The sequence below is a fragment of the Saccharopolyspora sp. NFXS83 genome (assembly GCF_026241095.1).
Taxonomy (GTDB): Bacteria; Actinomycetota; Actinomycetes; order Mycobacteriales; family Pseudonocardiaceae; genus Saccharopolyspora_C.
The window spans coordinates 1-228,082 of the sequence record NZ_JAPFGB010000005.1 but is presented as its reverse complement, the minus strand read 5'-3'; the positions used below and the strand labels follow the sequence as shown (position 1 = coordinate 228,082).

Sequence of the window (228,082 nt, the reverse complement as noted above, 5' to 3'; positions counted from 1 at the left end):
GCGCGCGGCACGCTGCCCCAGCGCTCGGCGGTCACGGTGACCGCGCTGGTCGGGATCGCGATCGGCAGGTCCGGGCTCAGCGCGTGCCGCCAGCGGGTGAACGAGGCGGCAGGGGTGTCACCGTAGTGGGTGCGGCGCAGCTCCTCGACGTAGCAGGGATCGGTGGACAGCGGGTTGATCCGCATCGCGCCGACGACCTCGGGGTCGGCGACGTGCAGGCCCGCGCCGAGCGCGTCGGCGTTCTCCGGCGCGGTGATGTAGTCGGCGAACCGGGGCCGCCCGGCCGGGACGAACGACGACAGGTGCACCTGCAGGTCCACCAGCTCCGGTGCGAGCTCCGTCGCGAGCGAGGCCGGGCCGCCGCCCGCGCTGTGCGAGACGAGCACCACCTGCGGATATCGGCGCGCGGTGCGCAGTGCCGCGACGATCGGCGCCGCCGCCTCGTGCATCGTCGTGCCGGCCAGCGCGGACTTCTCGGTGTCCAGTCCGGGCTGGCCGGGCTCGGCGTAACCGCTCGGCAGCGGCGCGTCGAAGCCGTGTCCGGGCAGGTCGACGGCGACGCTCGCCGCGCCGCGCGCGGTGAGGGCGCGCTGCGTGGCCGCCCATTGCGCGGAGGAGTGCCAGGCCCCGTGCACGAGCACGAACAGGGTGTCCACTGCGGATGATGCGGTCATGGCGCGGCTCTTCCTGCTGGGGTGCGCGCCCGTGATCCCGAGCGCGGATCCAGTTCAGCCGCCGATCACCCGCTGATCCACCGAGATATCTCGCAAGCCCGTCCGCGATATCCCAACGGCATGACGAGTCGCGTGCGTAGGCTCAACGGGTGGAAGCCCGGCACCTGCGCTACGCGCTCGCCCTCGCCGAACACCAGCACTTCGGCCGCGCGGCGACCGCCATCGGCATCGCGCAACCCCCGCTGTCCAAGCAGATCGCGGCCCTGGAGCGGGAGGTCGGCGCCCGGCTGTTCGACCGCACACCGCACGGCGTGTTCCCCACCGCGGCGGGGGAGGCGTTCCTGGACCGGGCGCGGCGGGCGCTCGCGGAGATGACGGCCGCCGCAGGGGACGCCGGACGGGCCGCGCGCGGGGAAACGGGGCGGCTGCGGCTGGGGTTCATCGGCTCGGCGCTGCTGGAACTGCTGCCGCCGCTGCTGGGCCGCTTCGGCCGCGAGCACCCGGACGTGCGGCTGCAGCTGCAGGAGATGTCGACCGCGTGCAGCGCCGCCGCGCTGCTCGCCGGGGACCTGGACGTCACCATCGGGCGCGGCGCTGCTCGCGGCGCCGGAGCCGAGGACCTCGTCTCGGTCACCGTCGGCACCGACCGGCTCGTCGCCGTCGTCGGCGCCGCCCACCCCTACGCCGGGCAGGCCTCGGTGCGAGCGGAACAACTGCGAGAGCAGGCGCTGATCATCGCCCCGGCCGACGAGGAACCCCGCATCCGAGCCGCTCTGCGCGGGCTGCTCGGCGAGGACGCGCCCGCGCTGGGCCGCGCCACCGAAGCCCGCGACGTGCACACCATCGTCGGGCTCGCCGCCTGCGGCATCGGTGTGGGGCTCGTCCCGGCCTGCGTGCGCGCCGCCCCCCGACCGGACACCTGGATCAGCGAGGTGCGCCCGCGGGTCGACCTGCCGGAGCTGGTCATGTCGTTCCGGGCGCGGGACCGTTCCCCGGTGCTCGCCGCGTTCCTCGACACCACCCGCAGGCAGTGCCCCGGTGTCAGCGCCGCGCTGCGCGGGAGGCGCTGAGGGGCTCTTCCACGACCTGCGCAGCGGGCGGAACCTCAGCGGCTCCGCCGCTGACGACGCACCGGCGGCAGGACCGTTCCGCGCGGGGCTCTCCGAGCCCGATCACGGCTCCTGCCGGTCCGCGACGACCACGTCGACGCCGCGGCTCAGGAACGGGGCGGTGGCGGCCGGATCGGCGTCCGCGTCGGTGACCAGCGTCCACCGCTCGGGCAGTGGCGCCCACGCGTGGAACGGGCGGCGCCCCAGCTTCGTCGAGTGCACCAGCAGGTACACGTGGTCCGCGCGCTGCGCCATGAGCTCCTTGAGCCGGGTCTGCTGCAGGTCCGCCTCGCAGATCCCCTGCTCGGCGGTGACGCCGTCGGCGCCGAGGAAGACCCGGTCGAAGGTCATCCGGCTCAGGGCGGCCTCGGTGAGCGGCCCGACGAAGCCCTGGCTGAGGTGGCGCAGCGTGCCGCCGAGGCATTCCACGCGCACGCCTTCCGCGTTGGTGAGCTCCTGCAGCACGGTGAGCCCGGTGGTGGCGACCGTCAGGTCCCGCGCGTCGCGCAACGCGCGGGCGAGCGCGCCCGTCGTGGTCCCGGCGTCCAGCAGCACCGTCTCGCCGGGCCGGACCTGCCGCGCCGCCCATGCCGCGATGGCGTGCTTCGCCTCGTGCGCCTCGCCGCTGCGCTGCCGCAGCGAGGTCTCCTGGTGCGGGTCCAGCGCCATCGCCCCGCCGTAGGTGCGGGCGAGCCGCCCCGCCGATTCCAGCTGCGCCAGGTCGCGGCGGATGGTCGAGGCGGTGACCCCGAACCGTTCGGAGAGCTCGTCCACGCTGGCCAGCCCGGAAGTGGTGGCCAGCCGCACGATGGCGGCGCGGCGGTCTCGTGATCCGCGGGACATCGTCGTCCTCCCATCGGAGCGGGTCGTGGTCGGGTTCACCCCCGAGTCCACCGTGGACCGGGAGCTCGGTGCGAGCGGATCGCCGCGCGGAACCTCAAGCGGCGACCGAGAGTTCGGCGGCCTGCCGCATGGCCTCGATCATGCTACCCACGCCCGCCGTGCCGGTGCCCGCGATGTCGAAGGCGGTGCCGTGGTCCACGGAGGTGCGGATCACCGGCAGGCCCACCGTGATGTTCACCCCGGCTTCGATGCCGAGCACCTTCACCGGGCCGTGGCCCTGGTCGTGGTACATGGCGACGATCAGGTCGTAATCACCCCGTCCGGCGAGGAAGAACGCGGTGTCGGCGGGCAGCGGCCCGCGCGCGTCGATGCCGTCGGCGCGCAGCTTCGCGATCGCCGGGACGATCTTCTCCTCTTCTTCGCCGTAGCCGAACAGTCCGTTCTCCCCGGCGTGCGGGTTGATGCCGCACACCCCGATGCGCGGTGCGGCGACCCCGGAACCGCGGATGGCCCGGTCGCCGCGTCGCACGGTGCGTTCGACCAGGCCGGGTTCGATCTTCGCGACGGCGTCGACGAGCCCGATGTGCGTGGTCACGTGCACCACCTTGACCTTGGGCGTGGACAGCATCATCGACACCTCCTCGGTTCCGGTCAGGTGCGCGAGCAGTTCGGTGTGGCCCGGGTACAGGTGCCCGGCGGCGTGCAGCGCCTCCTTGTTCAGCGGCGCGGTGCAGATCCCCTGCACTTCGCGGCGCATGGCCAGTTCGGCGGCGACCCGGACGTACTGGTAGGCGGCGTCCCCGGCCACCGGGGAGATCTCCCCCCACGGCAGCTCGTCGGGCAGCAGGTCGAGGTCGATGACGTTGATGCGGCCGGGCGCGAACACCGCGTCGGACGGGGAGTCCACGGCTGAGATCTCCGCGTCCAGTCCCGTGATCGACGCGGCTCGGCGCAGTCGCGCGGCGTCGCCGATGACCACGGGGCGGCAGCGGGCGAGGGTCGCCGGGTCGAGCAGCGCGCCGACGGTGACCTCCGGGCCGACACCTGCCCCGTCGCCCATGGTGACGGCGATCAGGGGAGTGGCAGGGGTGCTCATGTTCAGCCTTCCGTTGGGGGACGCAGGTGTTCGGCGATGCGGACGAGGCTGTCCGCCTCGCCGAAGCTGCCGGGTCGGGTCACGACGGACGTGCCGCCGGGGGCGCGGCTGTGCACGGCGCCGTGGTGGATCTGAGCGAGCGGGGCGAGCGCGGGCACACCGAGCGCGTCGAGCACGCGGCGCGCGGTTTCGCCACCGGTCAGCACCAGGTCGACCGGCCGGTCGGCGGCGGCCACGGCGCGGCGGGCGGTGTCGGCGAGGCCCTGGACCAGGGCGCGGGACTGCGCCGGGTCGACCCCGTCCGGAGCGTCCACCGTGAGCACCACCGGTGCGCGTCGGAGCGCGCCGGTGATGCGGCCGGCGTCCGCTTCGCCGCCGAGCAGCGCGGAGGCGTCGAGCGGGACCTGCCGGGCCCCGGCGGCGACGAGCCTGCGCACCTGTTCCCGCGCGGTGCGCTCCGCGGTGCCGACGACGAACAGCAGGCCGTGCGCGGAGTTCGGTGCGGGCGCGGTGGCGGAGGCGTGCGGTGGCAGCGCGCGGCCGAGCGCGGCGGCCAGCGCGCCCGAACCGGCGAGCCGCACTCCGGCGGTCGCGGATCCGAGCGCCAGCGTCGCGGCGACCACCGCGTCGAGGTCGGAGTCGGTTTCCCCGTCGCACAGCGGGATCTCGGCCGCCGCGAGGCTCGCGCGCAGCGCGGCGGGCAGGTCCGGTGAGCGGACCGCGTCCAGCGGGACGTGGCGGCACGGCCCAGGTGCGAGGAGTTCGGCGATGCCGGTGGGCGGTGCGGCGGGCTCGGCGCGCCACGCGGCGGTCTCGTGCAGCGCGACGCCGCGCAGGTGCAGCACGCCGCCGCGCACGGTGCGCCCGGCGGTGGGCAGCGCCGGTGCGAACACCACGGGACCGGCGGCGCTCAGCGTGGCGGCGACGTTCCCGCGCAACAACGAATCGATCTTGATGAAGGTGTGCGCGGAACGCGCGCCGCGGTCCCGCAGCGCGTGGTCCACGGCGGCGGCGGTCGGCTCGGCGGGGCCGTGCCGGGAGTCGAGGTCGACGACCACCAGGTTCGAGACCACCGCTTGCGCGGTGTGCGCATATCGGTGCTCAGGCCGCGTGCCGGAGAGCCGGAGTTCGCCGGTGCCGAATGCGGGGAGCAGCGCCGCCGCGGTCTCGGCCGCGCCGGAGAGATCGTCGGCGAGCGCGAGGACGCGGGAAAGGGAAGTGGGCTCGTCGTAGGCGAACTCGCCCATGCGTTCCTCCTTCGTGCTGCCTCGTCCGGGGCTGTGCGCTGATCCGGTCGGCGGTCTGGGCCGCCTTCCGCCGCGGTGCGTCCGCGGATCGCTGTTTGCGTGAATCACGCTACGACAGTTGCGCACAACGCGCAATCGTGTCAGGGTGCTCTACGTAACACCGGCCGCGGCGAGTCCAGGCCGGTGCAGTGTGAGGAAAGGTCAACGATGACCCCATCGGCGAACGCGCGGCAGGATCGGTGGGCCTTGTCCCGCCGCACCTTGCTGCGAGCCGGCATCGCCGCGGGCGGCCTGGCCGGGTTGGGCCCGCTCGGTGCCTGCGCGGGCCCCACCGGAAGTCCCGGCCCGGACACCTTGGTCCTGGCGCTCAACCGCTCCCTCGTGTCGCTGGACAACAAGCTCAACCAGTTCGAAGCCGCCGTCACCGTGCAGCGGGCCGTGCGCCAGGCACTGACCCGCATCGGCCCGGATCTCACGCCGCGGCCGGTGCTCGCGGAACGCTTCGACATGACCGCCCCCACCGAGTGGACGGTGCGCCTGCGCCCCGGCGTGCGCTACTCCGACGGCACGCCCGTCGCCGTCGACGACGTCGCGACCGCGTTGGAGATGTACCGGGGCGTGAGCGGGTCGTTCCTCGCCACGTTCTTCCCGGAATGGCCGCAGGTCGTGCCCCTCGACGAGCGAACCTTCCTGCTGCGCACCAGGAATCCGGCTCCGACGCTGGACTTCCTGATGGCCAACATCCTCATCACCCCCGCCGCCCGGAACCGCCCGGAGGAGCTGCAGGACGGGGTCGGCAGCGGTCCGTACGTCGTCACCGCCTCCAACCGGGGGACCGGGGACTACTCGCTCGCCGCGAACACCGCCTACTGGGGACCGCAGCCGCGGGCGCGCCGCATCGAGGTCCGCTTCCTGCCGGAGGAGTCCAACCGGGTCGTCGCGCTGCGCAGCGGGGAGGTCGACGTGATCGACACGATCTCCCCGGACTCCGCCGACCAGTTGCGCGGCGTGCCGCAGGTCCGCATGCAGACCGCGGAGGGCACCCGGATCAACCAGCTCTTCTACAACTTCCGCAAGCCCGCCGGGCATCCGCTGTCGGATCCGCGGGTGCGGCGGGCGCTGACCTTCGCCATCGACGGGCGCACCCTCATCGACGACGTGTTCACCGGCTCCGTCGCCCCCGCCACCGGCCCGGTGCCCGGCACCCTGGCGGGCGCGGTGCGCACCGGTGAATACGTGCACGATCCGCGCCGCGCCCAAGAACTGCTCGCCGCCGCCGGTGTTCGCGACGGCGATCTGAAGCTCCGGATCATCTGGGAATCGGGGGAGTTCGCCAACGACACCACCGTGATGGAAGCCGTGCTGCAGATGCTGCGGCAGGTCGGCGTCCGGGCCGAGCTCCGGCAGTTCGAACCGGGTGGGGACATCGCGCAGTGGCGCCAAGGTCGCGGTGGCGACTGGGACGTGATCGGCAACGGCCTGAGCACGCCGACCGCGCTGGCCGTCTCCGCGCTGCAGGGCATGTACGGCGGCACCCCCGAGGACGAGCGGACCCGCGACACCTACCAGGGCTACGTGTTCCCGCAGGTCGCCGACCTCATCGACCGCGCGACGTCCGAAGTGGACCCGGCGGTGCGCCAGGACCTGCTGGCGCGGTCGCAGCAGGCGGTGTGGGACACCTGGCCGTGCTTGTGGGCGTTCGTGCCGCGGGTCGTGCTCGCGCACCGGCAGCGCGTGGCCGGCCTGAGCCTCGAACCGACGAACTCCTACGAGCTCGCCACGACGGGGGTGAGCGCCGCGTGACCGGATACCTGCTGCGCCGGGTGAGCCAGAGCCTGCTGACCGTATTCCTCACCGTGTCCACGGTGTTCGTGCTGATCCGCCTCGCTCCGGGAGATCCGGCCGCGTCCTACGCCGGTCCGATGGCCGGTCCGGCGGAGCTCGCCGAGGTCCGCACCCGGCTCGGCCTGGACGATCCCGTGTCGCACCAGTACCTCGCGTTCCTGCGCGGCCTGCTCACCGGCGACCTCGGCACCTCGTACTCCTTCCAGGCGCCCGCGTTCGACGTGGTCCTCGACCGAGTCCCGTACACGGTGACGCTGGCGCTGTCGGCGATCCTCGTGACGATGGTCGTCGCGGTGCCGCTGGGCGTCTGGATGGCCCGGCACGCCGACACCGCCCGCGAGGTGGGCGCGAACGTGCTCGGCATCGCTGGCCAGTCGATGCCGGACTTCTGGAGCGGCATCATGCTGCTCACGGTGTTCGCCGTGGTCGTCCCGGTGCTCCCGGCGTCCGGGTTCGCCACCTGGTCCGGGCTGGTGCTGCCGACGTTGACGGTCGCCGCCCTGCAGATCGCGTTGATCTCGCGGCTGGTGCGCCGCGAGATGGCCGGGAACCTGGCCGCCCCCTACCTCACCGCGGCGCGGTCGCGCGGTGTCCCGGAACGTGCGCTGGTGTGGCGCTACGCGATGGCGAACTCCTCGATCCCGGTGCTCACGGCGCTGGGCACCCGGTTCGCCGCGATGCTCAACGGCGTGGTCGTGGTGGAGGTCGTGTTCGCCTGGCCGGGTGTGGGCTCCCTGGTGGTCCGCGCCTTGGAGACCCGCGACTACCCGTTGATCCAGGCGACGGTGCTGATCACCTCGGCGCTGGCGATCCTGGTGCAGCTGGTGATCGACCTGGCGTATCCGCTGCTGGATCCGCGCGTGCGACTCGGAAAGGCGGCCACCCGATGAGCGAGCACGCGGTGATCGAGCGGGTGCGCCCCAGCCGGATCACGCCCCGGCGGCTGGCCCGCGCCTCGGCGACCCGCCGGGCGCGCGCGGCGTCGGCGAAGTTGTGGATCGGCGCGGTGTGCACGCTGCTGGTGGTGCTGCCGGTGGCGTTGGCCGACCTGCTGCCGATTCCGGGCGCCAACGAGCAGCACCTCGATGAGCGCCGGTTGCCGCCGCTGGTCGGCGGCCACCTGTTCGGCACTGACCAGCTCGGCCGCGACCTGCTGGCGCGCGTGCTGCACGGCGGGCAGGTGTCGCTGCTGATCGGCGTGCTCGCCGTCGTCGTGTCCGGGCTGATCGGCATCGTGCTGGGCGCGCTGGCCGGGTTCCTCGGCGGCTGGGTGGACGCCGTGGTCTCCCGCGCGCTGGAGGCGCAGCTGGCGTTGCCGCTGCTGATGATGCTGCTGCTCGTGGTCGCCCTGTTCGGCCCGTCCGTCCCGGTGATCACGTTCGTGATCGCCATCGCCCAGTGGCCCGAGGTGGCGCGGCTGGTCCGCTCCCTCGTGGTGGTGGAGCGGGAGAAGCCGTACGTGCAGGCGGGCCGGATGCTGGGGCTGGGCCGGATCGCCGTGCTGGTCCGGCACGTGGTGCCGAACATCGTGGGGCAGGCGACGCTGGTCGTCCTGCTGCTGCTGGCGCAGGCGGTGCTGCTGGAGAGCGCGCTGAGCTACCTCGGCGCCGGTCCGCAACGGCCGTTCGCGACCTGGGGCCGCATCATCTCCGACGGTCAGGACTACATCACCACCTCCTGGTGGATGGTGACGCTGCCGGGGCTGGTGATCGTGCTGCTGGTGGTCGGGGTGAACCTGCTCGGCGACGGCCTGCGCGACCGCTCCCCGAAGGTGCGCGAGGAGGCGGGCGCATGAACGACCTGCTCGACGTCGAGGACCTGCAGATCGAACTGATCACCGGTCGTGGCGTGGTGCGCGCGGTGGACGGGGTGTCGTTCGGGATCGGCGCCGGTGAAACGGTGACGATCATCGGTGAGTCCGGTTCCGGCAAGTCCACCACCGCGATGGGCCTGCTGCGCCTGCTGCCGCCGGACCTGGCGGTGCTGTCCGGGACGGCCCGGTTGCTCGGCGCCGACGTGATCACCGACCCCGGTGCCGCGGCCGGTCTGCGCGGACGCGGCGTCTCGCTGATCCCGCAGGATCCGATGACCGCGCTGAGCCCGGTGCACACCATCGGTTCCCAGCTGTGCGAGGCGGCGCGGGCGCGCGGCGCCTCCCGGTCCGGGGCGCGACGCCGCGTCGCGGAACTGCTGGAGCAGGTGCGGATCCCGGAACCCGCGCGGCGGTTGCGCGAGTACCCGCACCAGCTCTCCGGCGGCATGCTGCAGCGGGTGCTGATCGCGATCGCGCTCGCCGGAGAGCCGCGGCTGCTGGTGGCCGACGAACCGACCAGCGCGCTGGACGTCACCGTGCAGGCGGGCGTGCTGGACCTGCTGATGGAGATCCAGGAGAGCACCGGAGCGGGCATCTTGATGATCACCCACGACCTGGGGGTGGCGCGGCTGGTCTCCGACCGGATCCACGTGATGCGCCGCGGCCGGTTCGTCGAGAGCGGCGACGTGGAGCGGGTCGTCGAGGAACCCGCCGAGGACTACACCCGGGGTCTGCTGGCCGCGGTGCCGCGGCTCGGACCGTGGGACGGGGAGGACCGATGACCGAATCCGACCGGCCGCTGCTCGACGTGCAGGACCTCGTCGTGGAATTCCCCGTGCGAGGCGGCGCGTTCCGCGCCGTGGACGGCGTGGACTTCCACGTGCGCGCGGGCCGGACGCTGGGCATCGTCGGCGAGTCCGGCTGCGGCAAGTCCACCATCGCCCGCGCGCTGGTCCGGCTCACCACCCCGACCTCCGGTCGGATCCTGTTGGGCGGCACGGACATCGCCCGCCTCGGCGAGCGGGCGTTGCGCCCGCTGCGGCCTCGCGTGCAGATGGTGTTCCAAGATCCGTACGGGTCGCTCGACCCGCACCTGAGCGCCGCCGACATCGTCGCCGAACCGCTGCGGCTGCGCGGCGTGCGCTCGAAGGCCGAGCGCAGGCGGCTCGCGGCGGAACTGATCGACCAGGTCGGACTGCCCGCGACCGCGCTGCGACGGCGCCCGGCGGAGTTCTCCGGCGGGCAGCGCCAGCGCATCGGCATCGCGCGGGCGCTGGCCAGCCGCCCGGAGGTGCTGGTGTGCGACGAGGCCACCAGCGCGCTCGACGTGTCCGTGCAGGCGCAGGTGCTCGCGCTGCTGCGGGAGCTGCAACGGGAGCACGGGCTCACCTACCTGATCATCTCGCACAACCTGGGCGTGGTGCGCGAGATCAGCGACGACGTGCTGGTGCTGCGCCGCGGCAGGGTCGTCGAGCGCGGCCCCGCCGAACGGGTGCTCACCGCACCCGAACACCCCTACACCCGTGCCCTGCGCAGCGCCGCGTTGGACCCCTCGGCCATGCGAGGGCGCAAACCGCGCCACCTCGTCGCCGCCGCATCCGAACCCGTCGAAGGAGCGTCCTCATGACCGCTCGGCCTGAAAACCCGGCCGGTACCCGCACTCCGTCCTCGCGCCTGGTGCTCGGCACCATGACCTTCGGGGACACGGTGGACGCCGACGGCGCGGCGCGGATGCTCGACGCCGCGCTCGAAGCCGGGATCACCGGTGTCGACACCGCCAACGGCTACGCGGGCGGCGCCACCGAGGAGATCCTGCGCGACCTGCTGCCGTCCCGCCGCGACCGGATCGTGCTCGCCACCAAGGCGGGCATGCCGCACCCCGACGCGGGCAAGCACTCGCCGCTGTCGGCTGCGGGCCTGCGGGCGAGCGTCGAAGGCAGCCTCCGGCGGCTCGGCGTGGACCGGGTCGACCTGTTCTACCTGCACCAGCCGGACCGGGCCGCGCCGCTGACCGAGACGCTCGGGACCGTCGCCGAACTGGTCGCCGAAGGCAAGATCGGTGCGCTGGGCGTGTCGAACTTCGCCGCGTGGCAGATCGCCGAGGTCGCCCGCGTCGCCGACGAGGTCGGCGCGCCGCGACCGGTGGTGGCCCAGCAGCTCTACAACCTGCTGGCCCGCCGCATCGAAACCGAGTACGTCGAATTCGCCGAGGTCACCGGCCTGCACACGATGGTCTACAACCCGCTCGGCGGCGGCCTGCTCACCGGCAGGCACCGCTTCGACGAGGACCCCGCAGGCGGCCGGTTCGGCGATTCGCGGCTCGCGGAGATGTACAAGAAGCGCTACTGGGACGCCGCGCTGTTCGACGGGGTCGAGCGGCTCTCGGCCATCGCCGACGAGGCCGGACTCGCGCTGACCGAGCTGTCGCTGCGCTGGCTGCTGGGCAAGCCCGCCACCGGATCGCTGCTGCTCGGCGGCTCGAAGGTGCAGCACCTGCACGCCAACATCGCCGCCGCCGAAGCAGGACCGCTGCCCGCCGACGTCGTCGACGCCTGCGACGCCGTCGGCGCCGCGCTGCACGGGCCGATGCCCGCCTACAACCGGTGAACCCACCGGAATGCACCCGACCACTAAGGAGAGCACAGGAATGGTCGCCGCCGAGTTCGCCGAGAAGCTGCGCAACCGCGACAAGATCGTCGGCTATTGGGCCGTGCTGGACGCGCCCATCGCCACCGAGCGCATCGCGCGCCTCGGCTACGACTACGTCGCCATCGACGGCCAGCACGGGCTGGTCGGCTATTCCGGCATCCTCAACGGGATGATGGCCATCGACGCCGGTGGCCGCGCCGCCGGTCTGGTGCGCGTCGAGGCCAACGACCTCACCGCCATCGGGCGCTCGCTGGACGCCGGGGCGGCCGGGGTCATCGTGCCGCTCATCGACGACGCGGCGGACGCCGCGAAGGCGGTGCACGCGACGCGCTACCCGCCGCACGGCGGCCGGTCCTACGGTCCGATGCGGTCCGGCCTGCGCATCGGCCCGAAGCCCGCCGAGGCGAACGCCGCGACCGTGGTGCTGGCCATGATCGAAACTCCGCAGGGCCTGGCGAACGTCGACGAGATCTGCGCGACCCCCGGATTGGACGGCGTCTACGTCGGACCGTCCGACCTGTGCCTGGCCGTGGGCGGCGCGTTCCCCGGCGACCCCGCGGTCGCCGAGGCCTTCGAGCAGGCCGTCGCCACCGTGCGGGAGGCCGCGGCGAAGGCGGGCATCGCCGCAGGCATCCACACCCCGAACGGCGAGGTCGCCGCGCGGCGCCTCGCCGAGGGCTACACGTTCGCCAGCGTCGCCTCCGACGTGGTGCACCTGGAGCAGGTCGCCGCCGCCCACCTCGAGGCGGCCACCGCATGACCGCACCGCACGAGGAGTACCTTCCCGCCCCGGACGTGCAGTCGCACGCGGCCAACCTGATGCCGCTGCCCGGCGGTGACCTCGGCTGCGCCTGGTTCTCCGGAACGCAGGAGGGCCTGTCGGACATCGACGTGTGGTTCTCCCGCCGCGCCGGCGGCGCGTGGTCGGAGCCGGTGCGGATCTCCGACGATCCGACCCGGTCGGAGCAGAACCCCGTGCTGTTCCCCACCCCGGGCGGCGAGCTCTGGGTGCTCTACACCGCGCAGCGAGCCGGGAACCAGGACACCGCGGAGGTGCGGGTGCGGACCTCCACCGACGACGGCCGGTCCTGGGGCCCGGCGCGCACGCTGATCCCGGCGTCCGCCGACGGCGGCGTGTTCGTGCGCCAGCCAGTGGTGGTGCTCGACTCGGGCCGCTGGTTGCTGCCGGTGTTCCGCTGCCCCCGGCCCGCCACCGGCCGGTGGCGCGGTGATCACGACACCAGCGCCGTCCTGGTCTCCGACGACGAGGGCCGCACCTGGCGGTCGCACGAGGTGCCCGGCAGCACCGGCTGCGTGCACATGAACGTCGTGGTCCTCGCAGACGGCGAGCTGCTGGCGCTGTTCCGCCGCCGCCAGGCCGACTTCGTCCACTCGAGCAGGTCCGCCGACGGCATCACCTGGAGCGAACCGGAACCGACGGAGCTGCCCAACAACAACTCCTCCATCCAGGCCGTGGTGCTCTCCGACGGCGCGGTGGCGCTGGTGCACAACGCGAGCAGCGCCGAGCAGGCCACCGAACGCCGCGCCTCGCTCTACGACGAGATCGACGACGGCGGACCCGAGGAGTCCACTTCGGACCTCCCGGGTCTCGCGTTCTGGGGAGCCCCGCGCGCCCCGCTCACGCTCGCGGTCTCCACCGACGGCGGGCGCAGCTGGCCGGTGCGCCGCGACGTTGAGACCGGCGACGGCCACTGCCTCACCAACAACTCCCGGGACGGCCTGAACCGGGAGCTGTCCTACCCGTCCCTCGCGCAGACCGCCGACGGCGCCCTGCACATCGCGTTCACCTACCACCGCCGGGTCATCAAGCACGTCGTCGTCGACCGGACCTGGGCCCACTCGGAGCCGTCATGCCACGCGTCCTGATCACCACCCCCACCTTCGGCCGGTTCTCCGCGCAGCCGCAGGAGATCCTCGACGCGGCGGCCGAAGTGGTGCGCCCGCAGCCGAGCCGCGCGCTGACCCGCGAGGAACTGCTCGAACACGCCCCGCACGCCGAGGCGCTCATCGTCGGCATGGACTCCATCGACGCCGAGGTGCTCGACGCGGCCCCGCGGCTGCGGGTGGTCGCCAAGCACGGCGTCGGCGTCGACACCATCGACGTCGCCGCGGCCCGCGAACGCGGTGTGCGCGTCGTCTGCGCACCCGGCAGCAATTCGCGCGCCGTCGCCGAGCTGGCGTTCGGTCTGATGCTCGCCGCCGCGCGCGGAATCGGGCACTCGCACGCCGACGTGGTCGGCGGCGGCTGGCCGAAGCTGTTCGGGCCGGAACTCGCCGGGCGCACGCTGGGAGTGCTCGGCTTCGGCCGGATCGGCCGCATCCTCGGTGACTACGCGCGGGCGTTCGGCATGACCGTGCGCGCCTACGACCCGTACTTGCCCGCCGAGGTCTTCGCCGAGCACGGCGCCGAAGCCGTCGACTTCGCCGGCTGCGTCGCGGGATCGGACTTCCTGAGCCTGCACCTGCCCGGCGACCCGGCCGCGCCGCCGCTGCTGGACCGCGCGGCGCTGGAGTCGATGCGGCGCGGTGCGATCCTCGTCAACACCGCCCGCGGCGGGCTCGTCGACGAGGCCGCGCTGGCCGAGCTGCTGCACTCCGGGCACCTCGGCGGCGCCGGTGTGGACGCGTTCTCCGTCGAACCACCGGCCGGGAATCCGCTGCTGTCCGCCCCGAACGCGGTGCTCACCTCGCACCTCGGGGCGTGCAGCCACGAAGCGAACCAGCAGATGGGCCGCATGGTCGCCGAAGACGTCGTGCGCGTGCTCACCGGCTCGGAACCGGCGAACGAAGCGCCCTGACCCCCGCCGCGTGCTCGCACCCGGCCTCCGACGTCGACCCCGCCACCGCCGCAGGGGAGAGGAACACCCCGCCATGTCAGACAACGCAGTCGCCGCCGGTGACGGCCGCACCGATCCGTACGCGTTACGTCCCGAGGACGTGCGCGACGCGCCCACCACCTTCCTCGGTCGCGTGCGGTACCTGGGGCCGGGGCTGGTGCTCTCGGCGGCCGTCGTCGGCTCCGGCGAGCTGATCGTCACCACCTCGCTCGGCGCGCGCGCCGGGTTCGCGCTGCTCTGGCTGGTGATCATCAGCGCGGCGGTGAAGGTGTGGGTGCAGATGGAACTGGCCCGGTGGACCATCCTCACCGGCAAGACCGCGCTGCGCGGCTACACCCAGGTCGGCCCGAAGATCGGGCGGGTGGGCTGGATCAACTGGCTGTGGATCGGCATGGACTTCACCAAGATGCTGCAGCGCGGCGGCATCATCGGCGGCGTCGCGGCGGCCTGCTCCATCCTGTGGCCGATCGTCGGGGAGGCGCTGAGCTTCCCGTCACTGCTGACGTGGACGGTGCTGGTCACCGCCGGTCTGGTGCTGCTGCTGCGCGGCGGGCGATACAGCGTCGTCGAACGCGCCGCGGTGTTCTCCGTCGTGGTGTTCACCGTCGCCACCGTGTCGCTCGCGGTCGGCCTGCCGCTCACCGAGTTCGGCTACGGGCCCGCGGATCTGGGCGCGGGGCTCAGCTTCCTCATCCCCGCCGGGACGATCGGCATCGCGGTGTCCATGTTCGGGCTCACCGGTGTCGGCGCCGACGAGATGACCACCTACACCTACTGGTGCCTGGAGAAGGGCTACGCGCGCTGGACGGGCCCGGACGACGGCACCGAGGCCAGGGCGCGCCGCGCCGAGGGCTGGCTCAAGGTGATGCGGTTGGACGTGCTGGTGTCCTGGCTGGTCTGCACCTTGTGCACGCTGTCGTTCTACGTCATCGGCGCCGCCGTGCTGCACCCGCAGGCGCTCGTCCCCGAGGGCAACGACATGATCACCACGTTGTCCCGCGTCTACACCGACACGATGGGGCCGTGGGCCGAGTACCTGTTCCTGTTCGGCGCCATCGCCGTGCTCGGTTCCACCGCCATCGGTTCCTCCGCGAGCGTCCCCCGGCTGTGGACCAACACGCTCGGGCTGCTGGGCGTCATCGACTGGCACGACGCCCGAGCCCGGCAGCGCACCGTGCGGTTGCTCACCACCGCGTTCCCGCCGCTGTGGGCGGTGCTGTTCCTGTTCGCGCAGGAACCGGTGCTGATGGTGCAGATCGGCGGCATCGGCAGCGGCGTGTTCCTGCTCGCCGTGGTCGTCGCCGTGTGGCACCTGCGCAGCACCGAAGTGGACCGGAGGTTCCGCGCGAACCGGTGGCTGACCGCGGCGCTCATGCTCAGCAGCGCCGCGATCATGGTGCTCGGCGTCTACACCGTGCTGGAGGTCTTCGGCATCTCACCGGGCGGCTGACCGGTGCGGAGGCCGCCGCAGGCGGGGAAGTCGGCGCACCGTTCCTGGATCTCCGCCCGGTCGTGGTGTTGACTGTCCCGGACCCGACCGGCGGAAGGACCAGGTTGTTCACCACCCGACCGACCCTGCAGGGCACGCACGGCATGGTGTCCTCGACGCACTGGCTGGCGTCCTCGGCCGCGATGGCGGTGCTGGAGGACGACGGCAACGCCTTCGACGCGGCGGTGGCGGCCGGGTTCGTCCTGCACGTCGTGGAACCGCACCTGAACGGTCCGGCCGGCGAGGTCCCCATCATCTTCGCCCCTGCCGGGGGTGCGCCGACCGTGCTGTGCGGTCAGGGCCCGGCGCCCGCCGGGGCGACCATCGAGCACTACCGCGACCTGGGGCTGGAACTGGTGCCCGGCACCGGACCGCTGGCCGCGGCCGTGCCCGGCGCGTTCGACGCGTGGCTGCTGCTGTTGCGCGACCACGGCACCAAAACCCTCGCGGACGTGCTCAAGTACGCCATCGGCTACGCCGAGAACGGGCACCCGGCGGTGGAACGCATCGGGCAGACCGTGCGGACGGTGCGCGAGCTGTTCACCTCGGAGTGGGCCACCTCCGCCGAGCTCTACCTGCCCGGCGGCGAGCCGCCCGCGCCCGGTGCGCTGCTGCGCAACCCGGCGCTGGCGCGGACGTGGCGGCGGGTGCTCGCCGAGGCCGAGGCCGCCGGGGCGTCCCGCGAGGCGCAGCTCGACGCGGCCCGGCGGGTGTGGCGCGAGGGGTTCATCGCCGAAGCCCTCGCCGACGCCGCCGCCCGGTCCACGATGGACAGCTCGGGGGAGCGGCACGCCGCAACCCTCACCGGCGACGACCTCGCCGGATTCACCGCCACCTACGAGGAACCCGCCACCTACGACTGGAACGGCTGGACCGTCTGCAAAGCCGGGTTGTGGAGCCAAGGTCCGGTGCTGCTGCAGCAGCTCGCGCTGCTGCCCGACCCGCTCGACCTCGACACCCCGGACTACCTGCACACCCTCATCGAAGGCACCAAGCTCGCGATGGCCGATCGGGAGGCCTGGTACGGCGACAGCACCGACGTCACCGTCGACGACCTGCTCGACTCCGCCTACAACGACCAGCGCCGCGCCCTGATCGGCGAACGGGCCTCGACCGAGCTCCGCCCCGGCAGCCCCGGCGGACGCGTCCCCAAGCTCAGCGCGCACGCCCAGCGGGTGCAGCACGGGGCGCTGGACCTGGTGGCGCCCGCGGGGGCGGGCGAACCCACGGTGGCGCGCACCGGTGAGACCCGCGGCGACACCTGCCACCTGGACATCGTGGACCGGTGGGGCAACATGATCGCCGCGACGCCCAGCGGCGGCTGGCTGCACTCCAACCCGGTGATCGGCGAACTCGGCTTCCCGCTGGGCACCCGGCTCCAGATGGCGTGGCTAGACCCGGACCTGCCGAACTCGCTGGCCCCCGGCAAACGGCCGCGCACCACCCTGACCCCGTCGCTGGCGCTGCGCGGCGGCGAACCCGTGCTCGCGTTCGGCACGCCCGGCGGCGACCAGCAGGACCAGTGGAGCACGCACTTCTTCCTCGCCGTCGCCCTGCGCGAGCGGGTGCGCGGCGGCTACGACCTGCAGGGCGCCATCGACGCGCCGAACTGGCACTCCGAGAGCTTCCCCGGCTCGTTCTACCCGCGGGCCATGCGCCCCGGCGCCGTCACCGTGGAGTCGCGCATCGGCTACTCGGCCATCGCCGAGCTCCGGCGCCGCGGGCACGACGTGACGGTGGGGGAGCCGTGGTCGGAGGGCAGGCTCAGCGCGGTGGCCCGCGACCCGGAGACCGGCATCCTCTCCGCGGCGGCGAATCCGCGCGGCATGCAGGGGTACGCGGTAGGCCGTTGACGCCGGAGCGTGACCGGAGCGTCCGATCACACAGTTCCATAGGGCCGAATGGAGCATTGTCCGTTCCACGTTCGGAGGACAGGATGGAGCCTCAACGGCTCTTGCCCGATCCCGAAGGACGACCCCGCTGTGCCCCAGCCCACCGCCGTGCGCGGTCTGCGTCGCGTTGAACTGATCACCAACGACCTGGATGGTGCGGCGCTGTTCCACCAGAACCTGCTGGGCTGGCGGGTGTGGGACTCGGTCGCGGGCGGTTTCGAATGCTGGGTCGGAGAGCGGCACTGCGCCTCGATGCGTCCCGCCACGCACGGTGTGCGTCCCGGCTGGTACGTGGTGTTCGCCGGCGCGCGCCACGACGGAGATCTGGTCGGCCCCGACGAGATCACCGCGCGGATGGTGACCGGCCGCGCCCAGCACGGCCCGTGGGCGCCGGGCCCGCGCCGCGGCGAGCCCTGCTGGGTGGATCTGCGCACGGGGGCTCCCGAGCGGGCGGACGCGTTCTGGGCGCCGACGCTGGGCTGGGCGGTGCACGACGGGCGCTACCTCACCGGTGGCCGCCTGCTCGCCGCGCGATCCGGGCGGGGCGTCGACGGCCGCTGGGACTGGTTGTGCCACTTCGCCACCGAGGACGTGGATCTCGCCGCGAACCGCGCCGTCCAAGGCGGCGGCCGAGTGGTGGACGGACTGCACCACCCCGTGCTGGGCGAGGTCGTCGTCATCGCCGACCCGCAGGGCGCGGTGTACGGCCTCGCGACCGACACCGGCCGCTGGGGCGGTTCCCCGTCCGAAGGCTCCGCTCGCTAGGGATCTTCGCGGACTGACCTGTTGATCCGCGTTCCGCCAGCGGCCGAGCCGCTGGCTGCCCGCCCTTCCACTCCTGTTGCGATGGGGTCTGGTCAGCCTCAGCGGCTTCGCCGCTGGCAAGAGGCGGACGACGGGGGCAGCCCGCGAGTTCGAAGACGGGCAGTGCGGTTCCGCCGCCCGGCACCTGCGCGGATCGTTCGGCCCCTCATCCTTCGCGCGGTGCGAGTTCGCCCAGCACCTGGTGGGTGCGGTTGGCCCGGACCGAGAGGCGTTGCTCGCGGGCCGTGACGTCGATGTAGGTCTGGCTGGAGTTGATCGACGCGTGGCCCAGCAGCTTCGCGATCTCCGCCGCGTTCGCGCCGTCTTCGGCCAGCCGCGTCGCGAAGGTGTGCCGCAGCGCGTGCACCATCGCGCCCCGCTGCACCCGGTCGGAGATGCCCGCGGCGCGCAGCGACTGGCGCACCAGGTACTGGAGACCGCCGCGGCGCAACGGCTCGCCCCGGTGGTCGACGAACAGCGGTTCGGCGCCCGGCAGCCGCTCGCCGAACCGGACGCGCCGCGAACTCAGGTAGGCGCCGACGACCTCGTCGAGCGCGCCTTCGATGGGGATGGAGCGGTTCTTGCCGCCCTTGCCGTGCACGTGCAGCCGCCGGTCACCGGGCCGCCCGGCCAGCGACGCGACGGTGAGGTCGAGCAGTTCCGCCGAGCGGACTCCCGTGCACAGCAGCACGGCCAGCACCGCCAGATCCCGTTCCGGCCACGGGTTCCGGGCGCGGCGCCCGCCTTCGGCGACGAGCCGCAGCAGCCGTTCCGGGGTGTCCTCGCCCTGCAGCGGTTTCGGCGTCGACGGCGCGCTGCGGGGTTTCGGCACGACTTGCATCGGATTGCCCCCGACGGCGCCTTCGACGACGAGGAAGCCGAAGAACCCGTTCCACGTCGACCAGGCCCGCGTCACCGAGGAGGCCGAGCGGGCGGCGGCGTGCCGCGCGAACGCGGACCGCAGCTGCGACGCCGTCACCGCGGCCATCGGCAGCTCACCGACGCCCGCGCCGGTGACGTCCGCGAGCGCTCCGCCCACCGAGCCGAGGTCGAGCCGGTAGGCCCGCAACGAGTTCGCGGCGAGCTTCCTGGCCTGGAGGTGTTCCAGGTACACCTCCATCCAGCGCGCCACCGAACCCCCGGTCGCCTCCCGCACGTCCGCACCTCCATCGAGCAGAATGATCACCCGCCCAGATGGAACCAGACACCACCGACAACCACGCCTCGGCGGGGTCTCCGCGCGCTCGGGGTGGCGGGTGCGGCACCGGCGATGCCGGCCACGTCCCGGAAGACGTGGCCGGCGACGGCGAGCGGTGCGGGAATCCGGATCCCCCGCGAACCGGATGGTGGCCGCGATCGACGATCAGCCGAAGCGCCAGTGACGCCCGTCGACCCGTTGATCCGTCACCGGATCTCGATCGCGTTGACCTTCGGCTCGTTGTTGAAGCTGACGTTGTTCCACTTGTCGATCTGCAGGACGTCGCCGTTGGCGTCGTAGTAGACGAAGGTGTTGTTCCCCGTGGAGACCTTGTCGATCCACCGGCCGTGGAAGTCCATCTTCCCGCCGTTCGCGTAGCACGTCACCTGCTCGGGACCGTTGGTCGCGTGCGACCAGATCTTCAGGAAGTTCTCGCCCGGAGCGCAGGCGACCTGGTTGATGGCGAACGCGGTTCCGACCGGCCCGAGCATGGTGAACGCGGCGGCGGCGATGACTGCGGCGGCCCCGCCTCGGACGGTCTTCTTCGTTGTTGCGGTCACGAGTTCCCCTTGGGTTGAATGTTGAACGATGATCGCTCCGCAGCCGTGCTGGGTGCGGCGCGCTTCAAGAGCATCGCCATTCGCGGTGTCGCCGGGCAATTGCGGAAACGTTCGCGAGTACGTTGGGGCAGACAATCATGCCCGGTTCGCGCGCGGAGAATTGGGCGACTGGTTTGCATTCATAAGCTTGGTGACCTGCGAAAACGCTGCGAATCGCGTCGCGGTGTGCAGTCGGGGTCGTTCGAGTGGAATGGCGATGAATTCGTCCTGGCTCGGGGTGGGAACTGCGCGGCGACACGATTCAACGAGAGACGCGATCTGGAAAAATGAGATTGTCCCCTGACGGTGGAAGTTTCAACTTGGGCGGGTTTGTTCGCAATTCGCGTTGAAGGAATATGGCGTTCGGTCGGTTGGGATGGGAATTGCTCCGCGACCGGCCGCGCGCGGAGCGTGCGCTCGCCGACCGGCCCACCCGATCGAGCCTCGGCGGATGTTTAGAGCTGCTCGATCAGGCCGATCACGTGCTGGTGGAGGAAGCGCTGAAGGAAAGGGACGGACCGGCCGTGCCGCGGGGGCTGCGAGTCGCCGGGGCCGTGAGCTGGCGGCTGCTGGCGGTGGCGGCGCTGCTCGTGGTGCTGGGCCGAATCGCGCTGGTGCTCTCCGAGCTGGTGATCTCGCTCGGCGTCGCGATGCTGCTCGCCGCGTTGCTCGCGCCGCTGGTGGACCGGCTGGACCGGGTCGGGGTGCCGCGAACGTTGGCGACGGTGCTGGCGCTGCTGCTCGGGCTCGTCGTGGTGGGCGGGGTGCTGGCGCTCGTCGTGCTCACCGTGATCAACGGGCTGCCGGGGTTGCAGGAGCAGGCCGCGCACACCGTGGAGAGCGTCCACCAGTGGCTCCGGACCGGTCCGCTTCGGCTCAGCCAGGGACAGCTCGACCAAGGGGTGCAGCGCGTCACCGACTACCTGCGCGGCAGCCAGAACAGCCTCACGGCAGGGGCGCTGAACACGGCGAGCACCGTGCTCAGCGTCGGCAGCGGGCTGCTGATCGCCCTGTTCACGCTGATCTTCTTCCTGCGCGACGGCCGGTCGATCTGGCGGTTCGTCCTCAAGCTCACCGTGCCCGGGCACGTCCGGGACCGCGTCGACCTGGCCGGACGGCGCGCGTTCGAGTCGCTGGTCGCCTACGTCCGGGCGAGCGCGGCGGTGGCGTTGATGGACGCGGTGGGCGTCGGCGTCGGATGCGCCATCGTCGGTGTGCCGCTGGCGGCGGCGCTGGCGGCGCTGGTGTTCATCGGCGCGTTCGTGCCCTACGTCGGAGCGATGATCGCCGGCTCGATCGCGGTGCTGATGGCGCTGGTCACCACCGGTCCGCTGCCCGCGCTCATCGTGCTCGCCATCGTCGTCGGGGTGATGCAGCTGGAGGGGCACGTGCTGCAGCCGCTGATCCTCGGGCACGCCGTGCGGCTGCACCCGCTGGCCGTCGTCCTCGGCATCACCGCCGGTTTCCTCGGCGCCGGGGTGGCGGGCGCGGTGTTCGCGGTGCCCGCGATCGCCCTGCTCAACGCGGGGATCCGGGCGCTCATCGACCCCTCGGCGGAGCCCGGCGAACCCGAGGACGCGGGCGAGGAGACCGTGGCCGACGAGCACGGGTGAGCCCGCTCCCGGCGTGCGATCACTGGGGCGGGCGCACTTACAGTCGGACCCGCGGCACCGGAACGGCCGGTGCGAACGCGAGAGGACCGTGACGCTGGTGCGCAAGGTGAAGGACCTGACCGGCCCCGGAGTGACCGACCGGTTCGGCATCGGAGGTACCGACCTGGGCGTCATGGCCACGGCGCCGGACGGGCGGATCGTGTCGGTGTTCGGCGACACGTTCGAACGGGCCGGTGTCGGCGGGCCGGGCTGGCGGTCACCGGTGGTGCTGTTCGCGGACCCGTCCACCGCGACCGCGGGCGTCGGGTGGACCGGGTCGATCGGCCCCGACTCCTACGCGGGGCAGGCGTTGCCGTACGAGCACGACACCGTGATCCACGGCCGTCACGTCAGCACCGTCATCCCGACCGACCTGATCACCGTCGGGGACACGATGTACCTGCACGTCATGGTGTGCCAGGGCATCGGCAACGTGCACTGGACCGAGCTGCACAGCTCCGTCGACAACGGCGAGAGCTGGCAGCACACCGGCACCACGTGGCCCGGAGACCTGCACGGCGGCCTGTTCCAGATGCTGACCTGGGGCCTCGGCGACGACGGCTACGTGTACGCCTTCACCACCGGTTTCCGCCGCGACCAGGGACTGCTGCTGCACCGGGTGCCCGCGGACCGGCTCGCCGACCCCCGCGCGTGGGAGGGCTGGGGGTTCCGCGACGGCGCGTGGGCGTGGGGCAATCCGCCCACGATCGCGCTCACCGGTGCCTACGGCGAGCTGTGCCTGCGGCCCGTCGGCGGGCGGTGGCTGCTGGCGCTGTTCAACGCCGGGGACTACCGGATCGACGTGCTGAACATGGACGTGCCCACCGCGAACCTGTACGAGGTGCCGCGGGCGACCGCGGTGCAGGGCGCAGCCTGGAACGGCGAGGACCACGCCCGAGGCCACGTGGCGCAGCTCTACGGCGGCTACATCGTGCCCGGCTCCACCCTCGACGACCTGCACCTGGTGGTCAGCCAGTGGAACACCGAGCACGACTGGCCGTACAAGGCGATGCAGTTCGCCGGAGCCGCACCCGGCGCGTGACGGGCAGGTAAACCGCTGATCCTCGGATCGGCGGGGCCAGCTCGGAAGGCGACGCTTCCACCAGGGTGGTGTTCTGAGCGCGGTGGCCGTCCGCGGATGGCCACCGCGCCGCTCACCCGACATCCGTGAGGAGTTCCGCCGTGCAGCTCGGCATCCACTTCGTGAACTTCACCCTCCCCGGCGAGCCCGGCTCGCTCGCCGGAGCGCTGTCCGCCACCGCGGTCGCCGCCGAAGGAGCCGGGTGCACCCGGTTCAGCCTCATGGACCACTGGTTCCAGATGGAGCACTTCGCGACGTCCCAGGACCCGATGCTGGAGGGCTACACCTCGCTCGGGTTCCTCGCGGGCAAGACCAGCCGCATGGACCTGGGGCTGCTGGTGACCGGCGTGACCTACCGGCATCCCGGGCTGCTGGCGAAGATCGTCACCACCCTGGACGTGCTGTCCGGGGGTCGCGCGCTGCTGGGAATCGGCGCGGCCTGGTACGAGCGCGAGCACCGCGGGCTCGGCGTCCCGTTCCCGCCGCTGGCGGAACGGTTCGAACGGCTGGAGGAGACGCTGCAGATCTGCCGCCGGATGTGGAGCGACGAAGAAGGCCCCTTCACCGGCAGGCACTACGAGCTGGCGGAGACGATCTGCCGTCCGCGCCCGATCCAGCGCCCCGGCCCGCGGGTGCTCGTCGGCGGTGGCGGGGAGCGCAAGACGCTGCGCCTGGTGGCGCGGTACGCCGATGCCTGCAACCTGTTCGCCACCGGACCGGACGACGTCCGGCACAAGCTGGAGGTCCTCGCCCGGCACTGCGAGTCGGAGGGCCGCGACCCCGCGGAGGTCCAGAAGACCATCATCGCCGCGGGCGACCTCGGCACCCCGGACGACTTCCTGTCCCGGATGGACGAGTACGCCCGCCTCGGCGTCGAACTGGTCGAGATCGTGCCCACCGGCCCGGATCCGGCGGCGATGGTCGGCGAGTTCGCGGGAGCGGTCGTGCCGCGCCTCGCCGAACTCGGCTGAGCCCACCCGGGCCCCGCCCAGGGGAATGCGTCCTCGCGCACGCCGCTACCGTGTCCGGCCATGGACAGCATCGCTGAGCTCCGGGCCCGGTTGCGCACCTTCGCGCAGGAGCGCGACTGGGGGCGGTTCCACAGCCCGAAGAACCTCGCGATGGCGCTCAGCGGTGAGGCGGGCGAGCTGATCGCGGAGTTGCAGTGGCTCGACGACGCCTCCGTCGCCGACGGTCTGGAGCAGGGCGCGCTGCAGGAGCGGCTGGCCGACGAGGCCGCCGACGTGCTGCTCTACCTGGTCCAGTTCACCGAAGCCGCGGGCATCGACCTGGTCGAAGCCGCCCACGCCAAGATCGACCGCAACGAGTCCCGCTACCCGGCGCACCTCGCCTACGGCACCGCCGCGAAGCAAACCGACCTGCACTCTGGTCCTCGGGACTGAACCCGCTGCGCAGGCCGTTCCGCGACGAGCCCTGAACGCGCTCACCGCCGCGCATCGCGACCTTCGGACAGGTGCGCCAGGTGGTGCGAGGTGCCCAGCGCGATCCACTTGGGTGAGCTCGCGATCGTCGGCGAGGACTGGTAGCGGCAGTGGAAGAGCTGCCGGTCTCCCCAGGAGAAGTCGGGGCCCGCGAACTCCTCGTGCCTGACGAGTTCGTCGGCGACTTCGAGGAAGTACTTCTGGGCCGAACCGGGAGGCACGGACCCGTTCTTGCGCCGCTCCAGGTTCCTGCGAGCGATGAACAGGGATCGGCCGGGCACGGTGTAGTGGATGTACGGGTTGGCCGGGGATCCCCGGCCTCCGGGAGCCCGCGGAACGGGATGCACCACGCCGTAATCCCCGTAGCGGAGCCGAAATCCGCTCTGGTGGCGGACCAGCTCGCACAGTTTCACTTCGACCCGCTCTCGCAGGTGGGTCTCGTAGTTGTTCCGCTCTCTCGGCGTGGACCCCGCGAGCAGGCCGATCGAGGCGAGGCGGTGGTGCGCGGCCACCGCGGTGACCGTGTCGGCCAGTCCGCGGGCCTGACGCGGATCGAGTTGCGAGACGTATCCCTCGTCGAGCAGCAGGTGCAGGTCGCCGTCGTCGAGTTTCGCGGTGCTCTTGACGCGGTCGATCTCGCGGAGCAGGTGCGCACGATCGCCCCTGCTGCGCAGCACGACCTCCCTCCGGGTGTGTTCGAGGAGCATCCGGACGGCGAACAGGTCTCGTTCCGTCGGGGCGGTCGGGATGACCGGAACGAGAGCCGGTGTTCCCGCGTTCCAGAGGTCGCGCTCGCGGCGTTCCTCGAGCACCCTTTCGATCCGCGCGTCCAGGTGTTCGAGCGGGTGCTCGGCACGTGCGCCGAACCAGAGGTTCCGGTTCAGCCATCCGATGTCGACCCACAACGGCCGACCGGCCACGACGGCGGCGGCGCCGATGCCGGCCAGCCGCTTGAGGCGGGAGTCGTTGGTGAGCGCGTCGTCGAGGAGTTCGACCATGACGGTGACGGGAGCGGCGGGGATCGCCGTCGCGCGCACCGCGTCGATCTCGCCGTCCTTGCTCTTGAGCGCGAGGACCGGAGTGCGTTCCGAGCAGTCCGATGACACCGAGCCTCCCGATGCTCCGCGGACCGGCGCGACCGCACGCCCACCGGAGCAGTGGGCCTGGTGGAAGCCGGGCGCCCCTGGAACACCACCTGGTTCCTCGAGGATCACATCCGAGGCGGGCCTCGCTCATCGGCCGTTCGAGTGCGGGAGAGCGCCAGGTCGAGTGCGGAAGCGACGTGCCGGGCGGTGGCCGGGATGGGGCGGGCTGCACACTGCTGGCATGCCGGAGCCGTCGTCGTTGTTCCTCGTGCTGGACCTGGTCGGGACGTTCGCGTTCGGGCTCAACGGGGCGCTGACCGCGGTGCGGGCCGTGCGGGTCGACCTGGTCGGGGTGCTGACGCTGGGCATGACGACGGCGCTCGGCGGCGGCATCGTCCGCGACGTGCTGATCGGCTCGGTGCCGCCCGCCACGTTCAGCGACCTCAAGTACCTGGGCGCCGCCGCCGCGGGTGCGCTGGTGGCGTTCTTCCTGAGCATGCCGCTGGAGCGGTTCACCACGATCATCGTCGTGTTCGACGCGGTCGGGCTGAGCGTGTTCTGCGTGACCGGCGCGACGAAGGCGCTGGAGTTCGGGCTCGGCGGGGTGCAGGCGGTGCTGCTGGGTGCGGTCACCGCGGTCGGCGGCGGCACCTTGCGCGACGTGCTCATCCGGCGGGTCCCGGCGGTGCTGGTCAGCGACCTGTACGCGGTGCCGGCGCTGGTGGGGGCGGCCATCGTCGTGCTCGCCTCCTACGCCGGGCTCGGCTCGCTGCTGGGCGTGCTGCTGGCGTCGGTGACGTGCTTCGCGATCCGGATGCTGGGCGTGGTGTTCGAACTCCAGGTGCCGTCCGCGCTGGGCCGGAGGCGCGCCGAGAACGACGGCTCGGAGCCGGGCGGGGGGTGACCGGGGGCGGCTCCTCGACCGAGCGAGCGGACGCCGGACTCAGCACAATTCCGGTACGACCGCCGACCCGAGAGGAGCGCTCGTGGCGACCGAGTCACCTGCCCAGGCAGTGCTGGACGGCGGAGACACCGGCTGGCTGGAGGAGTTCTACCGGGACCTGCACCGCCACCCGGAGCTGTCCCACCAGGAGCACCGCACCGCCTCGAAGGTCGCCGAACGCCTCGGCGAGTGGGGTTTCGAGAAGCACACCGGCGTGGGCGGCACCGGGGTGATCGGCCTGCTGCGCAACGGTTCGGGACCGACGGTGCTGCTGCGCGCCGACATGGACGCGCTGCCGGTGCGGGAGGCGACCGGCCTGCCGTACGCCAGCACCGCGACCACCGGCGGGGACCCGCCGACGCCGGTGATGCACGCCTGCGGGCACGACGTGCACGTGACCTGCCTGCTCGGCGCGGCCCAGCTGCTCGCGGAGGGGACCGGGCACTGGAGCGGGACGGTGATCGCGTTGTTCCAGCCCGCCGAGGAGACCGCGGACGGCGCTCGCGGCATGGTCGAGGACGGGCTGCGGTCGGTGATCCCCGCGCCGGACGTGGCGCTGGCGCAGCACGTGCTGCCGCTGCCCGCCGGGCGGCTCGCGACCGGCAGCGGCCCGGTGCTGGCCGCGGCCGACAGCGTGCGGATCACCGTGCACGGCTCCGGTGGGCACGGGTCGATGCCGCACACCACGATCGACCCGGTCGTGGTCGCCGCGATGATCGTCGTCCGGTTGCAGACCGTGGTGGCCCGCGAAGTCCCGCCCGGTGAGCAGGTGGTGCTGACGGTGGGGAGCGTGCAGGCGGGGACGAAGAGCAACGTCATCCCGGACACCGCGGTCCTCGAGCTCAACATCCGCACCTACGGCGAGCAGATCCGCACCCAGGTGCTGGACGCGATCGACCGGATCGTCCGCGCGGAGTGCGCGGCCTCGCGCTGCCCGAAGGAGCCCGAGTTCGAGATGTTCGCGCGCTTCCCGCTGACCGAGAACGATCACGACGTGACCGAGCGGGTCACCGGCGCGCTGCGGGAGCACTTCGGGGCGGACCAGGTGGGAGACATGGGGCGGTGGTCGGCGAGCGAGGACTTCGGCGAGCTGCCCGCCGCGTTCGACGCGCCCAGCACGTTCTGGGCGCTCGGCGGGATCGACCCGGACCTGTTCGAGCGGGCGGCCCGCGAGGGACGGGTCGCGCAGGACGTTCCCGGCAACCACTCGGCGAAGTTCGCGCCGGTACCGCAACCCACTCTCGACGCGGGCACCCGGGCTCTGGTGGTGGCCGCGCTGGCCTGCCTGAGCGCGGGAGCGGACCGCTGAGGAGCCATTCGGAACTCGTCGTCGGCCGGGCGGAGCGATCATGAACGTACCGGGGTACGTGTGGATCCTGACGATCATCGCGATCGTCGGGTTGTTGCTGTTCGACTACCTGTTCCACGTGCGCAAGGCGCACACGCCGAGCATCCGGGAGGCCGCGGTCTGGTCTGCCGGGTACGTCGGCGCCGCGGTCCTGTTCGGACTCGGCGTGTGGGTGTTCGGCGGCACCACGATGGGCGCGGAGTACTTCGCCGGGTACGTGACGGAGAAGGCCCTGTCGGTGGACAACCTGTTCGTCTTCCTGATCATCATTTCGAGCTTCAAGGTGCCGCACGCGGATCAGCAGAAGGTGCTGCTGTTCGGCATCGTCTTCTCGCTCATCGCCCGCACCGGGTTCATCTTCCTCGGTGCCGCGCTGATCAACTCGCTGGCCTGGGTGTTCTACATCTTCGGGTTCATCCTGCTGGTGACCGCCGGGAACCTGCTGCGGCCCGCCGGTTCCGAGGACCGCAACCCGGACAACGTCATCATCCGGATCGCCGAACGCCTCTTCCACACCACCGACGAGTACGACGGGGACAAGCTCACCACCCAGGTGGACGGCAAACGGGTGCTCACCCCGATGCTGCTGGTGATGGTGGCGATCGGCGGGACCGACGTGCTGTTCGCGCTGGACTCGATCCCGGCCATCTTCGGGCTGACGCAGAACGTGTACCTGGTGATCACCGCGACCGCGTTCTCGCTGCTGGGGTTGCGGCAGCTGTACTTCCTCATCGACGGGCTGCTGGACCGGCTGATCTTCCTGTCCTACGGGCTCGCGGTCATCCTCGGGTTCATCGGCGTGAAGCTCGTGCTGCACGCGCTGCACGAGAACAACGTGCCGTTCATCAACGACGGCAAGCCGCTGCACATCGTCGAGATCAGCACCGGCCTCTCGCTGGGCGTGATCATCGGCGTGCTGGTGATCACGGTCGTCGCCTCGCTGCTGAGCCCGAAGGGGCGGGCGCAGAACGCGGTCTCCGGTGCTCGCAGGCACGCCACGGCCTACCTCGACGAGGGCTACGAGACCGATCCGGCGATCCGGGAGCAGACCTACCGGAAACTGCTCTCGGAAGAGGAGCAGATCAAGAAGCTCCCGCACCGGTATCGCGCCGCGATCCGCGACGAGCGGGGACTGATGGACCTGCTGCGCCGCGCGCACGACAAGCACCGCGAAGCCTCCGGCTGAGCCGCGGATCGTCGTTTCCAGGTGGATTCGTCCATTCCTGGAAGTCGGCCGTTCGGTTTCGACTCGGAACGTGGCGGTGCTGCGCGCGGTGACGGCGGTGGAATCGCCGTTGGCAAGCAGAATGGGACGTTTCGCGGGCGGTTCGGGGCTGGGGAGCTCAATGGGGAGTCTTGGTCGTTCCTTCGGCTGAGCCGGTCTTGGGAGTTCTGCGCAACGACGTTAGACCGTGCAGTCGTCGCAGATCAACGCTTCGCGGCGAACGCATTGCTCTATTCGGGTCATGCGGTCGAGGTGCATTCAGGGGTACCTGCTTGATCGCCGACCGAATGGACGGTTAAAAATGGGTGCCTGCCGACGCGAGTGGGCGAGCCTGGCAAGAGGGTCACCGGATCGCGAGCGCGATCCGGAGAACCGCTACGTCCTCGGTCCGCGGCGGCGGTTCGACGGTGCCGACGCCGGGAGCGGACTCCCGGTCCTGGAAGCGGAGGAAGTCATGACCACGTCAGCAATCCCGGCGAAGGTCGCCGTGATCGGTGGTGGCCGAATGGGCTCGGGAATCGCGCAGACCTTCGCCATCGGTGGCGCAGAAGTGTCCATTGTGGAAATCGGCGAGAATGCGGCGGCGGTCGCGCGGGACAAGATCTCGGCCGCTTTCGCCAGGGCCGCGCAGCGGGGGAAGCTGGCCGACCCGGAGGAACTGCTCGGCCGCGTGGCGGTGCTGACCGACCTCGCCGCGCTGCCCGGCGATACCGAGCTGGTCGTGGAGGCGGTGCCCGAACTGGCTGAGACCAAGGTCGAGGTGCTCTCCGGCGCCGAGCGGGTCGTCGGCGCCGACGCCGTGCTGGCCAGCAACACGAGTTCGCTGTCCGTCGCCGGTCTTTCCGCGGCGCTGCGGCGCCCGGAGCGGTTCCTGGGGATGCACTACTTCAACCCGGTTCCCGCCTCGAAGCTGGTGGAGCTGGTGGCCGGGCCGGACACCACCGACGCCGTCATCGGCAGGGCCCGCGACTGGGTGCGCGGGCTCGGCAAGGCGGAGGTGATGGTGCGGGACTCGCCCGGCTTCGCCACCAGTCGCCTCGGCGTCCTGCTGGGCCTGGAGGCGATCCGGATCATGGAGGAGGGCGTCGCCGACGCGGCGTCCGTGGACAGCGCGATGGAGCTCGGCTACCGGCACCCGATGGGCCCGCTGCGCTCCACCGACCTGGTCGGCCTCGACGTCCGCTTGGCGATCGCCGAACACCTGCACGCGACGCTGGGCGAGCGCTTCGCCCCGCCCCAGCTGCTGCGGGACAAGGTCGCGCGCGGTGAACTGGGCCGCAAGACCGGCCGCGGCTTCCACGACTGGGAGTGAGCGGCGGAATCCCGACTTCCTCGCCGCGGCAACGTTTCCAGCCTCGTCGTCCTGCCTGCGCGACACCGCCGCTTGCCGGTGGGAGGTTCACGTCCGGGGGAGGCGGACGTGGGAGTGGTGGCCGTGCGGGAGTTGGCGGGTGGTGAGCGCGCCGCGGTGGGCGTGCACGATCTCCTCGGCGAGGGCGAACCGGATGCCGTCGCGCCTGCCGAGCGGATCGGCCTCATCGGCGGCGCGGCGTTCGGCGTCAACGGACGCGGTCGCCCAGGCAGCGTCGCCGCCGATGGTGATCGTGACGGCGCCGCCGGGACCGCAGTGGTGGATCGCGTCGGCGACGAGCGTGGTGAGGACCTCCTCCAGCAGCGGCCGGTCGGCACGCACCACGCAGGGGCCGGCGTCGACCCGCACGCTCGTGCCGCGGTGCGCGGCGCGGAATCCGGCGGTGACGTCGCGGGCGAGGTCCGCCAGCTCGACGTGGTCGGGACGCGGGTGCAACCCGCCGGACTGGAACCTCGACAACCGCAGCAGGTCGTCGAGCCGGTCGCCGAGCCGGTCCAGGTCGGAGCTGATCCGCCCCAGGTGGTCCCGTTGATCGAGGGGCGCGTCGGCCTGGGCGGACTCGACGGTCGCGCGCAACCTCGCCAGCGGCGCCCGCAGGTCGTGCGAGGCGTGGGCCACGATGTCGCGGCGCGGCAGGTCGAGGTCGCGGCCCGGTTCGCCGCCGGTGACGCGGGTCCCGTCGGCGCCGTGGACTCCGACGTTGAGCGAGACCAGCGCCGCCACGCAGGCCGCGGACAGCTCGACGGCGGCCTGCGCGGGGGAGAACCCGAACAGCAGGACCACCACTCCGGTGCTGGTGATCATCGCGACGAGCGTGATCAGTACGACCCCGAGCAGGGGTTGGGCCAGTGGGAAGCGCCGCAGCAGCACCGACCCGAGCAGTCCGATGCCGGTCGCCTCGCACATCGCGACCAAGATGATCAGCAGCGGGTTCGCCTGCATCACCGCGCGGTGCCCGGTGGGTCGAAGCGGTAGCCGACGCCCCACACCGTCATCAGCATGGCCGGGTGGGAAGGATCGTTCTCGATCTTCTCCCGCAGCCGGCGCATGTGCACCGTGACGGTGGAGGCGTCGCCGAAGTCGTAGTCCCACACCTCACGCATCAGCTCGTCCCTCCGGAGCACCCGACCCGGGTTCCGCAGCAGGAACACCAGCAGGTCGAATTCCCGGTTGGTCAAGGTGAGCGGTCGGCCGTGCTTGCTCACGACCCGCGAGGACTCGTTGACGACCAGGTCGCCCGCGGTGAGCCCCGGTGCCACCGGTGCCACCGGTGCCGGAGCCGAGGACGCCTCGGTGCGCCGCAGCACGGCCCGGATGCGCAGCACCAGTTCGCGCCCGCTGAACGGCTTGGTCAGGTAGTCGTCGGCGCCCGCGATGAGCCCGAGCAGCCGGTCCTCCTCCTCGGCCCGGCCGGTCAGCATGATCACCGGTGTGCTGGTCGCCGCGCGGACCTGCTCGCAGAACCGGATCCCGTCCAGGCCGGGCAATCCGACGTCCAGGACGATCAGGTCCGGTCGCGCCCGGTGGAACAGCGCCATGCCCGTCGGTCCGTCGGAGGCGACGATCGAGGTGTAGTCCGCGCGGTGCAGGTACCCGGTGATCACCTCGACGACGTCGGGATCGTCGTCGACCAGCAGGATGCAGCGGCGCGCCGCCGTCGGGGCGTCGTGGGCGGTTGGCAGGTCCGGCGGCGTCACCGCGCCAGCCTATCGACGCCCCGAGCACGGGCGTGATCATGAGGCGCGCCCCAGCTTTTCCTCCGGTGCCGCTCCGCGCAGCCGCGTCGTCACCAGTTCGACGCGGGAGCGGCAGCCCGATTTGGTGAACAGCCGGGTCAGGTGCTTTTCCACGGTCTTCTCGCTCACTCCGAGTGCGGTGGCGATCTGGCGGTTGGTGCGCCCGCCGCCGATCAGGTCGACGATGCGGTGCTCGGCAGGGGTCCACGGTCGCGCGCCGGATTTCGGCGGCGGTGCCGCCACGACCGGGCGCAGCGGTGCGACGGGCGCGGCGGCACCGAGCGCGCGGATCCCGCGCACCGCGCCCGGGTGGGCCGCGGCGGCGGAGTCGGCGAGCGCCGTGCACAGGCACGAGAGCCGCCCGTCGGCGTCGGCCACGAGCAGGCCCGCGTCGACGAGCCGATCCAGGGTCCGGCCGCACGTGGCGAGGTCGGTGCCGAGGGCGTCGGCCACCGCGGGCAGGTCGTCCATGTCGAGCGCGACCACGGCGGCGACGGCCGCCAGCAGCCGGGGCGCCACGCCCCCCAGGTCGCGGGTGCGGTGCAGCAGGTCGTGGTCCTCGGGCAGCGGCACGGGGGAGCCGGGGTCGCGCAGCCGCGTCCGGCCGGAACTCGTGGTGAGCCGCCGGTCGCGGTGCAGCCGTTCGAGGGTGCCGAGCACCGTGCCCGGGTTCCCGTACAGCGGCCCCAGCGCGGTGCGCAACGAGCGCAGCAGGTCCGGGTGCACGGAGCCGCCGACGGCGGCGGCGATCTGCTGCTCGTCGAGCGGGCCGAGGCCGACCACCTCGTCGGCCAGCGCGGTCAGCTCCGCGCCCGCCGGGGTGGCGGGGTCGCGCACGGCGGCGACCACCAGGCAACCGGGGCGACGGGCGGTGATCAGCAGCAGCGCCGGGTCGACGATGCGGTCGACGTCGTCGAACAGCAGCGCCGTGGGGCCGAGCCTGCCGAGCCTGCCGAGCCGGTCGAACACCTCGGTCAGCTCGGCCACCACGGCCGGTCCTTCCGCGGGGTCCTCGGCCGCGCGGACGCGCAGCCGCGAGAGCTTGCTGATCCGATCGATCAGTCCGGGGTCGGCGAAGCGGTCGAAGTGCGCGCGCAGCGTGTGCAGCACCGCGTCGAACCCGTCGATGAGGGTGCCGGTCACCGGCCGCACCTGCGCCGCCCGCACGCCTTCGGCGATCCAGCGCCGTGCCGCCGTCCGCAGCACCGTGCTGCGCCCGCTGCCCGCGGCTCCGCGCACGACGACCAGCCGCCCGCGCGGCGCGGACTCCCGCAACGCGCCGCGCAGGGCGGCCAGCGCGCCCTCCCTGCCTTCGAAGCCCTCCCCGGCTTCGAAGGCCATGTCCTCCCGAATCACGTCCGCTCCCTCGCGTCGCATCCCCCGATGACCAGCCGTTGATCTTCTGTCTAGCACCGATCGGGGGCATGGTGCGGACCGGAAAGAATGCCGAACGGATGATTTAAGATTTGCGTAATCAATCGCATAATCCCTGGTGGTGGCGTTCATGGATCGAGAAGCGAACTACCCGTGAAAACCGGGAGTGCGACGGGGATCGTCCGCGATAATGGGGGCATGAGCAGTCCTCGATCGCTGTCCGCGTGCCGTCCGGAGCCGCCCCTGCCCGCGGGCGCGGACGGCAGGATCCACGGCCGGGCCGAGGTCGTCGCCCGGATCGTCGAGTCCTGCGCCGGGTCCGACGCGGTGCCGCTGGTCCTGATCACCGGGCCCGCCGGGATCGGGCGCAGCGCCGTGCTCGCCCAGGCGCGCGCCCGCGCCGAGGAACTCGGGATGTCCACTGTGGATGTTCCGGTCGTGTTCGCGGGACTGGACGTGCGGGAGGTCGCGGGCGGCATCCCTGGCGCGCTCGGTGCCGAACCGGAGCCCGGCGAATCGCCGTGGGCGACCTTGCAGCGCGTGCTGTCCGGCAAGCGGACCCGCGCGGTCGTCTTCCTCGACGACGTGCAGCGGCTCGACGCCCGCTCGACCAGCAGGCTGCTGGGGGCGGTGCGGGGGCTGGCGCGCGTTCCGATCACCTTCGTCTGCGCGGTGCGCACCCCGGCGGACATCTCCGCTCCGCTGGCGGAGCTGCTCGCCGCCGGGCTGGCGCGGGTGGAGCGGTTGCGCCCGCTGCCGGTCGCCGCGGTGCGGGGGATCCTCGTGGACCGGTTGGGCGCGAAACCCGCCCGGGGACTGGCCGAATCGCTGCGCGACCGGTGCCGCGGTACGCCCGCCCTGGTGCACGCCGCCGTGGACGGCTACCTGCGCGGCGGCGTGCTGCGCGTGGTCGACCAGCACGCGCACCTGGTGAGCGACCGGTTCCCGGTGCGGCCGGGTGGTGAGCCCGCGCCCGCGCTGCCGGGTGGTGGCGCCGATGCGGACGGGGCCGCGCCGGAGGTGTTGCGGGCGCTGGCCGTGCTGCACCCGTTGGGGGAGGCGGCACCGGCGCTGATCGCGCGCAGCCTCGGGCGCGGCGAGGGGCAGGTCCGGCTGCTGCTGCGGGACTGGTGCGCGCGCGGAGTGCTGCTGCCGGATCCGCGCGGCGGGCTCCGATTCCGCGTTCCGATGCTGGCGGCGGTGCTGACCGGGCGGCTCGGGTTGTTCGAACGCCGCCGCATCGCGCAGCTCGCGGTCACCGCGCTGATCGAGGGCGCCGCCACCGCGCCGGACGAGCACTACCTCGCCGACCGGATGGCGGAAGCGGGCAACCTCGTCGACCGGGACCGCGCCGTCGCCGAGTTGCGGCGCCGGGTCGACGAGGTCGCCGCCGTCGACGGGGACCGCGCCGAGCGGTGGTCGCGGGCCGCGGTGAAGCTGTGCGCGGACCCGGTGGCGGGTGCGGTGCTCCTGCACCGCCGCGCGGTGATCTGCGCACGCCATCGGCGTTTCCGCCGCGCCGTCGAACTCGCGGACGCGGCGCTGGGCGCCGAACCCGGGGCGCTGCCCGCCGCGTCCGCGCAGGAGCTGCGGATCATCCGGGGTCTGGGTCTGGCGGGCGCAGGGGAGCTGGCCGCGCTGCGCGACCTGGCCGACGACGGCACGGCCGGGATCGTCGTGCGCGCCGCCGCGCTGTGCCTGCTCGACCGCTGGGCCGACGCGCACGACCTGCTCAGCCGGAACGCTCCGGCGTGGGAGCGCGACACCACGACCGTCCATTTAGGACGTGTGCTGCGCGGGGTGGCCGGGGCGCTGCTCGGCCGCGCGGGCGGGGAACCGCCCCGGCCCGACGGCGAGGTCGCCGAGCTGCTGCTGGACGCGCTCACCTTGCACACCGGAGCGCACGGGACGCCCGCGACGAGCGAGCCTCGGCGGGCGATCGAGTCGGCGCGGGCCGGGAACTGGGACGAGGCGCTGGACCGGTGCCGCGCCACGCTCGCCGCGGAACCGGTGCACGGCGCGGTGCCCGGCCTGACGGTGCTGTACCGGGACATGGCCACGATGCTCAGCGCCCGCGGCCGGTTGAGCCGCGCCGGCGCGGTGCTCGCCGAAGCGCGTTCCAGGAACGCGCCGATGCCGCACCTGCTGCTGCTCGCCGAGGCCGACCTCGCCGGGCTGCTCGGTGAGCCCGAGCGGGCCCGGGGCTTGCTGGAGGAGGCGTTGCGACGTGCCGCTGACGTCGGTGTCTTCGGCGCCACCGCGCCGGTGTGGCGCCGGTTGGCCTGCTGGGAAGCGCACCACGGCAGCCCGTCCACCGCGTCGCGCTGCGCCGACCGGGCCGGTGACGACGAGCCGGTGACGGAGTCCGCGCGCCGGGAGCGGGAGCTGGCGCGGGCCGTCGCCGACGCCGATCCGGCCGCGGCCACCGCGGCGATCACGACCGCCGCTAACCTCGGCGACCCGTTCGGCTACGCCGGCACGGTGCTCGCCGTCGCGGAACACGGCTTGGCGGACCGGGAATCGGCGAGCGCGGCGTACCGGATCTTCGGTGAGCTCGACGCGCTCGTCCCGCGCGCCCGGATGCGCGCGCTGCTGCCCGCGCGGGAACTCGGGGTGCAGGGACAGGCGGCGACGGTCGAGGAGAACGAACGATTGCTGGCCCGGATGGTCGCGGAAGGGCTGAGCAACCAGCAGCTGGCGGCAGTGCTGGCGGGCACTGAGAAGAGCGTGGAGGGGCGGCTGTCCCGGTGCTTCAAGCGCGCCGGTTACCGGTCGCGGGCCGAGTTCGCCACCGCCACCGTCAACGCCGAGTTCTTCGGTGCCGGCGCGATGTGAGGCTCCCGCGCGGCGGCTCCGGCGTCGACCTGCTGGGCTGGGAGGATCCCGCGCACGCGTCCGCGCGGCGGCCCCCGGTCCGCGCGGCGGCGCCCTGCGCGGGGCGGGGCCCGCCGGTCAGATGACCCCGGTGCGGACCGCGTAGGCGACGAGGTGCGGGCGGTTCCGCATCCGCAGCCGGTTCGTCATGGTGTAGATGATGTTCTTGACCGTGCGTTCCGAGTAGCACAGCCGGTTGCCGATCTCCTCGGTGTCGCAGCCTTCGGCGATCAGCCGCACCACGTCGATCTCGCGCGGGGTGAGCCCCGAGGTGTTCAGGCCGCGCGGTGTCAGCACGTCCTGCTGCAGGGCCTGCACCTGCCGCAGCAGCTCCCCGAGCAGCTTCGGCGGGAGGGCGGCGCCCCCGTCCGCGGCGGCGAGGATGGTCTCCTGCAGCCGGGCCGCGGTGGCGACGTTGCGGTGCATGATCGCCACGACGCGGCACTCCGTCGCGCTCAGCAGCTGGGAGCTGTCGAACTCCCCGGTGACGAGCACGATGGGCACGCCGAACTCGGTGGCGGCGCGGTGGAGCCCGGCCACCGTCGTGGCGGTCACGGCGTCGGCGGCGTAGACCAGCACGTCCACCTCTGCCGCCTGGGACGTCGAGCTCACCTGCAGCTTCGGCTGGCCCATCAGTGTGCAGGTCAACCCGGTGAGGGTGATGGGGTCGGCCGCGCGGACCGCGATCCGCACCGGTTTCCGGGAGGACCGGCCCGCCTGGTCGCCGACCGGCGGGGCTTCCCGTTCCATCTGTGTGGTCATCGCGCATCCTCCGAACCTGAACTGCGAGTGGTGGACGGGATCCGCGCGGCTGAACGCCGCACGGATCCGTACGTGCACCACCGAGTCTCCGGCGAGGTCGGCGCGGAAGTGGCTCGGGGCGGGGAGGCGGCGGGGTTTCCCTCACAGATGTTCCGGCGAGGAACCGAGCTCAGGCGACAGTGCACCGGTCGCGCGGGGTTCCCCGCAAGGAACCCGCGTCAGCGCGGCCCTTCTGGTCCGGCGGTGTGCCCTTTCGGTCGTCCACCGAATTTGATGGGCGGTTGATCGCTCGGCTCGAACGGCGAGACGATTCGAATGCGGCCCGGATCCCGGTCGCATTGCCAGTGGGACGGCGGATATCCGGCAATTCATCCGAGTTCGACGGCAGTTCACCGGTTCGACGGTGGGGTTTCGGGTCGACTCCACGCCGTGCGGAAACGATGTCGCCGGTCGGACGTCGAATCGAGGAGCCGTAGTGAAGCCTGACCGTCGCCTGCTGTTCGCACTGGCCGCCACCAGCCTGACCGCCGCGACCGCGATCGCGGCGCCGAGCGCGCTCGCCGGACCGGCGGCCCGCGCGAACGAGCTGCCCGACCCCGCCACCTACGATGCCGCGATCGCCTGGCTGCCGGACACCCAGTACTACTCCGAGAGCCACCCGGAGCACTTCGACGCCCAGACGCAGTGGGTGGTCGACAACGGCGCCGAGCGCAAGATCGGTTACGCGACGCACACCGGTGACATCGTCGACGACTCCGACGACGAGGACCAGTGGAAGAACGCCGACGCCAGCATGAAGACGCTGGACGACGCGAAGTTCCCGTACGGCGTCGTCGAGGGCAACCACGACGTCAAGGGCCTCTACGGCGACTACTTCGGCGAGCAGCGGTTCGCGAACTCCCCGGTGTACGGCGAGTCCTACGAGAACAACCGCCAGCACTACGACCTCGTCGACGTCGCGGGCAAGCAGGTCATGATGCTGTCGCTGACCTGGGACATGCAGGAGGAGGACTTCGCCTGGGCGGAGCAGGCCCTCGCCGAGCACCCGGACACCCCGGTGATCATCAGCGTGCACGCGTACCTGAACACCGACGGTTCCTACGACCAGCAGGGGCAGGACGTCTTCGACCGCATCGTCAAGCCGCACAAGAACGTGAAGGCCGTGCTGTGCGGGCACAACCACGGTGCCACGCACAACGTGAAGGACACCGGCGACGGCCGCCAGGTCCCGGAGATCCTCGCCGACTACCAGAGCGCCCCCGAAGGGGGGCTCGGCTACCTGCGGCTGCTGCAGTTCGACATCGACGCGGGCAAGATGATCGTCGACACCTACTCGCCGTCGAAGGACGACTCGGACTACTTCGACGGCGAGGACGACTTCACCGTCGACGTCGACCTGAACACCACGAAGTGACCCGTTGATCCGGTAACCGGATTCACCGTCCCCAGGGGCGTCCGCCGTTCGGCGGACGCCCCTGGCCGCGCGTTCGACACATATCGTACGCGGGTCGAAGGACCGTTTCGATCGCGTTCGCCGCGCTCCTACCGTGGATGGCAATCGTGCTGGGCCTGGCCTGAAGGCGACCACCCGGCGCGTACGGGGCCGAAGATCACGACCCCCGCGAACTCCGTAGAACGATCGTCGATCGACCGGTGGACGGAGCGATTTCGCCTGCCGGGTTCTTGGGAAGAAGGTGCGGACATGCGCATCAAGAGCGTTTTCGTCTACTCCAGCGGCGGCTGGGGCTGGGGCAAGTAACCGGCACCCGTCCGCCACGGCTCCGCTCCGGCGCGCGCCACGACGTGCCCGGAGCACTCCGGCCATGACGGCCCGAAGGTGATACGCATTGTCGAGGTGGCTCCCACCACGTGCGGCGTTTCTCGTCGCAACGGTGGGAGCCACTGGTGCGCGCGACGGAAAGGGCCGCAGCCTGAGTCGAAAAACGGGAAAACCGTTGCCGAATCGCGAATGGGCGCTGGCGTCATCGAAGATCACCGATGTATAACGGGGGAGCGTCGCGACATTTCGGCCCTGGGCCGCGAACCGGGGTGTTCGACTCGCGCTGGAATGCCGGTCGCGGTGGCCCGGCCCGTCGTGCGGGAGCCGCCGGTGATCGCACCGACGAGGATGGAGCCACATGGCATCAACGGCCGACGACCGGGTTTCGGTCTCGCTCACCGTCAACGGCACCGACCACGAACTGGATCTCGACGCGCGGGTCACGCTGCTCGACGCGCTGCGCGACGAACTCGGCCTCACCGGCACCAAGAAGGGCTGCGACCAGGGCGCGTGCGGCGCGTGCACGGTGGCGGTGGACGGGGCGCGCAGGCTGTCCTGCCTGACGCTGGCCGCGCAGTGCGACGACCGCGAGATCACGACCGTCGAAGGTCTCGGCGCCGACGGCGAACCGCACCCGGTGCAGCAGGCGTTCGTGCGCCACGACGCCTTCCAGTGCGGCTACTGCACGCCAGGTCAGATCATGTCCGCGGTGTGCTTGCTCGACGAGGGGCGCACCGGTTCGGACGAGGAGGTCCGGGAGCAGATGAGCGGGAACCTGTGCCGCTGCGGCGCGTACTCGAACATCGTGGCCGCCATCCGGGAGGTCGCGGAGAATGCGTGAGTTCCAGTACCTGCGCCCCGGTGACGTCGCCGAAGCGGTCGCCGCGGTCGGCGCCGATCCGGAGGCGTCCTACCTCGCGGGCGGCACCACCCAGCTGGACTTGATGAAGGACGGGGTGCTCGCCCCGCGCACCCTCGTCGACGTGACCCGGCTGCCGCTGCGCGGGATCAGCCGGGACGGCGAGGTGTTGCGCGTCGGCGCGATGACCACCATGGCCGAGCTCGCCGCCGACCCGCTCGTCGTCGAACGGGCTCCGGTGGTGTCCGAGGCGTTGCTGGCCAGCGCGTCTCCGCAGCTGCGGAACATGGCGACCATCGGCGGGAACCTGTTGCAGCGCACCAGGTGCCGCTACTTCCGCGACCCGTCGGTGACGGCCTGCAACAAGCGAGCGCCCGGCAGCGGCTGCGCCGCGGTGACCGGTGGCGCGCGGATGCACGCGATCCTCGGCGCGAGCGCGGACTGCATCGCGGTGCACGGCTCGGACCTGGCGGTGGCGCTGACCGCGCTGGACGCCGTGGTGCGGGTGCAGGGCGGGGCGGGACCGCGCTCGGTGCCGCTCGCCGAGTTCTACCGGGTCCCGGGGTCGACGCCGGACGTGGAGAACGTGCTCGGTCACGACGAGCTGATCATCGGTGTGGACGTGCCGCTGCCCGCTCCCGGCGTGCGCTCCGGATATCTGAAGGTGCGCGATCGCGCTTCCTACGAGTTCGCGCTGAGCTCCGCCGCGGTGGCCGTGCGGGTGGCGGACGGCGTCGTGCGGGAGGCGCGCATCGCGCTCGGCGGCGTCGGCACCGTGCCCTGGCGCGCGGGCGAGGCGGAGCGGGCGCTGCTCGACCAGCCGTCCACGGCGGAGTCGTTCGCGGCGGCGGCGGAACTCGCCGTCCAGGACCCGTTCACCGTGGAGGGCACCGAGTTCAAAGTGGAACTCGCGCGCCGCACCCTGATCCGCGCGCTGCGCGACACGACGAGCTAGAGAGGGAATCGGATGGAATTCTCCCGCCGTTCCGCGCTGCGCGCGGGCGTGCTCGTCGCCGGAGCCGGACTGCTGCCCGCGACCGCCCCCGCCCGCACCGCCGCCGCTCACGCTCCCGCCGCGCCCGAGCTGGTCGGCGCCGGGCTGAACCGGGTCGACGGGTGGCGCAAGGTCAGCGGCACCGCCGACTACCCGAACGACGTGGCCGAACCGGGCATGGCGCACGCCGCCATCGCGTGCAGCACCATCGCCTCCGGGCGCATCACCGCCATCGAGGTGAGCCGGGCCGAGTCGGCGCCCGGCGTGCTCGCGGTGCTCACCCACCTGAACGCGCCGAAGGTCCAGCGGCCGTCCGGCGAACCGCCCGCGCCGTTGCAGGGCGACGTCGTCGACCACCACGGGCACCACCTCGCCGTGGTCGTCGCGCGAACCCCGCAGCAGGCGGTGGAGGCGGCCTCGTTGATCGAGGTGGACTACGAGGTGCGCTCGCCGGTGGTGGCGATCGACGATCCGCGGGCGCCGCGCGCTCCGGCGGGCACCGGCACCACTCGCGGCGACGTGCCCGGCGCGCTGGCGCGCTCCGAAGTGCGCTACGACGCCACCTTCACCACCCCCGCGAACACGCACAACCCGATGGGCCTGTTCAGCGCGGTCGCCGTCTGGGACGGGCCGCGGCTCACCGTGCACAGCAACAGCCAAGGCCCCAGCGCGATGCGGGAGTCCCTCGCGGCGGCGTTCGAGCTGCCGGCGGCGGACGTCACGGTGTTCGCGCCGTTCGTCGGCGGCGGTTTCGGCTCGGCGCTGCGGACCTGGCCGCACGTGCAGCTGGCCGTGCTCGCGGCGCGCGAGGTGGGCCTGCCGGTGCGGCTGGTGCTGACCCGTCCGCAGATGTTCACCGGGGTCGGGCACCGCACCGGCACGGTGCAGCGGCTGCGCATCGGCATGGACCGGGACGGGACGCTGCGCGCGATCGAGCACCGCTCGACGCAGACGGCCGCCGTGGACGACGACAACGTCGACCCCGTCACCAGCGGGACGGCCGTCCGCTACGCGTGCGCCAACGTCGCCACCCGCGACGAGCAGGTGCGCCTGACCATCCCCGGCCCGTGCTCGATGCGCGCTCCAGGGGAGGCGCAGGGCAACTTCGCGCTGGAATCGGCCATCGACGAGCTGTCCTACCAGGTCGGCATCGATCCGATCGAGCTGCGGATGCGGAACTTCGCCGCGACGGACCAGGAATCCGGGCTGCCGTGGTCCAGCAACGCGCTGCGCGAGTGCTACCGGCGGGGCGCGGAGCTGTTCGGCTGGAGCCGCCGCCCCGCGCAACCGCGTTCCCTGCGCGAGGGCGACGAACTCGTCGGCTACGGTGTCGCCACCGCGTCCTTCCCGTTCTTCGGGCTGCCGTGCGAGGCGTCGGTGGCGGTGCTCGCCGACGGCGCCGCCGTGGTGCGCAGCTCCACCGCCGAGATCGGCACGGGCTCCCGCACGGTCATCACCCAGCTCGCCGCGGAACGGCTCGGCCTGGAGGTCGGCGCGGTCGGGTTCGAGATCGGCGACTCGCGGCTCCCGGCGGCGCCGCTGGCCGGTGGATCCGGGCTCACCGGATCGCTCGGGGCGGCCGTGGACGCGGCGGTTCTCCGGCTGTGGCGGGGGTTCCTGGACCTGGTCGCCGACGACCCGGCAGCGCCTCTGCGGGGTGCGCGGGTCGATCAGCTCGCCGCCACCGACGGCAGGTTGCACTTCACCGACGATCCCGCCAGGGGAGAGACCTACGCGGCGATGCTGGCCCGGCACGGGCGCGGCGACCTCGCGGCGGACGGCGCCTTCGACCCGACGTCCCACGACGCGGGTGGCCTCGCCCGGGCGGGTGCGTTCGGGGCGCAGTTCGTGGAAGTCCGGGTCGACGCCGATCTCGGCACGGTCCGGGTGGCGCGGATCGTCTCGGCCATCGACGGCGGCCGGATCCTCAACGAGAAGACCGCCCGCAGCCAGATCATCGGCGGCGCCGTCGGTGGCATCGGGATGGCGCTGTTCGAGGACACCGCCACCGACCCCGGCACCGGGCGCATCACCAACGCCACGTTCGCCGACTACCTGATCCCCGTCAACGGCGACGTCCCCGACCACCAGGTCGCCTTCGTCGGCACCCCGGACCGCTTCAGCCCGGTCGGCGTGAAGGGCGTCGGTGAAGTGGGCCTCACCGGCCTCCCCCCGGCCATCGCGAACGCGATCCACCACGCCACGGGAAAGCGCCTCCGGTCGCTGCCGATGACGTTGGACCAGCTGCTGTAGCGGCCTCCCGAGCTCCGGGGCCGTTCCGACGCTCCCGCGAGCCCATGGCGACCGACCGGAGGCGAACGCCTCCTCCGGCCCGCGATGCGGGGTGGAGAGGCGTTCGCCTGAACCGGCGTGGTCGGCCGCGAGGAAGCCGCCGGCGCTCCGCGGAAAGGTCCGCTGCGAACGGGCCTCAGCGCAGGGTGGTCAGCTGCTCCGAGGTGAACGGGACCAGTTCGTCGTGGCGGCCGGTGAGGACCTTCTCCGCCCATTCCGGGTCGGCCAGCAGGGCGCGGCCCACGGCGACCACGTCGAACTCGTCGCGTTCCAGCCGGTCCAGCAGGTCGTCGATGCCGGTCACCGCGGAGGTCTGGCCGCTGAAGGACTTGAGGAACTCCTCGTCGAGCCCCACCGAGCCGACCGTGATGGTGGGCTTGCCGGTGATCTTCTTCGTCCACCCGGCGAGGTTGAGGTCGGAGCCCTCGAACTCGGGCTGCCAGTAGCGCCGGGTGGAGGAGTGGAAGGAGTCGACGCCGGCCTCCACGAGCGGGCTCAGGACCGCTTCGAGCTCCTGCGGGGTGGCGGCGAGCTTCGCCTTGTAGTGGTTCATCTTCCACTGCGAGGTGCGGAACACGACGGGGAAGTGCGCGGCGACCGACCGGCGCACCGCGGCGACGATCTCGGCGGCGAACCGCACGCGGGACACCGGGTCGCCGCCGTAGCCGTCGGTGCGGTGGTTGGTGCCGTCCCAGAGGAACTGGTCGATCAGGTAGCCGTGCGCGCCGTGCAGTTCCACGCCGTCGAACCCGAGGCGTTCGGCGTCGGCGGCGGCCCTGGCGAACGCCTCGACCACCGCGTCGAGGTCGGTCTGGGTCATGGCATGCCCGGCCGCGTTGCCCTCCATGTCGAGTCCGGACGGGCCCATCGGCGGGGCGTCCGGGAACGGCGGAGCTCCGGCGGTGCGGGCCATGCCGACGTGCCAGATCTGCGGCATGATCTTGCCGCCCGCCCGGTGCACCTCGGTGACGACGTTCTTCCAGCCCGCGAGCGCGTCCTCACCGTGGAAGCGCGGTACCCGGTCGCTGAGCCCGGCGGAGTCGTGGTCGACGTAGGTCCCCTCGGTGATGATCAGGCCGGTGCCCGCCGCGGCGCGGCGCGAGTAGTAGGTGGCGACGTCGGCTCCGGGGACACCGCCGGGCGAGAACTCGCGCGTCATCGGGGCCATCGCGATGCGGTTCGGCAACGTGAGCCCGCCCAGCGAGAACGGGCGGGACAGGACCTCGGCGGCGCGGGCGGCGGGGTGGGGGCTGGACACGGGGACTCCTAGCGGCCTGGTGGCGTGCGGTGTACGTGCGCTAGGCTAAAACCTGACGTTGACGTCAGAGGCAAGGAATGTGTTCCGGATAACTCGTGGGAGGCGCGATGCGGATCGGGGAGCTCGCCGCGAGCACCGGCGTGAGCGTGCGGGCGTTGCGGTACTACGAGGAACAGCACCTGCTGCGCGCCGAGCGCAGCGCAGGCGGGCAGCGCACCTACGCGGACTCCGCCGTCGACCGGGTCCGCCTGATCCAGCAGCTCTACGGCGCGGGATTGTCCAGCAAGACGATCCTGAGCCTGCTGCCGTGCGTGGAGACGGGCGAGGTCACCCCGGACCTGCTGGGGCGGCTCACCGCCGAGCGGGACCGCATCGACGGGCAGATCGGCGAACTCGTCGCGACCCGGGACCGCCTCGACGCGGTCATCTGCCACGCCGCGAAGGCCGAGTCGACCGGTTGCCCCGCCGCCTGATCCGCGCGCGGGAACCGCTGACAGGATGGAGGTCGACGCCGTCAGGTGCGGTGGGTTCGAGGAAGGAGCAGCGGTGCCCGAAGATCTGACCGGCAAGACCGTGGTGATCACCGGGGCGAGCGCCGGGATCGGTGCCGCCGCCGCGCGGGAGCTCGCCGCGCGCGGGGCGACCGTCGTGCCGGTGGGGCGATCCGCGGACAAGACCCGCGCGGTGGCGGGCGAACTCGGCGTGGAACCGCTGATCGCGGACTTCGCCTCGCTGGACCAGGTGCGGTCGCTGGCGGACCGGTTGCTGCGGCGGTGCCCGGTGATCGACGTCCTGGCGCACAACGCGGGCGGCGTCGTCCCGCGGCGCGAGGTCACCGAGGACGGCTTCGAGCTGACCTTGCAGAGCAACTACCTGGCCCCGTTCCTGCTGCAGGCGCTGCTGCACGAGCGGCTCAGCGCCTCGCGCGCCCAGGTGATCGTGACCAGCAGCATGGGGCACCGGTTCGGCCGGATCTCGTTGGCGGACTTGAACTTCGCGCGTCGCCGGTTCTCCTCGCTGCGGGTGTACGGATCGGCGAAGCTCGCCGATCTGATCTTCGCGAGGGAACTCGCCCGGCGCACCCCGGAGACGGGGATCAGCGCCGTCGCCTTCCACCCCGGAACGGTCGGCTCCAGTTTCGGGCGCGACAGCAGGGGACCCGTTTCGCTGGTGTACGGCACCTCGGCGGGACGCACCCTGCTGCTCGGCAACGAGCAGGGCGCCGCGCCCCTGGTGCACCTGGCTTCGCTGGCGGATCCGCTCAGCGTCAACGGCCGGTACTTCCACCGCATGCGGGCCGACGCGCCGACTTCGAAGCAGTCGCGCGATCCGGCGCTGGCGCGGGACTTGTGGGACACCACCGAAGCGATGCTCGGGCTGAGCTGAACGCGGTGGTGGATTGCCGGGCGGCGCGGCGGCGTTGTAGTCTTCCGGCGCGCCCCGGATGGGCCCCACGCTGGAGGTAGTGGCTTCCGCCATTTCTTGAGTTCGACGCGGTTCTGAGAGCGACGCGCTTGATGCGCGATTCCTCAGTGCGGTCCGGGTCTTCTCATCACATCGATCGCGTTCACCCCGATGCCCGGGGTGCGGTCGGCGTGTTCCCCGCGCGTTCGACCCGGCCTCCGCGCGCCCTCCTCCGGCGGAATCCGCCCCCTCCGGTCCGATGGATCGAATGGGAAGGACTCCATGACGCTCGAGAACGAATCCACCGCCGACGTGCCCGATTCCCGGCACCAGGTGATCGACGAATTCCCCGCGAACGGGGTCTGGGCCCGCGGCATGGGCGATTTCCTGGTGGAAGCCCACGAATGGCTGCGCGCGGAACTCGCCGCGCTGCGCGACCGGCTGGACCGCGACGGCGCCGTCGCGGACTTGGGGGAGCAGCTGCGCGCGCACTGCCGGACGTTCTGCTCGGCGCTCACCGAGCACCACGCCGGGGAGGACCGCGGCGCCTTTCCCCTGCTGGCACAGCGGTTTCCCGCACTCGCGCCGGCGCTCGCCGAGCTCGGCGAGCAGCACCGGGAAGTGGACCGGATGCAGGCGGAGCTCGGCGAGCTGGTGCGCGGTTACTACCCGGGACGCTCGGATCCGGACGCGGTGCGTGCCGAACTGGACCGGCTGGCGGCGGAGCTGGAGGCGCACTTCCGGTACGAGGAGCGGACGATCGTCGCGGCGTTGAACTCGCTGGGACCGGCCCCGGGCATCGGCTGATTCCGCCCGGCGCCGGCCGCGCTCACCGCGCGGTCGGCGCGAGCTCGGCCTCCCGTTCCCACTCGGACAGCGCCCGGTGCAGGTCGTCGTCCTGCCGGAGCAACGGCAACGAACCGTGCACGCGGGGGTGTGGCAGCTCCACGTCCACCGGCGGGGGCGGCCGGGCGGTTCCGATTCCACCCGTGAGGCGAACGGCCTCTTCGCCCGGTGGGATCGGGCGAAGAGGCCGTTCACCTCGGTGTCAGGGCATCGCGGGAGGTGCGGCGCCGCCGTCAGGACGTGGCGGGTTCGCCGAAGCGCTCGGCGGGCTCAAGCCCGAGGTTGTCGCGCAGCGTGGTGCCGGTGTACTCGGTGCGGAACACGCCGCGGTCCTGCAGCAGCGGCACCACGCGGTCCACGACCTCGTCGAGCCCGGACGGGCTGACGTGCGAGCCGAGGATGAACCCGTCCACCGCTTCCTGCTCGACGTACCGCTCGATCTCGGCGGCCACCTTCCCCGGAGTGCCGACGAAGACGTTGCGGTCGAACACCTTCGTCACCACCTGCCGCAACGACAGGCCTTCGGCGCGGCCGAGTTCCCGCCAGGCTTCGGCGGTGGCGTGCGCGTCCTGGGTGAGCGGCGCCCGTCCTTTGATCCACTTCGGTGCGTCCGGAGTCGGTTCGAGGTCCGGGACCGGGCCATCCGGGTCCACATCGGACAGATCCCGGTTCCACACCATCTCGGCGAGCACGATCGAGGTCAGCGGGTCCACCTGGCGGTTGCGGATGTCGGCGTGCCGGTCGCGCGCCTCCGCCTCGGTGTCGCCGAGGATGACCGCGGCCGACGGCAGGATCTTCACCTCATCCGGGTTCCGCCCGGCCTTGGCCACCCGAGCCTTGACGTCGGCGTAGAACGCCCGCGCCTCGTCGAACTGCTGGTACCGGGAGAAGATCGCGTCGGAGTGCTTCGCGGCGAAGTCCCGACCGGCGGGCGATTCACCGGCCTGGAGCACGACCGGATGCCCCTGCGGGGATCGCGGCGTGGAGAACCTGCCCGCGATGTCGAACTGGTTGCCCTGGACGGCGAAGTCGCCGACGTGCGCGTCGCGCAGGAACCGCCCGCCGTCCCGGTCGGCCACCACCGCGTCCGACCCCCACGAGTCCCACAACCTCCGGACCGCCTCCAGCGTCTCCCCGGCCCGCTCGTAGCGCTGCGAGGGAGCCAGGAACCCGCCGCGCCGGAAGTTCTCCCCGGTCGGCGCGTCGAAGCTGGTCACCACGTTCCACGCGGCCCGCCCGCCGGAGAGCAGGTCCAGCGAGGCGAACTTGCGCGCCAGCTCGTAGGGCTCGTTGAACGTCGAATTGATCGTCCCCGCCAGCCCGACGTGCTCGGTGATCGCCGCCAGCGAGGCCAGCACGGTGAACGTGTCGGGCCGCCCCACCACGTCCTGGTCGAAGATCGCGTCCCCGCGGGTGCGCAACCGCAGCCCTTCGGCGAGGAACAGCAGGTCCAGCTTGCCGCGCTCCGCCGTGCGCGCCCAGTGCTCGAAGGACGCGAAGTCGATGTGGCTGCCCGAGGCCGGGTCGCTCCACACCGTGTCGTGGTTGACGCCGGGAAAGTAGGCGCCCAGGATCACCTGCTTGCGGTCCGCGCTCACCAGGCCACCTCCTCGTTCGCCGCGTACCGGCTCGCCGGGCGGGCCAGCCCGAACCGCTCGCGCAGGCTGTCGGTGTCGTAGGCGGAGCGGAACGCGCCGCGCTGCTGGAGTTCGGGCACCAGGCCGTCGGCGATGGCGTCCAGGTCGGTGGGCAGCACCGCGGGCCGCAGCCGGAAGCCGTCGAGCTCCGGCGACGCCGCGCGCCACTCCTGCACCAGGTCGGCGAGCTCGGTCGTCGAACCGGCGACCACGGCCGCGTCGGAGCGCAGCGGCCGGCCGTCGAGCTCGTCGAGCCGGTCCCGCGCTTCGGCGGCGTCCGCGTCCAGCGACACCACGAGGTCGGCCAGGATGCGCAGCGGCGCACCCGTGCGGCCCACCGCCCGCTCGGCGGCGCGCACCTCGGCGACGATCCCCGGAACTTCGGCGGCGTTGCGCGGCGTCGTGAACACCACGTCCGCCGACTTGGCGGCCAGCTCGTAGGCGGCCCGCGCGTGCGCCAACGCCACGACCAGCGGCTGGCCTTGCGGTGGCCGCGGCACGATGCTCGGCCCCCGCACCGAGAAGAAGCGCCCGCTGAAGTCGACGTGGTGCAGCTTGTCGCGATCCAGGAACCGGTTGGTCGCGGCGTCGCGGATCTCGGTGCCGTCCTCCCAGCTGTCCCACAGCCGCCGCACCACTTCGACGGCGTCGCCGGCTTCCTCGAACAGGTCGGCCACCGCAGCGTCCGCCTCCGGAGTGCCGAGGGCGTCGCGCCGGATCTCCGGCAGCGCGCGGCGGCCGAAGTGCGCGGCCTCGTCGGTCCGGACGGAGGTCTGCACCCGCCAACCGGCCCGGCCCAGGCTGTTGTGGTCCAGGGTGGCGAGGGCGGAGGCGATGTGGAACGGCTCGGTGTGCGTGGTGGTGACCGTCGGAACCAGCCCGACCCGGCTGGTCAGCGGCGCGGTGAACGCGGCGATCAGCTCGGCGTCGAGCCGCCCGCGCACCCGGTCGGTGCGGCGGTCGGTGCGGCTGAGGTGGTCGTCGGACTGCAGGCCCAGCGCGTCTTCGATCGTGGCGAAGTCGAGCAGGCCCCGCTCGGCAGCCTGGACCAGCGCGGTCCAGTATCCGGGCGTGAACAGGGCTTCCGGGGTGGTGCGCGGATCGCGCCAGGCGGCGGGATGCCAGCCTGCGCCGTCGAGCGCGACGGCCAGGTGCAGCGGGTTCTCGGACATGCGAGGGCAGACCTCTCCTGCGGTGGGAGCGCGCCGGGCGGACGCGGGCCGGAACGGGCGGCCCGCCGGGCTTCGCAGCGGTGGACGCGGGTCTTCCGGTCAGCGTGGACAGCTCGCGCTGCTCACGCGCAGCAGGTCGACGTACCGCCGCCTGGCGCCGCGGAATCCGGGTCCGTGCACCGGTGCCCGCATCGATCCCTCCCTCGCCGCCGGCGGGGAGCCACCGCCACCGGCGCTCGCCGTGGAAACGGGATTTCTCGCTCACCGCACCAAGAACTCTACGTTCACGCGGCCGTTCCACGTCAAGTTCGCGGCCAGATGGCCACGATGCGGGACGGCCAGCCCGGGTCGGGAATTCCTGCGGACCGCTTCTTGTTCGGGCGGCGAAGCCAGCCTGCGTTGCGGCGAAGCCGTGCCTGCCTGCGCGGAGCGCGGAGCCCACGTGAGCAAGGTGACCACCGGCGGGTTCTCAGGTGTCCTCTCGCGAGGACGGCATTCTCCCTCGTGGCAGAGCCATTCGGGAAGACGATCCCGCAGCGAGAAGACACCTGAGGTTCCGCTACCCGACCCGCACGCAGGTCGTGTGCCTACTCCGCGAGCTCGTCGGCCTCGGAGCCCGCCAGGTGCCGGACGCCGGAGCGGGCGCCCCAGAAGTAGATCAGCAACGCGACGACCGCGACCAGCGCGGTGTCCACCGGAGCCGGGATCAGCCCGGTGCCGCCGAAGCCGCCGAGCGCCGAGATCGCGAACAGCACCACCAGGTAGGTGATCAGCCAGGCGCTCTGGCGCAGTTGACCGAGGTAGGCCCCGCGGTACTTGGTGACCAGCGCGAACAGCGGCACCGCCAGCACCGCCAGCGGCAGCACCACGCTCAGCTTCTCCCACTCCGACCAGTAGATGATCTCGGCGGAGACCACGAAGCTCAGCGGCGTGATCCAGCGCATCCCCGGCACCCAGCCGGACACCGCGTCGGGGCGGGCCCGCCGAAACGCCGCCGCGGACACCGCCGCCACCGAGTAGTTCAGCAGGAACAGGCTGCCCGCCACGCCGATGATGTCCTGCCAGCCGTCGAACGGCGCCAGCAGCACCAGCGCCAGCAGGAAGTTCACCAGCAGCGCGGCCCGCGGCACCCCGGAACCGGAATGCACCTGGGTGACCGACTGCGGAAGCACGCCGTTGCGCGCCATCGCGTAGGTGACCCGGCTGTTGCCCGCGATGCCCACCAGCAGCGCGCCACCGGGGGAGACCACGGCGTCGGCGTAGAGCAGCGCGGCCAGCCAGCCCAGGTTCAGCAGCAGCGCGAGCTCGCCGAACGGGGAGCTGAAGTCGATGCCGTGCCAGCCGCCCGCGGCCAGCGTTCCCTCCGGCACCGCGAACAGGAACGCGAGCTGCAACCCGAGGTAGAGCAGCACCGCCAGGCCGATGGCGGTCAGCACCGCGCGCGGGATGTCCCGGCGCGGATCCTTGGCCTCGGCGGCCAGGTCGATCGTCGGCGCGAAACCGTTGATGGTGTAGATGATCCCGGCGGTGGCCACGGCGCTCAGCGCCGCCGACCAGCCGTAGGGCGCGAAACCGCCGCCCGCGTTCACGGTGTCGTTGCCGTCGCTGAACTCGGAGACGAGCAGCGCCACCAGGGTGATCACGGGCACGGTGAACTTGATGGCGGTGAGCGCGAAGTTGATCCGGGCGAACAGCCGCACGCCGAACCAGTTCAACACCATCACCAGCGCCAGCAGCGCCGCCGAGAGCAGCACGCCGGGCGCGGTCAGCGCGTCGTCCTCGTACAACCACGGCAGGTAGTGGCTGGCGTACTGGGTGATCGCGGAGGCCTCCGCCGCGGTCGCGCTGCTGGTGGCCAGCAGCACCGACCACCCGACGACGGCCGCGGTGAGCGGGCCGTGGGACAGGAACGGCCACCGCACGATCCCGCCGGCGACCGGGCGGGACGCGCCCAGCTCGATGAGCACGAGCGCGATGAGGGTGAACGCGCCGCCGCCGACGAGCCAGGACAGCACGGACGCGGGCCCGGCGGCCTGCGCGGCGTACTGCGCGCCGAACAGCCAGCCCGAGCCCATGATGCCGCTGAACCCGATCGCGGTCAGGCTCCAGAAGCCGAGGTCCTTGCGCAAGCGCGTTTCCGGGGCCGGGGCCTCCGACGTGGATGGTGGTGGTGCTGCGGGCGCGGGGCTGTTCATGTTTCGGCTTCCCGGGAGAGGTGAGGACGCGCGAGAGCACCGCGCTCAGGCGGAGAGGTGCCCGCGTGCGTCACGAGCGAGATTCGTTCCACCACAACGATGTCGGCGGTCACGAGCGCTTGCTGATCAAGTGCGTGATCGTTTCTACCGCAGCGCGCGATTCGTCGGCAAAATCCGCCCGCGACCCTCCGCGCTCCTGTCCGGATCCTCCCGAATAGTCGGGAATTTCATGCCGCATCGTGGGATTCGGCGGAGTCCGGCCTCGCGTGGGCCGAGCGTCCACTCCGGTCAGGGCGACGACGGATCACCTTGGGGCGCAAGGCGGTGCGGCATTCGGCCCGTCCTGGCGACTACGAGGCGGCGGCGACCTGGGGAGCGGTCGGGTGCACGGTGACCCGGAGGTCGCCGCGCCGGATCTCCAGGACGTGGCGCTCGGGCAGCTCCGTCCACCCCTGCTGCGCGTTCGGCATGCCGCTGGAGCCGACGACCACCCGCTCGTCGGTGACCTGGTAGCGCAGTCGGAAGAAGTCCGGGCCGCGACGACGGGTGACTTCCGAGTCCAGGTCCTGCTCGGAGTAGGCGTAGAGGGCGTCGTCGGTCAGCAGCAGGCAGTTCAGGCTCGCGAACGCGGTGGCGCGCAGGCGGATCCGCTCGGCGGCGAGCGCGAGCGCCGCCGCGGGTTCGTGCTCGCGCAGCAGGCCGCGCAGCAGCAGGAAGTACCGCTCCGAGTCGGTGTCGCCGGTCGCGGTGGCCAGCAGATCGGCTGGGATCAACTCGTCGAGCGCGTCCCGGGGGCTGAAGAAACCGTTGTGCGCGAAGGCCATCCGCTGCCCGGTGAACGGGTGCGTGTTCTGCGCGGTCAGCGGCGATCCGGCGCTGGCCATCCGGATGTGCAGCAGGCCCGCGTCGGTCGTGGTGCGCTGGACCATGTCGAACCGCGCGGAGCGGTGCGCGGCGTCGACGTCACGGGCCACCGCCGGCGCGGTGCCCGACCACGACGCCACGCCCCAGCCGTCGCCGTGCTCGCGGGACAGGGCGACGAACTCCGGGATTTCCTCCGCGAGCAACTCGCCCAGCGGCCCCGGCCGCCGAGCGACGACACCGAGCAAACGACACATGAGGACTCCTGATCCGGCCCGGGGGCGACGAGCTGCCGGGAATCCTCCTCGGAAATCCCGCTCCTGGAACGAAAATACTGCACGCCTCGATCGTGCGGCGTCCTCGGATCGCCGCCGTGTGATCCAGGGCGCAGGTCGCGAGGACCGGGTGAGTGCCGACGCGAAACCGTGGTCGACCCGGCCGGGGTTCGATGGTGTTGATCAGGCCGCCCTTCGCGTGCACGCCCCTGGCGCACCAGCGACTGTCAATGTAGGGTTTACACGTGCAAGGAAACTTGACAGACTCGCTGCGGAAGTTGACAGCGAACGCGGAGGCGTTGCTCGCGTCGCGCGTCCTGACGGCGGGCGACGACTGGGCCGGCTCGATCGAACGCGCCGTGCGCATCCAGGCGGCTGCCGACGACGTCGTGCGCGCCGTCGTGCAGCAGGCGCGCCAGAGCGGAGCCACGTGGCAAGTCGTCGGCGATGCGCTGGGCGTGAGCAGGCAAGCGGCGTTCCAGCGCTACGGCAAGCCGACCGACCCGAGAACAGGGGAACCGATGAACACCACGCCACTGCACGGCGTTGCCGAACTGGCCGTCTCGGTGATCGACGATCTCGCGTCCGCGCGGTGGTCGCGCGTCACCGAGCAGTTCGACCCGACCATGCGCGACGGCCTGCCGGAAGAGGCGCTCGCCGCCGCTTGGGCGCAACTCGTCGGACTGTCGGGGGAGTTCGAGGGGCACGGCGAACCTGAGGTCGCCCGAGCCGGCGACGTGACGATCACGAACACGCCGCTCTCGTTGGAGGCGGGCGACTACACGGCGCGGATCACGTTCCGCGACGACCGGACCATCGCAGGCCTGCACATCGTCGAGGGGCGGACGTCGTGAGCGTCGAACTTCCGGCCGCGTCGAGGACATCCGCGCCCCGAGGACGCATGAGCAGCCGTGACCTGCGATCCACCGGCGTGTTCATCGCCCTCGCCGTCGCGCTGTCCTGGCTGGTCGCGCTCCCGCTCTGGTTCGGCGGCGGGCTCGCCGATCCCTGGTTCCCGGTCGTGTCCGTCGCCATGATGACGACCCCGGCGATCGCCGCGCTCGTCGTCGTGCGCTTCGTGGAACGGCCGCAGCGCATGACGTGGACCCTGGGGCTGTGGCCGCTGCGTCCGGCCCGGAGGGTGCTCGGCTGGGCAGGTCTGGGGATCGGCGTGTCCATCGCGCTCGTGCTGGTGGCGCTCCCGGTCGGCGCGCTGCTCGGGGTCTACCCGGCCGATTTCACGGGCTTCTCCGCGTTCCGGCAGCTCCTCGACGAGCGAACGGGATCGGCCGAGCTCCCGATGCCGGTCGGCGCGCTCATCGCCGTCCAGCTCGCCCTGATCCCCTTGGCGGCGTTGCTCAACCTCGTCCCGGCGCTCGGGGAAGAACTCGGCTGGCGGGGATGGCTGCTGCCGAAGCTGATGCCGCTCGGTCCGCTCCCGGCTCTGCTGATCACGGGCGTGATCTGGGGCGGCTGGCACGCTCCGCTCATCCTGCTCGGGTACAACTACCCGGATGCGCCGGGCTGGCTCGGCGTGACGGCGATGATCGGCATGTGCATCCTGGTCGGCGCGGTCTTCGGTTGGCTGCGGCTCCGGTCGGGATCCGTGTGGCCCGCGGCCCTCGCGCACGCCGCGTTCAACGCGGCGGCCGGCAGCTATCTGCTCTTCGCCGAGGCGGGGGAGCACGTCGACACCACGCAGGCGACGATCCTCGGGTGGAGCGGGTGGATCGTGCCGCTGGTGCTCGTCGTCATCCTCGTCGGCACCGGGCGGTTCGCTCCCGCCGAGCGCCCGCCCGGCCCGCCGGACCCGGTCGATCGCTGAGGCGGACCGCCGAGCAGAACCGGGCGCGGCCGGCCATCACCGCGCCCGGTCGAGCCCGGTTCCTACGTCCTGCTCAGCGTCGTAGCGATGCGGGCCGCCGAGGTGCCCAGGCCGGTGGGCCCGCCGAGCACCGCCGCCGCCACGATCGGTGCCGCCGCGGGCTGGTGGCGCAGCACGGACTCCTCGTAGCGGTGGCAGCCGTCGTGCCACACGAGGATGCCCGACAGCCAGTTCCGCAGTTCCTCCACGTATCCGAGCAGCACCTCGCGGGCGCCGGCGTCCAGGTCGAACTGCTCGAACAGGGCGGGCAGCTCCTCGGCGACGACGTGCTGGAACTGGCTCATCCGCGCGTTCATCAGGTCCACCACGACGGCGACGGCGCGGTCCTTGTCGCAGTCCAGGAAGTTCTGCACCACGAGGATGCAGTTGTGCAGCTCGCCTTCGAACTCGATCTCCTTCTGGTAGGAGAACACGTCGTTGAGCAGGCAGGCGTAGTCGGCGGCCGAGTTCTCGATGGAGCGCAGCGTGCGCGTCCGGTAGATCTCCGGTGGGACCGCGTTGCCGTGCGACAGGCGGCACAGGCTCATCGTCAGGTCCGAGCCGAAGGTGCGGCGGCGCATCTCGATGTAGTCCACCGGGTCCGGAATCCGGTTCTGCACCTGGTTGCCGAGCTCCCACAACCAGCTGTCGATCATCACTTCGATGGTGCGGCGGAAGGTGCGGCGCGCGTCGACGCCCATCGGCGCGGTGGTGCGCCGCCACAGGTCGGCCAGCGCCACCTCCAGCGCGTTCGCCGGTACCGGTGTCGCCTCCTGCTCGACGGGCATGAACAGCGGCAGCCGCTCGGTGCACACCTTGGCGGCGGCCACATCGCCGGTGCGCCCGAACACCACCGGGTAGAAGTCGTCGCCGTAGGTGCCCCACGCCAGCCAGTCGGTGCTGAGGTCCAGCTCGTCCGCGGAGCCGTCGGGGTGGATGCCGGAGGCGCACAGCGCCAGGTCGAAGTCCCGGATCAGCCGCTCGTCCCACACGGTGCCGTCGAGCATGCCCATGCGGTGCGCCCACTCGACGGTGTGCTCGCGGGAGTGCTCCAGGTGCGGGCTGGACTTCGCGGTGAACGGCATGTGCATGTCCTGGCGGGGCACCGGGCCGACCCGCTGGTACGGCTCGTGGCGGAACGAGCGGGCCCGCTGCGGCGCGGTGCGCAGCACCGACGTCGCGATCTGCGCGGCGGAGGTGCCCAGGCCGGTCGGTCCGCTCAACCCGTTCGCGGGCACGGGTTCGTCGCGCGTGCCGCCGTTCATGTACCTGCTGGAACGCATGTGCCACTCGTGCCCGCCGGACTGCCAGTCCTGCAGGCCCTTGACGTAGGCGAACACACCGGCGCGCGAGACCGGGTCCACCTGGTGCTCCTCGAACAGCGCGGGCACCTCGGTGAGCGCGGTGTGCTCAAACTGGTGCAAGCGGGAGGTCAGCAGGTCGTTGACGGCCTCGGCGGCCTCCTGCGTGGTGCAGTCGAGGAACCGCTCGAAGACCAGCACCCCGTTGGAGAGCTCACCTTCGTCGAGGACTTCGCGCTCGTAGGAGAACAGGTCGTTGCGCAGGTGCACGGCGTCGGAGAAGGTGTCGCGCAGCACCTCCATCGGCCGGGACGCGGCGATGCCCGCGGGCACTTCGGCGTTCACCGCGTGCTCCACCAGGTTCGCCGACCACGGCGCTCCGCCGACCTTGCGGCGCATCTCCACGTATTCGATCGGGTTGGACAGCCGGTTGCGGTTGATGTTGTGCAGTTCCCACAGCGATTCGTCGAGCAGGTGGCGGGTGTTCTCGGCGAACCGCCGCCGCCAGTCCTCGGAGCGCGCGGGCACGGTGCGGTTCCACAGGTCGGCGAGCCCGCCTTCGACCGGGTTGCGCGGGGTTTCGGTGATCTCGCCGTCGATCGGCATGAACAGCGTCAGCCGGTCCAGGTGCTCCTGCGCGGCGGCCATGTCGTGGGTGCGCTTGTAGAGCTCCAGGAAGTGGTCGTCGAAGTAGAAGACCCACACGTACCAGTCGGTCACCAGGTCCAGTTCGGGGCCGGGCGCGTCCGGGTGGGTGTAGGCGCACAGCAGCGCGTAGTCGTGCGAGTCGAAGTCGTGCTCGTCCCAGATCGGGATGCCCTGCTGCGGCACGTCGATCATGTCCTGCTCGTAGGCCCACTCCTTGGTGTGGCGACGGGCGCGTTGCAGGTGCTGGTTCAGCCTCGCCGGATGAGCCACGTAGAACTCGGGCAGCTGGAACGGTTGCACGTGCGCACCTGTCCTAACTCCGCCGGTCCGGCGGGGATCGTTTCGCTCGGGCCCGTGATCCGCGGTGGATCGTCCTGACGGCCCAGCGGGGAGGGTCTCGATGGAGCAGGCAACCAGAGTTCGAACCGGCGGCCAAGATCGCGACCACAGGTGCACTCGATCGAGAGGCGGGCCTCCTCGCCCGGCCCAACGCTCCCTCCGGAGCGTGTCCTGAACCGGACCGGCGCTGGGCTGATCGGGTGGAGGAGCCTCGGCGGTGGCGGTCGCACCGGTGATCACCGGCCATCGGTTCCACCCGGCCGGACGAACAGCGGTGATCGCGGCGTCGACCGATCAGCGGTCGAGGTTCTGGGGGCCTCCGGACTCGGGGGAGGTGGCGCGGGACAGGAGTGCGGCGAGCTCGCTCAAGGTGTGGTCGTAGACACCCCACAGGTCGAGGTCGATGCGGTGGCGGCTGCGCAGTTCCAGTTCGAGTTCGGTGATCTCGGCGGGATCCAGTTCGAGGTGATCGCGGATCCGGTCGTCCGGGTGGCGCGCCGTCGAACCGAAGCAGAGGTCGCCGAGGATCGCTCGGGCGCGCTGGATCTCGGTGCCCAGGTCCGCGCCGTCGCCACGGCCGGCGCCGGTCATCGGCCCGCCGCCGTTCGCGCGTTCCACGCCGACGGCTCGGGTAACCGATCGCGCATCGTGCTCGCTCCCATCTGTCCACAGTGGAATTGCGGGGAAGTGCTCCGGAACGCGGACCGCGAGCCCGCCCGCGCAGGAGGGCGTGGGCCGAGTCCGCTGCCGGATGGCCGAGGCGGACCCGGTGCGGATCTCGCGCGGTGGCGGCGAGTTCGCCCGCGGGTGGCCGGTTGATCGGGCCGGGTCCGGGAGGGCGCCTGCCGGATGCTCGGGGCGCCGGGGGTGCGTGGCCGAGCGTGTCAGCGCCGGGTCGGTGCTGGCAAGGAAGATCCAGCACCACAACCCGTTGGTGGCAGGGGCGTCCCGCCGGTCTCACGCGGACCCGGATCCGAGTTCGACCGTCCGTGATCGAGTGCGCGGTCGCGATCACTCAACGCGGGGACGCAGGAAAACGCTTTCGGTGGTCGTCGTGGCGGGATCGGCTGGTCCATGATGGATTCATCGCGGTCTTCCCGGACCGGCGTTCCCCGAGGGACCGCCGGGTACCGGGTGCTTCCCGTTCGGACGAGGAAGTCCGGGCGTCCCACCGGCGCTGTGCGAATCTCCGCCGGCCGCGATTCGGCGCAACGACGCGCCTGCCGCCGCGATCCCGTCTCGGACACCGCGGACCTGCCAGTGCCCCGCGCTCGCCGAAGTCCTCCAGCGGGACCTGCTTCTCCAGCGGGACCGAGTTCTCCGGTCACCCCGAATTCGACTGCGCCGAGCCGGATTCGCCCGGCACGGCCGGTCCCGGTGCAACAGCGAAGGAGTCGAGCAGATGCGTGCTCAAGAGCAACCGGGCATCCCGCGGGTCACAGCCCAGCCGGACCCGGCGCCGGATCCGGCGCAGTGGGGTGGGCTGCGCGCTGCGCTCGTGCACCGCGACCGCCAGGTGTCCGACGCCGCCTTCGCCCGGCTCGCCCGCGAACTGCTCGACCCGGCGGCGGCCGGTCCGGCCGACCTGGTCGGCCCGGTCGAGGTCCTCATCGGCCCGCCGCACCCCAACCGGGCGCGGGTGGCGCTGCTGCTGGGCGTGCTGCTCGGGGACGACGCGAGCAGCTCGTACCTGCCGGGCCAGATCAAGGGCGTGCTCGGCGACCGGCTCGACGCGCAGCTGCGGCTGCTGGACCGCGCCGACACCGAGCAGTGCCTGCGCACCGCGCTGCTGCACCTGCTGATGCACCTGCCGGAGCAGCGCGACCGGATCATGCCGGTGGTGCCCGGAGACCTGGACGAGCACGACGCCGCCCGGCTCCGCCGCTGCTTGACCGTCCCCGACTTCACCGATCCGGTCTGTGCGGCCGGAATCGGCCGGGCCTGGCCGTCCCCGGCGCACTGGGAGAGCCGCGCGCCGATCATCGGCCCCGTCCGGACCGGTGCGGAGCTCGCCGAGCTGTGGGACGCCGAGACCGCCGCGCTGCGCGCCTACCAAGGCGCGCGTGCCGAGCACGAGATCCACCGCGAGTTCGGTTGGCCGGAGCTGCCGGAGCCGCCCGAACCCGTCGAACCGGCGCTCGGCGCCTACCGGCGGCTGCTGGAGCACGAGTCGTCGACGGGCCACCACCTCGAGCTGCTGCGCCCGGAGTCGGGTGCGGTGCCGGGCGGGAACTGGGACCGGTCGGTCACGGCGTGGGACGAGGACGCCTACCTGCGGCGGAACCTGCGCCCGGCGCCGGGACCGGTGCTGGACGTGGCCTGCGGCACCGGGCGCTGGACCCGGGTGCTGGCCGAACAGGTCGGCCCGGAGCGGGTGCTCGGGCTGGACTCCGCGGCGCCGCTGCTGGAGGTGGCGCGCGCGGCGGTCCCGGGAGTGCTGTTCACCGAGGGCGACGCGCGGGCGCTGCCGTTCCCGGACGCCTTCCTCGGCGCGGTGAACTGCTCCGACGCGCTGCACCTGCTGCCCGAGCCGCACCGGGTGATCGCGGAGGTGGCCCGCTGCCTGCATCCGGCGGGCACCTTCACGGTGACCACGTACCGCCCGGGGGCGCGCGCGTTCCAGCGCTACTTCCAGCAGTGCCACGAGCGGGTGTTCGGGTTGCGGTCGTTCGAGCCGGAGGCGATCGCCGAGGCGTTCGGCGCGGTGGGACTGGACGTGGTGGATTCCAGCGGACCCGACTCCTTCCTGTTCCTCACCGCCCGCCGCCGCGCCGCCGGACGCGGAGAAGCGGGGGCGGTGGCGGTCTGATCCCGGCTCCGGCGGAATTCCGCCCGGATTTCCCCGGAACGGCCGGGAACTCCTCCGGTCGAACGTCCGACGGGCTCGGGCGCGCCGTTCGCGGCAGCCCGTCCGGACGTCACGCACGGCCCTTGCCGGAACACCGCGCGAGCATCCGCTCCGGTGTTCCGGCAAGGGTCGTCGACGTCATGTTCGGCTCGGTGGCACCGCCATTCCGGCGCTCGTGCCTGCGCGGACGCGGCTTCCGCGTGCTGCCGCCACTGCGTTCGGGCACCCGGCGCACTTGACATTCCTCAGCGGGACTGCGAACTTTTCACCCGTTCAAGCGACGGTGTTCAGGAAGCCGGTGTGACTCCGGCGCGGTCCCGCCACTGTGAGTGGGGAGCCTGCTTCCACCCGTGCCACTGCCCGACCGGGTGGGAAGGCCGGAGGCCGGGTTCTGATCCACGAGCCAGGACACTGGCATCGTCGTACCGATTCGTACGGGGTCGCGGAGCTCCGGAGGAGGTACGTGGTGCTGCGCATCGACGCATCGCGCCGGGCAGGCGCGTCTTTCCCCTCGGACCCTTGCGGTCTCCCGCGGGCATAGCCCGCCTTCGTTCGTTCCTGACCGGACCGGCTTCGGGAGACACGTGCGTCCTGTTCCTGCCACCACTGATCAGTCCTATTCGGACTCGTTGATCGAGTCCGCCCTGGCCGGCGCGTTCTGCGGCGCCGAAGGGGAAGCACCGGAGCAGACCACGGCCGCGGTGGCGTTCCTGACGGTGCAGGCGGCCCGGCACACCGGTCGCGGCACCGGCTACGTCAACACCGTGCTCAGCGTGCGGGCCGGCTCGGCCGTCGGGTCCTGCGCCGTCGAACCCGGTGCGCTCGACGAGGACGCGGTGCGCGACACCGTCGGGCGCAGCATCGCCGAACTGCTGGCGCACCCGCTGCGCCCGGTCCGGGTGGCCGCGCTGGACGCCTACCTCGCCGCTACCGCTCCGCACGGCACGCATCCGCTGGCCCGCCAAGTGCGGGTTCCGGCGGGGGATTCGCTGGCGAAGTCGATGGCGCGGGCGCGCGCGGTGGCCGCGATCACCCAGGCCCGCGAGGGCGGCCGGGTGGCGGTGATCGGCGTGGTGAACTCGCTGCTCGCCGCGTTGCGGGAACGCGGGCTGACCTGCGTCCCGTGCGATCTCAAGGGCGGGCGGACCGAGTGGGACGAGCCGATCCTGGAGGACCACGCGGCGGCGATCGAGGGCGCCGACGCGGTGCTGGCCTCGGGCATGGTGCTCGGCAACGGCACGTTCGACGAGATCGCCGCGGCCTGCGCGGCACGCGACCTGCCGCTGACCCTGTTCGCCCAGACCGGGGCCGCGGTGCTGCGGGAACTGCTCGGCGGCCCGGTGCACGCGCTGTCCGCGGAGCCGTACCCGTTCTTCTGGCTCTCCGGTGAGGAGACCACGATCCACACCTACGAGGCGCCGCGATGATCGATCGGGCACCGGCCCGGTGCGAGTCGCCGCTGGACCTGATCGGCAACACCCCGCTGCTGCGCGTCACCACCCCGATCTCCTTCGAGCACCCGGGTTTCTGGGCGAAGCTGGAGGGCGTGGCACCCGGTGGCATGAAGGCCAGGGCGGCGCACGCGATGCTGGCGGGCGCGCGCGAGCGCGGCGAGCTGCGCCCCGGCGGCACGGTGGTCGAATCCACCAGCGGCACCCTGGGGATCGGGCTGGCGTGCGTCGGGTCGGCGTGGGGGCATCCGGTGGTCGTCGTCGCCGACGACGAGCTCGACGACATGACCCGCGCCCTGCTCACCGCGTACGGCGTGCGGGTGGAGCTGGTGCGCTCGCCGCACCCGGTGGGCGGTTGGCAGCGCGCCCGCCTGGAGCGGGTGCGGGAGCTGATGGCGACACTGCCCGACCCGTACTGGCCGGACCAGTACAACAACCCGGACAACGTCAGCGGGTATCGCGGGCTGGGCCACGAACTGCTCGACCAGCTCGACGACCTCGACGTCGTGGTGTGCAGCGTCGGCACCGGCGGCCACAGCGCCGGGATCGCGCAGGTGCTGCGCGAACGCCGTCCGGAGGCCCGGCTGGTCGGGGTCGACGCGGCGGGCTCCACGGTCTTCGGCGATCCGGTGGCGAAGCGGCTGATGCGCGGGCTGGGCAGCAGCATCCATCCCGGCAACGTGGACTACGCGGCATTCGACGAAGTGCACTGGGTCGGGTCCGCGGAGGCCGTCGCGGGCTGCCGGAAGCTGGCCGCGGGGGCGTTCGCCACCGGCGGCTGGAGCACCGGCGCGGTGGCGCTGGTCGCGTCCTGGTGCGCGCGCGAACTGGGCTCGGACCGGGTGGCCGCCGTGTTCCCGGACGGCCCGCACCGCTACTGGCAGACGATCTACGACGCGGACCTCCACGCCGCCCAAGGTCTTCCCGAGCCGGTCACCGAACCATCCGAAATGGACGGAATATCGTCCGAAGTGGACACCAAGACGAGTTGGAGGAGGTCGCGCAAGGTGGTCGATCCCTGCGCCCATCGCACCGCCGGTACGGCGGGCTGCCCGGTCTGCGAGGTGCGGCCGTGAATCGCGCCGCGTTCGCCAGGCTGTCCCCGGCGGCCAAGCTGCTGGTGATCAACCAGTTCGGCATCAACGTCGGTTTCTACATGCTGATGCCGTTCCTGGCCGCGTACATGAGCGGGAACCTCGGTTACGGCGCAGCCGTGGTCGGCTTGGTGCTCGGCGTCCGGAACCTGAGTCAGCAGGGCATGTTCCTGCTCGGCGGCACCGCCGCGGACCGGCTCGGCTGCCGCCCGATGATCATCGCCGGGTGCGCGTTGCGGGTGGTGTCGTTCGGCCTGTTCGCGGTGTTCACCTCGCTGCCCGGCCTGTTCGCGGCGGCCATCCTCACCGGACTGGCCGGCGCGCTGTTCAACCCGGCGGTGCGCACCTACCTGATGCACGAGGCGGGGGAGCGGCGCGCCGAGGTGTTCGCCGTGTTCAACGTCTTCCAGCACGCCGGGACCCTGGTCGGCCCGTTGCTCGGCGCGGCGCTGCTGGCGGTGGACTTCCGGATCATCGCGCTGGTCGCCTGCGTGGCGTTCGCGGTGCTCACGGCGGCGCAGCTGCTGGTGCTGCCGCACCGCGAGGTCGAGTCGCAGCAGCAGAGCGTCCTGGGCAGCTGGCGGGAAGTGGTCCTCAACCGCCGGTTCCTCGGGTTCACGCTGTCGTTGTCGGCGTACTTCGCGCTGTACAACCAGCTCTACCTGACGCTGCCGCTGGAGGCGCGGCGCGTGTCCGGCGCGGCGTGGTCGATCGCGGTGGTGTTCGGGGTGTCCACCGTGATCGGCGTGTTCGGCCAGGTCCGCATCACCGAGTGGTGCCGCCGGAGGTGGAGTTCCGGACGTTCGATCATGCTGGGCCTGTGCTGCATGGGCGCCTCGTTCGTGCCGCTGATGCTCGCGGCCCCGGCGCTGCCCGAAAGCCTCCCGGCGCCGGGAGCGCTCGGCACGGCGCTGGCGTTCGTCCCCGTCGTGATCGCGATCGTGCTGTTCACCGTCGGGCAGGCCATGACGAACCCGTTCGCGATGGAGCTGCTGCCCGAGATCGGCAGCGAACGGCTCGCGGGCACCTACTACGGCTTCTACTACCTCGTCTCCAGCCTGGTGGCGGCGGGCGTGAGCTGGCTGGCCGGAGCGCTGCTCGACGCGTTCGAGGAGCCGGGCGTGCGGTGGTTGCCGTGGCTGGTGCTGCTGCTGGTCGGCTTGGCGGGAGCCGGGGGCACCGCGCTCATGGAGCGTCGCGGGGCGCTGGACCGGGCGCGCCAGGAGCAGCCCACGACCACGTGACGAGCCGGACCTCCCGTGCGGCGGTGCATCCCCCTGGGCGGCCGACCACGGGAATCCAGGCATCCAGCGGCGGCCTCGATCCCGGATCGCATGACCTGAGCCACTTCCGCGGGCTCTTGCCGCGATCGTGTTTGACCCTGCCGCGGCGGCACGGTTTTGACTGATCTTCGTCCACGCCGGGAACCGTCCCGGCCGAGTCGCGAGGAAACGACATGAACCAGCCGCTGCCGCACCAGATGTACCTGCTCTGCTACGACGTGGCGAAGGGACGGATCGAATCCAGCAGCGCACTGGTGCGCGGTCAGCTCGTGCGCGCCGCCGCGGTGGCCGACCTGGCCCTCAGCGGACGGCTCCGGGACCGGGCGGGCAAAGCCGAGCGGACCAGCACCGAAGTCCCGGACGATCCGTTCCTGGCCGAGGTTCTCGACCACGTGTCCCCGGACCGTCCGCGCCGCTGGTTCACCGTCGTGGACCACAGCTGGCACACGGCGGAGGCGACCGTCCGCGACCTGCTCGCCTCGACCGGCGTCATCACGGCCGATCGTCGCCGGGCGCTGGGCCTGTTCCCGGTCCACGACATCGCCGTGCCCGATCCGGAGCGGGTCCGCGCCCTGCGGGAACGGGTGCGCGACGCGGTGCTGGGCGGTCACGACCCGGCCGGGATCGCGATCGAGGACGCGGTGCTGGCCACGTTCGCCCTCCAAGGCGACGTGCGCACCGCGTTCAGCCCGCGGGAACGCCGCGCGCACCGCGAGGTGGTCCGGGCCGTGGCCGATCGCGTCGACGCCGACCTCCCCCGGCTGCGCAAGGCGTTGGACTACTCCATCGCAGCGCGCCGGGCAGGCGCGACCAGCTGAACGACCGCCCGACCCGCTCCGCGCCCGGGTTTCGTTGATCGCGGAGTGCGCCCGGAGCGGATATCGTTCGCCGGATGGACAGCGGTGGGCGAGCTCTGGTCCTCGGCGGCGGTGGGGTCACGGGCGTGGCGTGGGAGACGGGTCTGCTGCGAGGACTCGCCGAGCTCGGCTTGGACCTGTCTGCGGCCGACGTCGTCGTCGGAACCTCGGCAGGTTCCACCGTCGCGGCGCAGATCACCAGCAGCGCCCGGCTCGACGAGCTCCACGAGGCCCAGCTGCGCGAAGCGTCCGGCGAGATCGCAGCGCACCTGAGCCCGGCGGCTCTGGTGCGCTTCGTGGCCGCGTCCGCGTGGCCCGGTGATCGGGAGCGCGCCCGGGCCTGGCTCGGGCGAGCGGCGCTGCGAGCAGACACCGTTCCCGAAGCCGAACGCCGCGCCGTCATCGAACAGCGGCTACCGCACCACGACTGGCCCCGGCAGCGGTTGTCCATCCCGGCCGTCGACGCCGAAACGGGAAGCGTCCGCGTCTTCGACGACGACAGCGGCGTACCGCTGGTCGACGCCGTCGCGGCCAGCTGCGCGGTACCACTGGTGTGGCCGCCGGTGACCATCGGCGGGCGCCGCTACGTCGACGGTGGTGTGCGCTCGGCGACCAATGCGGACCTCGCCGCGGGCTGCGAGCGACTCGTGGTCATCGCCCCCACGACGGCGGCCGTGCGGCGCGCCGACCGTCCCGCGGCACAGGTCGCGGCGCTCGGCGGCGCGGTGCGCTCGGTGATCGTGAGCCCCGGCTCGGCCGCGAAGAAGGCCATGGGCCGCAACCCCCTCGACCCCGCGCGGCGAGGGCCCGCCGCACGAGCCGGGCGAGCTCAGGCTCCGGAGATCGCCGAACAGGTGCGAGCCGTGTGGACGTAGCCGCGACGCCGGGTGTCACCTGTCGTGATCGCGGCTTTGGCGCACGGGGGATGAGCGGCGTCCCATTTATCCAGTTCACAAGGTTTCGGAACATGCCTCCACTTCTTGCAATCTGTGCGTAACGTCACACTGCGTCACGCGATCGCTCTATCGTTGATCAACAACCCGAGGAATAGCGTGCTGATGCCTAGTTAGTTTGGGTAGCTATCTACATGGGTTGAGGTGGTCGTATGTGTGGCATCACCGGTTGGGTCTCCTACGCACGTGATCTCGGCACGCGGGACGGCGTGCTGCGGGACATGACGGAGACGATGGCCTGCCGCGGACCGGACGCCGCGGGAACCTGGGTCGCTCCGCACGCCGCGCTGGGGCACCGGCGGCTCGCCGTCATCGACCTGCCCGGCGGCACACAGCCGATGAAGGTCGACACCCCGGACGGCGCGGTCGCGATGGTGTACTCGGGGGAGGCGTACAACTTCACCGAGCTGCGCGACGAACTGCGCAGGCGCGGGCACCGCTTCGACACCGACTCCGACACCGAGGTCGTGCTTCGCGGCTACCTGGAATGGGGCGAGCGGCTCGCCGAAGAGCTCAACGGCATGTACGCCTTCGCGATCTGGGACGAGCGCACCGAGAAGCTCGTCATGATCCGCGACCGGATGGGCATCAAACCGTTCTACTACTACGAAACCGACGACGGCGTGCTGTTCGGCTCCGAGCCGAAGGCGATCCTGGCGAACCCGGCGGTCGACCCCGTGATCGGCCTCGACGGGATGCGCGAGATCTTCTCGTTCGCCAAGACGCCGGGCTTCGCCGCGTGGGAAGGCATGCGGGAGCTCAAACCCGGTCACCTGGCCGTCGTGGACCGCAACGGGTTGCGCGAACGCTGCTACTGGCAGCTGGAGGTCAGCGAGCACACCGATGATCGCGCGGCCACCGTCGCGCACGTCCGCGAGCTGCTCGACGACATCATCGCCCGCCAACTGGTGGCCGACGTGCCGCGCTGCACCCTGCTCTCCGGTGGGCTCGATTCCTCGGCCATGACCGCCATCGCGGCGCTGCAGCTGGCCGAGCAGGGCGAGAACGTCCGCAGCTTCGCCGTGGACTTCCCCAACCAGGCCGAGAACTTCCGGGCCATCGACGTGGCACCCACTCAGGACACCCCGTTCGTGAAGGCCGTCGCTGAGCACGTCAAGAGCGACCACGAGAACATCATGCTCGACGGCGCCGCGCTGTCCGACCCGGCGGTGCGCAGCGCCGCCGTCGGCGCGCGGGACCTCCCGATCGGTCTCGGCGACCGGGACAACTCGCTGTACCTGCTGTTCAAGGCCATCCGCGAGCAGTCCACGGTCGCGCTCTCCGGCGAGTCCGCCGACGAGATCTTCGGCGGCTACCCGTGGTTCCACAACGAGCGGCAGCGCACGGCCGACACGTTCCCCTGGCTCGTCGATTCCCCGCTGAACCCCGGCGGGCTGCTCGACGGCGGACTGACCGAGCAGCTCGACCTGGGCGCCTACATCGGCGACAACTACTCGGCCGCGCTGAACTCGGCCCCCATCAAGGACGGGGAGACAGGGCTGGAGAAGCGGATGCGCCAGGTCAGCTACATGCACCTGACGCGCATGGTGCAGACCCTGCTCGACCGCAAGGACCGGATGAGCATGGCGGTCGGGCTGGAGGTCCGGGTGCCGTTCTGCGATCACAGGCTGGTGCAGTACGTGTTCAACACGCCGTGGTCGCTCAAGACCTACGACGGCAGGGAGAAGAGCCTCCTGCGCGGCGCCACCCGCGACACCCTGCCGGACGAGGTGGCGGACCGGAAGAAGAGCGGTTACCCGGGCAGCTTCGACCCGAACTACCTCACCGCGATCCAGTCACAGGCCGCCGAGCTGATCGCCTCGAACCACCGGGTGCTGGACTTCTACGACAAGGACCAGCTCAAGGCCGCGACGCAGGCCGACGGGAAGACGATCGCCAACGAGCAGCGCAACGCCATCGAGCGGGTGCTGGACATCGCCACCTGGCTCGACCAGCGCAACCCGACGATCAAGCTCGCCTGACGGGTCGATTCAACGGTTTCTCAGCGGTTTCCTCCTGCGCAGTGCGAGGAAACCGCTGAGAACCCGCGGCGACCGCCGTCATCCGCCGGCGGTCGCCGCGGTGAACGTCCGGTCCGCCTCGGCGAGGATCCGCTCCAAGCGCGCCCCGGTGCGTTCCGGCGTGGTTCCGTCGAGCGGATCGGCCGTGAGGGAGACGATGTACTGGCCGTACCGGATCCACGCGTACCAGCGCACGCACTCCCCTGGACGTCCGTCGAAGCGGGCGCAGTAGAACCGCGACTCGTCCGCTCCCGCCGGCGTCGGCGCCGGGACCTCGGTGACGCGGTCGTACTTCTCCTCGTACCTGTCGCGCGGATCCCCGAGGCGGAACGTCACCCACGCCCAGGTCGGGGAGGCGAAGCGGTGCGCGGTCTCGTCGTACCCCGGTTCGTGGCCGTCGACCGCCGCGTCCTTCCACACGCGGGTCCACCGGTCCCGCAGCCCCGTCATCGACGGTGCCGCGGGTGTGAAGTCGGCGGATCGCCGCCACTGACCCGGAGTGCCGGGTTCAGCGGGCAGCAGTTCCGCGGCGGGACGGGTTTCCCGCCACTGCCCGGCGAACGGCAGGTTCCACGCCCCGACCGCGATCAGCAGCAGGAGCACGGTCGCGCCGACGGCCACCATCAGGCGACGCGGGCGCCGTGCCGTCAGTACTTCCGAGGTTGCCATTCCTGCACCTGTTCGACGTTCTGCGCTTCCATCTCGTTGATGGTCTTCATGACCTCGGTGTGGAACTGCTCCGGTGTGAGGTCGTCGCCGTACTTGTCGTAGATCTCGATCCCGGCCCGCATGGTGAGCTGGTCGCCCTGGTCGTCCTCGCCGACGCCCTCCCCGATCGACGCGCCTTCGATCAAGGTCTCCTCGTCGATGCCGGCGGCTCGCCCGACGTAACCGTAGTGGATGTTGGACCAGATGTCGTAGCTGGTGGTGCGGTTCTCGCCGGGGACCTTGAACTGGTACTCCTCCTTGGCGTCGAGCCCGAACTTCTCCTCCAGCAGCGGTTTGTGGTCCCACTCGGCGCCGGGGCGGACCTTGTTGCCCCACATGGCCAGGGCGGCGATGGTCTCCCCGCCGGGGTCGCGGCCGAACTCGTACCACTCCTTCGGCCGGAGCAATTCCTTGATCATTTCCGTCGTGTCGGAGTCGCGGTTGCGCATCATCTCGTCGTAGATGTACTTCTCCGATTCGCGGAACCGCGCTTCGCTCTCCGCCGCTTCGGCCGCGGCCAGCGTCGGTTGCTCCGGTGCGTTGAAGTCGTGCTTTTCGTCGACGTTGGACTTCAAGGCGAACGCCGCGTTCTCGTCGGCCTCGGTGGCCGCGATCAGGGCGCGTTCGATCTCCTTCTTGATCTCGTCGATCTGATCGCGGTAGGCGACATCCGCGCCCGGTCCCGCCGACTTCGGGCGGACTTCGCCCTTCTCGTTGACGACGAGGTCCTTCGCCGGCGCGTCGACGTCGGCGATCTCCACGAGGCGGTCCCGCGCTTTCTTGATCGCGTCGTGCGCCTCCCGGAGGATGTCGCGGATTCCGGTGGCCTCGGCGGCGGCGTCGCCGAACTCCTTCGCCGTCTCGTCGATGAACGCGATGCCCGCCTGAGCGTCGTCGCCTTGCCACCCCGCGGTCTGCACCGGCTTGAGCACGGTCTCGTGGATGTCGCCGTCGAGGGTCTTCAACTTGCCGATCAGGTCCGTCCAATCGGACACGCAGCTCGCGAGCTCTTCGAGCGGGGCGTGACGGACGTCGTCGTAGCTGAGCAACTGCCACTCCTCACTCGAAGTGCTTCGCGATGTCGGCCATCGTCATCTCGTTCTCGGCTTCGACGGCCTCGTGGCCCTCCGCCGTCGCGTGCAGTTCCGCGTCGAGCTTGGCGCAGGCGAGCACCAGCGTGTCGACCTGGGAACGCCAGGTCTCCGTCGCCCCGCTCAGCGCCCGGCCGAGCACGAAGTTCTCCCGAGACAGCGCGGTGCCCGCTGCGGCCCCGCTCTCCTCGACGGTCTTGCGCGCGCCGTCGAGCCGATCCTTGATGTCGGCGGACGCGTCACCGCACGCCTTGAGCACGGCGGTGTTCACCTGCATCGCACCACCGTCGTCGTCCGGCGTGTCGTCGCCGGGGTTGAGCTGTGTCCTGATGCCGCCCACCGCATCCGTCCCCTCCGCCACGTCCGCGCTTCCGCGCTGTCCAACCGGACTGGGAGCGGGGCGGACCTCCTGGAAAGCTAGACAGCGGCGGGGGAGTCGCGGGGCGTGTTCGGTGTGAACATGCCCCGATCGGATCAATCGGATCTCTGGATCGACGGCGGACGAACCCGGAACGGCGGTCCGTCGCGTCGTCGATCCGGATCACGGGGTCCGGATCGATGACATCGGTCTTTGCGCCGCCTCAGTCCGCGGGTTCGTAGACGGACGGCTGGAAGGCCGCGCGCCTGCGGTATTCGAGGCTGGTTCCGGGCCAGTTGGTGCTGATTCGTCCGGTGGCGTCGCGGTACCAGCTGGTGCACTTCGTCCAGACGCTGATGCGGGTGTCGATCACATCCACGTCGGACTGAGCCAGGGCGGGGAGGTAGTCGCCGGAGAACAGCATCCGCTTGCAGCCGATGGGGTACTGCGGCCACACCTTCTCGAACAGGTCCGGGTCGGGGACCTGCCGCCGCATGTGCCGGCGGCTGTACGCGGTGAGGGCGCGCGACAACACCTCGGAGCGGAGGAAGGACAGGGTGACCGCTTCGCTGAATCCCCACCACGCGGCGCGTTCGATCAGCTGCGCGGCGCGCACCTTGTGCGCCGCCCGGTACCCGAACTCGGTGTCCGAGCGCGGCACGAGATGGGCCGGGCTGCGCTGGAAGACCGTGAGGTGCGCGACCTCGGGCTGGATCTCCGGGACGAATTGGACGGCGCTGGCTCCGGTGCCGATGACCGCCACGCGCTTGCCCGCCAGCTCGACGTCGTGATCCCACTGCGCGGAGTGGAGGGCGGCGCCCCGGAACGTCTCCCGTCCCGGGATGTCCGGCCACGACGGGCGCGACAGCTGCCCGACCGCCGACACCAGGACGTCGACCTCCACGGTTCCGTCGCCGGTGCGGATCCGCCACGTGCGGGTGGTTTCGACGTAGTGCGCGGCCGTGACCTCGGTCCCGAACCGGATGTGCCTGCGCAGGTCGTACTTGTTCGCGACGCCCCGCAGGTAGTCGAGGATCGCCGGTTGGCCGGCGAACCGTCGCGGCCAGTTCCGATTGGGTTCGAACGAGAACGAGTAGTAGGGCGACGGGACGTCGCAAGCCGCGCCCGGATAGGTGTTCTCCCGCCACACGCCCCCGACGTCCGGACCGCGTTCGAAGATCACCAGGTCGTCGAGTCCGGACCGCTTGAGCTCGATCGCCGCGGCGAGGCCGCCGAATCCGGTGCCGATCACGGCGACTGACGGCTGGCGCATCGACCCTCCAGGTTGTGAGCGCCCGTCCCGGGCGGGGATTCAGCGCTGCAGCCACTCCGGCCGGGAGGAACCGCGCGGCACCAGCACCGTGCGGTAGTGCCCCGGTGTCGCCGACATCCGCACCTGGTCGGTGACGCCCTGGTAGTGGCCCAGCGGGGTGTCGGCGGTGAAGGTCTCCGGGGCGAGGTAGGCGTGCCGGGCGTCGCTGCCGGCGGTGGCCTGGGCGTAGTGCTTGTCGAACACGCCCATGCTGAGGATCCACAGCGCGGCGCGGGTGAGCGAGACGTGCACCCGGTAGCTGCCGCCCTCGGTGGCGCGGCGAGCCAGCGCCTCGGCGACCCCGGTGGTCAGCAGCCAGGACACGATGTAGTCGTTGACCACCAGGATCGGGGGCAGCCCGGGGGTTTCGCCGTCGCCTTCGAGGTTCATCATGCCGGTGAGGCTGCCCGCGGTCTGATCGAACCCGACCCGCCCGGCCCACGGGCCGCGCTCGCCGTTGAGCGTGGTGGTGGCGTGGATGATGCCGGGGCGGGTCTCGGCGGCCTGCTCGGGGGAGAGGCCGATGGAGTCGAGGTAGCCGGGCCGTCGGTTGGCGAAGAACACGTCCGCGTCGGCGAGCAGGCCGCGGATCCGTTCGACGCCTTCGGGCTTGTACGGGTTGACGGTGGCGGAGCGGGTGCCGACGTTCGCGGTCACGTAGGTGGTGTCGTGCTCCAGTTCGTTGGGGCGCCACAGGTTCAGCACGTCCGCGCCGTGCAGCGCGAGCGCTCGCCCGACGCCCGCACCGGCGATCACGTGGCCCATGCCCAGGGCGCGGATGCCGTCGAGCGGGGAGTCGCCGCCGGCCAGCGGTTCCGGTTCGCTCTCGCCGATCTTGGTGATCTCCACCAGCGGCATGTCCGCGAGCGCCTCGCGGTAGTGCCGTTCGGCGAGCAGTTCCTCGGTGCTGCGCAGCATCGGCAGCACGGTGCCCGCCTCCACCGCCGCGTTCTCCAGGTCGAGGCCGTTCCAGCCGGAGATCGCCTTCGCGACGGCCTCGGCGTCGTCGGGGACGCCGAGCAGCTTCTGCGCCGCGATCTTGATCTTCGGGTAGGGGTTGAGCGGCATCATCCACCGGTCATCGGCGGTGCGGTAGAAGGCGAAGCCGAGCGCGTTGGACGGATTCGCCGCCGTCGCCGCCGGATGACCGTTGAGCAGCTCCCACTTGCGGTCGTAGAACGGGCACAGCCGGTGCGGCGCGGACCGCAGGTCCACCTCGATGTCCTGGCCGTCGCCGCCGCGCAGCCGCCACAGCTTGGCGATCGCCGCGGACTTCGCGGCGAGCGCGATCGCCGAACCGCCGCCGAGCCGCAGCGTGCTGGGCACCACCGGGTCCGCGCCGTGGAAGGTGACGGATCCACCGGTATCGCTGGAACTCATCCCCACACCGCCGAGCACCTCGTCGAGCTCGGCGTGCGGATCGAACGCGTCCGAGGTGGCCGGTGCGGCCACGGCTGCGGCGACGCGGTCAGTCAGCGACATGGTTGCCTCCTTCGCCCGGTAGCAGTTCCACCGGGATGGTCACGTGTTTCGCCCGCAGGTATTCGCCCACGGCCTTGCCGACCTGATCGACGCGCAGGTTCGACGAACCACCGGTGCCCAGCAGGCCGCGCAGCACGAAGTGCACCGCGCGCAGGTTCGGGAACTCGTGGCGCACGACGGGCAGGTCCGCGCACTCGGGCATGAGCTCGCGCAACGCCTCGGTGGACAGGGCCTCGCGCAGCCATGGCCAGGCGCGGTCGTCGCTCACCCAGACGCCGACGTTGCTGTTGCCGCCCTTGTCGCCGCTGCGCGCGTGCGCCAGCAACCCCAGCGGTGCCGAGCGGGTTCCCCCGGTGGTGGCGGGCTTTCCGGGCTCCGGGTGCGCGGGTTGCGGTGCCACCGGCTCGGTGCGCACCGGCGGCTTCACGTCCACGACGGACCCGTCCGCGAGCACGACCCGGTGCGGGACCTCGGACATCGGCAGCAGCGCGGGCCAGTAGTCGATGCGCGGGCGGGGCGTGGACGTGAGCCCGGCACCGCCGTCGTGGAAGTAGCCGGGAACGCTCTGCAGGTACAGCGAGCCGAGCCGCGCCGCCGCGTCGAACCGCTCCAGCGGAGCTTTCTCCGCAGCGGTCGCCATCACCCGCAGGCCCACCGTCGCGTCCCACTGGGTGCTCGGATCCGCCGCGGCGGTGCCGATCCGGGTGATGTCGAGGTCGGTGACGCCCTCCGGGACGTCGCGGCCGATCTGCGCGCGCAGCAGGTCCACCTTCGCGTCGACGTCCAGCCCGGTCACGAACACGGTGTTGACCACCTGGTGGCCGAGCTGCCCGAACACGGCGACCTTCGTCGTCGGCGGCGGGGGAGAACCGGTCGTCCCGGAGACCCGAACGCGGTCCGGGCCGTCGAGTTCCAGCGCGACCTCGTCGAGGTGCACGGTGACGTCCGGGTTCAGGTACGCCGGGCCTTGGATCTCGTAGACGATCTGCGCGGTGACGGTGTCGGTGGTGACGGTGCCGCCGTCGTGGGCGTGCTTGGTGATGACGCTGTCGCCCGCGGCGTCGATCTCGGCGATCGGGAAGCCGGGCACGAGCATGCCCGGGACCCGGGTGAACCCGGAGAAGTTGCCGCCGGTCGCGTGCGGGCCGCACTCGATGATGTGCCCGGCCAGCACCGCCCCGGCCAGCGCGTCCCAGTCCTCGCGTCCCCAGCCGTGCCACCACGCCGCGGGCCCGGCGGTCAGCGAGGCGTCGGTGACCCGGCCGCACACCACGATGTCGGCCCCGCCCGCGAGCGCTTCCGCGATGCCCCAGCCGCCGAGGTAGGCGTTCGCGGCCATCGGGTCGGCGTCCCACTCGGTGAGCGCAGCACCGGAATCGAGGTTCTCCAAGCGGTGCCCGGCCTGCTGGTAGGCGGCCAGCCGGTCGAGCACGTTGTCGCCTTCGACGTGGGCCACCCGCAACGCGACGCCTTCGGCGGCGATGAGCTCCCGCAGCGCGGACGCGAGGGCGGCGGGGTGGAAACCGCCCGCGTTGGTGACGACCTTGACGCCCCGTTCGGCGAGCGTCGCCAGGTGCGGGCGCAACTGGTCGACGAAGTACTCCACGTAGCCCCGCGCCGGGTCCCGCCGGTAGCGCACCGACAGCGCGGCGAGGGTGATCTCCGCGAGGTAGTCGCCGATCAGCACGTCCACCGGATCACCGGCCAGCACCTCGTCCACGGCGCTGAACCGGTCGCCCAGGTAGCCGGAGAAATCGCCGATGCGGATGGCGCGTTCACGCACTGCCGAACACCTCGCTAGTAGTCAGGTCCCACGCTAGGCCGGGACTGGATTCGCGGCCACGACCGTTCCGCGAAGGCCGGCGTGATCGTGGCGGTCATGCAGGGGCTCAGGACGTTCCGGGAGGAGTCCTCACGCGGTGAACTGAGGAGCAAGACCAGGACGGGGCCACTCGGTGCGGTAGAGCACGCCGCGACCTGAGGAGGTGATGTGGGCCGTGCGCAGGTCGGGGCCGCCGAAGCAGATGTTGGTGACCAGCGGATCCGGCACCGGGACCGGCACGACGTCGACGATCTCCCCTTCCGGGCTCAGCACGGTGATCGCTCCGGTGTTCAGGGTCGCCACGCACACGTTGCCCGCCGAGTCCACCGCGAGCGAGTCGAGCATCTGCGCCCCGGCGAAGCCGTGCAGCAGCTTCGCGTGGCGTGCACCGGCACCGCCCGCGGGCCCGCGCACCTGGCCGGGGCCGGTGACGTCCCAGCACCACACCCGGCCCGGCCCCGTTTCGGCGACGTACACGCGGTCGCCGTCCGGGGACAACCCGACTCCGTTGGGTTGCTGGAGCGGGTAGACGATCTCCTCCACTCGGGAACCGTCGGGCAGCGCGTAGTACAGCCCGCCCAAGTCCATGTCCCGCCCGCGGGTCTTGCCGAGGTCGGTGAAGTAGAAGCCTCCGTGGGCGTCGAACACGAGGTCGTTCGGGCCGCGCAGCGGATGGCCGTCCACTTCGGTGTAGAGGTCGGTCACGGCACCGTCGAAGGTGACGCGCTGAACGCGGCCACCGGAGTAGTCGTCGGGCTGGCCGCCGGGGACGGTGAGTCCTTCGCGGTCGTGCCAGGCGAATCCGCCGTTGTTGCACACGTACACCGCGCCGTCCGGCCCGATGGCGGCACCGTTCGGGCCGCCCCCGCAGTCGGCGAGGACGGAGACCGCGCCGTCCGGCGCCACCCGCGACAGGGTGCCGCGCCGGATCTCCACCACCAGCACGGAACCGTCGTCGAGCGCGACCGGTCCTTCGGGGAAGCTCAGCCCATCAGCGACAGCGGTCAGTTCGGACATAGCGGGACACCTCTCATAGCGGTTTGGATCGGCGGGTGGAGGAAGTTCAGCGACCTGCTCGTTTCGGCGTCATGGATTCCCGAGGTAGCGGGGGTTGGCGACCAGCAGGCGGTCCGTGACGCCCTCGCGCACGGCGGCGAGCACGTCGTCGCCGTCGGCTCCGGCGCGGACCGCGGCGGCGAGCTCCGCCTCGTCCCGGTAGCCGAGCGCGGTCAGCCGGTCCGCTCGCCGCCGCCGCTGCCGCGGTCCGAGGCGCAGCTCGCGTTCCACCGCGCCGAGCGCGTTCTCGGCCACCAGCGCGTGGAACCGGGATCGTCCCTCCAACGCGGGCCGCGCGTCGGTGCGCAGGAATTCCGCCACCGCCTCCACGAGTTCGACCGCCGTGGGCCGACCGTGCAGATCAGGCTCAGGTGCGGCCGGTTCCGGTGCGTCCTCCGGTGACGGCCGAATTCCCAGTGCCAGCAGCAGATCGTGCTCCTGCTCGCACACCCGCCTTCCGATGGCAACGAGCTCCACCGAGCGGTCCGCGCCGGTCAGGTGCCTCCGGGCCATGTCCCGGCAGCCGACCGCCCACTTCACCGTCCCGTACACCTCCCACCAGTGCACCGCCGCCGGATCCGGCGCCCAGCCCGCGACTTCGGCGTACCCGGCGAACAGGTCCGCGCGTTCCCCGAAGCCGCCCACCGGTGGCGCGGCGGCGAACCGCCACGCCTTGACGCACAGCCACCCCAGGTCCTCCAGCGGATCACCGCGGTGCACCAGCTCCCAGTCGAGCACCGCGCGCAGCCCGCGCGGATCGACGATGAGGTTGCCGTTGCGGAAGTCCCCGTGCACCACCACGTCCCCGGCGGGCGGCGGCCGATGCTCCCGCAGCCACCGGAGGCCGAGCTCCAGCGCGGGCAGCGGTTCGTCGTGGCGCGCGTGATCGGCCTCCAGCGCGGCCAGCGGATCGGGGTGCGCCAGGCCGGGAACCCGCTCGACCGGGATGCGGTGGATGCGGGCGAGCACCCTGCCGAGCTCGGCGGCCAGCGTCGGGCGAACCCCGGCGAACTCCGGTTCCCGCAGCAGGCGCCGGGGAATCGTCTCGCCCTCGACGTGTTCGCTGATCAGGTACGGCGCGCCGAGCACCGCCGGGTCGGCGTCGTGGTCCAGCAACGCGGGGACGGGCACCCCGGACCGAGCGGCGGCGGCGATCACGGCCGCCTCCACGCCCATCGACTCCGGCCGGTCGTAGCCGGGCGGATCGCGGCGCAGGATCAGCTGGCGCGCGTCGGTCGCGGTCGTGGCGCGGAACGTCCAGGTCTCCCGGCTCGCCCCGCCGGTGAGCCGTTCCGGAGCGGACACCTCGACGGGCCCGCCGCACAGACCGGTGAGCCTGGCGGCGAGCCGCGCGCGGAGTTCCTCGCTCATCGGCGCCACCCCGGATCCTCGGTGTGCAGCAGCAACGCCTTACCTCTTCCGTCGCGGACCGGCGTAGCCGAACAGGTAACCGGCGATCTTGCGCAGCTGGATCTCCTCGGCTCCCTCGGTGATCCGGTAGCGCCGATGGTGGCGGTAGATGTGCTCGAACGGTTCGTGCCGCGTGTAGCCGAGCCCGCCGTGCACCTGCATCGCCCGGTCGGCCGCGTCGCACACCAGCCGGTTCGCGCGGTAGTTGCACATCGAGACCCGGTCGCTGATCTCGTGGTGCGGGCGGCGGTCGAGCTCCCACGCGGTGCGCCGCACCAGGTTGCGCACCAATTCCGCTTCGGTGTGCAGCTCCACCAGCGGCCACTGCACGGCCTGGCGCTGCGCGAGCGGCTGCCCGAAGGTGGTGCGGTCGCGGGCGTAGGCGACGCTGCGGTCGATGCAGAACTGCGCGGCCCCCACCCCGGAGGCGGCTTGGCGGATCCGGTTCTCGTGCACGAAGTGCTGGGCCAGCGCGAGCCCCGCACCGACCTCGCCGAACACGGCCGACTCCGGTACCCGCACGTCCCGCAGGGTCACCTCGGCGTGGTCGGTGGGCATGTTCAACGTCCACCAGTGGAAGTCGACCGAGAAGCCGGGCGCGTCGGTGGGCACGATGAACGCGGTGATGCCCCGGGCGTCCCCGCCGTCGCCGGAGGTGCGGGCGAAGATCACGTCGTGGGTCGCGGAGTGCAGTCCCGAGTTGAACCGCTTGCCCCCGTTGATGATCCAGTCGCCGCCGTCGCGCACGGCCGTGGTCTCCAGCCAGGTCGCGTCGCTGCCGTGGTCCGGTTCGGTGAGCCCGAACGCGACCCGCTTGCGATGCGTGAGCATGCCTTCGACGAATTCCTGGCGCTGCGCTTCGGTGCCGAACTCCAGGAACATGTGCACGAACGGGAAGTTTCCGACCACTGAGGACTCGTTCTGCAGGTCGTTGTGCAGCCCGAGCCCCTTCGACGCCAGGTGCTCGCGGATCACGGCCATGTCGAGGTTGCTGCCGCCGCTGCCGCCGACGGACTCCGGCAAGCCGTAGCGCAACCATCCGGCCGCGTCCGCGCGGCGGAACATCTCCGCCAGCAGCGCCTCCCATTCGGGGTGCGGAGTGCCGCCCGCTTCGACATCGGTGCGGGCGAATTCCCTGCGGTGGTCGAAGAAGCGCGCGTTGTCGTCCTGTTCTTGCAGCGGCCAGATCTCGGCGTCGACGAAGGCGTCGAGTTCGCCGAGCACTCGCACCAGCTCGTCGGGCAGGGTGAAGTCCATCGCTCTCCTCGGTGCTCGTTCAAGCAGGCGGCCGACCGTGGCCGCGGTGGCGGAGGACGGCGCCGAGGACCGTCCCTGGAGCGAACGGGCACTGACGATACGACTACCGCACGCCGCCGACAAGGACGTCCCCACAGCCGTCCTTTGTGGACACGAGCAGCCCTAGCAGTCAGTCTTGACTGCCCGCGTGGAGTGGGCTTACGGTGGCGCGAAGCCGTGCGCAGCCGCAGGTGGCGGCCGTGCTCGGCGGCCCCGCACGCGAGGAGGAGCCTTGACCGATCCCGCGCAGCAGCGCGTGTCCTGCACCATCGCCGACGGGGTGGCGCAGGTGCGGCTGAACCGGCCGGACAAGCTCAACGCGCTCGACCCGGAGATGTTCAGCGCCTTGGCCGAGACCGGGCTGCGACTCCACGAGGAACCGCGGGTGCGAGCCGTGGTGCTCAGCGGCGAGGGCCGGTCGTTCTGCGCGGGCCTGGACTTCGAGTCGTTCCGCGCCATGGCGGGCGGCGGCGGACCGGACGGCCGCACCCCGCACCCGCCGATCGGACCGGCGAAAGCGCTCGGCCAGCAGGCCGTGCACGTCTGGCGCCACCTGCCGGTACCGGTGATCGCCGCCGTGCGCGGCGTGGCCTACGGCGGTGGGTTGCAGCTGGCGCTGGGCGCGGACATCAGAGTGGTCGCCCCCGGCTCCCGGCTGTCCGTGCTGGAGATCAAGTGGGGTCTGGTGCCGGACATGACCGGCACCCAGGTGCTGCCGGAGCTCGTCGGGCGCGACGTGGCCAAGGAGCTGACCTTCACCGGCCGCGTCGTCGGGGGAGCGGAGGCCGTGTCGCTGGGCCTGGCGACGAAGCTCGCCGACGACCCGGCCGAAGCGGCCCTCGAATTGGCGGCGGAGATCGCGGGCAAGAACCCGGACGCCGTGCGGCACGCGAAGCGCCTGCTCGACGCGGCGGGCCAGGTCGACCTGGAGGAGGGCTTCGCCGCCGAACAGCGGGCCCTGGCCGCGCTGCTCGGCACCCCCAACCAGATCGAAGCCGTGCAAGCCGCCTTCGGCGATCGCGCCCCCGAGTTCACCGACCCGGACGGGGCCGGCGATGCCTGAGTCCGCCCCGTTCGACCTCAGCGGTCACGTCGCCCTCGTCACCGGCGGCAACTCCGGTATCGGCCTGGCGATGGGCGATGCCCTCGCGGCGGCGGGCGCGGGCGTGTGCCTGTGGGGGACCAACGAGCAGCGCAACGCCGAGGCCGCCGAGCACCTGGGCCGCCACGGCACCGAGGTGCTGGCGGTGCGCTGCGACGTCGCCGACGAGGACCAGGTCGAGCAGTCGATGAGCCGGCTCGTCGACCACTTCGGGCGGCTGGACTCGTGCTTCGCCAACGCCGGCGTGGGCGGCGCGGGAACCCGCTTCATCGAGACCGATCTGACCGAGTTCCACCGCGTCACCAGGGTCAACTTGGACGGCGCGTTCCTCACGCTGCGCGCCGCCGCCGCGCGGATGGTCCAGCAGGGCGAGGGCGGCAGCCTCGTCGGGACGGCCAGCCTGGCCGCGGTCCAGGGCCAGCCGCGCGGGCAGGCGTACTCGGCCAGCAAGGGCGCACTGATCGCGATGATCAAATCCATCGCGATCGAGCTGTCCCGGCACCGGATCCGCGCGAACGCGGTGCTGCCCGGCTGGGTGAGCACGCCGATGGCCGACCCCGCGCTGAACTCGGAGCCGTTCCAGCGGCGCGTGCTGCCCCGGATGCCCGTCGGCCGCTGGGGCGAACCCGACGACTTCGGCGCCCTCGCGGTCTACCTCGCCAGCCCGGCCAGCGCCTTCCACACCGCCGACGCGATCACCCTGGACGGCGGTTACTCGGCCTTCTGACCTCCATCGGGCGCGGAGCTCACCCGCGGTCGCCGCCTCCGCGCGGACAGTGATGTCCACTGTGGACTCATCCATGCCTGCTCCGGGCGTGCGAGGCACGTGGTGCCGCGGCGATTCCCTGTGCAAAGCTGGTCGACCGGACCACCGGCCGTCCGGGCCGGAGCGGAGGGCGGGCAGCGCGCCCGAATCGTCGGAAGGTAGACGTCGTGACTGAGCAATCGCAGGCGTTCGTGCCGCAGTGGGTGCGTGCCGAGCCGGACCGGGTACTCGCGTTCGCCGGGCACGCGGCGCACCCGGACGGCGGTTTCGCCTGGCTGGACTCCGCCGGTGCGCCGGTGCCGGAGCGGCCGGTGGAAACGTGGATCACCTGCCGGACCACGCACGTCCTCGCGCTCGCCGTCGCGCAGGGCCAGGACGAGCTGCGCCCGCGGGTCGAGCACGGCGTCACCGCGCTGCGCGGCCTGCTGCACGACGACGACAACGGCGGCTGGTTCGCCTCCGCGACCGCCGCCGGGCCGGTCGCCGACCACAAGGGCGCCTACGAGCACGCCTTCGTCCTGCTGGCCGCCGCCAGCGCCGCCGCGATCGGCGCCGAGGGTGGACGCGCGCTGCTCGACGAAGCGCTGGGAGTGTTCGATTCCCGCTTCTGGCAGGAGGAATTCGGCCTCGTCGCCGACTCCTGGGACCGGACCTGGAGCGAACTGGAGCCCTACCGGGGCGTCAACGCCAACATGCACACCGTGGAAGCCCTGCTGGCAGCCGCCGACGTGACCGGGGACCGCCGCTGGTCCGACCGCGCCGCCCGCATCGTGGCGAACGTGGTGCACGGCTTCGCCCGCGAGCACGACTGGCGGCTGCCCGAGCACTTCGACCCGGGCTGGAACGTGCGGCTCGACTACAACCGCGAGAAGCCGGCCGACCAGTTCCGCCCGTACGGGGTGACCATCGGGCACCTGCTGGAGTGGTCCCGCCTGGCGCTGCACGTCCGGCACGCCCTCGGGGACGAGGCCCCTGCGTGGCTGCTCGACGATGCGCGGGAGCTGTTCGCCACCGCGGTGCGCGACGGCTGGAACGTGGACGGCGCGGAAGGCTTCGTCTACACCACGGACTTCGACGGCGTCCCCGTCGTGCGCAACCGCCTGCACTGGGTCATCGCCGAATCCCTGGCCACCGCCTGGGCGCTGCACCAGGCGACCGGCGACGAGCAGTACGCCCGCTGGTTCGCGACCTGGGCCGAGCACGCCGAGCGCTGCTTCGTGGACCGCGAACTCGGCTCCTGGTGCCACGAGCTGGACGAGCACAACCGGCCGGCGGCCACGGTCTGGGAGGGCAAGCCCGACCTCTACCACGCTTACCAGGCCACCCTCCTCCCGCAGCTCCCGCCCGCGGCGTCCTTCATCGGAGCCGTCACCGGTTGAGGCCCTGGCCTGGTTGGTAGCGGCGGACTCAGCGGCGTCCTCGTAGCGGGGATCGGTGTCGCGGGTGGCTTCGCCACGAGCGATAGCGCTGTCCTCGCGAGGTAGCCGCCGAGGTTCCGCCGGTGGTCGTCTTGCTCGAACCGAGAAGAAGATCTTCTACGCTCCGAACGATCTGTCCTCCGAATTGCTTCAGTGTCAAGTGAATTCAACCCTCGTGCGGAAGGACGACATCCCCGCGCCGGAACGGGCCGGTGTCGATCGGCGAGGTGCGGGTAGCCGGGGGAGGCGATGGCACCGACTCCGAAGGAGGCGGCCGTGAAATTCGTGGCTGTGCTCTACCCCGGACCCGCTGAACAGCACGTCGACCACTCCGGCCTGAAGCTGCTCGGCAGCACCGAGGGCGCCTTGGGACTGGCGAAGATGCTGGAGTCCGAGGGGCACGACCTCGTCGTGCTCAGCGATCGGGACCGGGCGCTGCGCGAACACCTCGCCGACGCGCACGTGTTCATCACGACCCCGTTCTGGCCGACGTACCTGTCCGCGCACGACCTGCGTCGTGCGCAGCGGCTCGAACTGGTCCTGACCGCCGGGGTCGGCTCGGACCACGTCGACGCCGAGGCGGCGGCCGAACTCGGCATCACCGTCGCCGAGATCACCGGCAGCAACGTGGTCAGCGTGGCCGAGCACGCCGTGATGCAGCTGCTCGCCCTGGTGCGCAACTACATCCCCGCCTACCAGCAGGTGGTGGACGGCAGGTGGGACATCGCCGACATCGCGGCGAGCTCCCACGACATCGAGGACAAGACCGTCGGCATCGTCGGCATGGGCCAGATCGGGCAGCGGATCGCGCTGCGGCTCCGAGGCTTCGACGTGAAGGTCCTCTACAACACCAAGCACCGTCGCAGCAGCACCGAAGAGGCGGTGTTCGGCGCGCGGTTCAAGCACCTCGACGAGCTGGTGGCGCAGTCCGACGCGATCGTGCTGTCCTGCCCGCTGACCCCGGAGACGAAGGGATTGTTCGACGAACGGCGGCTGCGGGCCATGCGGCCCGGCTCGTGGCTGGTGAACATCGCGCGCGGCCAGATCGTGAACACCGAGGCGCTGGTGGAGGTGCTCGAAACCGGGCACCTCGGCGGCTACGCGGGTGACGTCTGGTACCCGCAGCCCGCGCCGCCGAACCACCCGTGGCGGAACATGCCCGGCCACGCGCTGACACCGCACGTCTCCGGAACCACCCTGGAGGCCCAGCAGCGCTACGCGGCGGGAATCCAGGATTCGATCCGCCGCTACCTCGACGGCGAACCCCTCCAGGAGGACTACGTGGTGGCCCAGCCGAACTGACCCGCGCGACTTCGATGAGTGAACGGACCGTTCGTCCCATCCCCTTGGACGAACGGTCCGTTCACCCCGCGAGCTCGTGAGCGAGGCCGACACGTCCGTCCGAGCGGAGCGGCTCGGTTCGAGTGAACGGACCGTTCGCCCGAACCGCTCGGGCGAACGGTCCGTTCATTTCGCAAGGCGGCCGTCGGCGGCGCCTACTTGGCGCGGCCGTGGCGGTAGGTCGCGATGCGCTTGATCGTGCGCATCGTCGAGGCGGTGCGGTCGAAGCTCATCAGCGCCATTCCGGGCAGCGCGAAGCGTGGCCGGGTCAGCGAGTGCGAGCGGCTGAACTCCAGCATCCCCTCCGCGCCGTGGATGCGGCCGAAGCCGGAGTCGCCGACCCCGCCGAACGGCAGCGCCGACACGCCCGCGAACCCGAGCACCGAGTTGATCGAGGTCGCCCCGGCCCGGATGCGCCGCGCGATGTCCCTGCCGTGCTTGCGGGAGAACACCGTGGCCGCCAAGCCGTACTCGGTGGCGTTGGTCAGCCGCACCGCCTCGTCCGCGGACTCCACGGTGCGCACCGCCATCGTCGGCCCGAACGTTTCCTCCCGCACCGCCGCGGAATCCTCGTCCACGTCGACCAGCAGCACCGGGTCCACGTACGGCGCGCGCACCGACTCGGCGCCGCCGACCACGGCCGTGGCGCCGTGCGCCAGCGCGTCCTCGATGTGCCCGCGCACGATGTCCACCTGGGACGGCACGGTCATCGGCCCGTAGTCGGTGCCCGCCCGCACTCGGCGGAGCCTGCGCTCCACCTCCGCCAGGAACTGCTCGCGCACCGAGCGGACCACGTAGATCCGCTCCACCCCGACGCAGGTCTGGCCGCTGTTGGACAGGGCGCCCCAGACCGCGGCGTCGGCGGCGGCGCGCACGTCGGCGTCCGCGGCGACGATCAACGCGTCCTTGCCGCCGCACTCCACCAGCACCGGAGTCAGCGACTCCGCGCAGGACGCCATGATCTTCTTGCCGGTGGCGGTGGAGCCGGTGAACGCGAGCTTGTCCACCCCGGACCGGCACAGCGCGGCGCCGGTCGCACCGTCGCCCTGGATCACGCCCAGCACTCCCGGCGGCGCCTCCGGGTTCGCCGCGGCGAACGCGTCGGCGTAGAACTTCCCCACGGCGGGGGTGTGCTCGCTGGGTTTGAACACCACCGCGTTGCCCGCGGCCAGCGCGTAGGCGATCGAGCCGTTCGGCGTGAACAGCGGGTAGTTCCACGGCCCGATCACGCCGACCACGCCCAGCGGGCGCTGCTCGATCCGCGCCGACTGGTTGGCCATCAGCAAGCCCGGCGACACCGAACGGGGCCGGAGCACGGAGCGGGCGTTCTTCGCCGCCCACCGGATGTGCTCCAAGGTGAGCGTCAGCTCCAGGTAGGCGTCATCGTTCGGTTTGCCGTTCTCGGAGCGAGTGAGCTCCGAGAGCTCCTCGGCGTGCCGGACCAGGTGCGCCGCCCACCGCAGCAGGTGCCGCTCGCGGTCCCGGAAGCTCAGCCCGCTCCACCAGGTGGCGGCTTCACGCGCCCGGCCGACGGCCGCTGCCACCTGCTTCGGCCCGTCCACGTCGAACTCGGCCACGAGGGCACCATCGGCGGGGTTGGTGGAGCGCAGCCGATCCGTGGCCGTGGCCGTGGACGTCGTCGTCTCGGTCATGGTCGAGCCCTTCCCTTCACAGCCCGTAGGTCTTGCCGATGATGTCGCGCTGGATCTCGCTGGTGCCGCCGTACACGGTGGACACCACCGTCTCCCGCAACATCGCCTCCATGCCGTACTCGGTGGCGTAGCCGTAACCGCCGAGCATCTGCATGCCCTCCAGCGACACGTGCTTGGCGAGCTCGGTGCACTTGAGCTTCGCCATCGACGCCTCCCGGGGGAAGGTCCGCTCCGGGTCGGCGTCGATCTGCCGGGCCACGTCGTCGAGCAGCAGCCGGGCGCACTCCAATTCCGTCGCCATGTCGGCGATCCGGTGCCGCAGCGCCTGGAAGCTGCCGATGGGCCTGCCGAACTGCTCGCGCTCCTTCACGTAGCCGACGGTGTCGTCGAAGGCGCGGCGCGCGGTGCCCAGCATCAGCGCGGCCAGGATCATCCGCTCCAGGTTGAGCCCCGCCATGAGCTGCTTCCAGCCCTGGTCCACGGTGCCGACGACCGCGTCCTCGGGCAGGAAGCAGTCGGTGAAGTACAGGTCGTTGACCTCGCGCCCGCCCATCGTGTCGATGCTGTGGATCTCCAGGCCGGGAGTGCCGGTGGGCACCATGAACTGGGTGAGGCCCTCGTGCTTGGTGCCGCCGGGCGTGGTGCGCGCGGTGAGCAGGACGTGATCGGAGATGTGCGCGTTGGAGCACCACGTCTTCTGCCCGTTGATCACCCAACCGCCGTCGCGCCGCTCGGCTTTGCAGGTGAGCGCGCCGACGTCGGATCCCGCGCCCGGCTCGGACATGGACACCGCTTCGAGGCGGCCGGCGACGACCCCTTCGAGCACGGTGCGCTTCTGCGCCGGTGAGCCGAACTTCGCGTAGGCCGCGGCGGAGATGATGGTGGTCGCGAAGCCGCCGATCGGCGCGCGGCCGTAGGCGGTCTCCTCGAGGAACAGGCACAGCTCGGTCATGCCGAGGCCCGCCCCGCCGTACTCCTCCGGGATGTACGCGCCGAGCCAGCCCAGCTCGGCCATCTTGCCGTAGAGCTCCTGGTTGTGCGGGTGCTCGCCGCCGCCGGTGAGCTCGTCGCGCTGCTGCTTGGTTCCGCACTCGCGACGGCAGAACTCGGCGATCGCCTGGACGAAGTCGCGTCGCTCGTCGCTGAGGACTCGAGGCATGGGTGTCGTTCCTTCCGGGATGGCCTGCGCGGGGCCGGACGTAGTCCCTCGGGGAGTGGTCGGCGGCGACCGCCCGCTGGGCGACCGCCGCCTGCCGGCACTGTAAATCGCGATTAACTTAGTGGCAAGCAGCGTGCTCTGGACCAGCATCAACAAGCCGACTTGACGGGGTTTCCGGGTGACTTTCGGCGAGGGGGGCAGGCGATTGTCGCTTCACAACGATTCGGCGAGCGGTTCTCCGGACGGGGCGTCGAGCAGAGCGGGGCCGAAAGATCAAGCGAAGTGCAGGACGTCCAAGGCCAGGTGCGCTGCTTGCTCGGGAGCGGCCAGCGGGGTGCTCGGCATCGCCAGGTCGTTGATCACGTTCAGCGCGGCCTGCACCGTCACCTGCGGGTGGCGCGCGTCCGGGCGCACCTGGCCGGTCAGCGTCACCCACTGCCGGACGTGGTCGCGCTGGGCCCGACGCAGCGCGTGCCGGTCGTCGGTGGGCAGGTTCCGGTACTCCGACAGGTAGATCGCGAGCAGATCCCGGTTGCCGAAGGCGAAATCGACGTAGGCGCCGACGAGTCCGCGCAGCGCGGTGGCGGCATCGCCCGCGTCGTCCACGGCCCGGCCGGTGGCCACGGCCAGCCGGTCGGCGGCTCGGTAGTACACGGCGGCGAGCAGGTCGGCCTTGCCGTTGAAGTGGCGGTAGACGCTGGAGGCGTTGATCCCGGCGGCGGTGCCGATCTCCTCCATGCTCACCGCGTGGAAGCCCTGCTTGCGGAACAGGGGCACGGAGGCGGCGAGGAGCTTCTCCCGGCGAGCCGCCAACGCGGACACGCCCGCGCCGCCCGGGGCGACCGGGGTGCCCGGTGCCGCCGGCGGATCCGCAGCCAGCACGACCGATGCCGCCGAGCGCAACGTCTCCTCGGCCGCTCGGTCGCTGAGCGCCACCCGGTGCGTGGACCAGCTGGCGATGCCGCTGAGCGCGGCGGAGGCCAGCAGTCCCGCGGTCGCCTCCGGCAGTTCCGGGCGGACCGCGCCGAGCCGGTGGGCGACCACCGCGATCAGCGTGCGCAGCGAGCTCGTCAGCTGGGCGCGGTCCTCGTCGTCGAGGTGCCGGGCCTCCCACTGGTAGAGCCGGATGCTGCCGCGGCGGCGCACGACGAGCGCGGCGACCGCGCGCACGGCCGAGTCGAGCTTGGCCTCGTCGCTGCCGGGTTCGGCGTCGGCCTCCTGCGCGCAGGAGCTGAGCGCGGCGGCGAACTCGCGGGCCGCGTGCGCCAGGATCCCTTGCTTGTTGGGGAAGTGCCGGTAGATCGCCGGCCCGGTGATCCCGGCGGCCGACGCGATCTCGCCGAGCCCGACGCCGTGGTAGCCGCGTTCGCTGAACAGCTCGGCGGCGATGGCCGAGATCTGCGCCCTGCGGTCGTCGGTGCGCAGCCGCGACGAACCGGCTCCGGTCCTGGTGCTCCCGGACCTGCCGCTGCGGGTGCCCGGAGATGCCATGAGTGATACCTCCGTTGCTCGCGGCGTGGTCGCGGGGGCGACTTTACACTCGCGCGCTTTGCCTGCCAGCGCGGGCGCGAACGTTCTTGACGGTCTTCGCCAGGGGTGCTTATGTTAATCGTAATTCGCATCGCATCGGGCGGATGAACCTGACGTCGGACTGCTCGGATGCCCGGTGCTGCCGACCCTTCCCCGGATCACCGTCGATCGTGGAGGCGCGCAATGAACGACGTCGACAACCTGCGACCACCCGGAGCGGACTCGGTGACGTGGCGCAGGTTCGGCCACCTCTCCGGCCTGTTCCTGGCGGGCACGGGACTCCTGCTGCAAGTGGCGCACCCCGTGGTGGGCGCGGGCGTTCTGCAGCACTCCGAGTTCAAGGCCAAGCCCTGGCGGCGCGCGGTGCGCACCCACTTGTCGACCATGCGGTTCATCTACGGCATGCGACCCGGCGCGGCGCACGAGGGCGACCGGTTGCGCGAGCTGCACAAGGGCATCAAGGGCGTCGACGGCGAAGGGCGCCGCTACCACGCGCTCAACCCCGAGGCCTACGCGTGGGTGCACTTCACGCTCGCCCGGTTCATGGTCGACACGGCGCGCGTGTTCGGCGATCCCATGACCGCCGAGGAGACCGAGCGGATGTGGCAGGAGTTCCGCGAAATCGGGCGCGCGCTGCACATCAAGGACCACCACATGCCCGCCGACTGGGCCGCCGCGCAGGACTGGTTCGACCGGATCGTCCGCGAGCGCCTGGAGGCGACGGAATCGACCAGTGACGTGCTGGCGGAACTGACCGGGCCGGCCCCGCCGTCGCGGTGGATTCCGCTGCCGCTGTGGGGGCTGTTCGCACGGCCCGCCGGGAAGCTCGTGCGCCTGACCACCGTCGGCGCGCTGCCACCGGAACTGCGGGACCGGCTGGGGATCCGCTGGACCGCGGTCGAGGAGCGCAGGCTCCGCCGCTTCGGGCGGCTCGCCGGCGGCGCGATCCGGGTGCTGCCGTGGCCGCTGCAGTACACGCCCCTCGCGGTGGCCGCCATCCTCCGCGACCGGTGGCGCACCGGAGCGCGCTTGGCACCGGCGCCGACCGGGCTTCCGGCCGCAGAGCTCCGTTCGGCGGCACCGAACCGGAAACCGGCGCCGCCGGTGGACCATCAGCTCACCGGGAGGGCGACATGACCGCCACGATGCGCGAACCGGAGGCGCTGTCCGGTGACGCGGCGTGGCAACTGGTCGAAGACGCCCAGCGCGGCGACACCGTCGCGTTCGGCAGGCTCTACGAGCGGTACCGGCACCTGGTCGGGAACTTCCTGTGCGCGCGGATCACCGACTTCTCCACCGTCGAGGACCTGGTGCACGAGACGTTCGCCCGCGCGCTGCACAGCATCGCCACCGTGCGCCGCGGCAGCAACGACCCCGGCGCCTGGTTCGTCACCATCGCCCGGCACCTGCTGCTGGACCACGTCAAATCGGCGCGGCACCGGCGCGAGGTCGTGACCGGTGACTTCGACCCGAACCGGTGCGGCACCGACACGCTGGAGGATCGGGTGCTGGACCGGCTGATGGCCGACCGGTTGTGGTCGCGGGCCTGCGACCTCAGCGACGACCAGCACCGCTGCCTGGTGCTGCGCTTCGCGCTCGGGCTGAGCGTGGAGCAGACGGCGGCGCGGATGGGACGCGACGGACCGGCGGTGCGGGCGCTGCAGTACCGCGCGGTCCGCAGGCTCGGCGCCCTGCTCAAAGCCGACTCCTGGGAACACGCGACCGCCTGACCACTCCGAGCGCACCTGGTCCGGCCGGGGCCTGGCCCCGTCGGCCGGGCCCCGGCGCACGGGCAGGCCGACGGGGCGGGAATCATCCGTGCAGCGCCCGATCGGCCGGGCTGCGCCGGTCGAAGGCCGCCGCCGACTGGTGCCAGTGCGGGTAGATCAGCCACGGCGCGCTGATCTTCTCGAGTTGCTCGAACTCCTCGTCGCTGAGCTTCACCTCGACCGCGGCGAGGTTGTCCCGCAGCTGCTCGTCCTTGCGGGCGCCCACCACCAGCGAGGTCACTCCCGGCTTGCGCAGCAGGTACGCCAGCGAGATCTGCGCGGCCGAGACGCCGTGCGACGCGGCGATGTCCACCACGGCCTCGATGGTGTCGTAGAGCTTGTCCACGTCGCGGACCGGAGGCTCGTTCCACTCCTTGGCGATGTGCCTGCCCTCGGTGGCCTGCTGGCCGCGGCGGTACTTGCCGGACAGCAGCCCGCCCGCGAGCGGGCTCCACACCAGCACGCCCAGGCCCTGGTCGATCGAAGCGGGGATCAGCTCGTACTCGGCGTCGCGGCTCTCCAGCGAGTAGTAGACCTGGTTCGCCACGAACCGCTGGTAGCCGAGCCGGTCGGCCACCCCGAGCGCCTTGACCAGCTGCCAGCCCGCGTAGTTGGACACCCCGAGGTAGCGCACCTTGCCGGACCGCACCAGCGTGTCCAGCGCTTCGAGGGTCTCCTCCAGCGGAGTCTGCCCGTCCCACTCGTGGACGTGGTAGAGGTCGATGTGGTCGGTGTCCAGCCTGCGCAGGCTCGCCTCGGCCTGGTTGATGATGTGGTGGCGCGAGAGCCCGGCGTCGTTGGGACCGTCGCCCATCGGGAACCGCACCTTCGTGGACAGCAGCACGTCGTCGCGCTTGCCCGCGATCGCCTGGCCGACGATCTCCTCTGCGAGCCCGGTCGAGTACATGTTCGCCGTGTCGATCAGGTTCACCCCGGCGTCCAGGCACATGTCGATCTGCCGCTTGGCGCCGTCGACGTCGGTGTTGCCGAGGTCGCCGAACCTCCCTTCGCCGCCGAAGGTCATCGTCCCCAGGGTCAGCGTCGAGACTCGCAGTCCGGATCGTCCCAGCTGGCGGTACTCCACTGTTGCTCCTCCTGTCGGCGCTGCGGGCCGGTCGCGGCCCCGATGGACAACGATCAACGCGCACTCGTTTGTTCCCGCTCGGCGACTCCCGTTAGGCCGGATCCGCCGAGTTCATCCGTCCTGGTGCGGAACCGGTTGCTCGTGGTGAGGGGACGCCGTCCCGGATGCCCCGGTAGCGGTGAATCCACCGCCGTCGCCCTGGTCGGGGTGACTCCCGGTCACGGCACGGCCGGGCGGGCCGCGGACTTCGGTCGCCGCGGGGTGCGGCCGGGTGCGATCGCCGTCGCGAACCCGGTTGCGAGACTACCGCTTTCCGATTCAAGTCCACAGTGGACTGATCAGGGGAATGTGAATTCCCCTCACCACTCGAAGGGGTTGGTTCGGCCTGCGTCGGGCTCAGCAGCGGTCCTACGCTGGCCGGACCATCCCTGGTCGTAGGCGGGAGAGGGCCACAGTGGACATTTCTCGGGCTCGCGGGCGCCCTGCCCACGAGCGCACGACCGCGCGGGCGGCGGACTTCACCGCGCAGCTCCCCGACACCGCGGCCGTGCTCGCGCGAGCGGGAAACGAGAACTTCCCCGTCGCGGCGCGCGTCCTGCCCAGCGGACCGCGCACGCACCTGATGGCGCTCTACGGGTACTTCCGCCTGGTCGACTACGCGGGCGACGAAGCACCCGGCAACCGCGAAATCCTCCTGGACCACCTAGAAGCCGACCTCCGCCACGCCTACCGGGGCACCCCGCGACTGCCGCTGCTGCGGGCGCTGGCCATCACCGTCCACGAGTGCGGGATCCCGCAGGACGTGCTGGTGCGGCTGATCGACGCCAACCGCCGGGACCAGCACGTCCGCCGGTACCGCACGTTCGCCGAACTCGTCGACTACTGCGCGCTGTCGGCCAACCCCGTCGGCGAGTCGGTGCTGCACGTCTTCGGCTGCGCGCGGCCCGAACTGGTCGCGCTCTCGGACCGGATCTGCACGGCCCTGCAGATCCTGGAGCACTGCCAGGACGTCCTCGAAGACCACCGCCAAGGCCGCGTCTACCTGCCCGAAGCGGACCTGCGCCACTACGGGTGCCGGCTCGACGAGCTCGAAACCGGCCGCGCGCCCGAGCACTGGCGGGCGCTGCTGCGCTTCCAGGTCACTCGGGCCCGCCGGTTGCTCGACTCCGGTGCGTTGCTGGTCGGGCGGCTGCCGCTGCCCGCGCGGCTCGCCGTCGCCGGGTACGTGGCAGGCGGACGGGCCACCGCTCGTGCGCTGGCCGCCGCCCGGTTCGACCCGGTCAGCGGTGACGTCACACCTGCCCGCGCGCGCATCGCCGCCGAAGGCGCTCGCTTGCTGCTGTCAGGAGGCTCCTGGTGAACACCTCGGTGCAGGAGGCCTATCGGGAATGCGAGCGCATCACCCGCGCCCGCGCCCGGAACTTCTCCTACGGGATCCGGCTGCTGCCGGGACCGAAGCGCCGAGCGCTCTCCGCGGTGTACGCGTTCGCCCGCCGCGTCGACGACATCGGAGACGGTGCACTGCCCGCCCCGGAGAAGCTGCGCCTGCTCGCCGACACCCGCGCCGCGCTGCACGACGCGAGCCCGCGCTCCGCGGACCCGGTGCTGGTGGCGCTGGCCGACGCCGAGTCGCGGCTCGCGCTGCCGATGCCCGCGTTCGACGAGCTGATCGACGGCTGCGAGGCGGACGTGCGCGGCGTCGAGTACACGACGTTCGCCGATCTGCTGCACTACTGCCGCTGCGTCGCCGGGTCCATCGGCAGGCTCTCGCTCGGCGTGTTCGGCACCGGCGACCGGGCGCTCGCGGAACGCCGCGCCGACTCGCTCGGGGTGGCGCTGCAGCTGACCAACATCCTGCGCGACATCCGCGAGGACCACGACAACGGACGCGTCTACCTGCCCGCCGACGACCTGCGGCGCTTCGGCGTGCACCTCGTCCCCGGCGAACCCGGCCCGGCCGCGCGCGACGCCGAGGGGCTCGCGCGGCTCGTGCGGTTCGAAGTGCACCGGGCCGAGCAGTGGTACCGGGAGGGGTTCGCGCTGCTGCCGATGCTCGACCGGCGCAGCCGCGCCTGCTGCGCGTCGATGTCCGGCATCTACCACGAGGTGCTGCACGCCATCGCCGTCGCGCCCGCGCGCGCCATGCGCTCGCGCACCTCGCTGTCGCCGTGGCGGAAGGCGAGCGTCGCGGCCCGATCGATGGCGGGGATGGCGCCGTGAGCCGCGACGTGCTCGTCGTCGGCGGCGGCCTGGCCGGGGTCACCGCGGCGTTGCGCTGCGCCGACGACGGACTCGACGTGACGCTGCTGGAGACCCGCGCCCGCCTCGGTGGCGCGGCGGGTTCGTTCCAGCGCGGTGAGCTGGCCGTCGACACCGGGCAGCACGTGATCCTGCGCTGCTACACGGCCTACCGCGCGCTGCTGCGCAGGATCGGCGCGGCCGACGGGATCCGGATCCAGCCGAGGCTGCGGATCCCGGTGCTCAGCCCGGGCGGACGGGAGAGCGTGCTGCGGCGACGGCGGCTTCCCGCCCCGGCGCACCTCGCGCCCGCGCTGCTCGGGTACGGCGAGCTCGGGCCGGGCGAGCGACTCGGCGCGGCGCGCACCGCGATGGCGCTGCGCGCGCTGGACCCGGCGGACCCGGCGCTCGACGAGATCAGCTTCGGCGCCTGGCTGCGGTCCCGCGGCGAAACGGGGCGAGCCGTGGACGCCTTGTGGGGCCTGCTGTCGGTGGCGGCGCTCAACGCCCAACCCGACCGGGCATCGCTGGCGCTGGCGGTGAAGGTGTTCCGCACCGGCCTGCTCGACACCTCGGACGCCGCGGACATCGGCATCCCGCGCCGCCCGCTGGGCGAGCTGCACGGCACCGTCGCGCACCGGGCGCTGGAAGCCGCCGGGGTCCGGGTGCTGCTGCGCACCAAGGCCGTGGTGCTGCGCCATGACGAACTGGGCTGGCGGGTTCCGGTCCGCGGTCGCGGCGGGGAGGACGTGCTCAACGCCGACTCCGTCGTGCTCGCCGTGCCGCACTCGCACGCCACCGCGCTGCTCGCGGAACTGCCGCTGCCCGCCGCGAGGCGGTGGGCCGCGTTGTCGGCCGCGCCGATCGTCAACGTGCACGTCCGCTACGACCGGCCCGTGCTCGCCGAGCCGATGGCCGCAGTCCTCGACTCACCGGTGCAGTGGCTGTTCGACCGGACCTCGATCGCCGGAGCGCCCCACGGGCAATACCTGGCCATCTCGCTGTCGGCCGCGCACGAGCACCTGGACCGGCGGGCCGACGAGCTGCGCGCCGAGTTCGTGCCCGCGTTGCAGGAAGTGCTGCCGAGGGCGCGGCGGGCGCGGGTCGAGGACTTCTTCGTCACCCGCGAACCGCGGGCGACCTTCGGCCAGGCCCCCGGCACCGGCGCGCTGCGCCCCGCGGCGGGCTGCGGGCCGACCGGCCTCGCACTGGCGGGAGCGTGGACCGCCACCGGCTGGCCCGACACCCTCGAAGGCGCTGTGCGCAGCGGAGAACTGGCCGCGCAAGTCGTGCGGGCGGCCGTCGGCGATGTCCGGCGAGAGGGCGTGGAGGTGCCCCGATGACCATTGCAGTGCCCACCGTGCTGACCACCTCTCGCAAGCAGGTGGAGCCCGCGCTGCGCGCCGCGGTCGGCGAGCTCGACGACCACACCCGGCGCGTCTGCGAATACCACTTCGGCTGGGTGCACGCCGACGGCACGCCGGACGGCCGCACCGGCAAAGCGCTGCGCCCCGCGCTGGTGTTCCTCGCCGCGCGGGCGATCGCCGAAGACGCGCCCAGCACGGTGCGCGCGGCGGCGGCGGTCGAGCTGGTGCACAACTTCTCGCTGCTGCACGACGACCTGATGGACGACGACACCTCCCGGCGGCACCGGCCGACCGCGTGGACCGTGTTCGGCAGGCCCGCCGCGCTGCTGGCCGGGGACGCGCTGCTCGCGCTCGGCACGAACGTGCTGGTGGACGCGCCGATCGACCACGCCGCCGAGTCGGTGCGGATCCTGAGCTCGGCGACCGGCGGCCTCATCGTCGGGCAGGCCGCCGACCTCGGGTTCGAACGGCGCCACGACGTCGGCCTCGCCGAATGCCTGCGGATGGTCGAAGGCAAGACCGCCGCCTTGCTCGGCTGCGCCTGCGCGCTCGGTGCGCTGTCCGCCGGGGGCGATGCGGCGACGGTGTCGCGGCTGCACGCCTTCGGTCGCGAGCTGGGGATGGCCTTCCAGCTCGTCGACGACCTGCTGGGCCTGTGGGGCGATCCGGCGACCACGGGCAAACCGGTGCTCTCCGACCTGCGGGCGCGCAAGAAGACCGCGCCCATCGTGCACGCCCTCACCTCCGGAACCCCGGCGGGTGAGCGGCTGCGCGGGCTCTACCAGGACCCCGAGCCGCTGATCGGGCCTCGTGCCGAGCTGGCCGCCGACCTGGTGCGGCAGGCCGGCTCGCGGGACTGGGCCGAGACCGAATGCGAACGCAGGCTCACCGCCGCGTACGCGCACCTGCACACCGGCGGCCGAACAGGTCCTGCGGTGGACGCCCTGACCGAACTCGCGGAATTCATCGTGCGGAGGCAATGGTGACCGAACAACTGACCCGATCCGGGGTCGAGCAGCAGACCCTTCCGGACCTGCCCGTGGGCGGCGGAGTCCGCGCGCACGCGGCGCTGCTGGCGGCTCGCGAGCACCTGCTGTCGCTGCAGGACGACGCCGGTTGGTGGAAGGGGGAGTTGCAGACCAACGTCACGATGGACGTCGAAGACCTGCTGATGCGGCAGTTCCTCGGCATCCGGACCCCCGGTGAGACCGAGCGCGCCGCGCGCTGGATCCGATCCCAGCAGCGGGAGGACGGGACGTGGGCGAACTTCCACGGCGGCCCCGGGGAGCTCTCGACGACGGTGGAGGCGTACACGGCGCTCAAGCTCGCCGGTGACGCCTCCGACGCCGAGCACATGATCACCGCGCGGTCGTGGATCCTCGCCCACGGCGGGATCGAGGGCACGCGGGTGTTCACCCGGATCTGGCTGGCCCTGTTCGGCGAGTGGTCCTGGGACGAGCTGCCCGCGATGCCGCCGGAAGTGGTGCTGCTGGGCAAATCCGTGCCGCTGAACCTGGCCGACTGGGCATGCTGGGCGCGTCAGACCGTCGTCCCGCTGACCGTGGTCTGCACCCTGCGCCCACGTCGCGAGCTGGGCGTGAGCGTCTCGGAACTGCGCACCGGGCGCAGCGCGCCGCGGCCGACGGGGGCGTGGGGCCGCGCGTTCCACGCGCTCGACGCCGTGCTGCACCGCTACGAGCGGCGGCCGGTGAAGGCCCTGCGGGAGCTGTCGATGCGCCGCGCCGCGGAGTGGATCGTGGCCCGTCAGGAGGCCGACGGATCGTGGGGCGGCATCCAGCCGCCGTGGGTGTACTCGCTGCTGGCGCTGCACCTGCTCGGCTATCCGCTGGAACACCCGGTGCTGCGCGAAGGGCTCGCGGGCCTCGACGGATTCCTCATCCACGAGCTGACGCCGGACGGGCCGGTGCGGCGGATGGAGGCGTGCCAATCCCCGGTGTGGGACACGGTGCTGAGCGTGCAGGCGCTGCGCGACGCGGGACTGGCCGCCGACCACCCCGCGCTGCGCTGCGCAGCGGACTACCTGCTCGCCGAGGAGGTCCGGGTCACCGGGGACTGGGCGGTGCGCAGGCCGAACCTCGCTCCCGGCGGGTGGGCGTTCGAGTTCGAGAACGACGGCTACCCGGACACCGACGACACCGCCGTCGCGCTGCTGGCGTTGAACCGGGTCGAGCACACCAAACCCGTCGCGGTGCGCCGGGCCCTCGACCGCGGGGTGCACTGGCTGCGCGGCATGCAGTCCCGCGACGGCGGCTGGGGCGCGTTCGACGCCGACAACACGGGCAGGCTCGTCACCCGGCTGCCGTTCTGCGACTTCGGCGAGGTCGTCGACCCGCCGTCGGCCGACGTCACCGCGCACGTCGTGGAGGCGCTGGCCGCGCTGGGACATCGCGACGACCCGGTGGTCCGGGCGGGAGTGCGCTGGCTGCTGGAGAACCAGGAGGCGGACGGCTCGTGGTTCGGCCGCTGGGGCGCGAACCACCTGTACGGGACGGGCGCCGCGGTGCCCGCACTCGTCGAAGCGGGGTTGCCCGCGAACCACCCGGCGCTGCGGCGCGCGGCCCGCTGGCTCGAACAGCACCAGAACTCCGACGGCGGCTGGGGCGAGGACATGCGCTCCTACACCGACGCGCGCTGGATCGGTGTCGGCACCTCCACGGCATCCCAGACCGGGTGGGCGCTGATGGCGCTGCTGGCGGTGGGAGCGCACACCGGGGAGGCCGTGCGCAACGGCGTGGAGTTCCTGGCCGCCACGCAGCGCCCGGACGGGACGTGGGACGAGCCGCACTACACCGGCACCGGGTTCCCCGGTGACTTCCTGATCAACTACCACCTGTACCGGCTGATCTTCCCGCTCACCGCGCTCGGCCGCTACGAGCGCGCGGTGGCGGGGTGAGCCGGTGAACGCGATGGCCCGGCCCGGTTCGGCGGCGCTCGGCGGCGGTGAGCGTGCCGCCTCCGGGGTGCGGCTGTGCGCGCCGCTGCGGTGCGAGGCGCTCGCGCTGCGCGGCGCGTCGAGCGCGCGCGTGCTGCGCACCGGGTTCGGGCCGCGGCGCAGCGCCCTAGCCGGAGCACGCCTCGGCGAGCACGAGCCGCTGGCAGTCGCCGGGCTGGCCGGAGGGGTCGGTGCCACGGCCGGCGGAGTGGTCGTGGTCGCCGACGAGGTGCGCGACGAGGCGGGCTCGGTGCGGTTGCCGGGTGCCCGGACGCTGGCCGATCGGCTGCGCGCGGCCGGGTTCGCAGTGCTCGTCGGGCCGATCATCAGCGTCGACCACGTGGTGGGGAGGCCGGAGCGCGCGGCACTCGCCACCACGGGTGTGGTAGCCGTCGACATGGAGTCCGCCGCGCTGGCGCGCGCGGCGGACCGGCGGCTGCGCGCGGTGGTCCGGGTGGTGGTCGACACGGCCCAGACCCCGCTGGTGCACGTCCGCACACCTGGCCGGGCGGTGCGTGCGCTGCTGCGCTTGCGGCGGCTCGCGCCGGTGCTCGCCGACTGGGCGGCCGAAGACGGTTCCGCCCGCCGCCGATGTCGGCCGGGCCCACGCGATCAGTCGCGGTGAGACGCCGCCCCGACGGCGGGCGCTCGCAAGACTTCAATCCACCGATCCGTGCTGGAGGTACGGCCATGGGCATTCCGCTGCGGCAGGCCATTCGCGTCGGCTCCTATCTCGTGCGGCAGAAGATCGCGAGACGGGAGAAGTTCGCGCTCACCCTGGAACTGGAACCGCTGTTCGCCTGCAACCTGGCCTGCGCCGGATGCGGCAAGATCCAGCACCCCGCCGGCGTGCTCAAGCAGCGGATGCCGGTGGAACGGGCGCTGGCCGCCGTCGAGGAGTGCGGCGCGCCGGTGGTGTCCATCGCCGGGGGAGAGCCGCTGATGCACCCCGAGATCGAGGTGCTCGTCGCCGAGCTCGTGCGCCGCAAGAAGTTCGTGTACCTGTGCACGAACGCGCTGCTGATGCCGCGCAAGATCGACAAGTTCAGCCCGTCGCCCTACTTCTCGTGGGCCGTGCACATCGACGGCCTGCAGGAGCGCCACGACGCGTCGGTGTGCAAGCAGGGCGTGTTCGCGCAGGCCGTGGACAACGTGAAGGACGCGCAGCGCCGCGGGTTCCGGATCACCACCAACAGCACGTTCTTCAGCACCGACACCCCGGCGTCCGTGATCGAGGTGCTCGACTACCTCAACGACGAGCTCGACGTGGACCAGATGATGCTCTCGCCCGCCTACGCTTACGACAAGGCTCCGGACCAGGAGCACTTCCTGGGGGTCACCGAGACGCGGGAGCTGTTCGCGAAGGTGTTCGCCGACGGCAGGCGCAAGAAGTGGCGGTTCAACCACTCGCCGAGGTTCCTGGACTTCCTCGAGGGCAAGGTCGACTTCGGCTGCACCGCGTGGGCGATCCCGTCGTACTCGCTCTACGGCTGGCAGCGCCCGTGCTACCTGATGGGCGACGGGTACGCGGAGACGTACCGGGAGCTGCTGGAGGACACCGACTGGGAGTCCTACGGGCGGGGCAGGGACCCGCGGTGCGCCAACTGCATGGCCCATTGCGGTTACGAGCCGACCGCGGTACTGGCCACGATGGGTTCACTTCGCGAGTCGATTCGTGCCCTGAAAGGGTGACAGTTACCACCCGCACCTCTGTTGATCAGCAACGGAACGGTTACGGTGGTGTTCCCGCCCCCGACGACGGACACCGATACGAATGCAGAAGCCATCGCAGGTCGTGCACCTCGACGCGCTCCCATCGCACCTGTGGCACGCCGCCAAGCACCTGGGCGAGACGGTCATCGCACCGCTCGTGCTGTTCTACGTCCTGTTCACCTTCACCGGCCTGACCGGCGGCCTGATCGCCGCGCTGGCCTGGGGACTGGGGGCCGTCGCGGTCCGGCTGGCGCTGCGCGTGCAGGTGCCGTTGGTGCTGATGTTGACCACCGGGGTGCTGGTGGTGCGCACCGTCGTGGGGTTCGTGACGAACAGCTCGTTCCTGTACTTCCTGGAACCCAGCCTGCAGAACTTCCTGGTCGCACTGCTGTTCCTCGGGTCGCTGCTGTTCGAGCGGACGCTCATCGCGAAGCTCGCCGACGACTTCTGCATCCTGCCGCCGTCGTTGATCGGCAACGCCAGGGTCCAGCGCTTCTTCCGCAGGGTGTCGCTGCTGTGGGCGCTGGTGTTCACGATCAACGGGTTCACCACGCTGTGGGCCTTGGCGCAGGCGACCATCGGGCACTTCCTGCTGGCCAGCACCGCGGGTTCGTTCAGCCTGGTCGCGGTCGCGGCGGTCGCCTCCATCTGGTGGCTGCGCCGGGAACTGCACGGTGAGGGCATCACGCTGCGATTCGCCGGCCGCGCGACCGCCTGACCGGCCTCAGCCGAAGCGGCGGGCGAGCCGGTGGAACGTCGCCGGTAGCGCCCCCTGGGCGCGGGCGGCGAAGCCCAGCCAGCTCGGCACGAACACCTCCGCGGTCCCCTCCGCCAGCGCGCGCAGCAGCACGTGCGCGACCCGCTCCGGCGGCACGGGACGCGGACGGCGGCGGGTGTAGGCGCCCCGCCGGTCGAAGAACCGGGTGTCCACCACCCCGGGGAAGACGGTGGTGACCGGCACGCCCTCGTGGGCGACGCTGGCGGCGAAGGCGCGCAGTCCCGCCTTCGTCGCCGCGTACACCGCCTCCTGCCGCACCCCCACCACGGCGATGGACGAGACGAATCCGACCTGACCGCCGCGCCGCGCCAACCCGGGCAGCGCCGCCCGGGTCAGCTGCAGCGGCGCGGTGAGGTTGAGCGCCACCAGCTCGTCCACCAGCTCGTCCGACATCGCCGAGAGCGGGGCCGCGCAGCCCAGCCCGGCGTTGTTGATCAGGAGGTCGGTCTCGGCGGCGGCTGCGGCCACCCGGTCGAGCCCGGCCGGATCGGTCAGATCGGCCACCAGCGCCCGGCCGCTGCTGCGCCGGGCGACGGCGGCGAGCCGCCCGGCGTCCCGCCCCACCAGCACCGGCTCGCACCCCATCGAGCCCAGCTCCAGCGCGAGCGCGGCACCGATGCCGGAGGAACCGCCGGTGACCAGGGCGCTGCGCCACGTCATCGAGGCCGCCTCATCCGGCGCGCATCTCCGCGACCCGCCGCAGGTGTTCACCGCGGTGGGTCAGCACCCAGATCCCCGCCATCAGCGCGACGGCGGCGAGGGCTTGGCCCGCCAGCGCGGGCGGGGAGGTCTCGACGCGCTCGCCGAGCCAGTTCACCCCGATCGCCATGCCCACCAGCGGATCGACCGCGGTGATCACCGCTAGTGCGGGCGAGATGAACTTGCCCTGCTGGAAGGTGTTCTGGCTCAGCAGGAATCCCACCGGACCCAGGGCGCACACGACGTACAGCGTGGGGTGCAGGAACGGTTCGGTGATTCCGCCGTGGCGGAGTTGCTCGGCGACCACCTTGATCAGACCCGCGGTGACGCCGTAGAGCACTCCGGTCGCCAGCGCCAGCGCCAGCACCCGCACTTCGCCGGGGAACCGGTTCGCGGTCAGCACGCATCCCACCACGATCACCGCGAGCAGCACGGCCAGCGGTCGCACGTCGGTCGTGGCCGTGAACCCGGTGCCCTCCCCGGTGGGCCGGGCCAGCAGCAGGAACAGCGCCAACCCCGCCATCACCGCCAGCGCCCCCAGCACCAGCACCCGGTCGAGCCTGCGGTGCGCCATGCCCGCCGCGAACACCGCCCCGAACAGCACCGAGGTCACCAGCAGCGGCTGCACCAGCACCAGCGGCCCGAACGCGAGCGCCACCATCTGCAACGCCAGGCCCGCCAGCACGGTCCCGATGCTCAGCAACCAGACCGGCTTGCGCACCAGGTCCCACAGCAGGCGCGGGTCCAGGGTGCGGCTGGTGGGTACCTGCTTGGTGGCCCGCTGCTGCACGGCGCTGGCCAGGCCGAACCCGGCCGCGCCGAGCACCGCGGCGGGCACCGCCACGACCAGCATCGTGCCCGTCGAGCTCACGAGTCGACGCCCGCCGGCTCGGCTTCGCGCAACGCGGTGAACGCGTGCCGCAGGTGGTCGGCGAGCTTGTCCGCGTCGGCGAACAGGCCCGGATCGGTGGTGATGCCGATGCCGGTGCGCCCCGCCCAGTGGAGCATCCCGACGGCCAGGCCCACCCCGTCGGCCAGCGGCAGCACCGGGTGCGCCGTGTGCAGCGCCGCCCCGGCGATCGACGCCGGTTCGACCCGGCCGGGCATGATCGAGACGAGGGCCTGGAAGAAGCGTGCGCGGTACATCGCCCGCACCGCTCGGGCGTGCAGCGGCGTGGGCAGCGCGCCGAGTGCGCGCAGCACGGCCGCGGCTGCCTGCGGCCGGCCGTGCTTTTGGGAGCGGGCGAGCCGAGCCGCGACCTCGTTGAGGCGGCGTCGCGGTGCCATCGGGCCCAACGGCAGGTCGACGGCCACCCCGGCCGCGTGGTTGCCGAAGTCGCCGTCGCCTTCGCCGGTGCTGCGCGGCACCATCGCGCGCATCGACCGTTGCACCGTGTTGTTCTCGTCGAGCCGGTGCAGCGCCTCCGCCAGCAAAGCGAGCAGCAGCGCGCTGCGGCTGACCCGGTGGGCGCCCGCGCAGTCGCGCACCTCGTCGGCGGGCAGCTCCAGCCACGCGAACCGCCGTGCCGCGGTGCTGTGGCCTGGGGAGCTCGTGGCGGGGGCGACACTCGTTGCGGCGAGGCTGAGCAGGCCGCGCAGCACGGCCGCGGCCCGGCGTGGCCCCGTCGGCGCGGGTGCCGCGGAAGCGGGCGGTTCCGGTGGGGCGTCGGAGACGAGCCGGAGCAGCGAGGAGGTCATCGCCAGGCCGTCGCCCAGCGCGTGGTGCATCTTGACCAGGATCGTCACCCGTTCCGTGCCGGGTTCGCGGACCAGCTTCACCGACCAGGGCGGCCGGTCCCGGCGCAGCGGGGTCGTGAAGAAGTCGCGTTCGACCTCGTCGCGTTCGCGGGGGTCGCCGGTGCGCAGCTCGTGGTGGCTCAGGTGGTCGGGCACGGAGATCGCCCGGACCGGGACCCAGTACGGGCGGTGGCCGGGAGGCGTGCTCAGCCGGTGGTGCAGCATCGGCAGGTCCGGTGCTCTGCTGCTGATCAGGCCGCCGAGGTGGTCGATCCAGTCGGCGGTCGTCATGGCCCGGTCCGTGGTGCTCAGCGACAGGACGGCACCGGTCTGCTGGGGCACTTCGGCTGAGTCGACGTGCACGAAGAACGCGTCCTGCCCGCGCAACCGCCGCGGCTGGGACGGCACCTGCAGGTGCGCGAGTTCGGCCACCTGGTCGGCGAACCGGCCGGTGGCGGTGAGGTGGTCGAGCACGCGCTGCTCGGCGGCGCGCAACTCGGCCGGTTCGGCGAGCAGCCGGTGCAGGGTTCGGGTCAGCGCGTCCGCGTCCTCGCACAGCTCGGCCAAGCCCGCTTCGGCCATCAGCAGGGCGTTGGCGCGGCCGTGCCCGGCGATGGGTTCCACCATCAGCACAGGGCGTCCGCAGGCGAGCGCCTCCAGCGCGGTCGCCCCGCCCGCGTTGGTCACCACGACGTCGGCGGCGGCCGTGTAAGCGGGCACGTCCCGCACCCAGCTCAGCGGAACCAGGCGCGCGTCCTGGTCGGCGCGCTGCCGCAGCCGCCGCAGCAGTCCCTCGTTGTGGCCGCAGAGCACCACCACGCGGTCGATCCTGGTGCGCAGCGCGGCGTCGGCGGCGCGTTCGACGGAACCGAAGCCCAGCGACCCGCAGGAGATCAGCAGCACCCGGCCCTCGACCGGCAGCCCGCAGTCGCGGCGGGCGGCGTCCTTGTCGCGGGGGTGGAACCGGGTCTCGACCGGAGGGGCGCTGACGGCGTGCACCGAGCGGGGTTGCGCGCGGTGTGCGGCGCGCAGCCCGTTCTCGCTCATCACGTAGTGCAGGTCGATCCGGGAGTACACCCAGAACGGGTGCGGGGCGAAGTCGGAGATCACCGCCGCGATCGGCACGTCGAGCTCACCGCGCCGACGCAGCCAGTCCAGCCCGGCGGTGCCCAGCGGGTACGTCGAGACGATCAGGTCCGGACGGCGTGCCGCCAGCAGCGGGCGCAGCCGTCGCCCGCACCAGGCGCCGACGAAGCGGCGGCAGCCGTCGGCGAACCACCGCTGCCGCCACAGCGCGGCGTAGAAGAAGTCGTAGAGCCACGGGGTGGATTCGACGTTGGTCACGTAGATCCGCTGGAAGGTCCGCGGGACCCAGGAACCCATCAGCTCCAGCGCGTCCACCCAGGTCACCGCGCACTCCGGCCAGCGTGCGCGCGCGGCCTCCTCCACGGCTCGCGCGGTGGCGTTGTGCCCTTCGCCGATGGTGGCGCTGACCAGCAGGAGGCGGCGTGGCGGCTGAGTCACGAGGCGAGCTCCTTCCGAGGACGGCTCGTGGTTTCGGAGGCTAACGGTGCCGCCGGGGCTCGGCCTGATGAGCGGAGCCGCCTGGTGAGCTCGTCTCGGCCGGTCTCCGGAGGGTGCTGCGGTCGCCGGATTGCTCAGCGCGGCGTCCGGGCCACGATGGTGGCGGAGGACTGGCTGACGGCCCGGTCGACCGGGCGGGACGGGGGAGTGCGGATGACCGGCAAGCAGCGAGCGGCGGCCCAGGTCCGGGAGAAGAAGACCGAGCTGGGGGTGACGTGGGCGCAGTTGGCGGAGGCGGTGGGCAGACCGGTGGCGTGGACGACCTCGGCCCTGCTGGGCCAGCACCCGATGCCGGAGCGGGAGGCGCGGGCGGCGGTGGAGCTGCTGGAACTCGGCCCGGACGTGCTGCACGCGCTGCGGCTGCAACCCACCAGGGGAGCGCTGGACGCGGCGGTGCCCACCGACCCCACGACGTACCGGTTCTACGAGGTGTTGCAGGTGTACGGGCCGACGATCAAGGAACTGATCCACGAGGAGTTCGGCGACGGCATCATGAGCGCGATCAACTTCCGGCTCGACGTGCGCCGCGCGCCGGATCCGCAGGGCGACCGGGTGGTCGTGACGCTGGACGGGAAGTTCTTGCCCTACCAGTGGTGAGCTCAGCCGCCGGTGGCGGCGAGGAAGGCGTCCCGGACGTCGCCGGTGGTGTGCGCGGGCCACAGCGCGTGCAGCGGGGCGAACACCGCTGGGCGCAGCTCGACGACCTGGGTGCGCCCGCCCGCGGCCGGTCCGGGCGGTGCGGTCACCAGCGCCACGTGGTTCGTGGCGATCACGGCGGTGACCGGCGGGGTGCCCTGGATCGGATTGCGCAGGTAGTCCGGTTCGAACCCGGCCTGGCGGCAGTGCGCCAGCAGCAGGTCGGTGTAGCCGGACCGGCCGGGATCTCCCCACACCACGAGCCGTTCCCCGGCCAGCTCGGCCAGCTGCACGTGGTCGCGCCCGGCGAGGTGGTGGTCGGCGGCGACGGCGACGGCCAGCCGGTCCTGGGCGAGGGTGGTGCGCGTCAGCCCGCGTTCGGGCCGCATGCCGCGGCACAGGCCGAGGTCGATGTCGCCGCCGAGCAGGTCCTCGGCCAGCCGCGGCGGGTAGTGCTGGTGCACGTCGGTGTGCAGGCCGGGCACGCCGGCCAGCGCCGTGTGCACGAGCGCGGTGACTTCGTCGCTGGTCACGGCAGGGGTGTGGCCGATGCGCAGGACCTCGGTCCCGCCTCGTCCGATGCGGCGCGCCCGGTGCAGCGCCGAGCGGGCGACACCGTGCAGGACGCGGGCGTCGTCGATGAGCGCCTGCCCCGCGGGCAGCGCCGTGACACCACCGGCGTCCCGGCGCAGCAGCGGCACGCCGACCTCGCGTTCGAGGCTGCGCACGGAGGTGCTCAGCGCCTGCTGCGAGAGGTGCAGCCTGGCCGCCGCGCGGGTGAACCCGCCCTCTTCGGCGACGGCGACCAGGTGCTCCAGCTTGCGCAGGTCCAGGCCCACGTCAGGACCTCGACGCCGAGCGCGCGGTGCTCACGAGTTCCGCCGCGAGCGTGGCGGCGGTGGCCAGTCCGATCGCCAGCACGGTGGCACCGATGCCGAGGGCGTCGCTCGCCGCGGCCAGCGCGAGGACCAGCACGGCGCCGACGGCGATGATGATCGGCCTGCCGACGGCACCGGTGCCGGTCAGCCGGTGCAGGAACAGCAGGACCAGCAAGAACACCCCGACCGGGACGGCGAGTGCGAACGCGTCCGCGCGGACCGAGGTGTGCGCGGTGTGCTCGGCGATGTTGAGCGCGGTGTGCAACCCCGATCCGACCGCGGCGATCGAAGCGAAGATCAAGTAGTGGCCGTATCCCCAGACCAGCGCGGTCCGCAACGACTCGAAGGTGGTTTCGGCCCCGGTGAAGTAGATCCACCACAGGGAGAACACGAGGACCAGCCCGCCGAGGATCACCAGCAGCACCGTCGGGGAGAGCCCGTGCTCGGAGATCGCGTCCTGCACACCGGCCAGCGTGGCGAGGATGACCTCGCCGAGCACGATGATGGTCAGCAGGCCGTACCGCTCGGCGATGTGCTCGGGGTGCCAGCTGGTGGACTCGCCGCGGTACTCCGCCCAGATGGGCACGAGCCTCTCGGCCACTGCCAGCGCGACGAATCCGATGAGTCCCCAGGGCTGCGGGAGCGCGAGCCGGGCGATCCAGCCGAGCTGGACCACGGTGATCCCGGCGGCGTAGCGCAGCGCGGTCCGGCGTCCCTCCGGGTGCTCGGCCGCCGCGCGCAGCCACTGCCCGATCATCGCCACCCGCATCAGGACGTAGCCGAGCGTGATCACGGTGAAGTCGTACTCGGTGAACGCGGCCGGGACTCCTGCGGCGAGCACCAGCACTCCGGCCATCTGCAGGAGGGTCAGCAGCCGGTACGGGACGTCGTCGGTGTCGTAGGCCGAGGCGAACCAGGTGAAGTTCATCCACGCCCACCAGATCGCGAAGAACACCATCAGGTAGCCGGCCAGCCCGGATCCCGCGTGTCCCTCGCTGAGGGCGTGGTGCCACTGGGTGGCGGCCTGCGACACGGCCACCACGAAGCACAGGTCGAACAGCAGCTCCAGCGGCGTCGCCGCACGGTGCCCCTCGCGCGGGTCCCGCGCTCGCATGACCGTGTGCCAGCCGGCGATTCCTCGTGCAGTCACGTTCCCTCTCCTGGCGCGTCCGGAGCACGCGTCCCCGTGCTCGTCGGGCGGCCGGCCCCCGCTCCGGCCGCCCCACGATCCTGCGTCACCCTCTCGGGTGGTCCGATCAGCGGGTGGTGTAGCCGCCGTTCGCGAAGATCGTCTGCCCGGTGATCCACCAGCCCTCCGTCGCGAGGAAGCGCACCAGCGGCTCGATGTCCTCGATCTTGGTGAGCTGATCGCCGAGGGCCTGGGACTTGTGGAACTCCACCCGCTCGGGGGTCTCCTGCGGGTAGAAGAACGGGGTGTCCATCGGGCCCGGCGCGATGTTGTTCACCGAGATGCAGCGGTCGGCGAACTCCTTGGCGGCGGCGCGGGTGAAGTGCTCCAGCGGGGCCTTGCCGCCCGCGTAGGTGGAGTAGCCGTCGGTGAACGCCGCCAGCAGGGCCGTCACCAGGCTGATGATCTTGCCGTTGTCGTTGATCCGGCGACCGGCCTCCTGCAGGAAGAAGTACGCGGCCTTCGCGTTGATCGCGAACATCCGGTCGTACTCGTCCTCGGAGGTCTCGACGATCGGTTTGCGCAGCACCATGCCGGTGGTGTTGATCGCGACGTCGACCCCACCGAACTCGTCGACCGCCACGTCGAACAGCCGCCGCACGTCGTCGACCTGGGTGAGGTCGCCCTGCACCGTGACCGCGGCGGAGCCCGCGGTCCGGATCGCGTCGGCGGTCTGCTCGGCGTCGGCCTTCGACGCTTCGGAGTGGTGGTGGACCACGACCTTGGCACCCGCCTCGGCGAATCCGGTGCTGATCAGGCCGCCGAGGTTCTTGCCGCCTCCCGCGACCACCGCGACCTTGCCGTCGAGCGTGTGCGCTGCCATCTCGCCCTCCTGTTGATCGGTCGGCCGGCGATGCCCCGTTCGGAGCACGGGTTCGCCCCTGTGCCGACGACGTTAGGCAGGATGGGCGAACAGGGGAAACGCGAACGTCGGGTACCTCGACAAAGCCGGTTGATAAGACCAGGTCGACGCGGGTGCGGGGTCATCGGCAGACGTTGCTCAGCGCGTCGCCCAGCGCTTCGCCGTGCAGGGCGTCGAGGCGGTGTTCGGCGACGGTTCCGAGCACGGAGGCGGCGAGGTCCATCTGGCACCGGGTCGTGGGGGAGCGCACCGGTTCGGTCGCGCGCAGTTCGCGCACCGCCTCGACGCTGATCCGGTCGAGCCGTGGACGCACCTCCTGGCCGAGGTCGGGCCGGTGCGCCGGACGCAGCTCCGGGTGCGCGTTCCAGCGCTCGTGCAGCCCGCGCTGGACGTCCTTGCCCGCCTCGATCTGGTCCTGGAAGAACCGGATCCCGACGGCCGGGTCCAGTCCGGACGAGGTCGACAGGTCGGCGACGGTGTCGAGGACCTGCTGCTCGCGCCGCGGGTCCTCGATGGGGGTGCCGGTGCCGTACTTGGCGGCGGCGACCTCGTCGGCGAGCAGCAACCGCTCCGCGGCGAGGTCGACGAGCGGGGCCAGCCGGGCCCGCGATTCGGCGGTGGCCGCGGCGGGCTCCGGGGCGCTGATCGCGGCCGGTGCGGTGGTCGCGATCAGCGTGCTCAGCACGGCGGCGGTGAGCATGGTGGATCGCAGGTTCATGTCCGCTCCTCGTGGTCGGGTGCGGAGAAGTCTGCCGTGCCGAAGGCGGAGGTCAGGGGCTGACACGCCCCGGCGTGTCGGACGCGCAACCGGTCGTGGCGCCCGAACCGGCGCGGTTGGATCCACTGTGCGTTCGATGTGGACGAAAGCGCATGATCGCGGGCGGTGGAGAGGGACGGCTCCGGCCTGCCGGAAGGCGGATCGATCATCGCCACTGGTCCGAAATGGACAGTTCGAATGCGGCGCAACGGAGTGCGCCACTGCTCCTGTCGGCGGAAGCGCGGACCGGATCTTTATCACCCGCGTGACAAAGAAATCCGGCCGCGACACCGCTCGCTTGACGTGCTCGGCAGGACGCCGAAAAGTGGTCCGATCAGTCCGGCGGAGATCCACTGGCCCGGCGAGGGGGCGTTCATGACGAAGGAAAGCCGAAACGACCGCGCGGGAGCGGTGCGCAGAACCGTCCACGGCGCGCGCGGGATGCGGGTGCTCGCCCGAGCGGGCATGGCCTCGCCCACCGCGCCGGGCAAGGCCCTGCGCGGCCTCGCCGACGTGCGCGCGTGGGGACCGCTGGTGGGGGCGTTGCGGCACGTGTCGCGCACCCGGCCGGACGCCGTCGGGCTCATCGATGAGCGCGGCGGCATGACCTACGCCGAGCTGGACCGGGCGTCCGACGAGCTGGCGATCTCGTTGCGGGACAGGGGGTTCGAGTCGGAGCACACGATCGCCGTGCTGTGCCGGGATCACCGCTGGCTGGTGCTGACCCTGCTGGCCTGCGGCAAGCTCGGCGCGCACGTGGTGCTGGTCAACACCGGGTTCGCCGCGCCGGAGCTGGCCGAAGTGCTCAGCCACGAGCGGGCCGCGGCGCTGGTGGTCGACGCCGAGTTCCAGCCGCTGGTGGCCGAGGCGCGGCTGCGACTCCCGTGCTTCCAGGCCTGGCCCGCCGCCGGTGTGCGGCGCGGCACGACGTTGGAGGACCTGCTCGGGGAGGCCCGGCTCGCGCCGGAACCCGACCCGGTGGTGCCGCAGCCGCGCCGTCCGGGCGGCGTCGTGCTGCTGACCAGCGGCACCACCGGTCGCCCCAAAGGGGCACGCCGCGAGGTGCGTTCGGCGTTGAGCGCCGCCGAGTTCCTGGATCGGATCCCGCTGCGCGCCGGCGAAGCCACCTTCATCGCCTCCCCGCTGTTCCACGCCATCGGCTACTCGCAGCTGACCCTGGCGTTCGGGCTGGGCAGCACCGTCGTGGTGCGGCGCAGGTTCGACGCCGAGCAGGTGGCCCGCGCGGTGCACGAGCACGGGTGCACCGCGCTGGTGCTGGTGCCCACGGTGCTGCAGCGGCTGCTCGACCTGGACGAGGACTTCCTGCGCGCGACCACGTCGACGCTGCGCGTGGTGGTGGTGTCGGGCTCGGTGCTGGCGCCGGAACTGGTGCAGGACGCCGCCGAGCTGATCGGTGAGGTGCTCTACAACCTGTACGGCTCCACGGAGGCCGCGGTCGCCGCGGTGGCGACGCCGCGGGAGCTGCGCCGGGCGCCCGGCACGGTGGGGCGCAGCCCGCGCGGGTGCGCGGTGCGGCTCTACGACGCGGAGAACCGGCGCATCACCCGGCCCGGTGCGGTGGGGCGGATCTTCGCGGGCGGGCCGCTGATGTTCACCGGCTACACCACGAGCTCCGGTCGGCCGCAGATCGACGGGCTCGTCGACACCGGGGACCTCGGCCACCTCGACGACTCCGGCCTGCTGTTCGTGGACGGCCGGGCCGACGACATGATCATCTCAGGGGGCGAGAACGTGTTCCCCGCCGAAGTGGAGCACGTGATCGCGACGCACCACGCGGTCAAGGACGTCGCGGTGCTCGGCATCGCCGACGCGGAGTTCGGGCAACGCCTGCACGCCTACGTGGTGCCCATCCCCGGAGCCGAGCTGCACCCGCAGGAGATCGTCGAGTTCGTCCGCGCCCGGATGGCCCGGCACAAGGTGCCGCGCGAGGTCGAACTGGTGCGCTCGGTACCGCGCAACCCCACCGGCAAGATCCTGCGCCGGGCCCTCGCCGAACGCCGCTGAACCCGCAGCGCACCGCAGTGTCCGAAACTGTCAATGATCTGACCGTCGGCGTCAGACCCGGACGGGCGAACCCGGCTTAACGTGATCGTGTCCGCAGCGCACGAACACGAGGAGCCCCCATGTCGCCGATCCGCCAACCGCATGTCGCCATCATCGGCAGCGGGTTCGCGGGCATCGCGGTGGCCGCTCAGCTCAAACGCGCCGGGCACACGTCCTTCACGATCTTCGAACGCGCTCCCGGTGTCGGCGGGGTGTGGCGCGACAACACCTACCCGGGCGCGGCCTGCGACGTTCCCTCGCACCTGTACTCCTACTCGTTCGTGCCGGAACCCACGTGGCGGCGCCGGTTCGCGGAGCAGCCGGAGATCCTGCGGTACCTGCGCCGCTGCGTCGAGCAGCACCGGCTGACCCGGCACCTGCGGTTGAACACGGCCATCGAGGCGGCCGACTACGACGAGAGAACCCGGCGTTGGCGGCTGCGCACCGGTTCGGGCGAGGTCGTCGACGCCGATGTGCTGGTGCCCGCGGTGGGCCAGCTCAGCGAACCGCTCACCCCGGACCTGCCTGGCTTGGGCGACTTCGCGGGCCCGATGTTCCACTCGGCCCGTTGGGACCACCAGGTGGACCTGCGGGACAAGCGGGTCGCGGTGATCGGCACCGGTGCGAGCGCGGTGCAGTTCGTGCCCGCCATCGCGGGCCGGGTGCGGGAGCTGACGGTGTTCCAGCGTTCCGCCCCGCACGTGGTGCCGCGGCCGGACCGCGCCTACCGGCCCTGGCACCGGTTCGTGTTCCGCAACGTGCCCGGCGCGCAGTCGCTGGCGCGGTTCGGCGTGTGGAGCTTCTTCGAAGCGGCCGGTCGCGGCCTGACCACGGCGCAGCCCATCGGCAAGATGTTCTCGCTCGTCGCGGGCTGGCACCGGTCCACCCAGCTGCGGGCCGCGCAGGTGAGCGACGACCTCGCCCCGGACCATCCGATCGGGTGCAAGCGGGTGCTGTTCTCCAGCGAGTACTACCCCGCGTTCAACCGGCCGGGGGTGCGGGCGGAGACCAGCCGCATCGAGCGGGTCACGCCGCACGGCCTGCGCACCGCGGACGGCACCGAGCACCCGGCCGACGTCGTGATCTTCGGGACGGGGTTCGACGCGAGCAACTTCCTGTCCTCGATGGCGGTGCGCGGTGTCGGCGGCACCCTGCTCGACGAGGTGTGGGAGCAGGGTGCCCGCGCCTACCTCGGCATGGCGGTGCCGCGGTTCCCGAACATGTTCGTGATGTACGGCCCGAACACCAACCTCGGTTCCGGTTCCGTGGTGCACATGCTGGAGAGCCAGGCCAAGTACGTGGTGCGCCTCGTGCGCAGGCTGGCGCGGCGTCCCGGTGCCGCGCTGGAGGTGCTCCCGGAGGCGGCGGAGCGCTTCGACCGCGAGATCCAGCAGCGGCTGCGCGACAGCGTGTTCACCTCCTGCCGGAGCTGGTACCGCGACGAGAGCGGCCGGATCAGCACCAACTGGCCGGGCTCGATGACCGAGTACCGCCGCCGCACCCGCTGCCCCGACCTGTCCGACTACCAGGTGCTCGCGCCGTCCACGACGTGATCGCCCGGTACCGGGCGCGGCCTCGGATCCGCCCACCGGTCCCGTGGTGATCACCCGCCGTCGCTGCGGTTTCCGCTACCGGTACGGTCACGCGACTCGTCCTGCAAGATCATTCAAGTTCTGAAAACTCGAGCGGGCCGACGGCGGCCCGGATCCCTGCGAGGTGTGCATGCCCGGCCACGACTACGACGTGCTCGTCATCGGCTCCGGTTTCGGCGGCGGGGTCTCCGCGCTGCGGCTCACGGAGAAGGGCTACCGCGTCGGGGTGCTGGAAGCGGGCAAGCGGTTCACCGACGCGGACTTCCCGAAGACCTCGTGGCGGGTGCGGGACTACCTCTACATCCCGGCCTTGGGCTGCTACGGCATCTTCCGGCTCAACCTGCTCAAGGACGTGCTGATCCTCAGCGGAGCGGGAGTCGGCGGCGGATCGCTGGTCTACGCGAACACGCTCTACGAGCCCCCCGCGGAGTTCTACGCCCACCCGCAGTGGGCCGGGATCACCGACTGGAAGGACGAGCTCGCCCCCTACTACGACCAGGCCAAGCGGATGCTGGGGGTGACCGAGAACCCGCGGGACACGCCGTCGGACCGCGCGATGCGCGAGGTCGCCGAGGACCTGGGCATCGCCGGGACCTACCACCGCTCCCAGGTCGGCGTGTACTTCGGAGAGCCCGGCGAGACGGTGCCGGACCCGTTCTTCGGCGGCGCCGGCCCGGAGCGCAAGGGCTGCCTGCACTGCGGTGAATGCATGACCGGTTGCCGGCACAACGCGAAGAACACGGTCGCGAAGAACTACCTGCACCTGGCGGAGAGCGCGGGCGCGGCGGTGCACCCGCTGACCACGGTGACCGCGGTTCGACCGCTGCCCGACGGCGGCTACGCGGTCGACACGGTGCGCACCGGACGGCGGATCCGCAAGCAGCGCCGCACGTTCACCGCCGCCGAAGTGGTGTTCTCCGCTTCCGCGCTGGGAACGCAGAAGTTGCTGCACAAGATGCGCGACGAGTCGGTGCTGCCGCGGATCTCGTCCCGGCTCGGGGTGCTCAGCCGCACCAACTCCGAGCAGATCCTCGCCGCCCGCGCCCGCGGTGACGAGCAGGACTACAGCGAAGGCGTCACCATCACGTCCTCGCTGCACCCGGATCCGACGACCCACATCGAGCCGGTGCGCTACGGCAAGGGCAGCAACATGCTCTCGCTGCTGGAGTCCGCGCTGGTCGATCCGCGGCCGGGCCGCAACCGGCTGCTGCTGGGGCTGCGGCACATGCTGCGCAACTGGCGGGACCTGCCGACGCTGCACAACCCGCGCCGCTGGTCGCAGCAGACGATCGTGCTGCTGGTGATGCAGGCGGTGGACAACTCCCTGACGCTGCGCACCAAACGCGGGTTGTTCGGCCGCAAGCTCAGCAGCGAGCAGGGCGCCGGGGAACCGAACCCGACGTGGATCCCCGCCGGGCACGCGGCGGCCCGCTCGCTGGCGGAGAAGATCGACGGGGTGCCCGTCGGCACGTGGGCGGACCTGGCCAACGTGCCGATCACGGGGCACTTCATCGGTGGCTGCGCGATCGGTTCGGACGCCGAGCACGGCGTGGTCGACGCGTACCACCGGCTCTACGGCCACCCCGGTCTGCACGTCGTGGACGGCTCGACGATCTCGGCGAACCTCGGGGTGAACCCGTCGCTGACCATCACCGCGCAGGCCGAGCGCGCGATGGCGCTGTGGCCGAACAAGGGCGAACCGGACCGCCGTCCCGAACTCGGCGAGCCCTACCACCGGATCACCCCGAGCCACCCCGTCGGCCCCGTCGTCCCCGAGGCGGCACCCGGCGCGCTGCGGCTGCCGGTGACACCGGTCTGACAGCCTGTGCCGGTGGGGACCGGACCAGGACACCCATGAAGAGGAGCATCGATGCCCTACCCGCCCGAACCCTGGGAGCTGCGCGGCAGCCTGCACCTGTCGCTGTGGCGGCTGCCCGACGCGGAGCTGCCGGGCACTCCGGTGGAGACGCCGCCGATCCTCGTCGGCGGCTCCGGGTTCGTCGGCACCGCCTGGGTGGTCTACGGCCAGGGCAGCGTCATGGAGTACAACGAGCTGCTCAGCGCGGTGCTGGTGCACGACCGGTTGACGCCGCGGGTGCACATCAGCCACATCTGGGTCGACAGCGCCGACTCCGAGCAAGGCGGCCGGGAGCTGTGGGGAATTCCCAAGCGGCAGGCCGAGTTCGAGCTGCGCTCCAGCACCGGTGAGTCCCGCTTCTCGCGCGTGACGTCGTTCGCGGCCGGCGGCATCGCCTCCGCCGGGTTCACCCGCCTCGCGCCGCTGCCCGGGTCCTGGCCGTTCGCCTACCGCATCGCCCAGGACCTGAACGGGTTCCAGCAAACGCCGGTCAGCGGGTCGTCGAGCGTCGTCTGGTGCACTTCGTCGTGGCGGTTCGAACCGGACGGCCCGCTGGGCTGGCTGGGCGGGCGGCGGCCGGTGGCGAGCCTGGCGCTCAACGACTTCGCGATGCGGTTCGGCGCCGAGGGAGCCCGGTAGGGCTCCGCCCGGCACCTGCCGCAGCGCTGCCCTAGCGGCTCAGGCGCCGGAAAAATCCTGATTTTCCTTGGTGTGGGGCGGAATCGGGCACTGTGGCGAACTCGGCCACGGCGCCCGTTCCGGCCCCGGCCGTGCGACCATCTAGGTCATGACTGGTTCCGCGCGCGCACTGCTCGATTCGATTCATCAAGAACTCGCCCCCCGTGAAGGGGAGAATCGACTGGTGCCGCTGGTGCAGGAGGGGACCGCGCCCCGGTCGGTGCTGGGCGCGCTGGCCGCCGAGGAATCCCGCATCGTGCCGTGCGACTGGCGCAGCTTCCTGACCCTGTCCGCGCGTGCCACCGACCGCCCCACCCGCGAGTTCTTCGCGGGACTCGCCCAGGGGGAGGGGACCGCGCTCGGCGCGCTGCCGAAGCTCTCCGCGGCACTGGGCTGGAGCGAGCAGGACGTCGCCGACTACCGCCCGAAGGCCGGGTGCCAGGCGTACCCGGCGTACATGTCGTGGCTGGCGCTGCACGCCGACCCCGGCGACGCGGCGGTGGCGATCGTGTCCAACTTCGCCGCGTTCGGCGCGTACTGCGCCGAGGTCGCCCGAGCGCTGCGCACCCGGTACGGACTGTCCGATTCGGACTGCGAATTCTTCGACCTGTTCGGCACTCCCGCGCCCCGCGCCGACGAGCAGGCGGAGGCCGCGGTGCAGGCGGGACTCGACGCGGGCACCACCACCGACGCCCTCGCCCGCCAGTACGCGGGTCTGTTCCAGGACTACGAACTCATGTTCTGGAACACGCTTCCGGACGAGATGTAGCCCGCGTCGCGGTGGGGTGGCGGAACCTCGGCGTTCTTCTCGCTGCGGGATCGATTTCGCGAGTGGCTCCGCCACACGCAAAATTGCCGTCCTCGCGAGAAGAACGCTGAGAACCCGCCGGTGGTCCGGCTGCGTGCCGGGTCACCGCTCAGCGACTTCGCCGCTGACATGACGACGATCGAGAACGCTCGTCGTCGTCGGCCTGGGGTCCGCCGCGCGGTCAGCTCTTGGCCTGGAGCAGCGGTGGTAGCCGGTGGATCTCGCCGTCGGTGTGCAAGCGCAGGAAGGCGTCCACGACGGCGGGGTCGAACTGCGTGCCGCGGCCGTCCCGCAGTTCCTGCAGCGCCTCGTCGACGGTGAGGGTGTGCCGGTAGGGCCGGTCGGCGAGCATCGTCGCCCACGCGTCGCAGACCGAGATGATCCGCGCCTCGAACCGGACCGCCTCCGCGGCCAGCCCCAGCGGGTAGCCCTTGCCGTCCCAGCGCTCGTGGTGCTGGCGCACGATCTCGGCGATCTCGTGCAGGTCCGGCACCGACCGCAGCAGGTGGTAGCCGTGATCGGGGTGCTGGCGAAGCAGCGCCCACTCGGCTTCGTCGAGCGCGGCCGGTTTGCCCAGCACCGACTCCGGGATGACGATCTTCCCGACGTCGTGCAGGCGCCCGGCGAGCTCGGTGTTGTGCACGGTCGCGGCGTCGCCGCCCATCGCACGGCACACCACCCGCGCGTAGGAACCGACGGCGCGGCCGTGCGAGTGCGAGGACAGGCAGTGGTCGACCTGATCGCTCACCGAGTGCAGGTAGCCGAGCGCCGCGGTGTGGTCCACCGCGGTCACGGCGACCGGGCGCTCGCCCACCGAGATCCGATCGCGGCCCTCGGCCTTCGCCGCGTACAGCGCGCGGTCGGCGGCGGCCACGACCTGCAGCGGGTCCTCCTCCTGGCCGGTCGCCTGCGCCGCCCCGACCGAGGTGGTCACCGCGATCCATTCGGCGCGGTCCACGACGACCGGCTCCCGCGCGACCGCCATCCGGAGCCGTTCGGCGATCGCAGGCACGTCCTCATCGGCCACGTCCGTGCTCAGCAGCGCGAATTCCTCGCCGCCGTAGCGGGCCAGCACGTCCCCTTCGCGCACGACCTCGCGCAGCCGCTTCGAGATCTCCACGAGCACGCGGTCGCCCACCGGATGCCCGTAGCGGTCGTTGATGGACTTGAAGTGGTCGACGTCCACGATGAACACCGCGAGGCGCGTGCGGGCTCGGCTCGCCCGCGCCAACGCCTTCGGCAGTTCCATCTCGAAGTACCGGCGGGTGTGCAGCCCGGTCAGCGAATCCGTCACCGCGAGCCTGCGCTGCTCGGAGACCATGACCACCAACCTGCCCAGGGTGAGCAGGAACAGCACCGCGCAGGCCGCCGCGATCGCGTTCACGTAGCCGTTCGAGACCCGGGCGTTCTCCAGCACCAGGATGCCGGGTGCGATGAGCGAGGCGGCGGCCAGCATCGTCACCCGCAGCGGGCTCAGGTTCAGCTCGCGGCCCGGACCGGGCTGGGTCAGCGCGGCCATCGTCGGGTGCAGCCCGGCGGTGCCGAGGGCGATGTTGCCCGCGAGCCACAGCGCGTCCAGGAAGTTGCCTGCGAAGTAGCTGCCGTCGATCCGCTGCAGCACGTAGATCGAATCGGCGCCGAGGAAAGCCAGCAGGTTGCCCACCAGCAGGAAGAACGAGGGCGGGCGCGGTCCGGGGTCGAGCAGCAGCCGCAACCCGACCGCGAGCAGCGCCAGGTCCAGCACCGGGTAGGCCACGTAGGCCGCGGTGGTCAGGCCGGACTCGTCCCCGGTGGTCAACGGCTTGATCAGGTACAGCCAGGACAGCAGCGCCGCGGCCACGCCCAGCACCGTCGCGTCGATGAGGCTCAGCAGGTCGCGGCGCGGCGAACGCGCTCTGATCAGCAGCAGCACCCCGGTGACGATCAGCGGGTAGTGCGCCAGGTAGAGGATGTCGGCGACGAACGGGAACGTGGTGATGCCCAGCAGGTAGTGCGCGGTGTAGAAGCTCGTGTCGGCGAGGAAGTACACGGCCTGGCTGCTGGCGATCAGCAGCCACGGCAGGCGCCAGCGGGGCCGGTGCGCGCGCAGTCCGCACAGCAGGGCGGGCACCGCGGAGCCGCTGATGGCGCAGTAGAGCACGATCCGCAGCGGGTTCGTGGCGTCGTTCTCCGGGATCGCGAAGTAGGCGAGGGCCACCAGCGCGCAGACCACCAGGTAGATCGGCCAGACGAGGCCGCCGAACGTCCGCCGAACCGTGCTGATCATCGAAGCCTTTCCACTGGGGACACGACCGTAGCGGTCGGGCGGCGGTCGATGCCAGGCATGAGGGGTTCGATCCGCCGAAGATCGGCCTCACCATAGCGGCAGGGGGCAGCGCGCCCGATGATGTGGATCACTGCGGGCCCGCCCGCGGATCGGAGGAAGCGGGCCGGCGGCGCGAATCCGGGCGCGGTCGGTCGTCGGCCCGGGGAAGGGGGCGTCGCCATTGCCGTCCACAGTGGAGTCCCCATGGCCGCGAAGCGCGTCTCAGCGCAGCAGCGCGGTGACCAGGTCGTCCAGGCCCGCGCGGATCCGCTCCAACGGCATCCCCGCGACCTCCTGCTGGTAGGTGATCAACACCGACCCGAACGGCGCCAGCAACGCGTCGGCCCACACCTGCGCGTCCCCCTCCGGCCGGGCCGAACGCAGCAGCTCCGCCAGGTGGGCGCGGTGCGCGCCGTAAGCGCCGCTGAGGTGGCGGGCGTGCGCGCTGTTGGTCTCGGCGACCAGCAGCAGCGCCGATTGCTCGTCCACCCGGTCGAGTAGCGCGTCCAGGAACGCCCGGATCCGCTCGCCGGGCGCCGCGCCCGGACCTAACGGCGCGGGCCCGCTGAGGAACGCCTCCTGGAACTCCCGCTCCCGCTCGTCGAGCAGCGCGTAGGCCAGTCCCGCGCGGTCCCCGAACCGCCGGTAGACGGTGCCGACGCCGACCCCGGCGGACTGGGCCACGTCCTCCATCGACAACGACTCCACGCCGTGCCTGCGCACCATGCCCTGCGCGGCGTCCATGATCCGCCTGCGGTTGCGCGCGGCGTCGGCGCGCTCGACGTGCGCCGCGCGCTCGGTGCACGTCGGGTCGCAGGCCGGCTGGTCGGCTCGCATCGGAATCCCTCCCTCGATCCGCTACGTCCGCACAGTGTGCCGATCCGGTGCGGGGAGCCCAACGGCGCCGTGCCCTGCGAGCCGGTGACCCGGTCAGTTCGGGGCGGACTCCTGCGGCCCGTCGACCACCTTCACCACCCGTGCCTGCGCCACCGCCGCTGGCGCCCCGCCGGGCCGAGCCGGGTGCCGACCACGGCCGCCATCACCACCAGCACCAGCCCGGCGATGCTCAGCGTCACCACCCGCATCGACCGCCAACACACCCGGGTACGACGCCGGATGTCGGGATCAGCTCCATGCTGCCGCGTACCGCGGTCCGACCGCCGCGGCGACCTGTGCGGGAGTGGCCGACGGCGCCAGCAGCACCCGAGGGCGTTGGCCGGACTGCGGGACGACGACGCCCGCGTCGGGCTCTCCGCGGGCCGCAGCAGCAGGCCCGCGGGCACCGGCTCGACCAGCAGGCCGGAGACCGAGTTGCTCGCGCGCGGCAACGCCGACTCCCAGCCCGGCGTCGGCAGCCGGAGCGCAGGGCTGCGCGACGGTGCCGGTGCGGAACAACCGCCACGCGTGCTCCCCGGTACCGGCGAAGATCGCCCCGCCCGGAACCAGCGCCAGCAGCCCGTCCGGAGCGAGCACGTCCACGCGGAACTCGTCGGCCAGCCGCTGCGCGGGCGACCACCCGTGCTGGCCCGCCTAGTGCAGTCCGGACACCGCGACCCACACCTGCGGCGGCTGCGGTCCGCGGCTCACGCTGCCGAGCACACCGCGGAAGGCCCCGTGCAGCGAACCGAGGAAAAAGGCATCGGTGACCGCGGCGGCCGAGGCCAGCACCATACCGGAACCGGGCGGCTGCGCGACGGTGCCGAAGAACCGCTGTTCGCGTTCGTCCTGATCGCCGACTTCGCGGATCACCGCCTTGCCCGCCTGGGACTGGACGTACAGGCTCGGCGAGCAGGGGGACCCGGTCGTGCTGGAGTCCGGTGCTGACATCAACCGCTCTCGTTCCGCGCGCAGTCCGCCCCTCCGGTGCGGGCTTCGGTGCCCGCGCGAAGGCGCGGCCCGTACCGGGCCCCAGTCTCCTCACCCGGCGGTGCCCGTCGGGCGACGGGCCCAACGGAGGTGGGCGGCGAGATCCGGATCATCGCACGCGCGTTCGCGGGAACCCGCCGGTACCCGCGCGCACGAACGGGCTCAGGTCAGCGTGCTCGGGTCGGCCGGCACGTCCACGGCGTGCTCCTGCAGCGCGCTCAGCGGGACCACCTCGATCGCCTTCGCGTGGGTGGCGGCCAGCAGCACCGGTGGAGCCGCCCCCGCCGAATACGCCTCCAGCCAGCGCGAGGCGCACACGCACCAGCGATCACCGGGCTGCAGGCCCGCGAATCCGTACTCCGGGCGGGGCGTCACCAGATCGTTGCCCGTCTCCTGTTGCTGCACGAGGAACTCGGTGGAGACCACGGCGCACACCGTGTGCTCGCCGACGTCTTCCGGTCCGGTCGAGCAGCAGCCGTCGCGGTAGAAACCGGTGAGCGGTTCGGTGCCGCAAGGCTCCAGTTCGCCACCGAGAACGTTGCGATCGGTCGTCATGAGGGCACCTTCACTCCAACACCTGGACGCCGGTAGGGGGCAGGCCCGAGCCGGGTCGACCTCCCCGGAGGGCGACCGCCCTCGGAGGCTGGACGCCCTGCGACCTCAGGCCCCGAAACCTGAGCTTCCAGTGTGGCGAGAACGGCGGTATCCGTCCAGTGGCGCGTTTTCGCCCCCGGCGCCCGATTCCTAGCGCGGCATCCGACGCCAGATCGGGCGCGGCACGTACCGCAGCACGCCGAACAGCACCCGCAACGCGAACGGCACCCACACCTCGACGCGGCCCCGGCGCAGCGCCCGCACCGCGGCATCGGCGACCTGCCCGGGGGTGCTGGAGAACGGCGCGGGGGACATGCCCTCGGTCATCCGCCCGACGACGAAGCCCGGCCGCACCACCAGCAGGCTCACCCCGCTGCCCGCGAGCGCGTCCGAGAGACCGGCCGCGAACCCGTCGAGTCCGGCCTTGGCCGACCCGTAGACGTAGTTAGCCCGCCGCACCCGAACCCCGGCCACCGAGGAGAACACCACCAGCCGTCCGCGCCCTTGCGCGCGCAGCGCGGTCGCGAGGTGCGTGAGCACCGAGACGTGCGCGACGTAGTCGGTGTGCACGATCGACACCGCGTGCTCGGCGTCGCGCTCGGCGCGTTCCTGATCACCGAGGATGCCGAAGGAGACGATCACGTCGTCCAGCGTCCCGTGCCGCGCGGTGAGGTCGTCGAGCAGCTTCCGGTGCGTGCTGAGGTCGTCGGCGTCGAACTCCACCCGCTCCACCTCGGCGGCGCCGGCTTCGCGCAGCAGGGTCTCCTGCTCGTCGAGGTCGTGGCTGCGCCGGGCCGCCAGGACCACCGTGCGGGCCCCGTCCCCGACCATGCGGGCGGCCAGTTCGACACCGATCTCGCTGCGGCCACCCAGGACCAGAACCGTTGAGCTCATCGCGGATCAGTGTGCCCGACCGTGCTCAGCGCGCTCCGGGTGAGGGGGCCAGCCCGCCGCGGCAGAACGCGACGACCTTCTCCCGCAGGGTTCCCCGGTCCACCGCGGCCACGGCCTCGTGCCCGGCATCGACCTCGAAGTACCGGAAGGCGGGGCCCGCGACGGCCGGTCCGGCGAGCCTCCGGCGCAACGCCCGCGCCCGGCCGACCGGCACCGTCTCGTCGCCGGTGCCGTGCACCAGCAGCACCGGCGCGGTGTTCGCCTCCATGCCCCGCGCCAGCTCGTCGTCGTCGGTCAGCAGCGGCGCCAGCGCGACGCACGCCGACCACAACCCCGGCGTGCTGCCCGCTGCCTGCAGCGCGAGTCGTCCGCCGTGCCCGCCGCCGAGCAGGATCGGACCGGGCAGTCCGGGCCGCTGCGAGCGCAGGTGATGCCCGAGCGAGATCACCCCGGCCAGGTCCGGCCCGCCCCACTTGCCGTCGTCGGCGCGGTGGTTCGGCGCGATGACGGCGACTCCCACCGCCGCCAAGTCCTGGAACAGCGGGTGGAACTCCCAGTGCCACAGCGCCCCTTCGGCGTGGTGCAGCGCGAGCACCACGTGCTCGCAGGAACGCCACTTCGCGCCGCCGTAGACGATGGCCTCGATGCCGCCGCCGAGGCGCAGCAGGTCCGCCGACGCCCACGGCGGCTGCTCCGGGCCCGGCTCCTCCGGAATGGCGGAGCAGGATCCGCTCGGCGAGACCGTCACCAGCGTCGCCGGCCGGGCGGGCGAGGAGAACGGCACCCGCACCGTGCGTCCGTTCAAGTGCGCCTGCTCTCCGGTGCGACCGGGCGGCAGGGTGAGCGCGGTGAGCTTGTCGTCGCGCGGGGAGTAGAGGTCCAGCGCGGACAACGCGCCCGATTCCCGCCGCAGCAGCACCCGCTGGCCGCTGTCGTCCACGGTCAGCGGGATGTGCGTCGGGCACAGCCGGTCCGGGAACCGCACGCTGCCCGCCCCGTCCAGCAGCACCCAGCCCACCCGATCCGCGCCGGTGGAGGTGGAGCGCACCAGCAGCAGCTTGGAGCGCTGGTGGTGCAGCAGGATCCGGTCATCGCTGCCGGGGGACAGCGAGAACAGCGGCTGCCACGATCCGCGCCGCAGGTCGGCCAGCACCCCTTCGACCGCGTGCCCGGGCCGGGACAGGTTCAGCGCGAGCAGATCCGCGTCGGTGTCGAGCCACACACCCCCAGAGGCGGCTCCTGGCAGCCGCACGAGTGGCTCGACACCGGGCGGGCCGTCCGTGAGTCGCCAGACGGCCGTCTGTTCCGGGTCTTCACGGGCGACCAGGAAGCCCAGCTGCGCCGCCGACGGGCTCGGCAGCAGGTAGCCGTCCGCCGCGCGCACTTGGCCCAGGATGTGGGCGCGCGGGACCGGCGGAGCGATCAGTTCCAGCTCGGCGAGGTCGCCGCGCTCGGTCAGCAGCAGCACTCGCCCGTCGCCCAGTGGCAGCACCTGCGCGTAGGGATCGACGGCCCTGCTGTGGTGGATCAGTTCAGGTCCCGAGGAGCGGATCTTGCCGGGGATCTGGCCGAGGCGACGGCTGCGCAGCACGTGCGGGCGGGTGCCGCGCGCCGCGAAGGACCACAGCTCCAAGGTGGACGCCTCGGCGCTGGTGCGGACGCAGGCGACCTCCCGGCCGTCGGGGGAGAAGCCGAAGTTCGACCTGGCCACGGCCAAGGTGGCGGGCCGGATCGGGGCGGGTGCGCTCATGCGCGCCTCGGGCAAGCGGAATGCACTCCGCGACAGTAGAAAACCGCTGTTCAGGGAGGTTTAGGGTTTGCTTAAGGGCGTGTTTGCGTCACCCGTAACGGGCAGGATCGTCACTCGGACGTGTCAGTTCGGCGCCGATTTCCGGGGATGCCGGGGAACGGGCGGGGGTCGACGGAGATCTCCCGCATCCGCTTGCCGTAGAGCTCGTAGCGGCGGCGGGCCTCGCCGAAGCGCTCCGCGCGCAGCAACGTGCTCACCAGGTCGAGGTGCGCCTCTTCGTCGTAGCAGTCGTCGCGCAGCAGCCGCAGGGCGAAGCGGGCGACGCGGTCGGTGTCGCCTTCGGCCCGCAGCCGCCGGGTCAACGCCCGCAGCACGGCGACGTGCGTGGTGCGCAGCTCGTCGGCCAGCGCGTCCGCCCAGGCCTGGTAGGGGTCGTCCTCCAGGAAGTCACCGGTGTAGGCGGCCTCGGCGTCCAGCAGCTGCGCGGTCGCGGAGGGCAGCTCGTCGCGGTGCGCCTGCAGCGCCCGATCGGCCTGGGCGAGGAAGGCGTCGACGTCGACGCGGACGTAGCGCGGGTCGAGGCCGACGGTGCCGGTCTCACTCGTCAGCAGGACCGAACCGGTCATCGGCCCGGGGCCCGAGAGCACGTCGCGCACGGTCGACAGCAGCACCGAGAGCCGGTTGCCTGCGCGCACCGGGTCGACCTCGGGCCACAGCAGTTCCATCAGTTCTTCGCGGCGCAGGGGACGCCGCTTCGCGACGAGGATCTTCAGCAGCTCGCGGGCTTTGCGGGACTGCCACGCCGCGCGCGGCACCGGCAGCCCGGCGTGTTCGATCCGGAACACGCCCAGCGCGCGCAGCGCCACCGGCGGGGCCAGCCGGGCCACCGCCGCGAGCGGGCCGGCGGCGGCCCGGGCGTCGGGCGTCGCGCCATGCTCGCGCAGGGTGCGTTCGGCGAGGTCCGCGACGGCTCCGGCACCGTCGCGCACCGGGCCGAGGCGGTGGCGCAGCAGCACGGCCTGCGCCTCCTCGACGGCGAAGCCGCCTTCACGCCAGATCTGCACCGCCTCGTCCAGCGCCGGTCCGTGCTCCAGCGGGTCGGGGGACGTGACGGCGGTGAGCGCCAGCGCCTCCGCCAAGCCGGGTTCGTCGCCGCGGGTGCGGGCCTGCTCAGCGGCGAGCGCGGCGTCCGCGATCGCCGGTTCGAGGTCTCCGGCCTCCCAGGCGATCCAGCCGCGGGTGAGCAGGGCGCGCACCTCGTGCAGGTGTTCGCCGAGGTCCACCGCGCGCTGGGCGAGCACGCGCGCCCGCGCCGGGTCGTCGACCGCGCGGATCCGCGCCAGCCCGATCAGCGCGGCGCTCGTCCCGAGCACGTCCCGCGCGGGTTCGGCCAGTGCCAGCGCCTCCTCGTAAGCGGAGCGGGCCCGTTCGAGCCTGCCGCGCTGGCGGTGCACGTCGCCGCGCACGCACAGCGGCCAGGCGAGGTATCCGGTGCCGAACCGACCGAATCCGTCGCAGGCGGCGTCGACCGCGACGGTCGCCTCGTCGAACCGGCCGAGCCGGGCGAGGGCGGTGCCGCGCTGGGTCAGCGCGTGAGCCCGCAGCAGCGGGTCGCCGTGCTTCTCCGCGATCCGCAGCGCCGCGTCGGCGTGAGCCAGGGCCGGGGCGGGTTCGCCCGCTTCGGTGCAGTGCAGCGCGCGCAGCGCGTGCAGCCTGCCGAGAGGCACCGCCGGTGCGTTCTCGGCGGCGTCGAACCAGGCGGTGCGCGCCTCGCGCTGGTCGCCGCGGGCGGCGGCGAGCACGGCGCGGGCGATGCGGGCGGCGGTGGGTGCCGCTGATCCGGGCGCGCAGTTCGCGGCGATCTCCTCAGCCCGGATGGCGGCCTCCCGGCCGCGCGCGATGTCACCGGTGAGGCGGTGCGCCAACGCGGCGATCGCGGAGAGCCGGGCCTCGTCGGGGGTGGTGCCGGTGCCGTGCGCGGCGGCGCAGGCGTCGAGCGCTTCGGCGGGCTCGGCCCTGGCCAGGGCGGTGGCGGCGATCCGCCACGCCAGAGCGGGGTCGGCCGGTGAACCCGCGCGCCGCCAGCACGCGGCGGCCTCCGGCCAGCGGCCCCGCAACCGGTGCGCCTGCCCGACGAGGCGCGCGAGGGCCTCCCCGGCCGAGTCGCCGAGCAACGCCGCGGCGTCGAGCACCACGTCGACGTGCCCGTCGTCGAGGAGCCTGCCACCGACGTCGCTGAGCAGCGCGGCGCAGCGCTCGGTGTCGCGGGCGGCGACGAGGTGGCGCAGCGCGCGCTCGTGCCGGCCGGCGCGGTGGTCCTCCTCGGCGGCCTGGCGGTGCAGCGAGGTGCGGGTTTCCGGGGTCACCGTGCGAGGTTCCGCGAGGAACTCGGCCAACGGGGGCACCAGCGCCCACCGCCCGGTTCCGGCAGGGCGCAGCAGGCCGCGCCGGGCGAGGTCGGTGAACATGCCGCCGGGTTCTTCGGAGGTGACGTCGCCGAGCACGGCCAGCCGGTGCAGCGCGTGGCGCGCCCGCTCCGGCTCGCGGTCGAGGACCTCTTCGGCGAGGTACGGGTGGAACCGGTCGGCTGACGGCATCCCGGAGCGGCGGGGTTCGGGCACGGTCCGCAGCGACTCGATGGCGCGGCAGACCGCGGCGGGCCAGCCACCGGTGCGTTCGCTGAGTTCGTGGGCGAGCGCGACGTCGCCGTCGCCGAGGGCGCCGTCGAGCAGTTCGGCGATCTCGTCGGTGTCGAAGGCGAGGAGCCCGGCGTCGATCTCGCCGACCTTCCCCTGCCCCCGCAGGCGTTCCAGGGAGAACGGGGGTTCGTGGCGGGACAGCAGCACCAGCCGCAGTCGCGGCGGCGCGGTGCGGCACAGGTCGGCGATGAGCGAGACCGCGTGCTCACCGGCCTCGTGCAGGTCGTCGATCACCAGGTGCAGGTCCGCGGGGAGGTCGCGCAGCCAGTCGCAGATCGCGCCGCGCTCGGTGGCCGGAGCTGGACCGGGCAGGTGCGGGAGCGCGGCGTCGACGAGGTGGGTGAGCAGCCGTCCGGCGTCGTCGCCGGAGCTCTCGGGCGACCACCAAGCGGTGGTGACGCCCGTGGCGGCCCATTCCTTGACGGCCGTCGTCTTGCCCCATCCGGCCGCCGCGATCACCAGGCACACCCTGTTCCGGGTGGCCGTGTCGAGCGCGTCGTCCAGCAAGGGGCGCGCAACGGTGCCCGTGCCGAGCTGGTCGCGACGTGTCATCACACCTCCCCACCTGCGTTGATCCGCTCCATGGTGAGATCGGTCCGGGCGCGGCGCCGAGTGCGGGAACGATTCGAACCCGGTGGTGGAGACGCTGGGTGCTGAACCGGTTCGGAGGTTCGCCTTAACGTGCGGGCGCGTCGTCGAGCCGGTCGGTTTCCGCCGAGGACTTCGGGCGGTGCGTGGTCGGCGTTCGGCCGAGTCCCCGCGCATCGGGTGAAGTCCGGGGCTCGTGGTCACCTGCACGGGTAGGACCGGATGCGAGGTCTTGACCGGAGCCGTTCGAGGCTCGGTGAGGCAGGACACGAATCGTCGGTCGAATGCCGGTCCTCCCGTTCACCAGGGGTAATCTGATCGTTCTGTCTCTCGTGGATGGGTCGGATCCGCGGGCATCGACCGGAGAAGGTGGGTCATGAGCGTCAGCGGTGATCGAGTTCCGGATTCCGGTGTTCCCGATGGAAGGCCCGTCCGGTGACGTTGTCGATGAACCGCGGAACCGAGTCGCCCGTCTCCGATTTCCCCGTCTTCGACCTGCTGGCACAACCGCATTCGCCCGGTTCGACCGCGGCAGCCGCCGCGCTCGCGCGCACCGCGCTGGCCGTGCCGGAGCCACCCGCGACCGCGCTGTTCGACGCGGGCCCGGCCGCCCCGGAGCGCACCCTGCTGGACGTGCTCGCGGCCACCGTGAGCGCCCACCCGGAGGCGCTCGCCCTGGACACGGGTTCCGAGACCTTCACCTACCGGCAGTTGGCGGACCGCGTCGAGTCCGACGCCCGACGGCTCACCGAGGCGGGCATCGGTCGCGGCGACCGGGTCGGGATCCGCGTCGAGTCGGGCACGTCCGAGCTGTACCTGGGCATCCTCGCGGTGCTCGCGGCGGGCGCGGCCTACGTGCCGGTCGACGCCGACGATCCGCCGGAACGCGCGGAGCTGGTGTTCGGCGAGGCCGAGGTGTGCGCGGTGCTCACCGGCGGTGAGCCGGTCGAGCGGGGTGCCCCGACGGGCCTGGGCGGTTCGCCGGAGCCGGGCGACGACGCGTGGATCATCTTCACCTCCGGATCGACCGGCACCCCGAAGGGGGTGGCGGTGCGGCACCGCTCGGCGGCGGCGTTCGTGGACGCCGAGGCGCGGCTGTTCCTGCGGGACGCGCCGATCGGGCCCGAAGACCGGGTGCTCGCGGGTTTGTCGGTCGCCTTCGACGCGTCCTGCGAGGAGATGTGGCTGGCCTGGCGGCACGGCGCCTGCTTGGTGCCCGCACCGCGTTCCCTGGTGCGCACCGGTGCCGACTTGGGGCCGTGGCTGGTGCGGCGGCGGATCAGCGTGGTCTCCACGGTGCCGACGCTGGCCGCGCTGTGGCCCGCGGAGGCGCTGTCCGGGGTGCGGCTGCTCATCTTCGGCGGTGAGGCCTGCCCGCCGGAGCTGGCGGAGCGGCTCGTCGCCGACGGTCGCGAGGTGTGGAACACCTACGGCCCGACCGAGGCGACCGTGGTGGCCTGCGCGGCACGGCTGGACGGGCGGGGGCCGGTGCGGATCGGGCTGCCGCTGGCGGGCTGGCGGCTCGCGGTGGTCGACGAGCGCGGGGTGCCGGTGGCCCCGGGCGCGCAGGGCGAGCTGGTGATCGGCGGTGCCGGACTCGCCCGCTACCTGGATCCGGCCAAGGACGCGGAGAAGTTCGCGCCGATGCCGTCGCTGGGCTGGTCGCGGGCCTACCGCAGCGGGGACCTGGTGCGCGCCGATCCGGAGGGGCTGGTGTTCGCCGGTCGCGCCGACGAGCAGATCAAGCTCGGCGGCAGGCGCATCGAGCTCGGTGAGGTCGATGCCGCGCTGCAGGGACTGCCCGGCGTGGCGGGCGCGGCGGCGGCGGTGCGCCGAACGAAGGTCGGCGGCGAGCTGCTCGTCGGCTACCTCGTCGCCGAGGACGCCACCGAGTTCGACACCGACGACGCCGTGCGCAGGTTGCGGGAGGTGCTGCCCGCTTCGCTGGTCCCGCTGCCCGCGGTGGTGGACGCGTTGCCGACGCGCACCTCCGGCAAGGTGGACCGCGCGGCGCTGCCCTGGCCGTTGCCGCAGCGGGAGCAGCCGCTGGTCAACGGGCTGTCGGAGACCGAGTCGTGGCTGGTCGAGGAGTGGGCGGAGGTCCTCGGCATGCGCCCGGACGGGCCGGACGCGGACTTCTTCCGGCTCGGTGGCGGCAGCCTCGCCGCGGCCCAGCTGGTGACGCGGTTGCGCGCCCGGCATCCGCAGGTCTCGGTCGCCGACCTCTACCAGCACCCGCGGCTCGGTGAGCTCGCGGCGGAGCTGGACGAGCTGGACGCGGTGACGACCGCCCGCTCCGAGGTCGACCCGGTCCCGCGGCGGATGGGTTGGTGCCAGCTGCTGCTGATGATCCCGCTGTGCACGCTCACCGGGCTGCGGTGGACGACGGTGCTTGCGGCGATCGGCACCGTGCTCTCGGCGGCGGGCCTCGCGTGGGCTCCGTCGGCGTCCTGGTGGGCGCTGGTCGCGGCATGGGTGGTGCTGTTCAGCCCGCTGGGGCGGATCGTGCTCGCCACGGGCGGCATCAGGATGCTGCTGCACCGGGTCCGTCCGGGCCGCTACCCGCGCGGCGGGGGCGTGCACCTGCGGTTGTGGGCGGCACAGCAGTGGGACCAGCGGTGCGGGGCGAGTTCGGTCTCCGGGGCGTTCTGGACGACGCACTACGCGAAGGCACTCGGCGCGAAGATCGGCGAGGACGTCGACCTGCATTCGCCGCCGCCGGTGACGGGGCTGCTCAAGGTGGGCCGCGGCGCGGCGATCGAGCCCGAAGTGGACCTGTCCGGGCACTGGGTGGACGGCGACACCGTCCACATCGGACGGGTCCGGATCGGGGCGGGCGCCCGCGTGGGCGCGCGGAGCACGCTGCTGCCGGACTCTCGGGTGGGCAAGGGCGCGGAGGCCGCCGCGGGCTCGACCGTCTACGGCGTGATCCCGGCGCACCAGCGCTGGTCCGGCTCGCCCGCGGCGCGTTCCGCGAGCGGCCCGGCGAAGTGGCCCGCGCACCGCCCGCCGCGCTCCCGCACGTGGAGCGCGGTGTACGGCCTCACCTCGGCGTTGTTCGCTGCGGTACCGGTGGTGGCGGCGGTGCCCGCGCTGGTGATCGTCGCCGCCGCGCTGGCGGGCACACCGACGCTGCGGGCCGGGCTGGGAGCCGCGCTCGCGGCGGTCCCGGCGGCGACGGCCGCGTACTTCGGCGGCTACATGCTGCTGGTGCTGGTCGCGGTGCGGGCGCTCGGTGTCGGCCTGCGCGAGGGCCACCACCCGGTGCACGGGCGCATCGCCTGGCAGGTGTGGACGACGGAACGCCTGATGGGCATGGCCCGCACCGCGTTGTTCCCGCTGTACGCCAGCGTGCTCACGCCGATGTGGCTGCGGCTGCTGGGGGCGAAGGTGGGCCGCGGCGCGGAGATCTCCACGGTGCTGGCGCTGCCGAAGATGACGAAGGTCGCCGACGGGGCCTTTCTCGCCGACGACACCATGGTGGCCACCTACGAGCTGGGGCACGGCTGGTTGCACGTCGCCCCGGCCCGCATCGGCAAGGAGGCGTTCCTCGGCAACTCCGGCATGACCGCTCCGGGCCGTTCGGTGCCCAAGCGCGGGCTGGTCGGGGTGCTCTCGTCCACGCCGCGCAAGGCGAAGAAGGGCTCGTCGTACCTGGGCATGCCGCCGATGCCGTTGCGGCGCGCGAAGGTGCGCTCGGATGCGGAACGCACCTTCGACCCGCCGCTGCGGCTGGTGTTCGCCCGGGCGCTGGTGGAGCTGTGCCGGATCGTGCCCGTGATGGCCTCGATGGCGCTGGCGGTGCTCGCGCTCGGCGCGCTCGCGTGGCTGTGGGCCGCGGCCGGGCCGTGGGCCGCGGCGGCGTTGTCCGGGATCGTGCTGCTGGCGGCGGGCGTGCTGGCGTGCGCGGTGACGACGCTGGCGAAGTGGGTGCTGGTGGGCCGGTTCCGGGTGCGCCAGCAGCCGCTGTGGAGCTCGTTCGTGTGGCGCGGCGAGCTCGCCGACACCTTCGTCGAGGTGCTGGCGGTGCCGTGGCTGGCGGGTGCCGCGACGGGCACGCCGCTGCTGACGACGTGGCTGCGCACGATGGGCGCGCGCATCGGTCGCGGCGCGTGGGTGGAGACCTACTGGCTGCCGGAGTCGGACCTGGTGCGCCTCGGCGCCGGGGCGACGGTGAACCGGGGGTGCGTGGTGCAGACCCACCTGTTCCATGATCGGATCATGAGCATGGACGAGGTGGTGCTGGACGAGGGCGCGACGCTCGGCCCGCACGGGATCGTGCTGCCCGGCGCGAGCATCGGCGCGCGCACGACGGTCGGTCCGGGCTCGCTGATCACCCGCGGGGACGCGGTGCCCGCGGACTCGCGCTGGCGCGGCAACCCGATCTCCGCGTGGCGGGGCGGGAAGCGGCGCTCATGACGGCCGCGCCGGGAGCTGACCGCTCCGCGGACTCGTACCTGCCGGCGCACGGCAACGGCGGCTACCGCGTCGAGCACTACGACTTGGACCTGGACTACCGCGTCGGTCCGAACCGGCTGTCCGGGGACGTGACCGTTTCGGCGGTGGCGACCCAGGCGTTGTCGGCGCTGAGCCTGGACTTCGCGGACCTGCGGGTGCGCCGGGTGCTCGTCGACGGCGAGCCCGCGAAGTTCGGCCACCGCGCGGGCAAGCTGCGCGTCCGGCCGCGGCGGGCGATCTCCGACGGCGCCGGGTTCCAGGTGCGGGTCCGGTACGCGGGAAATCCGCGCCCGGTGCGCGGGCAGTGGGGCGACATCGGCTGGGACGAGCTGACCGAGGGGTCGCTGGTGGCCAGCCAGCCGATCGGCGCGCCGTCCTGGTTCCCCTGCAACGACCACCCGTCGGACAAGGCCGCCTACCGGGTGTCGGTGACCGCGGACGCGGGTTTCTCCGTGCTGGTCACGGGTGATCTGCTGTCGCGGCGCACCAGCGGCGCGGGCTCCATCCGGTGGGTCTACGAGCGGACCGAGCCCACGCCGACGTACCTGATGGGCGTGCACACCGGGCGGTACGAGGAGGTCGAGCTGGCGGCCGGCCCGGTGCCGCAGCGGGCGGCGGTGCCCGCGCACCTGGTGCCGGTGTTCCGGGAGACCTTCGGGCGCCACGGCGAGATCATGCGGGTGCTCGGCGAGCTGTTCGGCCCGTACCCGTTCGCGGAGTACGTCGTCGTGATCACCGACGACGACTTGGAGGAGCCGATCGAGGCCCAGGGCCTGTCGGTGTTCGGCCGCAACCTGCTCGACGGGCACCGCACCCACGAGCGGCTGGTGGTGCACGAGCTGGCCCACCAGTGGTTCGGCAACGCGCTGACCCTCGGAGACTGGCGCGACATCTGGCTCAACGAGGGGTTCGCGACCTACGCGGAGTGGTTGTGGTCGGAGGCCGCCGGCGAGGGCACCGCCGCCGAGCACGCCCGCGAGTGGCACGCGCGGATGCGCCGGGCCGAGCCCGGCCTGCGGGTCGCGGATCCGGGGGTGGCGCGGATGTTCGACGAGGGCGTGTACAAGCGCGGGGCGCTGACGTTGCACGCGTTGCGCGGCGAACTCGGCGACGAGGCGTTCTTCGGGTTGCTGCGGCGCTGGGTGGCCGAGCACCGGCACGCCACGGTGTCCACCGCCGAGTTCACCGCGCTGGCCCAGGAGTACGCGGTGCGTCCGCTGGAGGGCTTGTTCGAGACCTGGTTGCACGGCACCGAAACGCCCGCGGACTCAGGTTTCTGAGGCGACCTCGGATCCGGGGTCGCGGATCCGCTCCCCGGCTTGCGCGACCCGGCCGAGCAGGCCGAGCAGTTGTTCGCGTTCCGCGCCGTCGAGGGGCGTCAGCAGGATCTCGATCATCCGTTCGGTGCGCCGCACCAGCCCGGTGTGCGCGGTCCGCCCGGGTTCGGTCAGCCGCAGCACGTTGCGCCTGGCGTCGGCGCTGTCCCTGGCTCGTTCGACGAGTCCGCGGCGGACCAGCCGGGTGATGACGTCGGCGGCGGTGGAGCGGTCCAGCGCGATCCGTTCGGCGAGCGTGCGCTGATCGAGCCCTCCCTCGTCGGCGAGCCCGTTGAGCACCGCGAACTGCGGCGGGGTGACGTCGTCGGAGACCGCCGCCGCCCACAGCATCGTGTGCACCTGCTGGACGCGCCGGAACAGGTGGCCGGGATGAGTGCTGAGATCGATGGAACCCACCCGCCCATTGTGCGACACCGGTGATCCGATCCGTGTACGGATCATGTCTGCATCGAGCGAGGGGTGGTCGATTCGTTGACAACCTGGTCTTCGCGGTGGACCGTGTACCCAATTCATCCGTACACGGAGCAATTCGAGTGCGAGGCCGAAGGAGATGTCGATGCGGACCAGCGTGGCCATCATCGGAGCGGGACCCGCGGGCCTGCTGCTGGCGCGGTTGCTGCAACGCCAGGGGATCGAGTCGGTCGTGCTGGAATCCCGCTCGCGGGAGCACGTCGAGCACCGGCAGCGCGCCGGGATCCTCGAACAGGGCACCGTCGACGTGCTGCGGAGCTGCGGCGCGGGGGAGCGGATGGACCGCGAGGGCCTGCCCCACGACGGGATCGAGCTGCGCTTCGGCGGCGCCGGGCACCGCATCGACATGGCCGCGCTCACCGGCGGGCGCCAGGTGATGGTGTACGCCCAGACCGAAGTGGTGCGCGACCTGGTCGCGCTGCGGATCGAGTCCGGGGCACCGCTGCTGTTCGACGCCGAGGTCTCCGAAGTGCGGGGAGCCGACACCGCGCACCCGCGGGTCCACTACCGCCGCGCCGGAGCGGAGCACGTTCTCGACGCCGACTACGTCGTCGGCGCGGACGGCTTCCACGGGGTCGCCCGCAAGGCGATTCCCGCGGAGCGGGTCCGCACCTACGAGCGGACCTACCCCTTCGCGTGGCTCGGCATCCTCGCCGACGTCGCACCGTCCACCGAGGAACTGATCTACGCGAGCCACGAGCGCGGATTCGCGCTGCACAGCATGCGCACCCCGCAGGTCAGCAGGCTCTACCTGCAGGTTCCGCCGGACACCGACGTGCGGGACTGGCCGGACGAGCGGATCTGGGACGAGCTGGACGTGCGGTTCGCCGTGGACGGGGACTGGCGGCTGGAACGCGGGCCGATCACCGACAAGTCGGTCACCCCGATGCGCAGCTTCGTCGCGGAACCGCTGCGCTACGGCAGGTTGCTGCTGGCGGGCGACGCCGCGCACATCGTGCCGCCCACCGGCGCGAAGGGGCTCAACCTCGCGGTGGCCGACGTGGCGCTGCTGGCGCAGGCGCTCACCGCCGCGCTCGGCCGCGGCGACGACCGAGAGCTGGAGTCCTATTCGGACACCGCGTTGCGCCGGGTGTGGCGCGCCGAGCACTTCTCGTACTTCATGACGACCTTGCTGCACGCCGATCCGGCGGCCGACGACTTCGCCCGCCGCCTGCAGCGATCCCACTTGGACCACGTCGTCGGCTCGACCGCGGCGGCCACCTCGCTGGCGGAGAACTACGTCGGGTTCCCGCTGGGGGCGGAGCTGTGAACGGCCGGTGATCGCCGGGCGTCAGTCGGCGTGGCGGGCGCGGAGTTCCCGGCGCAGGAGCTTTCCGGTGGTCGTCTTGGGGAGCTCGGTGAGGACCTCGACCTGCCTGGGGTACTTGTAGGCCGCCAGCCGCGTGCGGCAGAACTCGACCAGTTCCTCCGGTGTGGCACCGTGATCGGGCCGCAGGCTCACGTACGCCCGCACCGTCTCGCCCCGGTAGGCGTCGGGCACGCCGATCACGGCGGCCTCGCGGACGGCGGGATGTTCGTAGAGCACGTCCTCCACTTCGCGCGGCCACACCTTGAAGCCGCCGGCGTTGATCTGGTCCTTCTTGCGGTCCACCAGGTAGAACCAGCCCTCGGCGTCCATCCGGGCGACGTCGCCGGTGCGAAGATCCCCGCCGGGCAGCGCGGATTCGCTCTCCTCCGGTTTGCCCCAGTACCCGGCGACCACCTGCGGGCCGGAGATCACCAGCTCGCCGACTTCGCCCGGCGCCAGCTCCCGGCCGTCCTCGCCGATGATCCGCGCGTGCGTCGAGTACACGGGCACGCCCACCGACAGCGCGCCCGAACCCTCGTCCACCGGTGCCTCCGCCGCCCACGGCTGGGCGAACGCGGCGGAGGTCGTCTCGGTGAGCCCGTAGACGTTGTGGATCCGCTGCCCGAATCGCCGCTCGAACGCGAGCACGGTGCTCGGCGGGATCGGTGCCCCGCCCGAGTAGATCCGCCGCAGGCTCGCCAGGTCCTCCCGCATCGCGTCGGTGTTGAGCAGCGCGATGAACACGGTGATCGCCCCGACGGTGAACGTGGGCCGGTGCTCGCGCACGGCGTCGACGACGACACCGGGTTCGAAGCGGTGGGTGAGCACCAGCGGCGCCGGGGTCAGCAGCGCCAGCGCCAGGTGTCCCACCAGGCCGGTGATGTGGAACAGCGGAGCCACCCCGAGGATCACGTCGTCGGGACCGAGGCCGATCCAGTCCCGCCACACCCGCGCGTCGAACACGATGTTGCGGTGGGTGTTCATCGCCCCCTTGGGCGGCCCGGTGGTGCCGGAGGTGTAGGTGAGCACCGCGACGTCCTCGGGCCCGAGCGGAACCGGAACGGGGCGCCTGCCCCGATGTTCGTCGAGCAGCGCGGCGAGGTCGGTGGTGCCCGCGGGCACGCCCGCGTCCGGTTCCGGCAGGATCCGCGGGTCGTCGCGGGTCTGGTGCGCGTGCTCGGCGGTGGTGATCGTCCAGGTCACGTCGGTGTCCGCCAGCACTCCGGCGGCGACCTGCTCGTGCAGCCCGCGCAGCGCCACCAGCACCGTCGCCCCGGAGTCCGCCAGCAGCAGTGCGAGCTCGCGGCGCTTGTTCATCGGGTTGATCGGAACCGCGACGCAGCCCGCCTTCCACGCGCCGATCAGCGCGATGGCGAACTGCGGCACGTTCTGCAGGTACAGCGCCACCCGCTCGCCCGCCGCCACGCCCTGGTCCTGCAGCGCGCCGGCGAACGCGTCGCTGAGCCCGTCGAGCTCGGCGGCGGTGAGCGCCGCGTCGAAGTAGTGGATCAGCGGCCGGTCCGGGAACCGCCGCACGGCGTCCTGGAACATGGCCACGGCGTGCGGGTGCTCGGCGTCGAGGTCGGTCGGCTGCGCCGCGTCGTACCGGGCCAGCCAAGGACGCTCGTGGTAGGCGGACATGCGTTCACGGTTGGCCGCGCGGGCCGTGCTCGTCAAGTGTCCTTGAGCAGTTCGCGCACCAACTCGGAGACCTGCTCGGTCTCGATGAGGAACCCGTCGTGGCCGTACGGGGAGCCGATGATCCGGGCCGAGGTGCCGAGTCCGCGGGCGAGGGAGTGCTGATCGGCGGGCGGGAAGAGGCGGTCGCTGTCCACCCCGGCGACCAGCGTCCGGGCGCCGACCCGGCTCAGCGCCCCGCTCACCCCGCCGCGGTCCCGGCCCACGTCGTGCGCGGACATGGCTTCGGTGAGCCGCACGTAGCTCGCGGCGTCGAACCGGCGCACCAGCTTCGCCGCGTGGTGGTCGAGGTAGGACTCCACGGCGTAGCGCCCGCCCGCCGCCGGGTCTTCGCCGTCCTGGGCCGCCGAACCGAACCGGACCTGCAGCTCGTGCGGGCTGCGGTAGGTGAGGTGCGCGATCCGGCGCGCCAGCCCGAGCCCCGCGTGCGGGCCGCGCCCGGCGGGCAGCTCGTGGTAGTCGCCGCCCAGCCAGTCCGGGTCGGCGCGGATCGCGTGCAGCTGCGCCGAGGACCAGGCGATCTGCTCCGCGGAGGCGACCGCGCCGCAGCACAGCAGCAATGCCGAGCGCACCCGTTCCGGCTGGTCCACGGCCCACTCCAGCGCGCGCATCCCGCCGAGCGAGCCGCCGATCACCGCCGCCCAGCCGTCCACGCCCAGCGCGTCGGCGAGCGCCACCTCGGCGCGCACCAGGTCCCGCACGGTCAGCGCGGGGAACCGGCCTCCCCAGGTCTTGCCGTCCGGAGCGGTATCGGCCGGTCCGGTGCTGCCCTGGCAACCGCCGAGCGCGTTCGGCGCCACCACGAACCACCGGTCCGTGTCCAACGCGAGACCCGGTCCGACGACGCCTTCCCACCAACCGGCGCTCGGATGCCCCGGCTCGGCGGGGCCGCGCAGGTGGGTGTCCCCGGTGAGGGCGTGCAGCACCAGCACGGCGTTGCCGCCGTCCGGGTCGAGAGTTCCCCACGTCTCGTAGGCGAGCCGCGCGCCGGTGAGCCGGGAACCCGACTGCAGGTCCAGCGGATCGAGCCCGAGCCAGCGCCGCCGGCCGGGCGGGTGCCCTTCCCGCCAGGCACCGGTGGCGGGAAGGGGCCGCGACGTCATCTGCTCAGCTCTCCAGCTCGGCCTTCGCCGCGCGGAACGCCGACTCCAGGTCGGCCTTGAGGTCGTCGACGTTCTCGATGCCGACCGACAGGCGCACCAGGCCGGGCGTCACCCCAGCGTCGAGCTGCTCCTGCTCGGTCAGCTGGCTGTGCGTGGTGCTCGCCGGGTGCGCGATGAGGCTGCGCACGTCGCCGATGTTGACCAGGTGGCTGAACAGCGAGACGCCCTCGACGAACTCGCGGCCCGCCGAGACGCCGCCGCGCAGCTCGAAGGACACGATGGCGCCGAACCCGTTGCTCAGGTAGCGGTTGCCGAGCTCGTGCCACGGGCTCGACGGCAGGCCCGCGAAGTGCACCTTCGCCACTTCGTCCCGGCCTTCGAGCCATTCGGCGAGCTCCAGGGCGTTGCGGTTGTGCCGCTCGATGCGCAGCGACAACGTCTCCAGGCCCTGCAGCACGAGGAACGCGTTGAACGGCGAGATCGCCGGACCGAGGTCGCGCAGGCCCTGCACCCGCAGCTTCGCGGCGAAGGCGCCGTGGCCGAGCGCGGGCCAGTAGCGCAGGCCGTGGTAGCTCGGGTCGGGCTCGTTGAAGCCGGGGAAGCGCTCCGGGGCGGCGCCGAAGTCGAAGGTGCCGCCGTCCACGACGATGCCGCCGACGGCGGTGCCGTGGCCGCCGAGGTACTTCGTCGCCGAGTGCACGACGATGTCCGCGCCGTGCTCCAGCGGGCGCAGCACGTAGGGGGTGGTGACGGTGTTGTCCACGACCAGCGGTACGCCCGCCTCGTGCGCGACGTCGGCGACGGTGCGCACGTCGAGCACGTTGCTGCGCGGGTTGCCCAGCGATTCGGCGAACACCAGCTTGGTGTTCGGCCGGATCGCGGCGCGCCAGGCGTCGGGGTTGTCGAAGTCGTCGACGAACGTGGTCTCGATGCCCAGCTTCGGCAGCGTGTGGTGGAACAGGTTGTAGGTGCCGCCGTACAGCGAGGAGCTGGCGACCAGGTGGTCACCGGCCTGCGCCAAGGTCAGCACCGCGAGCGTCTCGGCCGCCTGCCCGGAGGCGACGGCGACCGCGCCGACCCCGCCTTCCAGCCGCGCGACGCGCTGCTCCAGCACGTCCTGGGTGGGGTTGTTGATGCGGGTGTAGATGTTGCCGGGCTCGGCGAGGCTGAACAGGTCCTGCGCGTGCTGGGTGTCGCGGAAGACGTACGAGGTGGTCTGGTAGATCGGCGTGGCTCGGGCGCCGGTCGCCGGATCGGGCTGCGCCCCGGCGTGGACCTGGAGCGTGTCGAACGACCAGCCGGCCTCGGCGGTGGCGTCGTTCGGGGCGGGGACGTCAGCGGGCATGGGAACTCCACAGTGGACGGTGGCGCGGCGGGCGCCACGAAGGCGAGGGAGATGGCGAGATGCCCGTCGCGAAGCTGCGACGGGTGAGGTGGTGCGGCGGCTCAGCGTCCGCGGCGCGGGAAGATCAGCGGGCGCGACAAGCGGACGTGGTCACGCGCACGAGATCAACGTGTCGGCGTTCCACCAGGCGGATCATGTGGCGGAGCTTAACCGCTGCGGCACGCGGAGCAACAGGACGTTCACCATTCGGGAGCATCACCGCGACCGAACGCACCGGAAACCGAGGTTCCCGACGGAACTGTCCGGCGTGTTGGAGGTGCGCGCCGCCACCCGGTAGCGGTTGCAGTACGACTCGTGGCACAGGTAGGAGCCGCCGCGCATCACCCGGCTGCCGCCGTCCGGCGGGCCCTGCGGATCGGTCGAGCCCGCCGCGGCGGGCTCGGTGCCCCAGCGGTCCGCGCACCACTCCCACACGTTGCCCGCCACGTTGTGCAGGCCGAAACCGTTGGCGGGGAAGGAATCCGCCGGCGCGGTGCCGCGGAACCCGTCCTCGACGAGGTTCTTCGCGGGGAACATGCCCTGCCAGATGTTGCAGCGGTGCTCGCCGTCCGGGGTGAGCTCGTCGCCCCACGGGTAGCGGCGCTGCTCCAGGCCGCCGCGAGCGGCGAACTCCCACTCGGCCTCGGTGGGCAGCCGCCCGCCGGACCACCGGCAGTAGGCGTCGGCGTCGTTCCAGGACACGTGCACCACGGGGTGATCGGCGCGGTCGTCCACGCCCGAACCGGGCCCCTCGGGGCTGCGCCAGGTGGCGCCTTCCACGCCGCACCACCACGGGGTCTGCTCCGGTCGGGGCGCTGATCGGCGCAGCGCTCCGGGCAGGAACGCGGCGAAGACGTAGGACCAGCCGAAGTGCTCGGCGTCGGTGACGAATCCGGTGTCGGCGACGAACTCGGCGAACTCGGCGTTGGTGACGGCCAGCGGGCCGATGTCGAACGGGCTCACCCGCACCTCGCGCACCGGGCCTTCCCCGTCCTGCGGGAAGCCGTCGGCGTCGGTGGTGCCCATCAGGAACGCGCCGCCGTCCAACGCGATCCAGCGGCGGTCGAGAGCCGTGGCGGCGGGGGCGGGAGCGTCGGGCGGGACACCCGCTTCGGTCCGGCTGCGCCCAGGGGCGCAGCAGCCGCCGTGCTCGTCCGCCGTGCTCCGGTCCGCATCGTTCACGGCGACCACTCTAGGAGCGTTTTCGGCGCGCGCACGCGGGTGGGGTGGTGGCGTGCGTCTCCCGCGCGGAGGTGTCGAAGTGCGAGGACCGATCCGGCCGGTGCAACGACCGGATCAGTCCACAAGAGACGGACGTGTGATCAGGAATGGGTGCGCGACTCGCGCACCAGCTGGGCCACCGCGGCCCCGGCTCCCCTGAACCCGTCGTCGAGCAGATCGGTGAACATCACCGCGCCCACCACGAGCACGAACAACATCACCACAACGAGAATGAACATGACGCAACCCCTTTCACCAGGAACATCGTCTTCCGGGAGAGATCGTTACCGGGCGTGGGAGTGACGCGCGCGACGCACGTTCCGCGGTGCTGCCGGAACCTCGGTGACTGCCACTAATCTAGGGGAGTGCGAACACCTCGGCCTGATTCACCGCGGCCGGTCTCCGGGCGGCCGAACCCGGCGTTGTGGGTTTGGTACGCGTTCGGCGGCAAGTTGCCGGAACGGTGCGCCGAGTGGGTGCTGCACGACGTGACCTGCCGGACGTGGGTGCTGCGCCACCTGGCGCGGGCGCTGACGCAGCTCTCGCCGTTCTGCCTGCTGGTGCTGCTGCCGGGGCCGTGGTCGATCAGGTTGACCGCGGTCGGGATGGGGTTGTTCGTGGGCTTGTTCTACTCGCTGTGCCTGATGGGGGAAGCGTGCGAGCACCGGGTGATCAAGCACGGCTACCCGCCCGGGATCGGTCGGGAGACGCGGCAGCTGCGCAAGGACGTGGAGCGGGCGGGCAAGCGCGGAACCGGGTCCCGCCCGTGGTGGCAGTGACCGGCCCGCCCGTCGGGGACGCGCTGGCCGACGCCGAACCCGCCGCCTTCTGGCCGGACCGCACGCCCGGCCTGCCACGGGCGGCACTGCCCGGCTCGGAGTCCGCCGACCTCGTCGTGGTCGGTGCCGGGCTGACCGGCCTGTGGACCGCCGTCCTCGCGAAGCAGCGCGAGCCCGATCTGGACGTGCTCGTCCTGGAGGCCGGGCGGGCCGGGTCCGGAGGCAGCGCGCGCAGCGGCGGATTCCTGTCCGAGTCGCTCACCCACGGCCTCGCCCACGGCGCGCAGCTGTGGCCCGCGGAGATCGGCGCGCTCGCCGAGCTGGGCAGGCGCAACCTCCGCGAGATCGGCGAGTTCGTCGAGTCGGAGGGGATCGACGCGGACCTGCGGTGGTGCGGGAAGACCGCCGTGGCCACCGAGCCGCACCAGGTCGGCGAGCTGCGCGACGAGGCCGACCTCTACCGCGAGCACGGTTTCTCCGCGGTGTTCCAGGGCGCGGGCGGGGTTCGCGCCGACCTGCGCTCGGACTCGTTCCGCGCGGGCCTGCGATTACCGGACGCCGGGGGCCTGGTGGACCCGGCGAAGCTGGTGGGCGGGCTCGTCGCGGCGGCCGAACGGCTCGGCGTGCGGGTGCACGAGCGCAGCCCGGTCGGCTCGCTGCGCTCCCACGGCGGCGGGCTGCGACTTCGATGTCGACAAGGGACGGTCCGGGCGGGGCGGGCGGTGCTCGCGACGAACGCGTTCCCGGCCCTGCTGCGGGGGCTGCGCCGCCGCGTGCTGCCGATCTGGGACTACGTGCTGGTCACCGAACCGCTCTCGGAGGCGGCGTGGGCGTCGCTGGGCTGGCACGACCGGCAGGGGGTGACCGACTCGCACAACCTGTTCCACTACTTCCGGCCGACTCCGGACGGCCGGATCCTGTGGGGCGGCGGTGCCGCCGAGTACTACTTCGGCGGTCGCACGGCCCCGGCGCTCGCCGCGCGGCCCGAACCGCACCGGCGGCTCGCCACGACGTTCTTCGCGACCTTCCCGCAGCTGGCGGGGACCCGGTTCAGCCACCGCTGGGGCGGCCCGATCGACGCGACCACCCGGTCCACTCCGGTGTTCGGCACCGCGCTCGCCGGCCGGGTCGCCTACGCCGCCGGGTTCACCGGCCTCGGCGTCGCCGCTTCCAGGTTCGGCGGGCAGGTCGCGCTGGACCTGCTCGCGGGCGAACCCACCGACCGCACCCGTTCCGCGCTGGTGCGCACCCGGCCGCTGCCGTACCCGCCGGAGCCGTTGCGCTGGCCGCTGGTGCGGTTCACCCACCGGGCGCTGGAACGCGCCGACGCCTCCGCCGGGGAGCGAGGGCCGTGGCTGCGCCTGCTCGACCGGCACGGGCTCGGGCTCGGCAGCTGATCGACGGCGGCACCCCTCCGGTCCGACACACCGGCGCTTCCTCCTTCTGAGCGAACCCGCCGCGAGGCCGCTCCCGGCCGGTGCCCGCGTTCCCGCAGCGAGAGCCGGTCTCGGAAGACTTGGCGGTGCTCAGTGGAAACGATCGTCGGCGGCGCGGTCATTGCAGGGCCCCGGACCGGGCCATATGTTCGGGACGTCCCTGCCCGTCCCGTGCACGAGGGGTGTCGCCATGCCGAACCGAGTTCGCGCCGCACTGGTCCAGGCGAAGTGGACCGGCGACGCCCAGTCCATGATCGACGCGCACGAGCAGCACACCCGCGCCGCCGCCGCCCAGGGCGCCCAGGTGATCGGCTTCCAGGAGGTGTTCAACGCGCCTTACTTCTGCCAGGTGCAGGAGGCCGAGCACTACCGCTGGGCCGAGGCGGTCCCGGACGGTCCCACCACCACCAGGATGCGGGCGCTGGCGCGCGAACTGCGGATGGTGATCGTCGTGCCGATCTTCGAGCTCGACGGGCCGGGGTTCTACTACAACACCGCCGCCGTCATCGACGCCGACGGCGAATACCTCGGCAAGTACCGCAAGCACCACCTGCCGCACCTGCCCGGGTTCTGGGAGAAGTTCTACTTCCGGCCCGGCAACCTCGGCTGGCCGGTGTTCGACACCGCGGTCGGCCGGGTCGGCGTCTACATCTGCTACGACCGGCACTTCCCGGAAGGCTGGCGGGCGCTGGGGCTGGCCGGGGCGCAGCTGGTCTACAACCCGTCGGCGACCAGCCGCGGGCTGTCGTCCTACCTGTGGAAGCTGGAACAACCGGCCGCCGCCGTCGCCAACGAGTACTTCGTCGCCGCGATCAACCGGGTCGGCGTGGAGGAGTACGGCGACAACGACTTCTACGGCAGCAGCTACTTCGTCGACCCCTACGGGCGCTTCGTCGGCGACGTGGCCAGCGACGGCGAGGAAGAACTCGTCGTGCGCGACCTCGACTTCGACCTGATCGACGAGGTCCGCACCAAGTGGGCCTTCTACCGAGACCGCCGCCCCGACGCCTACGGCCTGCTCACCGAACCCTGAGCGCCCTGCGCAGGTCCGCTCGGCCCCGCGCGGCAACCGCTCGGGCGCCGACGAGACCCGGACGCCGCCCAGACTCAGACGAAGACCTGCACGCGCCGAACCGGGCGGGTTCGCGGCCGAGCTCCGCGACGGCCGGACCCGCGGCGGGCGCCGACCACCGGAACCTCCGGGGCGAGAGGAAGGAACGCGATGACCGACACGGGCACGCACACCGAGCTGGCGAAGCGGCGCAAGGCGGTGCTGCCGGACTGGGTCGCGACCTACTACCAGGACCCGATCGACGTGGAACGCGGCGAAGGACGCCACGTCTGGGACGCCGAGGGCAACCGGTACCTGGACTTCTTCGGCGGCATCCTCACCACGATGACCGCGCACGCGCTGCCCGAGGTGACCGCCGCGGTCAGCGAGCAGGCCGGGCGCATCCTGCACTCCTCGACGCTGTACCTGAACCGGCCGATGGTGGAGCTCGCCGAACGCGTCGCGGAGCTCTCCGGCATCGAGGACCCGCGGGTGTTCTTCACCTCCAGCGGCACCGAGGCCAACGACACCGCCCTGCTGCTGGCCACCGGCCACCGCGCCTCGAATCAGGTGCTGGCGCTGCGCAACAGCTACCACGGCCGGTCCTTCTCGGCGCTGGCCATCACCGGCAACCGGGCCTGGTCGCCGACGAGCCTGTCCCCGGTGCAGACGACCTACGTGCACGGCAGCAGGCGTCGGGGCACCGCGCTCGCGGGGCTCTCCGACGAGGACTTCACGGCGGCCTGCGTGGACGACCTGGAGGACGTGCTCGGCCAGCTGCACGGCAACGTGGCCTGCCTGATCGCCGAACCCATCCAGGGCGTCGGCGGTTTCGCCGTGCCACCGGACGGCCTGTTCGCCCGCTTCAAGGAGGTGCTCGACCGGCACGGCATCCTGTGGATCAGCGACGAGGTGCAGACCGGCTGGGGCCGCACCGGCGAGCACTTCTGGGGCTGGCAGGCGCACGGAGACAGCGGCCCGCCGGACATCGTCACGTTCGCCAAGGGGCTCGGCAACGGGCTGTCCATCGGCGGGGTGATCGCGAGCGCGGAGATCATGAACAGCGTCAAGGCGAGCTCGCTGTCCACCTTCGGCGGCAGCCCGATCACCACCGCCGGTGCGCTGGCGAACCTGAACCACCTGCTGGCCCACGACCTGCAGGGCAACGCCCAGCGGGTCGGCGCCGTGCTGCGCGCGGAACTCGACGACGCCCGGCTCCGGCTGCCGCACGTGGCCGACGTGCGGGGCAAGGGACTCATGATCGGTGTCGAGCTGGTGCGTCCCGGCACCGGTGAACCGGATGCCGCCGCTGCCACCGCGGTGCTGGAGCACACCAAGAGCGCCGGGCTGCTCATCGGCAAGGGCGGTCTGGACGGCAACGTGCTGCGCATCGCACCGCCGCTGAGCCTCACCGAGCCCGAAGCCCGCGAGGGCGCCGCGGTCCTGGTCGACGCGCTCACCAGAGCGGGGGAGCGGCCATGACGAGAACGGTGATCCGCGGCGGACTGGTGATCACGGCGACCGAGGAGGTCGAAGCCGACGTCCTCGTCGTCGACGAGCAGGTCGCCGCGCTGGCCACCCCCGAACTCGGCGAGCAGTGGCTCACCGACGCCGACGCGGTGCTCGACGCGAGCGGGCAGTACGTGATCCCCGGCGGGGTGGACGGGCACACCCACATGGAGATGCCCTTCGGCGGCACCTTCTCCTCCGACACGTTCGAGACCGGCACCCGCGCCGCCGCGTGGGGCGGCACCACGACGATCATCGACTTCGCCATCCAGTCCATCGGACGTTCCGCGCGGGAAGGCCTCGACACCTGGCACGCCAAGGCCGACGGGCGCTGCGCGGTGGACTACGGGTTCCACCTGATCCTCTCCGACGTGCACGACGCGTCGCTGCGGGAACTGGACGGCCTGGTCGCCGACGGCGTGACCAGCTTCAAGATGTTCATGGCCTACCCGGGCGTGTTCTACAGCGACGACGGCCGCATCCTGCGCGCGATGCAGCAGGCCGCGGGCAACGGTGCGCTGACCATGCTGCACGCCGAGAACGGCATCGCGATCGACGTGCTCGTGCAGCAGGCCCTGGCGGCGGGTCGCACCGACCCCCGCCAGCACGGCGCCGTGCGGCACCCGCTGCTGGAGGCGGAGGCCACCCACCGCGCCATCCAGCTCGCCAGGGTCGCCGACGCCCCGATCTACGTCGTGCACGTCTCCGCCTCCGAAGCGCTCGCCGAGATCGCCCGCGCTCGCGACGCCGGGCTCAACGTGTTCGGCGAAACCTGCCCGCAGTACCTGTTCCTCACCGTCGACGAACTGGCCCGCCCGGACTTCGAAGGCGCCAAGTTCGTCTGCTCCACCCCGCTGCGCCCCGAGGAGCACCAGCGGGAGCTGTGGCGCGGCCTGCGCACCAACGACCTCTCGGTCGTGTCCACCGACCACTGCCCGTTCTGCTTCACCCCGCAGAAGGAGCTGGGGCTGGGGGACTTCTCGAAGATCCCGAACGGGATGCCCGGCGTGGAACACCGGGTGGACCTGCTGCACCAAGGCGTCGTCGACGGGCACATCGGCCGTCGCCGCTGGGTGGAGCTGGCCAGCACCACGCCGGCGCGGATGTTCGGCCTGCACCCGCGCAAGGGCACCATCGCGCCCGGATCCGACGCCGACATCGTGATCTACGACCCGCACGCCGAACAGGTCCTCTCCGCCGAGACGCACCACATGAACGTCGACTACAGCGCCTACGAGGGCAAGACCATCACCGGACGGGTCCGCACCGTGCTCTCCCGCGGTCAGGTCATCGTCGACGACGGCCACTACCGGGGCCGCGCCGGACACGGGCGTTTCCTTCCTCGCGACACCTGCCAATACTTGATCTAGTCACCACGGAGGCGCGTCATGCGGTTCGGGATCGTGCTGCAAACCGACCCACCGGCCTGGTCGGTGGTGGACCTGATGAGGCGGGCCGAGGCACTGGGCTTCACCCACGGGTGGACCTTCGATTCCTGCGTTCTGTGGCAGGAACCGTTCGTCATCCACAGCCAGATCCTCGCCGCGACCGACCGGCTGATCGTCGGGCCGATGGTGACCAACCCGTCCACCCGCGACTGGTCGGTCACCGCGTCCACGTTCGCCACGCTCAACGAGATGTTCGGCAACCGGACGGTCTGCGGGATCGGCCGCGGCGACTCGGCGCTGCGCGTCACCGGAGGCAAGCCGAACACGCTGGCCACCCTGGAAAGCGCCATCGGCGTGATCCGGGACCTGGCCGAAGGCCGGGAGGCGGACGTCGACGGCACCCCCGTCCGGCTGCCGTGGGTGCGCGACGGCGCGCTCCCGGTCTGGATGGGCGCCTACGGCCCGAGAGCGCTGGACCTCGCGGGCCGGGTCGCCGACGGCGTGATCATCCAGCTCGCCGACCCGCTGCTGACCCGGTGGATGGTCGAACACGTCCGGGACGCCGCCCGGAACGCGGGCCGCGATCCCGACGCGATCACCGTCTGCGCCGCCGCGCCCGCCTACGTCGGGCAGGACCTCGACCACGCGCGGAACCAGTGCCGGTGGTTCGGCGGCATGGTCGGCAACCACGTCGCCGACCTGGTGCGCCGCTACGGTGCCGACTCCGATGCCGTCCCGGCGGCGTTGACGGACTACATCCGCGGGCGCGACGGCTACGACTACTCCCACCACGGGCGCGCGGACAACGCCAGCACCGACTTCGTGCCCGACGAGATCGTCGACCGGTTCTGCTTGCTCGGACCGCCGGAAGCGCACCGGGACAAGCTCGCCGAACTGCACGACGCCGGAGTCCACCAGTTCGCGGCCTACGCCATGCACGACGCCGTCGAGTCCACAGTCGAGGAATACGGGCGATCGATCATCCCCGAACCGGCGTGAAGAGTTCATCCCAGCACCGGTGATTCGACACCGGGACCGCACCTACCGTCGGGCTGTTCCCACCACGAACGAACGGAGCAGCCGTGCAACGACGTCACTTCCTGCGCGCCGCGGTCCTGGGAGCGGGCACCTCGGTCGCCTTCGGCTTCAGCGTCACCCGCCAGGCCATCGCCTTCCCCGCGCTGCCCGGCCCGAGCCCCTACGGCGACCTGCTGGCCGCCGACGCCAACGGCATCATGCTGCCGGAGGGGTTCACCAGCCGAGTCCTGGCCCGCGCCACCGAGACCGTCGTCGGTACGAACCACACCTGGCACAGCGCTCCCGACGGCGGTGCCTGCTTCGCGGACGGCGACGGCTGGATCTACGTGTCGAACTCGGAGGTCCCGCTGACCGGAGGCGTCAGCGCGCTCAAGTTCAACGGTGCCGCCGAGATCACCGACGCCTACCCGATCCTGACCGGCACCACGCAGAACTGCTCCGGCGGCGCGACGCCGTGGAACACCTGGCTGTCCTGCGAGGAAACCGACCGCGGCGCGGTGCACGAAACCGACCCGTGGGGCGTGCGGGCGGCCGTGCGGCACCCGGCGATGGGACTGTTCAAGCACGAGGCCGCCGCGGTGGACCCCGACCGGGAGGTCGTCTACCTCACCGAGGACGAGTCGGACGGGTGCTTCTACCGGTTCGTGCCCACCACCTGGGAGGACATGTCCGCGGGCACCTTGCAGGTGCTCACCGAGGACGGTTCCGGGCTGGCCTGGGCGGACGTGCCCGACCCGGCGGCCGGCACCACGCGCACCCGCGAGCAGGTCGCCGCCGCCAAGCACTTCGACGGGGGCGAGGGCGCCTACTACCGCGCGGGCACCTGCTACTTCACCACCAAGGGCGACAACCGGGTGTGGGCCTACGACGCGGAGCGCGACGCCCTCGCCGTCGCCTACGACGACGAGATCTCGAACCCGCCGCTGACCGGGGTGGACAACATCACCGGCACCGCCGCCGGTGACCTCTACGTCGCCGAGGACGGCGGCAACATGGAGATCTGCCTGATCACCCCGGACGACGTCGTCGCGCCGTTCCTGCGGGTCGCGGGGCAGGACGGCTCGGAGCTCTGCGGCGTCGCGTTCAGCCCTGCCGGTGACCGGCTCTACTTCTCCTCGCAGCGCGGCACCATCGGGGACAGCAGCGGCGGCATCACCTACGAGGTCACCGGCCCGTTCCGCGGTTGACGTTCTTCCCCCGGGGTCGGATAGCGGGAACCGCACCGGCTCCGCCACCGTCGGGCGACGCCGAAATTCAGCCGTGCAACGACGTTCGGTGACGCCTCGGTCACCGGTTCGACCGTGATCGGCGTCTGAAATGACGTCAGGAGAGACTGTTCGCCATGCGAGGGCGAACGGGTTTCGGATGGACACTCCACGGCGACGGCACCACACCGCGCCCAGGTGAGTCGGTGGCGCCCGGCGAACGGCTCACCTGGGGCCGCACCATCGGCTTCGGAGCGCAGCACGTGGTTGCCATGTTCGGCGCGACGTTCGTGTTCCCCGTCCTGATGGGACTCGACCCGAACCTCGCGATCATGGTCTCGGGCGGGGCCACGATCCTGTTCCTGCTCGTCGTGCAAGGCAAGATCCCCAGCTACCTGGGCAGCAGCGCATCGTTCGTCGGAGCGGTCACCGCGATCCGCGCCGGTGGGGGCGACACGGCCACGGTCACCGGAGCCATCCTGGTGTCGGGCGCGGTGCTCGCCGCGGTCGGCGCGGTGGTGCACTTCGCCGGTCCCGGCGTCGTGCACCGGCTGCTGCCGCCGGTGCTGTCCGGAGCGGTGGTGCTGCTGATCGGGTTCAACCTGGCCCCGGTGGTGGCCGAGACCTACTGGCCGCAGGACCAGTGGATCGCGCTCATCACGATGATCATCGTGGTGGCGGGAAGCGTGCTGCTGCCCGGATTCCTGGGGCGCATCGCGGTGTTCCTCGGGCTCGCCGGCGGCTACCTGCTGTCCTGGGCGTTCGACGTGCTCTTCGGCCCGATCACCGCGCCGAACGCGGACGGAGTCGTCGGCACCCACCCGCGGGTGGACCTCAGCGGAGTCGCGAACGCGCCGTGGTTCGGACTGCCCGAGGTGCACGCCCCGTCCTTCTCCGCGTCGGCGATCATCGTGGTGCTGCCCGCGGTGATCGCCCTGCTCGCCGAGAACACCGGGCACGTCAAGGCTGTGGAGGAGATGACCGGCACCGACCTGCAGGGCAGCCTCGGGCGGGCCGTGTTCGCCGACGGCTTCGCCACGACCCTCTCCAGCGCTCTGGGCGGCCCGCCGACCACCACCTACGCCGAGAACATCGGCGTCATGGCCGCCACCCGCGTGTACTCGACGGCCGCCTACTGGGTGGCGGCGGTCGTGGCCATCGGCTTCGGCCTGTGCCCGAAGTTCGGCGCCGTCGTGGCCGCCATCCCGGGCGGCGTGCTGGGCGGCATCACCGTGGTGCTCTACGGCATGGTCGGGCTGCTCGGCGTGAAGATCTGGGTGCAGAACCGCGTGGACTTCGCCGACCCGGTCAACCTGCTGCCGGTGGCGGCCGGCGTCATCGCGGGCATCGGTGACGTCTCGCTCACCTTCACCCCGAGCCTGAGCCTCAGCGGCATCGCCCTCGGCACCGTGATCACCCTCCTCGGCTACCACCTGCTCCGCGCCTTCAGCCCCGCTCGGAACGGGTGACGGCGGATCAGCCGGTGGCGAGCGCCGGGGCGAGCAGCCCGCGGACCTCGTGGGCCGCGCTCCGACCGGCTCGGTTGGTCCCGATGGTGCTGGCCGACGGGCCGTAACCCACCAGGTGCAGCCGGGGTTCGGCCACCACCCGAGTCCCGTCCATGCGGATGCCGCCGCCCGGTTCCCGCAGGCCCAGCGGGGCCAGGTGGTCCAGGGCGGCCCGGAAACCGGTGGCCCAGAGGATCACGTCGACGGGCAGCTGCCGGCCGTCCGCCCACCGGAGCCCGTTCGGGGTGAGGCGCTCGAACATCGGGTTCCGGTCCAGCACACCTCGCTCCCGCGCCCGCTGGACGGCGGCCGTGGGCGGTAGCCCGGTCACGCTCACGACGCTGCCCGGCGGCAGCCCGGCCCGAACCCGGCGATCGACCTCCGCGACCGCCCGGCGCCCGCGGTCGGTGGTGAACTCGTCGTCGCCGAACACCGGCGGACGGCGCGTCACCCACGTCGTCTCGGCCACCTCGGAGATCTCCGCCAGCAGTTCCACCGCGGAGATCCCGCCGCCGACGACGGCGACCCGCATCCCGCGGAACTCCGCCGCGTCGCGGAAGTCCGCGACGTGCAGCTGCCTGCCGGTGAACGTCCGCTGACCCGGGTAGTGCGGCAGGAACGGCTTCGTCCACGTCCCGGTCGCGTTGATCACCGCTCGGGCCGCCCAGGTGCCCGCGCCGGACTCCACGAGCAAGCGGTCGCCGAGGCCGCGCCGCACCGCCCGCACCTCGACCGGCCGCCGGACCGGCAGCTCGAACTCGCGCTCGTAGCGGGCGAAGTACTCCGAGACCACCTCCGAAGCGGGCCGCGCCCCGTCCTTCTCCTCCAGGGCGAGGCCCGGCAGGTCGTGGATCCCGTGCACGCCACCGATCCGCAACGACGGCCAGCGGTGCCGCCACGCGCCGCCCGCTGCGGCGTTCCCGTCCAGCACCACGAACTCGCGGTCCGGCTCGAACCCGGCACGCCGCAAGTGGTGCGCGCTGCTGAGCCCGGCCTGCCCGGCTCCGATGACGACGACCTCGACCTCGTGCTCCGCCACACCCGGCGCAACGCCGGAACCAGGCGCGAACGTCCCTCACCCGCTGTGGTGTCCGCCACCCGAAAGCTCACCCGGAGGGGTGCGACGCACGCCACTGCGACCCCTCTTTAACGCACCCGAAACAAAGCCCTAGTATCGGGGTGCAAGTGGGTGTTCGGCCCCGAACCTCTTTCGATCGCAAGACCCGTGCGGGCACGCGTGCGCGCCCGTTCGCGCGCTCGGAAGACGGGGAGGTCAGCAGAAAGGAGGCAAGGAAAGTGGCAATGGTGTGGGTGGCTCTCGCAGTTGAGGCGATCGTGCTGCTGGCGGTGGCAGGCGTGGCGGTCAGGTGGGTGAACAAACCCGCGCTGAACACTCCCGCTCAGCCCGCTGAGCAGGTCCCGGCGGTGGAGCCGGTGGGCGCGCTGGTCGAGCAGCCCGCCTGAGTGCGGCGCAACGGGCTTGTCCGGTCCGGGCAAGCCCCACGCCAGAAGTGAACCCCTATCGCGTGACTTTCTCTCCGCGTTACACGCTATTCGAGTGAATTGCGCCGCGCATTCTTGTCGCGACGCTCGAAACGCGTTCCAGACCGCCGCGAAACGCGGAGGTACTAGTTATCCGAATTCGATTCACGTGCACCGGTTCCGCGTGGCGGGACTCGGGCGGCGACGGCTGACGGTCCGCGACCGATAGGGTGACCAGGACCTCGTCCGACGACCGCGGAAGGCAGCCGTGACCACATCCCAGCAACGGCCTCAGACCGGCAAGGCCGGATCGGTGTTCGCGGACTACCGGAAGTTCGCCGCCCGCGCGGCACGCAAACCCGGCTTGGTGGGCGCGGTGGCGCCCAGCTCGCCGTACCTCGCCCGCGAGATGGCCGCGGTCGTCCCGCGCTCGCGACCGGCCGCCGACGAGCGGACCGGGCCGGTCGTCGTGGAGCTCGGCCCCGGCACCGGCGCGCTCAGCAGGGCCGTGCGCGACCGGCTGCCCGAAGGCGGACGGCACCTCGCGATCGAACTCGACGGCGGCATGGTCGAGCACCTGCGCGCCGATCTGCCCTGGCTGGAGGTCGTGCAGGGCGACGCGGCGAAGCTGCGCGCGCTGCTGGCCGACGCGGGGGTGGCCGAGGTGGACGCCGTGATCAGCGGTCTGCCGTGGTCGATCTTCTCCGCGGAGCTGCAGCGCGACATCCTCAGCGAGGTCGGCAAGGTGCTCGCTCCCGGCGGCGCGTTCACCACCTTCGCCTACGTGCACGCCCTGGGCATGGCCGGGGCCCGCGGTTTCCGGCGCCGGTTGGACGGCGCCTTCGACGAGGTGCTCACCAGCCGCACCGTGTGGCGCAACGTCCCGCCCGCGCGGATCTACACCTGCCGGCGTCCCAGCGACTGACCGGGCTCGGGACCGATCAGGACGGTTCGGACGCCTTCGACCACCGGAACAGAGCATGTCCAGCGGAGCGTGATCGGTCTACGGTCGCGATGTGGGGTCCATTGTGCTGCTGCGACCGGTGTTCGAAGGCGACCTGGCCGATCTCGATCGGATGCTCAACACCCGCGAGGCCTCCCACCCCTACAACTGGTTCGGCTACCAAGGGGCGGGGCACTTCCAGCGGCGCTGGGCGGAGTCCGGGCTGATCTCGGGCGACGAAGGCGTGCTGCTGGTGGTCACCGAGCAGGATCCGCAGCGGCGGCTCGGTTTCGTGTCGTGGGCCAAGAACCCCACCGGTCAGACCTCGTACTGCTGGAACATCGGCATCACCTTGCTGCCGGAGGCCCGCGGGCGCGGCCACGGCACCGAAGCCCAGCGCAAGCTGGTCGCGTACCTGTTCGCCCACACCCAGGTGAACCGGGTCGAGGCGGGCACCGAGGTGGACAACCTCGCCGAGCAGCGCGCCCTCACCAAGGCGGGTTTCACCAGGGAGGGCGTGCTGCGCGGCTGGTTGTTCCGCGACGGTCGGTGGCGGGACTGCGTGCGCTACAGCGTGCTGCGCGACGAGGTCGTCCCGCGCTGATCACTCCAGCTGCTCCTCCAGCCAGGTGGTGTGCACCGGGCCGCTGCGCAGCTTGTCGTTGCCGACGAGCCGGGCGTGCAACGGGATCGTGTTCGCCACGCCCTCGATGCGGAACTCCCGCAAGGCCTGCTCGGCTCGGGAGTACGCCTGGTCGCGGTCGGCTCCCCAGCAGATCAGCTTCGCGATCATCGAGTCGTAGAACGGGCTGATCCGGTCACCGCGGGTCAGGCCGGTGTCGACGCGGACGCCAGGCCCGCCGGGCAGGTCGAACGCGGTGACCTCGCCGGGTGACGGGGCGAAGCCGTTGTCCGGGTCCTCGGCGTTGATCCGCAGCTCGATGGCCGCACCGGTGCGCACCAGTTCGTCCTGGGTGAACGAGATCGGCTTGCCCGCGGCGATCCGCAGCTGCTCGGCCACCAGGTCGACGCCGCTGATCGCCTCGCTGACTGGGTGTTCGACCTGGATGCGGGTGTTCATCTCCATGAAGTAGAAGCCCTGGTCCTCGTCGACGAGGAACTCCACGGTGCCCGCGTTGCGATAGCCGACGTGCCGCGCGAGGCGGACCGCGGCCTCGCAGATGCGCTGCCGGGTCTCCTCGTGCAGTCCCGGCGCCGGTGCCTCCTCCAGCAGCTTCTGCCTGCGGCGCTGCACCGAGCAGTCCCGCTCGAACAGGTGCACCACGTTGCCGTGGTCGTCGGCGAGCAGCTGCACCTCGATGTGCCGGGGGCGGGGCAGCGCCCGCTCCAGGTACGAGGTGCCGTCGCCGAACGCCGACCGCGCCTCGGCCTGCGCCGCGGGCAGCACCTCGGCGAGCTCCGCGGCCGAGGACACCGGCCGGATGCCGCGACCGCCCCCGCCAGCCGCGGCCTTGACCAGCACCGGGTAGCCGAGTTCGTCGGCCGCGGCCTGCGCGGCGGCGAGGTCGGTCACCGGTGCGCTGCCCGGCACCACGGGCACGCCCGCTGCTTGCGCGGTGGCGCGCGCGGTGGCCTTGTCGCCCATCAGCTCGATCGCCGAGGCGGGCGGGCCGATCAGCACCAGGCCCGCGTCCTGCACGGCTCGCGCGAAGCGCGAGTTCTCCGACAGGAAGCCGTAGCCGGGATGTACGGCGTCGGCCTGGGTGCTGCGCGCCGCCTCCAGCAACGCCTCCACGTCGAGGTAGGACTTGGAGGCGGGGGAGGCGCCGATGTGCACCGCGTGCTCGGCCAGCTGCACCCACCGGGAGTTCTTGTCGGCGTCGGAGTACACCGCCACCGCTTCGGCTCCCGCGGCGTGGCAGGCGCGGATGATGCGCACCGCGATCTCGCCCCGGTTGGCCACGAGGACTCGTCCCGGCCCGGTCATGGCGACACGACCTCGACGACACCTTGACCGGCCTCCACCTCGTCCCCCTCTTCGAGCAGGAAGCGGCCGATGGTGCCCGCCTGCTCGGCTTTGATCTCGCTGAAGGTCTTCATCACTTCGATGAGCGCGATCGTCTGCCCTTGCCGGACCGCGGCGCCTTCTTCGACGAACGGGTCCTGTTCGGGCGAGGGGCGACGGTAGAAGACGCCGGGAAGCGTGGCGTTCACAGTCGACATGGTGGCCTCCTCCATAACTATCGGGTGCGCTGCTCGCGGGATGGGGGACTAGCTGACTGCGGCCCGAACCTTCTCCAGCCGGATGCCGCGGTCTCTGCGGGCGCTGATCGCGGCGTCGACGTCGACCGGCGTGAACGACACCCGGTCGCCGGTGCGGGCCTGCGCGATCCGGTCGCGGTCCACGGAGATCACGGTGCCCACGGTGGCGTAGCCGCCGCCGGTCACCGCGTCGCCGAGCAGCACGATCGGTTCGTTGCCCCCGGGGACCTGCACCGAGCCGATGGGGTAGCCCAGGTCGACGACGTTCGCCGGGTCGCTGCCCGCGCCGAACGGCGGTTCGCGGTCGATGAAGTCGATGGTGCCGCCGCGCAGCCGGTAGCCGACGCGGTCAGCGTCCTTGGTGACCTTCCACTCGGTGTCCACGAAGGACTCCAGCGCGGCTTCGGTGAGCCGGTAGGAGCACAGGCCGATGACCAGGCGCAGTTCCGCCACCCCGCCGAGCGCTAGGCGCAGGCCCGCGGGCACCGAGCTGCCCGGGGGCGGTCCGGACGCGGGCGGCGATCCCAGCGGTAGCCGGTCGTCGGTGCGCAGCGCGCGGCCCTGGAACCCGCCGATGCCCGTGAGCGTGTAGGTCGAGCGCGAGCCCAGGTACTCGGGGACCGCGATCCCGCCGCTGACGGCCACGTAGGGCCGGGCGCCAGAGGTGATCATCTCGAACGTGAGGACATCGCCGGCGCGCACCGCCAGCGTCTCCCAGCGGGCGACCGGTTCTCCGTTGACGCGAGCCGGGGCCTCGGCGCCGGTGATGGCGATCAGCCGGTCGTCGGTGAACTCCAGTTCCGGGCCGATGTAGGTGGCCTCCAGCGCGGCGGCGCCGTCGGGGTTTCCCACAAGCAGGTTCGCGACGCGGTAGGAGTACTGGTCGAGGGCGCCGGACGGCGGCATCCCGATGGCGTACTGCCCGTCGCGGCCGGCGTCTTGGACCGTCGTGTAGAGACCTCCGGAGCGCACGATGATCTCGCTCATCACAGCACCTCCAGCAGGGTGCGGTTGAAGCCGTCCGGGTCGGCGAGGAACGCGGTCGGGGAGAACTCGACCTCGGCGGTGCGGTAGCGGAAGGTGCCCGCCTCCACTTCGCCGCGGATCCGGTCGTACTCGGCGCGGTCGATGGCGCGGTAGTGCAGGATGTCGCTCGGTTTCGGGAAAGCGATGTGATCGGCGAAGTCCGGCAACGTCTGCGCGGCGTCGAAGACCGGTGCGGGCGCGATGCCGAACAGCTGATATCCCCCGGCTCCGCGGACCGGATAGACCACTGAGAACGCGCCGCCGTAACCGAAGGCGCGTTCCGGCGTATCAGTGCGCGGACGGACGTACTTGGGCACTTCGATCTGCCGCTCGCGGGGAACCATCTGATAGCAGAACGGCAATCCGGGGACGAATCCGAGCATCGTGACGATGAACGGGGACCCTGTGATCGAATCGATCAGCTCGGGCACTCCGCGAAATCCGTTGATCCGCGCCGCGTATTCAAGATCGGTTCCGGTGGGGTCTTGGTGATTGTCGCGGAAGCGCATGAGCGTCTCCCGCGTCCACGGATCGTCGAACAAGATCGGCACGTCGACGATCCGCGTCGGAACCGTGTGATCGTCGGGCAGGTCGCCCGCGGTGATCTCCAGTCCGCGCAGCTCATCGACCAGTTCCGCCGGGTGCAGCCGGTCGGGGTCGAGCCTGATCATGTACGAGGCGTTGGACGGGCAGATGTCGATGACGCCGTCGATGCCTTGCTCCCGGAGGGCCCCGGTGATCGCCATCGCCTTGAAATTGGCTTCCAGGCTCATTTCCTGATCGAGCTCGACGAAGATGAATTCATCGCCACCGAACTCGTACCGAGCGGGAGGCAGGTGCGTCGTAGTCGCTGCCATGTCGACCTCCTCAACCGGTTACGGAGGTGATCTGCCGTGTGCTTGAGCATGCGCCGAAGCGATTCCCGGCGCAGAACCTGAGATGCGAACTCGTTGGACGAAACGAAAAAATCGCACGTTCGGGTCACCATAGCCCGAGCGCAACACTGATCGGTACGCGCGAACGCACGCACTCGAATCGGCCGAAAGGACGCTCCAAGATCGGGAAAGGCGCGGGGAGGACAACCGAACGGAGCACTGCGCGGAACCGGGGCGTGCGGGAACATGGCTCTTACCATCGGCGCGCGGCCGGGGATCACCGCACTACAAGCCCCTGGCGGGTCGCGTGCGGCAGCTGCGGGAGGTGGATCCGGTGCAGGCACTCGTGGATCTCAATGCGGACGCGGGCGAGAGCTTCGGCCGGTGGAAGCTGGGTGACGACGAACGGGTGATCCCGTTGGTCACTTCGGTGAACATCGCCTGCGGGTGGCATGCCGGTGATCCCGCGACCATGCGCGCCGCCTTGCGCACCGCCCGCGACGCGGGCGTGGCGGCGGGCGCGCACCCGGGATTCCCGGACCTGGCCGGTTTCGGGCGCCGGGCGCTGACGATGAGCCCGCGGGAGGCGGCGGACGCCTGCCTCTACCAGTTCGGAGCTCTCCGGGCGCTGGCCGACGAGCTGGGCGTCGCGATCACCCACGTCAAGCCGCACGGCGCGCTCTACGGGCTCACGGTGCGCGATCCGGCGGTGGCCGAGGCCGTCGGCACGGCCGTCGCCGCGGCGGCCCCGGGCGTGCCGGTGGTGCTGCTGGCGGGCCCGACCGCCGATCGGGTCGCCGAACTGGGCGTGCCGGTCGTGCGGGAGGCGTTCGCGGACCTCGACTACGACGACGCCGGGCACATCATCATCGAACCGGCTCCCGTCGCGAAGGACCCGCAGGCGTGCGCGCAGCAGGCGCTGTCGGTGCTGCGCGGCAAGGTCCACTCCGTCAGCGGTACCGCGGTGCCGGTGCGAGCGGACTCGATCTGCCTGCACGGGGATCGCCCGAACGCGGTGGAGGTGGCCAGGGCAGTGCGGGACGCGTTCGCCGCCGAAGGCGTGGAGCTGGCGGCGATGCGCGCGGTGCTGGCGGACCGGAACTCCGGTGCGGCCTCCGCGGCGGAGACCGCACCGGTGTGACCGGATCGGGTCAGGCCGGTGGCGCGGCCCGACCCGATCGCCCGGTCAGGTCGTCGGCAGCAGCTTCTCCTGAAGCGCCACCCGGTTGTCCGAGAAGTGATCGCCTTCCGGGCTGAACGGGGCGACCTCGTCCGGCACGCAGTCGGTGACGAGCAACGTGTCGTCGCTGCGCTCCTCCGGCCCGGCCACGATCATCGGCGTGCCATCCGGTGCCCACACCCCGGAGTTGCCGCGGTACTGCCACTGCCCGCGTTCCGAGGTCTCCCAGCCGCGCCGGTTCACGTACGCGACGAACACCCGCCACACCGAGGCCATCGCCGGGATGATGTGCTCGGTCGCGTCCGGGTAGGGCACCTGGGTGGGGTTCCCGTCGTGCAGCGTGAAGTGGTGATCGGCTGCCGTCGGGCCGACCACGAGCCGCGCGCCGCGACCCACCAGGCTCTGGTACAGCGGCGGGAACTCGCACTCGTAGCAGTTGAGCAGGCCGACCGGGAACTGGTTGACCTTCACCACCGGCGGCAGCTCGGTGCCCGCGGTGAAGTTGATCCGCTCCGCGGCCCCGTACAGGTGGGTCTTGCGGTAGTTCGCGGCCAGCTCGCCCCCGAGGACCAGGGCGATGGAGTCGTGCACGGTGTCGGCCGCGCGGTCGAGCTCCACGTACGGCACCACGATCCCGATGTCGTGGGTGGCGGAGACGGCCTGCGCGGCCTGGATCGCCGCGCCGTCCTTCGGCTGGGCCAACGCTCGCGCCTCCTGCGCGCCGAGCGAGTAGCCGGTGGTGTAGCACTCGGGGAAGGCGCACAGCTGAGCCTGGTAGCGGGCGGCGACTTCGACGACCTCCCGCATCCGGTTCAGGTTCGCCGTCACCGCCTCCGGGGTGCCCACCGGGTTCTCACCTTGGAAGAGCGCGAGCCGGACTCCGGTGCCCGGTTGCGGCGGTTCGGGGCGGGTGAGCTTGCTGGCGATGCGGATGGGGCGCAATGGTTCGTCCTCTCTGCGGGGGTGCTGGTCATGCCGGGGTGGCGATGGCGCCGGACAGGTAGCCGCGGACCGCGCTGAGCAGGTCCTCGACGTGCCCGGCGGTGAGTTCGTTGCGCACGACGATCCGGATCACGTCGGTCTGCTGGCGGTCCGGTGGCAGCGCGTACACCGGTACAGACCAGCCGTGCGTGCCCAGGTGGGCCGCGAGTTCCCGCAACGTCCAGCGGTGCCGGCCGTCGCGTTGGGACAGCACCACGACGGGCAGGTCGCTGCCGTCGCCGAGGATCTGGAACGGTCCCATCTCGTCGAGCGACGCCGCCAAGGAGGTCGCGGTGGCACGGCAGCGCGCGTGCAGTTCGCGGAAGCCGTCGAAGCCGAGCCGCAGGAAGTTGTAGTACTGCAGCACCACCGGCGCGGCCGACCGGGAGAAGCTCAGCTCGTGGTTGGCCCGCGTGCTGCCCAGGTAGTTCGTGTCGAAGCTGAGCCAGTTCGTGCGGGCCTCCGAGTCGCACCACAGGATCCAGCCGAGCCCTGCCGGGACCATCCCGTACTTGTGCCCCGACGCGTTGATCGAGTGCACCCGGGGCAGCCGGAAGTCCCAGATCAGCTCCGGGTCGAGGAACGGTGCGACGAAACCGCCGGAGGCGGCGTCGACGTGGATCGGCACGTCCACCCCGGTTTCGGCGGCGAGCTCGTCGAGCGCGGCGGCGATCCCGGCGACCGGCTCGTAGCTGCCGTCGATCGTCGAACCGAGCACGCTGACCACGCCGATGGTGTCCTCGTCGCACCGCTCCTTGGCCTGCTGCGCGCTCAGGTGCAGCAGGTCCTGCTGGGCGGGGGCGATGCGCGGCTCCACCTCCCAGTACCGGCAGAACTTGTGCCAGCACACGTGGGCATTCGCGCCTAAGACGAGGTTCGGCTTGCGGCCGGCGGTGTCGCCGCGGTGCCGCCACCGCCGCAGCAGCGACGTGCCCGCCAGCAGCGCGGCCTCGCTGGATCCGGTGGTGGCGGTGCCGACGGCGGTCGACAGGTCGGCGTTCCACAGGCCCGCGAGGGTCTGCACGCAGTGGCGTTCGAGTTCGGTGGCTCCCGGATATTGGTCTCTGTCGATGAGGTTGTACGGCAGGTATTCGCTGAACAGCCGTTCGGCTTCCGGCTCGACGGTGCTGGTCAGAAAGGTGGCCAGGTTCGCCGCCGGGGTGATGTCCTCCCGGAGCTTGATCCGGACCGCGTTCGCGGCCGCCGAGGCGGTCCAGCCCTTGCTGGGCAGCGCTCCCGGCGCACGCGCGGTCGTCGTGGGTGGTGCGCTCGCCCGGCTTGCCGCCTGCGGACACGACATGGCGAAGACCTCCTTGATGAAGACTGCGACGTGATTTCACGGGGGGCTGCGATCTCAGAAGGCATCGCAGCCGAGTGCAGCGGGAGGGATTGGGACGTGCGACGTCTCGAAACCTAAGCGGCGTGCGGCGGGGGCCGACATGGTCACAAAGACCTGCTGCGCCCGCCCTGGTCCTCCGAATGGCACCGAGGGACTGCCCCATTCGTGTCCTTGATTGCCGCATCCGGGGGAAATCGGTGGCCGGTCGGTCACTTCCGGAGGGGCTGCTGACGACATAGCCAGTGGAGGCAGCGACCGGTCCGGTGCAGGTGGGAAGGCCTTGCCCGGTGGTGAAGCGTCGGCCTGCGAACGGTGCTCGATCGACCTGGTCACGGCGGAGGTGCGCCGTGGTGCCCAGGTTCTGTGCCGGAACAACCATGCGCCGCGCGGGGGCCCGTGCGTCCGGACGCGGCGCGGTCGATGTCACCGAACCTCTGGGAGTCACCTGATGGCCAGTTCGTACCGGCGAGCCTTGGACACCGCGATCACCGCGATGATGCGAGAGGCGATCGAGCATTCCGCGGCGCTGGAGCAGGTGCTCGGGCAGGTGAACCAACTCGTGACCCTGCGGGTGCGGCTGGGGCACACCGGGCTGGTCGCCGGAGAGGTCTACCGGGACGCGCTGCAGCGGGCTGCGGGAGCGACCGCCGGCACGCCCGGGGCGCAGGCGGCGCCGCTGCTGCAGCGGCTCACCCCGCGGGAGCACGAGGTACTGGGACATCTGGTCCGAGGTAGTTCCAACCGGCAGATCGCGCGGTCGCTGGGGATCTCCGAGCGGACCGTGAAGAACCACCTGCGGGCGGTGTTCACCAAGTTGGAGGTCGCCGACCGCACCTCGGCCGCGGTCAAAGCGCTCACCGCGGGCCGGGGCCCCGGTGAGCCCGGCTCGGCCGTCGCGACGGGAACGACGTCGATGGGGGTGCGCGGCCCCGGCGCCGCCGAGCGGAACTGATCCTTCGGAGGGGGCGTTGGCGGGATCCGGCACCGCCGAAAGGAGTGATCTTCTACGCTCGCCGCATGCCCGCGCTCAGCCCTCGTTCGGTCCTCGAAGGCCGCAACAGCAACCGGACACCGATCCCGTTCATCATCGGGTTGATCGTGTGCGGCATCTGCATGCTGCTCGCCCTGACCTACTACCTGCTCTCCGGTGGGGTGCTCAGCACCGTGGTGGGCGGCCTGCTGGCGCTGCCGACGGTGGTGGTGCTGGTGGCGCTGGTGCTGCTGATGGATCGGCTGGAGCCCGAACCGCGGGTGAACCTGGTGCTGGCGTTCGCCTGGGGCGCCGGAGTGGCGATCGTCGGGTCGTTCATCGTGAACACGCTCGGCGGTGCGCTGCTGCAACCGGTGTACGGGGTGGAGCTGGGCGAGGTGCTCACCGCCTCGGTCATCGCCCCGGTGGTGGAGGAGAGCTTCAAGGGCTTCTTCCTGCTGCTGATGCTGTGGTTCCGCCGCTTCGAGATCGACGGCCCGACCGACGGGCTGGTGTACGCGGGGTTGTGCGCGCTCGGCTTCGCGTTCGTGGAGAACGTGCTCTACTACCAGACCGGCTTGCTCGAAAGCGGAACCGGCGTCGCGGGAACAGTGCTGGTCCGCGGCGTGATCGCGCCGCTGGGGCATCCGATCTACACGGCGATGACCGGTCTCGGCGTCGCGTACGCGGCGCGCAGCCGCAGCGCCGGGCGCGGTGTCGCGGTGATCGCCGGTTGGATCGCGGCAGTGCTGCTGCACGCGTTGTGGAACTTCTCCACCGTGTTCGGCTTCGGCGGGCTGGCGCTGGCCTACCTGGTCCAGCTGGGTGTCCTGATCACGCTGGTGGTGATCGTGGTGCGGGACCGCAGGCGGCTCATCGGGCTGATCGGCACGCACCTGCCGCCGTACATCCCGAGCGGTCTGGTGCAGGACAACGACGTGCGGATGCTCGCGACGATGACCGGGCGCAGGCAGGCTCGGACCTGGGCTCGGGCGCAGGCGGGGTTGCCGGGCGTGCGCGCGATGTCGGACTACCAGCTGGCGGCGACGGAGCTGGCGCTGCTGCACGACCACGCGACGCGGGCGACGATCCCGGTGGCGCTGTTCCACTCCCGGCGCGATGCGATCCTCGGGTTGATGCGGGTGGCGCGGGACGCGTTCTTCCAGCGGCGCCCGCAGCCGCAGGTGGCGCCGCCGCCGTGGTCGCGCAACGAGCAGTCCGGTTTCTTCCGCACCTCGCAGCTGCAGACGACGCGGATGCCGGTGTACCGCCCGCTCGGCCAGCCGACGCCGCCGCCTGGGACGCCCGCGCCCGGCCGTCAGGCGCCCGCTCCGCGCGGTCCGGGAGCAGCGTCGGAGCAGGCGACGGCGAAGTTCCGGACGGCGAAGCCGGAATCGCCGGGCCAGGGCGACCAGGCCACGGCGAGGTTCGGGACGGCGAAGCCCGGGGCGCCGCAGCCGGGGCCGTCCCAGTCCGGGCCAGCGCAGCCCGGAGCACCCCGGCCGGGCGGGAACCAGCCGGGACCGGGGCCGCAGCGGCCCCCGCAACAGCGTCCGATGCCGCCCGGCCCACCGCCGAACCCGCCGCAGCAGCCACCGCCTCCGCGGCGGTAGCGCCGCCCGCTACTGGGTGCGCAGGCGCGACCACAGCCGGGACCACGGCATCGTCGGCCCGTCGTAGCGGATCACCGAAACGCCTTGCGCGAGGTTCACCAGGTCCAGCTCGGTCCGGACCGTCGCGAGCCGCCTGCCGGTGGTGAAGTACGGCTCGAGCGGCTCGGAGGCGCCCACGTACAGCAGCACCGTGGCGCTGTCCGGTGGAGCACCGAAGAACCAGTACCCGCGATGCGGGCTGTGCACGGCGGGCAGGCCGAACTCCGGTCCGAGGACGTCGAGCGCACCCGCGAGGTGGTAGCTCTCGCCGACGATCGCGGTGCGCCCGCGCTCGTCGGGCGGCAGCGAGCGGTACGCGCGGGCGACGGTCTCGGCCAGCTCCGGCCAGCCCGTCTCGTAGAACTTGCTGTAGGGCGCGAGCGGTGGGTGCGGGGCCGCGGTGGGCAACGCGACGATCGGGAGCAGGGCCAGCGGCAGGATCGAGGAGACCGCGTACGCGGGCCACGCCGTCCACGACCAGCGGGTGCCCCCGGCCGCGCGGCGGTGCTGGAACCCGACCGCGCCCGCGGCGAACAGCATTCCGCACAGCCCCGACAGGTAGTTCGGGCGGCCACCGACGAGCAGGTAGAACACCAGCAGGAGCAGCGTCGTTCCGGCCAGGAACCGCACGGGGCGCAGCCGCTCGTCGTGCAGCAGGCACCAGAGCCCGAAGCAGCACAGGACCGCGCCCGCGACGGGGCCCGCGTAGAGCAGCGCCGTCGGCAGCAGCAGGAGCCTGCTGCTCTCCGCGTTGACCACGTCGCCCATGTCGCGCGCGGGCCAGCCGTGCCCGGCCTGCCAGGCCAGCGCCGGAATCGACGCCGTCGCCGCGAGCGCCACCCCCGCCCACAGCGCCGGGCGCCGCAGCATCGAGCGCGGTCCGGCGACGAGCACGCTCGCGCAGAGCGCCGCGCACAGCAGCACGATCTGGAACTTCGTCTGCACCCCGACCGCGGCGACCGCTCCGGCCGCGAGCAGCAGCCGGTCCCGCCGGATCCCCGCCTCGCGCAGCCGGACCCACCGCGTCACCAGCCACAGCAGCAGCACCCACTGCGCCGGTTCCAGCGTCGCCGCCGCTAGCCAGTGCCCGCTCAGCAGCAGCCACGGCGACAGCGCGCACGCGGCGGCGGCGAGCACCTGGGCGCGCCGGTCACCGCCGAACTCGCGGGCCAGCAGCGCGGTGCAGCAGATCCCGAACGCGGTGATCAGCGCCGCGGGCAGCCGCAGCGCGACCAGCGAGCCGGGCAGCACGGCGTCGATCCCGGCGGCGAGCAGCGGCACCAGCGGCTGCTGGTCCATGTACCCCCAGTCCAGGTGGTGCTTGCCCGCGGCGAGGAAGTACAGCTCGTCGGAGAGGTAGCCGTACCGGCCGCTGATCAGCACCAGCAGCAGCGCGGTGAGCCCGGCGATCGTCAGCACCGGGCCGCGCGCGAACGGCGACGGCTCGCACGTCGGCTGCTCGGTCGGCGCTGGCACCCGATTCCCCTCGTCGGTTCCGGCCGGCGCGTCTCCCGGCGGCGCGGCGCGAGTCTAGGAACCGGCCTCGGAACCGGTCGTGCGGGGTAGGCGGCTCGGGGCGCGTGCGGTCAGCGGCGGAAATGCCAGGGGTGGTCCAGGAAGGTCCGCCACGCCAGCTCCCAGGGGAAGCGGTGCAGGTGCTCGGCGCCCGTTCCGGGTTCGTGCTGCTCGTACACCTCAGGGCCGGCCAGCACCTCGACTCCCCAGCCGGAGAGCCGCCGCATCGCCTCTTGCACGGGCGGGAAGGCGATCTGCGCGCGGTTGGAGAACGGCATCGCCACCACCGGTTGCCGCTTGCCGACCGCCTCCACCAGCATCCCCAGCGGGAGGGTGTCGGAGATGCCCGCCGCCCACTTCGCGAGGCTGTTGCAGGTGATCGGGGCCGCGATCATGCCGTCGGCCGGGGGCAGCGCGTCGGCCGCGGCCGGGTCCTTGTACTCGCTGCGCACCGGGTGGCCCGTCTTCGCGGCCAGTGATTCGACGTCGAGGAACCGCCTGCCGTCGGGCGAGGCGACCACGCACACCGCCCAGCCGTCGGCCCGGGCGAGTTCCACCAACCTGCCGATGTCCCGAGCCGCGGGGGAACCCATCCCGATCGCGTACAGCACCGGCTGCCCGTTGTCGTCCATCACGTCGCTCCGCAGCCGGACTTCAACGCCGGATGCCGCACCAGGCGGCGAAGTGGGACAGGCTGTTGGTCGACCGGGCGTCGCTGGCGGCCAGCGACTGCACCGTCTCGTGCACCTGCGGGTGGTAGCGGGTGAGCTGCGGTGCGATGCGCCGGGCCGTTTGCAGGCACTCCAGCGAGCGGCGGCGGTCGCCGTGCAGCAGCCAGCCGCGGGAGAGGTCGATCCAGTAGTGCCCGCTGCGGCTCGGCGCGGTGTGCTCGGGCAGCTGCACGGTGGCGGCCCTGGTCACCGCGGTGGTGCCGTCGGCGAGTTCCACCGGGACCGCCACGCCGTGGATGTCGACGTTGGTGGCGCCGAACTTGGTCCCGTAGTGGTTGGCCTCGTCTTGGCCGTCGACGACCATCGCGCGGGCCTCCCGCAGGTGCGTGTCGGCGAGGTCGGCGTCGGCGGTGCGCGCCGCGAGGATGGCGGCGCGCAGGTGCACGGCCCCGCGCACGGCGGAGGTCGCCGGGGTTTCCGGCACCGGTTCCAGCAAGCCGAGCGAGCGGTCCAGCGAGCGCAGCCCGGCGTTGTAGGAGCCGTCGAACAGCAGCACCAGGGCGTGGTTCCACTCCGCGACGGAACTCCGCACCGGGTCGGCGCCCCGGGCTGCCGCGGCACGGGCGCGCTCGTCGGCCAGGTGGCACAGGTCGAGGTGTCCCAGCCGGTAGAGCGCGATCATGGTGTACGAGTACGCGGTCGCCAGCAGCTCGTGCACGGCCGGATCCTCGGGATGCGCACCGGCGGCGTGGTGCAGGTGCCGCAGCAGGTCCGGGAGCGCCTGGACCGCCTCGGCGTGCCGGGTGCGCCGATCCCACTCCTTGATGCGGGCGACGTCGGCGCGCAGGTCCTCGACGGCGCGCGGGTCGGTGTCGAGCTGCGGGTCGTCGCCCTCGACGAGCGCTTGGCGCAGCGCGGGCACGCCCGCCTGCTCGGAGGACGGGTTGGCCGGCCGGGTGTGGTGCGGCTGTTCGGTGAGGTCGGTGATGTTGACCGACATCGCGCGGGCCACGGCCGCGACGAAGGAATGGCTGGCCGCGCGCTCGCCGCGTTCCACCTTGCGCAGCAAGGAATAGGAAACGGCCGCGCGCACCGACAGCGCGCGTTGCGTCACGCCGTGGATCTTGCGCAGTTCGGCGATGCGGGAACCGGTCCTAGTCGGATTGTCCGCTTCGGCGACGTCCCCGGGAGCCTCCGCGACGATGCTGTCGGTTTCCGTGCCGTTTTCGTGCGTCATGCTGTCTTCCCCCTTGTGCGCCTGGCCCACGAAACATGATCGGCTGCGGCCGGGCAATCGGAAGTCGTCGGCTGTGGCGATTGTGTGGCACTCCGATATCCGATTTCGGTCCACTGTCAGCTTATGCGATCAGCAGCTGAGAATCGGCGCGCATTCCTCGATTCCCGCCAGGCCGGCGTGGGAGAGGAGACGGCGAAGGGGGGTGAGGCGGAGTCCGCGGTGCGGGCTTACCCGGAGCTGGCGGGTCTGAACGACCTGCGCTCGGCGGGGTGGTCCTTCCGGGCCTTCGCGGACGACGAGGGGGAGATCGGCGGCCTGGTCGGCTGGCGGGACGCGGCGACGTGCGTGGACGTCCTGTGGATCTTCGACCAGGACGATTGCCGCGCGGCGCGGTTCCTGCCCGCCGCGACGGCGGCTCCGGGGGAGATGGTGTGGAACCGGACGGGGGATCTGGCGACCTGCGTCGCGGCCGTGCTGGGGTTGCTGGGGGCGTGACCGGCACGACCTGATTTCCGAGATGTGCGAGATGACCCGGCCATGGGAGTGGCCGGGTCATCCGTTGTCCGCGTGGGCGGGGTTCGCGGCGCGTTGTCACGGGGGTACCGGAGTTCACTCGTCCGGCCTAGCGTGGGGCGGGTGTGAATGGTTTTACCGGCGATATGATCGAGCTCACATTGCTGAATTGGTGGGTGTATTGCCGCGTGGCCGGACTCATATTTTCGTGGGCGCGGTGAGGGGGTGTTGGAGATTTCGGAAACGGGGTGGATGCGGATCTGCTCCGTGGTGAGGTCGGTCGCAGATGGAATGATTGAATGATTGAGATCGGGAATGCTCGGTAGAAGTATTGGCGTTCTGCGCGGGGTAGGTTCTTCGGCAGGTGCCGTGGGGTGGTTCGGCTGCGATGGAGAAGGTCGCGGCCGGGGCGGTCGGGAATGGCGATGTGACCGATGAGTAACGCATTCGAGTCCGTTCGGCTCCGGATGGTCCGCGATGCGCCCCGGCGATGTCGCCCCGGCGCCGCTCGCCGTCGGGCGAGGCGGTCGCGTGGCAGGTCGGGGGCGGTGCCACCCGGCCGTTCGGTCGCGTGGCGGAGGGGTTCGGCCGTGCGGCCGAATCGCGCTTCGGCCGATGTGCCTGCTTTTCCCGCGAATCCTCGCGCGGAGTGGCCGGAATCCGGCTCGGGAGCCCGCCTTCGTCACTGCCGGTGATGGCGTGGTGACCGGAGTGGGGCGGTTCGTCCGGGATTCCTCGGCGACTCCGCCGCGGCCCGTGGAAACGCGGTCCGGAGTGTCCGGATGGGCGCCTCCGGCGGTGCGAGAGGAGGGCGGTCCCGGTTCTGACCAGGCTGCCGATCCTATTTTACCCGGCAGTAGTGAATCGTTGCCGACAAGGCTCCGAAAATCCCCGAGGAATTCATGTTAGCCCGGCTCGGGAGACCGTCCCGCTCCTTGAGTCCCGCGTGTGGTCGGCGTAAGAACGCCGCACCGAGCTGTATCGTGCGCCACAGGGCGGCGGAGTGGCTCGCGGGCGTGCCCGCGAGCTGGAAAGGGAACGGGTCCATTGGTGACTACGAACGGGCACCAGCCTCCGGAGCAGACGGGGACCGGCGCGAGTGGGCCGGGCGCCAACGGCTCCACGAACTCCCAGCGCACGAGCCAGGACAACCCGAACGGGACGAGCACGCGGAAGCTCAACCGCGTGGTGATCCGCTTCGCCGGGGACTCCGGCGACGGCATGCAGCTCACCGGTGATCGCTTCACCTCGGAGGCCGCGGCCTTCGGCAACGACCTCGCGACGCTGCCGAACTTCCCGGCGGAGATCCGCGCTCCCGCCGGGACGCTGCCGGGCGTGTCCAGCTTCCAGCTGCACTTCGCCGACTACGACATCCTCACCCCGGGTGACCGGCCGGACGTGCTGGTGGTGATGAACCCCGCCGCACTGAAGTCCAACCTGGGCGACCTGCCGCACGGCGGCATCCTCATCGTCAACACCGACGAGTTCACCAAGCGCAACCTCACCAAGGTCGGCTACGAGCACAACCCGCTGGAGTCCGGCGAGCTCGAACCGTACGTGGTGCACCACGTCCCGATGGCGGAACTGACCCGCGGCGCCGCGGAACCCGCCGGGGTCGGGCGCAAGGACGCGGAACGCGCGAAGAACATGTTCGCGCTCGGCCTGCTGTCCTGGATGTACCACCGGCCGACCGAGGGCACCGAGCGCTTCCTGCGGGAGAAGTTCGCGAAGAAACCCGACATCGCCGAGGCCAACGTGCTCGCGTTCCGCGCGGGCTGGAACTACGGCGAGACCACCGAGGCGTTCGCGGTGACCTACGAGGTCGCGCCCGCGACGCTGCCGAAGGGGACCTACCGCCAGATCACCGGCAACGTGGCGCTGGCCTACGGCCTGGTCGCGGCCGGTCAACGCAGCGGGCTGCCGATGTTCCTCGGCACCTACCCGATCACCCCGGCCTCCGACGTGCTGCACGAGCTGGCCAAGCACAAGAACTTCGGCGTCACGACCTTCCAGGCGGAGGACGAGATCGCCGGGGTCGGCGCGGCGCTGGGCGCCTCCTTCGGCGGATCGCTGGGGGTGACCACGACCTCCGGGCCCGGGCTGGCGCTGAAGTCGGAGACCATCGGGCTGGCGGTGACCCTGGAGCTGCCGCTGCTGATCTGCGACATCCAGCGCGGCGGCCCGTCCACGGGGCTGCCCACCAAGACCGAGCAGGCCGACCTGCTGCAGGCGCTCTACGGCCGCAACGGCGAATCCCCGGTGCCGGTGCTCGCGCCGCGGTCCCCGGCGGACTGCTTCGACGTGGCGCTGGAGGCGGCGCGGATCGCGCTGCGCTACCGCACGCCGGTGCTGCTGCTGTCCGACGGGGCCATCGCCAACGGTTCCGAGCCGTGGCTGGTCCCGGACATCACGAAGCTGCCGGACCTGCGAGTGACCTTCGCGACCGAACCGAACGCGCCGGACGGCTCCGGCGATTTCTGGCCGTACGTGCGGGATCCGGAGACGCTGGCCCGCGAGTGGGCGGTGCCGGGCACCCCCGGCACGGAGCACCGGATCGGCGGGCTGGAGAAGGCCGACGGCTCCGGTGCCATCTCCTACGACCCGGACAACCACGACAAGATGGTGCGGCTGCGCCAGGCGAAGATCGACGGGGTCGAGGTGCCCGATCTCGAAGTCGACGACCCGTCCGGGCGGGCCGAGGTGCTGGTGCTGGGCTGGGGCTCGTCCTACGGCCCGATCGGCGCCGCCTGCCGCCGGGTGCGCGGGCAGGGCGTGCCGATCGCGCAGGCCCACCTGCGGTACCTGAACCCGATGCCGGGGAATCTCGGCGAGGTGCTGCGGCGTTACGACAAGGTGATCGTGCCGGAGATGAACCTCGGCCAGCTCGCGATGCTGCTGCGGTCCCGCTTCCTCGTGGACGTGCACAGCCACACGAAGGTCGCGGGTCTCCCGTTCCAAGCGGAGGAACTCCAGAACGTGCTCACCGATGTGGTGCAAGGGGTGTCGGCGTGACGACCACGGACCTCGGACTGCCGGAGGTGGGCGGCCTGCACGGCGTGCCCACCAGCGACGAGAAGCAGACCGCGAAGGACTACAAGTCCGACCAGGAAGTGCGCTGGTGCCCTGGTTGCGGTGACTACATCGTGCTCAACGCGGTGCAGAGCTTCCTGCCGACGCTGGGGCTCAGGCGGGAGAACATCGTGTTCATCTCGGGCATCGGTTGCTCCAGCCGGTTCCCGTACTACATGAACACCTACGGGATGCACTCGATCCACGGGCGCGCTCCGGCGATCGCGACGGGCCTGGCCACCCAGCGCCCGGACCTGTCGGTGTGGGTGGTCACCGGGGACGGCGACGCGCTGTCCATCGGCGGCAACCACCTGATCCACGCGTTGCGGCGCAACGTGAACCTGAAGATCCTGCTGTTCAACAACCGGATCTACGGCTTGACGAAGGGTCAGTACTCGCCGACGTCCGAGGTCGGCAAGGTCACCAAGTCGACGCCCGCGGGTTCGCTGGACACGCCGTTCAACCCGGTGTCGCTGGCGCTGGGCGCGGAGGCGAGCTTCGTGGCGCGGACGCTGGACTCGGACCGGGCGCACGTCACGGAGACCTTGCAGGCCGCCGCCGAGCACCGGGGCAGCGCGCTGGTGGAGATTTACCAGAACTGCCCGATCTTCAACGACGGTGCTTTCGACGTGCTCAAGGACAAGGACGAGAAGCAGCGCCGCATCATCCCGCTGCGCCACGGCAAGCCCATCGTGTTCGGGCCGGAGGACGAGCAGTTCGCGGTGGTGCGGGACGCGGCCGGTGAGCTGGTGGTGGCTCCGCTGGCGGAGGTGGACTCCGAGGACGTGGTCGTGCACGACGCGGAGCGCGCGGACAGCTCGTTCGCCTACGCGTTGTCGCGGCTGGGCGGGGTGAACCTGGATCCGACGGTGACCGGGGTGTTCCGCTCGGTGTCCCGCCCCACCTACGACGACGCGGCCCGCGAGCAGACGTCGGCGGCGGAGCAGAGCAACCCGCCGGACCTGCAGGGCCTGCTCACCGGCAACGACACCTGGACGATCTGAGCAGCCTTTCTGTGAAGCAGGTCTGCTTTGGTGGTCGGGTGGCGGAACCTCAGCGGCTTCCTCGCTGCGGGGTCTTTTTCCCGAGTGGCTCCGCCACGAGGGAAAAAGCCGTCCTCGCGAGGAAGCCGCTGAGAACCCGCGGGTGGTCGTTCTGCGTGCGTGGTCGTTGCTCAGCGGCTTCGCCGCTGGCGGGACGACGATCGAGCGGGAGGCCGGGTGTTCAGTCCCTGGCCCGCTGCTTGCGGGCCACCAAGGAGTCGATCAGCCGGGGCAGGTGTTCGGCGAACAGCCAGAGGCTCAGCAGCAGCACCGTCCAGGACGCGCCGAGCGTCCACCCGGCCAGCACGTCGGTGGGGGAGTGCACGCCGAGCATCACCCGGCTGAACCCGGTGATGACGATGGCGAGCACGGCCGCGGTGAACAGGGCGTTGCGGGCCCACCGGGTGCGCAGCAGCCGCAGCGCGAACACGCCGAGCATGAGGTAGAGCGCGGCGGCGTGCGCCGAATGCCCCGAGGGGAAGCCGAAACCGTCCTCGACGACGACCGCGTCCACCACCAGCGGTCGCGGACGGGCGATCATGATCTTGATGAGGTACACGGCGAGCCCGGTGCCCGCCGAGGACAGCGCCAGCAGCACCAACGGCGACCACCGGTGCCGGGCGACGCCGATCAGCACGCCGATCGCGAGGCTCACCGGCAGCACCACCAGCACGTCGCCGAGCCAGGTGAGCACCGCCAGCGCCCCCACCAGCGGTCCGGAGCGCAGTTCCAGCGACACCCGCAGCAGGTGCTCGTCGAGGCGCACCAGCGGCCCGCCCTGGTAGACCTGCTCGGTGAGTCCCGTGAAGCACCACACGCCCAGCGCGCTCAGCAGCAGGCCCAGCACCACCGGCAGCCACGGGTAGGCGGCGATCAGATCCCGGATCCCCGCCTGCGGCGGCGCGGAGCCGGAATCCCGGCGCGCATCCGGCTCGGAGACGCGTCCGTTCCGGCGGGCGGTGGCGCCGAGGTCGCTGTTCGGGGCCGGGTCGGCGGGACCGTCCTGATGAGCTGGTTCTCGACGGGAGGCCGCGGCCACTGTCAACTCCTCGGCGTTCTCGTGGTCCGGTGCGCTGATTCGCCCGATCCTACCGATCGCCCCGAAACGGGCAGTTGATCACCTCCCCGGGGGGCCGGCGCGGCGGCCGTCTCGTGCAACCGGGTTACCCGGACTCACCCGCGCGACCGGTCCGCCCCGCACCCCGCCGTGCGACGGTCCGCCGAGGACGTGACCAGAAGGGCGGCCGGTGATGACCCGGACAGCGCAACAGCCCAGCCGGCGACGGGTGCCGCAGTCGTTCCCGTACGTGCTGATGTACCACTCGGTGTCCGAGTACACCGACGACCCGTACTTGGTGACGGTGGAACCGGCCCGGTTCGAACGACAGCTGCGCTGGCTGCGGGCGCGCGGGTGCACCGGGGTGTCGATGCGGGAGCTGCTGGCCGCCCGCCGCGAAGGGCGGGGGCGCGGCCTGGTGGGGCTGACCTTCGACGACGCCTACACCGACTTCTCCGACACGGTCTACCCGCTGCTGCGCCGGTACGGCTGGACGGCGACGGTGTTCGTGATCTCCGGGATGATGGGCGGGCACAACGCGTGGGACCCGGCGGGCCCGCGCAAATCGCTGATGACCGAGGACGAGGTCGCGCGGGTCGCGGCCGGTGGCATGGAGATCGGCTCGCACAGCGTCGGGCACCGCCGGTTGACCGAGCTGGATCCGGTCGAGCTGGCCGCCGAGGTCGGCAAGAGCCGCCCGGTGCTGCAAGCGCTGTCCGGGCAGCCGGTGAACGGGTTCTGCTACCCGTACGGCGACGTGGACGCCGCCGTGGTCGGCTCGGTGCGGGAAGCCGGCTACGACTACGGCTGCGCGATTTGGCGCTCCGAGTTCTCGGGCGTGCACGCGCTGCCGCGCACCTACGTCGGCGACCGGGACGGGACGGTGCGGCTCGACGCGAAACGCGCCCGGCACGGGCTCGCCGCCACCCGCGCGCCGGAGATCCCCGCGCCGAGATTCCTGCGGTTTCGGTAGGGGCGCTACCGCCGTTGGGGGAGCGGCTCTACCGCTCTGAGCTGCGATTCTGAAATCCGCGGACGAACGGCGGCGACACATCGGGCAGGCGGGACGCGGTGGGGGCCGCGACCGCCCGGCCGACGACGGGGCACCGGAACGAGCCGGCGGCGAGATCCGCTCGGCACGGGACACGCGTAACTGGGGGAGGAAACGTGACCCAGCATCACCTTGCGCTGGCGGTCAACGGCCGGGAGCGGCAGCTGTCCGGTCGGCTGGTCGCTTACCAGGACCGGTCGGAGGAGGACGCGGTCCGCCGCGCCTCCGGGCTGGGAACCCGCGTTCCGAGGGCCCGGCAGGAGACGGTGGTGATCCTCGGACTGGGGTACGTGGGCCTGCCGACGGCGTGCGGATTGGCCGCTCGGCGTTCAAGCGTCGTCGGCGTCGACATCAGCGAAGCGCGGCTGCGGGCCGTGGCCGCCGGCGACGTGGACCTGCCCGACGCGGAACGCGCGGTGCTGCACGACGCGCTCGCCGACGGATCGCTGCGCCTGGCGGAGGATCCGGCGGCGCTGGCGGAGGCGGACACGGTCGTGGTGTGCGTTCCCACTCCCGTGGATGAGGACCGGGTGCCGGACCTCGCCGCGCTGCGCGGAGCGTGCGCGACGGCGGTGGCGCACGCCCGGCCCGGCCAGACGATCATCCTCACGTCCACGACGTTCGTCGGAACCACGCGGGAATTGCTGGTGGAACCGCTGCGGCGCCGCGGTTTGGAGGTCGGCACCGAAGTGCACGTGGCGTTCAGCCCGGAACGCATCGACCCCGGCAACCACGACCACGTGCAGCGCGACACCCCGCGCATCGTCGGCGGCGTCACCCCGGAGTGCTCGGCGCGGGCGGCGCGGGTGATCGGCGACCTCACCGACTCGGTGTACCTGGTCGGTTCCCCGGAATCGGCGGAGCTGACCAAGCTGTACGAGAACATCTTCCGCGCCGTGAACCTGGCGCTGGCCAACGAGATCGCCGACATCTGCGGCGCGTTGTCGCTGGATCCGATCGAGGTGACCATCGCGGCGGGCACCAAGCCCTACGGCTTCCTCGGCAGCTTCCCCGGCCCGGGAGTCGGCGGGCACTGCATCCCGTGCGACCCGCACTACCTGCTGTGGCAGCTGCGGGAGAAGGGCGTCGCGGCTCCGATGATCGACCAGGCGATGCGGTCCATCGACCTGCGCCCGGAGCAGGTGGTGCGCCGCGCCGAGAGCATGCTGGCCGCCGCCGGGACCGGCGCGATCGGGGCGCGGGTGCTGCTGGCGGGGGTGAGCTACAAGGCGGGCGTGCGCGACCTGCGGGAGTCCCCGGCGCTGCCGATCATCGCGGGGCTGACGCGGCTCGGCGTGGACGTGCGCTACCACGACCCGCTGATCGGTGAGGTCGAGCTGGCCGACGGCTCCCGGCTGACCGGTGAAGCGGAACCGCGCGGGGCCGACTGGGACCTGGTCATCGTGCACACCGTGCACCCGGGATTCGACTACACGTGGGCAGGGGACTGCCCGCAGGTGCTGGACGCGACGTACCAGTTCGAGCTGGCGCCGCACCGCCAGGTCGTGTGAGGCGAGCATGCGACCGGAACCGGACGGCATGGACACCGCGACGCCCGCGGTGGTGTTCAAGCTGGACCCGAACGTGCTGCACCACGGCGGGCTCGGGCTGATCCGCAGCCTGGGTCGCGCCGGGGTGCCGGTGTACGCGGTGCACGAGGACCCGATGGCGCCCGCCGCGCACTCCCGCTACCTGCGGGGACGCTGGTGGTGGCGGCCGGAGCTCGCCGACCCGGAGCGGATCAACCTGGGGCTCGCGGCGCTGGCGGAACGGCTCGGCAGGCCAGCGGTGCTGTTCCCCACCGACGACGCCGCCGCGATCCACCTGGCCGAGCACGGCGCCGCGCTGCGGCACTGGTTCCGCTTCCCGGATCCGTCGCCGGAGCTGCCCCGGGAGGTCGCGGGGAAGTTCACCTTGCAGGACGTGTGCCGGGACCTGGACGTGCCGACGCCGCGCGCGGAACTCGTGCGCACCAGGGCGGAGGCGGCGGAGTTCGCGGCGGAGAACGGCTTTCCGCTGGTGGCGAAGCTCGCGACGCCGTGGACGTCCGGTGGCCGCGCGAAGGTGCGCAGCACGTCGATCCTGCGTTCCCGCGCGGAACTGCTGGAGATCGCCGAGGTTTGCGAGTCCCAGGACGCGGGCCTGCTGATGCTGCAGGAGTACGTACCTGGCGGCAGCGGCAACGACTGGTTCTTCCACGCCTACCGGGGATCCGCCGGGTGCCGTCCCGCTTTCACCGGGGTGAAGCTGCGGTCCTACCCGGCGCACGCCGGGCTCACCACGCTGGGCCGGTGCGCGTCGAACACGGTGCTGCGCACCCAGGCCTCGGAGTTGTTGCGGCGCTTGGACTTCCGCGGCATCGCGGACCTGGACTTCCGGTTCGACAGCCGCGACGGCACCTACCGGCTGCTCGACTTCAACCCGCGGCTCGGCGCGCAGTTCCGGTTGTTCCGCGACTCCGCGGGCATCGACGTGGTGCTCGCGGCCTACCTGGACCTGACCGGGCAGCCGGTGCCGGAGGGGATTCCGCCGGTGGGGCGCCGGTTCCTGGTGGAGAACTACGACCCGATCGGCGCGCTGGGCTACTGGCGCCGCGGCGACCTGGGGCTGCTCGGGTGGGCGCGGTCGTTGTGGGGCGTCGACGAGATGGCGTGGTTCGCCCGCGACGACCTCGCGCCGTTCGCGCTGATGTGCGGGTGGATGGGACGGCGCGCCCTGACGCGGCGGTTCGCACCGCGCCCCAGCGTGCAAGTGGTGGAACCGCCGCGCTTCCGCGAACGCGCGGAGCGGGACGCGAGAACGGGGAATCGGCAGCGGCGACGGTCGCCGTATGCGCTCAAGGAGGGTCACTGATGAACGACACCGTCGACGTCGCCATCGTGGGCGCCGGTCCGTACGGGCTGTCGCTGGCTGCGCACCTGCGGGCCGGCGGCGTGAGCTACCGGCAGTTCGGCATCCCGATGGACCTGTGGCGCAGCAAGATGCCGCGCGGGATGTTCCTGAAATCGCAGGGGTTCGCCTCGAACCTGTCCGACCCGGACCGCTCGCACACGCTGCGGAACTTCTGCCAGGAGACCGGCCGCGGCTACGCCGACTACGGCGTGCCGGTGTCCCTGGAGACCTTCACCGCCTACGCCGACTGGTTCCGCGACCAGCGCGCGCTGGAAGTGGAGCAGGTGCTGGTCACCGATCTGGATCGGCGGGCGGGCGTGTTCGAGCTGGAACTGGCCGACGGGGGCCGGGCGAAGGCCCGCTCCGTGGTGGTCGCCGCCGGGGTCCAGCACTTCGCCCGGACCCCGGAGGTGTTCGCGGACCTGCCGCCGGAGCTGTGCACGCACAGCTCGGAGCACACCGACCCGGCCCGGTTCGACGGCGCCGAGGTGCTGGTGATGGGCGCCGGTCAGTCCGCGCTGGAGTCGGCGGCGCTGCTGCACGAGAACGGCGCCTCGGTGCGCCTGATCGCCCGCGCCAGGGACGTGGCGTGGAACGGCAGGCCGTTGCTGCCGGACCGGCCGCTGCTGCGGCGGATGCGGGAACCGGAGGCGGGGCTCGGCTCGGGCCTGTCCACCTGGTTCTACTCCGAGCACCCCGACCTGTTCCGGCACCTGCCGGAGGGGCAGCGGGTGTTCCGGGCGCGCACGGCGCTCGGCCCGGCCGGGGCCTGGTGGCTGCGCAGCCGCGTGGAGGGCGTGTTCCCGGTGCACGTCGGGCACACCGTGGACTGGGCGAAGACGGTCGGCGAGCAGGTCAAGTTGGGGGTGCGCACCTTCGGCGGCGGCGGTCGCGAGTTCACCGCCGACCACGTGCTGTGCGCCACCGGCTATCCGCCGGACCTGGAGCGGTTCGGGTTCCTGAACCCGCGGCTGCGGTCCCGGCTGCGCACCTTGGCGCGGACGCCCCGGGTGGACGCCCACTTCGAGTCCTCGGTGCCGGGCCTGTTCTTCGTCGGTGCTTCGGTGGCGCCGAGCCACGGGCCGGTGATGCGGTTCGTCTACGGCTCGGACCACGCGGTGCGGCGGGTCAGCGCGAGGCTGTCGTCCTCGGCGCCGAAGAGCCGCGTCCCCGCTGGAGCCGCCGGATGAGCATCGCCGACCTGCGGTCCGGCCCCGGCCCGATGTCGTGCGCGCTGCGCTCCCCGGTGCGAACCGGGGAGCGCGCGGCGCCGCGGCTGCTGCCGGTGGTGCTGTGGCCGGTGGTCGACGCGGTCACGTTGACCGTGGCCGCGTTCGCGATGGGAGTGCCGGGACCGCCCGGCGCGCTGTACGTGGCGGTGGTGCTGGCGGTGCTGGCCGCCGACGGCGGGCAGCGGCTGCGGATCTGCCTGCGCGTCGGGGACCAGGTCCCGCGGCTGGCGCTGGCCGCCGCGGTGCCGGCCCTGCTGCTGGTGCCGTGGACCGGATCCGGGTGGCTGGCACCGGCCGGAGCGGGTGCGCTGGTGCTGGCGCGCGGCGCGGGCGGCGCGGGAGTGCGCGCGGCGCACCGCCGGGGCCTGCTCGTCGAGTCGGTGCTGATCGTCGGCGCCGGTCCCGTCGGGACGCGGATCGCCCGCGCGTTGCGGGAACACCCGGAGTTCGGTCTGCGACCGGCTTTCCTCGCGAACGGACCGGCCGGGGACGGGACACCGGTGCTGGGGCGTCCGCAACGCCTCGGTGAGCTGGTGGTCCGCCACCGGGCCACCCGCGTGATCCTCTGCGCCGGGGACACCGACGCGGACCTGGTCGCGATCGTGCGGGACTGCCGCCCGCTGCCCGCCGACGTCTACCTGGTGCCGCGCCTGCCGGAGCTGGGCGTGGCGGTGCCGCAGCGCTTCCTGGACGAGGTCTGGGGAGTGCCGCTGGTGCGGCTGCGCCGCTTCGCGCACACCCGCGCGGCGGTGCGCGCGAAGCGGGCGTTCGACGTGGTCGTCGCCGGCGCGCTGCTGGTGGTGCTGGCACCGGTGCTGCTGGTGCTGGCCGCGGCCGTGCGCCTCGGTGGCGGCGGGGCGGCGCTGTTCCGGCAGCGCCGCGTCACCGGCGCCGGCCGGTCGGCCACCGTCGTCAAGCTGCGCACGGTGCCGGTCGGCGCGGAGCAGGGCTGGTCGGTGTGCGCCACCGACACGACGGCGCTGAGCCGCTGGCTGCGCGGCACCCACTTCGACGAGCTGCCGCAGCTGGGCAACGTGCTGCGCGGCGAGATGTCCGTGGTGGGGCCGCGCCCGGAGCGGCCCTGCTACGCCGAACGATTCGCCCGCGAGATCCCGCGCTACCGCGACCGGCACCGGGTGCGCGGTGGCATGACGGGGTGGGCGCAGGTGCACGGCCTGCACGGGGACACCTCGATCCCGGAACGGGCCGAGTTCGACAACCGCTACATCGAGAACTGGACGCCGTGGCTGGACGTGGTGGTCGTGGCCAGGACGGTCGGCATCGTGCTGACCACCGCTATGGGGGGAGGACAGCGATGAAGGTTCTGCACGTGATCACCGGTCTGGCGGTCGGTGGCGCCGAGCTGCAGCTGAGGTCGATCCTGCAGCACACCAGGCACGAATCGGAGGTGCTCGCGCTCTACAACCCTGGTGACGTCGCAGAGATGATCATCGGGGACGGTGTCCGGGTCCGCGACCTGGGCATGACCAGCAACACGCAGCTGAGCGCGGTGCTGCGGATGCGGGCGCTGATCCGCGAGGGCGGCTACGACGTGGTGCACACCCACCTCTACCGGGCGTGCGTCTACGGCAAGCTCGCCGCGCGCCTGGCCGGTACGCCGGTGGTGGTCGGCACCGAGCACTCGATCGGCGAGACGCACTTGGAGCGCAGGCGGATGACCGCCGGGGTCCGCGGGCTCTACCTCGGCACCGACGCGTTCGCGCAGCGGACGATCGCGGTCTCGGAGACGGTCGCCGACCGGCTCGCGAAGTGGGGGATGCGCGGCGACAAGATCAGCGTGATCCCGAACGGGGTGGACTTCGGCCGCGTCAGCTTCGACCCGGCCGCCCGCACGCGGGTCCGCGCGGAGCACGGCATCGACGAGCGGGCCCACGTGATCGGCGTGCTGGGCAGGCTCGACCCGAACAAGCGCTTCGACATGGTGATCGAGGCCGCGGCACCGCTGCTGGGCGAGGGCGCGAAGCTGCTCGTCGTCGGTGGCGGCGCCGAACGGGAGAAGCTGGAGGCGCTGGCCGCGGAGCTCGGCGTGGCCGAGCACGTGGTGTTCGCCGGTGAGCGCCACGACGTGTCCGCGATGCTCTCCGCGTTCGACCTGTTCGTGGCGTCGTCCGCGCAGGAGACCTTCGGGTTGTCGGTGCTGGAGGCGCTGGCCAACGGGATGCCGGTGCTCTACACGACGTGCCCGGCGCTGGAGGGCGTGCGGACCGACCGGGCCCGGCGGGTTCCGGGCGACGTCGAAGGCATGCGCAAGGAGATCACCGCCGAGGTCACCGACCGGCGCCCGCGCGGCGACGTGCCGGTGATCCGCGATCTGTACGGCATCGAGGCCGTCACCGGCCGCATCGATGATCTCTACGAACGGCTGCACTCCAGGACTCGGCGCGGGTCGGGGACGAACCGGCCGCTGGCCGCGGAGCAGGGCGGGGGTGCGCGATGAGGGCGCTGGTCACCGGAGCCGCCGGGTTCATCGGCTCGCACCTGGTCGAACACCTGCTGGCGGAGGGCCACACCGTGCTCGGCGTGGACGACCTCAGCACCGGCAGCAAGGCGAACCTGCCGGAGGACGCGCCGGCGTTCCGCTTCGTGCAGGGCACCATCCTCGACGGTTCCCTCATCGACGACCTCGTGTCCGAAGTGGACGTCGTGTTCCACCTGGCGGCGGCGGTGGGGGCGTTCGTCATCCAGGAACGCACGCTGCGCAGCCTGCTCACCAACGTGCACGGCACCGAGAACGTGCTCGATTCCGCGCACCGCAACGGAGTCCGGGTGCTGGTGGCCTCCACCAGCGAGATCTACGGCAAGAACACCAAACCGGGCCTGTCCGAGACCGACGACCGGCTGATCGGCTCACCGCTCAAGACCCGCTGGACCTACTCCGAGGCCAAGGCGATCGACGAGAGCCTGACCTGCTCCTACGTCCGGGAACTCGGATTGGACGCGGTGATCGTGCGGTTGTTCAACACCGTCGGGCCCCGGCAGACCGGTCGCTACGGCATGGTCATCCCGCGGCTGGTCGGCCAGGCGCTCAACGACCGGCCGCTGACCGTGTTCGGCACCGGGCACCAGGTCCGCTGCTTCTGCCACGTGCTCGACGTGGTGCCCGCGCTGGTGCGGCTGGTGGACCTCCCGGGGGCCAACGGGACCGCGATCAACCTCGGCAGCACCGAGCAGGTGTCCATCATGGAACTGGCGACGAAGGTGCTGGAGCTGACCGGGTCGAACGCCGGCGTCGTGAAGATGTCCTACGAGGACGCCTACGGGCCCGGTTACGAGGACCTGCAACGCCGGGTCCCGGACTGCGCCAAGGCGCGGGCGCTGATCGGCTTCCAGCCCACCCGCACGCTCGACGACATCGTTCGCGCCGTCATCGACGAGCAGACGCGCGCAGCGCAGGTCGTGTCGGCGTAGCGGAGGCGACATGCACGACGACGGGGTGCGGGAGGGCGAACGGGATGATGTGGCGACGGGTGCGGGGCCCGCTGCGGGCGGGGCCGCGGGCGGTGGGCTCGGCGCGAAGCTCACGACGTGGTGGCGTCGGCTGCGGACCGGATCCGGGGAACCGGAACCGGAACGGGACGACCCGCCGCCGTGGGACCTGGACCGGGCGCGGAGCCCCCGCGCCCGGCGCGTGCGCCACTTCGGCGGGTCGATCTGGTTCATCGCGCTCATCGCGATCGCCGCGCTGCTGGTGGTCGTGATGGCCGCGCCGCGCATCATGTCGCCCGCGAAACCCGGCACGCTCGTGGTCGCCTCGCTGCCGTTCTGGAACCTGGGCAACGGGACGGCGACCGTGGTCGCCAACCGGGACTCGGTGAACGAGGTCTCGCCGTGGATCTACGGTCTCGGCGACGACGGCGCCATCACCCACCAGTTCCCGCCGGAGCGGACCGCCGAGGTGTCCGAGCAGGTCGGCAAGCTGCGCGACGCTGGCGTGCCGGTGGTGGCCTCGCTGGCCAACATCACCGACGGCCGCTGGGCCTACGCGCCGGTCGCGAAGGTGCTGCACGATCCGCGGCTGCGGGAGCGGCACGTGCGGGAGATCGTCGAGCTCGTCGAACGGGAGGACTACGCGGGCATCGACATCGACTACGAGAACCTGCGCTCCGGCGACCGGGAGGTGTTCAGCGCGTTCGTCACCGAACTCGGCGCCGCGCTGCACGCCGAGCGCAAGACGCTGTCGGTCGCGGTGTTCGCGAAGGCCAGCGACGCCGGCTACGACGAGCGCAACGTGGCGCAGGACTTCGCCGCGATCGGCCGCGCCGCCGACCAGGTCCGGCTGATGGGCTACGACTTCCACTGGGGGACCTCGCCGCCGGGGCCGGTCGCGCCGATCGGCTGGGTGCGCGACGTCGTGCAGTACGCCAAGACGCAGATCCCGCCCGAGCGGATCGTGCTGGGCGTCCCGCTCTACGGCTACGACTGGGTCGGGAACCAGGGCGCCAACGTCACCTGGCTGCAGGCGTTCCAGCTCGCCACCCAGCACCGCGCGGAGACGCACTACGACCCGGTGAGCCAGACCCCCTGGTTCCGCTACACCGACGAGCGGGGCCGCGAGCACGAGGTGTGGTTCGAGAACTCGGTCAGTTCCAAGGCGAAGTTCGAGGTGGCCCGCGGGTCCGGAATCCGGGGCGTCTACCTGTGGATGTACGGCTACGAGGACACCGCCACCTGGAACCGGGTCGCGGAAAGCCTGCCGGTGGACGAATGAGGGGGACGGTGCTGTGATCCCGTGGTGGGTGCTGGCGATCGCGGTCTTCGGCGCGAACTTCACGCTGTGGGGCCTGATCGGGCTGTTGCGGGTGCTCGACGGCTGGCACGGTTCGCTGCGCACGCGGATGCGCCCGCGCAAGGCCGAGGTCACCGATCTGCAGGCGCATCGCGAGAAGAAGGCGCAGCCCGGCAGGCACCGCCTGCGGCGGGCGACGAACCTGGAGCTCACCGACGTCGCGGTGCTCATCGCCGCGCACAACGAGGAGCTCGTCATCCGGGAGAGCCTGCGGGCGATCACCGCGTTGATCCCGTTGAAGCAGGTGCACGTCGTGTCCGACGGGTCTTCGGACCGCACCGTGGAATTCGCCCGCCGCGCCGGGGTGAACGTGATCAGCACCGAGGAGAACGTCGGCAAGGCGGGCGCGTTGCAGGTCGGCATCCGCCGGTTCCGGCTGGTCCGCCGGTACCGCCTGGTGATGCTGCTGGACGCCGACACGCGCGTCGAGCCGGGCTACTTCACCGCCGCGCTCCCGCTGTTCGACGATCCGGACGTGGTCGCCGTCGCCGGGTGCGTACGCACCTCGTGGCGGGACCGGTCGTTGTCGTTCGCGGGCAGGCTGGTGGCGTTCCACCGGCAGCGGATCTACTCGATGACGCAGTACCTGCTGAAGTTCGGTCAGACCTGGCGCCACATCAACGCCACGCACATCGTGCCGGGCTTCGCCAGCCTCTACCGCACCGACGTGCTGCCGAACATCGAGGTGAACCCGCCGGGACTGGTCATCGAGGACTTCAACATGACCTTCGAGGTGTACCAGAAGCGGCTCGGCAAGGTCGGGTTCACGCCGTCGGCGGTGGCGGCCACCCAGGACCCGGGCACGCTGCGCGACTACGTGCGCCAGTCGAGGCGGTGGTCGCTCGGGCTGTGGCAGACGGTGCGCAGGCACCCGCCGAAGCCGAACCTGTTCACCGCGATGCTCTCGCTGCTGCTGCTGGAGCTGCTCACCAGCAGCATCATGCTGGTGCTGCTGCCCTTGGTGCTGCTGGTGCTGCTGATCCCGGAGCTGGCGGCGGGCGCGTTGGCGGTGCCGTGGTTCGCCGGGACCTACGAGGCGGTGTCCGGGTACCTGACGATTCCCGCGCTGCTGCTGGGAATCGTGCTGCCGGACCTGCTGCTGACGTGCGTGGTGACGCTGATCCAGCGGCAACCCCGGTTCCTGCTCTACGCGTGGCTGTTCCTGCCGCTGCGGGTGCTGGATTCGGCGATCGCGCTGTCGTCGCTGCCGCTGGCGTGGTGGTCGAGGTCCAACGGCCGGTGGAGCAGCCCGCGCCGCCACAGCATCGACCCGGAAGCGGAAAGCCCCGGCCTGGACACGCGCGTCGGGTGAGCCGCCGGGATTCACCCGGTTCTCCCGGTCCTGTCCGGTGTCGCTCCCGCAGTTGGATGAGGACTTCCGCGCGGCCGGGCGCGACGGTGAGGGGGTGAACGTGCTGCGGCTGCTGATGGTGGACGACCACCTCATGCTCACGGAAGCGTTGAGCGCCCGGCTCTCCGACGGGGGTGACATCTGGGTGGTCGGTCGCTGCGCCACCGACGATCCGAGGCTGCCCGCGATGGTCGACCGGTTGCGCCCGGACGTCGTGACCATCGACGTGGACCCGGTGACCTCCACCGGGGACCTGGTGGAGGCGGTGCTGCTGCGGCGCCCGGCGGTGCGGGTCGTGGTGCTCACCGGCGGGCTCGACCGGCAGCGCGCGGTGGACGCGGCCCGGGCCGGTGCGGCCGGGTGGGTGCCGAAGGAGTGCGGCGTGGAGGAGCTGCTGACCGTGCTGCGCGGCGTGTGCGCGGGCCACGCCTGGTTCCCGCCGGAAGTGCTCGGCGAGATCCTGCTGCGGCTGCGGGAGGACGTGGTGCGCGCCGGTCGCCGGGACGGGCCGCTGGACGTGCTCAGCGACCGGGAACGCGACGTGCTGCGCGGCATGGTCGACGGCAAGCGCGGCACCCGCATCGCGGAGGAACTGCGGATCTCCGTGGAGACCGTCCGCACCCACACCCGCAGCATCCTCGCGAAGCTGCGGGTGCACTCCCAGCTGGAGGCGGTGAGCGTGGCCGCCGCCGCGGGTCTGCGCACGAACCCGGCCGCACCCGGCCCCGCCGGGGCACTCGCCCCGCCGGATCCCCGATGAGCCGCAGGCGACGCGTCGCCACGATCATCACCAGGCTCGAAGGCGGCGCGGGGGTGATGGCGCTGCGCGGCGCGCAGGGGCTGGATCCGCGCGAGTTCGACGTCACCGTGATCACCGGCAGCGGCGGCCGGTTGCTGCGAGAAGCGGCCGAGGCGGGACTGCCGGCCGTGCTCGAACCGGCGCTGCGCGCGCCGATCGCTCCGGGCCACGACCTGCGTGCGCTGCGGCGGCTCACCGCGCTGCTGCGCCACGGGGAGTTCGACGTCGTGCACACCCACTGCGCGAAAGCCGGGGCGCTCGGCCGGATCGCGGCCCGCCGGGCCGGGGCGGGCCGGATCGTGCACTCCTACCACGGTTTCCCGTTCCACGAGTTCCAGCGCGCACCGCGCAGGCGGGCGTACCTGGCGGTGGAGCGGGCGCTGGGCGAGGTCACCGATGTGGCGTTGTGCGTCGGCACCGGGGTGGCGGTGGAGGCGGTGCGGTGCGGCCTCATCGCCCCGGAACGAGTGCGCACCACCGGCGTCGCGGTGCGCCCGGTCGAGGTCCGCCCCGGCCACGCCCGCCGCGCGCTGGGGCTGCCACCGGCGGCGACGGTCGTCGGCGCGGTGGGCAGGCTCGTCTACCAGAAGGCCCCGGAGGACTGGGTCCGCGCGCTGGCGGTGCTGCGCGGGCCGGACGTGATCGGCGTGTGGATCGGCGACGGGGAGCGCGCCGCGCGGGTGCGGGCGGCGGCGACGCGCCTCGGCGTTCGCGTCGAGCTGGCCGGGGACCGCGCGGACGCGGCGGAACTGGTGCAGGCGTTCGACGTGTTCGTGCAGTCCAGCCGCTACGAAGGCCTGCCGCTGGCGGTGGTGGAGGCGATGAGCGTCGAGGTGCCCGTGGTGGCGACCGCGGTGAACGCGATCGGCGACGTCGTCGTGCCGGGCGTGACGGGGCTGCTGGTGCCCCCGGCCCGTCCGGACCTGCTGGGCTCCGCCGTCGAGAGCCTGCTGGCGGATCCGGGCTGGGCGGCCGGGCTCGCCGCAGCGGCCCGCGCTCGGGTGGCGGGCGTGCACACCGAGGCCGCGCTCGCGGCCGACCTGGCCGCCGCTTACCTGCCGGACCCGGTGACTCCGCCCGCTAGCGGGGCAGGGCCGCCCGGTGCCGTGGTGGAGCTACCGGCGAACATCCGTGACCTGCGGTGACCGTCACCCCCTGAAGGAATGAGACTGCAACGAGCGGACACCCCGGCCGCGACGACCCGGTTAGCACGGCCGGCGCGGATCCGGCCACGTCATCTCGGAGCGGAGGGGAGCGGTGGTGCGAACCGAATCCTTGCCCGCGCCTGCACCGCCGGGAGCGGAGCGGTGCCTGCGCGGCTTGCTGCACGACCTGGGGCACGGCTTGGCGGCCGTCTCGTACTTGGCCGAGGGGATGCGCGCCGACGGTGAGCTGCCGCCCGCGGCGACGGACCGCCTGGACGCGATGAGCCAGGAACTGGCGAGGCTGCTGGACCTGGTCGCTTCCGGCGCGGTGCCCGCCGAACCGGCCCCGGTGGAGCTGCACGGCCTGCTCGGACGGCTCGCCACCGCCCGCGCCCGCGCGGACGCGCCGACGCCGGTGGTGCGGCCGGGGGCACCGGTAGCGGTGCGGGCGGACGCGACCGCGGTGTGGCGGATGCTGTCGAACCTGCTGGACAACGCGATGCGGGCGGCGGGGCCGGGCGGCGTCGTCGAGCTGGGCGTCACCTGCCATCCGGCGGGGGAGCCGGGGGGCGGCACCGCGACCGTGGAGATCGTCGACGACGGGCCCGGTTTCGGCCGCGGGCCGGACGGTGCCGCGGGTCTCGGACTGGGCATCGTCACGGGTTTGGCGCAGGAATGCGGGGCACGGCTGCACCTGGACCCGGCTCCGCTGCGGGGAACGCGGGCGCGGCTGGTGTTCCCAGCGGCCTGACACCGGTCGGTACGGCGAGGTACGGCGACGATGGGGGAGTTCGATGGGGGACGGTTCAACGCGGGTGCTGCTCGGCGACGACCACACGATCTTCGTGGACGCGCTGGTCGCGGCGCTGTCCGCGCGCGGCTTCCCGGTGGTCGGCACGGCGGGTTCGCTCGCGGGCACGGTCGCGGCGGTCCGCAGGTTCGCACCGGACATCTGCCTGCTCGACCGGTTCTTCGGCGACGGCGACGGCGTGGCGCGGTTGGGGGAAGTCCGCGCCGCCGGGCCCGGCACGAAGATCGTCGTGCTCACCGCGGACGGCGACGCGCACGTGGTGCGCGGCGCCTTGTCGGCGGGCGCCGCCGGATACGTGAACAAGATGTGCGGCTTGGAGATCCTGGTCGACGCGCTCCATGCGGTCGCCGCCGGGGAAACCGTCGTCTCGTTGGCCGCGACCAGGGTTCCGCCGCAGCAGCAGCGCGGCGACGCCCTCGACGCCCGCAAGCTCGCCTCCTACCTGACCGCCCGGGAACGCGAATGCCTCAGCCTGCTCACGGAAGGTGCGCAGACGGCGACGATGGCGAAGTCCCTCGGCGTCTCCCCGACGACGGTCCGCACCCACGTGCAGGCGGTCCTCACCAAGCTCGGCGTCCACTCCCGCCTCGAAGCGGCCTCCCTAGCCCTCCGCCACAACCTCCTCGAAACCCGCACGCTCGCCGGTCGGTGAGCGCCGCGCGCGGAGCGAAGAGCCCAGCGTCCCCCTCACCGCCGGATCGGCGTCCCGAGCGGGCTCCGCCACGGGAAGCTCGCCGTGCTGGCGAGAGGAGCGCTGAGCGCCCGCGGTGGTGCCGGCGCGGGCCGGGCCGTCAGGGCAGGACGGCTTCGACGAGGTGCGGCCCCGGTTGCGCGTGGGCGTTCTCGAGGGCGGCGGTCAGTTCCTCGCCGGTGGTGGCGCGCACCGCGGGGACGCCGAACCCGGTGGCCAGCGCGACCCAGTCGACGGCGGGGGCGCCGAGGTCGGTCATGCCGGTCGCGGCCGGCCCGGGGTGGCGGACGCCGGCTCTGCCCAGTTCGGCCTCCAGGATGCGGTACCGGGAGTTCGCGCAGATCACCGTCGTCACGTCGAGCCGTTCGCGCGCCTGCGTCCAGAGCCCCTGCACCGTGTAGGCGGCGCTGCCGTCGGCCTGCAGGTTGATCACCGGGCGGTCCGGGCAGGCCAGCGCGGCACCGGTGGCCACCGGGATGCCCATGCCGATCGCGCCGCCGGTCAGGCCCAGCTCGGTGTGCGCGGGAGCGGCGGTCGCCACCGCCGGGTACGCCGCCGCCGCGGTGACGCCCTCGTTCACGATGATCGACCGGTCGGGCTGGCTGAGCGCGATGGCGGTGGCGACGGCCTTGGCGTGCAGTTCGCCTTCCGGCGCGCGCGGCGCGGGCCGTTCCCGCACCGGCGGCTCGATGCTCGTGGCGCCGGTGGCGTCGGCGACGGCGCCGAGCGCGTCGACGGCGTCCTCGTCGAGGTCGGCCAGCGCGTGCACCTGGACGTGCGCCGGCACCGGAACGCTCGGCTGACCCCGATATCCGAAGAACGCCACCGGAATGCCGGTGCCGACCAGCACCAGGTGCGTGTAGCCCTCCAGCGCGGCGAGGGTGTCCTCCGGGAAGTACGGCAGCGACCGCACCGCGGGCACGTCCGGGCCGCGCTCGATGCGGGACGGGTTGCGCTCGGCGAACACGTCGCCGCCGGTCGCCGCGGCGATCCGGGCGCCCAGCCGGATCCCGTCCGCGCCGAGCGCCGCCCCGCCGAGCAGCAGAGCGGGACGCCCCGGCCCGGCCAGCAGCTTCGCGATCCCCGAGACCCGTTCGCGGTCCACAGTGGCCGGACCCGGTTCCGGTGGCACGGCCGCGGGTTCGCCGCCGTCGTCCCACATGTGGTCCGCGGCGGCGATCAGCGTGGCGGGCATCCGATCCCGCAGCGCGGCCTGGCGGGCGGCCAGGAACTCCGATGCCGCCGCGGCGGCCCCGCTGGTGCGGCCCACCCAGCCCGACACCGGGCGGGCCAGCGAGTCGATGTCGCTCGCGAGCGGGGCGTCCGCGGCCTGGTGCCAGGTGGCGTGCTCGCCGATCACGTTGATGACGGGCGTGCGGGCACGTCGGGCGTTGTGCAGGTTGGCGATGCCGTTGGCGAATCCCGGGCCGAGGTGCAGCAGCGTCATCGCGGGCCGTCCGGTCATCCGGGCGTACCCGTCGGCGGCGCCGGTCACGACGCCCTCCGAGAGGCCGAGCACGGTGCGGATCCCGCCGACCGAGTCGAACGCCTCCACCAGCGGCAGCTCCGTCGTGCCGGGATTCGCGAAGCACACCGGCACACCCGCTTCCCGCGCCGCCGCGAGCAGGCTTTCCGCACCGTTCACGCCCATCCCCTTCCGCCGACGTTCCCTCAGGTCATGCTGAACGTGGTCGGCCTCGCGGACAAGCGTCAGGGGCCTCGGTAAGGTGTCGGGGGGACCTTGACGACGTGGTGGCAGGCGAATGCGGAACGTGAAACTGGGGCGGCGGAGCCTGCTGTCCTTGATGGGTGTGGCGGCGACCGGTGCCGCCGTGGGTGCGTGCGGGCGATCGGAACCCGGACGGGCCACGGCGGAGGCACCGCTGCGCAGGCCGATGCCGCGGACCCCGGCGGCGACCGGGCCGGTGCTGAGCGTGGACGCGGAGCGTTCCCACTACCGGGACGGGGACGTGCAGCTGATGTTCGCGTTCCCGACCGGCCTGGAGCGCACCGAGAACCTGCCGATCGTGCTGTACCTGCACGGCAGGGACGGGATGAGCCCGACGCCGATCCCGTACGAGACGTTGAGCAAGCTGGAGACCGAGTACGCCGACGGGGTGCTCCCGCCGTTCGGCCTGCTCGCGGTGGACGGCGGGTTCAACTCCTACTGGAACGACGGCTCCGCCAACGGCGACCTGATGAGCATGCTGCTCGAAGAGGTCCCGGCGTGGTTGCGCTCCCGGCGGCTCGGCGACCGCGACGGCCTGCCCTTCGCCGTCGCCGGAATATCCACGGGTGGCTTCGGCGCGCTGAACTACGCCGCTGAGCGCACCGAGGTGGGGCTGCCCGTCGAAGCCGCGGCGCTGCTCGCCCCGGCGCTGCCGGTGACCTGGGAGCACATGCAGGAGAAGGGCGTGTTCGCCACCGAGCAGGACTGGATCGCGAACGATCCGCTGCGCCACACCGAGCAGTTGGGCGACGTGCCGGTCGGCGTCTGGGTCGGCGACGCCGATGTGTACCTGGAAGGCGCGGAGCGCCTCGCGCAGGAGTACCGGAACACCCCGGTCCTGTCGGTGCTCCCCGGCAACCACGACGCGACCGTGTTCGACGTCGTCGGCGCGGACATGCTGCGATTCCTCGGAACGGGAGTGCCCGCCGAAGGCTGACCCGGCGCCGGACAGCCGAGCGGGGTCACCTGGGCGTTCGCAGGTGGTCGACCAGGTCGGATAGCTGGCGTTGGCCGGACGCCGCCGCCTGGGCGGCGTGGGTCCTCGCCTGCTCCCGCGCCTCCGGGCCGAGGCACCACTGCCACCACCGGTCGAGCAGCGCGCCCGCTTGCCCGTCCCCACCGGAGATCACCTCTTCGCTGGAGAGCACAGCTGGCCACTGCCAGGCCATCCCCTGCGCGGACACCTTCCCGCCGCCGGCGACCGGGTCCACGGCCAGCGCCGGAACGCCCTGCGCGAGCGCGAAGACCAGGCCGGACAGCCGGGAGGTCACCACCACGTCGGCGCGGGCGAGCAACGCCGCGAACTGGTCGACCGTGGAGCACGCCCGGGCGTTGACCCGGTCCAGCCGCGGATCGATCGGCATCGGCGCGAAATCGGTGCGGCCGATCCAGTTCAGCAGGTACCGGTGCACGCTGTCGTGCCTGCGCAGCGGGCCGTACTCGCGGCGGCCGTGGGACACCACGATCGCCGCGACCGGAGCCGGGCTGGTCGGGGCGCCCGCGGCGAGGTCCCGGGACGCGGGCACCTGCGGGCGGTCGCGGGCCAGCACGGAGTGGAAGCCCTGGACGGCGGTGGACCGCTCGTCGATGACGGTGACTCCGACCGCGGTGCGCCGGCACTGGTCGTAGCGCCGGTGCAGGTCGTCGAGCTGCCTGCCGTGCGCGGGGCCGCTGACGAACACGAGGTCGGTGTACTTCTCCGGGGCCGCGTCGTCGAGGGTGAGCGAGCCGGGGGCCAGCGTCGGGCTCCACGCCGTGTCGCACGGGATCCCGGCGATGGTCAGCGCGCCCTCGACCCGGCGCATCGCCGCCACATCACCGGCGTTGACCTCGGCGTGCAGGAAGCTGGGCCACCCCGTGATCAGTACCCGCACGTGAGCCTCCTCCCCGATGTTTCCGCCCTCCCGAGGTGCCCGGCGGCGGCCTTGCCCAACCGCGCCGTTCCGGCATCGACGGTGACGCCGCTCGCACTCCGGCGCCGTTTCCCCCACTCGCGCCACATCCGTGCTCCCGCGCCCCAGCACCTGTCGGACCAGGACTTTCGGCCGTGTCGTGGGAGTGCCCGGCTGGCATCATCGGCGACCGCACGGACCACTCGGGGGAGGAAGACTCATGCACGTGAAACCCACGCCACAACAAGCGGATGCGCACGAGCCGACTCCGCGGGAGCGGGCGCGGGCGGTGCGCGCCACCGCGCACCACGCGCAGGACGCCGCCCAGCTGGCCGAGCTGCTGGACATGCTGGGGCTCGATCCGGAAGAGGGAAACCCGGTGCCGCAGGCGAGATCCGGCGGCCCGGCCTCCGCCGCGTGACCCGCTGGTCGTGGCACCGATCCGGCCGCGGACACCGGTCCGAGCCCGGGGGCGCGGCCGTCCCGGCGGCGTCGCTCGCACCGGCCGGGAGCACTCGGCCACTCCGGTGACTTCCATCGCCTGCACCGGTCCGCTGCGCTAGATTCCCCGCTGCGAGGCAGGGAATCCGGCACTGCGGCCGACCGGCGCGAGCGGGTGACGAGCATGCGAGCTTCTTCAGCCACGTCCGAAGCCGGGGGAGCGGGTCCGGTGGACGTCGACGCGGTGGTGATCGGAGCCGGGTTCGCCGGGCTCTACATGCTCCACGAACTGCGGGCGCGCGGATTTTCCGCGCGCGTGCTGGAAGCGGGCTCGGACGTCGGCGGAACCTGGTACTGGAACCGCTATCCCGGGGCGCGCTGCGACATCGAGAGCGTCGACTACTCGTACTCGTTCTCCGAGTCGCTGCAACAGGAATGGGAGTGGTCCGAGCGGTACTCGGCCCAGCCCGAGATCCTGCGCTACCTCTCGCACGTCGCGGACCGGTTCGACCTGCGCCGCGACATCACGTTCGACGCGCGGGTCACGGCGGCGCACTTCGACGAGGGCGCGGCGTGCTGGACGGTGCACGCACCGGGGCTGCCGCCGCTGGTGAGCCGGTTCTGCATCATGGCCACCGGATGCCTGTCGGTGCCGCAGGTTCCCGCGCTGCCCGGGCTGGGCGACTTCCATGGTCCCGTGCACCACACCGGGAACTGGCCGGAGTCCGATGTGGACTTCTCCGGTCGCGCGGTCGGCGTGATCGGCACCGGATCGTCGGGGATCCAGTCGATCCCGGTGATCGCCCGGCAGGCCGCGCGGCTGACGGTGTTCCAGCGGACGCCGAACTTCTCCGTGCCCGCCTTCAACGGCCCGCTCGACCCGGACGAGTTCCGCGAGGTCAAAGCGCGCTACCGGGAGCGGCGCGAGGCGAACCGGGCCAGTTCGGGAGGCGTGGACCGGGCCACCAACGAGCAGAACACCTTCGACGTCGACGAAGACCAGCGCCTACACGAGTTCGAGAGCCGGTGGGGGCGCGGCGGTTTCCACCTGCTCGGATCCTACGCCGACATCATGGTCGACCAGCGGGCCAACGACGAGGTCGCCGAGTTCGTGCGCGGGAAGATCCGGGAGGTCGTGCACGACCCGGCCACCGCCGAGGCGCTGCTGCCCCGCGGCCATCCGCTGGGTTCCAAGCGGGTGTGCGTGGACACCGGCTACTTCGAGGCATACAACCAGGACCACGTGACCCTCGTCGACCTCCGGAGGAGTCCACTGGAGACGATCACCGCGCGGGGCGTGCGCGCGGGCGGGGTCGAGCACGAACTCGATTCGCTGGTGCTGGCCACCGGGTTCGACGCGATGACCGGTGCGCTCGACCGCATCGACGTCCGGGGCCGGGACGGCTGCGAGCTCGCTGAGGCGTGGAGCGGCGGCCCGGCCACCTACCTGGGCCTGGGCGTGGCGGGATTCCCGAACATGTTCGTCCTCGCCGGCCCTGGCAGTCCTTCGGTGCTGACGAACATGGTCACGTCCATCGAGCAGCACGTGCAGTGGACGGCCGGCTGCGTGGACCACCTGCGCCGCAACGGCTACCGCAGCATCGAGGCCACCGAGCAGGCCCAGCACGACTGGGTCGAGCACGTGCGCGAACTGGCGGCCGAGACCCTGTTCCCGAAGGCGGCGTCCTGGTACCTCGGCGCGAACGTCCCCGGCAAGCAGCAGGTCTTCATGCCCTACGTCGGCGGACTCGACCTCTACGAGGAGACCTGCGACGCGGTGGCCGCCAACGACTACCGCGGTTTCGACCTGAAGTGACGTCGACCGCCGCGCAGGGGGAGGGAACCGCTACGGGAGTTCGAAGTGCTGGTAGTCCTTGGGGTCGCGCCAGCCGCCGCCCCAGGTCCATCCCGCCCCGGTGAACACGCGCACGGCGGCGTCGCCGTCGTGCAGCATCCCGGGGTCCGTTCGGGTGCGGTCCAGGTAGGGACCCGCCGTGGCGGGCTGGAGTTCGCCGTCGGCGCTGATGTACGGGTTGACGAGCGGATTGATGTCGACGGCCCGCCCGTAGGCGTGCTGCGACCAGCTGCCGCTGCCGCTGATGCCGCGGCAGCTGAACGCGGACGTGTTGTCGTCGCGCATCGACAGCTCGTCGGACGCGTCCGGGTATTCCCCGGCCGGGCGCATCCGCTCGACGGGGAACCGCAGCTCGTGGAGGCGGGCGAACGCGGCGATGGTCTGCGGTACCCGGTCCTCGTGCACGATGAGCCGTCCGGTGTGCTCCCGCCCGTCCATGCCGACGTGCTGAAGCCGCAGCAGGCGCAACCGATCCGGGGCGACGGGGCATTCGGGCCGCCAACTCGGGCCGAGCTGGGCCGCATCGACTCGGTGCACGCTGGAGGTGAACTCCGGTGCGGGTTCGCTCGCGGGAGGTTGCGGATTTCCGCACTGCGCGGTCGATGCGGCGAACGCGCACGCGAGCAGCGCGGCGTGGGACTTCCTCATGGCGGCTCCCTCATTTCCCGGTCGACCGCCAGTGTGCGGGTGCGTCGGCGTCGATTCGACCGCTGGGGCAACGAGAAGATCCGCACGAAAGTGGTCATCGGAAGTGCCCTTGTGTTGCGAATGGACAGTCAGCGGTTCACGATCTCGTCGTGGGATCAGTGGTCGCGGCATCCGGAGTCCGCAGTCCGGCCCCGAAACGGACGCATTCCGGTGTCGCGGCGGTGTTCTGAACACCAGCGCACGGCCAGGCCCCGAACCCGTTGCCGTCGCCACCGGCCCACCTGGTGGAGAGCGGAGGTCGTGACTCCCGAACGACCTCCGCCTCCAGCGATTCGGGCGCCGGGAATCCCGCACGAGTGCCACCGGAATCAGCCCGGAAGCGCGCGGAATCGCGGTGGTCTCCCGGAATTCGAGAACCTCGAAGTTCAGCCGGACGAACTCGTTCCCGCTGAGCTCATCTCAATTCTTCCGCAGTCCGTCGAACGCGACGGCCACGACCATGTCCGCGAGTTCCTCCGCGCCGATGCCGCCGCGCGGCCGGTACCACTCGACCAGCGAGTTCACCATGCCGAACAGCAGGCGCCCGACGGTGGCGGCGTCGAACTCGGGCCGCAGGTCACCGTCCCGGACCGCTTCGGCGACGAGGTCGGTGATCAGCTGGTCGAACTCGCGGCGACGGGCCAGCGCGGCGCGCTCCACCTTGGTGTTGCCCCGCACTCGCAGCAGCAGCGTCACGAACGGCAGTCGGTCCACCAGCACCAGCACGCTGCCGCGCACCAGGTTCTCCAGCCGTTCCACGGCGCTCGCGTCCCGCGCGCGGGCGGCCGTGGCGGTCGCGAACAGCCCGTCCAGCGCCCGGTCGACGGCCAGGCGCAGCAGCTCCTCCTTGCTGGGCACGTGGTGGTAGATGGCGGACTTGCTGATGCCGAGCTTGCGGGACAGGTCCTCCATGCTGGTCCCGTCGTAGCCGCGCTCGTTGAACAGCCGCACCGCCACCGCCAGCAGGGACTCCAGGTCGTAGCCGGGGCGACCGCGCTTGGCGGCGCGTGCCGGTGGTGCCGTCGTCATGCGGTGGATTATTCCAGTAGGCAGTGTCCGGTGGATCATGTCGCCTTGACCTCGGGCGAGTCGGAGGGGCTCACGTTCGGGGCGCGCCGCGCGTCTGCATAGTGGTAGGCGCAGGCGCGGAGAGGGGAACCGATCATGACGACGGTGCACGCGGTGATCGACACACCGCTCGGGGGGCTGACGCTGATCGCTCGGGACGGGAGCTTGGCGGCACTGCACTTCGCCGGCGGCAAGCACGCCCCCGAGGAGCGCGGCGAGCGGGCGGACATCCCGCTGTTCGCAGCGGCGCGGCGGCAGTTCGAGGAGTACTTCGACCGGCGTCGCACCGAGTTCGACCTGCCGCTCGCGCCGCGCGGCAAGCCGTTCCAGCTGCGGGTCTGGGCGCTGCTCGAGGAGATCCCGTACGGCGAGACCCGCACCTACGGCGACCTGGCTCGGCGGCTCGGCGACGTGAACTACTCGCAGGCGGTGGGCGCGGCGAACGGGCAGAACCCGCTGTCGGTGATCGTGCCCTGCCACCGGGTCATCGGTGCCGACGGCAGCCTCACCGGCTACGCGGGTGGGCTGGACCGCAAGCGCTACCTGCTGGCCTTGGAGGAACCGGCCGCGGTGGACGCGGGCAGGCTCTTCTGAGATGACCCCGTTCGAGCGGATCGTGACCGAGCACGGGCCGGTGGTGCTGCGGGTGTGCCGGGCGGTGGTGGGCCCGGACGACGCCGAGGACGCCTGGTCGGAGACGTTCCTGGCCGCGCTGCGGGCGTATCCGCGGCTGGCCCCGGAGGCCAACGTGCAGGCGTGGCTCGTCACGATCGCGCACCGCAAGGCCATCGACATCACCCGCGCGCGGGCGCGCCGCCCGGTGAGCGTCGAGCACGTCCCCGAACGGCCCGCCGTGGACGGGCTCCCGCGCGAACCCGACCCGGTGTGGGCGGCGTTGCGGGACCTGCCCGACAAGCAGCGGCAGGCGGTGGCCTACCACCACGTCGCGGGCCTGCCCTACCGGGAGATCGCCGAGCTCGTCGGGGGCAGCGCGGACGCCGCGCGCCGGGCCGCGGCCGACGGCATCGCCCGGCTGCGCGCCACCATCGGCTCGGAGGAGGGGAAGTTGTGACGGACCCAGGAGGACGGCCGAGGACGGTGCGCGACGACTCGCTGGAGCGGCTGCGCGGGAGGCTCGCGGTCGCCGCCGAGCGGGAGGGGCTGCTCGACGTCGCCTACCGCACGGTGGACTCGCCGGTCGGGTCGCTGCTGCTGGCCGCGACCGAGCGGGGACTGGTGCGCGTCGCGTTCCCCGGCCAGGACCACGACGCGGTGCTCGCCGCGCTGGCCGAGCAGGTGAGCCCGCGGGTGCTGGCCGCGCCGGCGAGGCTGGACGCGGTGAGCGCGCAGCTCGACGAGTACTTCACCGGGCGCAGGCACGAGTTCGACGTGCCGTTGGACCTCCGGCTGTCGCAGGGGTTCCGGCGGGCGGTGCTGTCGCACCTGCCGCGCATCGCCTACGGCGGCACCCAGAGCTACGCGCAGGTGGCGACGGCGGCGGGCAGTCCGCGCGCGGTTCGGGCCGTGGGCACGGCGTGCGCGACGAATCCGCTGCCCGTGGTCATCCCGTGCCACCGAGTCGTCCGTTCCGACGGCTCCTCCGGCGGATACGCGGGCGGCCCGGAGGCCAAGCGAACGCTGCTCACCCTGGAAGCCGGTCAGCGGTGACGGCTTGCTCGGCGGAACCTCGGCGGCTTGCTCGCTCTCGTGCGTGCCGTGCGCGGCGGAATCGCCGTCCTCGCGGGGAAACCGCTGAGAACCGCCGGTTCGCTCAGGCTGGTCGTTGTTAGCGGCTCCGCCGCCGGTGCGGCAGGTGGAGAGCATGCATCGGCGCGGATCTGCGCCCGCGTCACCGGTGTCGGCTCAGCTCCGGGAGCCGCGGACCTCCAGGGAATCGAGCAGTTCCGCCGTCGCCTGCGCGATGGTGTCCACCGCGCGGTCGAACGCCGCCGCGTTGTGCGCGGCGGGCTGGCGGAACCCGGAGATCTTGCGGACGTACTGCACCGCCGCGGCACGCACGTCACCGTCGGTGACCTGCTCGGCGTACGGCGGGCGGAGGGTCTTGATGCTTCGGCACATGCCCGCATTGTCCTCCGCCCACCGGCAGCCTTCCGGCGCTGAAGCTCCCGGCCTGAGCGAACGGCTCTCGTGACGGCGCCGCCGAGCCCTACGACCAGGCCGGTACCGGTCCGTGGTGGCGCCAGGCGGTGCCGCGGCGTTCGTGACCGAACAGGTCCTCCACCGCCCGCGCCACCAGCGGCCCCAGCTCCCGTTCCAGCAGGTGCAGGGCCAGGTCGATCCCGGAGCTGACCCCGCCCGCGGTGATCAGGTCGCCGTCGTCGACGACGCGGGCGTCGATCACGTGAGCACCGGTCGCGGCGAAGTCCGCCAGCCCCATCCGGTTCGTGGTGGCGTGGCGACCGGTGAGCAGCCCGGCCATGCCGAGCACGACCGAGCCGCCGCACACGGTGGCGACCGTCGTTCCTGGACGCCGCATCGCCGCCGCGAGCCGTCCGCCGAGCTCGGACCGAGCAGCCGCCGCCAGCCGCTCGTTGACCGCTTCGACCATGCCGCCGGACCCGTCGCCCGGAGCGGCGCCAGGCACGACGATCAGGTCGGCCCGCTCCGCGTCCACGGTCGCCGTCGCCCGCAGGGTCACGCCGCCGATGCCGGACGTGACCTCGCGCGGCCCCTCAGCGGTGGCGAACTCGCCGGTGAGCAGGCCGCCGGTGGCGCCTCCCCCGGCGAGCAGCGTCTCGTACGGGCCGATGGCGTCGAGCGGGTCGAACCCGTCGAACAGAACGAACTGCGCGTGCATGGTGGGCCTTTCCTCGCCGAACTGCTTGCGAGCTCCACGCTAGGTACGGGGGCCAGGACGGGGACTGTGGCGAAAACGTCAGCTTGCACCGGATTCTGGCCATCGGTTCAGCGCCGGTGGTAGCAGTGGACTCGGCTCCCTCCCGAGCTGTCGCCGACGAACAGGTTCCGCCATGCACACCGTTGCCGTGCTCGCCCTCGACCCGGTCGTCGCCTTCGACCTGTCCATCCCGGTCGAGACCTTCGGCCGCGCCCGGCTGCCGGACCGATCCGCCGCCTACGACGTCCGGGTGTGCTCGGTGTCCGGTGAGGTCAGCGCGGGCGCGTTCACGCTGCGAACCCCGTGGGGGCTCGACGGGCTCGCCGACGCGGACACGGTGGTCGTGCCGGGCCAGGCGGACGTGGCGGTCCCGGTGCCCGCGGTGGCCCTCGAAGCGCTGCGGACGGCGGCGGCGAGCGGCAGTCGCATCGCCTCGATCTGCGTGGGCGCGTTCGCGCTGGCCGAGGCGGGCCTGCTCGACGGGCGGCGGGCGACCACGCACTGGATCGGCGCAGCCGAATTGGCCCGCAGGCACCCGCTGGTCGATGTCGACCCCGACGTGCTCTACGTCGACGACGGGCGGATCCTCACCTCGGCGGGAGCGGCGGCGGGCCTGGACCTGTGCCTGCACATGATCCGGCTCGACCACGGTTCGGCGGTCGCCGCCGATTCGGCGCGGCTCGCGGTGATGCCGCTGGAGCGGGACGGCGGGCAGGCGCAGTTCATCGTGCACGAGCCACCGGCGCCGGACGGGGCCAGCGTGCAGCCGCTGCTGTGCTGGCTGGAGGACCACCTGCACCTGCCGCTGACGTTGGCCGACATCGCGGGGCGAGCCGCGCTGAGCAGCCGCACGCTCAACCGGCGGTTCCGGGAGCAGACGGGGACGACACCGTTGCAGTGGCTGCACCGGGCCCGGCTGCGGCGGGCGCAGCACCTGCTGGAAACGACCGCTCACCCCGTGGAGCGCATCGCCGAACAGGTCGGCTTCACCTCGCCGACGACGTTCCGGGACCGGTTCAAGCGGGTCGTCGGCACCAGCCCCGCCCGCTACCGCCAGGCCTTCCGGGGGAGCGCTCCGGACCGGGAGCCGGTCGTCGTCTGAGCTCGGACGCGGCTCTCCGCGGTCGGCGGGATTGTCAGGGGTGCGGTCTAACGTCGGCGGGGAGTGGCGACGAGGGGGTTTGTCATGACGACGACGGGTGCGGGAGAACGGGTGGAACTGCTGGGCATGCTCGCCGAGCAGCGCGACGCGTTGCTGATGACGGTTCGGGGGCTCAGCGACGAGAGCGCGGCGCGGCGCAGCACGGTCAGCGAACTCACGCTCGGCGGGCTGGTCAAGCACGTCACGGCGGTGGAACGGGAGTGGACCCGCACGCTCCGGGGGCAGCTGTTCCGGGAGGAGACCGAGGCCGACGCCAGCAGGGCGGGTCTGCGGATGCGGCCCGGCGAGACGCTCGTGGAGCTCATCGACGACTACCGGCACGCGGCCCGCGACACCGAACGCGCCGCCACCGAGCTGTCCTCGCTGGACGTGCTGCTCCGATTACCCGAGGCGCCCTGGTTCCCGCCCGGCACCGAGTGGTCCGCCCGGCACGTGCTGGTCCACCTGATCCGGGAGACCGCGCAGCACAGCGGCCACGCCGACATCATCCGCGAGAGCATCGACGGCGCGAACACCACGCGACAGCTCGGCGCGGAGTGGGGGTTCGCCTAGGAGCCCCTTCCGCACGGATCGGCCGGCGCTGCCTCAGCGGTCTTCGAGGGCGTCCTGGACGAAGCGGGCCCGGTCGTGGACGGGCGCCTTCGGCAGTGCCACCAGTTCGTAGCCGTATTCGGCGTAGGTCTCGGCCATGACCTCGCAGGTGCGCCGGGCCACCTCCGGCGACTGCGTGCGTTCCGCGTCGGTGCGGTAGATCTCCGGCCAGGGCGGGGCGATGAAAACCCGCCGCTCGTAGCGGAAATCCCGCGCGGCGGCGTGCACGTGCGCGGGCACGGGAAGCCCTTCGACGCGGAGGTACCCGGCGATGTCGGGCAGGCCGCGGTCGAAGAGCACGGTGCCACCGGTGGCCGTCCGGTAGTTGCGCAGTTCCCAGCACAGCATCAGTTCCGCGAACAGCGCCCGATCGGCCCACGGCAGCGCCACGCCCCCCACTGCGAGCTGATCGCGGATGACGCCGCGTCCCGCCTCGTCGGAACGGGTGTACCCGGCAGCACCGAGCCGGTCGAGCAAGGTGCTCTTGCCGGAACCGGGCCCGCCCGTCACGACGATCCGCCGCACTGTCGGCACGACGCCCTCCTCCCCGCCCGGTCCGGCCGGACGATCCGATCACCGCCGGCTTGCGCGCCCGCGCCGTTCACCACCGGGAGCACTCCTGCGGAATCCTCCCGACGTCGGCGGGGAATCGCGGCCACGGCGCTTGACTTCGAGTTCGCTCGAACTTCTAGCGTGGATCCAGATCGGGCGGCGCCGTTCGCCTCCCGCGAGCTCCAACCGCCCTGCTCGCGGTGGCGCGCGGATCCGCCCGATCCCCACGAACCAGGAGGACATCATCATGGACCACACCGTTCCGATCGCCACGTTCGACGAGAGCTACGCGGCAGGAGACCCGCCGTGGGTGATCGGCGCACCGCAGCCCGCCGTCGTGGAACTGGAACGTTCGGGTGCCTTCGGGGGAGCGGTGCTCGACGTCGGCTGCGGCACCGGTGAGCACGCGATCCACCTGGCCCGCCTGGGATACGACGTGCTCGGCGTCGACTCCTCCCGGAACGCGGTGCAACGGGCCCGCGCGAACGCGGCACGGCAGGGCGTCGACGCCCGGTTCGACGTCGCGGACGCGCTGCGGTTCAGCGGAGCGACCCGGTTCCAGACGATCCTCGACAGCGCGCTGTTCCACGTCTTCGGCCCGGAGGACCGGGTCGCCTACGCGCGTTCACTGCACCAGGCGAGTGAACCCGGTGCCGTGGTGCACGTCCTCGCCCTGGCCGACGTCGAGGAGAGCATCGGGCCGACGGTGACCAGGGGTGATTTCGATACCGCCTTCGCCGAGGGCTGGGACCTGGAAGACGTGAGCACTACGAGCTACCGGGGAATCGCCTTCGACGACAATGCCCGTCGCCTCGGTGTCGAGGACGGCCGAGTCGTCGACTCCGCGGCGTGGCTGGCTCGAGCCCGCCGCCGCTGAGCCCGCTGGAACGCCCCGCGTCGGGGTCGGGGCGTTCCAGCGCGGCGGCTCAGGACGGACGGCACTGCAGCGGTTCGTCCAGGTTCGCGCAGGGAACGTGGCTGCCCTGCTCGCGGATGATGTCGCTGCCGACCTGGGTGGTGAGGTAGCGCAGGAAGCTCGCGGTCAGCGAATGCGCCTGCGGTTCGCCGTAGGTGTAGGCGTACTCGGTCTCCCAGAACGGGTAGGCGCCGTCGTTGGCGCCGTCGGCTGTCGGCTCCTGGCCGCCGATGCGGGCCGCGAACAGCTCGCCGCGGTCCTTGGCGGCCCTGGCCGCGCCCGCCTCGGCGTAGCCGATCGCGCCCGGGGTTCTGGTGACGGTGTCGATGACCTCGTCGGTGCCGGGCAGTTCGCAGCGCACGACGCTCACGGGGGAACCGGGCGCGCGCGACTCGCAGTCCTGCGAGTTCTCCGGTGGTTCCCAGGCACCGCCGAGCAACTGCTTCTCCAGGGTCTGCCGGGTGCCCGAGGCGACTTCTCGGCTGACCAGCCGGACCGGGAGGTTCGCCCCGCCGAACCGGTCCCAGTTGCCGACCTCGCCGGCGTAGATCTGCCGGATCTGCTCGGGTTCGAGGTCCTGGACTTGGGCGCCCTTGTTGACGACCAGGCTGAACAGGGACAGCGCGATGGGGCGGGGCACCAGCATCGGCAGGTTGTCGCGCTTCTTCCCGTCGGAGAACGCGATCATCTCCGGATGCCCGTCCTGGCGGTCCTTGCCCGCCGCGGTCAGGGAGTTCAACCCGCTTCCGCTGTCGCTGAAGGCGAAGTCGATCTTCGCTCGGGGGCAGCTGCGCTGGTAGGACTCGGCGGCCTTCATCCCGACCTCGCGGAACGCGCTCGACCCGGTGAGCGTCAACCGGCCCTGGGCGCATTCGAGCGAACCGCGGGGCGTCAGCTGCGAGACCGCGAGCTGCCCCAGCACGATCAGCACGAGGAAGAACACCAGCGCGAGGATCCGCCGGGGCGCCCGGTCGTGGTTGCTGGTCTCCCGGATGGCGCCGGTGCCGACGCCGCCGCGGATGCCGCCGACGACCTTCGGGTCCGATTCGGCCTCGGCGTCGGAGGCGTGGTCCAGCGCGGCGAGGACCTTGTAGTGCGCGCCCCGGTTCAGCGGCACCTTGGGCAGTTCGATCACGTCGTCGTGGACGTGCAGGCCGGAGTCCGGGCCGAAGGAGGGGCGCAGGAAGTCGCTGCTGAGCTCGGTGACGACCATGCCCGCGACGTGGCGACCGGGGAAGTGCACCCGGATGCCGACCTTGTCGTCGTCGAGCACCGAGTAGTCCTCGGGCACGATGTTCGTCGCGCCGTCGTTCTCGATGCGCAGCAGCACGAAGGACGGCGCGACGAGCGGTTCGCCGTCCCCGGCCCGCCGCAGCTGCTGGAGCGCGCCGGTCGTCTCGTACATGGAGTGCACGGCGTCGGTGGCCGTGGTGTCCATCTGCACCCGGTAGCCGAGCCGCTTGCGGCCCACGACCGCGAACTCGTAGAGCGCCAGCCCGATGGGCACCAGCACACCGAGCGCCGCCAAGGCCGCTTCCCAGGGAAAATCGCTCACGATCGGCTCCTCGCCAACACCAACGCGTGGAGCCGAAACTAGGAGCGGCTTCCACGAGCCGGGGCGGGGAAGCCGATCGTTCAGGGATCGTTCACCGGTTCTTGGGTGATCGGCCGCGCCGGATCCGCTTCGGCCCGGTGGGCGGTGGCGTCCACCCGTCGAGCCGGGCCGGTCAGCTGTGCGTTCCTCCCCGCGAGCGCAGGAATTCGGCGATCGGGCCGGTCTGCCGGGGCAGGAAGTGGCCGTCGTCCGCCAGTCGCCGCACGACGGCGTGCGGGACCGCCCGCGCCAGCCTGCGCCGGGTGCCGGCGGAGTCGAACATGCGGTCCCGGTCGCCCGCGATCACCAGCACCGGCATGGCCAACCGGCGCAGCGCCGCATCGGTGAAGAGGGGGAGCTTTTCCATGCGGGGGCGGAAGTGCGCCGAGACGATGCGCGCGTACTCGGGGATGTCGGAGGTTCCGCACAACCACGACATCGCCGCACGTCGACGCCCGAGCACCATCAGCAGCGCGGCCAGCAGCACCTTCTCCCGCCGCTGCCTGCCGAGTCCGCCGGGGCACAGCAGCGCCAGCCGAGAGACCCGGCCCGGCCTCCTGCTCGCGTAGTCCACCGCGACCCAGCCGCCGAGTGATTCTCCCACCACCGCAACGGTTTCCAGTCCGAGTGCGCCGAGCACCTCGTCGAGCCAGCGCGCGTGGGCGTCCGTCGTCAGCGGTGGACGGGACGGCGCGCTCAGGCCGGGTTCGCCGATGAGGTCGACGGCGTGCAGCCGGAATTCACGCGCCCACGCGGGCGCGTCGGTGAACCAGTTCAGCGCGTTGGTGGCGGCACCGTGCAGCAGCAGCACCGGAGGCGCGTCCGCGGGGCCGCAGCTGAGCACGAACGTCTCGCCGTGGGACGTCGGCACGTACCGGTGGTCGCTGGGAACCGGCCACGACGAGAGCTGTTCGCGGTAGAGCCGGGACAGCAGCTCGGCCCCGGCTTCGGAAGTGTGGATCGAGTTCATACCTGCTCCACGAGCACGTCGATGAGCTTGAGCAGTTCGGCGGTGCGGGTGGGCGAGCCGATGACGATGAACTTGAGGCTGCCGCGTTCCTCGTCGTAGGTGGTGTCCACGCGCAGCGGCGGCTCGCCGGGTTCGCCGCGCAGCGAGCCCAGCACCGCCGAGGTCAGCCGGTCCATCGCCGCGCGGTCGATCGGATCGATCTGCACGAAGCTGGACGTCTCGACGTGCCGGTCGACGGCGGCCGGACCCGTGCGCGCACCGGTGAACCGCGCCAGGTCGTCGCGCGAGATCCGGTACTGCTTGCCCACCCGAACCGCGTTCAAGCGCTCGTCGCGCACGTAACCGCGCACGGTTTTGACGTGCAGCCCGAGCAGGTCGGCCACCTGCTCCACGGAATACCACTGCTGAACCACTCCGCATCACTCCCTGTCGGGACGATATCAGGGAGCGATGGCGAACTTTGCGGATATATGAACTCCGAGCGGCTCCGCGTGGACGGGTCCTGGTCGGCGGAGGCGTCGCGGGCGTGGGGCGGTCGAGTGGTTCGGGGGCGGAGGCGCGGGGAAGCGTTGACAGCGGGAGGCGCGGGTTCCTAATCTCGTCTACATAAGGAATCGCCGTCTACATATGAAGACGAGATGCTCATGACTTCGACTTCGTCCGGGGACACCTCGGCGCAGGACGTCAGCCGCTTCGCCGCCCGGCTCGGCGAACGGATGGACGCCGGTGTGCTGTCCTTCCCGCTCACCTCGTTCACCGAGGCAGGCGAGCTCGACCTCGCAGGCCTGCGGACCTACCTGGAAGGTCAGGCCGAAGCCGACCCCGCCGCGTTCTTCATCGCCTGCGGCACCGGCGAGTTCTTCTCGCTGACGCCCGAGGAGTACTCGTCCGTGGTGCGGACCGCCGTGGAGGTCTCGGAGGGCCGGATCCCGGTGCTCGCGGGCGTCGGCTACGGCTGGGCGGTGGCGCGCCAGTTCGCCGAACGCGCCGTGGACGCCGGTGCCGCCGCCGGGCTGCTGATGCCGCACTACCTGGTCAAAGCCCCGCAGGACGGGTTGGTCGAGCAGGTGCGCAAGGTCGCCGAGCACACCTCGCTGCCGCTGATCGCCTACCAGCGCGACTACGTCCGGTTCAGCGCCGAGAGCGCCGCGCGGCTCGCCGAGATCCCCACCGTCATCGGCATCAAGGACGGCCACAGCGACCTCGACGGGCTCCAGCGCCTCAAGCTGAGCACCCCGGCGGACTTCCTGTTCTTCAACGGAGCCGCCACCGCCGAGATGCAGGCCCGCGCCTACTCGGCGATCGGCATCAGCCCCTACTCCTCGGCGGTGCACGCGTTCGCTCCCGAGATCGCGAAGGCCTTCTTCGCCGCGCTGCGCGCCGACGAGCAGGGGCGCGTCGACGAACTGCTGCGCGAGTTCTACTTCCCGCTGGTCGAACTCCGGGACCGCAAGGCCGGGTACGCGGTGTCGCTGGTGAAGGCCGGCGCGCGGCTGCGCGGCCTGCCCGTCGGCCCGGTGCGGGCGCCGCTGGTCGATCCCTCCGCCACCGACATCGCCGACCTCGACAAGCTGATCAAGACGGGCCTGGCGCTCGTCGACCAGGCCTGAGCAGGGAGAACACCCATGTCCGAGAGCACCCGCATCGTCGAGGTCCGCGTCACCCCGATCCTGATCAGCGACCCGCCGCTGCTGAACGTGCAGGGCGTGCACCAGCCGTACACCCCGCGCACGATCATCGAGGTCGTCACCGACAACGGCGTCAGCGGCATCGGCGAGACCTACGGCGACACCGACTACCTGAAGATCGCGCAGGCGTTCGGCCCGAAACTCGTCGGACAGCCGCTGACCGCCCGCAACGACCTGTTCGCCCGCGTCTCCGCGACGGCAGCCGAAGTCGACATCGCGCAGATCGACAACACCGTCGTCGCCGAAGGCCTCCGCGGCGCCCGCACCGAGGTGAAGCTGGTGCACAGCGTCGTGTCCGGATTCGAGGTGGCGCTGCTCGACGCGCTGGGGCACGAGACCGGGTTGCCGGTGCACGCGCTGCTCGGCGGCAAGGTCCGGGACCGGGTGGAGTACAGCGGCTACCTGTTCTACCGCTGGGCCGAGCACCCCGTGGCGGGCGAGCCCGAGGACGACTGGGGCGCGGCGCTGGACCCGGCGGGCGTGGTCGAGCAGGCCCGGCGGTTCGCCGACCGCTACGGGTTCAAGTCCTTCAAGCTCAAGGGCGGCGCCTTCGAGCCGCAGCAGGAAGTGGCGGCGATCCACGCGCTGCACGAGGCGTTCCCGGACGCCCCGCTGCGGCTGGACCCCAACGGGGCCTGGTCGGTGCAGACCAGCCTGGAGGTCGCCGCGGCGCTGGAAGGCGTCGCCGAATACCTGGAGGACCCCACCGCAGGCACCGAGCAGATGGCGCAGGTCGCCGCGAAGACCAGCCTCCCGCTGGCCACCAACATGTGCGTGACCGCGATCGACGAGGTACCCGCCGCGTTCACCAGCGACGCCGTGCAGGTGGTGCTCTCCGACCACCACTACTGGGGCGGGCTGCGCGCCACGCAGGACCTGGCCGCCGTGTGCCGAACCTACGGCAAGCAGCTCTCGATGCACTCCAACACGCACCTGGGCATCAGCCTCGCCGCGATGACCCACGTCGCGGCCACCATCCCCGAGCTGTACTACGCGTGCGACACGCACCGGCCGTGGCAGACCGAGGACGTCATCACGGTGCCGCACACCTTCACCGACGGCGCCGTCGACGTCACCGACACGCCGGGCCTGGGCATCGAACTCGACCGGGAGTCGCTGGCGGCGCTGCACAGGCGCTGGCTCGACAGCGACGTGCGCGACCGCGACGACGCCGCCGCGATGCGCCGCGTGCACCCGGATTGGACGGCCCCCTCCTTCCCCGTCTGGTGATTTCGGGCCTTTCCCGGAACGAGTCGCCCGGGTGGTCGGGTGGCGGAACCTCAACGGTGCTCTCGCCGTCCTCGCGAGAGCAGCGCTGAGACCCCGCTGCGGTGCCGGTTGCTCGGGTGATCGCCGCTGACAGGACGACGAACGACGAACGGTGTACCTCGGCGAGCGGATTTCGCGCGCTGAGGACCGAAACATCCCCGGAGAGACGTCAATGACGACGGTGCCGCCGACGTCCGCAGCGGACGAGGCCGTGCTCAGCAGCGCGGTCGGCAAGTTCTTCCGACGCATGATCCCGCTCGTGGTGCTCATGCTGATCATCAACCAGATGGACCGCACGAACATCGGGTTCGTGCGCGGCGATCTCGAAGCCGATCTGGGCATCGGGGCCGCGGCCTACGGGCTCGGGGCGGGTCTGTTCTTCGTCGCCTACGCCCTGTTCGAAGTGCCGAGCAACATGCTCATGGAGCGCTTCGGCGCCCGGGTCTGGCTGACCCGCATCATGATCAGCTGGGGCGTGGTGGTGTTCGCGATGGCGTTCATCACCGACACCACCACGTTCTACGTGATGCGGTTCCTGCTGGGCGTCGCCGAGGCGGGATTCTTCCCCGGTGTCATGTACTACTTCACCCGCTGGCTGCCCGACCGGTACCGCGGCCGGGCCGTCGCGATCTTCCTGGGCGGCTCCGCCGGGGCCTACGTGGTGACCGGTCCGGTCAGCGGCGCGCTGCTGGAACTCGACGGCGTCGCCGGGCTCGCGGGCTGGAAGTGGATGTTCCTGTGCCAGGGCGTGCTCTCGGTCGTGATCGGCATCGGTGCCGCGTTCTTCCTGGTGTCCCGCATCGGCGACGCGAAATGGCTCAGCACCGAGGAGAAGGCGGCGCTGCGGGACGCGGTCGCCGCCGACGACGCGCGGCGCGAAGACGCGGGCGAGCGGGTCTCCAAGCTGCGGTTGCTGGTGAACCCGCAGGTCCTGTTGCTGTGCTTCATCTTCTTCGCCATCTCGCTGACCGGGTACACGATCACGTTCTGGCTGCCCAGCCTGGTCGACGGCATCAACGGGTTGCCGGACTTCGGCGTCGGGCTCGTGACGGCGATCCCGTGGGCGTGCGCGATCGCGGCGATGTACGCGATGGGCCGGTTCACCGACCGCACCGGCGTCCGACGCCCGTACGTCACGGCGGCGCTGCTGGTGGCGGCGCTCGGCACGTTCCTCACCACGCTGGGTGGTCCGTGGTTCGGGGTGCTGGCGATGTGCGTGGCCGCGATCGGGTTCAAGTGCTCGGCGTCGATCTTTTGGCCGATCGCGCAGCAAGGGCTCGACGGCAAGATCGTGGCTCCGGGCATCGCCCTGGTGAACTCGCTGGGCAACCTCGGCGGCTTCGTCGCGCCCACGATGATCGGGTTCCTGGAGGAGTCGACCGGCTCCACCACGGTCGGTCTTTACGGGCTGTCGATCGCGTCGCTGCTCGCGGCGGGCCTGGCCACGCTGATCGGCCGCGCGCGGCGAGCGGAGCCCGCATCCGTCTGAGCGGGCCCCTCGGCGGGCCGGGACCGGCGCGTCCCGGCCCGCCCGGCGCGGTGCCCTTCGGCGGCTGCGGACACCGCCGATGTGTACGGTGTTGCTTTGCGGAAAAGGCGTGGTGGCCGGGGGTTTTCCGGTCGCAGGGGAGTGCGTGATGAGCGGCATGGCGGACGGGCAGAAAGGGGTGCGGGACGTCAAATCGGCAGCCCGCACGGTGGAGGTCCTGGAGGTGCTGGGCGGTCTCGACGGCGAACCGGTGAACCTGCGTGAACTGGCCGAACGCACCCAGGTTCCGCGCAGCAGCCTCTACGCCCTGCTGCAGACCCTCGTCGCGCGCGGCTGGGTCCGCACCGACGCCACCGGCTCGCTGTACGGGATCGGGGTGCGGGCGCTGCTGGTCGGCACCTCCTACATCGACGGCGACCTGCGCGTGGCCGAGATCAAGCCGTACCTGGACGACCTGGTGGCCGACCTCGGTGAGACGGTGCACTTCGCCCGGCTCGACGGCGCCGACGTGGTCTACCTGCTGACCCGCGAGTCCAAGCACCACCTGCGCCCGTTCAGCCGGGTCGGCAGGCGGCTCCCGGCGAGCGCGACCTCGCTCGGCAAAGCACTGCTGGCCGAGCGGGAGGACGCCGAGATCGACGAACTGCTGCCGGATCCGCTGCCGAAGTTCACCGAGTCGACGCTGGACCGCGCGGAGCTGAAGGCGGACCTGGTCGCCACTCGGGCGCGCGGCTACGCGATCGAACGGGAGGAGAGCAACGTCGGCGTGCACTGCATCGGCGTCGCACTGCGCTACGACGGGCCGGTGCAGGACGCGATCAGCTGCTCGATGCCGACCGCGCGGGTGACTGCGGAGATCCAGCAGGAGGCGATCGAGCGGATGTTGCGGGCACGCGACGAGATCGAGCGCGCAGCCCTGCGCTGGCCGACCTCGCAGGTCTCCTGGCGTTGAGCTTCTTCTCCCGGTTGTCGCTCTGGTGGTCACTGCTCAGCGGCTTCGCCGCTGCCAGCGCAGTGATCAAAACGCGCGCGGCCCGGGCCGTTCTCGTCTTGTCCACAGTGGATTGTCTTTCTCGTGCTGCCCGTCGGGTGCAATCCGGTTCGTCCGGGTGGGGCTTGCCGGGGCCGGTCGGTGGCGTCAGGCTCGGGATCGGGGAGAGCTCGGTCAGGGGAACGGGCTGAGGGGAGCGTCCGATGGGGCGGGGCGAACGACAGCGCGAAACGGGTGCGGCCGGTCCGGTCGTGCCCGAGCAGGGGGCACCGGATTCCGGCGCGCGGGCGACTCCGCCGCGGGCGCCCGCGGTTCCTGCTGCCAGGGAGCCGGAGTCCGGGCGCGGGCCCGGTTCCGACTTCTCCCTCCACGCGATTCCGGGAGTGGACGTGAAGCACGCCAACGCCGCGCGGATGTACGACTACGCGCTCAACGGCGACCACAACTTCAAGATCGACCGCGAGGTGGCGGACCAGGTGTTCGCGGTGATGCCCAGCGGGCCCGCCGTCGCCCGGTCGAACCGCGCATTCCTGCGCCGCGCCGTGGAATTCTGCGTCGACGAGGGCATCGACCAGTTCCTCGACCTCGGTTCGGGCATTCCCACTCGCGGCAACACCCACGAGATCGCCCAGGTGCGGAACCCGGACGCGCGCGTGGTGTACGTCGACAACGAACCGGTGGCCGCCGCGCACACCCGCCAGCTGCTGCAGGGCAACTCGAACGCGGCGATGGTGCAGGCCGACGTCCGCGATCCGGCGGCGGTGCTCAACGCCGATCCGACGCGGGAGCTGCTCGACTTCTCCCGCCCCGTCGCGGTGCTGATGGTCGCGGTGCTGCACTACGTCAGCGACGAGGACGGGATCGAGGACATGCTCGCCGCGTACCGCGACCGGTGCTCGCGCGGCAGCTTCCTGGTGGTCTCGCACACCACGCAGGACCACTTGCCCGACGCCGCCCGCGCGCTGCGGGAGGTGCTGGCGAAGTCCGGCACCGAGGTGACCCACCGCGACCACGCCGGGGTGCGAGCGGTGTTCGACGGATGGCGGCTGGTGGAACCGGGCGTGGTGTGGACGCCGCAATGGCGGGGCCCGCGGTCGGAACCGGGAGATCCCGCGCCGGAGGAATCGGAGACGTGGTGCGGGGTCGCCGAATTGATCTGATCGCGCGAGTCCTCTGTGGACCAATCAGGACCGTGCCGGGATTTCCCACCATGTGAACGTGTTCTGCCGGTGGAAGAACCCGGTGCGGTTCACATCATGATATATGTCATTGCCGTGGCTAATTTTCGCGAGCGCGGCGGTCGGTTAGTCTCCGATTCGAATCGGTAGTGCCCGAACGAATCAGCGGGCACCATTCCGGAGTCCCGCCCTTCCCGGTGCGGCCGGACCCGTCGTGTCGAGGATCGGAGTCGCACCGATGAGTCGCGCGCACCGCGCTGGGCGCGGGGGACCGCACCCCGCTCGCCGATCGGAGCCGGCGTGACCGGAGTGCTCACCGGGTTCACGGTCATCGGAGCCATCATCGCCGTCGGCTACCTGGTGGCCTGGCGCGGATCCCTCGGCGAACACGGCCAAGAGGTGCTGAGCAGGCTCGCGTTCTCCGTCGGCACCCCGGCCCTGCTGTTCACGACGCTGGCCCGCGCCGACCTCTCCGTGATCGCCTCGCTGCCGTTGCTGATCACCGCGCTGAGCACGTTCGTCGCGGCGGGCCTGTTCGTGGCGGCCGGGGTGATCCGCGGCTGGGACATCGGGCGCACCACGATCGGCGCGCTGTGCTCCAGCTACGTCAACTCCGGCAACCTCGGCATCCCGATCGCGGTCTACGTGCTCGGCGACGCCTCGCTGGTGGCCCCGGTGCTGCTGCTGCAGCAACTCGTCATCACACCGGTGGCGCTGGCGGTGCTGGATCTCTCGCGGCCCGGCGCGCGCACCTCGTGGACCGCCCGGCTCACCACGCCGTTCCGGAACCCGGTGGTGCTCGGCTCGCTCGGCGGCGTGGCGGTCGCCGCGACCGGCCTGCACATCCCGGAAGCCGTGTTCGATCCGATCAACCTGCTCGGCGGCATGGCGGTGCCGGGCGTGCTGCTGGCGTTCGGGATCTCGCTGCGCGGCGCGAGCCTGCCGGGACGCAGCCCCGAGAAGCGCGTCGTGTTCCTGACCGTGGCGCTGAAGTCGGTGGTGCAGCCGCTCGTGGCCTGGGCGCTCGGGCACTTCGTGTTCGGCCTCGCGCAGGGGGAGCTGTTCGCGGTCGTCGTGACCTCGGCACTACCGGCCGCGCAGAACCTGTTCACCTTCGCGGCCCGCTACGAGACCTCGCTGGTGCTGGCCCGCGAGTCGGTGCTGCTGTCGACCATCCTCGCGGTACCGGGGATCGGCGTGATCGCCGCCTTGCTCGGGTAGGAGATCACCTCACCGCAGGGTCGTCGTGCGGACGAAGCTCAGGGATTGCGGCCAGGAGTGGAGGTAGGCCTCCTCGTTGACCGGATTCGACTGCCGGGCGCGGGCGCTGAAGCCGTGTTCGGCGCCGGGGTAGGTGTGCACGATGCTCGCCCCGCGGGAGCGGCCGGTGAGCGCGGCGTTGAGCGCGTCGAAGCTCTCCCGCGGCACCAGGTCGTCCGCGCCGGGGTAGTGCATCATCACCGGCGCGTCGATGCGGGCGGCGTGCTCGGCCGCGTCCAGCGCGTGGTTCGGCGCCGCCGGGATCGGCACCGTCGGGTGGTAGGCGATCACGTTGGCGAGCCGCTTGTCCCGACCGCCGAGCAGCAGCGCGAACCGGCCGCCGAGGCACCAGCCGATCACCCCGACCCGCGCCAGGCCGAGCTCGTTGAACATGTGCGAGAGCAGGCGTTGCTGCTCGGCCAGCGCCGCCTCGTCGTCGAGCAGGCCCATCAGCCGCACCAGCTCCTCGTGCCCGGTGTCGTCCGCGCTCGGGCCGTCCCACGGGTCCCAGGACAACGCGGTGACCCCGGCCTCGGCGAGGTCCGCGGCGAACTCGCGGACCTGCTCGCCGATGCCGGTCAGCATCGGCAGCAGCAGCATCCCGCCGCCCTCGTCCACCTCCGGGCGCGCCAGGTAAGCGCGGGACGTGCCGACCGCGACGTACTCTCCGGTGATCTTCTCAGCCATGCGACCACCCTAGGCAACCCCGGCGGTACGAGCGGCTCGGGCGGGTGCGGGCCGTCGCGGCCGGTGATCCACGATGGGCGGTGCGCCCCGACGACCGCAGTGGAGGACACCCGTGGCACCCGAGTCCGTCCGGTACGAGTTCGACTCCGGCATCGCAGTGCTGACCTTGGACGATCCGCCGATGAACCTGGTGTCGCTGGAGACGACCCGTGCGCTGGAGGCCGCGCTGGACGCGGTCGAGCGCGACGGCGCGCGGGTCGTGATCGTGACCGGCGCGGGCGAGCGGGCGTTCTGCGCGGGTTCGGACGTCACCGAGTTCCCCCGCATGATGCGGCCCGGCGAGGTCGTGGACAAGAAGCTGCGCAGGCAGAACGCGGCGTTCAACCGGCTCGCCGAGCTGCCGGTGCCGACGATCGCCGCGCTCGGCGGGCTCACCTACGGCGGCGGGCTGGAGATCGCGGTGTGCTGCGACCTGCTCATCGCGGAGCGGCAGGTCCGGCTGGCGCTGCCGGAGATCAAGCTCGGCATCTTCCCCGGCAGCGGGGGCACGTTCCGCGTGACCCGGCGGGTCGGCCAGGTCCGGGCGAAGGAGTTGATGCTGTTCGGCGAGCCCATCGACGCGGACACCGCGTTGTCCTGGGGACTGCTGAACCTGGTCGTGGAACGCGGGGAAGCGCTCGGGACCGCGAAGGAGTGGGCGGCGACGCTGGCGCGGCGTCCGCGCACCTCGCTGCGGCTGTGCAAGGCCCTCATCAACGCCACCGACGACGAGAGCGACGAGGAGATGCTGCGCCGCTCCTTGGCCGCCAGCGACCAGGCGTTCACCTCCGCCGAGTGCGACGAGGGCGTCCGGGCCTTCCTCGCCAAGCGAACCCCCGACTTCACCGCCCTCGACTGAGCAAGCACCTCCGCGCACACTCCCGACTCCGCTCCGCCGCTACCCGGATGGGTCTCGCCCGCCCCACCCCGCATTCTCGCGAGAGCTCGAACTCCGCCCGTCCCCGAGCGGCCCGCTCCGAACGGGCGGCACCCCAGATCACGGCGTTGTGGTCCAGGATTCTTCGCGGGCGAGCGGACTCTGACTCCGCGAGAAGTTGCGCACGCGCACGACAGCGGTGCCGCGGAGGGTGCCGGGTCAGCGGGTGCCTTCGCGGACCACGACGACGGGGCAGGGCGCGTGCTGCACGCAGTGCTGGCCGACCGAGCCGAGCAGCGCCCCGGTGAAGCCGCCGTGGCCCCGGCTGCCGACGACGAGGAGGTCGGCGCCGGCTGCGGCCTCGAGCAGCGCCTTGGCCGGGCTGCCCTGCACGACGACGCGCTCGACGGGGACCCGCGACTCACCGGCGACGTCGTGCACCGACTCCCGCAGCGTCTGCGCGGTGACGTGGCCGGCGTCCTCCGGCGCCCAGCCGTAGATGGGGGAGAGGTCCCACGCCATCAGCGCGGTGACCGCACCCCCGGTCAGGTCCGCGTGCCACAGCGCCCAGCGCAGCGCGGCGCGGGACGAGGCGGAGCCGTCCACTCCGGTCACGATCTGATAGGTCTCGGTCATGTTCGCCCTCCCTGCGGCAGTCTCACCGTGCCGCACCTTCCGATTGGTCGCATCGCGGCGCTGACCAGGGGAGATCACCTCCGCTCGGGAGTCGGTGGCGGTGTGGGGGTGATGCCGATCGCATTCCCAACCTGTTGGATTGGGTTTACGGCGGTGCCGTGGCCTGGCTACGTTCTCGGCATGCCGCAGCGGCCGATGCTCACCACTCGGGATCACGTGGACCTGTCCCGGGTGTCCTCGGCGCTCTGTCACCGCTGACCCGGCCCGGCCCCGCCGACTCGTCCCGGCGCCGCTGATTCCTCCCCTCTCCGCAGCAGTCCGCTGCGGACGAATGCCGTTCCCGCTCATCTCGCGCGCCCCCCTGGTCCGCGCGCTCTTGTTGGAGGCTCCATGTCGACCCGTTCCACGCGGCGTTCCTTCTTGACCAAGCTGGCCGTCGCCCCGATCGCCCTGAGCCCGCTCGCCGCGGCGGCCTGCGGCGGGAACTCCGCGGTCCGCGAGGACGGCAGCGTCGACCTCACCAAGGTCACGTTGACCGTCGGGGACCAGGCGGGCATCCAGCAATCGCTGGTGGAGGCCGCGGGCGTGCTCGACGGCAAGCAGTACGAGGTGCGCTGGTCCCAGTTCGCCGCCGCCGCGCCGCTGCTGGAGGCGCTGCGCAGCGGCGCGGTCGACATCGGATTGGCGGGCGACGCGCCGACGCTCAACGCCCTCGGCTCCGGCGCCGACATCAAGATCGTTTCGGCGACCCGGTCGGTGCGGCAGTACGGGCTGGCCATCGTGGTGCCGAAGGGATCGCCGATCACCTCGGTCGCAGACCTGCGCGGCAAGACCGTCTCGCCCACGACGCCCGGCAGCGTGGGGCACTACCTGCTGCTCAGCGCGCTGCGCGAGGCGGGGGTGCCCGCGAACGAGGTGCGGATCAGCTTCCTCGAACCGGTCAACGCCAGCGCGGCGCTGAGCTCCGGCGCCATCGATGCCTGGTCCACCTGGGACCCGTACACCGCGGCGGCCCAGCTCGACCAGGGAGCGACCGTGTTGCGCGACGCGAACGGCCTCGCCCACGGCCTGAGCTTCATCAACGCCTACCAGGAAGCCCTCGACGATCCGGGCCGCCGCGCGGCCGTGCGCGATTTCGTCGGCCGGTACAACAAGGCGCTCGACTGGGCGCGTGCGGAGCCGGCGGAGAACGCGCGGATCTACGGCGAGCTCAGCCACCGCCCGCCGAACGTGGCCCGGCTCGTCTCCGACCGCTCGCAGCGGACCGGCGGGCCCGTCGACGATCAGGTGATCGCCCAGTTGCAGGAGGTCGCCGACAACTACCGGGAGTTCGGCGTGCTGCGCGAGCACCTGGCCATCGCCGAGCACGTCGACCGCGGTCTGTACTGAGCGGGGGCGCGACGATGACCGGAGGACTGCACCTCGCGCTCTACTTGAGCGACGCCGGGATCCACGCGGGCGGCTGGCGCCACCCCGCCGCCGACGCGCCCGGTGACCACGGCCTGGACCACTACCGGCGGCTCGCCGAGGCGGCCGAGCGGGCCAAGCTGGACCTGGTGTTCATCGCGGACAAGCTCGCCGTCGACGACATCTACGGCGGGGACTTCGCCGCCGTGCTGGAACACCGGCCGAACACCCACATCGACCCGATCGTGCTGCTGTCGGCGCTGTCGTCGGTGACCGAGCGGATCGGGCTGGCCGCGACGGCGTCGACGACCTACTCGGAGCCGTTCCACGTGGCGCGGATGTTCGCCAGCATCGACCACCTCAGCGGTGGGCGAGCGGCGTGGAACGCGGTGACCTCGGTCAGCGACGGCGAGGCGCGCAACTTCAGCCGGACCGAGCACCTCGACCACGGGACCCGCTACGAGCGGGCGGCGGAGTTCCTCACCGCGGTGCGCGCGCTGTGGGACACCTGGGACGACGGCGCGGTGCTCGCCGACAAGCGGGCCGGGCGGTTCGCCGACTCGGACAAGGTCCGCTACGCCGACCACGACGGGAAGTGGTTCCAGGTCCGCGGACCGCTCACTGTGCCGCGCCCGCCCCAAGGTCGTCCGGTGATCGTCCAAGCGGGGGCGTCCGGGGTGTTCCAGCGGCTCGCGGCAGAGAACGCCGACCTCGTGTTCGCGGTCGCGCCCACCCTGGAACGCGGCGTGGGGTTCTACCGCGGGTTCAAGGAGCAGGTGCGGGAAGCGGGCCGGGCCGAGCACGAGGTCCGGGTGCTGCCGGGGATCATGCCGATCGTCGGCGAGACCGACGAGCACGCCGCGGAGATCGAGCGGGAGCTGCGGTCGCTGGTGCTGCCCATCGCGGGCCTCACCTTCATGTCCGCCAGCATGAACCACGACCTCTCGCGGTATCCGGTGGACGGGCCGGTGCCCGACGTCCGCGACGAGATCCGCGGCAGCAAGGGCCGGTTCCAGCACGTGATCGCCGACGCCGTCGAACGCGGTCTCACGCTCGGCGAGCTCGGCGCGGAATACGCCGCGACGCTGTCGTTCCCGCTGGTGGCCGGATCGCCGGTGACGATCGCGGACGAGTTGCAGCGCTGGCGCGAAGCGGGTGCCTGCGACGGATTCGTCTTGATGCCCGCCTACGTGCCCGGCGGGGTGACGGACTTCTTCGATCACGTGGTCCCGGAACTCCAGCGCCGAGGATTATTCCGCACGGAATACCACGGGCGTACCCTGCGCGATCACCTCGGTGTTGATCGCCCTTGAGCAGCACCGAGGTGATCGCCGGGCGCTTCAGGACTGCTTGCGCCCGACGCCCGCCCAGATCGCGGCCTGGCCGGATTCGCTGAAGTCCAGCTCCGGCGAGAAGTTCGGGCTGCGGTCCTCCGGGTGCCAGTCCGTCGTCCACGCCATGCCCGGTTCGAGCATCTCGAAGTCGCCGAACAGCTCGCGGATCTGCTGCTGGCTGCGCCAGATCACCGGGCTGGAGGAGTTGTCGTACATTTGCTTGATGCCGACGAGCTGCTCGTCGAGCTCCGCGGGCACCCCGTCATCGGTCAGGTGCGACAGCGCCAGGTAGGAGCCGGGCGGGAGGAGCTCCCGGTACCGCTTCATGACCTGCGACGAGATGTCCTCGCCGTCCGGGCCGGGCTGCTGCACGTGCAGCACCGCGATGAGCAGGATGGCGACCGGCTGCTCCAGGTCCAGCACGCCGGTTTCGATCGCGCGCTGCCACAGCCGTTCCGGGTTGCGGAAGTCCGCGTTGATCGCCGCGTGGCGCGCGGGGTCGCCGTGCTTTTCCAGCAGAACCTGGGAATGCGCCACCGCGACCGGTTCGTGGTCGACGTAGACGACCTTGGAGCCCGGTTCCACCTCGTCGGCCACCGAGTGCGTGTTGCCCATCGTGGGCACCCCGGAACCGATGTCGATGAACTGGTGCACCCCGCGGGCCACGAGGTGCCGCACCGCGCGGTGCAGGAAGAGTCGATTGCTGATCGCGATCGGGCGTAACAACGGGTATTCGTCGATCACGTGCTGACCGAATTCGCGGTCGATGGCCCAGTTGGCCTTGCCGCCGAGATACCAGTCGTATACCCGGGCGACGCTCGGTTTGGTCAGATCCGCGCTCTGCGGGGGGAACGGGTCCTCGTCAACATCGCTCATACGTGTGGTCCTTCAGTCACAACCGGGTGATCTTGCGACGAATCGTAACCCCTAGAACGCTGAGCGTGAGCGGGGGCCGTTCGGGTGAAATCTTCGACAACGCGCGTGGTCAGGGGCTTGTCCGGAGCTGGACGCGCGAACGCTGCCGACGGCCCGACCAGGGGCTCGTCCGGCTCGCGCGAGCGGGGAAGGGCCGCTGCCACTCCCTCGGCTCCCGCCGAAAGCGACAATGATCAGAACTTCATCTGCGAGCGGAATTCGGCCGCCAGTCCGCGCAGGAAATCCACCGATTCGTTGAGTTCGAGCGCGGCGCCGCGGATTCGGTCCCACGCGTCGACGAACAGTTCGAAGTCTCCTTCGTCGTCCAGGTAAATACCGCCCGCGGCGTGTTCGATGAACACGAAGTCCTTGGTGGCGTCCGGGAAGCGCATGATCGTGAAGTCGTTCGGCGTGAACGCGAGGCGCACGTCGAACGGCAGCACGTGGACGAAGGTGCGGGAGTAGCGCTCGCCGAGGTCCAGCAGGTGCTCGACCTGGTCGAGGGCGACCGACGGGTTCGGGCCGCCGGGCATCCGCCGGAACGCCGCCTCGCCGATCACGAACCGGTAGTACGGCGGGCGTTCCAGGTCGAACACCTGCTTGCGGTCCTGCCGATTGCGGACCAGCGAGGTCACGTCCGTGGCGCGGTCCTCGCTGAACTGGGTGAGCATGTAGTGCTCGGACTGCAACGGGCCGGGGATCCGTTCGCCGTGCCAGCTGAGGATCTCGCCGGCGGCAGGCTCCAGGTCCGTGAAGGTCCGGAACCAGTGCGGCACCGCCGAGCGGTACCCGGACCACTGCCCGCGCTGCCCGGTGCTCGACCGGGCCAGTTCCAGCATCAGCTCCGACTGGGCGTCACTGCACTGGAAGGCCTCCAGCATGTGCTTGAGTTCGGCCTGCTTGACCGCCACCGCGCCGGACTCGATCTTGTTGACCTTGCCCTGTCGGCAGCCCAGCAGCTCGGCGACCTCTTGCTGGGTCATGCCCGTCGCCATCCGCGCTCGGCGGATCTCGTTGCCGAGCTGTCTGCGCCGCGACGTCACCGTGCTCGGCACTCGGAATCTCCGCTCTACGTTCAAGGTCTCGACCAGCAGATCATGTTAACCGAGCACGCTCACCCGGGCGTGGTCCCCGGCAGGTTGCCGGAGCGATCCGCACATTCACTCTTCAGGGGAATAATCGTCATCGCTTCCCGCGCCGATGGTGATCACGTCAGGTCGAACGCGCCCTCGCGGGTCCCGGACAGGAAGGAACGCCACTGCTCGGCGTCGAAGACCAGGACCCCGTCGGCGATGTTCTTGCTGTCGCGGACTCCGACGTGGCCGCCCGCAACGGGGTGGTTGACCTCAACGCAGTTGCCGCCGTTGGGTCCGCAGCGGTTGGCGGCCGTCCAGCCGTGCCGGGGGAAGTACGAGGTCGTTGGGGCCGGATCCGGTGCGTGCACGTGGCGCTCCCTCCACACTGTTCAGTTCAGCTCGACAATGAGATTAATCCTTGAGTAGGATTAATCTCAAGCACAGGAGGGAGCAATGATGCCCAGCGTTGCGAACAGCTCCGCACACCTCCGGCGTGACCCGGACGCTGCCCTGGAGCAACGCGTGTGGGTGCTGCGCAAGCACCACCGCGTGTCGCTGCGACAGGCGCACGCGATCGTCTCCGTCGACTGGGACGCGGGCCTGGCGCGGACCGCCTGCGGCATGGGACTCCGCCCGGACTCGATCGGCGACGTGCCAGCGGGCGGCTGCATGCCGTGCGTCTCCTGCGTGGCCTCGATGCCGGTGGGAGCGGCTCTGTCCGAGGACTCGGAGCTCTAGTCCCGCGCGGCGGCCTCCCGATGTCATCGGCCGCCACGCACGTCCCGAGATCCCACCACGTCCCGGTTCGGCCCGAGCGCGGCGGTGCGCCGCGAACCCGGTCGCGTCCTGCTCCGCGAGCGCGTTTCCGCCCGCGCAGGACGACGTTCCGCGGCGATCCGGGCGATGGCGACAGCGCCCGTTGATCTGTCCGGAATGGTCAATCGGCTGACCGGGGTTGTCATGACTCAGGTCACGCCGACGTCCTACTCTCTTGCCCTATCCGGCCTCCCCGGCGCGATCCATCCGGGGGAGCGCCGTGAGTGAGGTCCCCGCGGAATCGGCGCGCACGCGCGCCTCGCGGGGTGTTCCGGGTACGAGTCGACGGCGGTCCGATGAGCAGAGACAGCACCTTCGCGACGGTGCGGCGCAGGTTGCTGGGTTCGGCACTGCTGCTGTGCGTCGCGTTGTTCTTGAGCGTGACGGTGGCGACCTACCAAGGCGCCTTCCGGCCGAGCGTGGACGTGGTCCTGCGCGCGGCGTCCACAGGAAACCAGCTGATGCCCGACTCCGAGGTGAAGGTCCGCGGCATGACCGTGGGCCGGGTCGACGAGGTGCGGCCGACGGACGGAGGCGCGGAGCTGCACTTGGCGCTGGAGCCGGACAAGGCGCGGCTGCTGCCGGCGAACGTGTCGGCCCGGCTGCTGCCGCGGACGTTGTTCGGCGAGCGCTACGTGTCGCTGGACGTGCCGGAGCATGCGTCGTCGACGCGGCTGGCCTCGGGCGACGTGATCTCGCAGGACCGGACGCGGGCGTCGGTGGAGCTGGAGACGGTGCTGGCGGACACCATGCCGGTGCTGCAGGCAGTGCACCCGGACGACCTGGCGGTGACGCTGAACTCGCTGGACCAGGCGCTCGACGGCCGGGGTGAAGAGGTCGGTGACACGATCACGCGGCTGAACCAGTACGTCGAGGGGCTCAACCCGTCCTTGCCGCAGCTGCAGGAGAACCTGCGCCAGCTGGTGGGCGTGGCCGAGACCTACGAGCAGGCGGCCCCGGACGTGCTGCAGGCGCTGGGCGACCTGTCGGCGACGTCGCGGACCTTGGTGGCGCAGCAGGAGAACCTGCGGACGCTGACCTCGCAGCTGACCACGACGTCGAACGACGCGACCGGTTTCCTGGAGGCCAACGGGGACGACCTGATCAGGCTCGGGGAGTCGTCGCGGCCTACCGCGGACGTGCTCGCGAAGTACTCCCCGCAGTACCCGTGCCTGCTGCGCAGCCTCACCGGGATCATCCCCCGGATCGACGACGTCTTCGGCGTCGGCAGCGACGAGCCCGGCGCGCACGTCTCGCTGGAAGTGGTGGCCGCGCGGGGCGAGTACGTGCCGGGCGACGAACCGTCCTTCGACGACGAGCGCGGGCCGCGCTGCTACGACTACCCCCCCGGTACCCGGCCGCAGTACCCGCCGGACGGCCCGTTCCAGGACGGTTCCACCGCGCCCACCCCGGCGAATCCGCCGGGCGCGGCTTCCTCAGGCGGGGCGGGCGGACTCGGCCTGGTCAACTCGCCGCAGGAACGCGAGGCGATGTCCACCGTCCTGGCCCCGTCGATGGGAGTTCCGGCGAGCACCGTCCCGCAGTGGGGATCGATGCTGGTGGGACCGGTGCTGCGCGGTGCCGAGGTGAGCTACCGCTGAGACGTCCGCCCGCGGATCCCGCGGGCGGGCCCCGAAACTCCGTCGGGCCGGGGAGGTGCGACCCGGCCCGACGGACCCTTTTCCCGCAACGCGCCCGATGCACTTCGCCGCCGCAGGAGGAGATCTCGTGCGGCGGCGCCTCCGCGTTCGCCCGAACGATTCCTGGAACACCGGATGAGCCGAGGTGGGCGCGCCGGGTCGGTGCGCACCCACCTCGCGATCAAGTTTGCCGCCGCCGGGCGTAGGACATCGGCGTCGTCCCGGTCCACCTCTTGAAGGCGTGGATGAAGCTGGCCGCTTCCGCGTAGCCCAAGCGGATCGCGATGTCGTCCACCGACAGCGCGCCGTCACGCAGCATCCCCTCGGCGAGCGCGGCGCGGACTTCGTCGCGCACCGCTTGGAAGTTGGTGCCTTCGGCGTTGAGCCTGCGGTGCAGCGTGCGGGCCGTGGTGTGCAGCTTGCGCGCCACGTCCTCCATCCCCATCCGCACCCCGTCGGGCCCGAGCATCTGATCGCGCACCTGCTTGGCGAATCCGCTGCGCTCCCGCCTGCCCGCCAGCAGATCCCGGCACTGCGCCTCGCACATCGCCAAGGTGTGCTCGTTCGCCTGCGGCAGCGGCTGGTCCAGGAACGCCGGATCGAGGATGATCACGTCCTGCGGCGCGCCGAACGACGGCACCGTGCCGAAGAACGCCGGTGCCTCGATACCGTCCGGCGGCGGGGGCAGGCTCAGCTCGATCCGCTGCACCGGGATCGGCGCGGGCAGCAGTTCGACCATGATGGTGTGGATCGCGGAGAGGTCCCGCTCCACCAGGAAATCCCGCACGTCCGACGGGATTGCGGAGGCGTCGAGCTCCACCCGCAGTTCCTCGCCCGACCAGCGGATCCGCGGGATGCAGAAGGCGAAGCTCAGCTCCAGGTAGCGCAGCGCCACCGCCATGCCGTCGCGCACCGTCGAACTGCTGATGAACGCGAACCCGAGGATCCCGTACGCGGTCAGGTGGTACTGCAGCCCGGCGAGCATCCCCAGGCCCGGCATGTCGGGCAGCGCGTTGACCAGGTTCCGCACGATGCGCAGCTCTTGGTGCGCGTCGACGGAGAACGAGGGGTCCTCCAATTCCGGTTCGGTGAGCCCGGTACCGCACAACACGGTCTCCGCCGGAACCTGGTACTCGGCGGCGAATCGGGTGAGCAGCAGGGCGCTGATCGGGCTGCGCGGGAAGTCCCAATCCCGGACGACCGGGTCCGGGATGTCGTCGGGTGCGCGCACACCCGTGCTGTGATGCTTGTCGCGTCTATGCGGCATGTCCGGAAGTATCAATCACGTGGCCGCCGACGTCATAGCCCCCACCCCTTTCCCGCTTAACGTGATCGTGACGGACGACACCGTGTAGGCCATTTGCAGGGGAGCAACGCATGACCGCGACCGAGGTCCAAGCCGAGCGGGACGAGATCGAGGCGGCGATCCGCGGCCGGACCGTGCCGAGCCTGCTCGCGGAGATCGCCCGGTCCCGGCCCGACGCGCCGGCGTTCGCCACGACCGACGAGCGCTGGACGTGGTCGCAGGTGCACGGCCGGGTGCTGACCATCGCGGCGGCGCTGCGCTCGCTGGGCCTGGTGCCCGGTGACGTGCTGGGCGTGATGGCGAGCAACCGGCCCGAGCACATCCTCGCGGACCTGGGGGCCTCGACGGCGGGCGCGACGACCACGACGCTGTACGCGACGCTGGCGCCGGAGCAGATCCGCCACGTGGTGGTCGATTCCGGCGCGAAGATCGTCGTCGTGGAGGGCGAGGACGCGTGGCGCCGGTGGCTGCCGGTGCTGGGCGAGCCGACGGAGCTCGGCGTGGTGATCACGCTCGGCGAGATCGGCGACGCACGCCCGGCCGGGTTCACCGGGCAGATCCTGACCTGGGAGGAATTCCTGGAGCTGGGCGCGGCGGTGGACGACGGCTCGTTCTCCCACGACGACCCGGCCGTGCAGGAGCGGATGCGTCCGGGCCCCGAGGACATCGCGGTCCTGATCTACACGTCGGGCACCACCGGCACCTCCAAGGGCGTGGAACTCAGCCACCGCGCGCTGCTCTACGAGGTGGAGGCGTTGGCGCGGGCCGCGGGCCTGCCCGATGAGGTGGTGAGCCTGTCGTACCTGCCGCTGGCGCACATCGCGGAGCGGGTGCTGTCGGTGTACCTGCCGTTGCGGTGCGGCGGGGAGACCCATTTCTGCGCCACCGTCAAGGAATTGCCGCAGCGGCTCGCCGAGGTGCGCCCGACGATCCTGTTCGGCGTGCCGCAGGTGTGGGACAAGTTGCGCACCGGCATCGAGTCGCGGATCGCCGAGCAGGACGGGGTGCGCGGCAAGCTCGGCGCCTGGGCGCTGCGCGCGGCCGAGCAGGGCGCCGCTCCGGATGCCACGGACACGCAGAAGATGCTGGCGCGGCTGGCGCACCGTGCCGTGCTGCACCGCATCCCGGTGGCGCTGGGGCTGGACCGGTGCGCGGTGCGCGCGGTCGGTGCGGCGCCGCTGCCGCCGGGGTTGGAGCGGTTCTTCTCCGGGCTGGGCATGGAGCTGACCGGGGTGTACGGCCTGTCGGAGACCTGCGGCGCGGCGGTGATGCACCGCGCGGGCGATCCGCGTCGGCCGGGCACGGTCGGCGCGGCGATGCCGGGCGTGGAGCTGCGGCTGACCGGTGAGGGCGAGGTGCTGGTGCGCGGGCCGTTGTGCGCCTCCGGCTACCGCAACCTGCCCGAGGCCGACCGGGACCTGTTCACCATGGACGGCTACCTGCGCACCGGCGATCTGGGCTCGCTGGACGACGACGGGATGCTGCGGATCACCGGGCGGCAGAAGGAACTCATCATCACCGCGGGCGGGAAGAACATCAGCCCCGTCGCCGTGGAGTCGCTGCTGGTGGAGCACCCGCTCATCGAGCAGGCGCTGGTGCACGGCGACGGACGCCCGTACCTGGTGGCGCTGCTGATGCCCGACGCGGAGGCCCTGGCGAAGTGGGCCGAGCAGCGCGGGCTCGCCGGGGCGGTCCGGGAGGACCTGCTGGCGAATCCGCAACTGCGCGAGGAGATCCGGCAAGTCGTGGCGTTGGCGAACTCGCGGCTGGCGCGCGTGGAGCACGTCCGCGAGTGGGACTTCGCGCCGACCCAGTGGAGCGAGGACGAAGGTGAGCTCACCCCGACCCGCAAGATCCGCCGCGCCGTGGTCGTCAAGCACAACCGGGAGCACTTGGACGCGCTCTACCCGCGGTGATGCCGAATCCGTCCAGCAGGCGGGAAGACTGAACCTGGCACGTTGACTTTCCGGACGCCCTGCGGCGATGCTGCGGTGGTGAAGGCGATCAAGCGGCTCGTGACGCGGCGGCACGTCGATTTGCGGCGGCACGCCAGCGCGCTGTGTCAGCGCTGACGGTCGCCCCGTTCACCGGTGCCCGGCCTCGCGCCTCGGCCGTCCTCCGGTGATCACGAGCTCGTCCCGCCACGAGCGGTCGTACCCGGAACTCCGGAAAGTCCTCCCGCACGGCGGCTCCTCCCCGCCACGACGGCGATCGCTCCCAGCACGACCACCGGCGGCGCCCCCGCCGCTCCGGTCGCCGCCTCGCGGTCCAGGGGTCCTCGGCCGTGCCCGCACGTCCCCAGGAGCCCGCCATGCGCACCGGCCGCTGGCCGCGCACGGACCTCTCCGTCCGCAGTGGACGGACGTCCCGCGACGGCGACCGCGCACTCCGCCACCGCTTCCACCTGACCGCGCCGCGGCAGCGGACCGGGCTCGAACGGCGCAGGTGATTAGGTTGGGCGGCATGAACGGCTGGCTGAGCACGACCTCGCACTGGGGCGCCTACCGCGCCCGGATCGGCCCGGACGGCGAGCTGGAAGTCGCGCCGCACCCGGCCGACCGGGCGCCGTCGGAGCTGCTCGGCAACGTCGCGAGCGCGACCCGGCACGAGACGCGCATCGCGCGCCCGGCGATCCGGCGCGGCTGGCTGGAGAACGGTCCAGGGCCGTCCGACCGGCGCGGGCGGGAGGAATTCGTCGAAGTCGGCTGGGACACCGCGCTCGACCTCGTCGCCACCGAACTGCGCCGCGTCCGCGAGCAGCACGGCAACCAGGCGATCTTCGGCGGGTCCTACGGCTGGGCCAGCGCGGGCCGGTTCCACCACGCGCAGAGCCAGCTGCACCGGTTCCTCAACACCATCGGCGGCTACACGGCCTCGCGGAACTCCTACAGCCTCGGCACCTCGATGGTGCTGCTGCCGCACCTCGTGGGCGACGCCGACACGTACCTCCGCCGAGCCGACGGCTGGGACACCATCCGGCGCCACACCGACCTGGTCGTCGCGTTCGGCGGGCTGCCGCCGAAGAACGTCTCCGTCACGCCCGGTGGAGTCACCCGGCACACCAGCTCCGAAGTCCTCGCCGACTGGGACGGCTCGGGCGTGGACCTGGAGGTGATCAGCCCGCTCGGCACCGACCTGCCCGACTCCCGGCGGGCGCGGTGGACCCAAGTGCGCCCCGCGACCGACGTCGCGCTGATGCTGGGGCTCGCGCACACGTTGCTCACCGAAGGGCTGCACGACCAGGACTTCCTGGACCGGTGCACCACCGGCTTCGACGAGTTCGCCGGGTACGTGCTCGGCAAGGGCGGCCCGGAACGGGACGCCGAGTGGGCGAGCGCGCTGTGCGGCGTGCCCGCCGACGACATCCGCGACCTCGCCCGACGGATGGCCGCCCGGCGCACGCTGATCACCGTCAGCTGGTCGCTGCAACGCATCGAGCACGGCGAGCAGCCGGTGTGGGCCGCACTGGCGCTGGCGGCGATGCTCGGCGACATCGGCCTGCCCGGCGGGGGATTCGGCCACGGCTACGGCTCCATCGGCGACGTCGGGGACACCGGGCCGCTGCTGCCGCTGCCGACCCTGCCGCAAGGCGCCAACCCGGTCTCGGAGTTCATCCCCGTGGCCCGGATCTCCGACCTGCTGCTGCACCCCGGCGAGGAGTTCGACTACGACGGGCGGCGGCTCACCTACCCGGACATCCGCGCGGTGTACTGGGCGGGCGGCAACCCGTTCCACCACCACCAGGACCTCAACCGGTTGCGCCGCGCCTTCGGCAGGCCCGACACGGTGATCGTGCACGAGCCGCACTGGACGGCCACCGCCCGGCACGCGGACGTGGTGCTGCCGGTGACGACCACGCTGGAACGCGAGGACATCGGCGGTGGCCGGCGCGACACGCACCTGATCGCGATGCAGCGGATCCTGGACCCCGTCGGGCAGGCCCGCGACGACCACGACGTGTTCCGCGGGCTCGCCGAACGGCTCGGCGTAGGCTCCGCGTTCACCGCCGACCGCACCCCGCGCGAGTGGCTCGCGCACCTCTACGGGCAGTGGCGGGAGGCGCTCGCGGGCGAAGGCCACGAGGTGCCCGCGTTCGAGGAGTTCTGGCGCGCCGGTGAGCTGCCGCTGCCCGCGCGCCCGCAAACGACACCGCTCGCCGAGTTCCGCGCCGACCCGGGATCCCGCCCGCTGGCCACCCCCAGCGGGCGCATCGAACTGTTCTCCGCGCGCATCGCCGGATTCGGGCTGCCCGGCCTGCCGGGGCACCCGGTGTGGCGGGAACCGGCCGAAGGGCTCGACCACGACCGGTTCCCGCTGCAGCTGATCGCGCACCAGCCGCGCACCCGGCTGCACGGGCAGGGCGACGTCGGCGCCGTCAGCCGAGCCGACAAGGTCGACGGCCGCGAACCGATCCGGCTGCACCTCGACGACGCCGCCGCCCGCGGCATCACCGACGGCGCGGTGGTGCGCGTGTTCAACGACCGCGGCGCCTGCCTCGCCGGCGCCCGGCTCACCACCGACGTGCTGCCCGGAGTGGTCGTGCTCGCCACCGGCGCCTGGTACGACCCCGTCGACGACCCGGCGCAGCCCGGCGGCTCGCTGTGCGTGCACGGCAACCCGAACGTGCTCACCGCCGACCGGCCGACCTCGCCGCTGTCGCAGGGCTGCTCCGGGCAGCAGACCAGGGTCGAGGTCGAACCCGGTGCGGGCGAACCGCCGCCGCTGAGCTGCGTGCGCCCGCCGCGGCTCGTCCCCGAACAGGAAGGCACCCGGTGACCCGCACCACCGACGACGCCCCGGCGGCTCGGCTCGCCCGGTCCGCGGGAACGACGCCCGAATTTACGGCGGCGCTGGGGCGCATCGCCGAGCGGGCCGCCGACCACGACCGCGACGGCACCTTCCCGCACGAGGGGTTCGCGGACCTGCACGCCACGGGCGCGCTGAACGTCACCCTGCCCACCGGGTCCGGCGGCGGGGGAGCGGGGCTCGCCCAGGTCGTGCCGGTGGTGCGGGCGGTCGGCGCCGCCGACCCGTCGGTCGCGCTGGTGCTCGCGATGCACCTGCTCAACCACGTCGACCTGCGCGAACCAGGCAACCCCTGGCCCCGGCACGTGCGCCGCGAGGTGCAGCGCAGCTCCCTCGGCGGAGTGGCGCTGATCAACGCGCTGCGGGTCGAACCGGACCTGGGCACCCCGGCGCGCGGCGGCCTGCCCGCCACCACCGCCGAGCGCACCGCCGACGGCTGGGCGCTGCGCGGTCACAAGACCTACTCCACCGGCATCCCCGGGCTGCGCTGGCTGCTGGTGTGGGCGCGCACCGACGAACCCGAACCCAGGGTCGGCGCGTTCCTGGTACCGCGCGAAGCCGGGAACTACCGGATCGAGCGGACCTGGAACCACCTCGGCATGCGCGGCACCCGCAGCGACGACGTGCTCTTCGAAGGAACCCGGATCCCCGCCGAACACGCCGTGGACCTGCACCGCCCGGACGCGCCGGGGCGGAACGCGGGTGTGCTCGGCACCTGGAGCCCGGTGGTGCTCAGCGCCCTCTACGACGGAGTGGCGCGCGCCGCCCGCGACTGGCTCGTCGGCTACCTCAACGAGCGGACCCCGGCGAACCTGGGCAAGCCGCTGGCGAGCCTGCCGCGGTTCCAGCAGGCGGTCGGCCGGATCGAGACCTTGCTGCTGAGCAACGCTTCCCTGTTGGACTCCGCCGCGCGGGCGGTCGACGAAGGGGAACAATCCGCCGGGCAGGCCGGACTCGCCAAACACGCCGTCACCACGAATGCGATTCGGGCCGTGGAACTCGGTATCGAACTCATCGGGAATCCCGGACTTTCCCGGAACAACCCGATCGAGCGACACTACCGGAACGTGTTGTGCAGCCGGATTCACACCCCGCAGGACGACACCGCGCTCACTGCTGCCGGTACCGCCGCGCTGACCGTCTGAACTGGACGTTCGACTTCTTTTTGATAACCGCTCGATCACGGGTCGCTGAGAGGAAGCTGAGTTCTCCCGCTGATTCCCTCAGCCGTGTCGTTAACCGGTGTGGCGACCCCAACACGGAGGTTGATGCTGCGTCGTTGCGGTAAGGGCGCCCGCTATTCTCCGGGGCGTGCTCAATGCGGAGAAAGACGACACCGATCACGCGGAGGCGGAATCCGCGCCGTCCTCGGAGGCCGATCGGCCTCGGACGGACCGACGGCTCCGGCGGTTGCGGCTGATCGCGACCGTCCTCGGCGTCCTCGGCACGGTGCTGTCGCTCTCCGTCCCGTTCCTGCCGGTCCACCACGACATCACGACGTTGCGCTGGCCCACCGCCAGCGGCACCACGTCGGTCTCGGCACCGCTGACGACGTTCGCCCCGGTGTGGCTCGAAGCGGACGTGCCGTGCGCGAGCGCCCGCAGCCTCGACGCCCGCAGCGACCGACCGGCGAACCTGCTGAGCACGAACCCGCCGAACTCCGACAACGGCAGGCTCACCGGGATGAGCCTGACGGTCGACCGCGGGCAGCTGACGCTGCTGTCCCAGGGCCGCCAGGTCAACACCATGGCCATCCCCGAGGACGACTGCACGCTGGAGGTGCGCAACGACGCGGTCGGGTTCAAGGCCGGCTTCGGCGAGGACCGCTGGCTGACCAACATCGCCGGTGACCACCGACCGCAGGTCACCGGGATCTACTCGGACCTCAACGCCCGCGCCGACGACGTCTCCGGGCTGCGCTTCGAAGCGCGGGTCGACAACCGCTTCGAGAGCTCCCCGACGGCGCTGAAGCTGACGGTGATCGCCCTGGCGGTGCTCGCGTTCATCGGCTCCGTGGTGTGCCTGCGCCGCCTCGACAAGCGCGCCGGGCGCCGCCCGCCCCGGTGGGTGCAGCCCGGCTGGTGGAAGCCGACCGCTCGGGACGTGGCGGTGCTCGGCTCGCTCGTGGTCTGGTGGCTGATCGGCGCGATGAGCTCCGACGACGGCTACACGATGGCCATCGCGCGGGCGCGGGAGTCCGCCGGGTACGTCAGCAACTACTACCGCTGGTTCGCCAACCCCGAGGCGCCGTGGGGCTGGTTCTACGAGGTCTACGCGTTGTGGGTGCAGGTGTCCACTGCGGTGCCGTGGGTGCGGCTGCCCTCGTTGCTGATGGCCTGCGCGAGCTGGCTGCTGATCAGCCGGGAGGTGCTGCCGAGGCTGGGCCAGCAGGTCCGGCGCAGCAACGCCGCCGGGTGGGCCGCCGCGGCCGTGTTCCTTGCGTTCTGGCTGCCCTACAACAACGGCCTGCGCTCCGAGCCGGTCATCGTGGTGTTCTCGCTGCTCGCGCTGTGCGCGGTGGAGCGCGCCGTCGCGACCAGCCGGTTGATGCCCGCCGCGCTCGGCCTGGTGGTGGCCGCGCTCGCCGTCGGAGCGGGCCCGCACGGGATCGTGGCGGTGCTGCCGTTCGTCGCGGCGCTCAAGCCGCTGATCAAGCTGGTGTCGCGGCGGGCCAAGGAGTTCGGCTGGTTGCCGGTGCTCGCGCCGATCTCCGCGTCCGGCTTCGTGATCCTGACCTGGTTGCTCTGGGACCAGACCTGGCAGTCGATCATGGACGCCACCGCGTTGAAGATCGACCTGGGCCCGAGCGAGAAGTGGTACCAGGAGCTCAACCGCTACAACATGCTGTTCAGCCAGATCCCGGACGGCTCGCTGACGCGGCGGTTCCCGGTGCTGCTGGTGATGCTGTGCCTGGCGACCTGCGCGGTCGTGCTCCTGCGGCGCAACCGGATCCGCGGCGCCGCGCTCGGCCCGAGCCGCAGGCTGCTGGCGGTGGCGGCGATGTCGTTCGTCGCGCTCGCGCTCACCCAGACCAAGCACACCCACCACTTCGGCATCTTCGCCGCGGTCGGCGGGGCCGTCGCCGCGCTCACCGCGCTCGCCACCAGCACCACGGTGCTGCGGTCCCGGCGCAACCGGGCCGCGTTCTTCTCCGGGCTCATGGTGATCTCGGCGTTCTCCGCGACCGGGCCGAACGCCTGGTGGTACGTGTCGGGCTGGGGCGTGCCCTGGTACGACATGCCGCCCCGGATCGACGGACGCAACGCCAGCACCATCCTGCTCGGCATCGCCGCCATCGCCGCCGTCGTCGCGCTGGTGGAACACCTGCGCGGCGACCGCAGCCTGGCCCCGCCCAACGGGGTCGAACACCGCAGCCGGGCGCTGCGCCTCGGCACCGCTCCGCTGTCGCTGATCTGCGCGCTGCTGATCCTCGGTGAGCTCGCCGCGTTCGGGAAGGCCATCCAGGAACGCGAAGGCGGCTACAGCATGGGCGCCGACAACATCAAGCAGCTCACCGGCGGCAGCTGCGGGCTCTCCGACTACATCTACGTGGAGACGAACCCGCAGGCCGGGATGCTCAAGGTCGCCCAGGAACAGCCCACGGAACCGGCGCCCGCGTTCTCCCCGGACGTCCCGGTGCCCTCCAAGCGCCTCGAAGGCGAGGAGACTCCCGAGGAGTACCTGAAGGCGAAGCTGACCGGCTTCAACCGCGACGGCACCCCGCCCGGACCGAGCGGCGTCGCCGACGAATGGCGCCCGCCGTACCAGTTCGGCGGCGACAACGCCCCGGTGTGGGGCAGCTTCACCCCGCAGGGCACCGGCGAACTGCGCACCCAGTGGTACGACGTGCCCGAGCGCGCCTCGAACGGCGAGGTCCCGATCGTGCTGGCGATGGCGGGGATCGAAGGCGGTGCGAACTCGCTGGCGGTGGAGTTCGGCAAGGACACCGACCAGGGCTTCCAGATCACCGCCCGCCGCTACCTGCTGCAGGCCGGGGGCCCGTCCTGGCGGGACCACCGCCTCGTCGTGGACGGCGATGCGAAGGACACCACCAAGATGCGCATCGTCGCCGTCGACCGGTCCGTGTCGGCGCGCGGCTGGCAGGCGGTCAGCGCCCCGCGCGCACCGCAGCTGACGAACATGACCGACGTCGTCGGCGACAGCCCCACCTACGTGGAGTGGCCGGCCGCGCTGGTGCACCCGTGCCTGCAGATCTCCG

The 228,082-nt window shown here is 72.0% G+C and carries 196 protein-coding genes and 1 riboswitch (1 of these 197 cut by a window edge); of the genes, 117 read left to right on the top strand and 79 right to left on the bottom strand.

What is annotated here, in order from left to right; genetic code table 11:
• Nucleotides 1-674 carry the 5' portion of an alpha/beta fold hydrolase gene (locus tag OOZ19_RS07825; protein WP_266089346.1) on the bottom strand. Its footprint begins 199 nt before the window's first position, so only the first 674 of its 873 coding nucleotides appear in the window; the start codon lies at nt 672-674; the stop codon falls past the left edge of the window.
• Nucleotides 675-823: 149 nt separating this feature from the next.
• On the opposite strand from OOZ19_RS07825, the gene OOZ19_RS07820 reads away from it, so the two are divergent.
• On the top strand, nt 824-1,744 hold the full coding sequence (locus OOZ19_RS07820) for a LysR family transcriptional regulator (RefSeq protein ID WP_266089345.1): 921 nt from the start codon (nt 824-826) through the stop codon (nt 1,742-1,744).
• 102 nt (nt 1,745-1,846) lie between these two features.
• On the opposite strand, the gene OOZ19_RS07815 is transcribed toward OOZ19_RS07820, so the two are convergent.
• From OOZ19_RS07815 to OOZ19_RS07805, 3 genes are all read right to left on the bottom strand, one after another.
• A complete protein-coding gene (locus OOZ19_RS07815; RefSeq protein WP_266089344.1) occupies nt 1,847-2,626 on the bottom strand; it encodes a DeoR/GlpR family DNA-binding transcription regulator in 780 nt (259 codons plus the stop codon).
• Between the two features lie 94 nt (nt 2,627-2,720).
• Entirely contained in the window at nt 2,721-3,722 is a 1,002-nt protein-coding gene (gene pdxA, locus OOZ19_RS07810; RefSeq protein WP_266089343.1) for a 4-hydroxythreonine-4-phosphate dehydrogenase PdxA, read from the bottom strand.
• Between the two features lie 2 nt (nt 3,723-3,724).
• Complete coding sequence (locus OOZ19_RS07805) at nt 3,725-4,969, bottom strand: four-carbon acid sugar kinase family protein (protein WP_266089342.1); 1,245 nt, start codon at nt 4,967-4,969, stop codon at nt 3,725-3,727.
• A 207-nt stretch (nt 4,970-5,176) separates the two neighbouring features.
• Here OOZ19_RS07805 and OOZ19_RS07800 point away from each other — a divergent pair, with 207 nt between their 5' ends.
• From OOZ19_RS07800 to OOZ19_RS07745, 12 genes are all read left to right on the top strand, one after another.
• Nucleotides 5,177-6,772, top strand: a complete 1,596-nt coding sequence (locus OOZ19_RS07800; protein WP_266089341.1) for an ABC transporter substrate-binding protein — start codon at nt 5,177-5,179, stop codon at nt 6,770-6,772.
• Complete coding sequence (locus OOZ19_RS07795) at nt 6,769-7,704, top strand: ABC transporter permease (RefSeq protein WP_266089340.1); 936 nt, start codon at nt 6,769-6,771, stop codon at nt 7,702-7,704. Before OOZ19_RS07800 ends, OOZ19_RS07795 begins: the two co-directional genes overlap by 4 nt.
• A complete protein-coding gene (locus OOZ19_RS07790) occupies nt 7,701-8,609 on the top strand; it encodes an ABC transporter permease (RefSeq protein ID WP_266089339.1) in 909 nt (302 codons plus the stop codon). The genes OOZ19_RS07795 and OOZ19_RS07790 overlap by 4 nt, the downstream gene beginning before the upstream one ends.
• Entirely contained in the window at nt 8,606-9,409 is an 804-nt protein-coding gene (locus OOZ19_RS07785) for an ABC transporter ATP-binding protein (protein WP_266089338.1), read from the top strand. Before OOZ19_RS07790 ends, OOZ19_RS07785 begins: the two co-directional genes overlap by 4 nt.
• A complete protein-coding gene (locus tag OOZ19_RS07780; RefSeq protein ID WP_266089337.1) occupies nt 9,406-10,254 on the top strand; it encodes an ATP-binding cassette domain-containing protein in 849 nt (282 codons plus the stop codon). Before OOZ19_RS07785 ends, OOZ19_RS07780 begins: the two co-directional genes overlap by 4 nt.
• On the top strand, nt 10,251-11,234 hold the full coding sequence (locus OOZ19_RS07775) for an aldo/keto reductase (RefSeq protein WP_266089336.1): 984 nt from the start codon (nt 10,251-10,253) through the stop codon (nt 11,232-11,234). The genes OOZ19_RS07780 and OOZ19_RS07775 overlap by 4 nt, the downstream gene beginning before the upstream one ends.
• A gap of 40 nt (nt 11,235-11,274) precedes the next feature.
• Nucleotides 11,275-12,036, top strand: a complete 762-nt coding sequence (locus OOZ19_RS07770) for an HpcH/HpaI aldolase family protein (RefSeq protein ID WP_266089335.1) — start codon at nt 11,275-11,277, stop codon at nt 12,034-12,036.
• Complete coding sequence (locus tag OOZ19_RS07765) at nt 12,033-13,163, top strand: sialidase family protein (RefSeq protein ID WP_266089334.1); 1,131 nt, start codon at nt 12,033-12,035, stop codon at nt 13,161-13,163. The genes OOZ19_RS07770 and OOZ19_RS07765 overlap by 4 nt, the downstream gene beginning before the upstream one ends.
• Complete coding sequence (locus OOZ19_RS07760; RefSeq protein WP_266089333.1) at nt 13,148-14,095, top strand: phosphoglycerate dehydrogenase; 948 nt, start codon at nt 13,148-13,150, stop codon at nt 14,093-14,095. The genes OOZ19_RS07765 and OOZ19_RS07760 overlap by 16 nt, the downstream gene beginning before the upstream one ends.
• Nucleotides 14,096-14,168: 73 nt before the next feature.
• Nucleotides 14,169-15,584, top strand: a complete 1,416-nt coding sequence (locus OOZ19_RS07755) for an Nramp family divalent metal transporter (protein ID WP_266089332.1) — start codon at nt 14,169-14,171, stop codon at nt 15,582-15,584.
• Between the two features lie 104 nt (nt 15,585-15,688).
• On the top strand, nt 15,689-17,476 hold the full coding sequence (locus tag OOZ19_RS07750) for a gamma-glutamyltransferase family protein (RefSeq protein WP_266089331.1): 1,788 nt from the start codon (nt 15,689-15,691) through the stop codon (nt 17,474-17,476).
• A gap of 129 nt (nt 17,477-17,605) precedes the next feature.
• A complete protein-coding gene (locus OOZ19_RS07745) occupies nt 17,606-18,280 on the top strand; it encodes a VOC family protein (protein ID WP_266089330.1) in 675 nt (224 codons plus the stop codon).
• A 205-nt stretch (nt 18,281-18,485) separates the two neighbouring features.
• On the opposite strand, the gene OOZ19_RS07740 is transcribed toward OOZ19_RS07745, so the two are convergent.
• Together OOZ19_RS07740 and OOZ19_RS07735 are read right to left on the bottom strand one after the other, a co-directional pair.
• Nucleotides 18,486-19,475, bottom strand: coding sequence for a tyrosine-type recombinase/integrase (locus tag OOZ19_RS07740; RefSeq protein WP_416309408.1), 990 nt, complete (start codon nt 19,473-19,475; stop codon nt 18,486-18,488).
• A gap of 248 nt (nt 19,476-19,723) precedes the next feature.
• Nucleotides 19,724-20,077, bottom strand: coding sequence for a beta/gamma crystallin domain-containing protein (locus tag OOZ19_RS07735; protein ID WP_266089329.1), 354 nt, complete (start codon nt 20,075-20,077; stop codon nt 19,724-19,726).
• A gap of 410 nt (nt 20,078-20,487) precedes the next feature.
• On the opposite strand from OOZ19_RS07735, the gene OOZ19_RS07730 reads away from it, so the two are divergent.
• From OOZ19_RS07730 to OOZ19_RS07715, 4 genes are all read left to right on the top strand, one after another.
• Nucleotides 20,488-21,729 (top strand): AI-2E family transporter, encoded by a 1,242-nt coding sequence (locus OOZ19_RS07730; protein ID WP_266089328.1) that lies wholly within the window; start codon nt 20,488-20,490, stop codon nt 21,727-21,729.
• Between the two features lie 97 nt (nt 21,730-21,826).
• Entirely contained in the window at nt 21,827-22,810 is a 984-nt protein-coding gene (locus OOZ19_RS07725) for a glycoside hydrolase family 183 protein (protein ID WP_266089327.1), read from the top strand.
• A 140-nt stretch (nt 22,811-22,950) separates the two neighbouring features.
• Entirely contained in the window at nt 22,951-23,820 is an 870-nt protein-coding gene (locus OOZ19_RS07720) for an LLM class F420-dependent oxidoreductase (RefSeq protein WP_266089326.1), read from the top strand.
• A 60-nt stretch (nt 23,821-23,880) separates the two neighbouring features.
• Nucleotides 23,881-24,252 carry a nucleotide pyrophosphohydrolase gene (locus OOZ19_RS07715; RefSeq protein ID WP_266089325.1) on the top strand — a complete coding sequence of 124 codons (372 nt, stop codon included), beginning with the start codon at nt 23,881-23,883 and terminating at the stop codon, nt 24,250-24,252.
• Nucleotides 24,253-24,293: 41 nt separating this feature from the next.
• On the opposite strand, the gene OOZ19_RS07710 is transcribed toward OOZ19_RS07715, so the two are convergent.
• Complete coding sequence (locus OOZ19_RS07710; RefSeq protein WP_266089324.1) at nt 24,294-25,397, bottom strand: beta family protein; 1,104 nt, start codon at nt 25,395-25,397, stop codon at nt 24,294-24,296.
• Between the two features lie 220 nt (nt 25,398-25,617).
• Between OOZ19_RS07710 and OOZ19_RS07705 the strand changes: the two genes are divergently transcribed.
• From OOZ19_RS07705 to OOZ19_RS07690, 4 genes are all read left to right on the top strand, one after another.
• On the top strand, nt 25,618-26,280 hold the full coding sequence (locus OOZ19_RS07705; RefSeq protein ID WP_266089323.1) for a trimeric intracellular cation channel family protein: 663 nt from the start codon (nt 25,618-25,620) through the stop codon (nt 26,278-26,280).
• An 82-nt stretch (nt 26,281-26,362) separates the two neighbouring features.
• A complete protein-coding gene (locus OOZ19_RS07700) occupies nt 26,363-27,628 on the top strand; it encodes an amidohydrolase (protein ID WP_266089322.1) in 1,266 nt (421 codons plus the stop codon).
• 40 nt (nt 27,629-27,668) lie between these two features.
• The gene (locus OOZ19_RS07695) at nt 27,669-28,853 is read left to right on the top strand and encodes a TerC family protein (protein ID WP_266089321.1); all 1,185 of its coding nucleotides are present in this window, start codon (nt 27,669-27,671) and stop codon (nt 28,851-28,853) included.
• Between the two features lie 493 nt (nt 28,854-29,346).
• Nucleotides 29,347-30,204, top strand: a complete 858-nt coding sequence (locus OOZ19_RS07690) for a 3-hydroxyacyl-CoA dehydrogenase family protein (protein WP_266089320.1) — start codon at nt 29,347-29,349, stop codon at nt 30,202-30,204.
• Nucleotides 30,205-30,291: 87 nt separating this feature from the next.
• Here the strand turns inward: OOZ19_RS07690 and OOZ19_RS07685 are convergent, their stop codons facing one another.
• Genes OOZ19_RS07685 through OOZ19_RS07675 form a run of 3 tightly spaced genes read right to left on the bottom strand, consistent with a single transcriptional unit; the run spans nt 30,292 to nt 33,356 of the window.
• A complete protein-coding gene (locus OOZ19_RS07685; protein WP_266089319.1) occupies nt 30,292-31,206 on the bottom strand; it encodes a sensor histidine kinase in 915 nt (304 codons plus the stop codon).
• Nucleotides 31,206-31,961 (bottom strand): response regulator transcription factor, encoded by a 756-nt coding sequence (locus OOZ19_RS07680; RefSeq protein WP_266089318.1) that lies wholly within the window; start codon nt 31,959-31,961, stop codon nt 31,206-31,208. The genes OOZ19_RS07685 and OOZ19_RS07680 overlap by 1 nt, the downstream gene beginning before the upstream one ends.
• A gap of 36 nt (nt 31,962-31,997) precedes the next feature.
• Nucleotides 31,998-33,356, bottom strand: a complete 1,359-nt coding sequence (locus OOZ19_RS07675; protein ID WP_266089317.1) for a helix-turn-helix transcriptional regulator — start codon at nt 33,354-33,356, stop codon at nt 31,998-32,000.
• Between the two features lie 216 nt (nt 33,357-33,572).
• On the opposite strand from OOZ19_RS07675, the gene OOZ19_RS07670 reads away from it, so the two are divergent.
• Nucleotides 33,573-36,209: a hypothetical protein gene (locus OOZ19_RS07670; protein WP_266089316.1), complete on the top strand. Its 2,637-nt coding sequence runs from the start codon at nt 33,573-33,575 to the stop codon at nt 36,207-36,209.
• A 117-nt stretch (nt 36,210-36,326) separates the two neighbouring features.
• On the opposite strand, the gene OOZ19_RS07665 is transcribed toward OOZ19_RS07670, so the two are convergent.
• Nucleotides 36,327-37,010, bottom strand: a complete 684-nt coding sequence (locus OOZ19_RS07665; RefSeq protein ID WP_323055108.1) for a response regulator transcription factor — start codon at nt 37,008-37,010, stop codon at nt 36,327-36,329.
• Nucleotides 37,011-37,485: 475 nt separating this feature from the next.
• Here OOZ19_RS07665 and OOZ19_RS07660 point away from each other — a divergent pair, with 475 nt between their 5' ends.
• The 4 genes from OOZ19_RS07660 (at nt 37,486) to OOZ19_RS07645 (ending at nt 42,896) form a co-directional block, all read left to right on the top strand.
• Nucleotides 37,486-38,424: a metallophosphoesterase gene (locus tag OOZ19_RS07660; protein WP_266089315.1), complete on the top strand. Its 939-nt coding sequence runs from the start codon at nt 37,486-37,488 to the stop codon at nt 38,422-38,424.
• A gap of 724 nt (nt 38,425-39,148) precedes the next feature.
• Entirely contained in the window at nt 39,149-39,631 is a 483-nt protein-coding gene (locus OOZ19_RS07655) for a (2Fe-2S)-binding protein (RefSeq protein WP_266089314.1), read from the top strand.
• A complete protein-coding gene (locus tag OOZ19_RS07650; protein ID WP_266089313.1) occupies nt 39,624-40,604 on the top strand; it encodes an FAD binding domain-containing protein in 981 nt (326 codons plus the stop codon). The genes OOZ19_RS07655 and OOZ19_RS07650 overlap by 8 nt, the downstream gene beginning before the upstream one ends.
• Before the next feature lie 12 nt (nt 40,605-40,616).
• On the top strand, nt 40,617-42,896 hold the full coding sequence (locus OOZ19_RS07645) for a xanthine dehydrogenase family protein molybdopterin-binding subunit (RefSeq protein WP_266089312.1): 2,280 nt from the start codon (nt 40,617-40,619) through the stop codon (nt 42,894-42,896).
• Nucleotides 42,897-43,071: 175 nt separating this feature from the next.
• Here the strand turns inward: OOZ19_RS07645 and OOZ19_RS07640 are convergent, their stop codons facing one another.
• Nucleotides 43,072-44,193, bottom strand: a complete 1,122-nt coding sequence (locus OOZ19_RS07640; RefSeq protein ID WP_266089311.1) for an NADH:flavin oxidoreductase — start codon at nt 44,191-44,193, stop codon at nt 43,072-43,074.
• Nucleotides 44,194-44,300: 107 nt separating this feature from the next.
• Here OOZ19_RS07640 and OOZ19_RS07635 point away from each other — a divergent pair, with 107 nt between their 5' ends.
• The 3 genes from OOZ19_RS07635 to OOZ19_RS07625 all read left to right on the top strand — a co-directional run bounded on the left by OOZ19_RS07635 (nt 44,301) and on the right by OOZ19_RS07625 (nt 46,404).
• On the top strand, nt 44,301-44,666 hold the full coding sequence (locus OOZ19_RS07635) for a MerR family transcriptional regulator (RefSeq protein WP_266089310.1): 366 nt from the start codon (nt 44,301-44,303) through the stop codon (nt 44,664-44,666).
• 73 nt (nt 44,667-44,739) lie between these two features.
• A complete protein-coding gene (locus OOZ19_RS07630) occupies nt 44,740-45,579 on the top strand; it encodes an SDR family NAD(P)-dependent oxidoreductase (protein WP_266089309.1) in 840 nt (279 codons plus the stop codon).
• A gap of 300 nt (nt 45,580-45,879) precedes the next feature.
• Nucleotides 45,880-46,404, top strand: a complete 525-nt coding sequence (locus tag OOZ19_RS07625; protein WP_266089308.1) for a hemerythrin domain-containing protein — start codon at nt 45,880-45,882, stop codon at nt 46,402-46,404.
• A 272-nt stretch (nt 46,405-46,676) separates the two neighbouring features.
• Here OOZ19_RS07625 and OOZ19_RS07620 read toward each other — a convergent pair whose 3' ends face one another.
• The 4 genes from OOZ19_RS07620 to OOZ19_RS07605 form a co-directional block, all read right to left on the bottom strand.
• On the bottom strand, nt 46,677-48,041 hold the full coding sequence (locus tag OOZ19_RS07620; RefSeq protein WP_266089307.1) for an NtaA/DmoA family FMN-dependent monooxygenase: 1,365 nt from the start codon (nt 48,039-48,041) through the stop codon (nt 46,677-46,679).
• Nucleotides 48,038-49,252, bottom strand: coding sequence for an LLM class flavin-dependent oxidoreductase (locus OOZ19_RS07615; RefSeq protein WP_266089306.1), 1,215 nt, complete (start codon nt 49,250-49,252; stop codon nt 48,038-48,040). The genes OOZ19_RS07620 and OOZ19_RS07615 overlap by 4 nt, the downstream gene beginning before the upstream one ends.
• Nucleotides 49,253-49,839: 587 nt before the next feature.
• A complete protein-coding gene (locus OOZ19_RS07610) occupies nt 49,840-51,447 on the bottom strand; it encodes an APC family permease (RefSeq protein WP_266089305.1) in 1,608 nt (535 codons plus the stop codon).
• 350 nt (nt 51,448-51,797) lie between these two features.
• Nucleotides 51,798-52,565: a class II glutamine amidotransferase gene (locus OOZ19_RS07605; protein WP_266089304.1), complete on the bottom strand. Its 768-nt coding sequence runs from the start codon at nt 52,563-52,565 to the stop codon at nt 51,798-51,800.
• 296 nt (nt 52,566-52,861) lie between these two features.
• On the opposite strand from OOZ19_RS07605, the gene OOZ19_RS07600 reads away from it, so the two are divergent.
• Entirely contained in the window at nt 52,862-53,437 is a 576-nt protein-coding gene (locus OOZ19_RS07600; protein WP_266089303.1) for a DUF3887 domain-containing protein, read from the top strand.
• Between the two features lie 47 nt (nt 53,438-53,484).
• On the top strand, nt 53,485-54,408 hold the full coding sequence (locus OOZ19_RS07595) for a CPBP family intramembrane glutamic endopeptidase (RefSeq protein WP_266089302.1): 924 nt from the start codon (nt 53,485-53,487) through the stop codon (nt 54,406-54,408).
• A gap of 62 nt (nt 54,409-54,470) precedes the next feature.
• Here the strand turns inward: OOZ19_RS07595 and OOZ19_RS07590 are convergent, their stop codons facing one another.
• The gene (locus tag OOZ19_RS07590) at nt 54,471-56,696 is read right to left on the bottom strand and encodes a terpene synthase family protein (protein ID WP_266089301.1); all 2,226 of its coding nucleotides are present in this window, start codon (nt 56,694-56,696) and stop codon (nt 54,471-54,473) included.
• A 333-nt stretch (nt 56,697-57,029) separates the two neighbouring features.
• Complete coding sequence (locus tag OOZ19_RS07585; protein WP_266089300.1) at nt 57,030-57,353, bottom strand: hypothetical protein; 324 nt, start codon at nt 57,351-57,353, stop codon at nt 57,030-57,032.
• 784 nt (nt 57,354-58,137) lie between these two features.
• Between OOZ19_RS07585 and OOZ19_RS07580 the strand changes: the two genes are divergently transcribed.
• The 7 genes from OOZ19_RS07580 (at nt 58,138) to asnB (ending at nt 67,203) form a co-directional block, all read left to right on the top strand.
• Complete coding sequence (locus tag OOZ19_RS07580) at nt 58,138-59,544, top strand: class I SAM-dependent methyltransferase (RefSeq protein WP_266089299.1); 1,407 nt, start codon at nt 58,138-58,140, stop codon at nt 59,542-59,544.
• A gap of 305 nt (nt 59,545-59,849) precedes the next feature.
• Nucleotides 59,850-60,017, top strand: a riboswitch (cobalamin riboswitch).
• A gap of 150 nt (nt 60,018-60,167) precedes the next feature.
• Nucleotides 60,168-61,010 (top strand): Rossmann-like domain-containing protein, encoded by an 843-nt coding sequence (locus OOZ19_RS07575; RefSeq protein WP_266089298.1) that lies wholly within the window; start codon nt 60,168-60,170, stop codon nt 61,008-61,010.
• On the top strand, nt 61,007-62,110 hold the full coding sequence (locus OOZ19_RS07570; protein WP_266089297.1) for a PLP-dependent cysteine synthase family protein: 1,104 nt from the start codon (nt 61,007-61,009) through the stop codon (nt 62,108-62,110). The genes OOZ19_RS07575 and OOZ19_RS07570 overlap by 4 nt, the downstream gene beginning before the upstream one ends.
• The gene (locus OOZ19_RS07565) at nt 62,107-63,372 is read left to right on the top strand and encodes an MDR family MFS transporter (RefSeq protein WP_266089296.1); all 1,266 of its coding nucleotides are present in this window, start codon (nt 62,107-62,109) and stop codon (nt 63,370-63,372) included. Before OOZ19_RS07570 ends, OOZ19_RS07565 begins: the two co-directional genes overlap by 4 nt.
• Before the next feature lie 212 nt (nt 63,373-63,584).
• A complete protein-coding gene (locus tag OOZ19_RS07560; RefSeq protein ID WP_266089295.1) occupies nt 63,585-64,229 on the top strand; it encodes a GOLPH3/VPS74 family protein in 645 nt (214 codons plus the stop codon).
• A 74-nt stretch (nt 64,230-64,303) separates the two neighbouring features.
• On the top strand, nt 64,304-65,143 hold the full coding sequence (locus OOZ19_RS07555; RefSeq protein WP_266089294.1) for a patatin-like phospholipase family protein: 840 nt from the start codon (nt 64,304-64,306) through the stop codon (nt 65,141-65,143).
• A gap of 230 nt (nt 65,144-65,373) precedes the next feature.
• Nucleotides 65,374-67,203: an asparagine synthase (glutamine-hydrolyzing) gene (gene asnB / locus OOZ19_RS07550; protein WP_266089293.1), complete on the top strand. Its 1,830-nt coding sequence runs from the start codon at nt 65,374-65,376 to the stop codon at nt 67,201-67,203.
• 78 nt (nt 67,204-67,281) lie between these two features.
• On the opposite strand, the gene OOZ19_RS07545 is transcribed toward asnB, so the two are convergent.
• The 9 genes from OOZ19_RS07545 to OOZ19_RS07505 form a co-directional block, all read right to left on the bottom strand.
• Complete coding sequence (locus tag OOZ19_RS07545; protein ID WP_266089292.1) at nt 67,282-67,911, bottom strand: hypothetical protein; 630 nt, start codon at nt 67,909-67,911, stop codon at nt 67,282-67,284.
• Nucleotides 67,890-68,999, bottom strand: coding sequence for a polymorphic toxin type 44 domain-containing protein (locus tag OOZ19_RS07540; RefSeq protein WP_266089291.1), 1,110 nt, complete (start codon nt 68,997-68,999; stop codon nt 67,890-67,892). The genes OOZ19_RS07545 and OOZ19_RS07540 overlap by 22 nt, the downstream gene beginning before the upstream one ends.
• Before the next feature lie 10 nt (nt 69,000-69,009).
• Nucleotides 69,010-69,402, bottom strand: a complete 393-nt coding sequence (locus OOZ19_RS07535) for a hypothetical protein (RefSeq protein ID WP_266089290.1) — start codon at nt 69,400-69,402, stop codon at nt 69,010-69,012.
• A 220-nt stretch (nt 69,403-69,622) separates the two neighbouring features.
• On the bottom strand, nt 69,623-70,672 hold the full coding sequence (locus tag OOZ19_RS07530; RefSeq protein WP_266089289.1) for a flavin-containing monooxygenase: 1,050 nt from the start codon (nt 70,670-70,672) through the stop codon (nt 69,623-69,625).
• A gap of 39 nt (nt 70,673-70,711) precedes the next feature.
• A complete protein-coding gene (locus OOZ19_RS07525) occupies nt 70,712-72,193 on the bottom strand; it encodes a CoA transferase (RefSeq protein ID WP_266089288.1) in 1,482 nt (493 codons plus the stop codon).
• Nucleotides 72,180-73,976 carry an acyclic terpene utilization AtuA family protein gene (locus tag OOZ19_RS07520; protein WP_266089287.1) on the bottom strand — a complete coding sequence of 599 codons (1,797 nt, stop codon included), beginning with the start codon at nt 73,974-73,976 and terminating at the stop codon, nt 72,180-72,182. The genes OOZ19_RS07525 and OOZ19_RS07520 overlap by 14 nt, the downstream gene beginning before the upstream one ends.
• Before the next feature lie 129 nt (nt 73,977-74,105).
• Complete coding sequence (locus OOZ19_RS07515; protein ID WP_266089286.1) at nt 74,106-75,032, bottom strand: SMP-30/gluconolactonase/LRE family protein; 927 nt, start codon at nt 75,030-75,032, stop codon at nt 74,106-74,108.
• 69 nt (nt 75,033-75,101) lie between these two features.
• Nucleotides 75,102-76,442, bottom strand: a complete 1,341-nt coding sequence (locus OOZ19_RS07510; RefSeq protein WP_266089285.1) for a phosphotransferase family protein — start codon at nt 76,440-76,442, stop codon at nt 75,102-75,104.
• A gap of 39 nt (nt 76,443-76,481) precedes the next feature.
• A complete protein-coding gene (locus OOZ19_RS07505; RefSeq protein WP_266089284.1) occupies nt 76,482-77,738 on the bottom strand; it encodes an acyl-CoA dehydrogenase family protein in 1,257 nt (418 codons plus the stop codon).
• 271 nt (nt 77,739-78,009) lie between these two features.
• On the opposite strand from OOZ19_RS07505, the gene OOZ19_RS07500 reads away from it, so the two are divergent.
• The 4 genes from OOZ19_RS07500 to OOZ19_RS07485 all read left to right on the top strand — a co-directional run bounded on the left by OOZ19_RS07500 (nt 78,010) and on the right by OOZ19_RS07485 (nt 82,365).
• Entirely contained in the window at nt 78,010-78,840 is an 831-nt protein-coding gene (locus OOZ19_RS07500) for a crotonase/enoyl-CoA hydratase family protein (RefSeq protein ID WP_266089283.1), read from the top strand.
• The gene (locus OOZ19_RS07495) at nt 78,833-79,606 is read left to right on the top strand and encodes an SDR family NAD(P)-dependent oxidoreductase (protein ID WP_266089282.1); all 774 of its coding nucleotides are present in this window, start codon (nt 78,833-78,835) and stop codon (nt 79,604-79,606) included. Before OOZ19_RS07500 ends, OOZ19_RS07495 begins: the two co-directional genes overlap by 8 nt.
• Nucleotides 79,607-79,812: 206 nt before the next feature.
• Nucleotides 79,813-81,024, top strand: a complete 1,212-nt coding sequence (locus OOZ19_RS07490; protein ID WP_266089281.1) for an AGE family epimerase/isomerase — start codon at nt 79,813-79,815, stop codon at nt 81,022-81,024.
• 315 nt (nt 81,025-81,339) lie between these two features.
• Nucleotides 81,340-82,365, top strand: a complete 1,026-nt coding sequence (locus OOZ19_RS07485) for an NAD-dependent formate dehydrogenase (RefSeq protein WP_266089280.1) — start codon at nt 81,340-81,342, stop codon at nt 82,363-82,365.
• Nucleotides 82,366-82,559: 194 nt separating this feature from the next.
• Here the strand turns inward: OOZ19_RS07485 and OOZ19_RS07480 are convergent, their stop codons facing one another.
• From OOZ19_RS07480 to OOZ19_RS07470, 3 genes are all read right to left on the bottom strand, one after another.
• On the bottom strand, nt 82,560-84,056 hold the full coding sequence (locus OOZ19_RS07480; protein WP_266089279.1) for an aldehyde dehydrogenase family protein: 1,497 nt from the start codon (nt 84,054-84,056) through the stop codon (nt 82,560-82,562).
• A gap of 16 nt (nt 84,057-84,072) precedes the next feature.
• Nucleotides 84,073-85,215: an acyl-CoA dehydrogenase family protein gene (locus OOZ19_RS07475; RefSeq protein ID WP_266089278.1), complete on the bottom strand. Its 1,143-nt coding sequence runs from the start codon at nt 85,213-85,215 to the stop codon at nt 84,073-84,075.
• Nucleotides 85,216-85,488: 273 nt separating this feature from the next.
• Nucleotides 85,489-86,706 (bottom strand): TetR/AcrR family transcriptional regulator, encoded by a 1,218-nt coding sequence (locus tag OOZ19_RS07470; protein ID WP_266089277.1) that lies wholly within the window; start codon nt 86,704-86,706, stop codon nt 85,489-85,491.
• A gap of 222 nt (nt 86,707-86,928) precedes the next feature.
• Between OOZ19_RS07470 and OOZ19_RS07465 the strand changes: the two genes are divergently transcribed.
• Nucleotides 86,929-87,882 carry an oxygenase MpaB family protein gene (locus tag OOZ19_RS07465; protein ID WP_266089276.1) on the top strand — a complete coding sequence of 318 codons (954 nt, stop codon included), beginning with the start codon at nt 86,929-86,931 and terminating at the stop codon, nt 87,880-87,882.
• Entirely contained in the window at nt 87,879-88,475 is a 597-nt protein-coding gene (locus OOZ19_RS07460) for a sigma-70 family RNA polymerase sigma factor (RefSeq protein ID WP_266089275.1), read from the top strand. The genes OOZ19_RS07465 and OOZ19_RS07460 overlap by 4 nt, the downstream gene beginning before the upstream one ends.
• A gap of 82 nt (nt 88,476-88,557) precedes the next feature.
• Here the strand turns inward: OOZ19_RS07460 and OOZ19_RS07455 are convergent, their stop codons facing one another.
• Nucleotides 88,558-89,598, bottom strand: a complete 1,041-nt coding sequence (locus OOZ19_RS07455; protein ID WP_266089274.1) for an aldo/keto reductase — start codon at nt 89,596-89,598, stop codon at nt 88,558-88,560.
• A gap of 454 nt (nt 89,599-90,052) precedes the next feature.
• Between OOZ19_RS07455 and hpnC the strand changes: the two genes are divergently transcribed.
• The 8 genes from hpnC (at nt 90,053) to OOZ19_RS07415 (ending at nt 98,587) form a co-directional block, all read left to right on the top strand.
• Complete coding sequence (gene hpnC / locus OOZ19_RS07450) at nt 90,053-90,958, top strand: squalene synthase HpnC (RefSeq protein WP_266089273.1); 906 nt, start codon at nt 90,053-90,055, stop codon at nt 90,956-90,958.
• Nucleotides 90,955-91,818 carry a phytoene/squalene synthase family protein gene (locus OOZ19_RS07445; RefSeq protein ID WP_266089272.1) on the top strand — a complete coding sequence of 288 codons (864 nt, stop codon included), beginning with the start codon at nt 90,955-90,957 and terminating at the stop codon, nt 91,816-91,818. The genes hpnC and OOZ19_RS07445 overlap by 4 nt, the downstream gene beginning before the upstream one ends.
• Nucleotides 91,815-93,179 carry a hydroxysqualene dehydroxylase HpnE gene (gene hpnE / locus OOZ19_RS07440; protein ID WP_266089271.1) on the top strand — a complete coding sequence of 455 codons (1,365 nt, stop codon included), beginning with the start codon at nt 91,815-91,817 and terminating at the stop codon, nt 93,177-93,179. Before OOZ19_RS07445 ends, hpnE begins: the two co-directional genes overlap by 4 nt.
• Nucleotides 93,176-94,189, top strand: coding sequence for a polyprenyl synthetase family protein (locus tag OOZ19_RS07435; protein WP_266089270.1), 1,014 nt, complete (start codon nt 93,176-93,178; stop codon nt 94,187-94,189). Before hpnE ends, OOZ19_RS07435 begins: the two co-directional genes overlap by 4 nt.
• Entirely contained in the window at nt 94,183-96,117 is a 1,935-nt protein-coding gene (shc, locus tag OOZ19_RS07430) for a squalene--hopene cyclase (protein WP_266089269.1), read from the top strand. The genes OOZ19_RS07435 and shc overlap by 7 nt, the downstream gene beginning before the upstream one ends.
• A 4-nt stretch (nt 96,118-96,121) precedes the next feature.
• A complete protein-coding gene (locus OOZ19_RS07425) occupies nt 96,122-96,781 on the top strand; it encodes a hypothetical protein (RefSeq protein WP_266089268.1) in 660 nt (219 codons plus the stop codon).
• A 65-nt stretch (nt 96,782-96,846) separates the two neighbouring features.
• Nucleotides 96,847-97,848 carry an adenosyl-hopene transferase HpnH gene (gene hpnH, locus OOZ19_RS07420; protein WP_266089267.1) on the top strand — a complete coding sequence of 334 codons (1,002 nt, stop codon included), beginning with the start codon at nt 96,847-96,849 and terminating at the stop codon, nt 97,846-97,848.
• An 82-nt stretch (nt 97,849-97,930) separates the two neighbouring features.
• Nucleotides 97,931-98,587, top strand: a complete 657-nt coding sequence (locus OOZ19_RS07415; RefSeq protein WP_266089266.1) for a VC0807 family protein — start codon at nt 97,931-97,933, stop codon at nt 98,585-98,587.
• A gap of 6 nt (nt 98,588-98,593) precedes the next feature.
• On the opposite strand, the gene OOZ19_RS07410 is transcribed toward OOZ19_RS07415, so the two are convergent.
• From OOZ19_RS07410 to OOZ19_RS07400, 3 genes are read right to left on the bottom strand one after another with little or no spacing between them, the layout of a single operon-like run.
• Complete coding sequence (locus OOZ19_RS07410) at nt 98,594-99,307, bottom strand: SDR family NAD(P)-dependent oxidoreductase (protein WP_266089265.1); 714 nt, start codon at nt 99,305-99,307, stop codon at nt 98,594-98,596.
• Between the two features lie 10 nt (nt 99,308-99,317).
• Nucleotides 99,318-100,217: a DMT family transporter gene (locus OOZ19_RS07405; RefSeq protein WP_266089264.1), complete on the bottom strand. Its 900-nt coding sequence runs from the start codon at nt 100,215-100,217 to the stop codon at nt 99,318-99,320.
• Nucleotides 100,214-102,607 carry an MGDG synthase family glycosyltransferase gene (locus OOZ19_RS07400; RefSeq protein ID WP_266089263.1) on the bottom strand — a complete coding sequence of 798 codons (2,394 nt, stop codon included), beginning with the start codon at nt 102,605-102,607 and terminating at the stop codon, nt 100,214-100,216. The genes OOZ19_RS07405 and OOZ19_RS07400 overlap by 4 nt, the downstream gene beginning before the upstream one ends.
• Nucleotides 102,608-102,820: 213 nt before the next feature.
• On the opposite strand from OOZ19_RS07400, the gene cynS reads away from it, so the two are divergent.
• Complete coding sequence (gene cynS / locus OOZ19_RS07395; RefSeq protein ID WP_266089262.1) at nt 102,821-103,264, top strand: cyanase; 444 nt, start codon at nt 102,821-102,823, stop codon at nt 103,262-103,264.
• 2 nt (nt 103,265-103,266) lie between these two features.
• On the opposite strand, the gene OOZ19_RS07390 is transcribed toward cynS, so the two are convergent.
• The 4 genes from OOZ19_RS07390 to OOZ19_RS07375 form a co-directional block, all read right to left on the bottom strand.
• Nucleotides 103,267-104,142 (bottom strand): LysR family transcriptional regulator, encoded by an 876-nt coding sequence (locus tag OOZ19_RS07390; protein ID WP_266089261.1) that lies wholly within the window; start codon nt 104,140-104,142, stop codon nt 103,267-103,269.
• Nucleotide 104,143: 1 nt separating this feature from the next.
• The gene (locus OOZ19_RS07385) at nt 104,144-105,331 is read right to left on the bottom strand and encodes a low temperature requirement protein A (RefSeq protein WP_266089260.1); all 1,188 of its coding nucleotides are present in this window, start codon (nt 105,329-105,331) and stop codon (nt 104,144-104,146) included.
• 106 nt (nt 105,332-105,437) lie between these two features.
• Nucleotides 105,438-106,193: an SDR family oxidoreductase gene (locus tag OOZ19_RS07380; RefSeq protein WP_266089259.1), complete on the bottom strand. Its 756-nt coding sequence runs from the start codon at nt 106,191-106,193 to the stop codon at nt 105,438-105,440.
• Nucleotides 106,194-106,353: 160 nt separating this feature from the next.
• A complete protein-coding gene (locus OOZ19_RS07375) occupies nt 106,354-106,950 on the bottom strand; it encodes a chorismate mutase (protein ID WP_266089258.1) in 597 nt (198 codons plus the stop codon).
• Between the two features lie 414 nt (nt 106,951-107,364).
• Here OOZ19_RS07375 and OOZ19_RS07370 point away from each other — a divergent pair, with 414 nt between their 5' ends.
• The 5 genes from OOZ19_RS07370 (at nt 107,365) to OOZ19_RS07350 (ending at nt 113,950) form a co-directional block, all read left to right on the top strand.
• Nucleotides 107,365-109,014: an AMP-binding protein gene (locus tag OOZ19_RS07370; protein ID WP_266089257.1), complete on the top strand. Its 1,650-nt coding sequence runs from the start codon at nt 107,365-107,367 to the stop codon at nt 109,012-109,014.
• A 119-nt stretch (nt 109,015-109,133) separates the two neighbouring features.
• Nucleotides 109,134-110,606 (top strand): flavin-containing monooxygenase, encoded by a 1,473-nt coding sequence (locus OOZ19_RS07365; RefSeq protein WP_266089256.1) that lies wholly within the window; start codon nt 109,134-109,136, stop codon nt 110,604-110,606.
• A gap of 169 nt (nt 110,607-110,775) precedes the next feature.
• Nucleotides 110,776-112,464 (top strand): GMC family oxidoreductase N-terminal domain-containing protein, encoded by a 1,689-nt coding sequence (locus tag OOZ19_RS07360; protein WP_266089255.1) that lies wholly within the window; start codon nt 110,776-110,778, stop codon nt 112,462-112,464.
• A gap of 51 nt (nt 112,465-112,515) precedes the next feature.
• A complete protein-coding gene (locus tag OOZ19_RS07355) occupies nt 112,516-113,142 on the top strand; it encodes an acetoacetate decarboxylase family protein (protein ID WP_266089254.1) in 627 nt (208 codons plus the stop codon).
• Nucleotides 113,143-113,290: 148 nt separating this feature from the next.
• Complete coding sequence (locus OOZ19_RS07350) at nt 113,291-113,950, top strand: thiaminase II/PqqC family protein (RefSeq protein ID WP_266089253.1); 660 nt, start codon at nt 113,291-113,293, stop codon at nt 113,948-113,950.
• 220 nt (nt 113,951-114,170) lie between these two features.
• Here the strand turns inward: OOZ19_RS07350 and OOZ19_RS07345 are convergent, their stop codons facing one another.
• From OOZ19_RS07345 to OOZ19_RS07310, 8 genes are all read right to left on the bottom strand, one after another.
• Nucleotides 114,171-116,255: a diguanylate cyclase gene (locus OOZ19_RS07345; protein WP_266089252.1), complete on the bottom strand. Its 2,085-nt coding sequence runs from the start codon at nt 116,253-116,255 to the stop codon at nt 114,171-114,173.
• 261 nt (nt 116,256-116,516) lie between these two features.
• A complete protein-coding gene (locus OOZ19_RS07340) occupies nt 116,517-117,131 on the bottom strand; it encodes a TetR/AcrR family transcriptional regulator (protein ID WP_266089251.1) in 615 nt (204 codons plus the stop codon).
• 288 nt (nt 117,132-117,419) lie between these two features.
• The gene (locus tag OOZ19_RS07335) at nt 117,420-117,773 is read right to left on the bottom strand and encodes a hypothetical protein (protein WP_266089250.1); all 354 of its coding nucleotides are present in this window, start codon (nt 117,771-117,773) and stop codon (nt 117,420-117,422) included.
• A gap of 51 nt (nt 117,774-117,824) precedes the next feature.
• Nucleotides 117,825-118,121: a hypothetical protein gene (locus OOZ19_RS07330; RefSeq protein ID WP_266089249.1), complete on the bottom strand. Its 297-nt coding sequence runs from the start codon at nt 118,119-118,121 to the stop codon at nt 117,825-117,827.
• Between the two features lie 201 nt (nt 118,122-118,322).
• Nucleotides 118,323-118,715 (bottom strand): DUF2237 family protein, encoded by a 393-nt coding sequence (locus tag OOZ19_RS07325; protein WP_184478895.1) that lies wholly within the window; start codon nt 118,713-118,715, stop codon nt 118,323-118,325.
• A 189-nt stretch (nt 118,716-118,904) separates the two neighbouring features.
• Nucleotides 118,905-119,648, bottom strand: a complete 744-nt coding sequence (dprE2, locus tag OOZ19_RS07320) for a decaprenylphospho-beta-D-erythro-pentofuranosid-2-ulose 2-reductase (protein ID WP_266089248.1) — start codon at nt 119,646-119,648, stop codon at nt 118,905-118,907.
• A gap of 25 nt (nt 119,649-119,673) precedes the next feature.
• Nucleotides 119,674-121,398: an alpha/beta hydrolase family protein gene (locus tag OOZ19_RS07315; RefSeq protein WP_266089247.1), complete on the bottom strand. Its 1,725-nt coding sequence runs from the start codon at nt 121,396-121,398 to the stop codon at nt 119,674-119,676.
• A gap of 110 nt (nt 121,399-121,508) precedes the next feature.
• A complete protein-coding gene (locus OOZ19_RS07310; protein ID WP_266089246.1) occupies nt 121,509-124,649 on the bottom strand; it encodes an ATP-binding protein in 3,141 nt (1,046 codons plus the stop codon).
• Nucleotides 124,650-125,132: 483 nt separating this feature from the next.
• On the opposite strand from OOZ19_RS07310, the gene OOZ19_RS07305 reads away from it, so the two are divergent.
• Together OOZ19_RS07305 and OOZ19_RS07300 are read left to right on the top strand one after the other, a co-directional pair.
• Nucleotides 125,133-129,104: a Pls/PosA family non-ribosomal peptide synthetase gene (locus OOZ19_RS07305; protein WP_266089245.1), complete on the top strand. Its 3,972-nt coding sequence runs from the start codon at nt 125,133-125,135 to the stop codon at nt 129,102-129,104.
• Nucleotides 129,101-130,423, top strand: coding sequence for a M1 family metallopeptidase (locus OOZ19_RS07300; RefSeq protein ID WP_266089420.1), 1,323 nt, complete (start codon nt 129,101-129,103; stop codon nt 130,421-130,423). Before OOZ19_RS07305 ends, OOZ19_RS07300 begins: the two co-directional genes overlap by 4 nt.
• Here OOZ19_RS07300 and OOZ19_RS07295 read toward each other — a convergent pair.
• A complete protein-coding gene (locus OOZ19_RS07295) occupies nt 130,412-130,876 on the bottom strand; it encodes a MarR family winged helix-turn-helix transcriptional regulator (protein WP_266089244.1) in 465 nt (154 codons plus the stop codon). The genes OOZ19_RS07300 and OOZ19_RS07295 overlap by 12 nt on opposite strands.
• Nucleotides 130,877-131,036: 160 nt before the next feature.
• Here OOZ19_RS07295 and OOZ19_RS07290 point away from each other — a divergent pair, with 160 nt between their 5' ends.
• Nucleotides 131,037-132,221 carry a 4-hydroxybenzoate 3-monooxygenase gene (locus OOZ19_RS07290; RefSeq protein ID WP_266089243.1) on the top strand — a complete coding sequence of 395 codons (1,185 nt, stop codon included), beginning with the start codon at nt 131,037-131,039 and terminating at the stop codon, nt 132,219-132,221.
• A 21-nt stretch (nt 132,222-132,242) separates the two neighbouring features.
• On the opposite strand, the gene OOZ19_RS07285 is transcribed toward OOZ19_RS07290, so the two are convergent.
• The 5 genes from OOZ19_RS07285 to OOZ19_RS07265 all read right to left on the bottom strand — a co-directional run bounded on the left by OOZ19_RS07285 (nt 132,243) and on the right by OOZ19_RS07265 (nt 137,905).
• Nucleotides 132,243-133,901, bottom strand: coding sequence for an AMP-binding protein (locus OOZ19_RS07285; protein ID WP_266089242.1), 1,659 nt, complete (start codon nt 133,899-133,901; stop codon nt 132,243-132,245).
• 32 nt (nt 133,902-133,933) lie between these two features.
• The gene (metX, locus tag OOZ19_RS07280) at nt 133,934-135,061 is read right to left on the bottom strand and encodes a homoserine O-acetyltransferase MetX (RefSeq protein ID WP_266089241.1); all 1,128 of its coding nucleotides are present in this window, start codon (nt 135,059-135,061) and stop codon (nt 133,934-133,936) included.
• Between the two features lie 4 nt (nt 135,062-135,065).
• A complete protein-coding gene (locus OOZ19_RS07275; RefSeq protein WP_266089240.1) occupies nt 135,066-136,406 on the bottom strand; it encodes a bifunctional o-acetylhomoserine/o-acetylserine sulfhydrylase in 1,341 nt (446 codons plus the stop codon).
• Nucleotides 136,407-136,661: 255 nt separating this feature from the next.
• Nucleotides 136,662-137,627 (bottom strand): formylglycine-generating enzyme family protein, encoded by a 966-nt coding sequence (locus tag OOZ19_RS07270; protein WP_416309407.1) that lies wholly within the window; start codon nt 137,625-137,627, stop codon nt 136,662-136,664.
• 140 nt (nt 137,628-137,767) lie between these two features.
• Complete coding sequence (locus OOZ19_RS07265; RefSeq protein WP_184478905.1) at nt 137,768-137,905, bottom strand: hypothetical protein; 138 nt, start codon at nt 137,903-137,905, stop codon at nt 137,768-137,770.
• A gap of 126 nt (nt 137,906-138,031) precedes the next feature.
• Between OOZ19_RS07265 and OOZ19_RS07260 the strand changes: the two genes are divergently transcribed.
• The 8 genes from OOZ19_RS07260 (at nt 138,032) to OOZ19_RS07225 (ending at nt 147,541) form a co-directional block, all read left to right on the top strand.
• Entirely contained in the window at nt 138,032-138,445 is a 414-nt protein-coding gene (locus tag OOZ19_RS07260; protein WP_266089239.1) for a DUF5313 family protein, read from the top strand.
• On the top strand, nt 138,433-139,842 hold the full coding sequence (locus tag OOZ19_RS07255) for an NAD(P)/FAD-dependent oxidoreductase (RefSeq protein WP_266089238.1): 1,410 nt from the start codon (nt 138,433-138,435) through the stop codon (nt 139,840-139,842). The genes OOZ19_RS07260 and OOZ19_RS07255 overlap by 13 nt, the downstream gene beginning before the upstream one ends.
• Before the next feature lie 229 nt (nt 139,843-140,071).
• Nucleotides 140,072-140,914, top strand: coding sequence for a nitrilase-related carbon-nitrogen hydrolase (locus OOZ19_RS07250; protein ID WP_266089237.1), 843 nt, complete (start codon nt 140,072-140,074; stop codon nt 140,912-140,914).
• A gap of 189 nt (nt 140,915-141,103) precedes the next feature.
• Nucleotides 141,104-142,414 carry an aspartate aminotransferase family protein gene (locus tag OOZ19_RS07245; protein WP_266089236.1) on the top strand — a complete coding sequence of 437 codons (1,311 nt, stop codon included), beginning with the start codon at nt 141,104-141,106 and terminating at the stop codon, nt 142,412-142,414.
• Nucleotides 142,411-143,811 carry a dihydropyrimidinase gene (gene hydA, locus OOZ19_RS07240; protein ID WP_266089235.1) on the top strand — a complete coding sequence of 467 codons (1,401 nt, stop codon included), beginning with the start codon at nt 142,411-142,413 and terminating at the stop codon, nt 143,809-143,811. Before OOZ19_RS07245 ends, hydA begins: the two co-directional genes overlap by 4 nt.
• A gap of 18 nt (nt 143,812-143,829) precedes the next feature.
• Entirely contained in the window at nt 143,830-144,828 is a 999-nt protein-coding gene (locus OOZ19_RS07235; RefSeq protein ID WP_266089234.1) for a TIGR03842 family LLM class F420-dependent oxidoreductase, read from the top strand.
• Between the two features lie 83 nt (nt 144,829-144,911).
• Complete coding sequence (locus OOZ19_RS07230) at nt 144,912-146,054, top strand: alkaline phosphatase PhoX (RefSeq protein WP_266089233.1); 1,143 nt, start codon at nt 144,912-144,914, stop codon at nt 146,052-146,054.
• A 155-nt stretch (nt 146,055-146,209) separates the two neighbouring features.
• A complete protein-coding gene (locus OOZ19_RS07225) occupies nt 146,210-147,541 on the top strand; it encodes a uracil-xanthine permease family protein (RefSeq protein ID WP_266089232.1) in 1,332 nt (443 codons plus the stop codon).
• A gap of 7 nt (nt 147,542-147,548) precedes the next feature.
• Here the strand turns inward: OOZ19_RS07225 and OOZ19_RS07220 are convergent, their stop codons facing one another.
• Nucleotides 147,549-148,619: an NAD(P)-binding domain-containing protein gene (locus OOZ19_RS07220; RefSeq protein ID WP_266089231.1), complete on the bottom strand. Its 1,071-nt coding sequence runs from the start codon at nt 148,617-148,619 to the stop codon at nt 147,549-147,551.
• A gap of 272 nt (nt 148,620-148,891) precedes the next feature.
• On the opposite strand from OOZ19_RS07220, the gene OOZ19_RS07215 reads away from it, so the two are divergent.
• The 3 genes from OOZ19_RS07215 to OOZ19_RS07205 all read left to right on the top strand — a co-directional run bounded on the left by OOZ19_RS07215 (nt 148,892) and on the right by OOZ19_RS07205 (nt 150,609).
• Nucleotides 148,892-149,044, top strand: a complete 153-nt coding sequence (locus tag OOZ19_RS07215; RefSeq protein WP_266089426.1) for a hypothetical protein — start codon at nt 148,892-148,894, stop codon at nt 149,042-149,044.
• Nucleotides 149,045-149,330: 286 nt separating this feature from the next.
• Nucleotides 149,331-149,987 carry a class I SAM-dependent methyltransferase gene (locus tag OOZ19_RS07210; RefSeq protein ID WP_266089230.1) on the top strand — a complete coding sequence of 219 codons (657 nt, stop codon included), beginning with the start codon at nt 149,331-149,333 and terminating at the stop codon, nt 149,985-149,987.
• 91 nt (nt 149,988-150,078) lie between these two features.
• A complete protein-coding gene (locus OOZ19_RS07205; RefSeq protein WP_266089229.1) occupies nt 150,079-150,609 on the top strand; it encodes a GNAT family N-acetyltransferase in 531 nt (176 codons plus the stop codon).
• Here the strand turns inward: OOZ19_RS07205 and OOZ19_RS07200 are convergent, their stop codons facing one another.
• From OOZ19_RS07200 to OOZ19_RS07185, 4 genes are read right to left on the bottom strand one after another with little or no spacing between them, the layout of a single operon-like run.
• Nucleotides 150,610-151,953, bottom strand: coding sequence for an acetyl-CoA carboxylase biotin carboxylase subunit (locus tag OOZ19_RS07200; protein WP_266089228.1), 1,344 nt, complete (start codon nt 151,951-151,953; stop codon nt 150,610-150,612). It lies immediately after the preceding gene.
• Nucleotides 151,950-152,189, bottom strand: coding sequence for an acetyl-CoA carboxylase (locus OOZ19_RS07195; protein WP_266089227.1), 240 nt, complete (start codon nt 152,187-152,189; stop codon nt 151,950-151,952). The genes OOZ19_RS07200 and OOZ19_RS07195 overlap by 4 nt, the downstream gene beginning before the upstream one ends.
• 48 nt (nt 152,190-152,237) lie before the next feature.
• Nucleotides 152,238-153,215: a 5-oxoprolinase subunit C family protein gene (locus tag OOZ19_RS07190; protein WP_266089226.1), complete on the bottom strand. Its 978-nt coding sequence runs from the start codon at nt 153,213-153,215 to the stop codon at nt 152,238-152,240.
• Entirely contained in the window at nt 153,215-154,111 is an 897-nt protein-coding gene (locus tag OOZ19_RS07185) for a 5-oxoprolinase subunit B family protein (RefSeq protein WP_266089225.1), read from the bottom strand. The genes OOZ19_RS07190 and OOZ19_RS07185 overlap by 1 nt, the downstream gene beginning before the upstream one ends.
• Before the next feature lie 352 nt (nt 154,112-154,463).
• On the opposite strand from OOZ19_RS07185, the gene OOZ19_RS07180 reads away from it, so the two are divergent.
• Nucleotides 154,464-155,270, top strand: coding sequence for a LamB/YcsF family protein (locus OOZ19_RS07180; protein ID WP_266089224.1), 807 nt, complete (start codon nt 154,464-154,466; stop codon nt 155,268-155,270).
• A 45-nt stretch (nt 155,271-155,315) separates the two neighbouring features.
• Here the strand turns inward: OOZ19_RS07180 and OOZ19_RS07175 are convergent, their stop codons facing one another.
• Both OOZ19_RS07175 and gad read right to left on the bottom strand, forming a co-directional pair.
• Entirely contained in the window at nt 155,316-156,251 is a 936-nt protein-coding gene (locus tag OOZ19_RS07175; protein ID WP_266089223.1) for a nitrilase-related carbon-nitrogen hydrolase, read from the bottom strand.
• A 28-nt stretch (nt 156,252-156,279) separates the two neighbouring features.
• Nucleotides 156,280-157,590: a glutamate decarboxylase gene (gene gad, locus OOZ19_RS07170; protein ID WP_266089222.1), complete on the bottom strand. Its 1,311-nt coding sequence runs from the start codon at nt 157,588-157,590 to the stop codon at nt 156,280-156,282.
• Nucleotides 157,591-158,077: 487 nt separating this feature from the next.
• Here gad and OOZ19_RS07165 point away from each other — a divergent pair, with 487 nt between their 5' ends.
• Together OOZ19_RS07165 and OOZ19_RS07160 are read left to right on the top strand one after the other, a co-directional pair.
• Nucleotides 158,078-158,581: a response regulator transcription factor gene (locus OOZ19_RS07165; RefSeq protein ID WP_266089221.1), complete on the top strand. Its 504-nt coding sequence runs from the start codon at nt 158,078-158,080 to the stop codon at nt 158,579-158,581.
• 65 nt (nt 158,582-158,646) lie between these two features.
• Entirely contained in the window at nt 158,647-160,212 is a 1,566-nt protein-coding gene (locus tag OOZ19_RS07160; protein WP_266089220.1) for a PrsW family intramembrane metalloprotease, read from the top strand.
• Between the two features lie 9 nt (nt 160,213-160,221).
• Here OOZ19_RS07160 and OOZ19_RS07155 read toward each other — a convergent pair whose 3' ends face one another.
• The 3 genes from OOZ19_RS07155 to OOZ19_RS07145 form a co-directional block, all read right to left on the bottom strand.
• The gene (locus OOZ19_RS07155) at nt 160,222-161,727 is read right to left on the bottom strand and encodes an ArnT family glycosyltransferase (RefSeq protein ID WP_266089219.1); all 1,506 of its coding nucleotides are present in this window, start codon (nt 161,725-161,727) and stop codon (nt 160,222-160,224) included.
• Nucleotides 161,728-161,837: 110 nt separating this feature from the next.
• A complete protein-coding gene (locus tag OOZ19_RS07150) occupies nt 161,838-162,398 on the bottom strand; it encodes a flavoprotein (protein ID WP_266089218.1) in 561 nt (186 codons plus the stop codon).
• A 22-nt stretch (nt 162,399-162,420) separates the two neighbouring features.
• Complete coding sequence (locus OOZ19_RS07145; RefSeq protein WP_266089217.1) at nt 162,421-163,674, bottom strand: helix-turn-helix domain-containing protein; 1,254 nt, start codon at nt 163,672-163,674, stop codon at nt 162,421-162,423.
• Between the two features lie 219 nt (nt 163,675-163,893).
• Between OOZ19_RS07145 and OOZ19_RS07140 the strand changes: the two genes are divergently transcribed.
• From OOZ19_RS07140 to OOZ19_RS07130, 3 genes are all read left to right on the top strand, one after another.
• A complete protein-coding gene (locus tag OOZ19_RS07140) occupies nt 163,894-164,169 on the top strand; it encodes a hypothetical protein (protein ID WP_266089216.1) in 276 nt (91 codons plus the stop codon).
• Between the two features lie 1,068 nt (nt 164,170-165,237).
• Complete coding sequence (locus tag OOZ19_RS07135; protein WP_416309406.1) at nt 165,238-167,199, top strand: 2-oxoacid:acceptor oxidoreductase subunit alpha; 1,962 nt, start codon at nt 165,238-165,240, stop codon at nt 167,197-167,199.
• Nucleotides 167,196-168,260 carry a 2-oxoacid:ferredoxin oxidoreductase subunit beta gene (locus tag OOZ19_RS07130; protein ID WP_266089214.1) on the top strand — a complete coding sequence of 355 codons (1,065 nt, stop codon included), beginning with the start codon at nt 167,196-167,198 and terminating at the stop codon, nt 168,258-168,260. Before OOZ19_RS07135 ends, OOZ19_RS07130 begins: the two co-directional genes overlap by 4 nt.
• A 220-nt stretch (nt 168,261-168,480) precedes the next feature.
• Here OOZ19_RS07130 and OOZ19_RS07125 read toward each other — a convergent pair whose 3' ends face one another.
• The gene (locus OOZ19_RS07125; RefSeq protein ID WP_266089213.1) at nt 168,481-169,338 is read right to left on the bottom strand and encodes a phosphatase PAP2 family protein; all 858 of its coding nucleotides are present in this window, start codon (nt 169,336-169,338) and stop codon (nt 168,481-168,483) included.
• Between the two features lie 211 nt (nt 169,339-169,549).
• On the opposite strand from OOZ19_RS07125, the gene OOZ19_RS07120 reads away from it, so the two are divergent.
• From OOZ19_RS07120 to OOZ19_RS07060, 13 genes are all read left to right on the top strand, one after another.
• Nucleotides 169,550-170,329, top strand: a complete 780-nt coding sequence (locus OOZ19_RS07120) for a polysaccharide deacetylase family protein (RefSeq protein ID WP_266089212.1) — start codon at nt 169,550-169,552, stop codon at nt 170,327-170,329.
• Between the two features lie 194 nt (nt 170,330-170,523).
• Complete coding sequence (locus OOZ19_RS07115) at nt 170,524-171,918, top strand: nucleotide sugar dehydrogenase (protein ID WP_266089211.1); 1,395 nt, start codon at nt 170,524-170,526, stop codon at nt 171,916-171,918.
• A 7-nt stretch (nt 171,919-171,925) separates the two neighbouring features.
• Nucleotides 171,926-173,260: a carboxylate--amine ligase gene (locus tag OOZ19_RS07110; protein ID WP_266089210.1), complete on the top strand. Its 1,335-nt coding sequence runs from the start codon at nt 171,926-171,928 to the stop codon at nt 173,258-173,260.
• On the top strand, nt 173,260-174,489 hold the full coding sequence (locus OOZ19_RS07105) for an NAD(P)-binding domain-containing protein (RefSeq protein WP_266089209.1): 1,230 nt from the start codon (nt 173,260-173,262) through the stop codon (nt 174,487-174,489). The genes OOZ19_RS07110 and OOZ19_RS07105 overlap by 1 nt, the downstream gene beginning before the upstream one ends.
• Nucleotides 174,486-175,850: a sugar transferase gene (locus OOZ19_RS07100; protein ID WP_266089208.1), complete on the top strand. Its 1,365-nt coding sequence runs from the start codon at nt 174,486-174,488 to the stop codon at nt 175,848-175,850. Before OOZ19_RS07105 ends, OOZ19_RS07100 begins: the two co-directional genes overlap by 4 nt.
• Nucleotides 175,847-176,989, top strand: coding sequence for a glycosyltransferase (locus OOZ19_RS07095; RefSeq protein ID WP_266089207.1), 1,143 nt, complete (start codon nt 175,847-175,849; stop codon nt 176,987-176,989). Before OOZ19_RS07100 ends, OOZ19_RS07095 begins: the two co-directional genes overlap by 4 nt.
• Entirely contained in the window at nt 176,986-177,960 is a 975-nt protein-coding gene (locus OOZ19_RS07090; protein WP_266089206.1) for an NAD-dependent epimerase/dehydratase family protein, read from the top strand. Before OOZ19_RS07095 ends, OOZ19_RS07090 begins: the two co-directional genes overlap by 4 nt.
• Before the next feature lie 10 nt (nt 177,961-177,970).
• Nucleotides 177,971-179,260, top strand: coding sequence for a glycosyl hydrolase family 18 protein (locus OOZ19_RS07085; protein ID WP_266089205.1), 1,290 nt, complete (start codon nt 177,971-177,973; stop codon nt 179,258-179,260).
• A gap of 13 nt (nt 179,261-179,273) precedes the next feature.
• Complete coding sequence (locus OOZ19_RS07080) at nt 179,274-180,650, top strand: glycosyltransferase family 2 protein (RefSeq protein ID WP_266089204.1); 1,377 nt, start codon at nt 179,274-179,276, stop codon at nt 180,648-180,650.
• A gap of 52 nt (nt 180,651-180,702) precedes the next feature.
• Nucleotides 180,703-181,449 carry a LuxR C-terminal-related transcriptional regulator gene (locus OOZ19_RS07075; protein ID WP_266089203.1) on the top strand — a complete coding sequence of 249 codons (747 nt, stop codon included), beginning with the start codon at nt 180,703-180,705 and terminating at the stop codon, nt 181,447-181,449.
• Nucleotides 181,446-182,633, top strand: coding sequence for a glycosyltransferase (locus tag OOZ19_RS07070; protein ID WP_266089202.1), 1,188 nt, complete (start codon nt 181,446-181,448; stop codon nt 182,631-182,633). The genes OOZ19_RS07075 and OOZ19_RS07070 overlap by 4 nt, the downstream gene beginning before the upstream one ends.
• A 115-nt stretch (nt 182,634-182,748) precedes the next feature.
• A complete protein-coding gene (locus OOZ19_RS07065) occupies nt 182,749-183,384 on the top strand; it encodes a sensor histidine kinase (RefSeq protein WP_266089201.1) in 636 nt (211 codons plus the stop codon).
• Nucleotides 183,385-183,427: 43 nt separating this feature from the next.
• Nucleotides 183,428-184,096, top strand: a complete 669-nt coding sequence (locus tag OOZ19_RS07060; RefSeq protein ID WP_266089200.1) for a LuxR C-terminal-related transcriptional regulator — start codon at nt 183,428-183,430, stop codon at nt 184,094-184,096.
• A 139-nt stretch (nt 184,097-184,235) separates the two neighbouring features.
• Here the strand turns inward: OOZ19_RS07060 and OOZ19_RS07055 are convergent, their stop codons facing one another.
• Entirely contained in the window at nt 184,236-185,786 is a 1,551-nt protein-coding gene (locus tag OOZ19_RS07055; protein WP_266089199.1) for an acetolactate synthase large subunit, read from the bottom strand.
• A 112-nt stretch (nt 185,787-185,898) separates the two neighbouring features.
• On the opposite strand from OOZ19_RS07055, the gene OOZ19_RS07050 reads away from it, so the two are divergent.
• On the top strand, nt 185,899-186,801 hold the full coding sequence (locus OOZ19_RS07050; RefSeq protein ID WP_266089198.1) for an alpha/beta hydrolase-fold protein: 903 nt from the start codon (nt 185,899-185,901) through the stop codon (nt 186,799-186,801).
• Between the two features lie 25 nt (nt 186,802-186,826).
• Here the strand turns inward: OOZ19_RS07050 and OOZ19_RS07045 are convergent, their stop codons facing one another.
• A complete protein-coding gene (locus OOZ19_RS07045; RefSeq protein ID WP_266089197.1) occupies nt 186,827-187,738 on the bottom strand; it encodes a polysaccharide pyruvyl transferase family protein in 912 nt (303 codons plus the stop codon).
• 238 nt (nt 187,739-187,976) lie between these two features.
• Between OOZ19_RS07045 and OOZ19_RS07040 the strand changes: the two genes are divergently transcribed.
• Complete coding sequence (locus tag OOZ19_RS07040; protein ID WP_266089196.1) at nt 187,977-188,177, top strand: hypothetical protein; 201 nt, start codon at nt 187,977-187,979, stop codon at nt 188,175-188,177.
• A 204-nt stretch (nt 188,178-188,381) separates the two neighbouring features.
• Nucleotides 188,382-190,013, top strand: coding sequence for a flavin-containing monooxygenase (locus OOZ19_RS07035; protein WP_266089195.1), 1,632 nt, complete (start codon nt 188,382-188,384; stop codon nt 190,011-190,013).
• A gap of 30 nt (nt 190,014-190,043) precedes the next feature.
• Here the strand turns inward: OOZ19_RS07035 and OOZ19_RS07030 are convergent, their stop codons facing one another.
• Both OOZ19_RS07030 and OOZ19_RS07025 read right to left on the bottom strand, forming a co-directional pair.
• A complete protein-coding gene (locus OOZ19_RS07030) occupies nt 190,044-190,700 on the bottom strand; it encodes a M15 family metallopeptidase (protein ID WP_266089194.1) in 657 nt (218 codons plus the stop codon).
• 459 nt (nt 190,701-191,159) lie between these two features.
• Nucleotides 191,160-191,768, bottom strand: coding sequence for a TetR/AcrR family transcriptional regulator (locus OOZ19_RS07025; protein WP_266089193.1), 609 nt, complete (start codon nt 191,766-191,768; stop codon nt 191,160-191,162).
• Nucleotides 191,769-191,903: 135 nt separating this feature from the next.
• Here OOZ19_RS07025 and OOZ19_RS07020 point away from each other — a divergent pair, with 135 nt between their 5' ends.
• The 3 genes from OOZ19_RS07020 to OOZ19_RS07010 are packed head-to-tail and all read left to right on the top strand — an operon-like array spanning nt 191,904 to nt 193,475.
• Nucleotides 191,904-192,401 (top strand): methylated-DNA--[protein]-cysteine S-methyltransferase, encoded by a 498-nt coding sequence (locus OOZ19_RS07020; RefSeq protein ID WP_266089192.1) that lies wholly within the window; start codon nt 191,904-191,906, stop codon nt 192,399-192,401.
• 1 nt (nt 192,402) lies between these two features.
• Nucleotides 192,403-192,879: an RNA polymerase sigma factor gene (locus OOZ19_RS07015; protein ID WP_266089191.1), complete on the top strand. Its 477-nt coding sequence runs from the start codon at nt 192,403-192,405 to the stop codon at nt 192,877-192,879.
• On the top strand, nt 192,876-193,475 hold the full coding sequence (locus OOZ19_RS07010; RefSeq protein ID WP_416309405.1) for a methylated-DNA--[protein]-cysteine S-methyltransferase: 600 nt from the start codon (nt 192,876-192,878) through the stop codon (nt 193,473-193,475). The genes OOZ19_RS07015 and OOZ19_RS07010 overlap by 4 nt, the downstream gene beginning before the upstream one ends.
• Before the next feature lie 195 nt (nt 193,476-193,670).
• Here the strand turns inward: OOZ19_RS07010 and OOZ19_RS07005 are convergent, their stop codons facing one another.
• The gene (locus tag OOZ19_RS07005) at nt 193,671-193,886 is read right to left on the bottom strand and encodes a DUF2277 domain-containing protein (RefSeq protein WP_243788223.1); all 216 of its coding nucleotides are present in this window, start codon (nt 193,884-193,886) and stop codon (nt 193,671-193,673) included.
• A gap of 88 nt (nt 193,887-193,974) precedes the next feature.
• Complete coding sequence (locus tag OOZ19_RS07000) at nt 193,975-194,625, bottom strand: DJ-1/PfpI family protein (protein ID WP_266089190.1); 651 nt, start codon at nt 194,623-194,625, stop codon at nt 193,975-193,977.
• Between the two features lie 172 nt (nt 194,626-194,797).
• On the opposite strand from OOZ19_RS07000, the gene OOZ19_RS06995 reads away from it, so the two are divergent.
• Together OOZ19_RS06995 and OOZ19_RS06990 are read left to right on the top strand one after the other, a co-directional pair.
• Nucleotides 194,798-195,766 (top strand): GlxA family transcriptional regulator, encoded by a 969-nt coding sequence (locus tag OOZ19_RS06995; protein ID WP_266089189.1) that lies wholly within the window; start codon nt 194,798-194,800, stop codon nt 195,764-195,766.
• Nucleotides 195,767-195,850: 84 nt separating this feature from the next.
• Nucleotides 195,851-196,378 carry a DinB family protein gene (locus OOZ19_RS06990; RefSeq protein ID WP_266089188.1) on the top strand — a complete coding sequence of 176 codons (528 nt, stop codon included), beginning with the start codon at nt 195,851-195,853 and terminating at the stop codon, nt 196,376-196,378.
• A 33-nt stretch (nt 196,379-196,411) separates the two neighbouring features.
• Here OOZ19_RS06990 and OOZ19_RS06985 read toward each other — a convergent pair whose 3' ends face one another.
• The gene (locus OOZ19_RS06985; protein WP_266089187.1) at nt 196,412-196,951 is read right to left on the bottom strand and encodes an AAA family ATPase; all 540 of its coding nucleotides are present in this window, start codon (nt 196,949-196,951) and stop codon (nt 196,412-196,414) included.
• Between the two features lie 265 nt (nt 196,952-197,216).
• Between OOZ19_RS06985 and OOZ19_RS06980 the strand changes: the two genes are divergently transcribed.
• On the top strand, nt 197,217-197,846 hold the full coding sequence (locus OOZ19_RS06980) for a class I SAM-dependent methyltransferase (RefSeq protein WP_266089186.1): 630 nt from the start codon (nt 197,217-197,219) through the stop codon (nt 197,844-197,846).
• Nucleotides 197,847-197,895: 49 nt separating this feature from the next.
• On the opposite strand, the gene OOZ19_RS06975 is transcribed toward OOZ19_RS06980, so the two are convergent.
• The 3 genes from OOZ19_RS06975 to OOZ19_RS06965 form a co-directional block, all read right to left on the bottom strand.
• Entirely contained in the window at nt 197,896-199,440 is a 1,545-nt protein-coding gene (locus tag OOZ19_RS06975; RefSeq protein WP_266089185.1) for a PstS family phosphate ABC transporter substrate-binding protein, read from the bottom strand.
• Between the two features lie 172 nt (nt 199,441-199,612).
• A complete protein-coding gene (locus OOZ19_RS06970) occupies nt 199,613-200,449 on the bottom strand; it encodes an alpha/beta fold hydrolase (RefSeq protein ID WP_266089184.1) in 837 nt (278 codons plus the stop codon).
• Entirely contained in the window at nt 200,446-200,862 is a 417-nt protein-coding gene (locus OOZ19_RS06965; RefSeq protein WP_323055107.1) for a helix-turn-helix domain-containing protein, read from the bottom strand. Before OOZ19_RS06965 ends, OOZ19_RS06970 begins: the two co-directional genes overlap by 4 nt.
• Before the next feature lie 231 nt (nt 200,863-201,093).
• Here OOZ19_RS06965 and OOZ19_RS06960 point away from each other — a divergent pair, with 231 nt between their 5' ends.
• From OOZ19_RS06960 to OOZ19_RS06935, 6 genes are all read left to right on the top strand, one after another.
• Nucleotides 201,094-202,059 carry a 5-dehydro-4-deoxyglucarate dehydratase gene (locus tag OOZ19_RS06960; RefSeq protein WP_266089183.1) on the top strand — a complete coding sequence of 322 codons (966 nt, stop codon included), beginning with the start codon at nt 201,094-201,096 and terminating at the stop codon, nt 202,057-202,059.
• 15 nt (nt 202,060-202,074) lie between these two features.
• On the top strand, nt 202,075-203,367 hold the full coding sequence (locus tag OOZ19_RS06955) for an enolase C-terminal domain-like protein (protein WP_266089182.1): 1,293 nt from the start codon (nt 202,075-202,077) through the stop codon (nt 203,365-203,367).
• A 211-nt stretch (nt 203,368-203,578) separates the two neighbouring features.
• Nucleotides 203,579-204,895 carry an MFS transporter gene (locus OOZ19_RS06950; RefSeq protein ID WP_266089181.1) on the top strand — a complete coding sequence of 439 codons (1,317 nt, stop codon included), beginning with the start codon at nt 203,579-203,581 and terminating at the stop codon, nt 204,893-204,895.
• A 148-nt stretch (nt 204,896-205,043) separates the two neighbouring features.
• Nucleotides 205,044-205,847, top strand: coding sequence for an IclR family transcriptional regulator (locus OOZ19_RS06945; protein WP_266089180.1), 804 nt, complete (start codon nt 205,044-205,046; stop codon nt 205,845-205,847).
• A 242-nt stretch (nt 205,848-206,089) separates the two neighbouring features.
• Complete coding sequence (locus OOZ19_RS06940) at nt 206,090-207,046, top strand: SAM-dependent methyltransferase (RefSeq protein WP_266089179.1); 957 nt, start codon at nt 206,090-206,092, stop codon at nt 207,044-207,046.
• Between the two features lie 318 nt (nt 207,047-207,364).
• A complete protein-coding gene (locus tag OOZ19_RS06935) occupies nt 207,365-208,285 on the top strand; it encodes an AEC family transporter (RefSeq protein ID WP_266089178.1) in 921 nt (306 codons plus the stop codon).
• A gap of 9 nt (nt 208,286-208,294) precedes the next feature.
• Here the strand turns inward: OOZ19_RS06935 and OOZ19_RS06930 are convergent, their stop codons facing one another.
• On the bottom strand, nt 208,295-209,011 hold the full coding sequence (locus OOZ19_RS06930; protein WP_266089177.1) for a dienelactone hydrolase family protein: 717 nt from the start codon (nt 209,009-209,011) through the stop codon (nt 208,295-208,297).
• Nucleotides 209,012-209,123: 112 nt separating this feature from the next.
• On the opposite strand from OOZ19_RS06930, the gene OOZ19_RS06925 reads away from it, so the two are divergent.
• Nucleotides 209,124-209,909, top strand: coding sequence for an enoyl-CoA hydratase/isomerase family protein (locus OOZ19_RS06925; protein ID WP_266089176.1), 786 nt, complete (start codon nt 209,124-209,126; stop codon nt 209,907-209,909).
• 237 nt (nt 209,910-210,146) lie between these two features.
• On the opposite strand, the gene OOZ19_RS06920 is transcribed toward OOZ19_RS06925, so the two are convergent.
• A complete protein-coding gene (locus OOZ19_RS06920; RefSeq protein ID WP_266089175.1) occupies nt 210,147-210,563 on the bottom strand; it encodes a universal stress protein in 417 nt (138 codons plus the stop codon).
• 390 nt (nt 210,564-210,953) lie between these two features.
• Between OOZ19_RS06920 and OOZ19_RS06915 the strand changes: the two genes are divergently transcribed.
• Nucleotides 210,954-211,952, top strand: coding sequence for an ABC transporter substrate-binding protein (locus OOZ19_RS06915; protein WP_266089174.1), 999 nt, complete (start codon nt 210,954-210,956; stop codon nt 211,950-211,952).
• A 14-nt stretch (nt 211,953-211,966) separates the two neighbouring features.
• Entirely contained in the window at nt 211,967-213,283 is a 1,317-nt protein-coding gene (locus tag OOZ19_RS06910) for an LLM class flavin-dependent oxidoreductase (RefSeq protein WP_266089173.1), read from the top strand.
• A gap of 27 nt (nt 213,284-213,310) precedes the next feature.
• Here OOZ19_RS06910 and OOZ19_RS06905 read toward each other — a convergent pair whose 3' ends face one another.
• The 3 genes from OOZ19_RS06905 to OOZ19_RS06895 all read right to left on the bottom strand — a co-directional run bounded on the left by OOZ19_RS06905 (nt 213,311) and on the right by OOZ19_RS06895 (nt 215,663).
• On the bottom strand, nt 213,311-214,180 hold the full coding sequence (locus OOZ19_RS06905; RefSeq protein WP_266089172.1) for an SAM-dependent methyltransferase: 870 nt from the start codon (nt 214,178-214,180) through the stop codon (nt 213,311-213,313).
• Between the two features lie 233 nt (nt 214,181-214,413).
• Complete coding sequence (locus OOZ19_RS06900) at nt 214,414-215,274, bottom strand: helix-turn-helix domain-containing protein (RefSeq protein ID WP_266089171.1); 861 nt, start codon at nt 215,272-215,274, stop codon at nt 214,414-214,416.
• A 152-nt stretch (nt 215,275-215,426) separates the two neighbouring features.
• Nucleotides 215,427-215,663: a DUF397 domain-containing protein gene (locus tag OOZ19_RS06895; RefSeq protein ID WP_266089170.1), complete on the bottom strand. Its 237-nt coding sequence runs from the start codon at nt 215,661-215,663 to the stop codon at nt 215,427-215,429.
• An 85-nt stretch (nt 215,664-215,748) separates the two neighbouring features.
• Here OOZ19_RS06895 and OOZ19_RS06890 point away from each other — a divergent pair, with 85 nt between their 5' ends.
• Nucleotides 215,749-216,033 (top strand): hypothetical protein, encoded by a 285-nt coding sequence (locus OOZ19_RS06890; RefSeq protein ID WP_266089169.1) that lies wholly within the window; start codon nt 215,749-215,751, stop codon nt 216,031-216,033.
• A 374-nt stretch (nt 216,034-216,407) separates the two neighbouring features.
• A complete protein-coding gene (locus OOZ19_RS06885) occupies nt 216,408-217,712 on the top strand; it encodes an MCE family protein (protein ID WP_266089168.1) in 1,305 nt (434 codons plus the stop codon).
• A 220-nt stretch (nt 217,713-217,932) separates the two neighbouring features.
• On the opposite strand, the gene OOZ19_RS06880 is transcribed toward OOZ19_RS06885, so the two are convergent.
• The gene (locus OOZ19_RS06880) at nt 217,933-219,018 is read right to left on the bottom strand and encodes an AraC family transcriptional regulator (protein WP_266089167.1); all 1,086 of its coding nucleotides are present in this window, start codon (nt 219,016-219,018) and stop codon (nt 217,933-217,935) included.
• Between the two features lie 110 nt (nt 219,019-219,128).
• Here OOZ19_RS06880 and OOZ19_RS06875 point away from each other — a divergent pair, with 110 nt between their 5' ends.
• The 6 genes from OOZ19_RS06875 to OOZ19_RS06855 form a co-directional block, all read left to right on the top strand.
• A complete protein-coding gene (locus OOZ19_RS06875) occupies nt 219,129-220,973 on the top strand; it encodes an AMP-dependent synthetase/ligase (RefSeq protein ID WP_266089166.1) in 1,845 nt (614 codons plus the stop codon).
• Nucleotides 220,974-221,048: 75 nt separating this feature from the next.
• Complete coding sequence (locus OOZ19_RS30135; protein ID WP_416309410.1) at nt 221,049-221,129, top strand: putative leader peptide; 81 nt, start codon at nt 221,049-221,051, stop codon at nt 221,127-221,129.
• A 239-nt stretch (nt 221,130-221,368) separates the two neighbouring features.
• Nucleotides 221,369-221,506, top strand: a complete 138-nt coding sequence (locus OOZ19_RS06870; protein WP_266089165.1) for a hypothetical protein — start codon at nt 221,369-221,371, stop codon at nt 221,504-221,506.
• Between the two features lie 14 nt (nt 221,507-221,520).
• The gene (locus OOZ19_RS06865) at nt 221,521-223,833 is read left to right on the top strand and encodes a molybdopterin-dependent oxidoreductase (protein ID WP_266089164.1); all 2,313 of its coding nucleotides are present in this window, start codon (nt 221,521-221,523) and stop codon (nt 223,831-223,833) included.
• Entirely contained in the window at nt 223,830-225,008 is a 1,179-nt protein-coding gene (locus OOZ19_RS06860) for an acyl-CoA dehydrogenase family protein (RefSeq protein WP_266089163.1), read from the top strand. The genes OOZ19_RS06865 and OOZ19_RS06860 overlap by 4 nt, the downstream gene beginning before the upstream one ends.
• 166 nt (nt 225,009-225,174) lie before the next feature.
• A partial coding sequence (locus OOZ19_RS06855; RefSeq protein ID WP_416309404.1) for an arabinosyltransferase domain-containing protein occupies nt 225,175-228,082 on the top strand: 2,908 nt, incomplete at its 3' end.

What these genes read in the sequence shown, in the direction of transcription:
- hpnH (WP_266089267.1), top strand. Translation starts at nt 96,847, where the DNA reads ATGGGCATTCCGCTGCGGCAGGCCATTCGCGTCGGCTCCTATCTCGTG.
- OOZ19_RS07505 (WP_266089284.1), bottom strand. Translation starts at nt 77,738, where the DNA reads ATGGACTTCACCCTGCCCGACGAGCTGGTGCGAGTGCTCGGCGAACTC.
- OOZ19_RS07265 (WP_184478905.1), bottom strand. Translation starts at nt 137,905, where the DNA reads ATGTTCATTCTCGTTGTGGTGATGTTGTTCGTGCTCGTGGTGGGCGCG.
- OOZ19_RS06990 (WP_266089188.1), top strand. Translation starts at nt 195,851, where the DNA reads ATGACGACGACGGGTGCGGGAGAACGGGTGGAACTGCTGGGCATGCTC.
- OOZ19_RS07285 (WP_266089242.1), bottom strand. Translation starts at nt 133,901, where the DNA reads ATGTCCGCCTACCACGAGCGTCCTTGGCTGGCCCGGTACGACGCGGCG.
- OOZ19_RS07330 (WP_266089249.1), bottom strand. Translation starts at nt 118,121, where the DNA reads ATGTCAGCACCGGACTCCAGCACGACCGGGTCCCCCTGCTCGCCGAGC.
- OOZ19_RS06910 (WP_266089173.1), top strand. Translation starts at nt 211,967, where the DNA reads ATGACCGGAGGACTGCACCTCGCGCTCTACTTGAGCGACGCCGGGATC.
- OOZ19_RS07705 (WP_266089323.1), top strand. Translation starts at nt 25,618, where the DNA reads ATGCCGGAGCCGTCGTCGTTGTTCCTCGTGCTGGACCTGGTCGGGACG.
- OOZ19_RS07195 (WP_266089227.1), bottom strand. Translation starts at nt 152,189, where the DNA reads ATGTCGACTGTGAACGCCACGCTTCCCGGCGTCTTCTACCGTCGCCCC.
- OOZ19_RS07095 (WP_266089207.1), top strand. Translation starts at nt 175,847, where the DNA reads ATGAAGGTTCTGCACGTGATCACCGGTCTGGCGGTCGGTGGCGCCGAG.
- OOZ19_RS07690 (WP_266089320.1), top strand. Translation starts at nt 29,347, where the DNA reads ATGACCACGTCAGCAATCCCGGCGAAGGTCGCCGTGATCGGTGGTGGC.
- OOZ19_RS07770 (WP_266089335.1), top strand. Translation starts at nt 11,275, where the DNA reads ATGGTCGCCGCCGAGTTCGCCGAGAAGCTGCGCAACCGCGACAAGATC.
- OOZ19_RS06980 (WP_266089186.1), top strand. Translation starts at nt 197,217, where the DNA reads ATGGACCACACCGTTCCGATCGCCACGTTCGACGAGAGCTACGCGGCA.
- gad (WP_266089222.1), bottom strand. Translation starts at nt 157,590, where the DNA reads ATGTCGTGTCCGCAGGCGGCAAGCCGGGCGAGCGCACCACCCACGACG.
- OOZ19_RS07305 (WP_266089245.1), top strand. Translation starts at nt 125,133, where the DNA reads ATGAACCGCGGAACCGAGTCGCCCGTCTCCGATTTCCCCGTCTTCGAC.
- OOZ19_RS07360 (WP_266089255.1), top strand. Translation starts at nt 110,776, where the DNA reads ATGCCCGGCCACGACTACGACGTGCTCGTCATCGGCTCCGGTTTCGGC.
- OOZ19_RS07580 (WP_266089299.1), top strand. Translation starts at nt 58,138, where the DNA reads ATGCGTGCTCAAGAGCAACCGGGCATCCCGCGGGTCACAGCCCAGCCG.
- OOZ19_RS07100 (WP_266089208.1), top strand. Translation starts at nt 174,486, where the DNA reads ATGAGCATCGCCGACCTGCGGTCCGGCCCCGGCCCGATGTCGTGCGCG.
- OOZ19_RS07510 (WP_266089285.1), bottom strand. Translation starts at nt 76,442, where the DNA reads ATGAGCGAGGAACTCCGCGCGCGGCTCGCCGCCAGGCTCACCGGTCTG.
- OOZ19_RS07615 (WP_266089306.1), bottom strand. Translation starts at nt 49,252, where the DNA reads ATGTCCGAGAACCCGCTGCACCTGGCCGTCGCGCTCGACGGCGCAGGC.
- OOZ19_RS07515 (WP_266089286.1), bottom strand. Translation starts at nt 75,032, where the DNA reads ATGTCCGAACTGACCGCTGTCGCTGATGGGCTGAGCTTCCCCGAAGGA.
- OOZ19_RS07410 (WP_266089265.1), bottom strand. Translation starts at nt 99,307, where the DNA reads ATGACGTGGCGCAGCGCCCTGGTCACCGGCGGTTCCTCCGGCATCGGT.
- OOZ19_RS07225 (WP_266089232.1), top strand. Translation starts at nt 146,210, where the DNA reads ATGCGAGGGCGAACGGGTTTCGGATGGACACTCCACGGCGACGGCACC.
- OOZ19_RS07355 (WP_266089254.1), top strand. Translation starts at nt 112,516, where the DNA reads ATGCCCTACCCGCCCGAACCCTGGGAGCTGCGCGGCAGCCTGCACCTG.
- OOZ19_RS07460 (WP_266089275.1), top strand. Translation starts at nt 87,879, where the DNA reads ATGACCGCCACGATGCGCGAACCGGAGGCGCTGTCCGGTGACGCGGCG.
- OOZ19_RS06865 (WP_266089164.1), top strand. Translation starts at nt 221,521, where the DNA reads ATGAACGGCTGGCTGAGCACGACCTCGCACTGGGGCGCCTACCGCGCC.
- OOZ19_RS06940 (WP_266089179.1), top strand. Translation starts at nt 206,090, where the DNA reads ATGGGGCGGGGCGAACGACAGCGCGAAACGGGTGCGGCCGGTCCGGTC.
- OOZ19_RS07610 (WP_266089305.1), bottom strand. Translation starts at nt 51,447, where the DNA reads ATGAACAGCCCCGCGCCCGCAGCACCACCACCATCCACGTCGGAGGCC.
- OOZ19_RS06890 (WP_266089169.1), top strand. Translation starts at nt 215,749, where the DNA reads ATGATGCCCAGCGTTGCGAACAGCTCCGCACACCTCCGGCGTGACCCG.
- OOZ19_RS07190 (WP_266089226.1), bottom strand. Translation starts at nt 153,215, where the DNA reads ATGAGCGAGATCATCGTGCGCTCCGGAGGTCTCTACACGACGGTCCAA.
- OOZ19_RS07815 (WP_266089344.1), bottom strand. Translation starts at nt 2,626, where the DNA reads ATGTCCCGCGGATCACGAGACCGCCGCGCCGCCATCGTGCGGCTGGCC.
- OOZ19_RS06995 (WP_266089189.1), top strand. Translation starts at nt 194,798, where the DNA reads ATGCACACCGTTGCCGTGCTCGCCCTCGACCCGGTCGTCGCCTTCGAC.
- OOZ19_RS06880 (WP_266089167.1), bottom strand. Translation starts at nt 219,018, where the DNA reads ATGCCGCATAGACGCGACAAGCATCACAGCACGGGTGTGCGCGCACCC.
- OOZ19_RS07480 (WP_266089279.1), bottom strand. Translation starts at nt 84,056, where the DNA reads ATGACCGAGACGACGACGTCCACGGCCACGGCCACGGATCGGCTGCGC.
- OOZ19_RS06950 (WP_266089181.1), top strand. Translation starts at nt 203,579, where the DNA reads ATGACGACGGTGCCGCCGACGTCCGCAGCGGACGAGGCCGTGCTCAGC.
- OOZ19_RS07715 (WP_266089325.1), top strand. Translation starts at nt 23,881, where the DNA reads ATGGACAGCATCGCTGAGCTCCGGGCCCGGTTGCGCACCTTCGCGCAG.
- OOZ19_RS07380 (WP_266089259.1), bottom strand. Translation starts at nt 106,193, where the DNA reads ATGGCAGCGCACACGCTCGACGGCAAGGTCGCGGTGGTCGCGGGAGGC.
- OOZ19_RS07040 (WP_266089196.1), top strand. Translation starts at nt 187,977, where the DNA reads ATGCACGTGAAACCCACGCCACAACAAGCGGATGCGCACGAGCCGACT.
- OOZ19_RS07605 (WP_266089304.1), bottom strand. Translation starts at nt 52,565, where the DNA reads ATGTGTCGTTTGCTCGGTGTCGTCGCTCGGCGGCCGGGGCCGCTGGGC.
- OOZ19_RS07340 (WP_266089251.1), bottom strand. Translation starts at nt 117,131, where the DNA reads ATGCGAGCCGACCAGCCGGCCTGCGACCCGACGTGCACCGAGCGCGCG.
- OOZ19_RS06870 (WP_266089165.1), top strand. Translation starts at nt 221,369, where the DNA reads ATGCGCACCGGCCGCTGGCCGCGCACGGACCTCTCCGTCCGCAGTGGA.
- OOZ19_RS06885 (WP_266089168.1), top strand. Translation starts at nt 216,408, where the DNA reads ATGAGCAGAGACAGCACCTTCGCGACGGTGCGGCGCAGGTTGCTGGGT.
- OOZ19_RS07090 (WP_266089206.1), top strand. Translation starts at nt 176,986, where the DNA reads ATGAGGGCGCTGGTCACCGGAGCCGCCGGGTTCATCGGCTCGCACCTG.
- OOZ19_RS06930 (WP_266089177.1), bottom strand. Translation starts at nt 209,011, where the DNA reads ATGGCTGAGAAGATCACCGGAGAGTACGTCGCGGTCGGCACGTCCCGC.
- OOZ19_RS07755 (WP_266089332.1), top strand. Translation starts at nt 14,169, where the DNA reads ATGTCAGACAACGCAGTCGCCGCCGGTGACGGCCGCACCGATCCGTAC.
- OOZ19_RS07165 (WP_266089221.1), top strand. Translation starts at nt 158,078, where the DNA reads ATGGCCAGTTCGTACCGGCGAGCCTTGGACACCGCGATCACCGCGATG.
- OOZ19_RS07670 (WP_266089316.1), top strand. Translation starts at nt 33,573, where the DNA reads ATGAGCAGTCCTCGATCGCTGTCCGCGTGCCGTCCGGAGCCGCCCCTG.
- OOZ19_RS06945 (WP_266089180.1), top strand. Translation starts at nt 205,044, where the DNA reads ATGAGCGGCATGGCGGACGGGCAGAAAGGGGTGCGGGACGTCAAATCG.
- OOZ19_RS07120 (WP_266089212.1), top strand. Translation starts at nt 169,550, where the DNA reads ATGACCCGGACAGCGCAACAGCCCAGCCGGCGACGGGTGCCGCAGTCG.
- asnB (WP_266089293.1), top strand. Translation starts at nt 65,374, where the DNA reads ATGTGTGGCATCACCGGTTGGGTCTCCTACGCACGTGATCTCGGCACG.
- OOZ19_RS07625 (WP_266089308.1), top strand. Translation starts at nt 45,880, where the DNA reads ATGACGCTCGAGAACGAATCCACCGCCGACGTGCCCGATTCCCGGCAC.
- OOZ19_RS07015 (WP_266089191.1), top strand. Translation starts at nt 192,403, where the DNA reads ATGACCCCGTTCGAGCGGATCGTGACCGAGCACGGGCCGGTGGTGCTG.
- hydA (WP_266089235.1), top strand. Translation starts at nt 142,411, where the DNA reads ATGACGAGAACGGTGATCCGCGGCGGACTGGTGATCACGGCGACCGAG.
- OOZ19_RS07070 (WP_266089202.1), top strand. Translation starts at nt 181,446, where the DNA reads ATGAGCCGCAGGCGACGCGTCGCCACGATCATCACCAGGCTCGAAGGC.
- OOZ19_RS07530 (WP_266089289.1), bottom strand. Translation starts at nt 70,672, where the DNA reads ATGCGCCAGCCGTCAGTCGCCGTGATCGGCACCGGATTCGGCGGCCTC.
- OOZ19_RS06905 (WP_266089172.1), bottom strand. Translation starts at nt 214,180, where the DNA reads ATGAGCGATGTTGACGAGGACCCGTTCCCCCCGCAGAGCGCGGATCTG.
- OOZ19_RS07370 (WP_266089257.1), top strand. Translation starts at nt 107,365, where the DNA reads ATGACGAAGGAAAGCCGAAACGACCGCGCGGGAGCGGTGCGCAGAACC.
- OOZ19_RS07800 (WP_266089341.1), top strand. Translation starts at nt 5,177, where the DNA reads ATGACCCCATCGGCGAACGCGCGGCAGGATCGGTGGGCCTTGTCCCGC.
- OOZ19_RS07760 (WP_266089333.1), top strand. Translation starts at nt 13,148, where the DNA reads ATGCCACGCGTCCTGATCACCACCCCCACCTTCGGCCGGTTCTCCGCG.
- cynS (WP_266089262.1), top strand. Translation starts at nt 102,821, where the DNA reads ATGACCGGCAAGCAGCGAGCGGCGGCCCAGGTCCGGGAGAAGAAGACC.
- OOZ19_RS07050 (WP_266089198.1), top strand. Translation starts at nt 185,899, where the DNA reads ATGCGGAACGTGAAACTGGGGCGGCGGAGCCTGCTGTCCTTGATGGGT.
- OOZ19_RS07785 (WP_266089338.1), top strand. Translation starts at nt 8,606, where the DNA reads ATGAACGACCTGCTCGACGTCGAGGACCTGCAGATCGAACTGATCACC.
- OOZ19_RS07765 (WP_266089334.1), top strand. Translation starts at nt 12,033, where the DNA reads ATGACCGCACCGCACGAGGAGTACCTTCCCGCCCCGGACGTGCAGTCG.
- OOZ19_RS07525 (WP_266089288.1), bottom strand. Translation starts at nt 72,193, where the DNA reads ATGTCGCTGACTGACCGCGTCGCCGCAGCCGTGGCCGCACCGGCCACC.
- OOZ19_RS07415 (WP_266089266.1), top strand. Translation starts at nt 97,931, where the DNA reads ATGCAGAAGCCATCGCAGGTCGTGCACCTCGACGCGCTCCCATCGCAC.
- OOZ19_RS06955 (WP_266089182.1), top strand. Translation starts at nt 202,075, where the DNA reads ATGTCCGAGAGCACCCGCATCGTCGAGGTCCGCGTCACCCCGATCCTG.
- OOZ19_RS06915 (WP_266089174.1), top strand. Translation starts at nt 210,954, where the DNA reads ATGTCGACCCGTTCCACGCGGCGTTCCTTCTTGACCAAGCTGGCCGTC.
- OOZ19_RS07665 (WP_323055108.1), bottom strand. Translation starts at nt 37,010, where the DNA reads ATGACCACACAGATGGAACGGGAAGCCCCGCCGGTCGGCGACCAGGCG.
- OOZ19_RS07470 (WP_266089277.1), bottom strand. Translation starts at nt 86,706, where the DNA reads ATGGCATCTCCGGGCACCCGCAGCGGCAGGTCCGGGAGCACCAGGACC.
- OOZ19_RS07775 (WP_266089336.1), top strand. Translation starts at nt 10,251, where the DNA reads ATGACCGCTCGGCCTGAAAACCCGGCCGGTACCCGCACTCCGTCCTCG.
- OOZ19_RS07790 (WP_266089339.1), top strand. Translation starts at nt 7,701, where the DNA reads ATGAGCGAGCACGCGGTGATCGAGCGGGTGCGCCCCAGCCGGATCACG.
- OOZ19_RS07350 (WP_266089253.1), top strand. Translation starts at nt 113,291, where the DNA reads ATGACTGGTTCCGCGCGCGCACTGCTCGATTCGATTCATCAAGAACTC.
- OOZ19_RS07030 (WP_266089194.1), bottom strand. Translation starts at nt 190,700, where the DNA reads ATGAGGAAGTCCCACGCCGCGCTGCTCGCGTGCGCGTTCGCCGCATCG.
- OOZ19_RS07655 (WP_266089314.1), top strand. Translation starts at nt 39,149, where the DNA reads ATGGCATCAACGGCCGACGACCGGGTTTCGGTCTCGCTCACCGTCAAC.
- OOZ19_RS07325 (WP_184478895.1), bottom strand. Translation starts at nt 118,715, where the DNA reads ATGACGACCGATCGCAACGTTCTCGGTGGCGAACTGGAGCCTTGCGGC.
- OOZ19_RS07545 (WP_266089292.1), bottom strand. Translation starts at nt 67,911, where the DNA reads ATGGCAACCTCGGAAGTACTGACGGCACGGCGCCCGCGTCGCCTGATG.
- shc (WP_266089269.1), top strand. Translation starts at nt 94,183, where the DNA reads ATGGTGACCGAACAACTGACCCGATCCGGGGTCGAGCAGCAGACCCTT.
- OOZ19_RS07250 (WP_266089237.1), top strand. Translation starts at nt 140,072, where the DNA reads ATGCCGAACCGAGTTCGCGCCGCACTGGTCCAGGCGAAGTGGACCGGC.
- OOZ19_RS06875 (WP_266089166.1), top strand. Translation starts at nt 219,129, where the DNA reads ATGACCGCGACCGAGGTCCAAGCCGAGCGGGACGAGATCGAGGCGGCG.
- OOZ19_RS07000 (WP_266089190.1), bottom strand. Translation starts at nt 194,625, where the DNA reads ATGCACGCGCAGTTCGTTCTGTTCGACGGGTTCGACCCGCTCGACGCC.
- OOZ19_RS07595 (WP_266089302.1), top strand. Translation starts at nt 53,485, where the DNA reads ATGAGCAGCCGTGACCTGCGATCCACCGGCGTGTTCATCGCCCTCGCC.
- OOZ19_RS07150 (WP_266089218.1), bottom strand. Translation starts at nt 162,398, where the DNA reads ATGGACGACAACGGGCAGCCGGTGCTGTACGCGATCGGGATGGGTTCC.
- OOZ19_RS06920 (WP_266089175.1), bottom strand. Translation starts at nt 210,563, where the DNA reads ATGACCGAGACCTATCAGATCGTGACCGGAGTGGACGGCTCCGCCTCG.
- OOZ19_RS07060 (WP_266089200.1), top strand. Translation starts at nt 183,428, where the DNA reads ATGGGGGACGGTTCAACGCGGGTGCTGCTCGGCGACGACCACACGATC.
- OOZ19_RS07645 (WP_266089312.1), top strand. Translation starts at nt 40,617, where the DNA reads ATGGAATTCTCCCGCCGTTCCGCGCTGCGCGCGGGCGTGCTCGTCGCC.
- OOZ19_RS07300 (WP_266089420.1), top strand. Translation starts at nt 129,101, where the DNA reads ATGACGGCCGCGCCGGGAGCTGACCGCTCCGCGGACTCGTACCTGCCG.
- metX (WP_266089241.1), bottom strand. Translation starts at nt 135,061, where the DNA reads ATGACGTCGCGGCCCCTTCCCGCCACCGGTGCCTGGCGGGAAGGGCAC.
- OOZ19_RS07475 (WP_266089278.1), bottom strand. Translation starts at nt 85,215, where the DNA reads ATGCCTCGAGTCCTCAGCGACGAGCGACGCGACTTCGTCCAGGCGATC.
- OOZ19_RS07025 (WP_266089193.1), bottom strand. Translation starts at nt 191,768, where the DNA reads ATGACGACGGCACCACCGGCACGCGCCGCCAAGCGCGGTCGCCCCGGC.
- OOZ19_RS07435 (WP_266089270.1), top strand. Translation starts at nt 93,176, where the DNA reads ATGACCATTGCAGTGCCCACCGTGCTGACCACCTCTCGCAAGCAGGTG.
- OOZ19_RS07780 (WP_266089337.1), top strand. Translation starts at nt 9,406, where the DNA reads ATGACCGAATCCGACCGGCCGCTGCTCGACGTGCAGGACCTCGTCGTG.
- OOZ19_RS07235 (WP_266089234.1), top strand. Translation starts at nt 143,830, where the DNA reads ATGCGGTTCGGGATCGTGCTGCAAACCGACCCACCGGCCTGGTCGGTG.
- OOZ19_RS07555 (WP_266089294.1), top strand. Translation starts at nt 64,304, where the DNA reads ATGGACAGCGGTGGGCGAGCTCTGGTCCTCGGCGGCGGTGGGGTCACG.
- OOZ19_RS07110 (WP_266089210.1), top strand. Translation starts at nt 171,926, where the DNA reads ATGCGACCGGAACCGGACGGCATGGACACCGCGACGCCCGCGGTGGTG.
- OOZ19_RS07145 (WP_266089217.1), bottom strand. Translation starts at nt 163,674, where the DNA reads ATGACGCACGAAAACGGCACGGAAACCGACAGCATCGTCGCGGAGGCT.
- OOZ19_RS07055 (WP_266089199.1), bottom strand. Translation starts at nt 185,786, where the DNA reads ATGGGCGTGAACGGTGCGGAAAGCCTGCTCGCGGCGGCGCGGGAAGCG.
- OOZ19_RS07310 (WP_266089246.1), bottom strand. Translation starts at nt 124,649, where the DNA reads ATGACACGTCGCGACCAGCTCGGCACGGGCACCGTTGCGCGCCCCTTG.
- OOZ19_RS07650 (WP_266089313.1), top strand. Translation starts at nt 39,624, where the DNA reads ATGCGTGAGTTCCAGTACCTGCGCCCCGGTGACGTCGCCGAAGCGGTC.
- OOZ19_RS07570 (WP_266089297.1), top strand. Translation starts at nt 61,007, where the DNA reads ATGATCGATCGGGCACCGGCCCGGTGCGAGTCGCCGCTGGACCTGATC.
- OOZ19_RS07635 (WP_266089310.1), top strand. Translation starts at nt 44,301, where the DNA reads ATGCGGATCGGGGAGCTCGCCGCGAGCACCGGCGTGAGCGTGCGGGCG.
- OOZ19_RS07005 (WP_243788223.1), bottom strand. Translation starts at nt 193,886, where the DNA reads ATGTGCCGAAGCATCAAGACCCTCCGCCCGCCGTACGCCGAGCAGGTC.
- OOZ19_RS07495 (WP_266089282.1), top strand. Translation starts at nt 78,833, where the DNA reads ATGCCTGAGTCCGCCCCGTTCGACCTCAGCGGTCACGTCGCCCTCGTC.
- OOZ19_RS07290 (WP_266089243.1), top strand. Translation starts at nt 131,037, where the DNA reads ATGCGGACCAGCGTGGCCATCATCGGAGCGGGACCCGCGGGCCTGCTG.
- OOZ19_RS07020 (WP_266089192.1), top strand. Translation starts at nt 191,904, where the DNA reads ATGACGACGGTGCACGCGGTGATCGACACACCGCTCGGGGGGCTGACG.
- OOZ19_RS07560 (WP_266089295.1), top strand. Translation starts at nt 63,585, where the DNA reads ATGAACCAGCCGCTGCCGCACCAGATGTACCTGCTCTGCTACGACGTG.
- OOZ19_RS07200 (WP_266089228.1), bottom strand. Translation starts at nt 151,953, where the DNA reads ATGACCGGGCCGGGACGAGTCCTCGTGGCCAACCGGGGCGAGATCGCG.
- OOZ19_RS07160 (WP_266089220.1), top strand. Translation starts at nt 158,647, where the DNA reads ATGCCCGCGCTCAGCCCTCGTTCGGTCCTCGAAGGCCGCAACAGCAAC.
- OOZ19_RS07365 (WP_266089256.1), top strand. Translation starts at nt 109,134, where the DNA reads ATGTCGCCGATCCGCCAACCGCATGTCGCCATCATCGGCAGCGGGTTC.
- OOZ19_RS06960 (WP_266089183.1), top strand. Translation starts at nt 201,094, where the DNA reads ATGACTTCGACTTCGTCCGGGGACACCTCGGCGCAGGACGTCAGCCGC.
- OOZ19_RS07035 (WP_266089195.1), top strand. Translation starts at nt 188,382, where the DNA reads ATGCGAGCTTCTTCAGCCACGTCCGAAGCCGGGGGAGCGGGTCCGGTG.
- OOZ19_RS07275 (WP_266089240.1), bottom strand. Translation starts at nt 136,406, where the DNA reads ATGCCCGCTGACGTCCCCGCCCCGAACGACGCCACCGCCGAGGCCGGC.
- OOZ19_RS06970 (WP_266089184.1), bottom strand. Translation starts at nt 200,449, where the DNA reads ATGAACTCGATCCACACTTCCGAAGCCGGGGCCGAGCTGCTGTCCCGG.
- OOZ19_RS07375 (WP_266089258.1), bottom strand. Translation starts at nt 106,950, where the DNA reads ATGAACCTGCGATCCACCATGCTCACCGCCGCCGTGCTGAGCACGCTG.
- OOZ19_RS07105 (WP_266089209.1), top strand. Translation starts at nt 173,260, where the DNA reads ATGAACGACACCGTCGACGTCGCCATCGTGGGCGCCGGTCCGTACGGG.
- pdxA (WP_266089343.1), bottom strand. Translation starts at nt 3,722, where the DNA reads ATGAGCACCCCTGCCACTCCCCTGATCGCCGTCACCATGGGCGACGGG.
- OOZ19_RS07345 (WP_266089252.1), bottom strand. Translation starts at nt 116,255, where the DNA reads ATGATCAGCACGGTTCGGCGGACGTTCGGCGGCCTCGTCTGGCCGATC.
- OOZ19_RS07685 (WP_266089319.1), bottom strand. Translation starts at nt 31,206, where the DNA reads ATGCAGGCGAACCCGCTGCTGATCATCTTGGTCGCGATGTGCGAGGCG.
- OOZ19_RS07315 (WP_266089247.1), bottom strand. Translation starts at nt 121,398, where the DNA reads ATGAGCGCACCCGCCCCGATCCGGCCCGCCACCTTGGCCGTGGCCAGG.
- dprE2 (WP_266089248.1), bottom strand. Translation starts at nt 119,648, where the DNA reads ATGAGCTCAACGGTTCTGGTCCTGGGTGGCCGCAGCGAGATCGGTGTC.
- OOZ19_RS07245 (WP_266089236.1), top strand. Translation starts at nt 141,104, where the DNA reads ATGACCGACACGGGCACGCACACCGAGCTGGCGAAGCGGCGCAAGGCG.
- OOZ19_RS07695 (WP_266089321.1), top strand. Translation starts at nt 27,669, where the DNA reads ATGAACGTACCGGGGTACGTGTGGATCCTGACGATCATCGCGATCGTC.
- OOZ19_RS07085 (WP_266089205.1), top strand. Translation starts at nt 177,971, where the DNA reads ATGCACGACGACGGGGTGCGGGAGGGCGAACGGGATGATGTGGCGACG.
- OOZ19_RS07465 (WP_266089276.1), top strand. Translation starts at nt 86,929, where the DNA reads ATGAACGACGTCGACAACCTGCGACCACCCGGAGCGGACTCGGTGACG.
- OOZ19_RS07805 (WP_266089342.1), bottom strand. Translation starts at nt 4,969, where the DNA reads ATGGGCGAGTTCGCCTACGACGAGCCCACTTCCCTTTCCCGCGTCCTC.
- OOZ19_RS07185 (WP_266089225.1), bottom strand. Translation starts at nt 154,111, where the DNA reads ATGGCAGCGACTACGACGCACCTGCCTCCCGCTCGGTACGAGTTCGGT.